General features: G+C 39.8%; 194 protein-coding genes (2 of these 194 cut by a window edge). 97 read left to right on the plus strand and 97 right to left on the minus strand.

What is annotated here, in order from left to right; translation table 11 throughout:
- The 5 genes from AAC026_RS01640 to AAC026_RS01660 all read right to left on the minus strand — a co-directional run.
- Positions 1 to 1259, minus strand: partial view of a TaqI-like C-terminal specificity domain-containing protein gene (locus tag AAC026_RS01640; RefSeq protein ID WP_339694481.1) — the 5' portion only. Its footprint begins 2545 nt before the window's first position; 1259 of the gene's 3804 nt are visible here — the first part of the coding sequence; it begins with the start codon at positions 1257 to 1259; its stop codon lies beyond the left edge, outside the window.
- A gap of 28 nt (positions 1260 to 1287) precedes the next feature.
- On the minus strand, positions 1288 to 2175 hold the full coding sequence (locus AAC026_RS01645) for a phospholipase D family protein (protein WP_339694483.1): 888 nt from the start codon (positions 2173 to 2175) through the stop codon (positions 1288 to 1290).
- A 72-nt stretch (positions 2176 to 2247) separates the two neighbouring features.
- Positions 2248 to 2613: a YccF domain-containing protein gene (locus AAC026_RS01650; RefSeq protein WP_339694485.1), complete on the minus strand. Its 366-nt coding sequence runs from the start codon at positions 2611 to 2613 to the stop codon at positions 2248 to 2250.
- Positions 2610 to 3245: a hypothetical protein gene (locus AAC026_RS01655; protein WP_339694488.1), complete on the minus strand. Its 636-nt coding sequence runs from the start codon at positions 3243 to 3245 to the stop codon at positions 2610 to 2612. Before AAC026_RS01655 ends, AAC026_RS01650 begins: the two co-directional genes overlap by 4 nt.
- 55 nt (positions 3246 to 3300) lie before the next feature.
- A complete protein-coding gene (locus AAC026_RS01660; protein WP_339694491.1) occupies positions 3301 to 4902 on the minus strand; it encodes a beta-N-acetylhexosaminidase in 1602 nt (533 codons plus the stop codon).
- Positions 4903 to 4996: 94 nt separating this feature from the next.
- Here AAC026_RS01660 and AAC026_RS01665 point away from each other — a divergent pair, with 94 nt between their 5' ends.
- Positions 4997 to 5971, plus strand: coding sequence for a N(4)-(beta-N-acetylglucosaminyl)-L-asparaginase (locus AAC026_RS01665; protein WP_339694494.1), 975 nt, complete (start codon positions 4997 to 4999; stop codon positions 5969 to 5971).
- Here the strand turns inward: AAC026_RS01665 and AAC026_RS01670 are convergent.
- The 4 genes from AAC026_RS01670 to AAC026_RS01685 form a co-directional block, all read right to left on the minus strand.
- Complete coding sequence (locus AAC026_RS01670; RefSeq protein WP_339694496.1) at positions 5968 to 7155, minus strand: DUF418 domain-containing protein; 1188 nt, start codon at positions 7153 to 7155, stop codon at positions 5968 to 5970. The two genes, AAC026_RS01665 and AAC026_RS01670, sit on opposite strands and share 4 nt — an antisense overlap.
- A 91-nt stretch (positions 7156 to 7246) precedes the next feature.
- Positions 7247 to 7573, minus strand: a complete 327-nt coding sequence (locus AAC026_RS01675) for a Rieske 2Fe-2S domain-containing protein (protein WP_339694499.1) — start codon at positions 7571 to 7573, stop codon at positions 7247 to 7249.
- Positions 7573 to 10686, minus strand: coding sequence for a S41 family peptidase (locus AAC026_RS01680; RefSeq protein WP_339694500.1), 3114 nt, complete (start codon positions 10684 to 10686; stop codon positions 7573 to 7575). Before AAC026_RS01680 ends, AAC026_RS01675 begins: the two co-directional genes overlap by 1 nt.
- A gap of 160 nt (positions 10687 to 10846) precedes the next feature.
- On the minus strand, positions 10847 to 11278 hold the full coding sequence (locus AAC026_RS01685; RefSeq protein ID WP_339606129.1) for a VOC family protein: 432 nt from the start codon (positions 11276 to 11278) through the stop codon (positions 10847 to 10849).
- A gap of 116 nt (positions 11279 to 11394) precedes the next feature.
- Here AAC026_RS01685 and AAC026_RS01690 point away from each other — a divergent pair, with 116 nt between their 5' ends.
- Both AAC026_RS01690 and AAC026_RS01695 read left to right on the plus strand, forming a co-directional pair.
- Positions 11395 to 11844, plus strand: coding sequence for an Lrp/AsnC family transcriptional regulator (locus AAC026_RS01690; protein WP_339606128.1), 450 nt, complete (start codon positions 11395 to 11397; stop codon positions 11842 to 11844).
- Positions 11845 to 11935: 91 nt separating this feature from the next.
- On the plus strand, positions 11936 to 14227 hold the full coding sequence (locus tag AAC026_RS01695; RefSeq protein ID WP_339694503.1) for a TonB-dependent receptor: 2292 nt from the start codon (positions 11936 to 11938) through the stop codon (positions 14225 to 14227).
- 11 nt (positions 14228 to 14238) lie between these two features.
- On the opposite strand, the gene AAC026_RS01700 is transcribed toward AAC026_RS01695, so the two are convergent.
- The gene (locus AAC026_RS01700) at positions 14239 to 14610 is read right to left on the minus strand and encodes a helix-turn-helix transcriptional regulator (RefSeq protein WP_339606126.1); all 372 of its coding nucleotides are present in this window, start codon (positions 14608 to 14610) and stop codon (positions 14239 to 14241) included.
- Positions 14611 to 14766: 156 nt separating this feature from the next.
- A complete protein-coding gene (locus AAC026_RS01705) occupies positions 14767 to 14979 on the minus strand; it encodes a helix-turn-helix transcriptional regulator (RefSeq protein WP_339694506.1) in 213 nt (70 codons plus the stop codon).
- Positions 14980 to 15134: 155 nt separating this feature from the next.
- On the opposite strand from AAC026_RS01705, the gene AAC026_RS01710 reads away from it, so the two are divergent.
- Complete coding sequence (locus AAC026_RS01710) at positions 15135 to 15434, plus strand: hypothetical protein (protein ID WP_339694509.1); 300 nt, start codon at positions 15135 to 15137, stop codon at positions 15432 to 15434.
- 45 nt (positions 15435 to 15479) lie between these two features.
- Here the strand turns inward: AAC026_RS01710 and AAC026_RS01715 are convergent, their stop codons facing one another.
- On the minus strand, positions 15480 to 16127 hold the full coding sequence (locus AAC026_RS01715; RefSeq protein ID WP_339694512.1) for a porin family protein: 648 nt from the start codon (positions 16125 to 16127) through the stop codon (positions 15480 to 15482).
- Positions 16128 to 16170: 43 nt separating this feature from the next.
- Here AAC026_RS01715 and AAC026_RS01720 point away from each other — a divergent pair, with 43 nt between their 5' ends.
- Positions 16171 to 17154, plus strand: coding sequence for a hypothetical protein (locus AAC026_RS01720; RefSeq protein ID WP_339694514.1), 984 nt, complete (start codon positions 16171 to 16173; stop codon positions 17152 to 17154).
- Here the strand turns inward: AAC026_RS01720 and AAC026_RS01725 are convergent.
- The 4 genes from AAC026_RS01725 to AAC026_RS01740 are packed head-to-tail and all read right to left on the minus strand — an operon-like array spanning position 17151 to position 19839.
- Positions 17151 to 18341 (minus strand): glycosyltransferase family 4 protein, encoded by a 1191-nt coding sequence (locus AAC026_RS01725; protein ID WP_339694517.1) that lies wholly within the window; start codon positions 18339 to 18341, stop codon positions 17151 to 17153. The two genes, AAC026_RS01720 and AAC026_RS01725, sit on opposite strands and share 4 nt — an antisense overlap.
- 19 nt (positions 18342 to 18360) lie before the next feature.
- The gene (gene nth, locus AAC026_RS01730; protein ID WP_339694520.1) at positions 18361 to 19014 is read right to left on the minus strand and encodes an endonuclease III; all 654 of its coding nucleotides are present in this window, start codon (positions 19012 to 19014) and stop codon (positions 18361 to 18363) included.
- A 14-nt stretch (positions 19015 to 19028) separates the two neighbouring features.
- On the minus strand, positions 19029 to 19265 hold the full coding sequence (locus AAC026_RS01735; RefSeq protein ID WP_339694523.1) for a hypothetical protein: 237 nt from the start codon (positions 19263 to 19265) through the stop codon (positions 19029 to 19031).
- Complete coding sequence (locus AAC026_RS01740) at positions 19240 to 19839, minus strand: sigma-70 family RNA polymerase sigma factor (RefSeq protein WP_053223323.1); 600 nt, start codon at positions 19837 to 19839, stop codon at positions 19240 to 19242. The genes AAC026_RS01735 and AAC026_RS01740 overlap by 26 nt, the downstream gene beginning before the upstream one ends.
- A gap of 278 nt (positions 19840 to 20117) precedes the next feature.
- On the opposite strand from AAC026_RS01740, the gene uvrA (AAC026_RS01745) reads away from it, so the two are divergent.
- From uvrA (AAC026_RS01745) to rnhA, 5 genes are all read left to right on the plus strand, one after another.
- Positions 20118 to 22937 carry an excinuclease ABC subunit UvrA gene (gene uvrA / locus AAC026_RS01745; protein ID WP_339694526.1) on the plus strand — a complete coding sequence of 940 codons (2820 nt, stop codon included), beginning with the start codon at positions 20118 to 20120 and terminating at the stop codon, positions 22935 to 22937.
- 18 nt (positions 22938 to 22955) lie between these two features.
- Complete coding sequence (locus AAC026_RS01750) at positions 22956 to 23135, plus strand: hypothetical protein (protein ID WP_339606117.1); 180 nt, start codon at positions 22956 to 22958, stop codon at positions 23133 to 23135.
- A 92-nt stretch (positions 23136 to 23227) separates the two neighbouring features.
- On the plus strand, positions 23228 to 23398 hold the full coding sequence (locus AAC026_RS01755) for a hypothetical protein (protein WP_339606116.1): 171 nt from the start codon (positions 23228 to 23230) through the stop codon (positions 23396 to 23398).
- Entirely contained in the window at positions 23395 to 23790 is a 396-nt protein-coding gene (locus tag AAC026_RS01760) for a type II toxin-antitoxin system VapC family toxin (RefSeq protein ID WP_339606115.1), read from the plus strand. Before AAC026_RS01755 ends, AAC026_RS01760 begins: the two co-directional genes overlap by 4 nt.
- A gap of 131 nt (positions 23791 to 23921) precedes the next feature.
- Positions 23922 to 24653: a ribonuclease HI gene (gene rnhA / locus AAC026_RS01765; protein ID WP_339606114.1), complete on the plus strand. Its 732-nt coding sequence runs from the start codon at positions 23922 to 23924 to the stop codon at positions 24651 to 24653.
- A gap of 317 nt (positions 24654 to 24970) precedes the next feature.
- Here rnhA and AAC026_RS01770 read toward each other — a convergent pair whose 3' ends face one another.
- Positions 24971 to 26542, minus strand: a complete 1572-nt coding sequence (locus AAC026_RS01770; protein ID WP_339694529.1) for a PQQ-dependent sugar dehydrogenase — start codon at positions 26540 to 26542, stop codon at positions 24971 to 24973.
- 105 nt (positions 26543 to 26647) lie between these two features.
- Positions 26648 to 27667: a helix-turn-helix domain-containing protein gene (locus AAC026_RS01775; protein ID WP_339694532.1), complete on the minus strand. Its 1020-nt coding sequence runs from the start codon at positions 27665 to 27667 to the stop codon at positions 26648 to 26650.
- A gap of 283 nt (positions 27668 to 27950) precedes the next feature.
- Between AAC026_RS01775 and AAC026_RS01780 the strand changes: the two genes are divergently transcribed.
- Positions 27951 to 29129 (plus strand): transporter, encoded by a 1179-nt coding sequence (locus AAC026_RS01780; protein WP_339694535.1) that lies wholly within the window; start codon positions 27951 to 27953, stop codon positions 29127 to 29129.
- A gap of 4 nt (positions 29130 to 29133) precedes the next feature.
- Positions 29134 to 29616 (plus strand): hypothetical protein, encoded by a 483-nt coding sequence (locus AAC026_RS01785; RefSeq protein WP_339694538.1) that lies wholly within the window; start codon positions 29134 to 29136, stop codon positions 29614 to 29616.
- Between the two features lie 89 nt (positions 29617 to 29705).
- Here the strand turns inward: AAC026_RS01785 and AAC026_RS01790 are convergent, their stop codons facing one another.
- The 7 genes from AAC026_RS01790 to AAC026_RS01820 form a co-directional block, all read right to left on the minus strand.
- Positions 29706 to 32126, minus strand: coding sequence for an FtsX-like permease family protein (locus AAC026_RS01790; RefSeq protein WP_339694541.1), 2421 nt, complete (start codon positions 32124 to 32126; stop codon positions 29706 to 29708).
- A 235-nt stretch (positions 32127 to 32361) separates the two neighbouring features.
- A complete protein-coding gene (locus AAC026_RS01795) occupies positions 32362 to 32694 on the minus strand; it encodes a helix-turn-helix transcriptional regulator (protein ID WP_339606108.1) in 333 nt (110 codons plus the stop codon).
- A 127-nt stretch (positions 32695 to 32821) separates the two neighbouring features.
- A complete protein-coding gene (locus AAC026_RS01800) occupies positions 32822 to 33946 on the minus strand; it encodes an ATP-binding protein (RefSeq protein ID WP_339694544.1) in 1125 nt (374 codons plus the stop codon).
- Positions 33947 to 34027: 81 nt separating this feature from the next.
- On the minus strand, positions 34028 to 34888 hold the full coding sequence (locus tag AAC026_RS01805) for a DMT family transporter (RefSeq protein WP_339606106.1): 861 nt from the start codon (positions 34886 to 34888) through the stop codon (positions 34028 to 34030).
- Positions 34889 to 34968: 80 nt separating this feature from the next.
- The gene (locus tag AAC026_RS01810) at positions 34969 to 35466 is read right to left on the minus strand and encodes a hypothetical protein (protein WP_339606105.1); all 498 of its coding nucleotides are present in this window, start codon (positions 35464 to 35466) and stop codon (positions 34969 to 34971) included.
- A 110-nt stretch (positions 35467 to 35576) separates the two neighbouring features.
- Positions 35577 to 36434, minus strand: a complete 858-nt coding sequence (gene nadC, locus AAC026_RS01815) for a carboxylating nicotinate-nucleotide diphosphorylase (RefSeq protein WP_339694546.1) — start codon at positions 36432 to 36434, stop codon at positions 35577 to 35579.
- A gap of 31 nt (positions 36435 to 36465) precedes the next feature.
- Positions 36466 to 36897, minus strand: a complete 432-nt coding sequence (locus AAC026_RS01820; RefSeq protein ID WP_339606103.1) for a DUF4783 domain-containing protein — start codon at positions 36895 to 36897, stop codon at positions 36466 to 36468.
- A 111-nt stretch (positions 36898 to 37008) separates the two neighbouring features.
- On the opposite strand from AAC026_RS01820, the gene gpmI reads away from it, so the two are divergent.
- On the plus strand, positions 37009 to 38526 hold the full coding sequence (gpmI, locus tag AAC026_RS01825; RefSeq protein ID WP_339694549.1) for a 2,3-bisphosphoglycerate-independent phosphoglycerate mutase: 1518 nt from the start codon (positions 37009 to 37011) through the stop codon (positions 38524 to 38526).
- Positions 38523 to 39104 (plus strand): hypothetical protein, encoded by a 582-nt coding sequence (locus AAC026_RS01830; protein WP_339694552.1) that lies wholly within the window; start codon positions 38523 to 38525, stop codon positions 39102 to 39104. Before gpmI ends, AAC026_RS01830 begins: the two co-directional genes overlap by 4 nt.
- Here AAC026_RS01830 and AAC026_RS01835 read toward each other — a convergent pair whose 3' ends face one another.
- On the minus strand, positions 39105 to 40031 hold the full coding sequence (locus tag AAC026_RS01835) for a universal stress protein (RefSeq protein WP_339606100.1): 927 nt from the start codon (positions 40029 to 40031) through the stop codon (positions 39105 to 39107).
- Between the two features lie 144 nt (positions 40032 to 40175).
- Between AAC026_RS01835 and AAC026_RS01840 the strand changes: the two genes are divergently transcribed.
- Positions 40176 to 40496 (plus strand): DUF6787 family protein, encoded by a 321-nt coding sequence (locus AAC026_RS01840; RefSeq protein ID WP_339606099.1) that lies wholly within the window; start codon positions 40176 to 40178, stop codon positions 40494 to 40496.
- Between the two features lie 76 nt (positions 40497 to 40572).
- Positions 40573 to 40995 (plus strand): transcriptional repressor, encoded by a 423-nt coding sequence (locus AAC026_RS01845; protein ID WP_339606098.1) that lies wholly within the window; start codon positions 40573 to 40575, stop codon positions 40993 to 40995.
- Here the strand turns inward: AAC026_RS01845 and AAC026_RS01850 are convergent, their stop codons facing one another.
- Together AAC026_RS01850 and AAC026_RS01855 are read right to left on the minus strand one after the other, a co-directional pair.
- Complete coding sequence (locus AAC026_RS01850; RefSeq protein WP_339694554.1) at positions 40996 to 41142, minus strand: hypothetical protein; 147 nt, start codon at positions 41140 to 41142, stop codon at positions 40996 to 40998.
- A gap of 158 nt (positions 41143 to 41300) precedes the next feature.
- Positions 41301 to 42794 carry a sodium:proton antiporter gene (locus tag AAC026_RS01855; protein ID WP_339606096.1) on the minus strand — a complete coding sequence of 498 codons (1494 nt, stop codon included), beginning with the start codon at positions 42792 to 42794 and terminating at the stop codon, positions 41301 to 41303.
- Between the two features lie 789 nt (positions 42795 to 43583).
- Here AAC026_RS01855 and AAC026_RS01860 point away from each other — a divergent pair.
- From AAC026_RS01860 to rsmI, 9 genes are all read left to right on the plus strand, one after another.
- Positions 43584 to 44861 carry a hypothetical protein gene (locus AAC026_RS01860; RefSeq protein ID WP_339694557.1) on the plus strand — a complete coding sequence of 426 codons (1278 nt, stop codon included), beginning with the start codon at positions 43584 to 43586 and terminating at the stop codon, positions 44859 to 44861.
- 11 nt (positions 44862 to 44872) lie between these two features.
- Positions 44873 to 46195 carry a hypothetical protein gene (locus AAC026_RS01865; RefSeq protein ID WP_339694559.1) on the plus strand — a complete coding sequence of 441 codons (1323 nt, stop codon included), beginning with the start codon at positions 44873 to 44875 and terminating at the stop codon, positions 46193 to 46195.
- Between the two features lie 60 nt (positions 46196 to 46255).
- On the plus strand, positions 46256 to 46804 hold the full coding sequence (lptC, locus tag AAC026_RS01870) for an LPS export ABC transporter periplasmic protein LptC (RefSeq protein WP_339606093.1): 549 nt from the start codon (positions 46256 to 46258) through the stop codon (positions 46802 to 46804).
- Between the two features lie 198 nt (positions 46805 to 47002).
- A complete protein-coding gene (locus AAC026_RS01875) occupies positions 47003 to 48283 on the plus strand; it encodes a hemolysin family protein (RefSeq protein WP_339606092.1) in 1281 nt (426 codons plus the stop codon).
- An 85-nt stretch (positions 48284 to 48368) separates the two neighbouring features.
- Positions 48369 to 50498 (plus strand): SurA N-terminal domain-containing protein, encoded by a 2130-nt coding sequence (locus AAC026_RS01880; RefSeq protein WP_339694562.1) that lies wholly within the window; start codon positions 48369 to 48371, stop codon positions 50496 to 50498.
- 61 nt (positions 50499 to 50559) lie between these two features.
- Positions 50560 to 50823, plus strand: coding sequence for a DUF493 family protein (locus tag AAC026_RS01885; RefSeq protein WP_339694565.1), 264 nt, complete (start codon positions 50560 to 50562; stop codon positions 50821 to 50823).
- A gap of 2 nt (positions 50824 to 50825) precedes the next feature.
- Positions 50826 to 51509 (plus strand): class I SAM-dependent methyltransferase, encoded by a 684-nt coding sequence (locus tag AAC026_RS01890; RefSeq protein WP_339694568.1) that lies wholly within the window; start codon positions 50826 to 50828, stop codon positions 51507 to 51509.
- 3 nt (positions 51510 to 51512) lie between these two features.
- Positions 51513 to 51743, plus strand: a complete 231-nt coding sequence (locus tag AAC026_RS01895; RefSeq protein ID WP_339694571.1) for a 4a-hydroxytetrahydrobiopterin dehydratase — start codon at positions 51513 to 51515, stop codon at positions 51741 to 51743.
- The gene (gene rsmI / locus AAC026_RS01900; protein WP_339694574.1) at positions 51743 to 52417 is read left to right on the plus strand and encodes a 16S rRNA (cytidine(1402)-2'-O)-methyltransferase; all 675 of its coding nucleotides are present in this window, start codon (positions 51743 to 51745) and stop codon (positions 52415 to 52417) included. The genes AAC026_RS01895 and rsmI overlap by 1 nt, the downstream gene beginning before the upstream one ends.
- A gap of 8 nt (positions 52418 to 52425) precedes the next feature.
- Here rsmI and AAC026_RS01905 read toward each other — a convergent pair whose 3' ends face one another.
- The gene (locus AAC026_RS01905) at positions 52426 to 52590 is read right to left on the minus strand and encodes a hypothetical protein (protein WP_339694577.1); all 165 of its coding nucleotides are present in this window, start codon (positions 52588 to 52590) and stop codon (positions 52426 to 52428) included.
- A gap of 55 nt (positions 52591 to 52645) precedes the next feature.
- Here AAC026_RS01905 and AAC026_RS01910 point away from each other — a divergent pair, with 55 nt between their 5' ends.
- From AAC026_RS01910 to feoB, 3 genes are all read left to right on the plus strand, one after another.
- A complete protein-coding gene (locus AAC026_RS01910; RefSeq protein WP_339694579.1) occupies positions 52646 to 53986 on the plus strand; it encodes an HTTM domain-containing protein in 1341 nt (446 codons plus the stop codon).
- A gap of 116 nt (positions 53987 to 54102) precedes the next feature.
- The gene (locus tag AAC026_RS01915) at positions 54103 to 54324 is read left to right on the plus strand and encodes a FeoA family protein (RefSeq protein WP_339606084.1); all 222 of its coding nucleotides are present in this window, start codon (positions 54103 to 54105) and stop codon (positions 54322 to 54324) included.
- Positions 54325 to 54327: 3 nt separating this feature from the next.
- Positions 54328 to 56442 (plus strand): ferrous iron transport protein B, encoded by a 2115-nt coding sequence (gene feoB, locus AAC026_RS01920; protein ID WP_339694580.1) that lies wholly within the window; start codon positions 54328 to 54330, stop codon positions 56440 to 56442.
- An 82-nt stretch (positions 56443 to 56524) separates the two neighbouring features.
- Here the strand turns inward: feoB and AAC026_RS01925 are convergent, their stop codons facing one another.
- Genes AAC026_RS01925 through AAC026_RS01935 form a run of 3 tightly spaced genes read right to left on the minus strand, consistent with a single transcriptional unit; the run spans position 56525 to position 59621 of the window.
- On the minus strand, positions 56525 to 58012 hold the full coding sequence (locus AAC026_RS01925; protein ID WP_339694582.1) for a carboxypeptidase-like regulatory domain-containing protein: 1488 nt from the start codon (positions 58010 to 58012) through the stop codon (positions 56525 to 56527).
- 8 nt (positions 58013 to 58020) lie between these two features.
- Entirely contained in the window at positions 58021 to 58998 is a 978-nt protein-coding gene (locus AAC026_RS01930) for a FecR domain-containing protein (protein WP_339694585.1), read from the minus strand.
- 50 nt (positions 58999 to 59048) lie between these two features.
- Positions 59049 to 59621, minus strand: coding sequence for an RNA polymerase sigma-70 factor (locus tag AAC026_RS01935; protein ID WP_339694588.1), 573 nt, complete (start codon positions 59619 to 59621; stop codon positions 59049 to 59051).
- A 208-nt stretch (positions 59622 to 59829) separates the two neighbouring features.
- Between AAC026_RS01935 and AAC026_RS01940 the strand changes: the two genes are divergently transcribed.
- Genes AAC026_RS01940 through AAC026_RS01955 form a run of 4 tightly spaced genes read left to right on the plus strand, consistent with a single transcriptional unit; the run spans position 59830 to position 63700 of the window.
- The gene (locus tag AAC026_RS01940) at positions 59830 to 61617 is read left to right on the plus strand and encodes a DNA mismatch repair protein MutS (protein ID WP_339694591.1); all 1788 of its coding nucleotides are present in this window, start codon (positions 59830 to 59832) and stop codon (positions 61615 to 61617) included.
- 28 nt (positions 61618 to 61645) lie between these two features.
- Complete coding sequence (locus AAC026_RS01945) at positions 61646 to 62785, plus strand: 5-(carboxyamino)imidazole ribonucleotide synthase (protein ID WP_339694594.1); 1140 nt, start codon at positions 61646 to 61648, stop codon at positions 62783 to 62785.
- Positions 62782 to 63288: a 5-(carboxyamino)imidazole ribonucleotide mutase gene (purE, locus tag AAC026_RS01950; protein ID WP_339694597.1), complete on the plus strand. Its 507-nt coding sequence runs from the start codon at positions 62782 to 62784 to the stop codon at positions 63286 to 63288. The genes AAC026_RS01945 and purE overlap by 4 nt, the downstream gene beginning before the upstream one ends.
- Positions 63289 to 63298: 10 nt before the next feature.
- The gene (locus tag AAC026_RS01955; protein ID WP_339694600.1) at positions 63299 to 63700 is read left to right on the plus strand and encodes a VOC family protein; all 402 of its coding nucleotides are present in this window, start codon (positions 63299 to 63301) and stop codon (positions 63698 to 63700) included.
- On the opposite strand, the gene AAC026_RS01960 is transcribed toward AAC026_RS01955, so the two are convergent.
- The 3 genes from AAC026_RS01960 to AAC026_RS01970 all read right to left on the minus strand — a co-directional run bounded on the left by AAC026_RS01960 (position 63697) and on the right by AAC026_RS01970 (position 67775).
- Complete coding sequence (locus tag AAC026_RS01960; protein WP_339608881.1) at positions 63697 to 63918, minus strand: hypothetical protein; 222 nt, start codon at positions 63916 to 63918, stop codon at positions 63697 to 63699. The two genes, AAC026_RS01955 and AAC026_RS01960, sit on opposite strands and share 4 nt — an antisense overlap.
- 157 nt (positions 63919 to 64075) lie before the next feature.
- Complete coding sequence (locus AAC026_RS01965; RefSeq protein ID WP_339694603.1) at positions 64076 to 67147, minus strand: AsmA-like C-terminal region-containing protein; 3072 nt, start codon at positions 67145 to 67147, stop codon at positions 64076 to 64078.
- Between the two features lie 91 nt (positions 67148 to 67238).
- Positions 67239 to 67775 (minus strand): PepSY-associated TM helix domain-containing protein, encoded by a 537-nt coding sequence (locus tag AAC026_RS01970; RefSeq protein WP_339694606.1) that lies wholly within the window; start codon positions 67773 to 67775, stop codon positions 67239 to 67241.
- A 215-nt stretch (positions 67776 to 67990) separates the two neighbouring features.
- Between AAC026_RS01970 and AAC026_RS01975 the strand changes: the two genes are divergently transcribed.
- A complete protein-coding gene (locus tag AAC026_RS01975) occupies positions 67991 to 68851 on the plus strand; it encodes a hypothetical protein (RefSeq protein ID WP_339694609.1) in 861 nt (286 codons plus the stop codon).
- Between the two features lie 129 nt (positions 68852 to 68980).
- On the opposite strand, the gene AAC026_RS01980 is transcribed toward AAC026_RS01975, so the two are convergent.
- The 9 genes from AAC026_RS01980 to tpiA form a co-directional block, all read right to left on the minus strand.
- Entirely contained in the window at positions 68981 to 71203 is a 2223-nt protein-coding gene (locus AAC026_RS01980; protein WP_339694611.1) for an OmpA family protein, read from the minus strand.
- A 90-nt stretch (positions 71204 to 71293) separates the two neighbouring features.
- On the minus strand, positions 71294 to 73624 hold the full coding sequence (locus AAC026_RS01985; RefSeq protein WP_339694614.1) for a patatin-like phospholipase family protein: 2331 nt from the start codon (positions 73622 to 73624) through the stop codon (positions 71294 to 71296).
- Between the two features lie 47 nt (positions 73625 to 73671).
- Positions 73672 to 74949, minus strand: a complete 1278-nt coding sequence (locus AAC026_RS01990; RefSeq protein WP_339694617.1) for a peptidoglycan DD-metalloendopeptidase family protein — start codon at positions 74947 to 74949, stop codon at positions 73672 to 73674.
- A 71-nt stretch (positions 74950 to 75020) separates the two neighbouring features.
- Positions 75021 to 77234, minus strand: a complete 2214-nt coding sequence (locus tag AAC026_RS01995) for a heavy metal translocating P-type ATPase (RefSeq protein ID WP_339694619.1) — start codon at positions 77232 to 77234, stop codon at positions 75021 to 75023.
- Positions 77235 to 77282: 48 nt separating this feature from the next.
- Positions 77283 to 79787, minus strand: coding sequence for a protein-disulfide reductase DsbD domain-containing protein (locus AAC026_RS02000; RefSeq protein ID WP_339694621.1), 2505 nt, complete (start codon positions 79785 to 79787; stop codon positions 77283 to 77285).
- 59 nt (positions 79788 to 79846) lie between these two features.
- Positions 79847 to 81226 carry a dipeptidase gene (locus AAC026_RS02005; RefSeq protein ID WP_339695308.1) on the minus strand — a complete coding sequence of 460 codons (1380 nt, stop codon included), beginning with the start codon at positions 81224 to 81226 and terminating at the stop codon, positions 79847 to 79849.
- 83 nt (positions 81227 to 81309) lie between these two features.
- Complete coding sequence (locus AAC026_RS02010; RefSeq protein WP_339608414.1) at positions 81310 to 86019, minus strand: hypothetical protein; 4710 nt, start codon at positions 86017 to 86019, stop codon at positions 81310 to 81312.
- Between the two features lie 56 nt (positions 86020 to 86075).
- Positions 86076 to 86906 (minus strand): 50S ribosomal protein L11 methyltransferase, encoded by an 831-nt coding sequence (gene prmA, locus AAC026_RS02015; RefSeq protein WP_339608412.1) that lies wholly within the window; start codon positions 86904 to 86906, stop codon positions 86076 to 86078.
- A 9-nt stretch (positions 86907 to 86915) separates the two neighbouring features.
- Positions 86916 to 87677: a triose-phosphate isomerase gene (tpiA, locus tag AAC026_RS02020; RefSeq protein ID WP_339608416.1), complete on the minus strand. Its 762-nt coding sequence runs from the start codon at positions 87675 to 87677 to the stop codon at positions 86916 to 86918.
- Positions 87678 to 87727: 50 nt separating this feature from the next.
- On the opposite strand from tpiA, the gene AAC026_RS02025 reads away from it, so the two are divergent.
- On the plus strand, positions 87728 to 88231 hold the full coding sequence (locus AAC026_RS02025; protein WP_339694623.1) for a RecX family transcriptional regulator: 504 nt from the start codon (positions 87728 to 87730) through the stop codon (positions 88229 to 88231).
- A 12-nt stretch (positions 88232 to 88243) separates the two neighbouring features.
- On the opposite strand, the gene AAC026_RS02030 is transcribed toward AAC026_RS02025, so the two are convergent.
- The 10 genes from AAC026_RS02030 to AAC026_RS02075 all read right to left on the minus strand — a co-directional run bounded on the left by AAC026_RS02030 (position 88244) and on the right by AAC026_RS02075 (position 96486).
- Complete coding sequence (locus AAC026_RS02030) at positions 88244 to 88738, minus strand: DinB family protein (protein WP_339694625.1); 495 nt, start codon at positions 88736 to 88738, stop codon at positions 88244 to 88246.
- Between the two features lie 190 nt (positions 88739 to 88928).
- Positions 88929 to 90290, minus strand: coding sequence for an amidohydrolase family protein (locus AAC026_RS02035; RefSeq protein WP_339694628.1), 1362 nt, complete (start codon positions 90288 to 90290; stop codon positions 88929 to 88931).
- Between the two features lie 97 nt (positions 90291 to 90387).
- Positions 90388 to 90996: an alpha-ketoglutarate-dependent dioxygenase AlkB gene (locus AAC026_RS02040; protein ID WP_339694630.1), complete on the minus strand. Its 609-nt coding sequence runs from the start codon at positions 90994 to 90996 to the stop codon at positions 90388 to 90390.
- A 26-nt stretch (positions 90997 to 91022) separates the two neighbouring features.
- The gene (locus AAC026_RS02045) at positions 91023 to 92411 is read right to left on the minus strand and encodes an RNA-binding domain-containing protein (RefSeq protein ID WP_339694633.1); all 1389 of its coding nucleotides are present in this window, start codon (positions 92409 to 92411) and stop codon (positions 91023 to 91025) included.
- A gap of 105 nt (positions 92412 to 92516) precedes the next feature.
- On the minus strand, positions 92517 to 92765 hold the full coding sequence (locus tag AAC026_RS02050; protein WP_339694636.1) for an Ada metal-binding domain-containing protein: 249 nt from the start codon (positions 92763 to 92765) through the stop codon (positions 92517 to 92519).
- A 3-nt stretch (positions 92766 to 92768) separates the two neighbouring features.
- Entirely contained in the window at positions 92769 to 93479 is a 711-nt protein-coding gene (locus AAC026_RS02055) for a 2OG-Fe(II) oxygenase (protein WP_339694638.1), read from the minus strand.
- 6 nt (positions 93480 to 93485) lie between these two features.
- Entirely contained in the window at positions 93486 to 94334 is an 849-nt protein-coding gene (locus tag AAC026_RS02060; RefSeq protein WP_339694641.1) for a methylated-DNA--[protein]-cysteine S-methyltransferase, read from the minus strand.
- Positions 94335 to 94438: 104 nt separating this feature from the next.
- On the minus strand, positions 94439 to 94873 hold the full coding sequence (locus AAC026_RS02065; protein WP_339694644.1) for an ArsC/Spx/MgsR family protein: 435 nt from the start codon (positions 94871 to 94873) through the stop codon (positions 94439 to 94441).
- Positions 94874 to 94972: 99 nt separating this feature from the next.
- On the minus strand, positions 94973 to 95137 hold the full coding sequence (locus AAC026_RS02070; protein ID WP_339694646.1) for a DUF1328 domain-containing protein: 165 nt from the start codon (positions 95135 to 95137) through the stop codon (positions 94973 to 94975).
- Between the two features lie 176 nt (positions 95138 to 95313).
- Positions 95314 to 96486, minus strand: coding sequence for a DUF4105 domain-containing protein (locus tag AAC026_RS02075; protein WP_339694649.1), 1173 nt, complete (start codon positions 96484 to 96486; stop codon positions 95314 to 95316).
- 97 nt (positions 96487 to 96583) lie between these two features.
- Here AAC026_RS02075 and AAC026_RS02080 point away from each other — a divergent pair, with 97 nt between their 5' ends.
- The 5 genes from AAC026_RS02080 to AAC026_RS02100 all read left to right on the plus strand — a co-directional run bounded on the left by AAC026_RS02080 (position 96584) and on the right by AAC026_RS02100 (position 106430).
- On the plus strand, positions 96584 to 97606 hold the full coding sequence (locus tag AAC026_RS02080; RefSeq protein WP_339694651.1) for an SPASM domain-containing protein: 1023 nt from the start codon (positions 96584 to 96586) through the stop codon (positions 97604 to 97606).
- A 54-nt stretch (positions 97607 to 97660) separates the two neighbouring features.
- Positions 97661 to 100264, plus strand: a complete 2604-nt coding sequence (locus AAC026_RS02085) for an alkaline phosphatase D family protein (RefSeq protein ID WP_339694654.1) — start codon at positions 97661 to 97663, stop codon at positions 100262 to 100264.
- Positions 100265 to 100706: 442 nt separating this feature from the next.
- On the plus strand, positions 100707 to 103568 hold the full coding sequence (gene uvrA / locus AAC026_RS02090) for an excinuclease ABC subunit UvrA (protein WP_339694657.1): 2862 nt from the start codon (positions 100707 to 100709) through the stop codon (positions 103566 to 103568).
- Between the two features lie 377 nt (positions 103569 to 103945).
- Positions 103946 to 105265, plus strand: a complete 1320-nt coding sequence (locus tag AAC026_RS02095) for an acyl-CoA dehydrogenase family protein (RefSeq protein WP_339694660.1) — start codon at positions 103946 to 103948, stop codon at positions 105263 to 105265.
- Positions 105266 to 105401: 136 nt separating this feature from the next.
- The gene (locus AAC026_RS02100; RefSeq protein WP_339694662.1) at positions 105402 to 106430 is read left to right on the plus strand and encodes an RluA family pseudouridine synthase; all 1029 of its coding nucleotides are present in this window, start codon (positions 105402 to 105404) and stop codon (positions 106428 to 106430) included.
- On the opposite strand, the gene AAC026_RS02105 is transcribed toward AAC026_RS02100, so the two are convergent.
- Both AAC026_RS02105 and AAC026_RS02110 read right to left on the minus strand, forming a co-directional pair.
- Positions 106427 to 107263: a DUF3298 and DUF4163 domain-containing protein gene (locus AAC026_RS02105; RefSeq protein ID WP_339694665.1), complete on the minus strand. Its 837-nt coding sequence runs from the start codon at positions 107261 to 107263 to the stop codon at positions 106427 to 106429. The genes AAC026_RS02100 and AAC026_RS02105 overlap by 4 nt on opposite strands.
- The gene (locus AAC026_RS02110) at positions 107260 to 107757 is read right to left on the minus strand and encodes a DUF6702 family protein (RefSeq protein WP_339694669.1); all 498 of its coding nucleotides are present in this window, start codon (positions 107755 to 107757) and stop codon (positions 107260 to 107262) included. Before AAC026_RS02110 ends, AAC026_RS02105 begins: the two co-directional genes overlap by 4 nt.
- Before the next feature lie 89 nt (positions 107758 to 107846).
- Between AAC026_RS02110 and AAC026_RS02115 the strand changes: the two genes are divergently transcribed.
- The gene (locus AAC026_RS02115; protein WP_339608090.1) at positions 107847 to 108431 is read left to right on the plus strand and encodes a HupE/UreJ family protein; all 585 of its coding nucleotides are present in this window, start codon (positions 107847 to 107849) and stop codon (positions 108429 to 108431) included.
- A gap of 166 nt (positions 108432 to 108597) precedes the next feature.
- A complete protein-coding gene (locus tag AAC026_RS02120) occupies positions 108598 to 110934 on the plus strand; it encodes a M1 family metallopeptidase (RefSeq protein ID WP_339694672.1) in 2337 nt (778 codons plus the stop codon).
- 103 nt (positions 110935 to 111037) lie between these two features.
- Here AAC026_RS02120 and AAC026_RS02125 read toward each other — a convergent pair whose 3' ends face one another.
- Positions 111038 to 114100: a CHAT domain-containing protein gene (locus AAC026_RS02125; protein WP_339694675.1), complete on the minus strand. Its 3063-nt coding sequence runs from the start codon at positions 114098 to 114100 to the stop codon at positions 111038 to 111040.
- A 107-nt stretch (positions 114101 to 114207) separates the two neighbouring features.
- On the opposite strand from AAC026_RS02125, the gene AAC026_RS02130 reads away from it, so the two are divergent.
- Positions 114208 to 114654, plus strand: a complete 447-nt coding sequence (locus tag AAC026_RS02130; RefSeq protein ID WP_339694678.1) for a hypothetical protein — start codon at positions 114208 to 114210, stop codon at positions 114652 to 114654.
- Positions 114655 to 114736: 82 nt separating this feature from the next.
- On the plus strand, positions 114737 to 115981 hold the full coding sequence (locus AAC026_RS02135; RefSeq protein ID WP_339694681.1) for an aspartyl protease family protein: 1245 nt from the start codon (positions 114737 to 114739) through the stop codon (positions 115979 to 115981).
- Positions 115982 to 116036: 55 nt separating this feature from the next.
- Here the strand turns inward: AAC026_RS02135 and AAC026_RS02140 are convergent, their stop codons facing one another.
- Positions 116037 to 118517 carry a zinc-dependent metalloprotease gene (locus tag AAC026_RS02140; RefSeq protein WP_339694684.1) on the minus strand — a complete coding sequence of 827 codons (2481 nt, stop codon included), beginning with the start codon at positions 118515 to 118517 and terminating at the stop codon, positions 116037 to 116039.
- 106 nt (positions 118518 to 118623) lie between these two features.
- On the opposite strand from AAC026_RS02140, the gene AAC026_RS02145 reads away from it, so the two are divergent.
- Positions 118624 to 119739, plus strand: a complete 1116-nt coding sequence (locus tag AAC026_RS02145) for an NAD(P)/FAD-dependent oxidoreductase (protein WP_339694687.1) — start codon at positions 118624 to 118626, stop codon at positions 119737 to 119739.
- Here AAC026_RS02145 and AAC026_RS02150 read toward each other — a convergent pair.
- Positions 119736 to 120641: a UbiA family prenyltransferase gene (locus AAC026_RS02150; protein ID WP_339694688.1), complete on the minus strand. Its 906-nt coding sequence runs from the start codon at positions 120639 to 120641 to the stop codon at positions 119736 to 119738. The two genes, AAC026_RS02145 and AAC026_RS02150, sit on opposite strands and share 4 nt — an antisense overlap.
- A gap of 50 nt (positions 120642 to 120691) precedes the next feature.
- Here AAC026_RS02150 and AAC026_RS02155 point away from each other — a divergent pair, with 50 nt between their 5' ends.
- The 6 genes from AAC026_RS02155 (at position 120692) to AAC026_RS02180 (ending at position 125397) form a co-directional block, all read left to right on the plus strand.
- The gene (locus AAC026_RS02155) at positions 120692 to 121783 is read left to right on the plus strand and encodes a type III polyketide synthase (protein ID WP_339694691.1); all 1092 of its coding nucleotides are present in this window, start codon (positions 120692 to 120694) and stop codon (positions 121781 to 121783) included.
- A 215-nt stretch (positions 121784 to 121998) separates the two neighbouring features.
- Positions 121999 to 122259: a hypothetical protein gene (locus AAC026_RS02160; RefSeq protein WP_339694692.1), complete on the plus strand. Its 261-nt coding sequence runs from the start codon at positions 121999 to 122001 to the stop codon at positions 122257 to 122259.
- Between the two features lie 130 nt (positions 122260 to 122389).
- Positions 122390 to 122644 carry a hypothetical protein gene (locus AAC026_RS02165; RefSeq protein ID WP_339694694.1) on the plus strand — a complete coding sequence of 85 codons (255 nt, stop codon included), beginning with the start codon at positions 122390 to 122392 and terminating at the stop codon, positions 122642 to 122644.
- 3 nt (positions 122645 to 122647) lie between these two features.
- Positions 122648 to 123820, plus strand: a complete 1173-nt coding sequence (locus AAC026_RS02170; RefSeq protein ID WP_339694697.1) for a 6-bladed beta-propeller — start codon at positions 122648 to 122650, stop codon at positions 123818 to 123820.
- Positions 123817 to 124551: a hypothetical protein gene (locus tag AAC026_RS02175; protein WP_339694700.1), complete on the plus strand. Its 735-nt coding sequence runs from the start codon at positions 123817 to 123819 to the stop codon at positions 124549 to 124551. The genes AAC026_RS02170 and AAC026_RS02175 overlap by 4 nt, the downstream gene beginning before the upstream one ends.
- Positions 124552 to 124707: 156 nt before the next feature.
- Positions 124708 to 125397: a methyltransferase domain-containing protein gene (locus AAC026_RS02180; RefSeq protein WP_339694702.1), complete on the plus strand. Its 690-nt coding sequence runs from the start codon at positions 124708 to 124710 to the stop codon at positions 125395 to 125397.
- A 55-nt stretch (positions 125398 to 125452) separates the two neighbouring features.
- Here AAC026_RS02180 and AAC026_RS02185 read toward each other — a convergent pair whose 3' ends face one another.
- Entirely contained in the window at positions 125453 to 126046 is a 594-nt protein-coding gene (locus AAC026_RS02185) for a nitroreductase (protein WP_339694704.1), read from the minus strand.
- Positions 126047 to 126143: 97 nt separating this feature from the next.
- Between AAC026_RS02185 and AAC026_RS02190 the strand changes: the two genes are divergently transcribed.
- The 5 genes from AAC026_RS02190 (at position 126144) to AAC026_RS02210 (ending at position 131208) form a co-directional block, all read left to right on the plus strand.
- Positions 126144 to 126926 carry a peptidase-C39 like family protein gene (locus tag AAC026_RS02190; RefSeq protein ID WP_339694707.1) on the plus strand — a complete coding sequence of 261 codons (783 nt, stop codon included), beginning with the start codon at positions 126144 to 126146 and terminating at the stop codon, positions 126924 to 126926.
- Positions 126926 to 128374 (plus strand): RimK family protein, encoded by a 1449-nt coding sequence (locus tag AAC026_RS02195; protein WP_339609049.1) that lies wholly within the window; start codon positions 126926 to 126928, stop codon positions 128372 to 128374. Before AAC026_RS02190 ends, AAC026_RS02195 begins: the two co-directional genes overlap by 1 nt.
- Before the next feature lie 5 nt (positions 128375 to 128379).
- Positions 128380 to 129645 carry a glutamate-cysteine ligase family protein gene (locus AAC026_RS02200; protein WP_339694708.1) on the plus strand — a complete coding sequence of 422 codons (1266 nt, stop codon included), beginning with the start codon at positions 128380 to 128382 and terminating at the stop codon, positions 129643 to 129645.
- A complete protein-coding gene (locus tag AAC026_RS02205; RefSeq protein ID WP_339694710.1) occupies positions 129624 to 130319 on the plus strand; it encodes an N-formylglutamate amidohydrolase in 696 nt (231 codons plus the stop codon). Before AAC026_RS02200 ends, AAC026_RS02205 begins: the two co-directional genes overlap by 22 nt.
- A 106-nt stretch (positions 130320 to 130425) precedes the next feature.
- The gene (locus AAC026_RS02210; RefSeq protein ID WP_339694713.1) at positions 130426 to 131208 is read left to right on the plus strand and encodes an inositol monophosphatase family protein; all 783 of its coding nucleotides are present in this window, start codon (positions 130426 to 130428) and stop codon (positions 131206 to 131208) included.
- Between the two features lie 264 nt (positions 131209 to 131472).
- On the opposite strand, the gene AAC026_RS02215 is transcribed toward AAC026_RS02210, so the two are convergent.
- From AAC026_RS02215 to AAC026_RS02240, 6 genes are all read right to left on the minus strand, one after another.
- Positions 131473 to 131817 carry a GIY-YIG nuclease family protein gene (locus AAC026_RS02215; RefSeq protein ID WP_339694715.1) on the minus strand — a complete coding sequence of 115 codons (345 nt, stop codon included), beginning with the start codon at positions 131815 to 131817 and terminating at the stop codon, positions 131473 to 131475.
- Between the two features lie 416 nt (positions 131818 to 132233).
- Positions 132234 to 132578, minus strand: a complete 345-nt coding sequence (locus tag AAC026_RS02220) for a GIY-YIG nuclease family protein (RefSeq protein WP_339694718.1) — start codon at positions 132576 to 132578, stop codon at positions 132234 to 132236.
- 526 nt (positions 132579 to 133104) lie between these two features.
- On the minus strand, positions 133105 to 134034 hold the full coding sequence (locus AAC026_RS02225; protein ID WP_339694721.1) for an endonuclease/exonuclease/phosphatase family protein: 930 nt from the start codon (positions 134032 to 134034) through the stop codon (positions 133105 to 133107).
- A gap of 58 nt (positions 134035 to 134092) precedes the next feature.
- The gene (creD, locus tag AAC026_RS02230) at positions 134093 to 135442 is read right to left on the minus strand and encodes a cell envelope integrity protein CreD (RefSeq protein WP_339694724.1); all 1350 of its coding nucleotides are present in this window, start codon (positions 135440 to 135442) and stop codon (positions 134093 to 134095) included.
- Positions 135443 to 135495: 53 nt separating this feature from the next.
- A complete protein-coding gene (locus AAC026_RS02235; RefSeq protein WP_084375943.1) occupies positions 135496 to 135804 on the minus strand; it encodes a transcriptional regulator in 309 nt (102 codons plus the stop codon).
- Positions 135801 to 136421, minus strand: coding sequence for a hypothetical protein (locus AAC026_RS02240; RefSeq protein WP_339694729.1), 621 nt, complete (start codon positions 136419 to 136421; stop codon positions 135801 to 135803). The genes AAC026_RS02235 and AAC026_RS02240 overlap by 4 nt, the downstream gene beginning before the upstream one ends.
- A gap of 172 nt (positions 136422 to 136593) precedes the next feature.
- Here AAC026_RS02240 and AAC026_RS02245 point away from each other — a divergent pair, with 172 nt between their 5' ends.
- The 4 genes from AAC026_RS02245 (at position 136594) to AAC026_RS02260 (ending at position 140354) form a co-directional block, all read left to right on the plus strand.
- Positions 136594 to 137166, plus strand: coding sequence for an RNA polymerase sigma-70 factor (locus tag AAC026_RS02245; RefSeq protein WP_339694732.1), 573 nt, complete (start codon positions 136594 to 136596; stop codon positions 137164 to 137166).
- Positions 137167 to 137223: 57 nt separating this feature from the next.
- Positions 137224 to 138207, plus strand: coding sequence for a FecR domain-containing protein (locus AAC026_RS02250; RefSeq protein ID WP_339694734.1), 984 nt, complete (start codon positions 137224 to 137226; stop codon positions 138205 to 138207).
- A 122-nt stretch (positions 138208 to 138329) separates the two neighbouring features.
- Complete coding sequence (locus AAC026_RS02255) at positions 138330 to 138962, plus strand: hypothetical protein (protein ID WP_339694736.1); 633 nt, start codon at positions 138330 to 138332, stop codon at positions 138960 to 138962.
- 102 nt (positions 138963 to 139064) lie between these two features.
- Complete coding sequence (locus AAC026_RS02260; protein ID WP_339694739.1) at positions 139065 to 140354, plus strand: STN domain-containing protein; 1290 nt, start codon at positions 139065 to 139067, stop codon at positions 140352 to 140354.
- A gap of 68 nt (positions 140355 to 140422) precedes the next feature.
- Here AAC026_RS02260 and AAC026_RS02265 read toward each other — a convergent pair whose 3' ends face one another.
- The 3 genes from AAC026_RS02265 to AAC026_RS02275 form a co-directional block, all read right to left on the minus strand.
- Positions 140423 to 141082 carry an HAD-IA family hydrolase gene (locus tag AAC026_RS02265; RefSeq protein WP_339694740.1) on the minus strand — a complete coding sequence of 220 codons (660 nt, stop codon included), beginning with the start codon at positions 141080 to 141082 and terminating at the stop codon, positions 140423 to 140425.
- Between the two features lie 3 nt (positions 141083 to 141085).
- On the minus strand, positions 141086 to 141790 hold the full coding sequence (locus AAC026_RS02270) for a TIGR00730 family Rossman fold protein (protein ID WP_339608253.1): 705 nt from the start codon (positions 141788 to 141790) through the stop codon (positions 141086 to 141088).
- A gap of 156 nt (positions 141791 to 141946) precedes the next feature.
- The gene (locus tag AAC026_RS02275) at positions 141947 to 142858 is read right to left on the minus strand and encodes a TIGR01777 family oxidoreductase (RefSeq protein ID WP_339694742.1); all 912 of its coding nucleotides are present in this window, start codon (positions 142856 to 142858) and stop codon (positions 141947 to 141949) included.
- Between the two features lie 246 nt (positions 142859 to 143104).
- Here AAC026_RS02275 and AAC026_RS02280 point away from each other — a divergent pair, with 246 nt between their 5' ends.
- From AAC026_RS02280 to AAC026_RS02290, 3 genes are all read left to right on the plus strand, one after another.
- Positions 143105 to 144604 (plus strand): hypothetical protein, encoded by a 1500-nt coding sequence (locus tag AAC026_RS02280; protein ID WP_339694743.1) that lies wholly within the window; start codon positions 143105 to 143107, stop codon positions 144602 to 144604.
- Between the two features lie 119 nt (positions 144605 to 144723).
- Entirely contained in the window at positions 144724 to 147600 is a 2877-nt protein-coding gene (locus AAC026_RS02285) for a TonB-dependent receptor (protein WP_339694745.1), read from the plus strand.
- Between the two features lie 385 nt (positions 147601 to 147985).
- Positions 147986 to 148195: a hypothetical protein gene (locus AAC026_RS02290; RefSeq protein WP_339694747.1), complete on the plus strand. Its 210-nt coding sequence runs from the start codon at positions 147986 to 147988 to the stop codon at positions 148193 to 148195.
- Positions 148196 to 148324: 129 nt separating this feature from the next.
- Here AAC026_RS02290 and AAC026_RS02295 read toward each other — a convergent pair whose 3' ends face one another.
- Positions 148325 to 149281, minus strand: a complete 957-nt coding sequence (locus tag AAC026_RS02295; RefSeq protein ID WP_339695310.1) for a MoxR family ATPase — start codon at positions 149279 to 149281, stop codon at positions 148325 to 148327.
- Positions 149282 to 149758: 477 nt separating this feature from the next.
- Between AAC026_RS02295 and AAC026_RS02300 the strand changes: the two genes are divergently transcribed.
- From AAC026_RS02300 to AAC026_RS02320, 5 genes are all read left to right on the plus strand, one after another.
- Positions 149759 to 159286, plus strand: a complete 9528-nt coding sequence (locus AAC026_RS02300; RefSeq protein ID WP_339694749.1) for a PKD domain-containing protein — start codon at positions 149759 to 149761, stop codon at positions 159284 to 159286.
- Between the two features lie 20 nt (positions 159287 to 159306).
- Positions 159307 to 160335 (plus strand): type IX secretion system membrane protein PorP/SprF, encoded by a 1029-nt coding sequence (locus AAC026_RS02305; RefSeq protein ID WP_339694751.1) that lies wholly within the window; start codon positions 159307 to 159309, stop codon positions 160333 to 160335.
- Between the two features lie 189 nt (positions 160336 to 160524).
- Positions 160525 to 160719 carry a hypothetical protein gene (locus AAC026_RS02310; RefSeq protein WP_339694753.1) on the plus strand — a complete coding sequence of 65 codons (195 nt, stop codon included), beginning with the start codon at positions 160525 to 160527 and terminating at the stop codon, positions 160717 to 160719.
- 144 nt (positions 160720 to 160863) lie between these two features.
- Positions 160864 to 161406, plus strand: a complete 543-nt coding sequence (locus AAC026_RS02315) for a hypothetical protein (protein WP_339694755.1) — start codon at positions 160864 to 160866, stop codon at positions 161404 to 161406.
- Positions 161407 to 161500: 94 nt separating this feature from the next.
- On the plus strand, positions 161501 to 162052 hold the full coding sequence (locus tag AAC026_RS02320; protein WP_339694757.1) for a hypothetical protein: 552 nt from the start codon (positions 161501 to 161503) through the stop codon (positions 162050 to 162052).
- Between the two features lie 288 nt (positions 162053 to 162340).
- On the opposite strand, the gene AAC026_RS02325 is transcribed toward AAC026_RS02320, so the two are convergent.
- Positions 162341 to 163993, minus strand: a complete 1653-nt coding sequence (locus AAC026_RS02325; RefSeq protein ID WP_339694759.1) for a hypothetical protein — start codon at positions 163991 to 163993, stop codon at positions 162341 to 162343.
- Positions 163994 to 164197: 204 nt separating this feature from the next.
- On the opposite strand from AAC026_RS02325, the gene AAC026_RS02330 reads away from it, so the two are divergent.
- Entirely contained in the window at positions 164198 to 164755 is a 558-nt protein-coding gene (locus AAC026_RS02330; protein ID WP_339694761.1) for a hypothetical protein, read from the plus strand.
- Between the two features lie 19 nt (positions 164756 to 164774).
- Complete coding sequence (locus tag AAC026_RS02335) at positions 164775 to 165080, plus strand: DUF1493 family protein (RefSeq protein ID WP_339694763.1); 306 nt, start codon at positions 164775 to 164777, stop codon at positions 165078 to 165080.
- 99 nt (positions 165081 to 165179) lie between these two features.
- Here the strand turns inward: AAC026_RS02335 and AAC026_RS02340 are convergent, their stop codons facing one another.
- Positions 165180 to 165944 carry a type III pantothenate kinase gene (locus tag AAC026_RS02340; protein WP_339694765.1) on the minus strand — a complete coding sequence of 255 codons (765 nt, stop codon included), beginning with the start codon at positions 165942 to 165944 and terminating at the stop codon, positions 165180 to 165182.
- Positions 165945 to 165987: 43 nt separating this feature from the next.
- Positions 165988 to 167688, minus strand: coding sequence for an amidase (locus tag AAC026_RS02345; RefSeq protein WP_339694767.1), 1701 nt, complete (start codon positions 167686 to 167688; stop codon positions 165988 to 165990).
- An 82-nt stretch (positions 167689 to 167770) separates the two neighbouring features.
- Here AAC026_RS02345 and AAC026_RS02350 point away from each other — a divergent pair, with 82 nt between their 5' ends.
- Both AAC026_RS02350 and AAC026_RS02355 read left to right on the plus strand, forming a co-directional pair.
- On the plus strand, positions 167771 to 168181 hold the full coding sequence (locus tag AAC026_RS02350) for a hypothetical protein (protein WP_339694769.1): 411 nt from the start codon (positions 167771 to 167773) through the stop codon (positions 168179 to 168181).
- Positions 168182 to 168225: 44 nt separating this feature from the next.
- Positions 168226 to 168675 carry a DinB family protein gene (locus AAC026_RS02355; RefSeq protein WP_339694771.1) on the plus strand — a complete coding sequence of 150 codons (450 nt, stop codon included), beginning with the start codon at positions 168226 to 168228 and terminating at the stop codon, positions 168673 to 168675.
- Here the strand turns inward: AAC026_RS02355 and AAC026_RS02360 are convergent.
- A complete protein-coding gene (locus tag AAC026_RS02360; RefSeq protein WP_339694773.1) occupies positions 168672 to 170240 on the minus strand; it encodes a DUF5723 family protein in 1569 nt (522 codons plus the stop codon). The two genes, AAC026_RS02355 and AAC026_RS02360, sit on opposite strands and share 4 nt — an antisense overlap.
- A gap of 463 nt (positions 170241 to 170703) precedes the next feature.
- Between AAC026_RS02360 and AAC026_RS02365 the strand changes: the two genes are divergently transcribed.
- The 3 genes from AAC026_RS02365 to AAC026_RS02375 all read left to right on the plus strand — a co-directional run bounded on the left by AAC026_RS02365 (position 170704) and on the right by AAC026_RS02375 (position 176214).
- Positions 170704 to 172242: a S41 family peptidase gene (locus tag AAC026_RS02365; RefSeq protein ID WP_339694775.1), complete on the plus strand. Its 1539-nt coding sequence runs from the start codon at positions 170704 to 170706 to the stop codon at positions 172240 to 172242.
- A 78-nt stretch (positions 172243 to 172320) separates the two neighbouring features.
- Positions 172321 to 175134, plus strand: coding sequence for a DNA polymerase I (gene polA / locus AAC026_RS02370; protein ID WP_339694777.1), 2814 nt, complete (start codon positions 172321 to 172323; stop codon positions 175132 to 175134).
- A gap of 132 nt (positions 175135 to 175266) precedes the next feature.
- Positions 175267 to 176214, plus strand: coding sequence for a pyridoxal-phosphate dependent enzyme (locus AAC026_RS02375; RefSeq protein ID WP_339694779.1), 948 nt, complete (start codon positions 175267 to 175269; stop codon positions 176212 to 176214).
- Positions 176215 to 176220: 6 nt separating this feature from the next.
- Here the strand turns inward: AAC026_RS02375 and AAC026_RS02380 are convergent, their stop codons facing one another.
- Positions 176221 to 176889, minus strand: a complete 669-nt coding sequence (locus tag AAC026_RS02380; RefSeq protein ID WP_339606152.1) for a LytTR family DNA-binding domain-containing protein — start codon at positions 176887 to 176889, stop codon at positions 176221 to 176223.
- Positions 176886 to 178409, minus strand: a complete 1524-nt coding sequence (locus AAC026_RS02385; RefSeq protein WP_339694780.1) for a histidine kinase — start codon at positions 178407 to 178409, stop codon at positions 176886 to 176888. The genes AAC026_RS02380 and AAC026_RS02385 overlap by 4 nt, the downstream gene beginning before the upstream one ends.
- Before the next feature lie 136 nt (positions 178410 to 178545).
- Between AAC026_RS02385 and AAC026_RS02390 the strand changes: the two genes are divergently transcribed.
- From AAC026_RS02390 to AAC026_RS02405, 4 genes are read left to right on the plus strand one after another with little or no spacing between them, the layout of a single operon-like run.
- The gene (locus AAC026_RS02390) at positions 178546 to 178962 is read left to right on the plus strand and encodes a VOC family protein (protein WP_339694782.1); all 417 of its coding nucleotides are present in this window, start codon (positions 178546 to 178548) and stop codon (positions 178960 to 178962) included.
- Positions 178959 to 180221, plus strand: a complete 1263-nt coding sequence (locus AAC026_RS02395; protein ID WP_339694784.1) for an amidohydrolase family protein — start codon at positions 178959 to 178961, stop codon at positions 180219 to 180221. The genes AAC026_RS02390 and AAC026_RS02395 overlap by 4 nt, the downstream gene beginning before the upstream one ends.
- Positions 180221 to 180955 carry a DJ-1/PfpI family protein gene (locus tag AAC026_RS02400; protein ID WP_339694786.1) on the plus strand — a complete coding sequence of 245 codons (735 nt, stop codon included), beginning with the start codon at positions 180221 to 180223 and terminating at the stop codon, positions 180953 to 180955. Before AAC026_RS02395 ends, AAC026_RS02400 begins: the two co-directional genes overlap by 1 nt.
- Positions 180952 to 182667 (plus strand): tetratricopeptide repeat protein, encoded by a 1716-nt coding sequence (locus tag AAC026_RS02405; protein ID WP_339694788.1) that lies wholly within the window; start codon positions 180952 to 180954, stop codon positions 182665 to 182667. Before AAC026_RS02400 ends, AAC026_RS02405 begins: the two co-directional genes overlap by 4 nt.
- Here the strand turns inward: AAC026_RS02405 and AAC026_RS02410 are convergent.
- From AAC026_RS02410 to AAC026_RS02420, 3 genes are read right to left on the minus strand one after another with little or no spacing between them, the layout of a single operon-like run.
- Positions 182664 to 183359 (minus strand): ABC transporter ATP-binding protein, encoded by a 696-nt coding sequence (locus AAC026_RS02410; RefSeq protein WP_339694790.1) that lies wholly within the window; start codon positions 183357 to 183359, stop codon positions 182664 to 182666. The two genes, AAC026_RS02405 and AAC026_RS02410, sit on opposite strands and share 4 nt — an antisense overlap.
- Before the next feature lie 9 nt (positions 183360 to 183368).
- Complete coding sequence (locus tag AAC026_RS02415; RefSeq protein ID WP_339694791.1) at positions 183369 to 184841, minus strand: DUF5687 family protein; 1473 nt, start codon at positions 184839 to 184841, stop codon at positions 183369 to 183371.
- 4 nt (positions 184842 to 184845) lie between these two features.
- Positions 184846 to 185745: a M28 family peptidase gene (locus tag AAC026_RS02420; RefSeq protein ID WP_339606160.1), complete on the minus strand. Its 900-nt coding sequence runs from the start codon at positions 185743 to 185745 to the stop codon at positions 184846 to 184848.
- 189 nt (positions 185746 to 185934) lie between these two features.
- Here AAC026_RS02420 and AAC026_RS02425 point away from each other — a divergent pair, with 189 nt between their 5' ends.
- Together AAC026_RS02425 and AAC026_RS02430 are read left to right on the plus strand one after the other, a co-directional pair.
- Positions 185935 to 186882, plus strand: a complete 948-nt coding sequence (locus AAC026_RS02425; RefSeq protein ID WP_339694792.1) for a hypothetical protein — start codon at positions 185935 to 185937, stop codon at positions 186880 to 186882.
- 92 nt (positions 186883 to 186974) lie between these two features.
- Positions 186975 to 188501: a M20/M25/M40 family metallo-hydrolase gene (locus AAC026_RS02430; RefSeq protein ID WP_339606162.1), complete on the plus strand. Its 1527-nt coding sequence runs from the start codon at positions 186975 to 186977 to the stop codon at positions 188499 to 188501.
- A 70-nt stretch (positions 188502 to 188571) separates the two neighbouring features.
- Here the strand turns inward: AAC026_RS02430 and yjjX are convergent, their stop codons facing one another.
- The 4 genes from yjjX to AAC026_RS02450 form a co-directional block, all read right to left on the minus strand.
- On the minus strand, positions 188572 to 189102 hold the full coding sequence (gene yjjX, locus AAC026_RS02435) for an inosine/xanthosine triphosphatase (RefSeq protein ID WP_339694794.1): 531 nt from the start codon (positions 189100 to 189102) through the stop codon (positions 188572 to 188574).
- Positions 189103 to 189108: 6 nt separating this feature from the next.
- Entirely contained in the window at positions 189109 to 190284 is a 1176-nt protein-coding gene (locus AAC026_RS02440) for a hypothetical protein (RefSeq protein WP_339694795.1), read from the minus strand.
- Between the two features lie 358 nt (positions 190285 to 190642).
- Complete coding sequence (locus AAC026_RS02445) at positions 190643 to 193957, minus strand: glycosyl hydrolase (RefSeq protein WP_339694797.1); 3315 nt, start codon at positions 193955 to 193957, stop codon at positions 190643 to 190645.
- Between the two features lie 167 nt (positions 193958 to 194124).
- Positions 194125 to 195675 carry a glycine--tRNA ligase gene (locus tag AAC026_RS02450; RefSeq protein ID WP_339694799.1) on the minus strand — a complete coding sequence of 517 codons (1551 nt, stop codon included), beginning with the start codon at positions 195673 to 195675 and terminating at the stop codon, positions 194125 to 194127.
- 136 nt (positions 195676 to 195811) lie between these two features.
- On the opposite strand from AAC026_RS02450, the gene AAC026_RS02455 reads away from it, so the two are divergent.
- Together AAC026_RS02455 and AAC026_RS02460 are read left to right on the plus strand one after the other, a co-directional pair.
- Positions 195812 to 196351 (plus strand): DUF2911 domain-containing protein, encoded by a 540-nt coding sequence (locus AAC026_RS02455; protein ID WP_339606167.1) that lies wholly within the window; start codon positions 195812 to 195814, stop codon positions 196349 to 196351.
- A 183-nt stretch (positions 196352 to 196534) separates the two neighbouring features.
- The gene (locus AAC026_RS02460) at positions 196535 to 197050 is read left to right on the plus strand and encodes a hypothetical protein (RefSeq protein ID WP_339694800.1); all 516 of its coding nucleotides are present in this window, start codon (positions 196535 to 196537) and stop codon (positions 197048 to 197050) included.
- Between the two features lie 107 nt (positions 197051 to 197157).
- Here AAC026_RS02460 and AAC026_RS02465 read toward each other — a convergent pair whose 3' ends face one another.
- The gene (locus tag AAC026_RS02465) at positions 197158 to 198375 is read right to left on the minus strand and encodes a bifunctional alpha/beta hydrolase/OsmC family protein (RefSeq protein ID WP_339694801.1); all 1218 of its coding nucleotides are present in this window, start codon (positions 198373 to 198375) and stop codon (positions 197158 to 197160) included.
- A 329-nt stretch (positions 198376 to 198704) separates the two neighbouring features.
- On the opposite strand from AAC026_RS02465, the gene hemH reads away from it, so the two are divergent.
- Positions 198705 to 199724, plus strand: a complete 1020-nt coding sequence (hemH, locus tag AAC026_RS02470) for a ferrochelatase (RefSeq protein WP_339694803.1) — start codon at positions 198705 to 198707, stop codon at positions 199722 to 199724.
- 4 nt (positions 199725 to 199728) lie between these two features.
- On the opposite strand, the gene AAC026_RS02475 is transcribed toward hemH, so the two are convergent.
- The 4 genes from AAC026_RS02475 to AAC026_RS02490 all read right to left on the minus strand — a co-directional run bounded on the left by AAC026_RS02475 (position 199729) and on the right by AAC026_RS02490 (position 202939).
- Positions 199729 to 200070, minus strand: coding sequence for a hypothetical protein (locus tag AAC026_RS02475; RefSeq protein ID WP_339694805.1), 342 nt, complete (start codon positions 200068 to 200070; stop codon positions 199729 to 199731).
- Positions 200071 to 200075: 5 nt separating this feature from the next.
- Positions 200076 to 201218 carry a cysteine desulfurase family protein gene (locus AAC026_RS02480; protein ID WP_339694806.1) on the minus strand — a complete coding sequence of 381 codons (1143 nt, stop codon included), beginning with the start codon at positions 201216 to 201218 and terminating at the stop codon, positions 200076 to 200078.
- A gap of 4 nt (positions 201219 to 201222) precedes the next feature.
- Positions 201223 to 202614, minus strand: coding sequence for a phosphoglucosamine mutase (gene glmM, locus AAC026_RS02485; RefSeq protein ID WP_339694807.1), 1392 nt, complete (start codon positions 202612 to 202614; stop codon positions 201223 to 201225).
- 94 nt (positions 202615 to 202708) lie between these two features.
- Positions 202709 to 202939, minus strand: coding sequence for a hypothetical protein (locus AAC026_RS02490; RefSeq protein WP_339606174.1), 231 nt, complete (start codon positions 202937 to 202939; stop codon positions 202709 to 202711).
- Positions 202940 to 203025: 86 nt separating this feature from the next.
- Here AAC026_RS02490 and mazG point away from each other — a divergent pair, with 86 nt between their 5' ends.
- The 3 genes from mazG to AAC026_RS02505 all read left to right on the plus strand — a co-directional run bounded on the left by mazG (position 203026) and on the right by AAC026_RS02505 (position 206872).
- Positions 203026 to 203835, plus strand: coding sequence for a nucleoside triphosphate pyrophosphohydrolase (mazG, locus tag AAC026_RS02495; protein WP_339606175.1), 810 nt, complete (start codon positions 203026 to 203028; stop codon positions 203833 to 203835).
- A 20-nt stretch (positions 203836 to 203855) separates the two neighbouring features.
- The gene (locus AAC026_RS02500; protein WP_339606176.1) at positions 203856 to 205631 is read left to right on the plus strand and encodes a chloride channel protein; all 1776 of its coding nucleotides are present in this window, start codon (positions 203856 to 203858) and stop codon (positions 205629 to 205631) included.
- A gap of 635 nt (positions 205632 to 206266) precedes the next feature.
- On the plus strand, positions 206267 to 206872 hold the full coding sequence (locus AAC026_RS02505) for a thioredoxin family protein (RefSeq protein WP_339694809.1): 606 nt from the start codon (positions 206267 to 206269) through the stop codon (positions 206870 to 206872).
- A 32-nt stretch (positions 206873 to 206904) separates the two neighbouring features.
- On the opposite strand, the gene AAC026_RS02510 is transcribed toward AAC026_RS02505, so the two are convergent.
- The 5 genes from AAC026_RS02510 to fumC form a co-directional block, all read right to left on the minus strand.
- Positions 206905 to 208407 carry a GH3 auxin-responsive promoter family protein gene (locus tag AAC026_RS02510; RefSeq protein WP_339608333.1) on the minus strand — a complete coding sequence of 501 codons (1503 nt, stop codon included), beginning with the start codon at positions 208405 to 208407 and terminating at the stop codon, positions 206905 to 206907.
- A gap of 33 nt (positions 208408 to 208440) precedes the next feature.
- Complete coding sequence (lptB, locus tag AAC026_RS02515; RefSeq protein WP_339608332.1) at positions 208441 to 209172, minus strand: LPS export ABC transporter ATP-binding protein; 732 nt, start codon at positions 209170 to 209172, stop codon at positions 208441 to 208443.
- Between the two features lie 24 nt (positions 209173 to 209196).
- Positions 209197 to 210897, minus strand: a complete 1701-nt coding sequence (gene recJ, locus AAC026_RS02520) for a single-stranded-DNA-specific exonuclease RecJ (RefSeq protein WP_339694811.1) — start codon at positions 210895 to 210897, stop codon at positions 209197 to 209199.
- A 93-nt stretch (positions 210898 to 210990) separates the two neighbouring features.
- Complete coding sequence (locus AAC026_RS02525) at positions 210991 to 211650, minus strand: Ezrin/radixin/moesin family protein (protein WP_339608330.1); 660 nt, start codon at positions 211648 to 211650, stop codon at positions 210991 to 210993.
- A gap of 56 nt (positions 211651 to 211706) precedes the next feature.
- The gene (gene fumC / locus AAC026_RS02530; RefSeq protein WP_339694813.1) at positions 211707 to 213107 is read right to left on the minus strand and encodes a class II fumarate hydratase; all 1401 of its coding nucleotides are present in this window, start codon (positions 213105 to 213107) and stop codon (positions 211707 to 211709) included.
- Positions 213108 to 213410: 303 nt separating this feature from the next.
- Here fumC and AAC026_RS02535 point away from each other — a divergent pair, with 303 nt between their 5' ends.
- The 8 genes from AAC026_RS02535 to AAC026_RS02570 all read left to right on the plus strand — a co-directional run bounded on the left by AAC026_RS02535 (position 213411) and on the right by AAC026_RS02570 (position 219863).
- Complete coding sequence (locus AAC026_RS02535; protein WP_339608328.1) at positions 213411 to 214109, plus strand: LiaF domain-containing protein; 699 nt, start codon at positions 213411 to 213413, stop codon at positions 214107 to 214109.
- 118 nt (positions 214110 to 214227) lie between these two features.
- Complete coding sequence (locus AAC026_RS02540; RefSeq protein WP_339608327.1) at positions 214228 to 215283, plus strand: histidine kinase; 1056 nt, start codon at positions 214228 to 214230, stop codon at positions 215281 to 215283.
- Positions 215280 to 216026: a LytTR family transcriptional regulator DNA-binding domain-containing protein gene (locus AAC026_RS02545; protein ID WP_339694814.1), complete on the plus strand. Its 747-nt coding sequence runs from the start codon at positions 215280 to 215282 to the stop codon at positions 216024 to 216026. The genes AAC026_RS02540 and AAC026_RS02545 overlap by 4 nt, the downstream gene beginning before the upstream one ends.
- Positions 216027 to 216193: 167 nt before the next feature.
- The gene (locus AAC026_RS02550) at positions 216194 to 216760 is read left to right on the plus strand and encodes a DUF4287 domain-containing protein (protein ID WP_339694816.1); all 567 of its coding nucleotides are present in this window, start codon (positions 216194 to 216196) and stop codon (positions 216758 to 216760) included.
- Positions 216760 to 217155 carry a DUF1801 domain-containing protein gene (locus AAC026_RS02555; protein ID WP_339694818.1) on the plus strand — a complete coding sequence of 132 codons (396 nt, stop codon included), beginning with the start codon at positions 216760 to 216762 and terminating at the stop codon, positions 217153 to 217155. Before AAC026_RS02550 ends, AAC026_RS02555 begins: the two co-directional genes overlap by 1 nt.
- Positions 217156 to 217379: 224 nt before the next feature.
- On the plus strand, positions 217380 to 218252 hold the full coding sequence (locus AAC026_RS02560) for a pirin family protein (protein ID WP_339694820.1): 873 nt from the start codon (positions 217380 to 217382) through the stop codon (positions 218250 to 218252).
- A 10-nt stretch (positions 218253 to 218262) separates the two neighbouring features.
- Positions 218263 to 219420 (plus strand): tetratricopeptide repeat protein, encoded by a 1158-nt coding sequence (locus AAC026_RS02565; protein ID WP_339694822.1) that lies wholly within the window; start codon positions 218263 to 218265, stop codon positions 219418 to 219420.
- Positions 219411 to 219863 (plus strand): hypothetical protein, encoded by a 453-nt coding sequence (locus AAC026_RS02570; RefSeq protein ID WP_339694824.1) that lies wholly within the window; start codon positions 219411 to 219413, stop codon positions 219861 to 219863. Before AAC026_RS02565 ends, AAC026_RS02570 begins: the two co-directional genes overlap by 10 nt.
- On the opposite strand, the gene AAC026_RS02575 is transcribed toward AAC026_RS02570, so the two are convergent.
- Together AAC026_RS02575 and AAC026_RS02580 are read right to left on the minus strand one after the other, a co-directional pair.
- A complete protein-coding gene (locus tag AAC026_RS02575) occupies positions 219860 to 222208 on the minus strand; it encodes a response regulator (protein ID WP_339694826.1) in 2349 nt (782 codons plus the stop codon). The genes AAC026_RS02570 and AAC026_RS02575 overlap by 4 nt on opposite strands.
- A gap of 210 nt (positions 222209 to 222418) precedes the next feature.
- Entirely contained in the window at positions 222419 to 223339 is a 921-nt protein-coding gene (locus tag AAC026_RS02580; protein ID WP_339694828.1) for a DUF4382 domain-containing protein, read from the minus strand.
- 301 nt (positions 223340 to 223640) lie between these two features.
- Between AAC026_RS02580 and mutS the strand changes: the two genes are divergently transcribed.
- Entirely contained in the window at positions 223641 to 226250 is a 2610-nt protein-coding gene (mutS, locus tag AAC026_RS02585; protein WP_339694830.1) for a DNA mismatch repair protein MutS, read from the plus strand.
- 120 nt (positions 226251 to 226370) lie between these two features.
- Positions 226371 to 226601, plus strand: coding sequence for an addiction module protein (locus AAC026_RS02590; RefSeq protein ID WP_339694832.1), 231 nt, complete (start codon positions 226371 to 226373; stop codon positions 226599 to 226601).
- A gap of 293 nt (positions 226602 to 226894) precedes the next feature.
- Here the strand turns inward: AAC026_RS02590 and AAC026_RS02595 are convergent, their stop codons facing one another.
- Positions 226895 to 228382, minus strand: coding sequence for a M28 family peptidase (locus AAC026_RS02595; protein ID WP_339694834.1), 1488 nt, complete (start codon positions 228380 to 228382; stop codon positions 226895 to 226897).
- A 1-nt stretch (position 228383) separates the two neighbouring features.
- On the minus strand, positions 228384 to 230018 hold the full coding sequence (locus tag AAC026_RS02600; RefSeq protein WP_339694835.1) for a M14 family metallopeptidase: 1635 nt from the start codon (positions 230016 to 230018) through the stop codon (positions 228384 to 228386).
- Positions 230019 to 230160: 142 nt separating this feature from the next.
- On the opposite strand from AAC026_RS02600, the gene AAC026_RS02605 reads away from it, so the two are divergent.
- Positions 230161 to 230686: the 5' portion of an MBL fold metallo-hydrolase gene (locus AAC026_RS02605; RefSeq protein WP_339694836.1), read on the plus strand. It continues 368 nt past the right edge of the window; the window shows 526 of its 894 coding nt (coding positions 1-526); its start codon is at positions 230161 to 230163; its stop codon lies off the right edge, out of view.

Raw genomic sequence — 230686 nt, forward strand, 5'->3', positions numbered from 1 at the left:
GGAAGTTGGCGCTCATCCCTAAGCAAACCAACAAAAAGGGTTGAGCTCTCGAGAGTGGTAGATTCGAACAAAGAGCTATTGAGGTAGGGCACATGGCCGAATTTTTTGTGGTTTTCCTCATCGCGATCCTCTGGTCTTTTGGCCAGTACTCCAAAGAAAAGATCATCCAGATCATCATAGTCATGGATCATGGAAGTACTGAGAAATGCAAAAGCCTTGTCTTTGTTGTAGCTGATTAGTTGTGCTTCGAGTAGCTTGAGAAAAAGCACTCGGTTTATCCAAGTAATCACCAATTCTAGGCCAACACCAAATAATTGATCTTCTTTGCTGGCACCATGCTGTGTAGGATTCTCTACTTGGTAAATGAGGTCTCGCTTATCTAGTTGTTTGATGGTGTTTTCTAACAACGAAGCAGGATCTCTTTTGCCTTTTTCCTTTCGCTGAATAATGTGTTTTCCCTTTTCCTTCTTGTCTTCTAGTCCAATAATGTGGAGGAGCTCTTTATAAAATGTTCTGTTGAGGCTATTGCTATCGTTGGCAAAATTGAGCTTAAGCAGATGTTCTGGAGAGAAGATTTTGTAGAGCGCAATGAGCTTGCGGTTGCTTTCACCATCGCCTTTCTTTAGAACAGTTTCATAATCCTTTAAATCGAAATGGGTGAAAACAATTTCGCTTTCGAGTTTATCTAAAAATGGTTTGGCAATGTCGTTATAGAAAACAGAGGTATTGGAAGCAGAAAGTTGCTTGCTTTCAAATTGTTCGAACTGCCTAACAAAGCCCTTATTTTGGGCGAACAGCTTTTCGAAAACCTGTGCATCGAAAATAAACCACTCGTGAATATTGGTAATGATAAGGTGCCGAACTTCAAGGTTTTTCGCAGTAATCCGTTCACGCAAGTAGTATAAAATCAGCTCATGAAAAGCCTTGCGGTTCAGGTTGTCTTTGGTCACCATTTCGGCCTTATTGGTGGGTCTTTTCGCTTCAATAATTACCCCAACCGAATCGCTGCTTTTAGGGCCATTGAAAATGGCCCAGTCAAAATTTTGCTTTACATTAAAGTAGTAATCTTCCCCGAAATAGGTCTTTTTGAGGAAATCCCTCATTTCGGTTTTGTGGTTTTCCTCGTCTTTAGCATCATCTACCTGACTGATTAAGTAGAGCAGGTTTTGTCTAAACGCATCAACATCATTCCTGAAAGGCTTTACTTTTCGGTAAGCTTGGTTAAGGGCGTCTTTTGGCTGTATGGGGTAGAGAAGCATTCAATGAAATTAGTAATAATCAAGACATTTAAGACAAATAACATGAATAACATTCAGGCTTCTCCATACTTGTTCTTTCGTCTTTACCACAAGAATGACAAAAGTTTTCTTGATAATCATAATTGCCATAATTAGCCCATATTTGATAGCAGCTGTAACAATATGGCTTATCAACACTGTAGTTTATTTCTGAATTACATCTTATGCAGTGGCCAACATGTTCATCTATTCTATTCTTAAACTTTTGAACATTAAACTGATCTTCTTGAATTTGCCTTTTAGGTCTTGGAGATTGGTCAAACTTCACGAACTTTTCTTTATCCAAGAATTCGAAAATATTATGCGGTTCAAGTCTTCGATTATAGATTAAATCATCGATGATATCCCATTCTGTTGTTGATCCTACATAATCCTTTGCAAGACCAAATAATTTCTTTTTAAAGTTGGGCTTTCTGGCAAAAACTGCATAACCATCTTTAAGAATTTTACTACTATAATCGAATGCAGCTAAATCAAATTTATCACCATTTCCTAATAGATTAGGCTCACCTAGAACACCGTATTCTATATTGTTCCGAAAAGATGAGTCTAGAAGGTTTATGCTGGTTACAAGCCCAACCTTTTCATTTGAATAATATTTAGCATGGAGGTTAGGGATATACACGATGCCTATGTTGGGAAAGTCTTTGAAAAATTCAAAATCAGAATGGTTCAGGCTTCTTGATACATTCTCTTCATTTTTACCGAAACCAATTATAATTTCAACATCAGCATTACTTTTATGACTTTTAAAGAGGTCTTTGAAATGCTCATCAAGCCGAATGTAGGGTGATATAATTAAAAGCCTTGACTTGGCTGAGTAAATGATTTCGTCTACTGCTTCAACAAGCTCTTTACCAGATATGAATTTTGCCATTTAATTCCAAAAAAATGAATAATTCACGAAGAAACGCATTTTTCTAAATCTATTAAAAAATAATAATAGAAATCAAATCCCCCTCCCAAACGGAGCAAGAGCCAAACCTGCCAGTTTAAAATGCTGCAAGCCAAACGGAATTCCTATGATGGTGATGCAGAAGATTAGCCCCCAAGCCAAGTGGGTAAGGAAGACCCAGAAGCCACCAAAAATAAACCAAATAATGTTCAAGGGAAGTGAAAGGCAACCGGTAAGCGTTCTGCCCCCTTCAATTCGTTGCCCAAAAGGTGCAAAACCTACAATGGCCAGTTTAAAGCACTGAATCCCAAATGGAATTCCTACAATAGTGAGACATAAGGCAATGCCGCCAATAATGTACTCCAAGGCGATCATCCAACCACCAAATACAATCCAGATTATGTTTCCGATTAAACTCATATAATATCTTTAAAAGAAAGCACCTCTAAACTCTCGGTATTCAATTCAAAAACCGTGGTGATGCTTTGCTCTTGATTAAGCTGGTATTCGTGTAAATAAAAAGTAGATGCTTTTCCGCTGAGGTCGATATGATAAGCCGAAAGGTTAAAGTGGCTCAAAGCATTATTAATAGCAAAAAGCTGATCGTTGAAAAGCTGCTGCTGCGCACGATAGTTTTCGGGAAGTGACTTGTGCTTGAGCTTGGATTTAAGTGCACTGTCTAACTTGACATTCTCCAGAATTAACTCATCAATCAAATCGATTTCAAAGTTGTTTTCCATACCAAGAAATGCGGTGATCACAGGACTTTCAAATACTACGGAATAGTCTAGTGCCAAGTTCATCTTCGTCCTAACCGTATCTTGAATAGCGAGAACGGAAGTCATTAGTTTTACATCAGACGACAGGAAATTATTGTCGATACGTTGAAAACGAACTGGGGTATAGGCGATGTCATTCTCCAAATGCTCTAGAATGAAATAGCGAATTTCAGCCTGAAATTTATCTTCATCATTCCTTTGGTCGCAAGCAGTAAAGCCTAATGCCAAGAGCATTAAGCCTAAAATCCCATTCGATAAAACCTTTCTTTTCATTCCTTAAAATTAAGGCATTGGATGCTATTTCTGCCTTAAACCAAATTAAACAATCTTAATTTGATTTGTGGTAGTTTACATTTCGGGCATCGAGCAATTGCATTTGCCAGTTTAGTTTTTCTTGAAAACGAGCCCAATCTTTCACTTCTGGCTGCGACCAAACTGTTTCAGATAAGGCAAGCATTCGAGGGAAAACCATGTATTCTACATAATCAGTGGTTTTCATGTACTCTGTCCAAACATTGGCCTGAGCACCCAAAACATGTTTTTGATTTTCTTTAGAAAGCTCCTCTGGAATTGGCTCGTAATCATATACATCTTGAAGCGTAGTAAAACCACCTATGGCCAAAGGTTCTCCCTCTGGACCCGCCTGATAATGATCGAAGTAGGCGACACTGTTTGGTGTCATAATTACGTCATGGCCTTGCTCTGCTGCCTCAATACCTCCGGCTTCACCTCTCCACGACATTACTGTGGCCTCAGGCGCTAAACCTCCTTCTAAAATTTCATCCCAACCAATGAGCTTTTTGCCCTTACTGATTAGAAACTTTTCAATTCTTCTGATGAAATAGCTCTGTAACTCAAACTCGTCTTTTAAGCCTTCACGTTTTATCACGGCTTGCGCTACTGCGCTTTCTTTCCAGCGGTCTTTCGGAGCTTCATCGCCACCAATGTGGATGTACTGACCAGGGAAAAGTTCTACAACCTCTGAAAGCACATTTTCTAAGAACGTAAAGGTTTCTTCACTTGGACAGTAGATGTTTTTATTAACACCCCAAATAGTGCCTACTTCAAAAGGGCCAGGTGTACAGCCCAGCTCAGGGTAGGCAGCCAACGCGGCTAAACTATGGCCTGGCATTTCTATTTCAGGAATTACATTGATTTGTCTTTCCATGGCGTAAGCCACAATTTCTTTTACTTCTTCTTGGGTGTAAAAACCGCCATGGGGAATACCATCACCCACATATGGGTTGAAGTTTTTTTCTACCATGGTTTCTTTACGCACGCTACCCACCTCGGTAAGTTTAGGGTATTTCTTGATCTCAATTCTCCAGCCTTGATCTTCGGTAAGGTGCCAATGAAAATTGTTCATTTTGTAAAAGGCCATCATGTCCAAATACTTTTTCACGAACTCTACGGGGAAGAAATGTCGGGCTACGTCTAAATGCATTCCACGGTATGCAAAACGGGGCTCGTCCTTAATTTTCATTACAGGAAGTTTTACAGCTTCTCCATCGAGGGGCAGCATTTGAATTAATGATTGAACGGCATAAAATAAGCCTTTTCCATTGGCTGCTTCTATTTGAATTCCTTTTTGAGAAATACTCAACACATAGGCCTCTATGTTATCTGACCCAATAGACTTCTGTTGAATACTAATGAAATTGGAGCTTGGTGCATCTTCCTTTACTTTCACCGTCCAATTAATTTCAGCAAAATAGTCTTTCAAATAGTTGGCAATTTTCAGTTCTTCTTCTTTCACTGCTACAATCGTGAGACCAGAAGAAATCACCATTGTTCCATTTTCAGTGGTTTCTATACTTTGCGGTTGAGGTACAATTGCTATTTGACTAAGGGCTAAATCCTCATAAGAATTAGATTGGCATGAAGAGGCAACAATGGCCAAAACGCTAAAAAACAATAGAACTTTTTTCATTCAGGAAGATATTGAGATTCAACCAAATATAAAATCAATGTCAAAAGGTATATAACAGGTCGGTACATTTTTTTAACTTCCTAAAATTTTTAACATGAGCAATCGCAGAAAATTCATCAAGTCGGGCATATTAGGTGGCTTGGCCGTTACTACTGGAAGTCTATCTACTTTGGCTTGCGCTACCCCCGCTAAGGCAGGCCAGAAACCAATTGTTATTTCTACTTGGAACCACGGAATGCAGGCCAATGTAGGCGCTTGGGAAGTTCTATCTAAAGGTGGAAAATCGGTTGATGCCGTGGAACAAGGGGTAAGAATCACCGAAGCAGATCCGAATAATGCCACTGTGGGCATTGGTGGTTTTCCAGATCGCGATGGCATAGTAACGCTCGATGCTTGTATTATGGATCATAATGAGAACTGCGGTTCTGTGGCTTTCTTACAAGATTTTATGCACCCAATTTCTGTTGCAAGAAAGGTAATGGACGATACGCCTCATGTAATGTTAGTGGGTGAAGGCGCTAAGCGGTTTGCCTTAGAAAAGGGTTTTAAAGAGGAAAATCTACTTACACCAAATGCAGAAAAGGCATGGAAGAACTGGCTTAAAAACCAGGACTACAAACCTAAAATCAATGTTGAAAACCACGACACCATTGGAATGCTTGCTTTAGATGCCGATGGTGATCTTTCTGGAGCTTGTACCACAAGTGGTGCGGCTTGGAAAATGCACGGTCGTGTGGGGGACTCTCCCATTATAGGAGCAGGACTTTATGTGGACAACGAGATTGGCGCTGCCACTGCTACTGGTTTAGGGGAATTCGTGATTAAGATTTGTGGGTCTCATATGATTGTTGAACTCATGCGCCAAGGTTACCCCCCGCAAGAGGCTTGCAAAGAGGCTGTAGACAGAATCATCAGAAAATATCCGAATAACTACAAAGATCTACAGGTTGGCTTTTTGGCTTTAAGTAAAACTGGTGAGTACGGGGCTTACGGCATACATAAAGGATTCAACTTTGCTGTAAAATCCAATACTCAAGATGAACTAATTGATTCTCAATCAGCTATTTAATTCTCCTTCTTTATTCGCTGTAGCTCTCCGTAACTAATCGAGCGCCAAATCCATTCAAATGGGCCAAAATTAAAGTAGTGGAGCCAAATGGTGGAGAAGGCAATCTGGAAGACCCAAAGTAGAAGTACGGCTACCACTTGGGCAGAGCGGTCTAAATCTCCAAAAAGTCCGAAACCATGGCCGTAAAACACATAGGTGCAAATTACGGACTGCATTAGGTAGGTAGTTAGGCTCATTCGCCCAACATAAGATAAGCTTCGGGCAATAAGGCTTCTGGTTGAAAACTTGCAAAAAAGTACGATGAGGCCAATGTAACCGAGCGCCATTAAAACGCTTCCCCAATAATTAAATTGAGAGAAGTAAAAGTAACTCATTTCGAAATCCCAGCGATTATGGAAATTGAGAAGAACGCCCCCTACAACCAGCGGTAAGCCTAACCCCATTCCATAAATACCCATTTTCGATAGGTATTTTTTAGACTGCTTGGCTGTGAAAACTCCTTTCTTATAAAAGGCCATTCCCAATAGCATTAAACCACTCACTCTCCAAAATATTTCTGAAAGAAAAACTTTGGTTTGCATATTAAATGCCGCAGGAACTCTCACCAACATCTGTCGTTCCCATGTATCAGTATAATGGCCAATTTCATAATTAATTTCTTCTCTGCTCGGACTCCATAGCTCCGACTCCAACAGTTGAAATTGTCCCTGCTCCCATAAAGGAATACTATAAGCAAGAAGAAGCTTTAAAGCCGACCCAAGCACTAAAAAGATGATACCAGCTCTAAAAAGATAGGCCTTACTCTTACTCCTAAAAGCAAACATAAAAAAGCCACAAATTGAAAAGGCCACTAGAAGGTCTCCATACCAAAGAAGGTATGCATGAAAAATTCCGATCAGGAATAGCACAAAAAGCCTGCGGTACTGTAAGCCACTAGACCTCATGTGTTCCTTTCTCGCTTTTTGAGAAATCATTATTATACCCGCACCAAAAAGCATGGCCAGAATGGCCATAAATTTTTCACTGGCAAACACATGACTAAAAAGCCAAGCATATAAATTAAGCCCTTCTAAATTCTCGTAAGAAAGAGGATGGAAATAGGCAGAAGATGGCATTGAGAAGCTCTGAATACTCATTAGCAATATTCCGAGCACAGCAGTACCTCTCAAAATATCTAGAGACATTACCCGCTTTTGGGTACTAATGGGTTGTAAAATATAGGATGAGCCTGCCAAAATTGTACTAATATTAGTGAATTAGTTTTTAATCGTGAAATCAATCTTTCACTAGCAAAAAAACACCATCGTTTTCAATTTTTATAGAATGGATTTTCAATGGCCTTGTTCGCTGCTCACATTCGCTTCCGTCTTTCAAACTAAAACGATATGCGTGAAGCGGGCAAACCACTTCATTTTTATAATTGATAGCCCCTTCTAATAAAGAGTGTTGATTGTGTGGACAAAGATGGTCAAAGGCATGGAATTCTCCTTGATTTAAAACTAAGCAAATCTTTTTTTCTCCAATTCTAACAATACTCCGCCCATCTTCTCCCACTCTCTCCATTAACTCATGCTTTGAATCAAAGAGCTTAAAAGATTTCATTAGTTCTTGATTTGCTTCATCACTTCTTCAATCGCACGATCCAATTGTGGGTCTTTACCTGTAAGGCGATCTTTAAAATTCATATTCACCAAAATATCTGGGCTTACCCCTTCGCTTTCCAAGTTTTGGCCGTCCATGGTATAGCAGCCCCAAGATGGAAGTCGATAAGAAGAGCCATCCACTAGCCTTGCTGAGCTCGTGAATATAATCCAGCGATAGGTTTCCGTACCAATAATTTTACCCAAACCCAATTCTTTAAAGCCAGCCGCTGTCATTTCCGCATCGCTCAAAGATTGTTCATTAATAAGCAAAACCATTGGTTTAGCACCAGCGCCAAAATTGGCCTGAGTGGTAAGCTTTCCTTCACGGAATTTCCATTTCAAATAAGGCTTTTGAGAAAGGAATTTAAGCACTTCGTCATGAACGTTTCCGCCCGTATTATATCTCAAATCCAAAATAAGTCCATCACGATTATAGCCTTCAGATGTCATTTCTATCAAGAAATCCTCAAGCGAACCCGTACTCATATTTTTCATATGTACATACGCCACTTGATCTTTTGTGGCTTCATCCACACGTTTTTGGTTGTCGTCTATCCATTCGTCATACAGGTTATTTCTAAGCGCACCCATGCTCGATGGATGTACCTTTACTTCTAATTCTTCCTTCCCTCTTTTTATACCCAAGGTAATTTCTTCATCTACAGAAGGCTTAGAAAGGTAATATTCCCGATTCATTTTAGGGTTAATAGCTTCTCCGTTGATCGAGGTAATCACATCCCCCTTTCTGATGTTTTTATCTGAATAATCTGAAGGGCCTTCGCTTACCACCTTGGCTATTTCATACGGATTCTCATTAGAGAAAAGTACGCCTAGGTTTAAGCTCTGAGTATTGTAATAGGTGCGCTCTTCACCTCCGCCAGAGTTGAAACCCATGTGAGAAGAGTTCAATTCACCCAATAAATCATTGAGGAGCACGCGTAATTCTGCTCTACTTTTTACATGGGGAAGAAATTGAGCATATTGGGTTTTAAGCTTAGCCCAGTCGGCTCCATGAAAAGTTTCATTGTAAAAATTCTCCTCAATACCAGCCCAGGTTTCATCATACATCTGGTCAAATTCGTTTCTCAAAGATTTTCTGAAAGTGAAATCTGTTTCAATGTCTGTAAGCTTGTTTTGACTCAAATTCAGTTTGCTGATAGAGCCGCCATTGATTAAATAGTGGTTCTTTTTCACTGCTAGAATTTCGCTGCTGGCTCTATTCGAACCCGCTATTTTCTCCGTTTTATTCCTTTCAAAATCCTCAAGGGTAGTCATCCAAAGACCGCGTTGGTTTTCATCGTGATTGGAAGAGTAAATCACATAAGTTTTATCGCCAGACTTGATGACATTGGGATTGCTTTGCGTTCCGAAATTGGGGCTAATGCGCTCCAAGTTTCGTAGCCAGTTTTGATCGAAATCAATCTTAACCGCCACTTTACTGCTATCGCTCTTCTTGTCTTTTTCAAAAACTTCGTCTAGCTTATCAGATTTAAAGCCCTCTTCCTGACGAGAAAGCGGCACTCGATACACCCTTCCATCTTCCAAACCAAATGGATAACTCGGCTTGGTTCGGTTGGAAACAAAGTAGAGGTATTTGCCATCTGGCCCCCAAAATGGGCTCGATTCGGTTACGCCAGTTTGAGTATAATTGGTTAATTTTTTTGTAGGAAGGTGATAGATATAGATGTCATCTTCAAAATCATTTTTCACATTGAAAGCAATGTATTGACCATCAGGAGAAAACCTTGGTTGTGAATTATAAAGACCCCAAAGTTCTTCATTCGCAATAGTTTCGCTCTTCAAAGTGCCTAAATCAAGCAAACGCACTTCGTTTATTCCACTGAAATAAACCGCCTGCGTTCTCTCATTATTCATTTCTAAGTTTCTATCAGATTGGTCGTCTTGCGTTAGCTTCTTTTCTTTGGCTTGGTCATCCGAAGCATCTATGGTAAAAAGGTTCGTGTATCCCTTCACCGTTTGAGTGTACAGTAAAGTTTGATTATCCTTAAGCCATTTCACCTCAATCACCCTTTCTTTCGGGTTGGTCTTTATTTGCTTGATGAATTTTCCGCTGATATCTGAAACAAAGAGTTCCCCTCTAGAAACAAAGGCCATTTTCTTTTCATCTGCGGAAACATCAAAGGCCGATACATTTCCCTTTGTGTTGAAATTGGTAGTTTGAGCCAATGTTGAATTCTGGAAAATTGAAATCTTTACCTTCTCACTTTTCTTGCTCGCTACATCGTAAACGTATAATTGGTAATCTCTTTCAAATACTATTTTGCCTCCATTGGCATTTACCTGAGGTGTTTTTATAGAAGTGTTAAAACTGGTAAGGTTGCTTTTAGCTCCATTTTGCAACGTATATAAATTGTATTGCTCATTCAGCTCATCCGACACAAAATACAAGTTGCCTTGGCGATCAATCGTAGCCCACATGTCTTTACCATCGTAATTCGTATGTACCTTAAATTCGCCAGTCTTCGAATTATATGATTTGATTTCAGGATTGAAAGCTCCTTTATATCGCTTACGCGCTACTTGATTACTGCTTTCCCAACTTTCATTAAAATAAATAGCACCATTTGGGTGAATCGTCAAGTTATGTGGCCAATTAAAGAAGTGTTCGAATAATCGTTTTGGAGTGCCTCCATCAATGCTTATCGAATAGGCTGAGCGACTATTATATCTGCTCGATTGAAAGTAAATGGTTTTACTGTCCCACGACCAAGCTTCCATTTGGTCGCTTGAAGAGTTGAAAGTAAGTTGCTTAATTTCTCCTCCACCATAAGGCATTATGTAAATGTCCGTATTTCCGTATTGTTCCGAAGAAAAGGCAATCCACTTGCCATCTGGGCTTACGCGCGGATAACTTTCATTTCCGTCCATGGCAGTAATTCTAGTGGCCGTACCACCATTCGTAGTCACTTTCCACAAATCACTATCGTAAGAAAAAATGATTTCGGAACCATCAGGGTTTAAGCTTGGAGTTGAAGCAAAATACACATCGCTTTGGGCATGAAGTGCCGTTGCAAAAATTAGGAGAACGAGTATAGAGTAAGCCTTTTTCATACAAAATTGATTCAAAATGGAAACGTATCACATGGCATAACTTTACTTACACCATGTGACTAGTCATTAAATGTATCAGATTTGTACTTTACTTTCAAACGTCCACCTTGAATCGTTTTGCTTTTGAGTCAAAACACCCATTGAGTTTAAAAACTCAAGCTTAACCTTTGGCGAATAACTGATCGATATCTTTAAATGCTTTAAACTCTAAAGCGTTTCCGTCTGGGTCCAGAAAAAACATAGTAGCCTGTTCTCCGGCTTCGCCTTTAAAGCGGATGTAGGGTTCTATAACGAAATGTATTTTCTCTTTCTTTAACCGCTCCGATAAATCCATCCATTCGCCCCAATCTAATACTACACCAAAATGAGGAACAGGAACATCATGCCCATCTACTGGATTAGATTGAGCGTTGTCTGCCCCATGGTTTTTAGCAGTTGTGTGAATGACGAGTTGATGTCCAAAAAAATTGAAATCAACCCACTTTTCTGCGCTTCTTCCTTCAGCGCAACCTAAAGTTTGGCCATAAAATTCTCGGCATAGCGCTAAGTTTTGCACAGGAATAGCCAAGTGAAATGGATTAAGTTTTCTCATATTTCTTTTTCTTACAAAGATCTTTTGAGATAGCTTCATTCTAAAATTGATTGAATTGCCTAAGTTTGATATTTCGATTCTATGAATGGTTTTATTAACCAATAACAGTTGATTCAATGATTGATGCTTTAGACTTAAAAATACTGAAGGTTTTAGAGAAAAATTCAAGACTCTCATTTGCCGAAATCGGAAGACTTGTAGGCCTTTCTCCATCTGCCACAAGAGAGCGAGTACAAAAGCTAGAAGAGAAAGGGGTGATCTCTAACTATACAGTAGAAATCAATAGCCGTTTACTCGGCTACGATATTGAGGCCTTTATTTCTGTGAAGGTTTTCCATGGCAAACTGAAGTCTTTTCTAAGCGTTGTTGGCACTTACCCAGAAGTTAAAAAAGCCTATAGAATAACTGGCGGCCAAAATGTTCAACTTGAAATCATCGCAAAAGACAGACTACAGTTACAGCGGCTCATCGATAAAATTATGGAATACGGTGATACGCTCACTCAGCTTATATTATCAGAAGTAGAAATCGACAAAGAAAAAACTACCTACACAATCTCGAAGTAAGTAAGCTCTAAACCTCATAAAACAAGGTTCAGAAGTGTTCCCTAATCCGCAAAAAATCCGATCTTCGAGTGTGGAAAATTACTCAGCAGGCATGCAAGCAATTCGGCAATCAGGATTTATTCGAAAATCACAACAACCCATATTAATGCTCTGTTTTTTGAGCATCGCCCTTTATGCTAAATCGCAGACTGGTTTGATACTGCTAGGCTCTAATTCTGAACCTATTGAAGGGGCTTTGGTATATGTTTTAGGTACTGACCAAGTAAAAGTAAGCGATCAGCGGGGAATGGTAATCTTAGAGATTTCCGAAAACAGCAAAGTGAACATTACCCATGTAGGCTTTAAAACACTCGAAATTGAAGTGATTGCAGACTCTTGGAAAACTTTGACATTAACACCCAACACTACCGACTTACAAAGTGTAGAGGTAGAAGGCTTTTTAGAAAACCGAGATTTAAGCGAACAAGCCGGAGCAATTTCTACCTTAGGACTCAGAGATTTACAACGTTTCGATCGAAGCTCTTTGGTGCAAGCCATAAACTCCGTGCCTGGTATTCGTTTTGAAGAAAGAGCAGGAGCAAGTTATCGTATTTCTATTAGGGGCAGTTCAGTCCGTTCTCCTTTTGGTGTGCGTAATGTAAAGGTATATTGGAATGATATTCCCTTTACCGAACCAGGGGGAAACACCTTTATCAACCTGCTAGACCTCAATAATATTTCTGGAATTGAAATTATTAAAGGCCCTGCAAGCAGTATTTATGGTGCAGGAACAGGCGGTGTAATAAAGTTAAGAAGTACAGTGCCGGGCGATTTGAACAATAGCATTCAGGCGTCAGCAGCCATGGGTTCATATGGCCTGTTAAAGTCAGGTATGATTTTCAATCAGCTGAGCAGCAAAAACAGTCTGACCGTAAAGGCTAACATTCAGAAATCAGACGGCTACAGAGATCACAATGCCATGGATAGAAGAAATCTCGAAATGGATGCGCTGTTTTTTCCCAATAGCAAGCAGACACTCTCCATTTCAATGCTTTATTCAAATCTATTTTATGAAATACCAGGCGCACTAAACCCTTTGCAAAGAAGCGAAAACAGAAGGAAATCTAGGCCGGGAAGTACTGAAAAAAATGCTTCTATTGACAATCAATATTGGTTAATGAAAATAGGGCAAGAACTAGAATGGGGAAAAGGATGGAAAGGAAAGGTGTCAATTTTTGGTTCGAAAATGGACTTTGAAAACCCTTTTATTCTTGACTATAAACAAGACGAACAGGATATATTTGGTGGAAGAATGGAAGTGAGTCGAAGTGTAATTTTTGCTGGAAAACCTGCCAGTTTTGTAGTTGGAGGTGAATTTCAAAAGTCTTCTTTCTTGGGTAAGAACTTTGGCAATGTAATGGGGCAGGCCGACACTATTAATTTTGAGGATGACATCACTTCAAAGCAGTCTATCGTTTTTGGATCGTTCCGAATTGAACCTATGAGAGACCTTTTTGTTACTGCAGGCCTCAGCCAAAATGCATTGAACTATGACATTAATCGCTTGGTGGATAAAGTGAACAATAACCCAACACAATTCAACAAAAAATTTGAAACGGTATGGTCGCCAAGGCTGGCAATTTCAAAAAAAATAAACCCTGATCTCTCTGTTCATTTTAGCGTCTCACAAGGTTTTTCTCCCCCTACTACAACAGAAGTTAGAACCAACGAAGGCAGCATCAACCGTGATATTGAACCAGAAAAAGGCACTAATTATGAATGGAATGTTCGTGGCAATTTACTTGATACTCGTCTATCATTCGATATGGCCATTTTCAGGTTCGACCTTAAAGAATCAATTTCCTCCTACACCAATAATGATGGGGTAGTGCTTTTCAGAAATGCAGGAAAAAACATTCAGCAAGGCTTAGAATTTCAGCTTTTGGGTCAATGGGTTAAAAATGAAGAGCAGCCTTTGCAAAACTTAAGTACTTCCCTCTCTTACACCTTTCATGCCTTTGAGTATAAAAACTATATTAATGATGGTGATGATTTTTCTGGAAATGCCTTACCTGGAACGGCTCAAAATGTAGTGAATATGCAGGTAAACGCCAGTTTCATTTATAACCTAAATGTTAACCTAAGCTATCATTACTCAGATGCTATTCCACTAAACGATAGCAATACCGTTTACTCTAGGCCATACAACCTCTGGAATATGAATTACAGCTATAAGATTCCGAAAAAGAAAAAAACGCAGTGGGAAGTATTCGGTGGTGTAAATAATATTTTTGATGTAGACTACAGCTTGGGCAATGACCTCAACGCATTTGGTAACCGCTACTTCCAGCCAGCTCCTGAAAGAAATTACTTTATTGGAGCCAAACTAATACTTTTACATTAAGGCCTACTGAATTAATGCCCTTCTTCTAACCGATCGATACGCTTATTTACAGCCTTCAGTTCTTCCTGTACCTCAGCTAGGGCTTTTTGAAGGTCTGAATTTTGGGGTTTTCTGACTTTGTATTCTCCAGCCGAATCAGCAACCATCAATCGATTTTCATCAAGTAACATTTCACCCTCTCCAGTAATTAGCCAGTTCAGGTCAATGTTCTCATATGATTCTTTGAGTTTGATATAGAAATCGTGGCTAGGAGAAGTACGTCTACCTTTCTCAGAAATTATGTTATACACAGCAGTTCGGCTAAAATCAAGCTGTTCTGCAAGAGAATTCACAGATAAACCAAAATGCTTCATTAACAACTCTATGCGATCATTTACTGACATAAGTAAAAAATTATTCTCATATGTTTGTAATTGTAATCAAATGATTACATATTTGTTTGTGCAATTGCTAATTGCAACCAAGACATAAATTCTAACTATAGTAAAAAAGCATTAGTAAAGAATTAATCTACAGTAGTTTAAGCAGGTAAACAATGACTATCCTTTTGTCCGTACCAGTAGTTCCCTAACATCTACGTCCAAAACTGCGGCAATAGTGAAAAGAGTATCCATTGTTGGCTGCATATCATTGGTACACCAACGCGATACAGTAGTGATGTTCTTTCCTGTTTGCTGAGAAAGCCAATTATTTGATTTTCCCTTCTCTGCTAAAACTGCTTTTATACGATTATAGATTTTCTTTTCGGCCATAAACTTATCGTTAAACACACATTATTGGCCAAAATAAGAAATTAATAATTAGCATTTGACAACATTGGTTATCGTATAAGTAAAATAATATATCGTATAATAAACTATTAATTGTGTTTAACGATAATAATTATAAATTTGGTTAAATATTACAAATGTTAAAGCTAATCGTTATGGATAAAAAAGCCCTTGCCCTTCATCTTATAAAACAAGACCTTAAATATCGTCAAATGGTAGTAGCCCAAAATAGCGTGGGTATTCATTTGGAGTTTCATCCCGACTTAGTACGAGTTATCCGCGCTTTAATGGGGCATTCTAATATTCAAACCATAGACGCTTGGGCCGATGTATATGTGCAAGGAATGGCCAAAGTAGAAAAGGTATCTTGGGGTGATGAGGCAGGGCTTTATATTGTGGCACTAAACATTTATAAATCACTAGAAGGATTTAACTGATTTATGTGCGAATGTTTTTAACCTCGATTATTCAGGCAGTTTGCATTAAAACTTAATTCCTATTTCGAGGGCAAAAAGCCTGTTTTTAAGGGTAAGTTCATCGTAAGTGTCATTTTGGGTTTTCACCTGATTAATAAAACCAAGGTTATAGAATAGGCCTGCGTAAACACGTGTATTAACACCAATAGTTCTTTCTAAACCTCCACCAAAATTACCTGCTAAATCAAAGCTTCTAAACTCACGAATGAGGTCAGAGTTATCTGATTTAGGAGAATTACTCAAACGTATTTCGGGTACAAGACCAAAATTGAAATAAACCTTTGTATCAAGGATTACCTCGTTTGTGTAAAGTTTTAATAAGGCCGGAATCTGTAAAAACTCTTGGCTAAAACTAGCAGCTCCCGTTATGTTGGCAATGCTATTGGTTGACCGCGCAGTTATACCAAAATCTTTGGAAGCATAATTAATTCCAGCGCTGAAAAAGTAATTTTCTTGAAACTGGTAATCCACAAAAGCACCAATCAAAAACTGAACAGACGAACCATCATCATCATAATTAGTGCTTGTGCCCTCTGTGCTTGGTTTTGAGTAAGTAAGCGTAGGCCCTAATTTGATACCAATATTATAATCTTGCGCTAAAGCTGATATGCTAAACAATGATAATAGAACGGCTGCAAAAGTGAATTTCCTCATGGGGAATAAAATAAATGAATACTTTTGTCATTTAAAATTAAGTATGAACAAAAGCTGGATTATAAGTTTCGTTTTCCTATTGGTAATGGCTTGTGGTAAGGATGATCCCTGCAAAGACATTCCAAATATAGCCCTTGATTTAGACTATGTGAGTTTGATTGATCAAATTCATTCAGTAGAAGATACTGCAGCTTTAAGTGCTTTTTTAGAAGCCAACCCCATTGTACGCGATTACTTTTTTCTAGCCGCAGACTATCCATCAAAGTCCGAAATGCTCACTGAGGTTTTCAACCTGATAAAAAACCCATTTGTAGATACGCTGTATCAGCAAACCAAGCAGATTATAAACGAAGCCCAATTAGAGCAAGATTTAGAAACAGCCTTTAAACGTATCAAGTCTTATTACCCTGAATATAAAGTACCTAAAGTTCAAACCGTTTATTCCGCCTTTGGTAATGATGTGTTCTTCTCCGATTCATTGGTAGTGATAGGATTAGATTATTACTTGGGTCCAGAAGCTTCTTATCGACCAAATGTGTACGACTATTTAGCAGTAAGGCTAACTCCTGAGCACCTTGTACCACACATTGTTCAGTTTAGTTCTTTAAAATTTAATGACACTAGCGAAGACGCTGAACGTACCATTTTGGATGAAATGATTTACTACGGAAAAGCCCTTGAATTCACGAAAACTATGTTGCCTTGCTTGTCTGATAGTTTGATTATGGGTTATGATGGCGAAACATTAGCCTCTTCAATACGCAGCGAAGGTTTTCTGTGGTCGTATTTTGTTGATAATGCTTTGTTATACGACAAGAGCCCACTGAACCTGACAAAATACATCGATGAACGTCCGGGAATTCCAGAAATCGACCCTATTTGCCCAGGCAGAATTGGCCAATGGATAGGCTGGCAAATCGTTCAGAAATATCAAGAGGAAAAGGATTTAGACTTTACTGCGCTTATGAAGCTCACTGACGCTAATGATGTTCTGCTGCAATCAAGATACAGGCCAAGAAACAACTAAGCGCTCTTGGTCGACTCTAAAACATTAATCAATTTCTGTACTTGCAGCCTTCTTGAATAAAGCCTTTCCGCCACTATTCGAGCGTTGTTTTTATAGGTTTCCAAACGTATAGAATCCTCCATGTACGGAGCAATCTGCTTTATAAAATCACTTGGGTCTTCTGGATTAGTATAAAAACCGCATTCATTTTCTTCTACCAAGTTTTTCGTCCAGCCAGCTGAGTTTACAATGGTAAGCTTACCCGAAGCCAGACTGTCGAACATTTTGTTTGGGCTGTTGGTGCCTAAAACAGGAATGTTGGCAAAAGAGACATATGTGGCATCGGTTACGTTCAGTAATCTTCGCACACCCTCCTTATTCTGATGGCCATAAAACTCTACATTACTTAGGTTTTTTAAATAGGCCTCAAGTTTAATTTGATGAAGTTTCGAGCCTTCACCCACAACCTTGAATTTTATATTTAGCCCTGCTTTCAAACATTTTTCAGCAATATTTAGCAAAAACTCGAGGTGATTGGTAATTCCAATACTTCCCAAATAGGTAACAACAAAGGCATCGTTTACATGGTAAAACGAAGTCAGTTTTGGGTCTTTTAATTCCTTACTAAAAAATTCGCAATCGGCCATATTCGGAATCATGTGCACTTCTTTTTCAGGAACTACTTCTTTAATCCAATCTTCCATGCCAGGTGAAAGTGCAATAACCTTATCTGCATGTTTGTATATTTTAGCTTCAAGCGCATAAAGCTGCTTTTTTAGCCAGCCAGCCTTAATAGCCCCAATCTGAATCGGGGCAGTGGGCCACAAATCTCGTACTTCAAAAATATAGGGTTTGCCTAATTTTTTCTTTAACCAAAGACCTACCAAGCCTACTGTTAATGGTGTGGAAGTCAAATATGCCAAGTCAAAACTCAAGTTCTCTTTTGAAATCAGGTGCTTGGCCTTTTTTTGAAATGAATAGAAAGAAAAAATACGCTTAAGAAACCCTAAATCATTGCTATAATAAACTGGCAAATAATGGACTGTGATTCCATCAATCACGGTTTTCTGATAGATTCCTTCATTGTGGCTTGTAATCATTTCAACCTCAAAACCCTCGTCCACCAAGCCTTTGGCCAAGTAGTAAGAGCGAATGGCTCCACCTTCTTGAGGCGTTTTAAAATATTGGTGGATATACAGAATTTTCATGGTGAACAATCAACGGGCGCTATCGTGCTATTCCTTCCCTTTTTTCGAAATAACGGCAAAAAGAAGTTAACGGACATGATTCGCATTTGGGAGTACGGGCTAAGCAAGTATAGCGACCATGTAATATGAGCCAATGATGCGCCAAGGGAATCACCTCTTTTGGTAAGTGTTTAACTAATTGTTTTTCTACTGCCAAGGGAGTATTGGCATTCTGATTCACCAAACCCAATCTTTTGGAGACTCTATACACATGCGTGTCTACCGCCATACTGGGCTGATTCCAAATTACAGAAGTAATTACGTTTGCTGTTTTTCGGCCAACACCCGGTAGTTTCTGTAAATCCTCAATGGTTTCAGGAATTTCAGAATTAAAATCTTCCACCAACATTTTGCCTAAGCCCAATAGGTGCTTGGTTTTGTTGTTAGGGTACGAAACGGTTTTTATATAGGGAAAAAGTTCGTCAAAATGAGAAGCCGCTAAATGGGCCGGGGTAGGGAAATCTTGAAACAATTTGGGCGTAACCATATTGATTCGCTTATCGGTGCATTGCGCACTCAAAACTACAGCCACGAGCAGCTCGAACGGATTGCCATATTGCAGTTCCGTTTCGGCCTGTGGTTGGTTTTCACTAAAGTATGCTATAAAAGCCTCGTATCTCTGCTTCCTCGTCATGCCCCTAAATTAGGCTATTTCAAGGAATGAAGGTCATAGGATTTAGAGTAACTTAGTATTTTGTCGATAGTCGACTCAGAAGGTACTCGTTCAGCTGCCGTAATAGACTTCACTGTTTGCTCAAGTTCATGCAACTCATGCGCCAGCGAGCCATTTAAAATGGCAGCAGTTTGAATTTCGATATTTTCTTCTGTGTCGGTCTCCTGATATATGTATCTGATCAGGTCATTCTGGGTAGATGTTCTTATCATACGCAACGTTCATTTTGTCCATCTTTTTTCTAAGATTGATGAGCGCATAACGCATACGACCAAGGGCGGTGTTGATACTAACATCTGTTACTTCAGCAATTTCCTGAAAGCTCATTTGCATGTAGTGCCTCATCATAAGAACTTCTCGCTGTGAATCGGGTAGCTCTTTTATTAACTCCCTTAGTAACGCGTGTGTATCTTCTTTTATTTGACGATCCTCGATAGATTCTTCAGAAAACTCTAAACTGTTGAACACATTGCTGCCATCTTCCATCACAATTGTAGGGTACCTCTTGGCCTTTCTAAAGTGGTCAATCGCTAAATTATGTGCGATTCGGCTCACCCATGGCAGAAATTTACCTTCTTCATTGTAGCGTCCAGACTTTACTGTATTCACCACTTTCACATAAGTTTCCTGCAATAAATCTTCTGCAAGATCATGGTCTTTTACAATCATATAGATCGTAGTAAAGATTTTGTTTTTGTGACGTGAGACTAATTCCGCGAATGCGTCTTCATTACCGTTTTTGTATAGCGATATCAATTGGCTATCGCTTACTTCATATTTCCTCATGTTAGTTATTGTTAGGTCTAAGTAGAGGTTTATATCATACGGTAATGTTTAGTTTTTGGAAATGGATTAATGAAAGTAACAATCTCAAATGTATTGATTCAAATACAGATTACAAATATTTGATCGTAATTTTTGATTTTCAAGCTTTAGGCTAATGCCTTCAGCACTATTGCAAAACTTTAATCAAGTATAATGCCAGAGTTTAGAATTTAATTCTGAAAAAGGTAATTATTTTTCAGTTAACAATTAGTTGCTAGCTCTGTTATCTTTGCAATCGTATGAATTCAACAACACTTAGCCGCCCTACCCTTATTGATGATCTGAATCCTAGAGAGTTCATTATAATTAAGGGTGCAAGGGTAAATAACCTCAAAAGTGTCGATGTGGCCATTCCAAGGAATAAACTGGTAGTGGTTACTGGCCTTTCTGGTTCTGGAAAATCATCGCTGGCTTTCGATACGCTTTTTGCCGAAGGGCAGCGGATGTATGTGGAAAGCTTGAGTTCATATGCTCGCCAGTTTTTAGGCCGAATGGAAAAGCCTGAGGTGGATTATATCAAAGGGGTTTCGCCAGCCATTGCCATTGAGCAAAAGGTGAATACGCGAAACCCTCGGTCTACGGTAGGCACTACTACCGAAATTTACGATTATCTAAAATTACTTTTTGCCCGAATTGGAAGGACCTACAGCCCAGTAAGTGGCAAAGAAGTGAGCCGCGATAGCGTAACCAGTATTGTAGAGTTTTTGATGGCCAAAGAAGAGGGCACCAAGGTGATGATTCTTTGTCCGCTGATTCAGAAAGAAGAGCGTAGCGTAGCAGAAGAACTGAATCTCTTGCTACAAAAAGGTTATACCCGTGTGGTAGCCAAAGGTGAGCCCTATTTTATAGAAGATTTACTCAAGGACGAAAAGGACATTGTTTCCAAAGACTTAGAAATCCTGATTGATAGAGGGGTTGTGGCCCATAATGAAGACACACAATTCCGTTTTTCAGATTCGGTACAAACCGCCCTTTTTGAGGGGCAAGGGGATTGTATTGTTGAAGTGATTGGTGAAGGCCGAACGGCTTTTTCAGACAGATTTGAGGCAGATGGAATTTTGTTTGAAGAGCCAAGCGTTAACCTATTCACCTTTAATAACCCCTTTGGTGCTTGTAAGCGCTGCGAGGGTTTTGGGAAGGTTTTAGGAATTGATATTGACTTGGTCATTCCCGATAAATCTCTTTCGATATATGAAGGTGCTATTGCTCCTTGGCGAAGCGAAACCATGAATAAATGGTTGCAACCGCTATTAAAACACGGCATTGAGTTTGATTTTCCTATTCACAGAACTTATGCAGAACTTACCGAAAAAGAGAAGGAGCTGCTTTGGACCGGCAACAAATATTTTAAAGGGCTCAATAAGTTTTTTGAACATTTAGAGTCGAAAACACACAAAATTCAGTACCGCGTAATGCTTTCGCGTTACCGTGGCCGCACCGACTGCCCAGAGTGCAAAGGAACACGATTAAGGAAAGATGCCTCTTATGTAAAGGTAGACGGTAAAAGTATTACCGACATCGTACTAATGCCTGTAAAAGAGGCCGCAGTTTTCTTCGATAAGCTTCCACTTACTGCTCATGAGGAAAAAATTGCCAAAAGGTTACTTCAAGAAATTCAGAACCGACTTGAGTATTTAGGTCGAGTAGGCTTAGGTTACCTTACCCTCAACCGATTGACCAGCACTTTGTCGGGCGGGGAGTTTCAACGCATTAAACTGTCCACTTCCTTGGGAAGTGCTTTGGTCGGTTCCATGTATATTTTGGATGAACCAAGTATAGGACTGCACCCTCGCGATACCGACCGATTGATTTCTGTTTTGCTTACCCTGCGCGACTTGGGAAATACCGTTGTGGTAGTAGAGCACGAGGAAAAAGTAATGCAAGCGGCTGACCAAATCATAGATATTGGGCCCGATGCTGGATCTCATGGTGGTGAATTAATTTTCCAAGGAACGATCGAAGAATTGGTTCAGAATGGCACGGGCCATACGGCCAATTATTTGAGCGGAAGAGAAAAATTGCCTATTCCTGAACACAGAAGAAAATGGCGTGACGCGCTCAAAATAAAAGGAGCCAGAGAAAATAACCTCAAAAATGTGAGTGTCGATATTCCCTTGGACGTGCTGACCGTAATTACAGGCGTAAGTGGTTCGGGAAAGTCTACCTTAGTAAAGAAAATTCTTTATCCTTCATTGGGTAAAATGTTAGGCACAGTAGGTGAGCAAACAGGCAAAATGGATGCGCTTGAAGGCGACACCAAAAAGGTAACCCAAATTGAGTTCATCGATCAAAATCCGATTGGTAAATCATCCCGATCGAACCCAGTTACTTATGTAAAAGCTTATGATGCCATCAGGGCCTTGTATTCTAATTTACCCCTGTCGAAGCAGCGTGGTTATAAGCCCGCATTTTTCTCCTTTAATGTAGATGGCGGCCGTTGTGAAACTTGCCAAGGCGAAGGCGTGGTGAAAATTGAAATGCAGTTTATGGCCGATATTCAGCTGACTTGTGAAAGCTGCAAAGGCAAACGTTTCAAACAAGAAATTCTAGAAGCTACCTACAACGACAAAAGCATTGCCGATGTATTGGACATGACCATTGATGATGCTATGGACTTCTTCGCCAATGAAAAAGCAGTGCATAGTAAACTGAAGCCACTGCAAGAAGTGGGCTTGGGCTACATCCGTTTAGGACAGTCTTCCAATTCGCTCAGTGGAGGCGAAGCCCAAAGGGTAAAGCTGGCTTTCTACCTCGGAAAGGGGAAATCGAATGACAAGGAACACATTCTTTTCATATTTGATGAACCCACTACGGGCCTTCATTTTCACGACATTAGTAAACTGATGAAAGCCATTAACGCACTGATTGAACAAGGCAATTCCGTCATCATTATTGAGCACAATACCGAAGTCATCAAACTAGCCGACTGGATTATTGACCTTGGCCCAGAAGGGGGTCACGAAGGCGGTAACATCACTTTTACCGGTACGCCTGAAGAAATGATTAAGCTCAAAGACAACTACACCGCGCAGTATTTGGCGGTAGATATGGGGAAGTAGAAGCAAACACTATTTAACATGGAAATCAAAGCAATCAAGACGGAACTGGACTACAATCAAGCGCTTAAAAGACTTGAAGCAATTTTTCATGCTCCCGAGAAAACTCCTGAGGGCGATGAAGCAGAAATACTTTCAATATTGATAGAGAAATACGAGGACGAACACTATCCAATAGTTGCCCCTGATGCTATATCCTAAGTCAATAAATTTCGTAACTTGATTATATGGACGCCATTGACAAAAAAATATTGAATAATTACCTAGGCTTACTTGAACGCTTAAGCCCAACGATGAAATTGAATCTAATTGACAGGCTAACGAAATCGGTAAAATCAAAAGCTTCTGCAAAATCAAAAATGAAATCAGCCTTTGGGGCATGGAGCTCAGATGAGTCTGCAGAAGAATTAATCAAACGAATTCAAAATAGTAGAAAAACCAATCGTCAAATCGAGGAGCTTTGAAATACTTGATTGATACCAATATTTGTATCTATTACATGAAGGGTCGATATGGGTTAGACTCTAAATTTAATTCCGTAGATGTAGATTCTCTATATATTTCCGAAATTACCCTCGCTGAGCTCAAGTATGGAGTAGCAAATAGCGCATCTCCTGAGCGTAACAATTTAGTCCTTTCTAACTTTCTTTCTGGCATTCAAATCCTTCCAATCTTTGATGGCTTAGATACTTTTGCCAATGAAAAAGCAAGATTGAGAAAAGAAGGTCGACCCGTAGATGACTTTGATCTGTTAATTGGTTCATCTGCTATCGCTAATGATCTAACACTAGTTACCAATAACGAAAAACACTTCGACCGTCTTACTGGTATAAAAATGATAAACTGGACGAAGTAATTTAAGCTGCGCAAAGGCTAACCGTCTGTTTACTCACATTTTATTGTCATAAAAATGAATATATTTATGGCTATACGTCACATTTGTGATTGATACATAGCGTTAAACGAAATATTCTACTACGAACATTTATGGGAACTTGGGATGAAATACCGGAAATAGATCTTTATTCAGACGGAGGTGCTGAGCCCAACCCTGGTAACGGGGGGTTTGGAGTAATCATGTCCTATAAAGGGAAGCGAAAGGAATTCTTTAAGGGTTATCGGCTAACGACAAATAATCGAATGGAATTGATGGGGGTGATTTTTGGTCTTGAACAATTAAAGACTACGTCCAAAGTGAAGGTTTACACAGATTCTAAATACGTGATTGATGGAGTTGAACTTGGTTGGGCTAAAAAGTGGAGATCAAAAAATTGGTTTCGAACCAAAAATAAGAAAGCAATTAATTATGATCTCTGGTCTAAGCTCCTAGACTTGATTGAAAAACATGAAAAAGTGAAGTTTAACTGGGTGAAAGGGCATGCAGGCCATCCTGAAAATGAGAGGTGCGATGAACTTGCTAGCATTGCACTAAATTCAAAAGAACTCCTGGAAGACAAAGGTTATGAACCTAACAAGGTTGAATCAGAGACGCAAACTAATTCAAGTTTCCCAAAACAGAAAAAAATAAAAGTTGAAAAAGAGGGAGACCCATGCCGAAAATGTGGTACTACTGTGGTCGTAAAGAGACCAAAGAAAAGAAAAATAAAAGAGAATCAATCATACTATTTTGAATGGTATCTGTATTGTCCGAATTGTCACAATATGTATATGGTCGAAGAAGCAAAGAGGAATGTGGAAGACTCGAATCAACTGTTCTAAGTACTTTGGCTAACAGGCGCTAATGACACATATATCAACTTTTTCTAATCTATTTCAATACAATACAACCACCAATCTGTGTCTTCTGCAAGCGACTGTTCCCTTCTGAAAATTTTATGGTTCTGGTGGGTTTCATTTTTCTGAAGGCAGTGTTTTTACAGACAGCTGTGTGGGTAGCGTCCCGTTTAGTGCTTACAGCAAAGTGAGAGCATACGCACTTTAGCCTGTTGGTTTTCAAACACTTCGCAGAGTTCTCTTACTACAAAAAGACTTCAAAATTTAGGAGTCATTCCACAGTGAAATGACTCCCGTTTCTCTCAGCGCTTACTATTAAACACCCGAATCAGTTTGCCGTCTTCTTCGTCAGAAAGTAAATAGAGTTGCCCTCCAGGAGAAACAATTGCTTTTCTTAACCTCACCCTGCTATTGATGAATAGTTCTTCGGCACTTATGATTTTATCACCATCAACCACCATTCTCCACAAACTGCCTTTGCTCAGTCCGGGCACAATCAAATTCCCGTTCCATAATGGAAATTCTCTTCCTGAGTAAAAGGTCAACCCTGTTGGCGCAACAGTATGGTTCCATGAATATACTGGATCGGTGAAAGTCGCTCCCGAAATGGCCTTTGGTTGATAATTCGTTCGATAACTGCCCGTAGTAACATTAGGCCACCCGTAGTTCGCACTTGGTTTCAGAATGTTCAGTTCATCTCCTTGATTTGTGCCGTGTTCACTTAACCAAATATCTCCCGTTTCTGGGTGTATGGTCAGGCCTTGCGAAGCACGAATGCCAATAGCATAAAGTCCATTAACCGCACCTGGCCCAAAGTCAGGATTGTCTTTTGGAATACTCCCATCAGGGTTAATTCTGATGACCTTTCCACGTTTGTCTTTTACATCTTGTGCAACCGGAATTTCAGGGTTCATGTACTCAAAAAAGTTACGTTCGCCAATGGTAATGTATAGCTTGCCATCCTTGCCGAAGATCATGCCGCCACCATAGTGATAAAGCCCATGCACATAGGGTTCTGCCACAAAAAGTATCTCCACTTCTTTCAGTTGGTTGTCAATCAGTTTTCCACGGATAACTTTGGTCGTACTGGTTCGCGCCCTATTCTCTGCAGCATAGGAAATGTATACATAGTTATTTTGGTCAAAGTCTGGGTCGAGGAGCACCTGAAACCAGCCAGCATTGGCGCTTAGGGTTTGCCCATGAAGACTATTAGGGAAAATGCCTTTCTCAAATTTGGCAGTGTCAATCTCCACAGCCCTTGCCACATCCTTGGGTAATCCGGAAATGGCTTTCCGTTCTTTGGTTTCCAAATTAACACGAAGAAGGCTGCCATCCTTTTCAGCAATAAGCACATCGTTTTCTGAAATAAAGGCCATGCTCCAAGGTTTGTTGAGCCCTGTCAGTACCACTTCCTTTGCTGGGTTTGGCGTGAACTCTTCGGGTGCTTTAGGAATCGGGCCAGCTGAAGTGGCCTTGCCCACAATTTTCCAGTGGCCAAGGATTTTTTTAAGCAAGAGTAAATCATGATACCGATTCCCAAAAGAAGGAATATCAATCTCTAATTTGGCATAAGCCACATCTCTGTCAATCTCAATACCGATGATCTTTGATGGCCTATTATTCAACGTGCCTGGCGCTTTACGCCCATACAATCCTGCATATTCTTCAGAGGTCATAAAATAGGCCGAGTCGGTGCCATCATAGAGAAACATACGGGTGCCTGGATGGAAAGCCGTTGCTATCGAGTCTGGATAGTTATACTGGCTACCTACAATAAATTGATTGAGTATTTTCGTGATTTGCTCATGATCTGTTTGGGAAAAACACGGGCTGATACTTATGACAGCGAGAAAAATGAATACTTTAATTTTCATTGGATGAATTGATTTGTTCAGCCAAGATTACGAGCAGTGCCGTAAAGAAATCGAATTAATCGGAGATAAGAAGTCCAGAATGATCATTCTGGAGTAATTTGCAGCTTATGCCACCAACTGCTGAGCCTTTCTATACTCCGAGGGGGTGGAATTCGTGATCTTTTTGAATGCATCAAAAAAAGATGACTTGGAGCTAAAGCCTGCTTCAAAGCCGATGCCCTCCAACGAAAGCTCATGTCTAGTATGAATCAATTGTTGTGCCTCTTTCACCCTAAACTCTTTTACATATTGCGCAAAGCCATATCGGTACTCTTCATTCAATAGTTTGGACAAACTGTGTTTAGAAAGACCAGCCTGCACAGCCAAGTCATCCAGTTTTAGTTTCTGATTGATATATGGTTTTTGCGTATCCATCAGCACATTCAGTTCCTCCAGTTTTTTTGAGGCATTAGCGAGTGGTTGGTCAGTAGGTTTCAGGGAGAAAAACTTGCTGGAAAGCAGCATCCTACCCAAGAGAAAATATAAGGTGAAGGAAAATATTAGCGCACCCCATATGTAGGTAAACAAACCATATAATGCCATCTGATAAGTCAAATTGATGATGAGCATGGCAATGGTGAGTATGACCAAGTGTTGCTGTGGCTTGCTCATTGTAGAGGGCTTGATTATTACAGGTTTCAGCATTTTGACAGCGTAATACAAACCTAAAAGTGTGAAAACTGCCCAGATATAATAGATACCATAAATGATATAGCCATTCCATATAGCGGGATGATTTCGGTAAGAGTAGACTGAACCAATGGTTAGAATTGAAGCCAGTAGAATTATGAGAAGGACAGCATCCTTGGTATGAATTTTCCGATGCTGCTTGTAAATGGCTTTGGTGTAGAGGTAAAAGAATGGCCCAATAAAAGTACAGGCAGAAAGCCCTACTTGAAGGATCAATAAGTCTACATTATCTTCAAAATAATAGAAAACAGATTTACCAATCCGCAAGCTCAAAGCCAATAACAGACCACCCAGATAGGCATTTGCGACTTTGTTCTGGTTGCGAAAAACCAGAAAAGCACCAATCAATAATCCGTTGATTACCCCCAAACTGGAGAGCAAATAAAGTACTGACATCTTAGGGCTTTAGAGTGATAGGATAAAGATAGAAAAAGACTGCGTCTATGTAACGGTTCAGATTAAGGTAGGTTATTCAAGGAAGAGAGAGATGTGCCTCAGCTGAAAACTCTTGGTAGACATTAGATTGAGAATTGTGTTACCTGCTCTACTTTACAACGGTATCCTTATAGTGTTAGATTCAAATTTAACTTCTACATAAGAATTTTATAAAAGGTAAATTTACCTCTCATATTAGCTTTATTTAGATAAACATTGTTTATTTGAGGTAAATTCACCCTAAATGATAGATGAACTTTTAAATAAAAGCTTAGATGGCTCTAATAACTCTTCTCTAAAGGAGTTCCTTCAAAGTAAATTAGAAGTTACAGGCCTAAGTAAAACTCAGTTTGAAAAATTAGCTAATCTTCAAAGGAGAAGTCTTGATGGAATTCTAGATAAGTCCTCTAAGCAAACGGATGTTATAAACCTTCTTAAACTTGGTGAATTCTTAGACTTGACACTGGAAGAACTGATTGTTTATCATCTAAAAGATCGCCCCTTCGAAGAGATCAAGGAATTACAGAATTCATCGGAAATTACTTTTATCAATAAATATTTTGATCTTAAAACTCTTGCCAGTTTAGGGTTCATAGATAAAAATGCCAGTGTTGAAGACTTAAGTAGTAGAATATGTAATTTCTTTCAGCTTGACGACCTTTTCGACTACGAACGCGAATTGAATGACGCTCTGTACAGTAGAACAAAGAGAAGTTTTCATGACAAAATGAGAGACTTCTGGATAAAATCTTCTTACAAGTATTTTGAGCTAATTGACAATCCAAATGAATATATAAGGGATGATTTGAAAAAATTAATTCCTAAAATTAAACCGTATACCCAAAATGTTGAGAAAGGACTTTTAACTGTTTTTCGGGCTCTTTTTAATATTGGAATCACAGTAGTATTTCAGCCAATGCTTCCAAAAACTCAAATTAGAGGGGCAACTTTTTTGATCAATGAAAAACCATGTATTATCATAACAGATTTGAATAAGAATTACTCTACAATTTGGTTTTCCCTTCTTCATGAATTGCATCATGTATTATTTGATATTGAACAGTTAAGTGAAATAAAATATCATTTAACAGGAGAGCCAGATCTGTTTTTAATGCAAGAGGATAAAGCGAATCAATTTGCCGAAGACTACTTAATTTCAAAGGAAAAAATGAAATTCATTGAACCGTTAATTCATAATCCATTAATGGTATCAAAATTTGCTAATGAACTTCAGGTACACCCTTCCATTATTTACTCTCAATTTCAATTTAGGCAGGCAGACAAGGGAAACAATTACTGGGGTGCATTTAAAGAACACTTCCCTGATGTAGAAATAGCAAAGAAAAATTTGAATGTATCAAATTGGGATGTCGATTCACTAGAAATGGCAGCAAAAAAAGTTAAGGAAATATTAACAGTTTAGGAAAATGGATTCAAATAAGAATATCAAAAAAGAGGGTCTGTCTAAGGAAGAGCTAGAAAGACTTGAAATTCTTCAACAGGCTGAGAGCGTCAAAGGTGAGCAACTAGCAATTAATTTAGACTCCGAACTGGTAGTTGAAAATGAGGCTGAAAAACTTATTGGACAAAAGATAGATGATCCAGTTGAAAAATTTCAACTCTATTATAAAGGCTTAAACAAACTACTCAAGGATAATCTTCCCAAGGGCAAACAAAACGAGGAAGCAAGAAGAATAGTCTATGATGAAAAGAATGTCTTGATTAACCGTGGAGCAAAAAAGAACGAAAAAGGCATTAGAGGTAGTGATGGTCGAATGGCATATGTCGAGGACTTAGAAGAAGCTATATATATAGTTGCCAAATGGATAACAACTAAAGGAAGTTACTACGACCTTTACAGAGCTTTTTGGGATAAAAATGAAGAGTTGGGTTATGGCCATCAAGAATAACAGCCCATTAACATCATCCATAAACCAGCATCTCCCCGGTGAGATTTTTCTATCAAATTAGAAGCCTAAACCATATAGGTCTTAAAAACCTACTCCGACCTCAACGCATTTACTGGATTGCTTTTTACTGTTTTCATGGAAATGAGTGTGATGGTAAAGCCAATCAAAAACAGCACCGCTATTGCGGTAAGCACATAAGCCAAAGGATCAATTCCAATCTGGTACGTGAAATTGCTGAGCCAGTCTTTCATAAAATAGACAGAAACAGGCACGGCAATCAGCAGCGAAACGCCAGCGATTAAGAGGTACTTAAGGTTCATCAGCCATAGAATTTGAGAAGCTGAAGCACCCATAATTTTACGGATACTGATTTCCTTTACGCGCTGCTTAATCACAATGGAGATAATGCCCAAAAGCCCACCGCAAGCAAGAAAAATAGAAATGGCCGAAAGCAGAGTGGTAATCTTAAGGGTTCTAGTTTCTTCAGAATAAAGCCGCTCAATCTGATCGTCCAAAAAACGATACGTGAATCCACCGTCAGGAAACACCGCTTTGAAATTTGATTCTACATTTAATATCGTCTCTTTTAAGTTTACAGGGCTCACCTTTGCCACCAAATAGTTATAACCAAATGAGGTTGGAACCATCATAATTATTGGTCTGACCGGAACGTGCAGAGAGTTATAATTAAAGTCTTTTACCACGCCAACAATGGTTCCTTTTACAAGCTTTTCATTATTCTCCCAATGAAGCTGTTTTCCTATTGGGTCAACCATATTCAGTTCTCTTATAGCCGTTTCATTCAGGACAAAGGCCGTTCCAGAAGAATCTGCGGAAAATTCCTTACTCAGCATCCTTCCCTCCAATAGGTTTAAACCCAAAGTTGCAGCCAGGTCATCATCAATAAACATTTCAGAGGCATCTACACGGAGGGAAGGATTAGTTTCGGCATAAATAGCATGTTGATTAAACTGACCTCCTGGAACATTAGAAACCAGAGAAACATCAAGTACACCTGCGCTTTTTTGAACCGATGTTTTCATTACTTCCATGTCGCCCTGAAAGTTATCTACTTCCACAACCAAAAGGTTTTCTTGCTTGAAACCAAGATCCTTGTTCTTTAAAAAAGTAATCTGATTTTTAATAATGATGCTTCCGCTAATCATTAGAATGGCAGCTACAAATTGAACAGCCAGCAAGCCATTTCGAATATTAGTTCCCCCTAGTCTCGTTGTTTTCAAACCCTTCAAAATTTGCCCTGCTTCAAAAGAATTGAGATAGAGCGAAGGATAAATGGCCGATATCGATGCGGTGACGATAGCAATTGAAAGTAGAAGCAAAATAATGTCCGTCTGAAACAGATTTGCAACCGAAATATTTCCATTGACCAACTGATTGAAAGGTGCTTCCAACAAATACATAGTCAAGAAGGAAAGCACAAGCGCCAAAAAAGTAGTGAATAATGCCTCGAAAATAAATTGCGAAAACACTTGAGATTTGTAAGCGCCTAAAGTTTTCTTTACCCCAACTTCCTTCAGTCTTTGCGCAGCTTTTGCCGTGTTGAGGTTCACGAAATTAATGATAGAGATCAGCAGAATGAACAAAGCGCTGATGCCATAAATAAGTAAGTAGCTATAACTACCATTGGCTTCCAGTTCCCAGCGAATATTCGAATGCAAATGAATACTCTGAACAGGCTGTAATTCAAACCTTAAATCCCCTGCTTTCAGGGAAGCCAAGCTTTCTTCTCCCCAGTCTAAATATTTTGGTGCCCAATCAGGAATTTTCGCTTCAAAAGCTTTTGCATCGGTTCCGGGGGCTAACTTCAAATAATTGAAGTGCCCAAAATCATCCCACGACATCCATGGATCGTTGAATTGTAAAGACTTGAGGGACACATAAGAAATGAGGAAATTAAAGCGGAAGTGGGAGTTCTTCGGAGTGTCTTCAACTACGGCAGCTACTTCCAGCATATCTTCCATTCCGTTGAACGAAAGCCTTTCACCTACAGGGTTTGCCTCTCCAAAATACTTTTCGGCTGTCGACTTAGTCAGAATGATTCCCCAAGTTGTTTGGAGTGCTTTTTTTACACTACCATGGATTGATTTAAAGCTAAATACATCGAAAAAAGTACTATCAACAAAATAGCCGTTAGGTTCATCAAATGTGATGTTTTCCTTTTCGTTTTTTAGTAGCACTGTAGCTTTAGTAAGTCCAGACCCATAAATTGGCGAAATACTGACGGCATCAATCACTTCAGGAAAATCGTTGACCAGCGCCTGCGCCATTGGGTGAGGCGTTCTGGTCTGTGGGTTTTCACTCATCCATGCCACACGATAAATGTCATCAGCGTTATCTAGAAAAGAATCGTATGACGACTCGTATTTGATGTGGGAGTAGATGAATCCGCAAACGCAAAAGGCTACAATAAGCCCGAGTAAATGGAAACTGGTTTGCAGCTTTTGGCGGAGCATTCCGCGCCAAGTAAATTTGAAATAGCTTCTGTACATGATGATTGTATTTGAGTTTTGGCCAAGTTTTTTGATGGCAAAGGGGCGTAAAAAATTGAGCATGTGAAACCAATAATAAAGATTCGCTACCCGTTTCGATTTCTCTTCCCTTTGGCCTTGATAGTATTCGTATAAATCACCCTCTATTTCTTCGAAAAGGTTGTTTTTGCACACCAGCGAGAGCAGCTTGACAGCCAGTTTAGGCGGTTCATATGTTGGTTGTAGACCCAATGGATTACACTATTTTTAAGGCCATTTCTGGTATTTGGTTGAAAAGAGAGTTTCTCAATTCGTGGTTCTTTTCCAAGGCTTGTTTGCCACTTGCGGTAATCTTGAAAAGGCGTTTTCTTCTTCCTCCGCGTTCATGTGTACCTTCTGCCAATTCCGACTCTAAAAAGCCCTTTTCATCGAGCCTGCTAAGGGCAGAATGCACTGCGCCAATCGCTACTTTTCGCTTGGTTTGGTTAATGATTTCCTCTCGGATGTTTAGGCCGTAAGCTTCTGGAAATAATACGCCCACCACCAACAATACCAGCTCTTCAAATTCACCTAATTGCGTTCCTTTCATTTTGCAAATTTCGTATTTGTAGAACAAACATAATCAAAATCTACAAATATGAAAATTGATTTAAGGAATTTGAAAAAGGAATAGCCGGGGCTGAAGAAGTAAAAGGAAGAAAATTGTAGCTAGAAAGCTAAGCCCTCTGAATGAATTCCAGATAGTTCTTTTTATTCACTGTGAGCAGTTCATGGTCTGGGTAGGCTTGTGTAAATGACTTACTAAACCGCCCCTTTTTCTTTTCATTCCATTTAAATTCATAAGCATGGAGTATTCCATCATAGTCTTCAATAAAGTCTATCTCTTGTTGCGCATTGGTTCTCCAGAAATAGTCATTGGAGTAAATGGAGTTATAGGCTTTATGTTTGAGTCGTTCCACAATCAAGAAGTTTTCCCAAAGACTACCTACATCTTGTCTTAAACTTACGGGGTTCCAGTTTTTTATTACTGCGTTGCGAATGCCTACATCATAAAAGTAAACCTTACGGCTCTTTTTCAACTCATTTCTAAGATTACGGCTTAATGAAGGAAGCCTAAAAACAATAAAGGCTCTTTCCAGCAATGAAATATATTTTTCTACTGTTTGATTGTCTAAGCCTGTGATTTGTCCAAGCTCATTATAGGAAACCTGCTGACCAATTTGAAAGGCTAGCGCTTGTACCAATAACTCCAGCTTTTGTGGTTTCTTGATATTTTCCCAAGTTAAAATATCCTTGTACAGATAGCTGTCTGAAAGCGTGTTTAGAATCTCTTTCTCATCGCCAGGGCTGTTGATTACATCAGGATACCAACCATAGACCAGTCTATGCTCTAATAAGCGTGTTTCTTCCAACAACGAATGATGATTGATCATTTCACCCGTACTAATTGGCCAAAGGTTAAACTCCCATTTTCGGCCAGTCAAGGGTTCATTAATTTTATTTGCTAATTCAAAAGAAGATGAACCGGTGGCGATCACCTTTACTTCAGGAATATTGTCATGAATTATTTTAAGCGTTAATCCGATATTTTCTATCCGCTGCGCTTCATCAATTATAACTCTATCATGTTTGGCTATCGTTTGTTTAAGCCAAGTGGTGGTTTGGTTGGAAAGCTGATTCCTTGTGTCCCAATCATCACCATTTAGCCACAGGGTATTTTGAGTTGAAAAGTGCTGTTTGAGTAGTGTTGTTTTTCCAACCTGACGAGGCCCTAACAGAATAATGACCTTTTTATCATTGATTCGTTTTTGAATGAGTTCGATGAGGTCTCTGTCAATCATAATTCTGCGATTATATTCGCAAATATAATACAAAATTTGCGATTGTATTCGCAATATACATACAGTTCTGGTAAAGTACTTTTACTTTAGATGGTTTTCTTTCCTTCTTCTTCTCATCAAAACCCCAAAAACATTAGCAAAAATGATAAGACCAGCACCTACAATTTTTTGCGTAGGCATCGCTTCATCTAGAAAAATAAAACTGGTAACCATGGCGATTGGGGTACCTAAATAGAAGATAAGGCTTGTGTTGGTTGGAGGCAAAATGGTGGAGGCACGTAGCCATAAAGTATGTGCGCCTACCGTACATACAGTGCCGAGAATTGCGAGGTAAACCCAGTCCTGTTGGGTCAAATCCCAATTAGATTCGAATGATATGGGTAGAAAAATAATAAGTGCGAAAGTGTATTGACCAAAGGCCCTTGTCAAGGAATCGATATGTTGGTTTTTACGTTGAATAAAAGGCAGAATGGCAAAAAAGGCGGCACTAACCAGACCGATCAAAATACCTGTTGTAAGGTTATTTTTCAGGTCGAATGCCGGTACAATTAAATAGATACCGAATAAGGCTATTAAGACTGCGGTAATTTCATAAGGCGATGGCTTTTTTTTGTTAATCGCCCAGTCCAAATAAATCATGTGTAGCCCAAAGGAAGAAACTGAGAGGATGGCCATAGATGGTGTCGCGAGTTTTACACTCATAAAGTAGGTAATCCAATGCGCTCCGAAAACAATACCAATGAGAACAAGTGCCTTCCAATCTTTTTTGGTAAGCTTTTTTAGGTTCTTATTTCCCGCCAAGAAAAACAAAAAACTTGCGCCAATCACTAACCGTACCAAGCCAATAGTCACTGCGTTGGCAGAAACTTCTTTGATGAAGATGGGAGTAATACCAAAGAGAAAAACAGCAATTAAGCCCTCAATGTAATAGCGTGATTTCAACTTTCTGAATTAGGCAGCAAATAACAAAAAAAGCACGGCTATTGATATAACCGTGCTTTTACAAAAGTATTAAACCTTAATTATTTCTCTACTTGTTCTTTTTTCCCTTTGATCAAGCCCTTACGTTTCATAATCGTTTCCACGAATTTTACTTCGTTTTGAGTTTTGAAAACGGTGTAAGGGAACATCATCATTTGGGCTTTGTTTACCACAAGCACAAACTGTTTTTTGTCCATCCAAGCATATTTAATTTGCTCCCATTTCATGGGCATGCCTTGCTTAGAATTCATTTTAATTAAAATCTGACGACTGTCAATTTCGTAAGAAAGTTTATCGAAAAGCATTTTGCTTTGCTCTAGTTGGGTTACGCCCGTAAACTGAATAAGCCAGAAAAGTAGATACAACACGTAGGCAATCAATGCGCCAATCCACCACCAGTTTGAAGGAATGACAAAAGCCATGGAAGAAATTCCGATAGCAATTAAAACCACCCACCATTGCTCTTTAAGGATGTTTTTCATCCCCGCACGGACGTATGCTTTCTTATCTAAAGCGTATTTTTTTGTTTTTACAATCATGATAATTTACCTGCTAACTCGCACAGTGTCGAAAAAGGAACACAAACATAAGGATCAAAACCAAGGCTTCAATCATTAAAACTAAAAAATTGCGTTTCTTAACTTTCAAATTATTCTGCTTTCAGACTTATGTCCAGGCTTTTGGCCGAATGGGTTAGTGCTCCAACGGAAATATAGTCTACTCCAGTCTCTGCCACCGCCCCAATGGTCGATTCGGTAATGCCACCGGAGGCCTCGGTTTCTAAACGGCCATTGATGAGCGCTAAAGCTTGGCTCATTAATGCTGGGCTCATATTATCGAGCATAATTCTATGCACTCCCTCCAAGCTCAGTACCTCTTTAACTTCTTCTAAGTTACGGGTTTCTACTTCAATTTTCAGATTACGGCCAGTACGTTTTAAATAGTCTTTGGTAGCTGAAACCGACTGAGTAATTCCACCAGCAAAATCGTTGTGGTTGTCTTTCAGCATTATCATGTCATACAAGCCAAACCTATGGTTTACTCCACCGCCAATAAAAACCGCCCATTTCTCCATCAGCCTAAAATTAGGAGTGGTTTTGCGTGTGTCTAAAAGTTTTGTTGAGGTATGAGAAATCAATGAGTTCAGTTTGTTGGTGTAAGTCGCAATGCCGCTCATACGTTGCATGCAGTTGAGCATTAAACGTTCACCAGAGAGAATGGCCCTTGAGCTGCCGTGGATCCGCATAATGATATCGCCTTTTTTAACCGCATCACCATCTTTTACCAAAGACTTTACTTTAATAGAGGGACTTAACTTTTTGAAAATGATTTCGGCCAATTCCACACCAGCAATAATGCCGCTGTCCTTCATCAGCAGATACGCTGAGTTTTCAGCATTTTCTGGAATAGAGGCTAGAGATGAATGATCGCCATCGCCAAGATCTTCGGCTAAAGCGCTTTCAATAAATAGATTGAGAGATTTTTCTGTAATGTATTTCGGCCACATGGCTCAAAAATACTAAATAGATTGCTAGGGCTTAACGGTCTTCAGTAAATTCAAGCCTATAGATTTTATAGTCTGTCTTAAATTGCTTAGCCCTTATCACAACACGGTATTTCTTATTGCCTGAAACATAAGAACCGATAGCGTAAACAATGCCTCCATCAGACTTAGAATCATGAATAAACTCTGTTGAGTCCGCTGGGTTTTTCTGAAAAAACTGCTTTAGAACAATTTCAGCCTGATTTGTACTGTAGTCTTTTTTCTCATTGTCGAGTTTTATTTCAACTCGTTCGTGCAAGTATTTAACGAGCTCTCTGGAACTAGAAGATTTTAATGACTCTTGCACCTTTTTTATCAAGGTTTCTTCTGGGGTTTGAGCAAAACCTGAAAACGAGCTCAATACCATGACAAGAGACATGAAAGTAATAATGATGTTTTTATTCCTCATTTTTAGTGACTTAGCCATTAGTTTAACGAAAATAATGCCAATTATTACTCTCCTTTAGGTTGTTCAAAATCAAATTAATACAATCGTTTTGGACTTACAAACCAGATCATAATAATATATATTTGCCCAATGGAAAAACGCGTTCTCTTAATGATCTTGGACGGTTGGGGTTTGGGTACCGATTCCAATGTTTCTGCCATTGATCATGCCAACACTCCCGTCATTGACTCTCTCTATCAAAAATATTCTCACAGCAAATTAGAAGCTTCTGGCTTAGCCGTGGGATTACCAGCTGGGCAAATGGGAAATTCAGAAGTAGGTCATATGAATATTGGTGCTGGCAGGGTTGTTTACCAAGATTTGGTAAAGGTAAACAAAGCGGTAGAAGAAAATACCCTGGCCGATAACCCAACTTTAAAGTCGGCTTTTAACTACGCAAAAGAGAACTCAAAAAAAGTGCACTTTCTGGGCTTATTGTCCGATGGTGGAGTTCATTCTCACATTGATCATTTGAAAGCGTTGCTCAGTATTGCTCACCAAGAAGGTTTAAAGGATGTTTTTGTGCATGCTTTTACTGATGGCCGTGATACTGACCCAAAAGGTGGTATAAAGTATATAGCTGATCTTGAAGCTCATATGGAAAAAACCATTGGAAAAGTCGCTTCTGTAATTGGTCGCTATTATGCCATGGACAGAGACAATCGTTGGGAAAGGATAAAGTTGGCTTATGATGCTATGGTTAAAGGCGCTGGCATCAATTCAGAAAATATTCCTGAAAGCATTGCCAACTCATATATTGAAGGGGTAACGGATGAGTTTATCATTCCTATTATTCATACCCAAAATGACAAGCCAATAGCCATTATTGAGGAGAATGATGTTGTAATATATTTCAACTTTAGAACTGATAGAGGAAGGGAAATTACGCAAGCGCTTACTCAACGTGACTTTCCCGAACAAGAAATGGAGGCAATGAAGCTTCATTTTGTAACCCTCACGAATTACGATGATTCTTTTAGTGGAGTAAAAGTGATGTTCGATAAGGACAACTTGAAGAACACGTTGGGTGAAGTACTTTCTGAGGCAGGTAAAAAACAGATTAGAATTGCTGAAACAGAGAAATATCCTCATGTGACCTTTTTCTTTAGTGGAGGCAGAGAAATTCCATTTAAAGATGAAAAGCGAATTCTATGCCCTTCCCCTAAAGTAGCTACTTATGATTTGCAGCCAGAAATGAGTGCGAATGATATTACTGAAGCCATTGTAAAAGAACTGGGTGAACAAGAGGTAGATTTCGTTTGTCTAAATTTTGCTAATCCAGATATGGTAGGGCATACTGGGGTTTTTGAAGCGGCAGTAAAGGCTTGCGAAACTGTAGATAAATGTGCTGGAGAAGTAATTGATGTGGCATTGAAAAATGGCTATACTACAATAGTAATTGCCGACCACGGTAATTCGGATATCATGTTAAATTCTGACGGTAGCCCAAATACTGCGCATACCACGAACTTGGTTCCTTGTATTCTCGTTGACAATGAATTGAAGCCTCAAATGAAAGATGGTAAACTTGGAGACTTAGCCCCTACTATTCTAACATTAATGGGGGTTGAGATTCCAAAAGAAATGAACGGAGACATACTTATATGAGGTTAAAAAAAATCGTACTCTTACTTTCTTTATGCTTGTTTGGCTGCACTGTAGGTCAAGAGTCTGAAGCAATTAGAACTGGAACCTATTTTGACTTAATAGAGCTATTAGACGAACAAATAGCCATGTTTGAAGTAGAGAAACCAGCACTCTACAAAGAGCTTAACGTAAATGGCGAAACGGAAAAAATCACTTTAAAATTTGATTCTGCTCAACAATGGAAAGATGAGCTTGGTCTTTTTTATCAAGCCGATATTAATAAGCTAGGGCTTGAAACAGCCTACATTACGGAAGAGCTTTCTGTAAGCAACGGCAATAAAAAAGTAATAGATTCTGCTAAAACGGAAAAACCAACGGTTCGCTCTATTGAATACAATTACATTGCAAATCGGCTAGAGAGTATCCGAATCTTGGTTCGGGATAAAAACCCCGTGTATAATTTTGAGAAAGAGCTCAATCTCTTTTTCGATGTTAAACAAGGAAAATCAATATTGAGCTCTTTTTCTATTTCTGGCGATCAGAGTATGATCTTAAAAGATGAACTAAATTATAGCTTAAAAGCCACAATTGGGCAATAACTATAAACGGAACAAAGCCTCGAGTAAGCTAAGATTCTCTTTTCCCTTCTTTACTAAGAATAAAGGTATATCTCCGCTTTCATATACAAGTTTTTCGGCCACGCTGCCAATTAAAAATGCAGCTGCACTTGTTCTACCCTTAGACCCTAAAATAATTAAGTCAGCTCCTTTTTCAGAGGCAGTTTTATAAATTTTATCCGCTGGATGAGGGTCATCGTCAAGCGCAAAAGTATGTTCAAATTTTGTGTCGCCAAGCTCCATTTTCTTAAAGAATTTCTCAGAATCCTTTTTGGTGTTTTCGAGCATAATATCAGCAAACTCGTCAAATGTTTTTCCAGATTTGTAGTATCCCTTCGGCACTCTATATATATGATTACTCATCAGCTTCGCACCTGTTTGCTTCTGAAGTGCCATGCCAATCTCAAATGCCATTTGGGAATGCTCTGAATAATCAATAGGAATCAAAATCTTATTCAACTCCATTTTTGGGTTTTCAGGAACATACATTACCGAAGATGGAGAGCTCTTAGCAATTTTGCTAGAATTTAAGCCAGCGTTAGAGCGGTGATGTCTTCTGCCCAAAATCATCAAATCAATCACCTTTACTTTGGCCATTTTAAGCACCTCTTCGGTTACTTGGCCTGTGGCTACCTTAATTTGAACATCACATCCGGCAGGAGTTTTGAAGTGTTTTTCTACGTTTCCTCGTATTTCATGCTCTAATGTTTCGTCTAGCGGAGCTACCAAATCGGGGTATTTCTCTTGTACTTCTGCAGGTAGCTCTAATGATTCGGCCACGTGTAAAAAGTAAACGGAGTCAACCTCCAAAATCTGCGCTATCATTGACGCATACTGGATAAGCCCTTTATCCATTTCGGTAAGGTCTAAGCAGACCATCACTCTCTGAAACTTGCTTAAATCGTACATTTTTTATCAGAAAATTTGTTGATGTAATTTATTGAAATAATTAGCCCGTACCCACCCAATGAAGGTTTTTTTGATAAGGTTTTATTTAAGGTTGGTGATTGGTATCAACATGCCTAACTTCGTGCGCTTTTAAAGTTAAAAGGTTTGGCAAATACGCAGTTTTTAGAAAAGATGAAAGAGCGATGGAATCTCAACTCGCTCATTCAGGTGGTTTTGGTGTTGGTTGTATTTTCACTTACTGGAATGACAGTTGTGTTTTTAAAGCCTTATGTTTTTAAGCTTTTTGGTATCGAAAGCCTAACAGGTATAAAAGGGGTTTTTCTTTATCTTCTTTTGATTCCGCCATTGTACCAAGTTCTACTTTTGTTTTATGGCACACTATTGGGCCAGTTCAGCTTTTTTTGGAAATGGGAGAAAAAGACCTTCAATTCAATAGCTAAGCTTTTCCGAAAAAAGAGAAAGTAAGGAAAAACCATTTGGCGAAGTATGGAACTTAAAAATTGAGTACAACATTCTTCTCTCGAATAACTATCTTTATTTCGTGGATAATCATATCAAAGTACTTTTAAAGGACCATGCGCTACGGCTTACTCAAGGAAGGGCAGATGTTATTGCGGTTTTCCTTAATCATGAAGTGGCTATTTCTCATGCCGACATTGAAACGGCTGTAGATGGAAAGTATGACCGAGTAACCATTTACCGAACTCTTAAATCTTTTTTAGACAAGGGTTTGATTCACAAAATACTGGATGACCGAGGAGGTATTCGTTACGCACTTTGTGCCGATGAGTGTTCTGAAGGAAGCCACCAACACAACCATATCCATTTCAAGTGCAACAAATGTGAACAAACTACTTGCTTAGAGCATGTGGAAATTCCTTCGGTAAAACTACCTCGGGGATTCACGGGAGAAGAAAGCAATTTTTTGATTACTGGTATTTGCGATAAATGTAAGCAGCGCTAATTAGTACACTTCTTCGGCTTTTGGCTTCCTAATTAAGGGGGAATCGGGCCAAACTACGCCTGGAGGCAAATCTATATTAGGCGGAGTAAAGTCCATAATTCCACCTTCATCATCATCTTTATTCTTATTCACCTTTCTACTTTTCATAAGCTGAAAAGTCAAATACGTTAGAATCACGTAAGTGAGACCGCTTAAAATAAGATCTAGGTAAATGCTATCCATTTTATTCCTTCAGGGAATTGAAGTTACAAAATGTTTCCACACAAAATCAACAAAGATGGAAGCTGATCTTCTTTACTACTAAATTAGAATGCAAAGAAGATAAGCCAGATAACAAAGAGTATAGGTAGCAAAATTGGAATGGAATACCTAAGTATATAACCAAAGAACGAAGGCATGTGAATTCCCATTTGCTCAGCAATAGACTTTACCATAAAATTTGGTCCGTTTCCAATATAGGTCATAGCACCAAAGAACACAGCACCAAGGGATATGGCGATAAGTTTAGATACTGAGTCATCGTAAACACCTCCCATGGCATAATCATGCACATTGCTAATTACAGCAATATCTCCTCCTTGAGAAGCCAGAGCTGCAGCCAAGAAGTTTAAGTAGGTAGGTGCGTTATCTAAAAAGCCCGAAAGAATTCCAGTGCCCCAATACAAAGTATTGTGTGTAATAAGCGCAGTACCCGTTTCAGATTGCGCAAATTCACTCACTAGTGCCAGTGCTGGCATCATAGTCCCAAAAATTCCTATAAATATAAAGGCCACTTCTCGTATGGGCTCGAAGTTGAATTCATTCCCTTTAATAGCACGTTTATCAGCAAACCGATAAGACAGAAAGCCTACCGAGAACATAATCAACTCACGAATAAACGAAAACTTCTGGCCGTGATAATGAATGGCAGGAATTCCTTCAATTACATTCGGATCAATAAAAACAGAAGCAATTATTATGGCCAACCAAATGAAATTTCTGGAACCAAGAATAGTTGTTTTGTTAGTGAAACTTGAAATTTCTTCCAAGTCTTCGTCTGTATTACGTTTGTCAAAAATATAGAACACCACTGATAACAAGCCCAAGCCCGTAAGCCATGGAACAAAATTATGCTCAAGGGTCCAAGCAAATGGCACTCCCTTTAAAAATCCTAAAAACAGTGGTGGATCACCAATTGGGGTTAAGGCTCCTCCAACGTTACTTACCATAAAAATAAAGAATATAATATGGTATGGCTGAATTCTACCCTTGTTCAACCTAACAAAAGGTCTGATTAAAAGCATAGATGCTCCTGTAGTTCCAATAAGATTAGAAATAACAGCACCGATAAGAAGCAAACCTACATTTGTTAGCGGAGTAGCTTTCTTATCCACCTCAATCATTATTCCACCAGAGGCTATATATAATGAGGACAATAAGGCTATAAATTGAACATACTCTGCCAAAGCATGTACTGGATGATTAACATCGCCTACACCGAATAGATAGTATAACACAACAATTGCCGCCAAAGAAACCGCAATAATTGGGTAATTCTTATGCCAGAAATGCTCATAGAATAATGGGCCTGTGGCAATCATTATCAGTAATAAGGCAAACGGAATTACTGACCAACCTGCCGGAGAAGTGTGCTCTTCGTCAGAAGAGGAAGCAGCAGAGTCATCAATTGATGATACTGGCAGCTCTTCAGAGGCCATAACCGTGGCTGAAACTGTAGGGTTAAACCCATTGACATTTTCAGCTTTGGCTATAAAAACCATAAACAACATGCACAATGTTAGTAGGAGTCTGTTTTTCATTAAAGTCGCTGTGTGTCGCTAAAGTATACTTCTGATTCGAGAATACAAATTCGCTTTGCAGATTTTGGGCTAAGATAAGCATTAGCGGTAAAACCAATGTTAATCAAAAATCAAATTCAATAGGTCAAGCGAAATGTTAAGTTCTCATTTAATTTTAAAATCTTCTGAACCAATATATTCTTCTTGATTCAGAAAATTCAAAGAACCGCTGTTTAATTTTATAAACCTCAATTTTAGACGATTGAGTGACTGACCAAAGGATATTTACTCGAAAGGCAAAAATTAAAATCAGTAGGCTAACCAATCCTGTAAGTACCAACTTCAACTGCCAATGGGTAAGCCTTACGAGATTAAGATATTATAAGTTGTAAAAATTCATCCAAGTTGAGAAAAGACCAGAGTTTAGAGTTTGAAAGCAATTCGATTTTTACTTGAGTTCACATTTGCGAAAAAATGGCCACATAAAATTGTATCCTAAATATTATCAACTAAATTTATAGTCGTTAATCAAACTTAGGCTTGAAGGAGCTCAATGTAAATTCAGTAATGGTGTAATACATTCTACTTTGTTATAGCAGGTGCAATCAAACTTTGTATTCCTGTTTGGCATTTGTCAATGTATTGAAGATTAAAATTGAGGGGTATTCTCACAATTTTGGTTAAAAATGTCTGATTTTAAGCCTATTATTCGATAGCCTTTTTTAGAAAGGTTTGAATCTAAAAGAAAAGCTGACATATTTGTAACCCTCAAATTAGTGCTCGTTGTACTGAACGCGTTTAGGTTAAGCAATGCTCAAAAATATCATCAAATATTCGGCCCTTTTAGGGGCATTTTTATTCTGTACCACTCTTAAGGCACAGTATACTCAAAGTTCTTATTCTGCTTTTGGAATTGGAGATGTGAACTGGGGAGGATATTCCCATAATGCGGGAATGGGAGGATTCGGGATAAGTTATAACAACAGACTTTTCTTTAATAATCTTAACCCAGCCCTCGTAGCCACAAACTATGACGCTATCTTCCAAATAGGTACTTCCTTTGATTCAAGAACCTATAATAATGGAGATAAGAGCTATAGCTCATTTACAGGTGGTTTCAAAGACTTTGCCTTTTCGTTACCAATAAAGTATGGAAAATGGAATATGGCTTTAGGCCTTAGCCCATACACCTCTGTTAATTATGGTATTCTGCAAACCTCAGATGGCCCGGATAACTCAACTTTATTGTCACAATTAAATGGAAACGGTGGTATAGATGAGGCTTTTATGACCCATGCTCTTAGGTTGGGCAATTTTCTTGTTGGCTTAAAGACCTCATATTTATTTGGGTCTATTGAAAGAGATACTGAATTCTTACTTACTGGCATTCCAGCCATTACATTCAGTAGCACTATTTACAATGAAAGAAGGAGTTTTTCAGATGTAACAGCCAATGTTGGTTTAGCATACAAAATAGAGCTTAAAGAAAATCATGCGCTCAATCTTGGCGCATTCTATAATCTAGAAGCAAATGTAAGGAGTAGAAACCTTACTAAGTTTGAAAGCCAAGACATTAATGGAAATACGTTTTCAAGCGACACTTTAAAGAATAATGTCGACTCTGAAATAAGCATTCCACAGCGTATCGGTTTCGGAATTTCCTATGAGAAATCTCAGCGATTTGCTGTTGGTATTGATGTACAGACACAAGCTTGGAGTCAGTATGTAGATGAATCTGGCCAAACCAGTTCAGATTTTGGAGATGCCTTTCGAATTGCCGTTGGTGGAGAATTATTACCAAACTACGAAGTTTCTAAGTCTGGCCCGAGAATAACTTATAGATTCGGACTTCATTACGAGAGAACTCCTTATTTAGTCAATTCACAGGAAGTAAATGACTTTGGTATAAATTTTGGAACATCCTTACCGTTAAACGCATTCTGGGGTGTTTCTAATTTAAATTTAGGAGTTACCTTTGGAAATAGAGGTAATGTAACCGATGGGTTAATTAGAGAAAACTACCTCAAGTTGAGCATTGGATTTAGCTTGCAAGACCAGACATGGTTTGCGAGACAAAAGTATAATTAAACTACAGTATTATGAGAATTAAATTTTTATTGACCTTGATCCTTATTACCTCTGGGTACTCTGCCATGGCTCAATTCAAATGGCCTGAAGACCCAGAAAAAAGAAGCGATGCCCAAACAAAATGGACTTTGTTTAGTGACACAGAAAAAGCCGGTAATTATGATGCCGCAAAAGGTCACTTAGAGTATATTTTAAAGAACTACCCTGACTTAAGTGAATCTACTTATATTAAAGGAATTGCTATTTGGGATGAATCTTGGGAAAACGGGAAAACGGAGGCTGAAAAAGTAAAAGCAGCAACTAAAGTGATGTCTTTATATGACTTGCGTTTTGAACTTTATCCTGATTCAAAAAAGGAAAACATCGGCCGTCAGGCTATTTCAGCATATAGGTATTACATAGCAGACTCAGAAAAAACTCAGTATTTGCTAGACTTATTTAAGCTCACTTATGAATTAGAAGGAAATGAAGCCTTCTATCCAGTAAGCCGTTATTACATGCAAACTGCAGTTTTGGGCTTCGCTCGTGATATCGGGCTCACTGATGAGCAAATTCTTGACATTTATAATAGATGTACTGAGCACATTGATTATCAAATCAAGAAAGCAAAAAGCCAAAATAAGAGTACAAAGGCTATGGATGCTGGAAAAGAGTTCATTGATAAAAAATTGGCTGATCTTAACTTAATCGATTGTGATTTCATAGTTGATAAACTAGTTCCTCAGTTTAAGGCAAACCCTAAAGATGAAGAGCTTGCAAATAAGATATTTGTTTATGCCTTCAATGGTGGATGTACAGACGCTGATTGGTTTTTAGAAGCTGCTAAAATGGTATTAGAAACAAAGCCTCAATATGGTGTTGCTAACTTGCTTGGCTCAACATACCTTAAAGAAAAAGACTATGTGAATGCCAAAATCTATTATAACAAAGCTGTAGAAATTGCGGAAGACAACACCGACAAAGGTAAGGCAATGAAGCAAATTGTATTAATGGAACGCTTAGACGGCAACAAAAGCGAAGCTAGAAAGTTAGCCATAGCTACAGTAGAAATCGACCCTACTTTGAAAGAAGAGATGTATACATTAATTGGCGACATGGTGATGCAAAGTGATGAGTGTAACCAAGAAAAAAGCCAAGTAAATGACAGAGCAAGGTTTATTGTTGCTTACGAGTATTACCTTAAAGCAGGTAACCAATTAAAAGCAAGTCAAGCTAAATCGTACTTCCCTAGTGGTGGAGAAATCTTTACCGAAGGAAAAGAACTAGGCGATAGTGTAACAGTAGGATGTTGGATACAGCAAACTGTTAAATTGCAAAAAAGACCGGAACAATAGTTGATTCCCAAATGAAAATAAAGACGGTCTTCTCTCATAGGGAAGACCGTTTTTCATACAATGAGATTGAAAAAGTTTATACCTCTTTTATTTGTACTGGTCCTTTCGGCCTGCTTTTCTGAGCCAAAAAAATTGGCTGAAATGGAAGAATACGATGGGCCCATTCTGGAATCAGAGAATGTTGAAATCATTATGACCGAAGGTTCCATTCGGAAATTGGGAATAAAGGGAAATAAACAATTAACTTTCTCTAATGGAGATTTGGAGTTTCCTGAAACCATCAGGATTGATTTCTTTGATAGCAATGGCGACACCACTTCAGTACTCACAGCAATGGAAGGCGTTTATGATGCCAAAACAAAACTGTATAGAGCCTTTGGCGATGTAGTAGTTCACAATTTTAAGAAAAATCAAACATTAAAAACTGAAGAGTTATTTTGGAACCCAAATACCGAGAGGATATATACAGATCTTTTCTTTATTGTAACCACCGAAACGGACTTGATTCAGGGCACGGGTTTAGACGCTCCTCAAGATTTTTCAGAGTACACCGTTAATAGCCCTGGGGGTAGCGAATTCGAAATTAAAGAGACAGATGAAAACAACTAGTGGCACCATAATCTTTTCACTTTGTGTAGTCACATTTGTGATTGGAGTTCATCAAACCATGACCTATGGAATCGCCTATTCCTATTTTATTTTTATGATATCAATAGGTCTGTTATTTTTATACAGATATAGGAAGTCTAAACACAAAGAACAGGAAGAACAAGCCAAACCAGCGCCTAAGCGGAAAAAGAAACATTAATGGACTATTACCAAATTACGGTTATCATTATTACCCTGATTTTTTCAGCATTTTTTTCTGGAACTGAAATCGCATTTGTAACCTCCAGCAAGCTCCAAATCGAACTTCAAAGCAAAAAGGGATCCCTTAGTGGCAAAATCTTAGTATTCTTTACTCAAAAACCCTCGAGGCTTATCAATACGGCTTTGGTGGGCAATACAATTGCCTTAGTTATTTACGGTTACTTCATGGCTTTAATTTTAGAACCTCTGATCATGCGGGTTTTGCCAGAGTACTTAAGTAACCCCGGTGCTGTTCTTCTTATTCAAACCGTATTGTCAACCCTTCTGGTTTTGTTTACGGCTGAATTCACACCAAAGAGTATATTTCTAATTAATCCCAACCGATTATTGAGCATACTTTCAGTACCAATTATGCTCATTTTCATTATCATGTTTCCGTTGGTATGGGTAATTGAGCAAATGTCTCGATTTATTATTGTTCATATTCTTCGACAAAAATTCTCTGAAGATCGTCCAGTTTTTGGACTTACAGATTTGCGTTCATACATCCAGCGCAATACTCATAAAGACATTAAAGAATCTAAAGTAGAATTGGATACCAAAATCTTCAACAATGCCCTTGAGTTCAAAACCGTTAAGGTAAGGGAATGTATGATTCCTCGAACAGATATCGCTGCGGTGGAATTAGAGGATTCTATTGAAGATTTGAAAAACGAATTCATCGAAAGTGGGCACTCTAAAGTTTTGGTTTATCGAAATAATATTGATGAGGTAATTGGATATTGCCATGCTCTGGCCCTGTTCAAAAAGCCTCAAGATATAGAGAGCATTCTTACCCCAATAATTATTGTACCCGAAACCATGTTGGTGAATGAACTCATGATCCAGTTTATTCAGGAAAGAAAGAGCTTAGCCCTGGTAGTTGATGAATTTGGAGGCACATCAGGTTTAGTTAGTTTAGAAGATGTAATCGAAGAGATTTTTGGTGAGATTCAAGATGAACACGATGATGAAGATTGGGTGGAACAAAAGCTTGACGACAACAATTATCTTTTCAGTGCTCGCCATGAGGTAGATTACCTGAATGAAAAATATCATTTCAACATTCCTGAAGGCGATTACGATACGCTAGGTGGCTTTATTCTATCAATAACAGAGAATATTCCTCAAGTAAATGAGACCATTTCTGTTCCTCCTTTCAAAATAAAAATAGTGGCAATGGAAGACGCTAGGATTGATACCGTAATGCTAAGCGTGGTTCCTGACAGAGAAGACTGATTAACAGGGCTTTTTGTCTGAATTTTCCTTTGCTAATAGGTCATAAATCAATTATGTTTGCGGCTATTTCAATTAATAAGTACAAATGGCAATAATTAACACGCTTCGTGAAAAGATGGGACGACTCCTAGTAGTCGTAGTAGGGGCATCGATTTTAGCTTTCGTTTTAACCGATGTATTAAGCAGCAGATCCTCCATTCTAGGTAGCAATAAGCAAGAAGTTGGAGAAATTTCAGGAGAATCCATCAGTCAGCAAGAATACGCTAACCTTGTAGAAAGCATCAAACAAAATTACATGGCTCAATACGGTGTTAATCCGAATGAGTTCTTAATGCAAACCATTAGAAATCAGGCATGGGAGCAGTTAATTGCTCAAATTGCTTACACCAAACGTTTCGACAAAGCTGGCATAGCAGTATCTGGTGATGAAAGAATCGATATGGTTCAAGGTAAAAACATTTCACCTCAAGTATTGCAGCAATTTGCCGACCCACAAACAGGCGAGTTAGACCGCCAATTCTTAAACCAAGTTTTAGTCAATAGTGATTTAGACCCTCAGTCTAGAATCAGATGGCAGATGTTCGAAAATAGTTTGGCTGAAAACAGGCGCATGATGAAATATCAGAACCTAATTCTGAAAACCAATTATGTGACTTTAGCTGAAGCGCAACAAGAATATATGGAGCAAGAAGGTGGAATCACTTTAGATTACCTTTACATTCCGTTCTTGGCTGTAAATGACGATCAAGTTTCTGAGGTTACTGATGCGGACTTGCAAGCTTATTTAGACGAACACAAAGAAGAGTATACTGTAGAAGAAAGTCGTTCAATAGATTATATCTCTTTCCCAGTTATTCCTTCAGCTGCTGATAGTGCTTACTATATGGAAGAACTAAACCTCCTTAGAACTCAACTTGAGGCTGGTGATAACGACTCAACTTTGGCAGTTATTAATACTGAGCAAGGAATAGGCTTTGGAACATTCGATCCATCAGCACTTCCTGATGACGTTGTTAACAACCTTTCTAATATTCAAAAGGGAGATATTATAGGCCCTAATTTGCAAAACGGAATTTATACGCTTTACAAACTTTCAGACATTGTTAAAAGCGAAGCTGAATTTGTAAGAGTAAGCCACATATTACTTAGAACTGAGGGTATGTCGGCTGCTGAAAAAGCCCAAGTAAAAACCAAAGCTGAAGGCATTTTACGTGAGGCTAGAAATGGAGCAGACTTTGCCCAATTGGCCATTGTAAATTCTGAAGATTCTTCTGGTCCTTCAGGAGGTGATTTAGGTTGGTATAGAAAAGGCGGAGACGCGCAAGGCCAGTGGGCTGAGCCATTCGAAAAAGCAGCTTTCTCTGTAAATAGAACTGGTGTGATTAACCGTTTGGTTGAAAGTGACTTCGGTTACCACATTATGAATGTTACTGGAGCACCAAGTAACAACAGATATAAAGTTGCCATTATTCTTAAAGAATTAACTCCATCTGACGAGACTATAGATGGAGCTTACCAAAAAGCAGGTCAGTTTGTATTGAACACTGATTCTTACGATGATTTTGTAAACAATGCATCAGCAGAAGGCTATTCAGTTTTCAGTGGAAACAACATCAACTCTAACAGCTCTAGCATTGGAAGATTAGAAAGTGCTCGTCAGATTGTAACTTGGTTATATGGAGAAGCTTCTATTGGAGATGTTAAAGACTTTGATCTTGCTGACGAATATGTAGTAGCTGTTTACAGAAACAAAGTGGAGGCAGGAACTGCCAAGCTAACTGACAGTGGAGTAAGAAGCCAAATCAAACTTAAAGTTGAAAACGCTAAGAAGGCAAAATACATCACTGATAAAATTGCCTCTGCATCAGGTTCACTATCTGATATGGCTGCTTCATTCGATGCCATTGCGCAGGTTTACACCGATACTCAGGTAAAACTAAACTCTAACTCTTTGCCAAATGTAGGAGTTGCTCCAGTGGCAGTAGGTACAGCGTTCGCTCTTAAAAATGTTGGTGATAGATCTAAAGCAATCACTACCGATGTTGGAGTAGTGATAATGGAATTGAAATCGAAAACCGATCCTGCTACAATCACGGATTACACTACTTATGTTAATCAAATTCAGCAAAGAGCATTAAGCAACTCGCAACTGAAAATGAATCAATCGGTAAGAGATAAAGCCGAAATTCTAGACAAACGATATAAATATTACTAAAAACATTAAATCGGCCTTCTGGCCGATTTTTTTTTGCCTCTTCCTACCTTAACTTAGCGTTATGCAAAAATTCACTTCAGAGGATTTTAAGGAAAAACTAGAGAGTACTCTTAATTTCCCAGCCCTGTATATGTTTAAGTTTATTGTTGAAGAAGAAAAACAAGACGAAGTAAAGAAGCTTTTTCCTGGACATGATGTAAAATCTAAAGCCTCTAGCAAAGGAAAGTATGTGAGTATTACAGCTCAAGTTATGATGCCTTCCAGTGATTCAATCATTAAAATCTATCTAGAAGCCTCAAAAATCGAAGGAATTATAGCCCTATAACTTTGAGATCGTTATTATTCATATTGCCCATTATCTTTCTCTGGTCCTGTTCAAGTAAACCTAAAGAAGAAGGTGTCGACACTTCAATAACACCTCAGGAAGAGCAAGCTCCTGAGGCGCCAAATGAAAGCGAGAAATCACCTGAACTACAAGAGGACGCTGGAAGAACTGAATGGCAAAACCCTGAATTTGTGCTCAACCTACTAGGCGATTTGACTGACAAAACTGTGGCCGATGTGGGAGCAGGTTCTGGTTATTTCACATTCAAAATAGCCCGAAAGGCAAAAAAGGTTATTGCGTTAGATATTGACCCCAATTCCCTAGAGTATATCCAAAATCAAAAATCAATTGTGGGGAGCTGGGCAGACAACATTGATACACGACTAACTCCAGCAGATGTACCTAACCTGCTCGATAATGAGGTTGATATTGTACTCATTGTAAATACATATGCTTACATTCCTAACAAGAGTCAATATTTAAACAGGCTTAAAAAAGGTATGAAGCATGGTGGATTGTTGGTCATCATAGATTTTAAAACTGGCGAAATTCCAGTGGGACCTTCAGATGAAGCTAAAGTTTCAAGCGAAACGTTAGAACAATCTTTAAAACAAGCTGGGTTTTCCAACACAAAAACTGACAATAAAAGCCTTCAGTATCAGTACATTATTACCGCTAAAAATTAAGTTATGTGGGAAGAAAAAGACAATAAGCTAGTTCGAAAATTTGAGTTTTCAGATTTTATAGAAGCCTTTGGTTTTATGACCAAAGTAGCCATATGTGCGGAAAAAATGAATCACCACCCAAACTGGTCTAATGTTTACAACTCAGTTACAATTGAACTAACAACTCACGATGCTGGCAATACTGTTACTGAAAAAGATCGGGAGCTTGCTAATAAAATTGATCAACTTATCTAATGTCAGAGGTTTCGCTTTTTCTTGTGCCCACCCCTATCGGCAATCTTGAAGACATTACTTTAAGGGCGCTGAGAGTATTGAGCGAAGTGGATGTAATATTGGCCGAAGATACCCGTACTTCTGGCAAGCTCTTAAAGCACCATAACATCACCAAGTCGCTTCAGAGCTATCACATTTTTAATGAACATAAAACTGTAGAGCAGTTAATTGGTAGAATGGAAGCAGGCGAAAAATTTGCGCTGATTTCTGATGCCGGAACGCCTTCAATTTCTGACCCCGGTTTTCTATTAGTCAGAGAACTGCTAAAAGCAGGCCTCGAAGTAAACTGTTTACCTGGAGCCACAGCCTTTGTTCCTGCTTTGGTAAATTCTGGCTTACCATCAGATCGTTTTGTGTTCGAAGGATTTCTTCCTCATAAAAAAGGCCGACAGACACGATTACTAAAATTGGCAGAAGAAGAACGAACTATAATCCTTTATGAATCGCCTCACCGATTGATTAAATGTTTGGAGCAGCTCAAAGAACACTTGGGTGACAGAAAGGCTTCCGTATCGAGAGAAATTTCTAAAATGTTTGAAGAAACAGTTAGAGGCTCGCTTTCTGAGCTTATTGCTCATTTTACAGCAAAAGGTGTAAAGGGTGAATTTGTAGTGTTGGTTGAAGGTAAAACCTAAAGCTCTAATTAACCACCACAGCCAATGTTCCTTTTAAATGGAATATTTTTAGGAATACCGCCAAAGTCAAAATCTTCGTTTTCTGTATTCTCAGCCTCTTTTTTCTGAGGTTTTGAATCCTTTTCTGACTCTGATTTCTTCTGCTTTGGAAGCTTAACCTTTTTTTCTTTCATGATTTTATAACGAAATGTTCCTGTTTAAAATTCCAAAATTGTATAGCTTAGAAATATGTTGAATTTCTTTTCCAAAATCATTCAAAAGCAATTCGATCCAGTGGACAACTCTCCACTTGTTCTATTTCGTATGATTTTTGGCTTTCTGATCTTCGCTGAAACATTTGGCGCTATACTCACAGGCTGGGTTAGACAGGTGCTTATTGAACCCGAGTTTACCTTTACACTTATTGGTCTAGAATGGCTTCAGCCTTTGCCAGGCAGTGGGATGTATGTCTATTTTGCATTTATGGTCATTTGTGGTTTATGCGTTATGGTAGGCTATAAATACAGGCTAAGCCTGAGTCTTTTTACCATTCTTTGGACTCTCGTTTATTGGATGCAAAAATCGTATTACAATAACCATTACTATCTACTTATTCTCCTTTGCCTTTTTATGTTGTGCGTACCAGCTCATGCCTATGCCTCTTTCGATGCCAAAAGATGGAGTTCGGTGGTAAGTATGACCTGCCCACGATGGTGCATTAACATCTTCATTATTCAGCTTTGGATTGTATTCACCTTTGCTGCTTTAAACAAAATTTACCCTGGTTGGATTGAGGGGCACTTTATTCAAGTAGCGTTAAGCTCTAAAAAACAATATTGGCTAATAGGAGACATTCTACAAAAACAGTGGCTTCAGAACCTTGTTATTTATGGAGGTATTGGTTTCGATTTACTCATTGTTTATTTCCTTTTATGGAAGAAGACAAGAGTGCTTGCCTTTATCGCCTCAATAATCTTCCATTTGTTCAATGCCGTAGTGTTCCAAATTGGAATCTTTCCTTTCATGATGATTGGGATGACGGTACTCTTTTTTAAACCAGAAACGATCAGAAAAACCTTCTTCCCTAAAAAGACTTTAATCGGCCTTTCAAATAATGAACAAACAAAACTTAAGGCTGGCAGATTAGCCTTGGCAGTAGTCTTTGCAGCCTATTTTGGTTTTCAGATTTACCTGCCGCTAAGGCATCACCTTTATAAAGGCGATGTGTTCTGGACAGAAGAAGGCCACCGACTTGCATGGAGAATGATGTTAAGGGTAAAGTATGGAAGCCTCGATTTTGAAGTAAAGCATCCAGAAACAGGTGAAAATTGGAGAGTAGACCCTCTGGACTTCTTTACAAGCAAACAAGTGGCAGCCGCAGCATCTAAACCGGATATGATTTGGCAAATGGCTAAATGGATGAAAAAACATTATTCGAAACAAGGAATTGAAGATGTGGAGATTTATGCCAACACAAGTGTTTCTTTAAATGGAAGCACACGACACCCGATAATTGACCCTGATACTGACCTTACAAAGGTAAAGTGGCAACCATTTAAACATTCTAAATGGATTCTGAGCCCCAAATAAATGTTTATTTCTCCCCTCTTAAAATAGATTAACCTTAAAGGCATCAGTATTTTGTTATGAGCATTGGCTCTAGTAAATTGCGGCTGTTTATAATTAATCTAAATAAGCATAGAGCCGTGAGAAGTCTAGCAGAACTGAAAAAAAACGAAAGAGGGATTATAAAAGGGTTTAATGATGATTCTCTTTCTGTAAAACTCATTGAAATGGGTTGCCTACCAGGAACAGAGGTTTCTGTAGATCTTATAGCTCCCTTTGGCGACCCAATTGCCATTGGTGTATCTGGTTATTGCTTATCGCTCCGAAAAAACGAAGCGGCCTGTATCATGATTGAAGATTAGGGCATGACAAAGGCGAACAGAATTAAAATTGCGCTTGTTGGGAATCCTAACTCTGGAAAAACCACACTTTTCAACTTACTTACTGGGCTAAATCAAAAAACAGGAAACTTTCCAGGTGTAACTGTAGATAAGAAATCGGGTTTCTCAAAACTACCCGATGGCTCGACTGCCGAAATTATTGACCTCCCTGGTACCTACAGTATCTATCCTAAAACATTGGATGAACAGATCGTTCAAGATATTCTACTTGATCCTGCCCATCCGCAATATCCTGACAAGGTAATTGTAGTTACCGATGCCTCAAACCTTAAAAGAAACCTTCTTCTCTTCACTCAAATCAGAGATTTAGGAATTCCGTTGGTTTTAGTGCTCAACATGATGGATGTAGCACAGCTTAAGAAACTTAATATCGACTTAAGAGGTCTCTCGATTGATTTAGGCGTAAAAATTATTCCTACCAATTCTCATTCTGGCGATGGTATTGCAGCTCTAAAAGAGGCCCTGAGCCAGCCCTTAGTAAAAAGCAAGCGACCCTTCTATGATATATATGACCTTGCTCCGAAAACAATAGATGTTATAAAAACGGAGTTTGATCTGACTGAAAATTACCGTGCCTATCAATATGCTCAGCAATCGGTAAGGTTGAATTTTCTAACGGAAGACGAGAAAGAAAGAATTGCGAAAATAAAAGATGAAAATGGGTTTTATGATGTACCCACGCAATCACAAGAAACTTTAGGCAGGTATCAGCTTATTTCTGACATAGTAGATAGAAATGTTAAGAACTCGCGAGATCCGCTTCATAAATCGGTAAGTCAAAAAATCGACAGAGTGGTTACTCACCCTGTTTTTGGTTACCTCATTTTCTTTACTGTATTAATGCTCATTTTCCAAGCCATATTCGCTTGGGCCGAAGGGCCAATGAACCTCATTGAGGGTTCAATAGCTGAATTTAGCGGATGGGTAAAAGACATACTTCCTGAAGGAATCATATCTGATTTAATTACCGATGGAGTTTTGGCCGGACTCGCTGGCGTGCTGGTATTTATACCCCAAATTGCTATTCTATTTGCTTTTATTGCTCTCTTAGAAGAGAGCGGATATATGTCTAGGGCCGTTTTTCTTATGGATAAACTCATGAGGAAAGTTGGGCTCAATGGAAAGTCTGTAGTTCCGCTAATCAGTGGAATGGCCTGCGCTATTCCAGCCATTATGGCTACCAGAAATATTGACAGCTGGAAGGATAGGCTCATCACGATATTTGTAACTCCATTTATGAGTTGCTCAGCCAGATTACCTGTTTATGCCATTCTAATTGGTTTAGTAGTTCCCGAACAACAAGTGCTTGGTGTATTTAACCTTCAAGGTTTGGTACTTCAGGCACTATACCTTTTGGGTTTTTTAGCAGCCATTGGTTCGGCTTATATAATGAAGCTTATTTTAAAGAGTACTCAGAAGTCCTATTTCATTATGGAATTGCCTGGCTACAAAATACCAAGCTGGAAAAACATAGGCCTTACTATTTATGACAAGTCTAAAACCTTTGTTCTCGAAGCGGGAAAAATAATCATTGCCATATCAATTGTATTATGGGTTTTGGCATCATACGGCTTTAATGAGAACTTCCGCAATGCAGAAGAAAATGTGAGGCAAAATATTGGAGCAAATGCGTCTCAAGAAGAATATGAAGTTGCCTTAAGTTCCTATAAACTTGAATACTCCGTTGCAGGATCGTTCGGTAAGATTATTGAGCCCGCCATTCGCCCACTTGGCTACGATTGGAAAATAGGGATAGCCCTAATCACTTCATTTGCTGCGCGAGAGGTTTTCGTAGGCACAATGTCCACTATATACAGTATTGGCGCTAGCGATGACGATGAAATAACTATTCGTGAAAGACTAAGGGAAGAAAAGAACCCTGAAACTGGTGAGCCAATGTATTCACCTGCAGTAGCATTTTCACTTATGGTGTTTTATGCATTTGCAATGCAATGTATGAGCACGTTGGCAATTGTTTATAGAGAAACCAAAGGGTGGAAATGGCCAATCATCCAAACCATTTATATGACTGCCGTTGCCTATATTTCAGCACTTATCACCTATAATATTTTCTCTTAGAAGGTCTGAATTGATTGTTGGATACGCATGGTTCTTTCCCTTTAGCCTTTGAAAGAACTATGCGGCCTAATTAATGACTAGGCTACTTTTGCTCTTGTTCGTTGGGTCTGAAGTTCAAAGGTAACTTTACTGAAAAGCCACCCCATGTCCACCAGCCTAAATATAAGGCTGCCCGCTTGCTACTAAAATAGCCTGGGAAAGCTACGAGCGGATCATCTTCCTGAAAAAGGATTACCGATTTTTGGAACAATGGAACATCACTAATGTCCATCCCCACTACTTGGTAACTGGTAAGGCTCTGATCGTTGCTCAAAGAAATTGTAGACCTAGACTTCTGATCTGTATACTTGTAGTTTCCGCTCTTTGATTTACTTCTGAAAAGCTTCTTGTATTCTTCGTCTTCAAACCCTTTTGTGTAGGTTATTTCTATATCTGAAGAAGCAATCAATTTATACTCCAAGTCTTTTTCGCCCGGCTCTAGCCTTACAATTTCAGATATCTTGGCTGGGTTCAGAGGGGTACTGTATTCTGAGGTAACAGAATCGAATTGTACTGTATTTACTAAAAACCCTTCCTCGGCAACTTTGCCCTGAATCAAGGAATTTAAAAAATGATTAACCGACCCATAATATGCCTTTCCTCTAGCCTCCTCCCATTTGGTATTTTGCTTTCTAGATTTAGGCTCAAGCTCTGAGAATTGTGCCTTTCCTATATAGGTTTTGGTACCATTAATAAAGGTAAATTCTTCTAAAATATAACTTACCGCGTAGCCTAGGGCATAGTTTTCAATATAAAGCTTATCGTTTGCTGTTACTTCATAATTGTTCAGAGAGTCCAACACAAAGAAATCAAGTACCTCAGGGTTAACAATCCTACAATCTTTGGCATTACTGTCTCTACCTAAAAAATCCTCTTCAAACCTTTTTAACAACCTTCGGTCACTCTTTCTCTGTTTTCTAGTCTTCTTAGCCGATACTTCAACGGGTTCCAAATCAACCTCGGCAACATTCATTTCAATAATAAACATGCTATTATCTAATGGTTGTTCGTAATTAAAAGGAACTGTTTTTGGTTGATACCCAACGTAAGAAATTACTAGGTTAAAAGCGATGTAAGGAATGTTCTTGATTTCAAAATAGCCTTCGCGATTTGTAGCTACACCAAAAGTACTATTATCAATAAACACATTGGCATAAGGAAGGGGGGCTTGAGTTTCAGCATCTAACACCTGCCCTTTTATTAACCTGTCGGTAGTTGGTTGTTTCAGAATTACAACCGTTCCATTCACCTCCTTAAAATAGAGGTTGGCTTTAGACAAAATATCTTCTAAGATTGATCTTAATGAAACACTATCGTACATCACCGAAAATTTATCCATCTTCGGAATGATCATAGTATTGTACGAAAAATTGATTTGCGTCTGCCGATTCAATTGGCGCAATGCGGCACTTAGCGTTACATTATCGAATTCAATAACATATTCCAAGTCCAAAATTGAATCGGACTTTTCTTGCGCCTGTGCGTTTATACACCAAAATGCGTAGATGGAAATCAGAAATCCCCTGAGCATGCAACAATTTAATGATCGCAGGCCTTTCCTTCTAATTTTATTCGGTTTTCTTTAAAGGAAATAAGTTTTATTTCTGGGAAAGTGGCATCAATCATTTTTATAACGTCCTCAATGGATGTTCCTTGAAAGGTAGTAGTAAGAGGACAAGCTCCAATGGCCTCGTTATAGTCAATTTTCACCCAATAGGTATCTTCTAAATCTTTGAATACTTCACTTAGAGGAGTAGCATCGTATTCTAGTTTTCTTGTCCACCAACCACTAAAGTTAGCGTCCTTCATTTCATTCTTTTGAAGAATTTTTCCCGATTTATCCAGTTTCGCGCTTTGCCCTTTAGCAACCTGCTCTTTTACTCCTGTAACTGTTGAAGAAAATTCAACCAAGCCTTCAGTAACGTCTAGCTCAACACCTTCATCTGAATCAGTAGTCAAATTAAAACTAGTGCCTAAAACCCTTACCGTACTGTTTCCAGCTTCAATAATAAAAGGCATATCCTCATTTCGAACTACATCAAAATTCGCCTCTCCTTTTAAAACTAAATTACGATTACTATCTCCGAAATGCTTAGACAAGGTGATTTTAGCATTGGCGTTTAATTTTACAACCGATCCATCGGGTAAAGTAAACTCTTTAATTCCGTGAGGTACCGAAGCCAGCTCAGTGCCGTCAACGCTCGATAAATTTGTAGAATTATAGATAAAATATCCGGCAACAGCTATTACCAGTAAAGAAGCAGCAATCTTTAAAAAGCTAAAATTACTTCTTTCGATTTTAACAACCTTTGTCTCTTTTGTAAGCCCGTTCACTTTATTCCATGCGGAATTAGTATCGAAAATATCATTGTTCTCGGTACTTGTTATATCGAGCACATTCGCATAAGCCTCTAAATCGAGTCTTAATTGCTCATTTTGAATCAATTGAGATTCAAAATCTGCTCGTTCGCTAGCGTTTAGTTCGTTGGCCAAATACTTGGCCATTAACTCTTCCATTATTTCCTTCTTTCTGTCAGTTAATGTAACAACCCTGACGATTTATTCCCTTATAAAAAAAAGACCAGTGGTAGAAAAAAGATCATGTAATCTTGAAGGTAACCTCTTAGTATCTTAAGTGCTTTACCCATATGTACCTCAACAGTCTTTTTAGAAATACCTAGTTCATCTGCAATTTCATGATATTTAAGCCCCTCTTCTCTACTCATTCTAAACACTTTCTGACACTGAGGAGGCAAGCTGTCCAAAGCATCTTCAATTCGTTTTTGTAATTCAAAATCGGGCTGGTGGCTTACATAGTTCTGCTTACTAATTTCAATAGATTCCTGTTTGTTGTTTACATACTTGTTAACAACCTTTTCATGCTTAATGTAATTGAGTGCAGTATTGTAAGCCGCTCTAAACAGGTAAGATTTAAAATTTATATCCTCTTTAATCATCTCCCGCTTTTCCCACAGGTTTACAAAAGTACTTTGCACAATTTCTTCACAGGTATCTTCATCACGAAGAATCCTGAAAACGTATCGACAAGCGCCCTTGTAATGCTCTTTAAATAAATGCTCAAAAGCGAGTCTATCGCCCTTAGCAAATGCAGCAAGAAGTTGATTTTCGTTTAACGACACTCGGTTAGAATTTCAGCAGCGTTGAAGATAAAAAGAAAAAACAAATTCTAATGAATTCACGTGTTCTCATACTAATTAATTGACATTTTTGGCCAAAGTATAAATTGTGCTGTCTATGTTTGAAACTAAATACGTCTTATTTGGTAAGAATGGTTCATTACGCTCTGCATCTTATCAAAAGCCTTAGTCAAATTATATAATCAACAAAATGGAAAAACTTTTTAAAGAAAGAGCAGAGCAGTTTAGCCTTACACTTAACACACTAAAAAAAAGGTCGCTTTCTTTAGCTTGGCTTAGGGTCTCTTCCTTTTTTGCGGTAATCATTCTAATTACAATTTTCGCAAATGCTAAAGTAACACAGGGAATAACCATAACGGCCATTGGGTTTCTTGTGCTCTTTTTTTATCTATTAAAAAAACATACTGCTGTTAAGAAACAACTTGACTTCACGGAAGCCTTACTCAAGGTAAATGAAGAAGAGCTCAATAGGTTAGAGATGAAACTTTCTTCCTTAGATGATGGAGCCGAATTTATTAACCCACTTCATGAATATCATATTGATCTTGATGTTTTTGGCAGGCACTCTCTATTTCAATTAATCAATAGAGCTTCTACAGCCTTTGGTCGAGTAACGATGGCAAATTGGCTAAGTACTCCGGCCAATAAAGATGAAATACTTTTAAGACAAGAAGCTGCTAAGGAAGTTGCTCCATTAATAGACTGGAGGCAGAATATTCAGGCGAGCGGAAGGGCTTTCAATGAAGAAAAGGCAAACATTGAGCCGTTACTTTCTTGGATAAAAGAGCCCAATGTCCTTTTAACAAAAACATTTTACAGGTTAGCTATTTTCTTCTTTCCACTACTTTCTGTTACCTCCGTAATTCTTGCATCTACAGGTGTAGTCGCCATTGGGCTTCCTATTTTGGTAGTGTTTATAAATATTGGCGTTTTAGCAACCGTGTTTAAGTATGCGGGAGACGTATTTCAGAAAACCATTTTCAGTAATAAAATACTCAAGGCCTACGAAGCTCAAATTGCTTGGATCGAAAAGCAAGAATTGACATCTCCATTGATGAAAGACCTAAAAAACAAGCTTCAAACAGATGGTCAAAACGCTTCAGTGGTAATCAACCAGCTACAGTTTATTTTGGATAACCTACATAACCGCGCTAACATGATGTATCATATCTTTAACATGTTTTTTGTTTTAGATATCTACTGGTTATTAAGAGCGGAAAAATGGAGAGAGAAAACAAAAGAAGATATTCAATCTTGGTTTGAGGCCATTGGCGAAATAGAAACGGTAAACAGCCTTGGTGCATTTTACTTTTCAAATCCAACGGCAGTTTTTCCTACCATTGAAACAGAACCATTTGTGATAAAAGCTACGCAGATGGGTCACCCTATGCTCAACGCAAAAAAGAGAGTGAGCAATGATTTTGATTTCTCTGGAAAGGGTGGAATCTGCCTGATTACAGGATCAAACATGAGTGGTAAAAGTACATTCTTAAGAACTGTGGGAGTGAATTCGATTATGGCACTAATGGGGGCGCCAGTTTGTGCCGAATCCATGAATATCTCTAAGCTTCAGGTGTTTACAAGTATGCGTACTCAGGATGACTTGGAAGAAAGTGTTTCTTCTTTTTATGCTGAACTGAAAAGATTAAAACAGCTTTTGGGCTCTATTAATCCTGAAGTACCAACACTTTTTATGATTGATGAGGTGTTAAAAGGAACCAACTCAGAAGACCGACATACTGGAGCTATTGCGCTGATAAGGCAACTGAATAAATCATACGCTTTTGGTTTTGTTTCTACACATGATTTAACCCTTGGGAGAATAACGACAGAGCTTCAAGGCATTAAGAATTATAGCTTTAATAGTGTAATTGAAAATGACGATATCATCTTTGATTATACCCTAACCCCAGGTCTTTGTAAAAGCTTTAATGCAACTAAGCTTATGCAAAAAATGGGAATAGAAATTATTGATTAAATTTGCCCGCATTCCATTAAAAACAAGCATGTCGGTATTTGATTCTAATTTTAAGATAGGGGTTTTAGGAGGAGGTCAGTTGGGTCGAATGATGATTCAATCGGCCATAGATTTTAACTTTAATGTGCATGTGTTAGACCCTGACGCAAACGCACCTTGTAAAGAGATTGCCGCTTCGTTTACTCACGGAAAACTCACCGATTTTGACACTGTTTACAATTTTGGTAAAGACAAAGATGTAATTACCATTGAGATTGAAAACGTAAATACCGAAGCCTTAAAACAACTGGCTAAAGAAGGGAAAAAAGTATTCCCGCAGCCTGAGGTCATTGAGTTGATTCAAAATAAGACACTTCAGAAAAAATTCTACAAGGAAAACGGTATCCCCACTGCCGACTTTATTGAAACCCAATCTAAAGCCGATGTTGCAAAGCATAAGGACTTTCTTCCTTTTGTAAACAAACTGGCCACTGGTGGTTATGATGGCCGAGGAGTGCAAGTTATTCGCTCCGAAGAGGTATTAGATAAAGCTTTTGATGCCCCCGGTTTTGTTGAAAAGCTTATTCCTTTCGAAAAAGAAATAGCCGTAATCGCAGCCAGAAATGAAAAAGGTGAGGTCACATGCTTTCCTATGGTAGAAATGGTTTTTCATCCAGAATTGAACCTTGTTGAATACCTATTTTCTCCGGCCATAGTGAGCCAAAGTATTGAAGACAAAGCTCAAGAAATTGCCAAAACATTAATCAGTAAGCTAAATATGGTAGGCTTATTGGCCATTGAAATGTTTTTGACAAAAGAAGGGGAAATATTGGTGAACGAAGTAGCACCAAGAACTCATAACAGTGGTCATCAAACCATTGAAGGCAACGAAACCTCTCAATTTGAACAACACCTAAGAGCCATTTTAAACTTGCCTTTGGGCAGCACCAAAATTGTACAGCCTGCCGCCATGGTTAATCTTTTGGGTGAAGCTGACTTTGAAGGGCCTGCCAAGTATGAAGGAATGGAAAATGTACTGGGTCAAGAAGGCATTCATGTACACCTTTATGGAAAAAGAATTACCAAACCTCACCGCAAAATGGGGCACGCCACGATTACAGCAAGCAACATAGAAGGTTTGAAGGAAAAAGTTAATTTCGTAAAAGCAGAACTAAAGATAAAAGCATGAGCAAGGCATTGGTAGGAATCATAATGGGTAGTCAGTCAGATTTACGTGTAATGTCTGATGCCGCCTCTGTGTTAGAAGAGTTGGGTGTGCCTTTCGAGGTAACCATTGTGTCCGCACATCGCACACCACATAGAATGGTTGACTATGCCGAAAAAGCTATTGAAAATGGTCTTAAGGTAATTATTGCTGGCGCTGGTGGTGCTGCTCATTTACCGGGAATGGTGGCTTCCTTAACCACTTTGCCTGTAATTGGCGTGCCCGTTAAATCAAGTAACTCTATTGATGGTTGGGACTCTGTTCTTTCCATTTTACAAATGCCAGGCGGTGTGCCTGTTGCAACTGTTGCGCTTGACGGAGCAAAAAATGCAGGTATTTTAGCCGCTCAAATCGTAGGTACTTTTAACGAAAATGTAGCTAAAAACTTGAAGTCGTACAAAACCGAAATGCGCAAAAAGGTAGAAGATAGTGTAGAAGAATTAGCTTCTAAAGGCTGGAAAAAATAAGCCAAATGGAATGGCTGATTTGAACCTATCCCATATAAAAGAAACCTGCCTTTATGTTTCTGACTTAAATAGGACAGCGCATTTTTACCATTCCAAACTTGGGTTGCCAGTTGTAGCCAAAGTTGATGGCAGACATATATTTTTTAAAGTAGGTAACTGTATGTTGCTTTGCTTTCTGCCCGAAGTAAGTAAAATGGAAGAAACCTTGCCTCCTCATTTTGCCAAAGGCAAGCAACATATGGCATTTGGAATTCCTCAAAAGGAATACGGAGATTGGAAAAAGAAGCTAATGGATTTGAGAATTTCCATTACCTATGAACATCATTGGAGAGATGATATATACTCCCTCTATTTTGAAGACCCAGATGGCAATGTTCTAGAAATTGTTCCGAACGAACTTTGGGATAATTAAATTTCGTACTCTAATTCGTGAGTTCTAGAATACTGGAAATCAAACCAATACTCATATTCTGAATATTGAACACAATCGTCTAAAACTTCATCCGCCATATTGAGCCTAACAAAGCTGGTTTGGGGAAGCCATTCGCGAAGTTTAAAAACTTGATCAAAGGGTAACTTAGAAACCTGAACATATCCAGTGCCTAAGTCTATGTGGGGGTATGCTTTCATCTGAATACAATTTTAAACAATTCCGACACACGCAACTTAATCTGCTGTTTATCAGATTATTAATTTTGTGTATCTAAAACAATAAGTCGCCCGTAGTTCAAGCGACTTATTGTTAAGATGATAGAATTGAGTAAAATGTTACAGTTGGCCTCAGAAATTATTCTTCATTGCCCCCGTTACCCTTCTTCTTTTTCAGTAAGCCTTTTAAAACGCTTTCGGCTTTCTTCTTAGCGTCTTCAAGTTTTTGATCTGTAGTATCTTTTTTAACGCCTAGTTTACCTGCTAGCTTCAAGGCCACACTATCTTTTTGGGCTTTCAATAATGAGTCTGCCTTAGATTTCAATTCGGTTTTCTTTGCATCCAAAACCAGATTGGCAGAATCTTTCGCCTGCTCTACCATGGCCTCCACTTCTTGCTTTGCCTCTTCCTTCTTTTCGTCCACTTTGGCTTTTACAGAAGCCGTTACTGCACTCTTCATGTCCGTGCCATCACCACTTCCCACGCCTCGCAAACCAAACTCAGGCTTAGCGTATGTTCCGCTCATACCAATGTTCAATCGCAGTGTGCTGCTCGTAGCTGCTGAACTACCTGTGATTTGAGAAACCAAACCATTGAGTTGTGTACCAATTTGTCCTGCTTGAACATCCATGGCCAGGGTATAATCAATCGAGCCATCAATACCTGTGCTGCCTGCAATTGTGGTTTTGTAATCACCAAGTTTCACATCAAACGGTTTCACGAACAGTCGACCGTCTTTAATTTCTGCCGACATCTTTACTCTGTCTAAAGTTGAAGTAGAGAGTTTTTGAAGTTTGGTGAGCGAGGTCAAGCCTGTAACTATTTTAGAATCTTGATCTAAGCTTGCTTGTAATAATTGTAATACACCACTGCCAGAAAGTGTGCTATAATCAGGCATCATGTCTGCACCTAAGGCTCCTGCCATTGAAAAATCCGTTGACAATAATCCTTGCATTTTCTCAGCAATTGGCGCTAATTTTTGGATCATCTCAATGCTTTGAAACGATTCAGGAATTGAAATTTCTTTTACTTTGAACCCAAAAGCAAAGAGTGGCTTTTCTGGTTTGCTATCATAAGAGCCTTGTAAACCAACCGTACCATTAAGGGTTTTCATGTTGGCGTTGTCAAGGGCTACTTTCCCATCCTTTACTACCAAGCCACTTTTTACCTCTTTAAGCTCAAGCTGGTTATACATTACTTTATTGACTGAGGCGTTCATGATGAATTCTACGTTTTCAGGAATTCTAACTACTTCCATTGGTTCACCCTCTTCATCTACCACCTCTTCTTCCGATTCGGACATCCATTCGTTTACATTCAGCACATCGGCCGAAGCATTCAAGTTTCCTTTTAACTTTCCTTCATTTAAGGCAAATCCCAAGTAATTCTCAATTTTACCCGTGGCACTAAAATTAGTTTCACCAGCCGAACCATTCAGTTCATTTAGGTTAATGCTACTTTTATCGAAAGTGGTATTGGCAGAAGCTACTTTAAATGTTTTGCCCATGGCTTCATCGGCATATACAAGGTTCTTCACGCTCAAAGCTCCTTTGGTATCTAAGTTCTGATAACGCTCGTTCTCTATGTCGCTCATTTTTCCTTTCGAGCTCAAATCAGCGGTGATAATACCAGAGGCTTGAACGCCTTCCATTGGATAGATTTTGAATATTTTCTCAAGGTCAATCGTTCCTTTCGCGGTAGCGTCCCATTCAAAGTTATCAGGGTTTTGCAGCATCAACTTGGCCTGAAAAGGTTGTCCGTCCATCATGAAATCCATATTGGAAACATTGATTTTGGTGTCCTTCATCTTGCCCGTTGGGTTGATCACTTCAGCCATTACATTGATTTTCTCGAGGGGAATAGGGAACTCGGTAGACTGGATTAAACCGTCTTTCAAGTTCATAGTAATATCTAGCGTAGGAATAATGGATTGTATGCTATCATATTTACCGCTGGCCTTAGCATTCAAAGTTAAAATTCCATCTAACATGAGCCCCTCTATTGGCAACATGCTATTAAGGTCTTTCAAATTCAAAGTACCTTTTACATCGGCATCAATAGGGTAATCCTTAAGATTGGCCACTTTCAATCGAGCATCAAACGGATTCTTTCCAAAGTCAACATGCATTTTCTTAAGGTCAACCACCGTGTTTTCTATTACCCCATCTGGGTTGTCTACATTTAAGGCTAACTGAATATTGTTTATTGCCTCTGGTAACTCTGGGTACTGAACCGACCCATCTTCAATGTTAAGGTTCAAGTTAAATGCTGGCATTTCGGTGTCAGAGTAACGGCCTTTTACCATTCCGCTAAATGACACATTACCAGCAGCTTTAACATCATCAAAACTTTCGGTATATGCTCCTGGAATTAACGAGAATATCTTTTTGAATTCAGATGAAGGAGAACTAAACGAAAGATCCATACCGTAGGCATCATCGAACATGGTAAATGAGCCATTGGCAGCTAAAGGGAATTCGTTGATCAAGAACTCATTCTCTTTGAAAGTAAATTTCATGTTCGGCAGGTCCATGCTCATCACCAAGTCCAAAGTCACCGATTTATTGGTCACATACTCAGTTTCATCATAAGCAAAAGTGGCTGCATCTATCTTTCCTTTGGCAACTAAATCGAAAATGTCTTCGGCAAAATCGCCTTTCCCAGAAATATTGATTCCATTAAGTTGCGTGAAGACTTGAGAAGACTGATCGAAGTAAATGAAATCACCGTTTGAAACGGAGAAGCTATTGATTCCAAAGTTTACCGAGGCTTCTGACTCTGTGGTCACAACCTCTTCAACATCTTCTGCTGCCTTCATTATATCATAGTTGGCAGTTCCATCCTCTAAAACAATAATGGTGATATCGGGTGATTCTAGGCTAACTCCTTTAATCGTTATGGCATCTCCAAAAAGCACTTCTTTCAGATTAATTTGAGCCTCAAGGTTTTCTACACTGGCAAGCGTATCGCCTTCAAAAACACCTTTGCCAATAATACCGAAGTCTCCTAAGCTGACTGTAAAATCAGGGAAGTTTCTAATGAGTGAAAGTCCAAACTTATCAATATCAAAGAACAAAGTGGCCTCTGTATTCTTATCAAATTCTGATACAATTTTATCCCTGATCTTATCTTTAAAAAAGACAGGAATGAGCAGTAACAATAAAAATATGGCTAGAAATATTCCGAGAACAATTTTAAAAAAGCGCTTCATACAACTTTAGTTTTTAATACTACAAAAGTAGATAATTAACTAAGAAGAAGCCTTGATGTTATAAAAATCGCTATTAATTAATATTGAAACTTTAGGATTTGAGTTTTCTGATTTTTCTTGGGCCATACCATAGCCAAATGCCTGATATAGAAAGAACTAAAAGACCAATACCTAAAACGTTCATAGAAATAACCTTAAATAGTTCGGAAATTATGCTGCCATCGTGAATCTGTTCGATCCAATCAGAATTTCTTTTCGCTACAGAATAGACTTCCAAAGTTTTAGCATCTACCTGAACTTCCCAACTTCCTGTATCGAAGATTACTTTTGCAATTCCTTTGGTGGGTCTGTATTCAATCCTATCGAAATTAGATGCATTTAGCCCCAAACTATCCACAGCCTGAAGCGAAACTTCGGCTAACCGATGAACAGGGTGCCATTCTGAAATATTGAGTGTTTCACCGCTCTGTGTTGGTGGCTGTAGAACATCGATATTTTTTTTCCAGCCCAATATCAAGCCTGTAATCGAACTTATGATTAGAAAAAGCACAATGAACAAGCCAAGCGTTTTGTGGATTTGACGATATGATCTTATGCTTTTTACAAGCTTAACAGGAGCCTTGGCCATAAATCTTCGGTTTTTTCTAAAAGTGCCAATAAGTGGAATTTAAGTGGAATCCACAACCATAATTATAACAACAAGGCTTTGATTGATGTGGCAAATTGGCCTACTAAAATTACTGTAACATAAATCATATGTTACGTAATTTGTATTTATGTTACCTCAATGTTAACTTAATGTTACCAAATGGCGTTACAAACTTGTAGCTTTACACTTACACAATGAAAATAAGAAGAGACATATGGTTAATAGTATTAGTGGGGTTTCTCCACTTTGGCCTATATGCTCAAACTCCTGTAAATAATAATTCGTTGACTGAAACGCTAGACAAAGCCAGCATGTTTCTAACGGATGTTGAGGGAGATCAAAAAGTAAAAGCCAATCAAAACTTAACCGAACTCATTGAGAGTTTGGAGGTTATAAGAAAGAAAGAAACGGATGATGATGCCTTTCTGCGCAAACTATTCTTAAAAACTAACAGAAAAACACTTCGAAGATATAGTCTATACGCAGACTTTTCTGAAACAATGCTCGATCACAATTATGGTTGTTTATCAGGTACCATTTTGTATTCGCTTTTGCTTTCTCATTTTGATTTCAATTTTGAAGCCATCGAACTTTCAGATCATATTTATTTATTAGTAGAAAACGAGAACTCAAAATTCATTTTTGAATCCACCTTAGGCTCAAGAGGTTTTATTGCTAATAAAACAGACATTGATAAAGCTTTGAGCGGTTATAACGAGAGATCAGTTGTGAACCAAAGTATGACGGCCGTAGCTTCATTAAACAGTAATGAGCAAACCTCTGTAATTAATAACCGAATAGGCTTAAAGGAACTGGCGGGTTTACAGTATTATAATAAAGCCATTGAAAGTTTTAAGAATACTGAATTAATTACTGCATTAAAACAGAGTGAGCAATCTCACGAATTATACCCTTCAGTAAGAATAAAACAACTTATGCAATTACTAGTTAACGAGATTCTTTATAGTGAAGGATTGACCAGAGAGGTAAAACAAAACGCCTTAAAAAACTACATTTCTCACATTCGAGAGAATAAGATCAGTCGAACCAAATAAACTGGCAGAAAGTACCTCGACCTAGTTTTCAGCCCCATTAACTTTACATTAATCGAGTTTCGCAAATCGTAAATAGAATGATTTTGTTAAGAGGCTAAATGCAATAAGAGAAAAGTTCTAGGCTTATCTCTACATACTTATAATGGTAAACTCAACGCGTCTGTTGAGTGCTCTACCCATTACGGTACGGTTAGTAGCAATTGGAACATCTTCTCCATGCCAAACAAACTGAAGTCTGTCTTCTTTAATTCCTAAAGTAGCAAGCGCCTTACGAACAGCCTCTACTCTTCTTCGCGACAGATCTATATTGTATTCAGGTGTACCATAATTATCGGTGTGGCCTGCCAACTCTACAATGGCTGTTGGGTAGTCATTCATGAACTTAGCAAGGTTCCGAATTTCTGTCCATGATTTGGGTTTGAGTAAGTCTTTGTCAAAATCGAAGAATACGTTTCGGATAATAAACGAGGCGCCTGGGGCTGCCTTCACTACTTGCGCATTTATATTTATTATTGGCACCTGAACGCCACTTACCAAAGCATTAGACTCGATCGGTGCTTGACCTAACTCCTTGCGCTGTGCATTTAAAAGCTCAAAAGTATCTCTCTTAATTTGTGGTAGAGCAAGGTCAATGGCCACAGCTTTCATAATATCGGTTGGAACACTAATCGGTTCGCCAGTAGCCAAATCGGCACTGTCAAGATCCAGTTTATCGAGCGTTACAGCATACACATTGATTTCCGAAATATCCAATAGGTCGATAGTAGCACCTACAGGGATAAAGCCAGGTATTTCAGCTCTATAACTATAAATTTCATCTGCTGGTAACTCAATACAGTAATTTCCAGCGGCATCTGTTCTTACTCGGCCTACTTCCACTCCATCTCTCAACCTAGAAAATACAACTTCGGCATCCAGCGGATCGCGTGTTTCGGGGTCTAGAATTGTTCCACAAAGGGTTACTAATCTTAGTTGGCGCGTTACTAGTGGCAATGTCAAAGAATGAATGTCCAAATCATTACCTTCTACTTCTCTACAGAAATAGGCGAACGATCCATCATGTGGAATGAACAAAAACATATCGTCTACTTCAGTATTAATTACTGGACCTAAATTCTCTGGCTCTGTCCAGCTTGTCCAAGAGTTATCCAAACGCCTTGTTACAAAAATATCTTTCTTACCATAGCCACTATGTCCTTCAGAAGTGAAAAACAAGGTTTTCTTATCTGGCATTAAAAATTGCCCTTCTTCTTCGCCAGCAGAGTTAATTACAGGTCCCATATGTAATGGCTCTGTCCATAAACCATCTTTTTGTAAAAAGCTTACATACAAATCCCTTCCTCCTTCTGTTCCTCTCCCTTCTTCAGATATAAGAAGAATTTCACTGTCTGGTGTTAGCCAGAAATTCACATTTCTATGAACGTTAATGTCATTGAAAATCTTAAGGTTTTCGGGTTTAGTCCATTCGGTTTTCGATACCCTTTGGCTTTTGGAAATACCATACTTCATACCACCAGGTAAGTACTTATTTCCAAGAATAATAAGCTCTTCATCTTCTTGCAAAAACGAACTTATAAAATTGGGATCAGGGTTATTGAGTACATCTCCAATGTTATTGGCTTGTCCCCAGTCTAGCGTGGTTGAGTCAAAGTCAGAGTACCAAATGTCTTCCAGATCATCCTCTCCTCCTACATTATCGGGGTGGCCTCTTCTACTAAAATAAAGGGTTTTCTTGTCTTTGGTCATCAAAGGCTTGATCTCTCTATTTGTGCTATTCACCAAATCATTCAGCCTATACACCATCAGTTTGGTATTAATATTAGGCATGAGGTTGATTTTTGCTTCTATTGGTTCTTGTGAGTTGGAAACACCAATACAGTCAATGGCCGTAAACCCGTCTACCGACCTTCCATCAATTACTATCTTAACTGCTTTGACATTGTAAGGCGTTTTATCTAGAAAAATCCTGAACATCCTATGCGGCTCACCCACAGGCCCCGGGGTTTGTTTGAATACAGAGTACTCATTGTCATCATCATCATACAAAAAAACTTCCCTTATGGCTCCAGGGTTAAAGGTTTCGCCAATAGCAATCTGCTCAACAGGCATTTCCAGATCGAATTGCACTTTAACAAATTCAACAGTATTGGGATTAAAGGGGGACCAGGAACTTGGGTTGTCGCCTCCTGCGGGTAATACATTGGGTTTGCCGAGCACTTGTTTTGCAGAACCCTGAAGTTCAGAGATTTCGGAAGAATAGTCAATCACGCGAGAAGCCCACTGGACTGTGGTTTGGGAATAGGTTGCCGAAAAGCACAATACCCAAAGAAGCGCACAAAAGACAATTCTCATAGAAGTGGAAACACACAAGTTAATTGAGGTTCAATTATAACCAATTATAACAAGTAAATGAATATTTACACAAAGCAAATAGCCATTTCACTACTCAATTGATCTTTGATTGAATATCATATACCCGAATGAAAGCGACAACCCTAAACTTGAAGTAGGGTTTTCTAAATAATTCACACGAAAGGTAAGCGGCCCTAAAACCGAATTATAGATTAAGCCTGTCATTCCTAAGAGGCGTATGTTATCAAAGCCTCTTTTGTCTTGTGCCTGTTGTCCCGCTATTTGCTGAGGCCTGTTGTATGCGCTAAACCCATATAGCTCGGCTCTTAAAAACAGACTATTGGCCAAACGAACGGAATGGATCATTCCAGCTCCTACATAGCTGTAGGCTCTATAATTTGGTAAAAAATAGGTTTCCGAATCGAACATAGGGTTAAACTGGGTGGAATATATTAGACTGGACTGATAATTCATAAAGTTGGGTTGGCTGCTATATACTGACTCGAATTTCCACCCAAAGCGGTAATCCTCAGATATTTTCTTGTATTCTTCAAAATACAGTTCCAAAGCAAGCCAATTCTTAGCTTCGGTATAAGTGGTTATTTCATTTGGCCTATGTAAAACAGAAGTAGTTCCTGGGGTGTAAGCAAGATGGCCCAACAGCACATTTGCTGATGTATAGAACCGTACTCCCGAGGTGGCAAACTGTTTTGCGTTGAGGCTATTCCGCTCATAACTGAATTTTCCTTTAAACGCCTCATATTTTGTATGGTCTAAGGTCTCGTTTATCGAAACATTAGAGATGTTGCTAAAATTATCTGAGTTTCTTACATAGGCTGCTTCAGCCGTAAATACGCTCCGTTGACCCGACCCTAAGCCAATTGTAGCGCCAAATTTTCTATCAATTCTATTTAAAATTGTTGGGTTGGCCTTTTCATCAAAAAAGTCATCTGTATTAACGTAATCCCATTGATTTAGCAAGAAAGAAGGTTCTACAAATAGCCTTGTACGTGGGTTTAGGTTAAAGCGAGTACCTACGTAAACAGATTCGTAAAACCGCCCTGTGGAAATTTTAAGTTTATAAGAATTTAGGAAGCGGTTAAAGGTATTGAGTGTTAAACCAAAGTGGAGTGTGCTTACACTTCTTGTAGACAGGTTCCCTCCAAAATCAACTGAAAGCCCATTTCGGGCTGTGGGTTTTAGATAAAATTCTAGTACGTAAAACTCATTTTCATAATCGTAATCAAAGTTGATATAGATGTTTCTGAAGTAGGGCTCCGAAAGTAGTTTAAAGTAAGCTTGCCTGATTTCAAGTAAGTCTAGAGGACCATCTTTAAATGAAACCAATGAGTTAATCAGTAACTCTTGTTTTGGCATAAAGCCAAATAGCTTAATCGCCCCAAACTCATACTCTTCAAATTTATCTCTGAATTCGGTTCGTTTTGATTCTACCTCGCTCTGTGTTACCCTTCTGGAAATTTTCTGCTTTATGCTTTCCATTTGGCTCATGGTTACATCGTATCCGGCCTTAATTAACTCTGGCACTTTATCGAACGACATGGCCGTAAAAGGCTTCATCTCTGGTTCTAAGTATATATCGGTACTGTCTAGCTGAGTAGGGTCAGATTTATTGAGGAAGAGAAAGAGCAATGCATCGGTCAGAATTTCTTCATCAGCATCAAACGGATAAGATTCTGTTTTCTTAGTCGCCACATTTGACCCAATGGTTACTTCAGGGCCAAAATCTTCCTTCATAATGTCCACAGGAAAATTATCATATACGCCTCCATCAAATATGTATTGATTCTGAAATTTGATTGGCCTGTAAAAGAACGGCACGGCCATTGAAGAGCGTGTGGCTTGCATCAGCGAACCCGTATCTAGTTTTACCACGCTTTCTGAAAATATATCGGCAGCTACTGCTTTAAAGGGAACAAAAAGATTATTGAAGTTATAATTGGCTGCACGTGCTGCTTGGCCTAAATACTCATTTAAAAGAAAATTGATAATGATATCATTGGCCAGAGGGGTACTAATGGAGGCCTTAAAATTCTTGTCTAGAAGAAGGTCAACGGTTAGCCATGAAGCATCGTCTTGCGATTTAGTATAGTTGTATTGATAGCGTTCTGAAGATACTCCATTGATCCAATTTTCGAAGTTAGGGTTCGTTACAATTGCCTCAATCTCTTCTGGACTAAAACCAGCAGCGTAAAGAGAACCCACCACTGCCCCCATTGAAGTTCCTACTACATAATCAATAGGAATGTCATTTTCTTCAAGGGCCTTCATTACTCCAATATGGGCAATGCCCTTTGCTGCCCCACCACTCAACACCAAGCCTACCTTCTGCGCTTGTAAAACAAAAGAGCTAACGAGCAGTAGGGTAATAATAAGAGACTTATTCGCAACTTTATTAGACATAAAAAAAGCAGGGATTAGCCTGCTTAAAAGTATAAATTCAATTTCATTTATCTACTACTAGCAGTAATAACATCTTCAACCCATTCCATAGGAATATCGTTGAGTTTTTTATCCATTAATACCTTCATTGCCTCAAATTTAACTATGTGTTCATCTGAAAGCGGTTTTTCTGCTGGTAAATCCTCTCTTAAGAAATCTACCTGTTGGCCTCTTTTCCAGAACCTAAAGCAAAGGTGATTTCCAGTAGCTAGGCCTGTACTTCCTACATAACCTATTACGTCTCCTTTTTTAACTTTCTGCCCATTTTTGTAGCTTCCAAATTTTGACATGTGTAAATACCCTGTGGTATAAGTGCCGTTATGTCTAATCTTCACATAATTGCCATTCCCTCCTGTATAACCTCGCGCAATGATTACCCCATCGGCAGCAGCTTTAATTGGAGTTCCTTTAGCGGCAGCAAAGTCGGTTCCTAAATGAGCTCTTCGGGTGTTCAATACAGGGTGAAGACGGCTTTTGCTATATCGGGAAGAGATTCGAGAAAATTCAACTGGATACCTCAAGAATGCCCTTTGAAGGCTCTCGCCCAAATCATCATAGTAATCAAAGCCATTTCCTTGGTCATAAGCATAAGCCATATAGTCATTTCGAATATGATTGAATTCGGCACCGAGTACTTTTCCTACTCCAATGGGCTGTCCATTTACCTGTCTTTCTTCATAAATCACCTTAAACCAATCACCAACTTGAAGAGAACGCATATCGATCTGCCAACCGAAAACATCGGCTACAGCACTTACCAAAGCAGCCGAACCGCCCTTTTCTCTTATAGAATGATCTAAAGAAACAGTAATTCTTCCTGCCATTGTTCTTTCAATGGTTTCAACTGCTCTTTCTTCTTTATATATAGAGATTGAGTCTTTAAGTTGATAAACCACATACTCTAAAGGGCTAGGCTCATAAACAAAATAAGCGGCTCGCTTTAGAGAGTCTTCTGTATAGAAAAGAGTGTAGTCGCGATTTGGAACAAAGTTTCGAACACTGAAAACGTCTTTAGAGAGACGGTCTATGCTGAAAATGTCTTGATTGCTGATGTTAAAGGGGAGAAGGATATCCGCAATTGTCTGATTACGTTTAATCTTTCCTTCAAGTATTTGATACTGATCTAATGGGATTCCAAACTTGTATATCGGCTCTGGAATAACCGTTACTTCTTCCAAGGGTATTTCTTCTTCAATATAGGAAGCACTTTCTCTGCTAAAATAGAAGTATAGAACTACCACAACAACTAAACCTACTACACTGGCAAGTCCTAAGTTTCTTTTCATTATCCGTTAGTTTTTACCTTTCAACGGCAAAGTACTAAAAATGTGGCCTTTTAGTAAATCTTTTTTTTAGACTATATTTTTGAACCCTTCAGCCTAAGGCTATTGAGCACAACAGATACGGACGAAAAGGCCATAGCAGCACCAGCCACCATAGGGTTTAGAAGAAAACCATTGATAGGAAAAAGTACTCCAGCTGCTAATGGAATAGCTACTACATTGTAAGCAAATGCCCAAAACAAGTTCTGTTTCATGGTTTTTGTGGTTTTTTCTGAAAGTAGAATTAGCTGGTGTAGTTTAGAAATGTCTCCATTGAGTAAAGTGACCGAAGCGCTTTCTAAAGCCACATCGGCACCTGTACTCATAGCAATGCCCAAATCGGCCTCGGCCATCGAAGGCGCATCGTTAATTCCATCACCGGCAAAAGCCACAATGTGCCCATCGGATTTGGCTTGTTTTACAATGGCGTGTTTATCTTCTGGCATCAGGCTGGCCTGAAACTTTTTGATACCTGTTTCACGAGCCACATTGGCACAAATTTGTTCGTTGTCGCCAGAGAGCATTTCGATCTCTATTCCGCGTTTTTGCAATTGAGCCACCAAGGCTGCGGAAGATTTACGGACGGTATCTTTTAAAGCAATTACTGCCAAAACCTTTTCGTCTCGAATAAAGAACACTTGGGTTCGTCCATCTTTATCATGCAACTTGATCAAACTTTCTACTTCATCTGAAAGTGTGATTCCCTTTAATCCGCCCTTTCCTACAATTCTATAATTATGCTGGTCCAATGTGGTGGCTAAACCAACTCCTGCAATCGTTTTGAGGTCTTTGATTTGTACAGGGAAAAGAGAATAATTTTCCTCTAGATAGTCCGTAACTGCTCCTGCAATTGGGTGGCTAGATGCGGCTTCCATTCCGTTGAGCACACTTAATAATTCTAAGTTGTTATCTTCGCTAAAGAAGGTTTTGAAATCTGTAACAGAAAGTTTCCCTTCTGATATTGTTCCTGTTTTATCTACAAACAGCTTGGTCACTTTCGATGCGTTTTCCAAAGCCACGGCATCTTTAACAAGGATTCCGTTTTTCGCTCCTTTGCCAATGCCTACCATAATGGCCATAGGTGTGGCCAAACCAAGTGCACATGGACAAGCAATGATTAACACAGAAAAGGTGTTTACGAAAGCATAAGTAAGCGCAGGGTCAGGACCAGCAAAGTACCATATTACAAAAGTGAGTGCTGCCAAGCCAAGCACTATCGGCACAAAAACACTTGCAATTTTATCCGCCAATTGCTGTGCAGGAGCTTTTGAACCTTGGGCTTCAGTAATCATCTGAATAATTTTACCCAAAACAGTATCCTCACCCAACTTTTCAGTTTTAACTTGTAGGCTACCATCGGTATTGATGGTGCCTGCTTTTACTTCATCACCTTCCGATTTTTCCACCAAAACAGATTCGCCAGAAATCATGGCTTCGTCTAAACTTGCGCGCCCAGAAACGATTCTTCCATCCACTGGTATTTTCTCTCCGGCTTTTACCAAGAGAATATCACCAAGTTTTACTTCTTCAAACAGAATCTCTTTCTGTTCTTCATTTTCAATCTTTATTACTTTTTTAACCTGAAGCTCATAAAGCTTTTCAATGGCTTTTGAGGTGGAAAACTTGGCCTTTTCTTCCAGGTATTTTCCAAGAAGTATAAAAGCAATAATCACTGCGGCCGACTCATAGTAGACATGCACCTGCAAACCTTGATTTCTAATTACTTCTGGGAAAATGGTGTTGAACATACTGAACAGAAAAGCCGAACCTGTTCCGAATGCAATGAGCGTATCCATATTAACTGCTGCTCGCTTAATTTGCGAAAAAGCACTTGTGAAAAACCTCCACCCAGAAATAAAGACTACAGGAAATGAAAGAACGAGTAAAACCCAATTTTTATAGGGGAAGTCACCCACAAACATGGACAGCACCATGACCACCACACCAAGAGAGATGGCCAGCGCCAATGCTCGTTTCGTTTTCTTTAGACCTTCTTCGCGTGACGCATCAACCGAGGCTTTGTCTTTTTTTGCTTGTAGTGTATAGCCCGCTCCTTTTACATATTTCTGGAGCAGCTTAAAGTCCACTTCGGCTTCGTTGTAGACCAAACTAACCGTATTGGTAGCATAGTTTACCGAAGCTTCTTCTACTCCTTTGCTGTTCTTGAGGGTTTTCTCAACGGTGGAAGCACAGCCTGCGCAGTGCATACCTTCAACTGGATATGTGTCTTTAATCATGGCTTCTTTCATTGCGTTCTGTCAACAACACCAACGCTGGAAAAGTTGCCACCGACATGTTTAGCGTTTGGCAAATTCAGCAAGCCCTTTGTCTAAGAACTCCACAAAGTTTGATACTTCAGCGTCATAAGCTTTTGGTCGAACCAAAGGCTCTTCATTGTTATCTAAAAGCACATAGTACGGTTGGGCATTGCCATTAAAACGGGTGATTTGAAAATCGAAGTTCTGCTTTCCGATGGTCTTCTTCACTTTGTTGTCGAACTCAGAAGTGTACCATTCTGACTCAGGTAGTTCCGTTTTATCATCTACATACAAGGCAACTACTACATAGTCTTCCTTCATTCTTTTAAGTACTTCTGGGTCTGACCAAACGTATTCTTCCATCTTACGGCAGTTTACACAGCCATGGCCTGTAAAGTCAATAAACAATGGTTTCTTTACCTTCTTGGCATAAGCGAGTGCTTGTTCGTAATCAAAGAAGCCTTTGATACCATGCGGTAAATGCAGAATGTCGGAATATTTTACTTTACTCGGAAAACCCGTTTCAGTAACTGAACCAGAAATCTTAGCGGCTTCAATTTCTTCTCTAATTATTTCCTTTACAGAAAAATCATGTGTGCTAAGTGGTGGCAAATAACCAGAAAGGCCTTTGAGCGGTGCACCAAACATACCAGGCAATAAATACACTGCAAACACAAAACTGATTATGGCCAATACCAAACGCGGTACCGAAGTTTTTTGAACTTCATCATCGTGGGGTAAGCGCAATTTCCCTAATAAATAGAAACCTAAAAGCACCGCAATCACCAACCAAATGGCAATGTAAATTTCACGGTCGAGTAAGCCCCAATGATAAGCCTGATCGGCTACGCTTAAGAATTTGAAACCCAAAGCCAATTCGATAAATCCTAAAACCACTTTTACTGAGTTTAACCAGCCACCAGATTTTGGAAGGCTTTTTAGCATACCAGGAAAAATTGCGAACAGGGTAAATGGAATAGCAAATGCTGAAGAAAAACCCAGCATGCCCACCACGGGCTTGGTTACTTGCCCTTGAAAAGACTCGATTAAGATTGTTCCTACAATTGGTCCCGTACACGAAAATGAAACAAGTACCAAAGTAAAAGCCATAAAGAAGGTACCAAACATTCCGCCCTTGTTGGCCTTTTTATCCATTTTATTCACAAAACCGCTTGGCAATACAATTTCGAAAAGGCCAAAAAAGGAAAGAGCAAAAATGACGAATACGGCAAAGAATATAATGTTTGGAATGGCTCCTGTAGCTAGTTCATTGGCAATTCCTACCCCAAATAGACTTGTGAAAAGCAGACCAATTAAGATATAGATAACAATAATTGAAACCCCGTAAATACTGGCTTTGGTAATGGCTTGAGCTCTCGACTGACTGCTGTTTGTAAAGAACGCGACCGTCATCGGGATCATTGGGAAAACGCATGGTGTTAATAATGCCGCCAATCCGAAAAGAAAAGCGGTAATAAAAAAGCCCCATAAGGAGCCATCATCTTCGGGTTTTAGTAAGTCTTCATAACTACTTTTACTTGCCTTACTGTTTATGCCCGTTACTACTCCAGTCGTTGTGGTAATTTTTTTAGCTCCATCTTCTAGGGCTGACAGGGCTACGTCAAAATCTTCAGTATCTCTAATGCAAAGTCCTTCTACATCGGAGCACGTTTGAAAACCTAACTCTCCCTTTATTTGAAAGTCGGGTTTCAATATTTTTATTCTCTGCTTAAACTCACCTTTTCCAGAAAAGTAGGTAACTTCTTCATTGAAAAAATTATCGAATTTCTTTTTTGGATTGGTTGGAATCAAATCACCAATTACCTCAAAACCATCTGTTTCTTCAAAAGTCACCTTGGCAGGGAATGGAGATGCATCTGGAGCCAGATCACTAGAATAGATATACCAATAGTCATCTACTTCTACATTGAAAACTAGATCAATTTCACCGCCTACTTCTGCAGTTCCTTCTTTGCTGAGTTTCCAAGAGGTTACTTTTCTTACCCCAGGCCCTTGGTTTAATAAATCCTGTGGCGCAGTTTGGGCTGGCGTTTCGGTTGGTTCTTTTTCTCCTCCTGCTATTTTTATAAAATCAATTACAAAGTCCTGCTCGCCTGGAACACACTGCCCTGTAATGTCCGTACAGGTTTGAAAATCAAGTGTGCCTGAAATCCTGAGGTTGCTGCTCAGTACTTTTATCTTCTGTCTAAACTCTCCCTTTGCACCAAAATACTCCACCGTATCGCCCCAAATTGAGTCAAACTTATACTTTGGATTAACACCATATAGCTTTCCAATCACTTCGAAAGAAGGATCTGCATTCAGTTCTACAGTGGCGGGTATGGCCATCACATCTTCCTTCTGATTTGAAGAATAGATGTACCAGTCCTTAATTACATTGACCTTGAAGATCAACTCGACCTCATCACCAACTTTTACTTCTTTTTGCGAAGCATCAAAGGTCCAATTGGTGGTTTGCTTGAATTGCGCAAAGGCGCTTAATGCAAAACCAATAAACATTAGTGACAGTAGATACTTTCTCATATGTAATCAGAATTTGTAAAAAATGAGTCTTAGTTATTAAGACTCATTGTAAATGTATTTTAGTCGTTCAGTTCAGCAAAATTTTTGAAGAACAATGGAATGGTTTCAATGCCTTTAAAGTAATTGAAAACGCCATAATGTTCGTTTGGTGAATGAATGGCATCTGAATCTAAGCCAAAACCCATCAATACAGTTTTTAAACCCAAGGTTTGTTCAAAAAGTGCCACAATAGGAATACTTCCTCCACCTCTAAACGGTACAGGTACTTTTCCAAAAGTAGTTTCCATGGCTTTTGCCGCAGCAATATAAGCCGGAGAGTCTGTTGGCGTAACCGCAGGTTGCCCACCGTGATGTGGAATTACTTTTACTTTTACAGAAGGTGGTGCAATTGAAGCAAAGTGGTCTTCAAACAGTTTGGTGATTTTATCAGGGTCTTGGTTTGGCACCAAACGCATAGAAATTTTTGCATAGGCCTTGGATGCAATTACGGTTTTGGCTCCTTCGCCAATGTAGCCGCCCCAAATTCCATTTACATCTAAAGTAGGTCGAATTGAAGAGCGCTCCATTGAGGTATACCCTGCTTCGCCTTCGGTAGCACTCAGCCCAATTGACTTTTTGTAGTCTTCTTCATCAAAAGGAGCTTCTGCCATAGCCGCTCTTTCTTCAGGAGAAAGCTCAATTACATCGGCATAGAAGCCTGGAATGTTGATTTTCTTGTTTTCGTCTTTTAAGGAAGCAATCATTTCGGCCAATACGTTGATTGGGTTTGGCACTGCTCCACCATACAAACCTGAGTGTAAATCTCTATTTGGACCAGTTACTTCTACCTGAACGTAGCTCAAACCTCTTAGCCCCACCGTAATGGAAGGTACATCGTTGGCAATAATTCCAGTGTCGGATACCAATACAATATCGGCCGCCAATTTTTCTTTATTCTCTTCAAGAAAAATACCTAAATGATCAGACCCAACTTCTTCTTCACCTTCAATTAAGAACTTTACGTTACAGGCAAGGTTGTCTGTGTTCATCATGGTTTCAAAAGCCTTGATGTGCATGTACACTTGGCCTTTGTCGTCACAAGCGCCACGGGCAAAAATTGCTCCTTCAGGGTGAATTTCTGTGGTTTTTATTACCGGTTCGAAGGGTGGAGAATCCCAAAGCTCATAAGGGTCGGCTGGTTGTACATCGTAATGACCGTAAACCAAAACGGTAGGCAATTTGGCATCAATAATTTTTTCTACGTACACAATTGGATGGCCTCCAGTTGGGCAAATTTCCACTATGTCGGCTCCGGCTTCTAATAGTTTCCCGTGTATAAATTCTGCTGCTTTTAGTACATCTCCTTTAAACTTACTATCGGCACTTACTGAAGGAATTCTAAGTAAATCGAGAAGCTCGTTTAAAAAGCGTTCTTTATTATTTTCAATGTAATCGTTGATGTTTGCCATAGGTCTTAAATTATGACTCGAAGATAATTGTTTTGAAATGAAACGCCCACGGGATTGAGCGACTTTTAGAAAGGTTAGAATCCGTCTCCTTCAACCACTTCTTTCTTTTTGAGCGATTGATTTGAATCTGCCGACATCAGCAGCTTATAAGGCTCATCTATTCCGTAGAATAGTTTTCGGTAGTTTCTAGACCAAGCAATAACTTCTTCTAAAGAATAAGCGAAAACATTGAAATCGCCCACTTTGGGTTTAGAAGATTTACCCTTGGCATCTAAAGGGTTTGCGATGGAAGCATTGAAGGCTTCATTAGAAGAGAAAGTACCTAGGCTAAATCCATCGTAGGTAAAGTAATACCAAGTGCCGTCTGTCATTTGAATCAAAACATTTACAATGTCGCCTTCAGGGGTTTTCTTGATTTCAACAAAACCATCCAGCTCCATATTGATGTCGATATTGTTGATGTTGCTGACACTGATTTTTCCTTCGCTATAAAAGGTTTTCAACTGTTTTGACCATCTGAGGTCTACATTTGAAATTACTAGGTTTTTCATCAGTTCACCATTTGCAGAAGCACTCACCAAAGGTATGGGCACCGACTGATAGGATCGATCCCATTTTTTGACGGCTTCATCACCAATAAATTCAGCGGCTTTATAAATCAAGTCAGAACGATCGTCATGAGCTCTTTTAATTCCCAGTTTTTCGCCCATGTCTTTTAAATTCTGAGACATTAATGGAACACTGGTTACTGGCAACCCAAAATCCATCACCAACATGGCATTGATTTTAAAGTCGGCAGAGTCTAGATTTCCAGATCCTTTTCCTGCTCCCTGAACCGTTAGGCCTTTACTTAGTGGGCTAACAAAGTTTAGTTTTCCTTCAAAAGAAACGTCTTGAGTCTCTTCATTATATGAGAACATATTGCCTTTATAGAAATTTGCTGGGTCTTCTAGCTTTTTAGGATTGGCAATATTGTAAGAGCCTGTATTTTGATCATAAAATAAGTTTCCTCCTTTAGGAATAAAGAAGTCGTCATCATCTAAACCTCGTTTTTCTGTTATAAATGAAAGGTAGATGTCGCCTTTATTAAAATGTAGACCAGCCGTGAGCGGTTCTCCAAACTCTGTTCTGGCTTCATCAAAATTGAACACTACCTCCGAAATATCGTCATTCGATTCATATTCAATCCACACGTTCTTCTCTTTGAGCTTCTGTAGATTAAGCTTTACGGAACCCCTCAATTCTAATGCTTTTCTGAAGGCATACATAAACACCGTGCCCTTAAAAATAAACCCAGGTGAAACAATTACTCCTGCATCGGCTTTAATCTGACCGCTCGACTTTGTATAAAGCCCACGAACCGGGTCTTCTTCAAAACCAAACTTATCAAACTTAATAGCAAAAGTGTCTTGCACGGTTACCAGTTCGTAGGTGCCTTCACCTCTAAAGCGATTGCGAGAAATGATTTCTATTTTGGCATCGTACAATCGGTGATTTGTATTGGCCGTATCGAATACAATGATCGCATTTTCCATTACTCCAAGCTCAGAGTTTTCTAGAATCAATACTTCATTATTTTCTGGGGTTATAAGTGCGTCTGCCACAACGATATACGGAATCCCCTCAACTTTCAGTTCTTGTTTTGCGATGTCGTAATTAGCATTGGTACCCATAAAAACCAAGGAGTCCATGCTCTTTTTGGTGGAATAGAAAAATGACTTTTCCAGCGCAACAGTGTCTGGCTTTGTCATGGTAATCATGTTATTGGCAATGTCCCATTCGGCTGTTGGAATAGAGGTTTTGTATTGCGCAAAAGGGAAGGCCAGTGCTGCGTTGCCTTGTACTTCGGGCTGAATGATGGCCTTATTATTAGCTAAATCGTAATTCACGCGCACATCGGCAGAACTCAATATTGGCTTCTGCGGATTTCCAGAGTCTAATTCAAAATCTGAATTTCTTGATTCAAATGAGGTTTCTTCTAAAGTATAATTTTCTGAATTTGTTTTAGAGCCTTGCATTTTCATTTCTCCGGTACCGTAAAGCCCTTTTGTAGATAGCGTAAGAATACCGCTAAATGCTCCTAAACTATCATACATTTTAAATGGTGCTTCCAAATTTCTTAGGTTCATGCTGTCCTTTTTGGCCAGCCAGTTTACTTCGTACCTAGAAAATTTAACCGCAGGGTACGAAACTCCATCAAGTGTTCCAGCATCAATTTTTCCTTCAATTCCCTTTTTCGAATACATAGAATCGAGGTAAAAAGTAACCGATTCGGTATTGAAATTACCTGTGAGAAAATCGATAGCTCCTGGTGATTGAAGGCCTGATTGATCCATTTTTATTTCGCCATAAAGCTTACCAGTAGTGCCGTAGAGGCTATAGCCAGAGTCTGGAATGGAGTGAATAAAACCAAAAGATTTATCGGGCATGGCCCTAAGGCTTTCTTTGAATTCAGGGAAAATTCCGTTTGAATAGAAGGTTCCTTCAAAAGCATAGGCCGAAGGGTCTGCCTTAGATGCGCTATCGAGTTTAAAAGGAGGTACATCGAAGTAAACGGTGCTGTCATAAGCGCCACCTAAAACTCCGTTTTTATCAAACATTACACTGGCACTTTCATTGGAGGTGAAAATGGGATATTCTGGTTTCGAAATTCTTGCCGATTTGTTATTTGGATCGTTGATATTTAACACGCCTGAGGTATTTACAAGCTGGTTATTCAGTGCTTCCTTTCTGCCTTCTTCTAATTCTACTTGTAATTTAATCGAATCAATTTGAGGCAGTTCCACCAAAAAGTTATTGTAATCAAACTTGAACTTTTGACCATTGAACTGGAAGTTTCCGGCCTCAAGGGCGCCATCAAATTCTATGGTTCTATTATTAGAAATTTTAACTACTCCGTTGGTGGGCGTAATCATTACATCGAGCGAATCGCTTACATAGAATTTCTCAACTCCCCGAACTGTTAAGGTATCGTTTACCAAATTGATGGTGGCGTTGGGTGAAGAGCTGATTACGGAAGGAATTACCAGATCGTCAAAGTCCGATTCGTCTCGTCCCGAATCATAGTAATGAAGGCCTTTTGGGGTAATGATGATTTTTCCTGTGTATTCGTTGTAGAGCACCAAGCCTTTCGACATTAAGTCGATCATGCTTCTTTTAAGAATCCCAAGGCTAATTTTTCGATCTTCTGCCAGTTCTGAAATGTAAAATTCATTTTTTGGCTCATACTTCTGAGCCTGTCGTACTGAAAGAATTAGAGGGTTGAAGTCATACAATTGAGAAAGGCTGTAAAACCTTGATGCGCTGAAAAAGTTCTTCGACTCTACAATCAAAGGAACTTCGCTTCGTGCCGAACCAATAGTGAGGTGTAAGGAATCGGATTTCAAATCCCAAATCAACCGATCGCCTGTAAGATCTACTGCATAAAATGAAGAACTAAAAGGTGTGCTTCCAAAATCGCCTTTATTAGGTTCCAAGTTCAAATGGTAATTTCCGTAGTTATACACCATTTCTACACTCGGATTGTAGATTGAGTCAGTACCATGAAAAATAGTCACTTTCGCTACTGTAGAGCTTACCGCTGAGTCTTTCTTGTTGAAAACAAAGTTGGGTGCCTCCGCTCTAAACTTCAGTTCTCCGTTTACAAAGCCTTCCACTCTAGAAAGTTCATTGAAGGCTGATTTGCTGTAAAAATCTCGTCCTTCATAACTTACTCCTCCACGGTAGGTCAGGTCATTGGTTCCTAAATCATTAATGGGTGCATCAGCGTAATCGGATATGAATTTAGGGTAGGAATCTACAGTGCTGCGCTGTGGTGTTAAAGTAATTTCAAGTGACCCAACTACGGGCTGGTCTAGTTTTCCTTGGTAATGAAAATAGGCTTCGTCAAACTTAATGTCTGTTTGGGTAACGGAAAAAAAGTAATTGCGCAGTTTGGCATAAGTAGTTGCAGCAGGTAAACCCACATTGGTCCAGTCTACAGCTCCATCTTGTCCTGTAAACTCAAGCGTTTCAAAAGAAAAGTTACCCTGGGTATTCTTGAGGTAAATTGTGTCTAAACGATTTACGAAAACTAAATCCAATTTTTTGAATTCAATTACTGGCCCCATTTGGGTGGGCATGGCTGGCAAAGGTGCTTCTACCTTTGGTTCATTGGTAACTATTTCATCCTCGCTAGAAATCAGACCTTGCTGTTTCATTAGTAAAAGCTCAATAGCATCGGGCCCTTTTTGTGATTCGGCCACGAAAGGCTCTTCTTCAGAAAAATCTTCGCTACCGTTGAATTGCAAAGTGTACTCCGCATTCTCTACATAAATGCCATAACTACGATCCTTAAAAAGCGCCATATCGGCCAAAAAGAATGCGGCATATTGGTGAAACTGCTCAATAACTTTCTTGTCGTAGTTTTCAGAAACTTTCAAACAAGCCTTCACTAAATCGTCAAGTTGGGCTTGACTGAAGTTCCGTTTTTCTTTGGCAAGTACTAAAATGTTAAAGATTCCTTTGAAATCGAATCGAGGTCTAAAACCCTTCTTTTCCATATTCAGCAAGGTTTGTCCTAGCTGATTTTTCTGAGCTTGAGTATAACTATTAGCCTGCCAAGCTTCTATAAATGGTTTGTAGTCGGTTCCAAAGCTGGCGGGGTTGGGCGTGGTAAGAATTCTGGCAATGTCTGGTGTATAGACAATAGAGTCCGTTTGAGTTGCCTCCTGCGCAAAAGAGTTTGGCAGAAACCACAACACAATCAGTAAACTATATAAAATTCTTTTGACCAGAAATTGCATATGACCCCTCAACTGACCCTTAATAACGATAAAAAGACAGAAATAATACCTTGAAACTACAGTTTCTTTAAAAGAATGGCTGCCCAGTTTTTTCTTTCTGTTGAATTTAACTTTTCGAAACCATTCGCAGCGGTACACTCCAGAATATCGGCCTCATCGTGGGTGTAAAAACCGCTTAAAAACAAGTGGCCGCCTGTTTTTGTGAGTTTCGAATAGTATTCCATTTCAGCCAAAAGCACGTTCTTATTGATGTTGGCGTAAAGAATATCGAAAGGCTCATCAAAAGTAAACTCATCTATAGTGCCCAATAATACGTCCTTAGGCTCAATGCCATTTAGCGCAAAATTCTCTTTCGCATTGTCAATGCACCAATCGTCAATATCAGTGGCAGATACTTCTGAAGCACCTAATTTAGAAGCCATAATGGCCAAAATTCCTGTTCCAGCGCCTACATCTAAAACCGTTTTCCCTTGATGGTCTAGTGTCATTTCGAGCGCCAGCATTTGGTGGGTGGTTTCGTGATGTCCTGTTCCGAAAGACATTTGCGGGTGGATGATAATTTCGTGCTTAAAGCCAGGCTTCGACTCATGAAAAGTAGCACGTACGAAAATATCTGTACCTACCTCAATCGGATCGTAGTTCTTTTCCCACTCCTCGTTCCAGTTCTGCTTTTCAATTTTTTTCAATTCATACCAAATACGGGTTTGCTTACGGTAATTATTGAAAAGCTGCTGCAAAGCAGGGTGGCTGAAAATATCTTCAGCAATATATGCGTCAAACCCCACCTCGGTTTCAACGAAGGTATCAAAGTCCAATTCGCCCATTTCGGCAATTAATATTTCGCCAAAAGGCTGATCGCAATGGACTTTGATTTCTATGTAATTCATTGGTTTCAATTAAAATGACTTGGCAATTTCTACAAAGTCTCTGGCTTTTAAAGATGCTCCGCCAATCAGGCCACCGTCAACATCGGGTTGAGAGAAAAGCTCCTTTGCGTTATCAGGCTTGGCACTTCCTCCATAAAGAATAGAAATTTCATCGGCCACTTCTTGTCCAAATTGGCCAGCCAAGAAATCACGTAAGGCTTTGTGCATATCCTGTGCTTGTTGCGATGATGCTGTTTTCCCTGTTCCAATTGCCCAAATAGGTTCATAGGCAATTACGACTTTCTGAATTTCGTCTTCTGTGAGGTGGAAAAGGCTTTCTGTAAGTTGATTACATACATAACTTACTTCTTTACCAGACTCTCTGATTTCAAGTGATTCACCACAACAGAAAATTGGAGTCAAGCCCATTTCTAAAGCTAAATCTACTCGCTTGGCCAATTGCTCATTGGTTTCATTGTGGTATTCTCTTCTTTCGCTATGGCCAAGAATTACATATTCGGCACCTACAGACTTAATCATTTCAGCAGAAATATCGCCAGTATAGGCGCCTGAAGTGTGTTCACTCATATTTTGAGCACCTACAAAAACCTTATCGCTTTCTTCGGCATTTTTTGCTACTTGGGCTAGGTGAATAAATGGAGAACACATGATTACGGTTACATCATCATTCAATTCATCGTTCACAATGTTTACCACCTCAGAGGCTAGTGTAAGGCCTTCGCTGAAGTTTTTATTCATTTTCCAGTTTCCTGCAACAATCTTTTTTCTCATTATCGGTTTGTCGTGTTTTGCCCAAAGATAATTCATTCTAACTTAGTTCGATGGCTTTTCAATACGAAGAACGTAAACCAAAGCGGCTAGACCCTAAAGTAGCCAAGCTTAAAGCGGCCGATTTCTGTGCTTATCAGGAGCGTTCGCAGCAAGAAGTACGTGATAAATTGTATGGTTATGGTCTTCATCAAGACGAAGTTGAAGAGATTTTATCGGATTTAATTACTGATAATTATATCAATGAAGAGCGTTTTGCAAAAGCTTATGTTGGGGGAAAGTTTAGAATAAAGGGCTGGGGCAAACGCAAAATTTTGCAAGGCTTAAAGCAGCACCACATTTCTGAATACTGCATAAAAAAAGGCTTTCAAGAAATTGACCCAGATGATTATTATGCTACACTCATGCGTCATGCCGAAAAAAAACTACCTACCATTAAAGCCGAAAATCAATATACGGTGCGTGGCAAACTGACTCAGCATTTGGTAATGAAAGGCTTTGAAGGTGATTTGATAAGGGATGTAATTGAGGAGCTGCTCAATTCAACAGCTCCATAATTATATGGTTAGTTAATTTCTTTCCCAGAAAAAAGGAGGCTCGATTCCTAAAGAGCGAAGGTATACATAGCCTTGGCCTCTGTGATGAATTTCATTATCAATGCAATAAAAAATCAAAGAGTGATTTGTGCCTTCATATTGACCAAAAGCTTTCTCTATTTCCTGAAAACGCTCAAGTTTGATTTGAGGAAATAACTCGTTTAACTTTTCTGTTGATTCGTCCCAAAGTTTAAGTAGCGCTGCTTTAGTAGTGGGTTTTTCTTCAGCCTCAGATTCGCCAAAGGTTTTCCATTTACCTGTGATAATACCTTCTACGCTAGGTACTGCCATGTGAATCATTTCAAGGGCCAGTTCAGAAAATGGACGCATTCCACCTATTGAATGGCTAAAAAGTTTGTCTTCTGGAAAAGCCTCAATCACTTTTCGGGTAAGACTTCGGTGTCCTTGCCACTGTGTTAACAAATCGTTTGGGCTAATGACTACTGGTGCTAATGTTTCGTTTTTCATATCGTGCGATTTAAGATTATGGTATAAACTTAAAGGGCACTTATGACAACCCTATGTCAGTAGGTTTTTGGGATCATGGGTTTTATTGAAATTATTTTGGTTGAGGGAGGTGAAGAGAAAGTGAAGCAATCGTTGCGATAGCTTCACCAAATCACAAACTACTTCATCACAAGCGCTTTAACTAACCCAATCAATTATTCGCTATTTCATCCAGCCTCTTTTGAATATCTGCCTTGGTCATCCATTTACCTCTTACCATTACCCCTAATTGGCTTCTGGTATTGTTAATGTTTTCTAGAGGATTTTCTTGAAGAAGAATGAGGTCAGCTGAGGCACCGGGTTTAATTACTCCGTATTCTCCTTCAGCGCTAAAGAAAATCGCGGGGTTTATAGTGCCTGATTGTATGGCTTCAAGTGGAGTAAATCCACTTCTGGTCATGGCTTCTAACTCTCTTTGGATAGAAAAGCCGGGCACGTTGAATACTTGAGGTGCATCTGACCCAAGAATAAACTTGGCTCCTCCATCATGAAGTTTCTTTATGATCTTTCTTCTGAGTTCATTGAATTGCTCTGCCTCTTCTGCACTGTAATTTGGCGCTTCAATTACCTGCTTCTTGGTTCTAATCCAGTTGTTTAAAGTATTTGGTGGCATGTATTTCATTTCAGGTTCTTGACCTAAAGCTTCTGGAGCTTCTGGTCCAACCCAACGTTCCATCATGACCTGTGTTGGCACTATCCAAACATCATTTTCAATGGTCATTTGTACCAACTCATCAATTAAGCTTTCATCTGCAAGTTTGGTGAAGCTAATGCCAAAGAAGCCGTTTGCATTTGGGTTTACTCCAGCCGATTCAGGAACAAGACCTTCTATATAGCCATCAACATGGTCGATACTCGCATATTTGGCTTGAAGCGACTTTCTCACTCCTACATCTATACTCACATGGCCAGCAAATGGCATTTCTACTTCTTTGGCCGTCTCCACTATTTTGTTGAAGTTTTCCAGACTCAACCCAGGATGCATTTTCATAAAATCATACCCTGCAGCTTTCTGATCACGAACAATTTGTTCTGCTCGTTCCAATGAAGTCACAGAATTGCCGTTGAGGCTTGGGCCTGAAGTATAGATTCTAGGGCCAAGAATTTCTCCTGAAAGCACTTTATCCTTCAACTCTATATGGTAAGGCTGACCAAGCATTCCTCTGATGGTTGTTACTCCATTAGAGAGGTAGAGAAAAAGTGTCTCTTCCAATAACTTCATGTTGTTGTTTCCAGGAATATGGGCATGCATTTCTGCTAGCCCTGGCATCAAGAATTGTCCATTACCCATGATGGTGTTCATAGTACCATCAAGATTGGCATCTTTGGAAGGTATGATTAAGGTGATTTTACCATCTTTTACAAAAACGGTTTGTTTTGGACGGATTTCACCTGTTTCTACATCAATCACCTGAACATTATCGAAGGCGTAATCGGCCTCGGGAGCTTTTTGGCAAGAAAGCGGGCTTAGTGCTAAAAATAAAAATGCGAGAAGGAGGAATGACTTTTTCATAAATCAATTTAGGCATTCACGAGGAAAGAAGATTGCCACTGGTCAATTTTGCCAAAGCTCAGAAGGGTCTTATTTCAAAAATATTAAGACTCTGTTCTTACCTCACAATCGTTCTGAAAGTCAAATTCACCCTAGGGGTATTTACTTTTTTGGTGGGTGGTAAGCGGTGAAGCCAATGGGTTTGGGTAGCATCTTTCATCACCAAGAGACTGCCGTGTTCTAAGAAAATATCAATCTTCTCTTTGGTTTCTTTATGTTTAAAGGCAAATTTTCTTTCTGCACCAAAACTTACAGAGGCAATCGCTCCATTTTTCTTCAAGTCTTTTTCGCCATCGCTGTGCCAGGCCATTCCTTCTTCTCCAGAATGGTATAAATTGAGCAAACAAGAATTGAATTTTTCACCCGTTTTTTCTTCTACCAAAACTTTTAGGCTAAGTAGTTCAGGCGTCCAAAGCAAGGCTTTTTTTGTCACGTTTGAGTAACTGTATTCGTAAGCTTGGTCTGCATACCAAGCTACTTTGCGTTTGGTAATAAAATGCTTACCAAAAATTACGGCTTCATCGTTTCGCCATTCAATAGAGTCGAAGAGTTTTCGAAAATAGAAGTTGGCTTCTTCTTCGGAAACTAGTTTCCCGTAATAGTTAACCGTCCCCTCTTTCGGTAGCCAGTTTTTGGTTTCATCTATTTCTTCTGGAAAGAGGTTCATTATTGAGTTATACTTTAAAGTTCTGGTTAATCTAAAACTTCCCATTTACCCCTTGTACCGCCTAATCGCCTTATTTTACCTTCATCTTTAAGCTTTTCTAAATGGTATTTAATTCCGTCTTCCGTAATGTTACCTATGGCCTTTGCCAATTTGCTCCTGCTTAACGTTGGCTCCTTTTTAAGCAAATCGAGAATGATTTGGGTAGTAATTTGGGTAGTGATTTGGGTAGTGATTTGGGTAGTTGCTTTTAAGGGAATCACTGTCCTAAAAACATCTTCTTCTATAAATTCAGGTATTGCTCCAGTATTATAAATACTGCAATACTTAAAGGTATTACGAACTCCTGAACCCAATTCATCAACCATTCCAATTTCTTTGAAGAATTTGGCGATTAGTGGGTTCTTAGGGTAAGGAGAAAAATGGAGTGGGTCAATAGCGCCATTATTATGAGGTCGATTCCAGTTCTCAACCACTACTCTATCTTTTTCGATAATCAATTTTGCAGGGAAAGGGTTAACATATTCTCTATGAATAATGAGGTTACCAATTACCTCACGAAAGATTCTATCTCTCAAACTTATTCGCTGTTCCCCTTCCTGAAAAAATTTATCTGGTAAATGCTTCCTAACAAAGTCCGTTAACCTATTGTAAGCATCTAAGAGGTTTGTCCGAATATCATCCCTGTCATCATAACGATCTGTATTTTCCACCCTCACCAAAGCGTCAATTCTAAAATGAGGCAAAACACTCTGAATCACCTCATCCTTACCAAATAGTAGTATGGCCGCCAAAGTAAATCCACTATTTCCTTTAAAGTGATCCACCCTAAATAGACCTGCTGAACGTAACAGGTTTTCATCTGTCATACTTTGCCAAGGATGGTTAGCTCTCTCGTTCCTTGCCAGCCTCCTTACTTTTTCAAGTAAGTCTGACCGAAAATCGCTAAGCTTAATAAATGGATAAATACGACTTTCAGAATAAGTGGTCTGCTTTCTAAGATAAAGCTGTGTTACCTGCTCGGTTTGTCGGGTAATATCAAAATCACCATCTCGGTTTCTATCAAAAATCTTTCCGTTGGTACTATGGACTTGAGAGCTTTCGGGCACAAAAACATAAATCACTTTTTTACCTTCCAATTCGAATAACTCGGTCGATAAGTAATACGGAGGATTAAGCTTTTGAGGGTTGTTAGCATTATTTACCAAGTTGTTAGCAATGTCTTCCAAGCAAGAATCAATTATGCCTTCAACAACACCATCGTTTCTAACCCCTAAAAACAGATGCCCTCCCTTTCGATTCAAGAAAGCACAAACAGACTCAAACACATCTCTATTAAGCTCAAATTGTGAGGTTTTGAACTCAACTTCAATGTTCTCTCCGTTTTTAAGAAACTCTTGAAGTCTTTCTGTCGTCATTGGGGCATCTATTCTCCTTAAAGTCTAAAGTACTGCTATTCATCTGAATTTGAAACAGGCCAAATACTGCTAATGAATTGAATAGAGAGAGTTTGGTTTATGCCTCTACTGAACAATCCTATTTTTCCAATTTAAATATTCCGTTCTCATGCAATGCCCGCAGGGGCGAAAGCCATTCAATTTAGCTTGATCTAGCGAATGGAAAAATACTCTGTTTTCCCTTTTCATTCTTTTTCCTGAAGCGCAGTTTAAGGCGCCATAAATTTTCAGTTTTCTATTGCCAGCCCAGCAAATTTCTCTTCGCCTTATTTTTCCATGCAATTCTGAATTGTCGATTTCACTATGATAAATCACCCCTCAACTTAATGCATCATGAAAAATAACTCCCAGCGTATGTCTTTCTCCGCTTTGTACTTCGCTCACTCCGTGTTTCATATTGACACGATAGTAGCCTTTACTACCTTTCACTGGTCGAAAGTTAGTCGTGAAGATCAATAGGTCTCCCTTATTTGGTTTTAGCACTATGGCCTTGGACTGCGCCCGTGGTGTTTGTTGTGTCAGTACAAACTCTCCTCCGGTAAAGTCTACCTCTGGCTGATTTAAAAACAACACGACTTGAATTGGAAAGTATACTTCGCCATACAAATCTTGATGCAGTGTGTTAAAACCACCCTTTCCATATTTCAAAATCAAGGGTGTAGGTTGAAGTTGACCATTTTGGTGACAAAGTGATTGTAAATCCTTAAACGAGTCAGGAAACTGTTTTTCGATATTCAGCACATTCATCCAAAGGTTGGCGATGGGCGCAAGTTTTCCATATAGTTTTTCTCGGATGCTTTGAATTACTGGCGGCAGAGGATAATCGAAATATTTGTATTCTCCCAATCCAAACCTATAACGTTCCATCACTACCGTTTTGCGGTAAATAGGCTCATTATAGCTCTCAATCAATTCGGAACAGGTATTCTCTGAAATGAAATTCGGAACAAGCGCAAAACCCGTAGCATGCATTTCTTCTGTTACAGTTGACCAATTGGTTCCTGCAATTTTTGCTTCTATGTTTTCCATGGGCTTTTAAACTGCGGTGTCCATTTTTGCTGCTTCCCAACCAATAATGGCTGTTTTTCGAGTGGGTCCCCACATATAACCGCCCACTGTTCCGCTGGCTTGAATTACCCTATGACAAGGAATAAGAAAGGCAACTGGGTTATTTCCTATTGCGGTACCTACTGCTCTCGAAGCATTCGGCTTCTCAATTTTAGCAGCTACATTTCCATAGGTAGAAAGCTTGCCCAAAGGAATATTTAAAAGGGCTTTCCATACTTTTAGTTGAAAGTCCGTTCCTTTAAGGTGAAGTTTGATTTTATCAAGTTGCTGCCAATCATGGGTGAAAATGTAGAGCGCATTTTGCTGAATCATATCTACTACCTGATTTAATTTGGCATTGGGAAAGTGACTTTTGAAAGCACTAAAACCTACTTTCTCATTTTCTGAAAAGGCCATATAACAAATGCCTTTTGGGGTAGAAGCCACTAAAATGTTTCCGAAAGGGCTTTCGGCATAACTATAGTTAATGGTTAAATTTTCACCTCCGTTTTTAAATTCACCCGGAGTCATTCCTTCAATTTGAATAAATAAATCGTGGAGGCGACCAGTGCCTGAAAGGCCTGTTTCATGCGCAGCATCAAAGAGTGTACTCTGCTTTTCTTTAAGTACCTGCTTGGCGTGCTCAACACTGATGTATTGTAAGAATTTTTTTGGACTAACGCCTGCCCATTCTGTAAACATGCGTTGAAAATGAAAAGGGCTCAGATTTACCTTTTCTGCTAATTCATCGAGGTTAGGCTGGGCCTTGAAATTCAGCTTCAAATAATCAATGGCCTGCGCCACTCGTTCGTAATTAATCTGGCTTTGTTCGTTCATGATTTTAGTATTTCAATTAGAACAAAGGTTGGGTAAAAGCCTAATGGGTAAAACCCGAAACTTGCGGAATTACCCTTCAATTTAAAGAACAAAACTTAACTCCTTCAGTCATTATCTTTATCACGATTGGGCGATTCATATACATTTCCGCTTTTTGATTTTACGCCTTCAATCTCAATTCCTTTATTCACAAAGTCGTAGGCAGAATGTACAAAAAAGACGGTACCGTTAAGCATAGCAATGGGAGTTTTCAATATTTCTGGATGTTGCCTTACAATCTTCAGCATTTCTTCATTGGAAAAGCTTTGGTCTTTAATTTCGTTCAAATAGGTGTCCGAAGTTTTATCAATCAAATCCAATACTTGTAAACCCATATCATTTGCTACTTTAATTAGCTGGGTTTCTGTCAGTGGATTTTTGTCTATGTTCCTTTCGTTCACCTTATACTTTTGAACAGAACTAGCGTACCCGAGCACTTTAGAGTCTTGGGCTTTTCTGCCATTATAAATAAGAAGTATTTCGTTTTCTTGAGGTTTCATAATCTTAAGCTAAAAAGTGGAAAAACTTAAGGACTGTAATTTAAAGCGGTCTCTGATTTCTCAGAAACCGCTCTATCTAATCTATATAAAGAGTATTGCTTATCGCCTAGTAGTGACCCCTCTAAAAAGAGATAAAATAAGCAATACTACGAAAATGAAGAATACGATTTTTGCTAGGTAAGCTGCACCAGCGGCAATACCTCCAAAACCTAAAATACCTGCCACTACGGCTATAATTAAGAATGTGATTGTCCAACGTAACATATCTGTGGGGTTTTAGTGATTAATTGATTTACCCCTTGAAGTAGGAAAACTGTGCCAACTCAGTTTTTCTCAGAAAACGCACTTTTGTAGGTGGCTTAATGAGATATTAAGACCCAGCCTGTAGAGTTGTTTCTACAAGTTGTCTGAAAATGAAGGATTTACGAAGAGTGATTGAGTTAAACCAAACCCTTCACCCATAAAAAAGCATAGCGAACTGCCAAAAGCAACATTATAGGGAGCAAGGCTATAGAAAATACCTGAAGTTGAAAAACCCAAATAAAACTCATGCCTATAAGCAAGATAAACAGGAAACGAACATAACTCCGTGTCCACGCTGGAGGGTTCTTCTTTGCTACATAAAAAGCAACAATGAAGTTAGGCGCAAACGCCCAAAGCAAGTTTAAGTTTTTAGCTGTTGCCGTATGGTCTGTCGCAAACCAAAGCAAGGCTACTAATACTCCCACCAAACCTGTAACAAATAGAATGGTGAAATCTAAGTACCTGGCCCGCATATTCTGTACGGTATCTCTATAAGTGAAAACCACCACGATAATCATGAGGAAAGAAAAGATCATCCAAGGCGAAAGCGTTTCTTTTGGTGTTTCATAGTAATCCGACTCGAAAAGCTTGTTCGTTGCCTTTACTGCCGAAACCTCTCTTCCATCGCGAGTAATCGTTGCGTTGGCATATGCCTGCATAATGTAATCAGGCAAAAACATATGCTCTTCTGGTGTAGCGTTTACATCTATTACGGCTCCTAAGGCAATGTCAATCCCAAAATCCCACCAAGGAAAATTGAAAGTGTTTTCTTGAATCAGGTCGCGAAATGTTTTTTCTTCTGTAAGGTGATCGTTATTAAAAGTAAGCTTGTCGCCTAGCACATCGCGTACTACATCGCGTAATTTAGTAGCACAGTTATCGTAGAAGAAATCGTACAAATAATAACTGTTTTCGGGAATAGCGTTGTTTTCCAAAAACTCAAAAATCTCTTGTCTCTCTGCTTGAGTCAAGTCTAAAACCTGTTCAGTAATCCAGCGATTTTGAGCTTGGTAGTTTCCCAAAAAGCGTTTATAGTCCTGAATTGCCAATCTATAATTTAACTTCCCTTGAGCAAACTTTACATAGAAACCATCTTGGAAAGAATCAAATGTTCCATAGTTGTACACTTTGTCAAAACTCAAATAAGGGTCTTGAATTCGAATAGCACCATGACCAAAGCTGTCATACAAATTTGCACCTGGCCCAATGGTAATAATACTGATTTCGGCTTGGCCAGAAAGTCGTGGAAACTGTGCCTTCGCACTGAAAACAAAAAGGAGCAAACTGAAAAAAAGTACAAACCGCTTCATTCGTAATAGCATTGAGTTGTACGAAGATAAAGAGACTTATTTGATTAAAAACCCATATCGGTTTTGAAAGTGAACTTTGCCAACCTAATTTGACGCTATGAACAGAAATTTCACCGATGGGCTAAATTATGCATCAAAACTGACGCCCCTTCGGATATGGAATATGTTCCAATTGGTGGGCAGTTATTGGCTTTCAAAAATCACCAAAATGGCCAATCATTCGGGAATGCCCACCAGCATTAGCTTAGAGCCTACCACCTCCTGCAACTTACGTTGCCCCGAATGCCCCAGTGGAATACGCAGTTTTTCTCGAGACACAGGAATGCTTACTGACGAAATTTTTCAAAAAACGATTGACGAACTGGCGCCTCGGCTTACCTATCTTATTTTCTATTTTCAAGGTGAGCCTTACTTAAACGCCAGTTTTTTAGATCATGTAAAATATGCTTCGCGAAAGAAAATCTATACGGCCACTTCTACCAACGCGCATTACCTCCACGATAAAAATGCGAAGGCGACAGTTGAATCAGGTTTAGACCGACTTATTATTTCCATTGATGGCACCACACAAGAAACCTATGAGCAATACCGAATTGGCGGAAAACTAGAAAAGGTAATTGAAGGCACAAAGAACATTATCCGCTGGAAAAAGGAGTTGAAGAGTAAAACTCCCCATGTGATTTTTCAATACTTGGTAGTAAAGCCAAATCAGCATCAGTTAGACGATGTCCAAAAACTGGCCAAAGAGTTGGGTGTCGATGAAGTAGCTTTTAAAACCGCACAGATCTATGATTACGAAAACGGTTCGGAGCTGATTCCCACTATCGAAGAGTATGCGCGCTACCGCCAAAAAGCCAATGGAAAATGGGAGATTAAAAACCGATTACTCAACCACTGTTGGAAAATGTGGCACTCATGCGTAATTACTTGGGACGGAAAAGTGGTACCCTGCTGTTTCGATAAGGATGCACATTATCAACTGGGCAGTATGCAAGCCGAGAGCTTTCAGCAAGTTTGGAAAGGGAAGGCATATCAGAGTTTCCGTCAGTCGCTTATTAAGTCCAGAAGTGAAATTGAAATGTGTAAGAATTGTTCTGAAGGAACAAGGGTTTGGGCTTAGGTATTTTCTATATTGATTGGTCTTTAACTGAAACCATTTTGAAAACAGCGCCTTATGGACAGAAGAAAATACATTAAAACCATGGCCCTAGGCAGTGTTTTGCCTAGTCTTTCTACTCAATTTATTTCTAGGGGAATCTTCTCATGGGGCAATGCAAAAAAGGTAAACTTTAAAAGCGACTGGCAAAATTGGCCAAACATGAAATGGATAGGAGCCAGCTACTGGGCAAATCCATTGCAGGATTGGGAGTTGATTGACGGAAAGGCCACATGCATGGTCAGTTCAAAAGATAGAAACCTCCATTTACTCACCATTCAAAAACAAGCCGAAATTGCTTCTTTCAATACTCAAATTACCATCAACTTATTGAATCCTGAACTGTCTGCTGAGAGCTGCTACGGATTGAGGTTAGGTGCGCAAGGTCCTTTTGAAGATTACCGCTCAGCTGCCGTTTTTGGTAAAGGTCTAGACATTGGTTTTAATGGAACAGGTGCTTTTGTTTTTGGGGAGAAAACCCTTGAAACTTCATTAATTAAAACTCCATCGGCCTTTATTCTCAAAGTAATAGCTACACCCGAAAAAGACGAGTACAAAGTTTCTGTAGAAGTGACTGACCCAGAAAACCAAGCGCTCATTTTCAGTCACGAAGAAAAGAATATTACCGCCAATCAGCTCACAGGAAATTTTGCTCTTTTGGCGAATGGAAAATCAAAAGGTATTGATAACTCTCCTTCAGTAGCCTTTTCGGACTGGAGTATTAATGCAGACGAACTGCTCGAAAATGAAAACAATACTTTTGGGCCTATTTGCTTTGCTCAGTATACACTGAACAAAAACAAACTAAAACTTACCGTTCAGTGCACTCCCGTTGAAGTGATTAATGACCATGCTTTGTTATTTCAAGTAAGAGACAAAGGTAAATGGACAACACTGAAAGAAGCAGCTTTAGAGCCCTCGGGCCGTGCCGTAAATTTCGAGATTGACCAATGGAACCGTACTGTAGCTACACCTTACCGAGTACTCCTGAAAATGACGGTAAATGGAAAAATGTTGGAATACGAATATGCTGGAACCATTGACAAAGAACCACTCGATAAGAATGAGATAAAAGCAGCAGTATTCAGTTGCAACTTCCATCACGGCTTTCCAGATAGCGACATCCCAGAAAATGTATCGAAACTTAATCCCGACATCATCCTCTTTTTGGGCGATCAATTCTATGAAGGTTCGGGCGGTTACGGCCCATTGTTTTCAGGTCCATTAGATAAGCTCTGCCTTGACTATTTAAGAAAATGGTACATGTTCGGTTGGTCTTATCGCGAATTGTTCAGGCATAAACCATGCGCCATCATTCCCGATGACCATGATGTTTACCACGGGAACGTTTGGGGGGAAGGCGGAAAAAATGCCGACATGTCGAACGGGGTGTATGCACCAGCACAAGATTCTGGCGGCTATAAAATGCCAGCCGAATGGGTGAATATGATTCAATTTACCCAAACCAGTCATTTGCCAGATGCCTTTGACCCACGCCCAGTAAAGCAGGGCATTGGCGTATATTATACCCATTGGAATTATGGAGGTATAAGTTTTGCCATTTTAGAAGATCGAAAGTTTAAATCGGCACCAAAAAATGTACTTCCACCCGAAGCCGATGTGTACAATGGGTGGATCAGAAACGAGAACTTCGACATCAAAAAGCATCGAGATATTAAGGCAGAATTATTAGGCGACCGTCAATATGATTTTCTAGACGAATGGGTCAAAGACTGGTCGAATCAAGCAGAAATTAAAGTGGTGCTTTCGCAAACCAATTTTGCTACGGTAGCCACACTACCAGCGAGCGCCAAAACAGATGATGTTGTGCCCTCGTTGCCACTTCCTAAAAAAGGAGAGTATGTACTAGGAGACAGAGCCACTGCCGATATGGATTCGAACGGTTGGCCAGCCAATCAGCGCGATCGGGCGGTGGAAATTATTCGAAAGGGTTTTGCCTTTCACATTGCTGGAGATCAGCACTTGCCCAGCTTTATTCAATATGGCGTGGATGGTCATCGCGACAGTGGTTTTGCCTTTGGAGGCCCAGCACTAAACAATATTTGGCCAAGGCGTTTTTGGCCAGAGGTGGATAGTTCAGAACACAGCTATGAAAAGCCCTCTTACTTGGGAGATCATATTGATGGCTTTGGAAATAAATTTTCGCTTGAGGCCGTGGCCAATCCTTACAATACTGGAAAAACTCCCGAAATTATTCACAACCGATCCACTGGTTTTGGCTTTGTTACTTTTAATAAAGAAGAACGAACCATAAAAACAGAGTGCTGGCCACGGTTTGTTGACCCCATTAAAGAACCCAATGGACAATATGGGGGATGGCCTATTACCGTAAATCAAGAAGATAATTACGGCAGAAAAGCAGCCGCTTGGTTACCAACACTGAAAGTAAAGGGAAGTCAGAATCCTTTGATTCAAGTTTTTGACCAGAATCATGAATTAGTATATGCGATTCGAATAAAGTCTGAAACCTTTGCTCCGAAAGTATTCCAAATGGGTAATTATAAAATTCGGTTGGCCAATACAGAAACGGGTAAGGAAAAATGGCTTTCAAACTTAAAAGCTAAAACCGAGAATAATGAAGTGATTGAATTGGAGTTATAAACTAGCGTTTAAGGTGCTCAGGAAGTTTCACTTCCATTTTATTTACTTCCTTGGAGATATCACAAGAGCCACAGCCTTTAGGACAGCCCTTATCTGATCTATATTGGTTGTAAAAATGTCTCCCAATAAAGAACACTGCAACCAAAAACACTATACCAACAACTACCTCTTGCATTCGCTAAACTTTTCAGGGGTTTAACTCAAAACTCGTTGGCGAAGTTCGGCTTTATTTAGAATTATTACAAATAAAGTCACCGCCTATTGATACCATCATTAGATCCTTCCTCCAAAACCTCGGAGTCAGGAAAAGAAAAGAGATTTCACTCTCTTAAAAATCCATCGATTTTAACCTTCAATACCAAACATTAATAATCAACCCTAAGTTGTAATTCCATCTGTAAATCCTGACCTTTGCCAATTGTCTGTTTTTGGCAGCCCATCCATGGAAAAACTCAAGGAAAACGTAAAAATCGATCTCGCTCCAATAGACCTCTCTGGTCACGAAAACATAGAAATTTTCGGGGCACGAGAACATAACCTCAAGAACATTGACACGGTAATTCCGCGAAATAAACTGGTCGTAATTACCGGTATTTCTGGTTCTGGAAAATCTTCCTTGGCTTTCGATACCATTTATGCTGAAGGCCAGCGCAGGTACATGGAAAGCTTTTCGGCCTATGCCCGTTCTTTTATTGGAGATATGGAAAGGCCCGATGTAGATAAAATCAACGGTCTGAGTCCGGTAATTTCCATCGAACAAAAAACCACTTCGAAAAACCCGCGATCTACCGTAGGTACACTTACTGAGATTTACGATTTTCTTCGCCTCTTTTATGCCCGGGCGGGCGAAGCCTATTCTTATAACACAGGCAAAAAAATGATTCGTCAGTCGGAGGATCAAGTGATTGACCACCTGATTGATAATTTCGAAGGAAAGAAACTGATCCTTCTGGCGCCTGTCGTCAAAGGTAGAAAAGGGCACTACCGCGAACTCTTCGTTCAGATTCGCAAAATGGGCTTCACCAAAGTGCGCATTGATGGTGTGGTGCTTGACATGGAACCGAAGATGCAAGTGGATCGTTACAAAACCCACGATATCGAAATTGTGGTCGATCGAATTATAGCCAAAAAAGAAGACCGTTACCGCATTGCACAAAGCGTAAAAACCGCTATGACCCATGGAAAAGGTGTCATTATGGTGAGTGATGAAAACGATCAAGTCCATCATTTCTCTAAGTATTTGATGGATCCGGAAAGCGGCTTGTCTTATGACGAACCAGCTCCAAATTCCTTTTCTTTCAATTCGCCTTACGGTGCTTGCCCAAGCTGCAACGGATTAGGGAAAGTAGAAGAAATCAGTCGTGAGGCCGTAATTCCAGACGACAAGTTGAGCATTAGCCGTGGGGGAATTGCACCACTTGGTGATTACCGCGACATCTGGATTTTCAAGAAAATTGAAGCCATCCTCAAACGTTATAAAGTCAGCCTGAGCACACCAATAAAGAACATTCCAGAAGAAGTAATGCACACGCTTTTGTATGGCGATGATGTGGCTGTGGCGGTAAGTTCTAAGAAGTATCCAGGCACGGAATGGAACACTAAATTCGAAGGCATAATTTCTTTTCTAGAGAAACAAAAAGACGAAGGAACGGAGAAAACCCGCAAGTGGATTGAAGACTTTATGTCGGTAAAAACCTGCCCTGAATGTAATGGAGCGAGGCTAAAGAAAGAATCACTGCATTTTAAAATTGCAGAAAAGAATATTTCAGAGCTGGCCCAAATGGACATTGACAGCCTTTGGGAATGGTTTGAAAACCTAGAAGAGCGACTGACGGATAAGCAGAAAATCATTGCTACGGAAGTACTCAAAGAAATCAGAAAACGCATCGGCTTCTTGCTTGATGTAGGTTTGAATTACCTGATGTTAGACAGACCCCTCAGAACCCTTTCTGGCGGTGAAGCGCAGCGAATTCGTTTAGCGACCCAAATTGGTACACAACTAGTCGGAGTGCTCTATATCATGGATGAGCCGAGTATTGGTTTGCATCAGAGAGACAATGTGAAGCTGATCAAAGCCCTTCAGGACTTACGTGATATCGGCAACACGATTATCGTGGTAGAACATGATAAAGACATGATGCTGGCTTCGGATTACATCATCGATATTGGGCCGGGCGCAGGTCGTCATGGGGGAAATGTGGTGGCGGCAGGAGAACCCGATTCGTTCTTGTCTCAAGGCAGTACCACAGCCGATTATTTAAAAGGCATAAAGAAAATTGAGGTTCCGAAAGAAAGAAGAGAAGGAAACGGAGAAAAGTTGGTGCTGAAAGGCGCGAAAGGAAATAACCTTAAAAATGTTACGCTCAAACTCGATTTGGGTAAAATGATTTGTATTACGGGCGTTTCTGGAAGTGGAAAATCAACCCTGATTCACGAAACACTTTTCCCAATTCTGAACCAGTATTTCTTCCGTTCCAGAAAAACACCAATGGAGTATGACAGCTTCGAGGGTATAAAAAATATTGACAAAGTAATTGAAGTAGATCAGTCGCCAATTGGTAGAACGCCACGTTCGAACCCCGCTACTTACACTGGCGTTTTCAGCGATATCCGTTCGTTGTTTACAGAATTACCAGAAGCGAAAATTAGAGGCTATAAACCGGGACGTTTCTCTTTCAATGTAAAGGGTGGCCGCTGCGAAACTTGTGAAGGTGCCGGAATGAAGTTGATTGAAATGGACTTTCTGCCCAACGTTCATGTGCCTTGCGAAACCTGTAAAGGAAAGCGCTATAACCGCGAAACTTTGGAGGTACGCTACAAAGGCAAATCGATTTCTGATGTACTCGACATGACGGTTGAACAAGCGGTAGAGTTCTTCGAGCACATGCCGAAAATCTTGCGTAAAATTCAAACTCTAAACGATGTTGGTTTGGGCTACATTTCGCTTGGCCAGCATGCCACCACGCTTTCGGGTGGTGAAGCGCAGCGCGTAAAACTGGCGACAGAACTTTCCAAAAAGGACACGGGAAAAACCCTCTATATTTTGGATGAACCAACCACGGGTCTCCACTTCCAAGACATTCAACATCTACTGGATGTACTCAACCGATTGGTAGACAAAGGCAATACGGTTTTGGTGATTGAGCACAATATGGATGTAGTGAAAGTCGCTGACCATGTAATTGACTTAGGGCCAGAAGGCGGAGACAAAGGAGGTATGATTATAGCCGAAGGCACGCCCGAAAAAGTAGCCAAAAGCACTAAGGGCTATACTGCTAAGTTTTTGAAAGAGGAATTGGGGTAGAGGTCAGGGATCAGGAAATCAGTTGATCGGTAACCAGTGCACGTCTTCATGCAACTGAGAGAATGTAAACTTTTAAGTCCACCCCTGCCCCGCCAGCGGGGGAGACTGACAGTTGTTGTTTGTTTTGGCCTAGGTTGTTTCTTTAATTCTGTAGTAATCCTTCAGTAGGAAAGATAAACTATTTTTGTTTGACATTATCTTCTGAGATTTCTGCACCTCTGCCGATGTCCTCCCATGGGGAGGTGGCCATGGCCGGAGGGGATTAGAGATGCCCCCGTTTAGTCAAACAGACCCTGAAACCTCCGAAGCTTTGGAGCAGGATAACTACATCTTAAACCTTAATTCCCAAACCCAGTTTATATGCTAAACTATAAACTATGTCTGTTTTCTCCAGCCTGCGCAAATTCGGTAAAGTATTTTCTCAAATCGATGTATCCGAAACCATCGATGCCCTAGGTAAACTCAATCAAACCGAGCTTTACCAAATCATGAAAATCATCAAGTCGAAGAATAAGGAATATGTTCCGCCAGAAATCAATGGCGACTATTACCATCTCAGCCGTTTTCTTACTCCAGAAGAAAGAGAAATTCAGCTGAAAGTGCGTGAATTTATGAACGAGCACGTAAAGCCCATTGCCAACGACTGCTGGAATAAAGCTCATTTTCCGATGGAGCTCATTCCAAAAATGGCCGAACTCAACATTGCTGGTTTAACCTATGAAGGTTACGATAGCCCTATGGGGAGTTATCTGCTTGAAGGTTTTATCACGATGGAAATGGCCCGAGTAGACACTTCCATTTCTACCTTTTTTGGAGTACAAAGTGGTTTGGCCATGGGCAGCATTTACTTCTGCGGAAGTGAAGAGCAAAAATGGAAATGGTTGCCTGCCATGCAAAAGATGGAGAAAATTGGCGCATTTGGATTGACCGAACCCAATGTAGGTTCGGCTGTAGCGGGTGGACTGGAAACGACCTGCAAAAGAGATGGAGATAGCTGGATTTTGAATGGTCAGAAGAAGTGGATCGGCAATGCCACTTTCGCTGACTTAACCATTATTTGGGCGAGAGATCTGGACGATAATCAGGTGAAAGGTTTTATTGTAGAAAAAGGAACCAATGGTTTTAAGGCCGAGAAACAAGAGGATAAAATGGCCTTAAGAACCGTTCAGAATGCACTGATTACCCTGACGAACTGTGAGATTTCTGAAGAAAATAGATTACAAGAATGTAATTCGTTTAAAGACACTTCTAAAGTATTAAAAGCTACCCGAGCTGGTGTGGCTTGGCAAGCGGTGGGTTGCGCCAGAGGTGCTTACGAATGTGCTTTAGAATATTCTACCCAACGTTACCAATTCGGAAAACCCATTGCGAGTTTCCAGCTGGTGCAAGATTTATTGGTGCAAATGCTTACGGATTTAACCGCCATTCAGAGCATGGCTTTTCACCTTTCAAAGTTACAAGATGAAGGCACCATGACCGACCAGCAGGCTTCATTGGCCAAGGTGGCCTGTACAAAACACACCCGAGAAATCGTGGGGCATGCACGTGAGATTTTTGGTGGAAATGGAATTTTATTGGAGCATAACATCGCCAGGTTTGTGGCCGATGCCGAAGCACTCTATACTTATGAAGGCACCAAAGAGGTCAATTCGCTGATTGTGGGCAGGGACATTACTGGAATTAGCGCCTTTGTTTAATGGAAGTGCCAAACAACTGATTTTCTGATCCTTGATCAACTCTTAACTAATTCCCTAATAACTGTTCAACTAATGGCCAAAGGCCACCTTGCTTTATAAGCCTTAATAGCGGAAGTTTGTAGCCAGATAGGAATACATGAAGAATTACGCGGAAGACATAGACGAACAAGACGAACTTTTTGAGCATCATAGAATTGTGGCCGACAAAGGCCAAGTGCCTTATCGCATCGATAAATTCTTGATGGACAGATTGCCTAATGTGACCCGAAATAAGGTGCAGCAAGGCATTAAAGATGGTTTTGTGTTGGTTAATGGTGAAGCGATAAAGCCTAATTACAAGGTACATCCGGGTGATGAAATTGTGGTGGCTTTACCCGAGCCCCCTCGTGAGACCGAAGTAGTTGCGGAAGATATTCCTCTCAATATTGTATTTGAAGACGATCACTTGATGATCGTAAATAAAGAAGCTGGAATGGTGGTGCATCCTGCTTATAACAATTGGTCGGGTACTTTGGTAAATGCGCTCACCTACCATTTTCAGAACCTGCCTACCATGCAAAACAATGAAGGCAGACCCGGCCTTGTACACCGCATTGATAAAGATACTTCTGGGCTTTTGGTGATTGCTAAAAGTGAAAAAGCCATGGCTGGTTTAGCTAAACAATTTTTCGATCATTCCATTGAGCGTACTTACTATGCTTTAGTTTGGGGCGAACCCAATGAAGAAATGGGTACTATTGATGTGAACCTTGGCCGTAGCGAAAAAGACCGCAGGGTTACCGTGGCCATTGAAGATGGAAGCCGTGGCCGCCATGCGGTAACGCACTATAAAATCTTAAAGAAATTGCGATACGTAACCCTAATCCAGTGTAACCTAGAAACAGGTCGTACGCACCAAATTCGAGCGCATTTGAAACACCTTGGGCATCCACTTTTTAATGATGCTACTTATGGTGGAGATAAAGTTTTGAAGGGAACACAATTTTCTAAGTACAAATCTTTTGTAGATAACTGCTTTAAAATTATGCCTAGACAAGCCCTTCACGCTAAATCGTTGGGTTTTGTTCATCCCGTAACGGGTCAGTTTGAGCAATTCAATTCAGAATTGCCCGAAGACTTTAAAGCGGTAATTGAAAAGTGGGAACACTATGTGCAACACAATTAATTCTTCAGGTCGCCAATCACTCCTGCAGGATTGATCAGGTTTACATAGTCTGTTAGTTTAAGTTCCAGCTCGGTGGGTCCCATAGAATAGGGTCCAATTTCATAGGCGTTATAATAGAACAAGAGACTTTTGTTCATAATCGCAAAATTGGTATTGAGCTGAAATTGACCATTTTCGAAGAAGTAACCTTGCTCATTTAATGGTTCACTAGGTGGAATTTTCTTGTCCATGCGAAATTCAATTTCCGCCAACTTATTGAGTTCCTCTTCATAACCTTCCACTAGGATATCGCTTAGTTCCAACACTTTTCCAGTGGTCAAATCATAGCTACGATACACCTGCATTGAGTTTGGGTGTGCACCACCTGTAAAGGTAAAAATGGTAGTGGCGGTACTGATAAAGCTTGAATCTTGATGAATAATGTCTGAGCTAATTTCTAAAAGCCAGCCAGAAGTATAATCTTCGTTTTCATCCAGTATTCTTTCATATTCTTGACTCATTTCTGCAATGAGTAATTTGAAATCATCTTTAGGCTCGCTAATAAAAGCATAATTTAAAATATCATGCTGAATCTGCTTGTTGATAGAATCAATGACTTTAGCAGAAGCACCACTATCAATTACAGGGTATTGAATTTCTATGCTCAAGCATTTCTCACCTTTTCCATCAGCAGCACAAGGCCCTTTTTGTTCATCAATTTTTTTAAGTTCGTAATTTACAAAAGTAGCCTTAGCAATAGGTTGAACTACTTCTGGAGTAGTTACACTTTCTTTTTTTCCAAACTCACAAGCAGTAAGTAAGAGTAGTATTGATAAAAAACCTAAAGGTTTCATTCTCCAAATTTAAAGGTGTGCGAAATTTCTTTTTTGTTGAGCTTATAGCTTTTCAGCTTGTTATTTGCTTTAATATGAACGATGTTTTCCTGCTCTGGAAAAGACTCGAAGAGCACAACGTTCGAAATATCTAACTCAGAAATGGCATTGATGTTTTTTGCTTCAATATAGCACCATCGGGCATCGCCTTCTAGTTCACTACCGATGTAATCTAGCTTGGCTTTTTTACCATCAATGGTAATAAAAATTTTGGCTTGAATATACTCGTTAATCAGGCTGTCAAGCTTTTGAGGGTCTTTAGGTTTATAGGTATCTATATAATCCATTTTATGGAATGCCTGAAGACCCGTGGCAAGATCGTCCATAAATATGCGTTGACTGATTTGAAGTGCCTTTACTTCCTTATTGTACTCCATATCGCAAACACTCACATGAAAAGGGTGCAAACTCCAAAAAAGGCCAATTATCACCGTATATAAAAGCTTAGTAGGCATGGCTTACGCTATTTGTATGTCCTTCAAGAATTAAGTTTTATTATTGCAAAGCTAAGTGAAATCTGTCAGCAAGTCACCAAAATACAAGAATGGATCAGTTTAAGCTTTACTTCCAATTGGGACACGAACACATCCTAGATATCTATGGTTTTGACCATATTCTTTTTGTAATCGCGCTTTGTGCTATTTACATGGCCCAAGATTGGAAAAAAGTGCTGATTCTTGTCACAGCATTTACCATTGGCCATTCGATTACACTCGCTTTAAGCACTTTCGAACTAGTCAATTTTCGTACCGATATTATAGAGTTTCTAATCCCGGTTACAATTTTCATTACCGCTTTCAGTAACATAATTAGAAAGCAAAATTCAGTAAAACCTTCGGTACTTAACCTCAATTACTTCTTTGCGCTGTTTTTTGGCCTGATCCACGGCTTAGGCTTTTCTAATTATTTGAAGAGTCTTTTAGGAAAAAATGAAAGCATTATCACCCAATTGTTAGCTTTCAACCTTGGCCTTGAATTAGGACAAATTTTAATTGTAGTCTTTTTCATGATTATTTCATTCGTTTTTACGGGGCTTTTTAGGGTTTCGCGAAGAGATTGGAATTTAGTGGTTTCTTCTGCCATAGCAGGTATTGCTATTACCATGATGATTGAAATGAAGTTTTGGTAAAGAGGGCCATGGTTTTGATCTATTAAAGAGAAGTAAACAATATCTATCAATTCTAGAATTCCTTTTATAAATTGAACCCCTATTTCTTCTATTTTTCAAGTAGGAGAATCGGCCTTTTGAGGAAAAGGGCACCGAATGAATTTAAAAAACAAACAAACCTATGAATATGAAACGATTACTTTTCGTAGCAGCAGCGGTTGTTTTCATTTCAGGCCAATCTTTGGCCCAAGTGATCAATAGCAACCACGGTAAACGTTTTGAGCAACTGGAGCGAATGCTTCGTGACCCAAGTGTGTACCGTACTGCATCTGGAGCCCCAGGCCATGAATACTGGCAGCAAAAAGCAGATTACGTTATTGAAGCAGAGTTAGACGATACCAACCAACGACTGACGGGTTCAGAAAAAATCACTTATTATAATAACTCGCCTGATCCCCTTCAATATCTGTGGATTTCATTGGACGAGAATGTAAGACAACCAGATAACCCCGTTTATAAGTGGGAAGAAAGCGCTATCAGAAGCAGAATGACCTACGATCAGATGGTAGCTTTAAATGGCCATGACAATGATTGGGGTTTTCATATTACTGAGGTTAAAGATGCAAAAGGTGCAGATATGACCTATACCATCAACCAAACTATGATGCGAATTGACCTGCCTTCACCTTTAAAACCAGGGGATAAAATGACATTCGGAATTAAGTGGTGGTACAATACAACGCCAAGAGATGTGTCGGGCGCCAGAGGAGGTTATGAGTATTTTCCTGAAGATGGAAATTACCTATATACCATTACAGGTTGGTACCCAAGAATGGCTGTATACTCTGATTTTCAAGGTTGGAACAACAAACAATTTACGGGCCGTGGTGAGTTTGCCTTGACATTTGGAGACTTTGACGTAAAAATGACAGTGCCAAACGACCACATTGTTGGGTCAACGGGTGTGCTACAAAATCCTAATGCTGTACTTACCGCAGAGCAAAGAAAAAGATGGGAGCAAGCAAAAAAATCAGAGGTTGAGCCAGTTGAAATTGTGACTTTAGAAGAAGCCAAGGCTGCTGAAAAAGGAAAACCAACGGGCAAGAAAACTTGGAACTTTAAGGCGGAAAACGTTCGTGATTTTGCATGGACATCGTCTAGAAAATTTGTTTGGGATGCGATGGCCGTAGATATTGAAGGCCGTAGCGAAAATCCAATGGCCATGTCGTATTATGCTAAGGAGGCTTATGGAATCTATGCGCGTTATTCAACCAAAGCCGTAGCCCATACCTTAAAAACTTACTCTAAATACACCATTCCTTATCCATACCCAGTAGCAATTTCTGTAGAAGCTTCTAACGGAATGGAGTACCCAATGATTTGCTTTAACTATGGTAGAACATTGCCTGATGGTACTTATCCAGAGTCGACTAAATGGGGTGCAATTGGTGTAATTATTCACGAAGTAGGTCATAACTTCTTTCCTATGATTGTAAACTCTGATGAGCGTCAGTGGACATGGATGGATGAAGGCTTGAATACTTTTATGCAGTACTTGACAGAACAAGAATTTGACGAGAACTATCCTTCAAGAAGAGGGCCAGCACATAAAATTGCTCCTTACATGGGATTGCCAAAGGATCAATTGGAGCCAATTATGACCAACTCAGAAAACATAATTGGTTTTGGAAACAACGCTTATGCTAAGGCTGCCACAGGCTTAAATATTTTGAGGGAAACCATTATGGGGCGTGAGCTTTTCGATTTTGCTTTTAAAGAGTATGCAAAGCGTTGGGCATTTAAGCACCCAACTCCAGACGATCTTTTTAGAACATTAGAAGATGCTTCAGCAGTAGATTTAGATTGGTTCATTAGAGGTTGGTACTTCACAATAGACCATACTGATATATCCATTGACAATGTGCAGTGGTACAAGCTAGATACTAAAAACCCAGCGGTTGAATTTCCTAGAATGAAAGCCGAAGCTACAGAAGCTGACTATGACATCAGAAAGGATAAGAATAAAGAAGAAGGCATGACCTATTATGCCGAGAAAGACAAAGGCCTTCAAGACTTCTACTATTCTTATGATGAATTTAAAGTGACTGAAGAAGCTAAAACCGCATATCAGAGGTTCAGTGCATCCTTAAGTGATGAAGAAAGAGCAATGTTGGGTAGCAACAAAAACTTCTATCAAATTGACTTCTCAAACCAAGGTGGCCTAGTAATGCCAATCATTATTGAATGGACTTATGCAGATGGAACTACCGAAATTGAGAAAATTCCCGCTTACATCTGGAGAAAGAACGAAGACAAAGTGACCAAGGCCTTTATGAAAGATAAGGAAGTGGTTCAGATTCGTATTGACCCTAAGCGCGAAACAGCAGATACTAATGAGGATAATAATTACTTCCCAAGAGTGAATAAGCCTTCTCGCTTCGAGATGTTTAGAGGGGGTGGCGGAGGTGCCAGAGGCCAAGCCACTGGTTCTAACCCAATGCAAAGAGCTAACGGAGGAAATTAAACTCCAAGCTTTCAGTTTGAAAAGCCCAGGGCACAATTTGTGTTCTGGGCTTTTCATTTTTCCGATGTTCAGGTTTGGTACTCGTGAAGATAATTGATTCGACTTACGTGTTCTTCCTTTTCTTTTTCCAAAGTAGAAACAAGAAAAGAAGTAAGGCCGATATTGAAACAATGATGACAATGTTTAACCAAACTGGATTGCTAGCTTCTATAGTGATAGGAGAGCCTAATGAAATAAATGCCGCCCAATAATAAGGATGTGCCGTGTAGTTATCTGATTTTTGAAGGTATTCTCGTTTGGTTTGAGCAATTGCCGTGTTAATGGGTACTTTTTCGTTAAGAAGCTTGTGAGTGTTTACCATTAACTCGGAAGTAACTTTATCATTTACACTCCAAAGACTCATTACTATAGAAGGAACACCAACAAGCGCAAAGCCTCTAGCAATACTAAAAGTACCTTCTCCTCTATTAATTTCTCCAACTCCGCTTTCGCACGCACTCAAAATGGCCAGCCTCGCTTGTAAACCAGCCAAATAAAGGTCACTTGTATTCAGCACGTTGTCCAAGCCGTTAAAAATTAGTTTCGATTCATACTTTCCAGTACTATCGGCCACACCATGAATAGCCAAATGAAGTACATCGTAATCCTTTGCCGTTTTTAGAAAGACACTTTTGGTACCTTCATTTCCAAGGTAATAATCACCTTCAATTTTTGATTGTAGAAATTTAATTTCCCTGTCCGTTCCTGGTAAGGCAGCAAATCCAGAGTCACTATCTCCTTGGCTGTAGCCAATTCCCATCAGGTTTTTGATGGCCTTTTTAGATGCCGCTTTGTTAAAATCGCGATTAGATGAAAGCTGATAATTAATAGTAAAATCGTTTATGAGGTAGGGTAAATCTTTAAATGACCTTGGGCTTTCAACTAAAGAAGTTATGAGGGTTTCAAACGGTAGTCTCGACAAATACTCATCTGGAATAATAGTGAGGTCATTTACTTTGCTATCTAACTGATCTACTATTGGCTTAAGTAGTAGATTATAGATATAGAAAGAGTTTATAGTAAACGCCTTGAGCTTATTATTATAGTCCGATAGATTGGGTCTGTTACCAACTTCCTTAATTAAGTCGCTAAATGACTTTTTAAATAGTTCGTCAATATCTACTCTCTCGAAAATCTGTTTATTGGCCGATTTCCCCAGTAGGAAGATTTGATCTTCTCCCACAAAAAACTCTATTATGGCTTTATTACTGGCCGCATTGTCTGTGGATTCACCTTTAAAAACTAGATTGCCATCATCCGATTGGTCAACTAGAAAGAGGGAAACACTATCCTTCAATTCTTTAAGCTTTACGCTGGCATTCAATAGTCTGTTATTGATTCTACCCACTGAATCGCTGGTGGGCGAAGATTTGTCGAGGATAGAGTAAAAAGTAGTATTTAATTTTTCTATTTCTGTTTTTAGCTGGTAGAATTCACTCCTTAAATACTGGGGCACATTTGAGTTCTGAATTTTTCCAAACTCACCAGATTGTTCTAAAAACAATACGGCCTTACTTAATCTGAAAAACTCGGCAGCGTTTTCGAAGCCCATTTTTGTGTTGCCAAGCTTAAACATTAAGTAGGAAGCCTCAATTCCTGCTTCGTATAACGATTTGAAATTTTCAGAAAGAAATAGCTTTCCTTCCGTCCTCATTAGCTCTTGTCTACTACTCATCAAAAGATTGTGCGTATTGCTGGCATAAGAGCTGGCTGCCAATAGCACACTTAAGCTGTCATGTAAACTCTGGTTATAATAGCTTATAAGCGATATGGCCTTGTCTCTCAAAGAGGTCATTGTGGCAATGGTGAGTTTTTGGGTTTTGATTTCCGGAAACTTCAGAATATCAGATTTGTAGTATTCAGGAATACTGTTCCTTACTGCCGAATCATAATAATCAAATGAAAGCTCGAGCTTATCTAGCCTATTGTAAAGCGACCCAGCAACACTAAATAAAGACTCGGCCTGTTTATTTGGGAAGCTTGGTCTTAATTCGATCAGAACATCTTCGATATAGGATTTCGCCTTTTCATAATCCCCTACACCCAAGAGCCCGTTAGCAATATTAATTTTTTGTTGAATGATGAACCTTGATTCTTGAGTGTTTGTATTAATAATTTCTTGGAGACTCTTGATTGCTTCTTCATATTCATTTAATCCCAATAGAATGGCTGCTCTAAGGGATTTCATTCCAATGATTTTATCTCTTACGCTTATAAGCTCATTTGCCGGTAATGGGCCAAAGAATTTAGTTATGTTTTTGGTTTCATTTATTAGTTCATCGCATACTTTTAGGCCTCTCTCAAAGTCCTTCATTCTATACAGTACGTTTCCCAGATTGAATCTAGAATCCACATATTTTGATTTAGATACAGAGTCGTATTTTTCCTTAGAGTAAGCTACTTCTTCAATCGCATAGGCCAGTGCTTGAGCGTAATCACCTTTTTGCATATACACCTTGGCGAAATCATTCATTACATAAAGAATTTCATCTGGGTTAGAGTTTTCCTTACCCAAACGAGTTTCCATGCGTTGCTCCAAATACTTTGTTAAAGTATCTAGGTTCATTTCGCCATAACTGTAAGCATAATATTTAAACTCAATCAAGGTCTCATAATAGGCGGAATCATAGTTGTTTGAAGACCTATAAACGGTTTGGGCAGAGTCTAAATCGGAGCCAGCACTATAAAAATTGTCCGTTTTATGTTCTATGTAGCCTCTTCTGAAATAAGCCCTAGAGAGCAAAAAATGATTTGATGGAAGGTGTTTTTTAGCGGTTTCAACTGACTTTGTTGCTGAAGCTAGGGCAAGAGAATCTCTTCTTAAAGACCATAGAATTAAGGCATTTCGCTCTAAAAGAAAAGTGAGTGATTCGTAGTCTTTGGCGGCTTCAACCTGAGGTAACACAGACCGAATGTATTCTAAGGTCCTAGCATTCTGGGAGGTAGGATCTTTCTTGTCCTCGTTGAACTTTTCGTTGAATTTATCAACCCAAGAATTTTTTAGCTCAAACGGTGTTTTTACTTTGTTAAAATCACTTTGCTGAGCTCTTAAGGGAGTACATAGAAATATCAGTAAAAGCCAGCTTAGAATAGTAGTGTTAGAATAATATCTCGATAGTAGAGACATTCCAATGGTTTGAGTAGAGTGAATATTATGAAAAATAGGAAGATTAGACTGGAGTTCCAAATAAGCAAAAAGTGCAAACTTCTACTCTAAATATTAGTTATTGGGGTATGAAAATCAAAATTTCTACAAAGGTAGAGCAAGACTTGGCGAATGTAAAGGATGGATTTAATGAAAGACTTTTTATTAACTTAAGCCCCGCCTATCCAAAAGTTGAGCTAAATCGATATGATGGATGTGAACAAGGTAATATTGTATCCCTTTCGCTAAATTTTGGTTTGTTTAAACAAGAGTGGGTGAGTGAAATTATTAGTCAAACCAACTCTGAAAATGTGTTCGAATTTATTGATGTTGGTAGAAAACTTCCCTTCTTCATAAAAAAATGGAAGCACAGACATATAATTAAGCGTGTAGGCTCAGGATCAATGATTGTTGATGATATTGAGTACTCAGCGCCATTTTTACTGTTAAACTATATTTTGTTTCCGTTATTCTATTTTCAATTTTTATATCGAAAACCAATATATAGAAAATGGTTTAGAAAGACGGGCAATTAAGTCATTAAACATATTGGTAAGGGTTTACATTTTTCAAAGTGTTATTTAATTGATTCATTCAAAACACAAGAGCCCCACTCATATGAAATATCTGCCAATCATACTCGCCTCTGCATTCTTCTTTAATCTTACAAATCTGAATGCTCAAAATTCAATTGGCTTTGGTTTAGAAAACGGAGCAGATCGAGTCTCTTTGTCCTTTAAGAGTGAGAGTAATCTCATGATTGTTCCAATCAAGATAAATGACCAAGGTCCCTTTAATTTTATTTTAGATACGGGTTCTGAGTCTGGGATGATCTTCGATAAGCTGATCATCGGAGAAAATAATTTGGTGAATGCTAGAACGATACCAATTTATGCCGCAGATGGAAACAAGGTAACTGACCTATGGGTGGCAAATGACATTAGGATAAATTTTGCTGGTGTGCATGGAAAGGATCAATCGATGTTGGTGCTACAAAGCAATTTTGTGGACATAGAAAATGTACTTGGAATAAAAGCGCACGGAATCCTTGGTTCAGAGATTTTCAATCGGTTTGTTGTAGACATTGATTATTCGGAAAGAAGGATTAACCTAACACATCCTGAAGATTTCAAGCGCCCAAAGAGCTACAAGAAAATTCCAATTATGATCGATAATTTTAGACCTTATGTAAATGTGGATGTAAAGCAAAAAGGTGAAAAATCGATCACTGTAAAACTGCTTATCGATACAGGGGCTAGCAGTGCCCTTTTTCTTGATGCGGAATCTAATGAGGACATTGTTTTACCAGAAAGAACAATTGAACATACGATTGGCAGAGGTTTAGCTGGTATTGTTAAAGGAAAAATTGGCAGAGTAAAGAAAGTAAAACTGGGCAAATATAAATTCAAGAAAGTATTGACTTCTTACCCCGATAATTGGGGTTTGTCTAAGCCAAATGTTGAGACAAAAAGAGAGGATATTAGATACGGGACAATTGGTTCAGATGTGCTTTCTAAATTCCATGTAATCTTTAATTACCATGAAGGGTATATGTACCTAAAGCCCAATAGGAATTTTGAAGAAAGGTTTCAGTTTAATACAATAGGAATGAATGTTATGGCTTTTGGAGAGAGACTTAATGAGTATTTTGTGAATGATATTATTCCTGACTCTCCAGCAGATAGGGCTGGTTTAGAAATAGGTGATGAGGTGATTGCTATGAACAACAATCCTGCATTTTTTTATAAGCTAGATGAAGTCGTTTCAGTTTTGAAACGGGCGCCTGGAGAAAGGCTTAAGTTGATAATTCGCAGAGATGGAAATTTGATGGAGTTCAACCTAAAGCATAAACGACTACTATAAAAAAATAGGGCTGCTTTAAAAGCAGCCCTATTTGTATCAGTTTGTTTTGGTTGAATTACTTTGGATCAAGAATATTATTTACTTTTTCCAATGCGTCTTCTAAATGTATTTTCGACATTCTATCAGAAGTTCTTGGAATAGCAGCTTTAATTCTAGCCTGTAAAGTTTTAAGTTCTGCTCTTGCTACTGAAGAAATATCCGACTGGCTAGTATCCTTCATTAAAGTTTCCATTCTGTCGATATAACCACTTTGCAAGTTTCTTCTGTAAGTATCAATTGTTTTACCAGCTGATAGTTCAGACCAGATACCGTCTCTTACATCGCTGAATAACTCAAGCATTCCGTAAGCAGCCTTTCCATTAAGTGCTTCGTTTTCAATAACTCTACCTAGTTTTCTTGGCTCTAAAACAGAGTTTAAAGTTCTTACTTGCATAGACTTCATTGCAGTTACCGCACCGTCATCTTGAAGTCTGTTCAAAATCTCGTTGTCAAGAATCCATTTTGGAGTATTGAACAATTGATCGTTTAAGAACTTAACAGCTTCTTTCTGCTTGGCTTTTGGAGCATGAGTATACACAGCACCTTCTTGGTCAACTGTTTTGTAATCCTCTTTTACACCACCTACATAACGGCCAACATGACCCATATAACGATTGAACTGAGACTGAACCTCTCCATACATTTCTTCTAATTCAGTATAATCAGAGCCTGGCACGTAAGTCCATTTCTTGAGGTTGTTCATGATTATTTTCAGGTTTCTGATTCCGTAATCACTTGCCTTCATGGCATCGTCACCTAAATCTTCACTTTGAGCAGTATAATCATTGCTATTACCTTGACGTCCGTATCTATAAAGTGGGTCACCATTTTTATCTTCGATCCACTTTCTTAAAGTTGGTAATTCAGCTTCTGGGCTATTTGCATCTAATATTGGTCTATAGCCCCATGCAATTGAGTATTTATCATACACTCCCACTTCTGGCATTAAAGCAACACCTTCGTCTTCTGGTTGAGCTATGTAGTTAAAACGAGCGTAATCCATAAGAGATGGCGCTGTACCCATTTTTTTAGTAAACTCAGCAGATCTTAAAGAGTCAACAGGGTAAGCATTACTTGAACCGAAGTTATGCGGTAAACCTAAAGTATGGCCTACTTCATGAGAAGATACAAAGCGAATCAAACGAGACATTACTTCATCATCAAACTCTGGGCTTTGAGCGTCAGGGTTGATGGCAGAAGTTTGAACAAAGAACCATCTTCTCAATAGTGTCATTACGTTGTGGTACCAGTTGATATCACTTTCCAAGATTTCACCAGAACGTGGATCACTTACGTGAGGCCCGTTTGCGTTTGGAATTGGAGAAGCCAAATATCTAACAACAGAATATCTAACATCTTCAGGGCTCCAATCTGGGTCTTCTTCTGGAGTTGGAGGTGTTTTAGCAATAATGGCATCTTTGAAACCTGCAGCTTCAAAAGCAACTTGCCAATCCTCGATACCATCTTTAATTGCTTTTACCCACTTTTCAGGAGTTGCTCTATCGATGTAATAAACGATTTGTTTTTTCGGAACAACTAACTCTCCTCTACGGAATTTAGCCATGTCCTCATCTCTTACTTCAAGTCTCCATCTGTCTAAGTATCTAACATCTTTAGACTGCTGAACATCCAAACCATAGTCAGTTGTTCCTCTTGCAAACCAACCAACTCTTTCGTCATAAAGCCTTCTTTGCATTGGCACTGCCGGCAAAAGAATCATTGAGTTACTCATTTCAATTGTAATGGCTCCGTCTTCTCTAGAAGATGGAGAATCACCAGCTAAATAAGTTTTAACATGTCTAAGCTCGATGTTTTCAGGGTAACTGCTCACTCTAGTTACGTAGGAACGGTCGTTATCCATTCTAGAAACTTTGTATTGAGTTCTGTTACGTTGCGGCAAGCCAAGAGGCTTAATGTCACTAGTCAATAATGAAGAAGCATCAATCACTACTCCATTACCATCTTTCGATAAAGCTTCAACTTGAAAAGACGCCAAGATTGGGTCTAAATTTGAATTTTTTACCGCTTCGCTAATTGGAAGAGAGTCATCCGCTGTTACTTGAGTTGAGATAATTTTGAGTAGAATTTTATTCTCATAACGCTCCCATCTTAGCATTAATGTGCTTGTTTTTCCACCACCAAAACCAATGCCTGAAGCGGTTTTAGCGATTCTTGAAACCATAAGCATATCTCTTCCTAAAAGATCATTAGGGATCTCAAAAAAGTACTTATCGTCAATTTTGTGAACCTGAAAAAGGCCATCATCTGAAACGGCATCTTTTGTAATTACCTCATTGTAAGGCTTTGGTTCACCTTTTTTAAGTTTAGGCTTTGGATCTTGTTTTGGTGCAGCTGCCGCTGCCGCAGCTTTTTCAGCAGCCTCTCTTTTCTCTTTCCTAGTTTGCCCAAAAGAGTTATCTGCGAACCCTGTGAGCAAAAATAAGACGGCCACAGCAACCAATAATGGCCTTTGTGCAATCGTTTTAATCTTTTTCATTCCTTTAGTGGTTTAATAATTGTCGCTTAAGCTAATTGCTTATGTTATACTGTTGAGCCTATATTACTTGAAAGGCGTGTTGGAATTATAAAAGGGGAATGTAAAATTGAAAAAAATTGCAATAATAGGTGGAGGTTTAGCAGGCTTAGTGAGTGCTATACGACTTTCTCGAATAGGTTTTGAGGTAGTCCTCTTTGAAAAAAAGCAATATCCCTTCCATAAAGTCTGTGGCGAATACCTTTCAAATGAAGTATTAGACTTCATGCAAAGAGAGAGGCTTCTGCCTGATAATCATGACTTTCCGCAAATCAATAAGTTTCAAATCAGTGCTTTAAATGGTCAGTTCTTAACTATGCCGCTTGATCTAGGTGGCTTTGGCATCAGCCGTTTTGTTCTTGACAACTTTTTGGCTCAACAAGCAACAATAGAGGGTACGCAGATTCTAGAGAATATATCAATAAATAACATTGAATTTGGTGATAACCGGTTTAAACTCGAAACCGCTAATAATGAAATTTACTATGCTGATTTGGTGATTGGCGCCTATGGAAAAAATGGAGTGCTGGATAAAAAACTTGAGCGAGATTATTTGAAATATGAAGCTCCTTTTATTGGCGTAAAACATCACATCAAAACAGGCTTTCCTAGAGATGTGGTGGCCTTGCATAATTTTGAAGGAGGATACTGCGGTATAGTAGCCATTGAAAATGATCAATTTAACCTCTGCTATTTGGGTAGAAGAAAAGACTTGAAAAAGGCAGGTTCTGTAGAGGCAATGGAAGAACAAGTACTTAAAGCAAACCCATTTCTAAAATCCATTTTTGATAACGCTGAATTTGTTTATGAAAAGCCAGTAGTGATTAATGCCTTTTCTTTTCGTCCCAAAAAACTGATTGAAAATCATATTCTGATGTCTGGTGATACTGCCGGCCTCATTACTCCTTTGTGCGGTAATGGAATGGCCATGGCCATTCACTCCGCTAAAATTCTTTCGGATAGTATTGCTGAACACGCCAGTTCAGAGCAATGGGATAGAGGAAAGCTGGAAAGTGCCTACAAAGAAAAGTGGAATGCAACTTTCAAAAGGCGGCTTTTGGTAGGCAGAAAAACGCAGTCCTTTTTTGGTTCAAAATGGAGCAGTAATGCAGCCCTTTCTATAATGAAAAGCTCACCTTGGCTAGCGAAAAAGATTATGAAAAACACACACGGAAAGCCGTTTTAATATTGACCTACTGCCGTTAAAATGTTGGTAGAATCCAGAAAAAAGTAGAGAAAGAATCCACCCAAACAGGTGGCCGAAATGAAATTGAGCCACATTGTGTTTTTGTAATTCGCTTTGTCTTCATTTTTAAGCACCGCTAAAAACCAGCCTACAAAAAAGAGAACAATAGGGATCATTGCGAGAATAAATGTCCACCCATATTTGGTTTGGTGGTAGATGTCAAAATAAAAGAAATAGAGCACCGATGCCATCACAAAAAAGAAAGCGGTGAACAGGAAAGTGCCTTTGATTCCCAACTTTATACTGAGTGTTTTATCATCTCTTTTGGTATCTTCTTCATGTTGATAAATTTGGGTCATGGGATAAGCTCCCCATAGAATTACAGAGGCCAGAAGCCCAGGGATAAGTACATGAGGTTTTAGGATATGGCTGAATTCGAAATTATTGAGGCCAATGTAAATGATCCAAACTACCCAAGCGCCTTGAAAAAGCCCAGCGATAAACCAGCTCAAGAAAGCGTACTTTTTTAATCGAATGGTGGGGTGACTATAAGCCCTTGACACCAAAATATAGACAAGTAGCATAAGCGTCAACGTCCAGTTGTTTTTGAACTGCCATATGGAAAGTGCAATTCCGATAATATCGAAAAGCCAAGCCATGTAAAGCAGGTTTCTATCAACTGGAGGCGGGTTTTTCAGGCCACCAATGCTCTTTTCATCCTTATCGAAATAACTGTTGAATGCATTGCTAGCAGGGTAAATTAAAAGGTGAAGAATGACAAAAATCCAGAGCAGACTAGGCTCGCTTAGGTTGGGGCTAATGGAAATCCCAAAGAAATAAATCGGGAGTAGAAAGTAGCTAAATGGAATTCTTAAATGTAACCAAGTTGACTTTTTAAACATATGTGGAAGTTATGCTGAACAATTTAGCGGAAAAAAGGATAATATAGAACGTGAGATCAGTCATATCAGCCATAGGCACCGCAGTTCCGGAAAACAAAATTCCTCAGAAGGATATTCTAGAGTTTATGGCGAATGCGCATGGATTTGAAGGTAAGAATAAAACCCGACTGAAAGCGCTATATCGTGCCAGTGGTATTCAAACCCGTCATTCTGTAGTTTCTGATTATGGGAGTCTGGATATGGAAGACTGGACTTTCTACCCCAAAAGTAAAGACCTGAGCCCTTTTCCAACGACTCAGCAACGATCGCTTTTATACAAAAAGACAGCACCAGATTTGGCCATGCAGGCAGTGAAAAACTGCATTCAGAAATCGGATATTAAACTGGACGAAGTTACCCATTTGATCACCATCAGTTGCACTGGAATGTATGCGCCTGGTTTAGATATTGACTTGGTTAATGGACTGAAGCTAAGACCAGATGTTCAGCGTACTTGCATCAACTTTATGGGTTGTTATGCAGCTATAACGGGTATTCGCACAGCCGATGCTTTTTGCAAAGCCGACCCAAAGGCTAAAGTTTTAGTGGTTTCAACTGAGCTCTGCACCATTCATTTTCAGAATAAAACAGACGAGGATAATTTATTGGCCAATGCGCTTTTCAGCGATGGAGCTGCCGCCCTTTTAGTGACTTCTTCGGAACAAGGAGATAAAGGACTCTCGCCTGTCGCTTTCCATAATCAAATTCTGAATGATGGAGGCGAGAACATGGCTTGGGACATTGGTGATTTCGGTTTCGAAATGAAGCTTTCATCTTATGTGCCCAATCTTATTGAGTCGGGTATTGCAGGAATGATTGACCAACTGAAAAGGAAAATGGGCAAAAGTGCTATTCAGCAATACGCCATACACCCGGGTGGAAAGCGGATTTTAGAAGTGATTGAGCAAGAGCTGAATCTTGACAAAAATGATAATCGTCATGCCTATGAGGTACTCCAGAACTATGGAAATATGTCGTCCGCTACTTTAATCTTCGTTTTAGAAAAACTGATGCAAGAAAAACCTCATAAAGGAGAGCATTGTCTTTCTGTCGCCTTTGGCCCAGGGCTTACACTAGAGTCCATGGTGTTAGAGGTTTGTTAACCACTCACGGCCTCTATTTTTCTCTTTATTACCAATTGCAAAAAAAGGGGACGTTAATATCTACCGGTTTGCCTCTCAATAGCTACATCCTGAAAATCACAGAACTAAAATTCACTACTGTTTTCGAAAATAATTGAAAATATTTCAATTTGAAGGGTGACTTTTAATCTATTAAATCATTAATAGTATAAGGTTAATGCTAAATAGTGACAATTATGATCAAGCAACTTCAAAGAATCGAACGACTGCATGGACTGATCAGATTAAAAGCTACAGGAAATCCAAAGGAATGCGCTAGAAAGCTTAAAATAAGCGAGAGGCAACTCTATCGTTTAATTGACTTGATGAAAGAACTAAATGCGCCAGTCTACTACAATATTTTCGTTAATAGCTACTGTTATGAGCATGAAGTTGAATGGACTTATGGCTTCAAGAGATTCAATATCATACATAAACATGATAAATTAAAAAAATAGTTGCTAATTAAATTATATACTGTCATTTTATGTCACTTATAGAGATTAAGTTTATAAACAAGTAGCGAATTTATAATTCTAGACAATAGGTTGGCTATGAGTTTTAATTTTTATCAAAACAATTTAAATTATGAAAGCAAGAATATTTAGTGCTTTATTCATCGTGATGTTTATGTTTACTTTCAGTGGCGCTGCATTGGCATCGGACGAAACTTGTGCGGCAGGAGGGCCTGGTGCCTCGGAATGTCAATTTGAAAGGAGTCTTACCATTTTGGGCATTCCCATTATTGACCAAACAGGGCCAAGTGTAACTTGTACGGGAGACACATATGCATGTTGCGGGCCAAACACCGCGGTTTGTATCCCAAATGGAGGAGTACTTTAACCTATGAAAAAGCTTAAGGTTTTAACATTTCATTATCTGGTACTGCTTTTAGCAGTATCAGGTACTTCTTCATGTGAAAGCGATAAGTCAATAAAATCAGACGGCTTAATTATAGACTACAAAGAATTCAGGGATGTTGAATTGCGTAATTTCTTTAAGGATATCACTTATGTAATTCTAGAAAATCATGAGGAAAGTATCATTAACAACGTAGGCCGAATAGTCGTTTTGGACACCTCCATACTTGTTGAGTCAGGTGATCAACTTACAGAGTTTTCTAAACAAGGAAAATTTTTAAGACGGTTAAACGAGCAAGGTTTTGGGCCTTCAGAATATCAAAGAATTGCCGATTTTCAGCTAGTCGACAACCGTCTGGCAATTCTGGATAACAAAAGTGATCGGCTTTTATTCTATAATCTAGAAGACTTCTCTTTTGACTCATACATACCTTTGCAGTTCAGGGGTGGGTCTTCCTTTGAATATGACAATGAAGAGTTCTATTTTCATAAGAGCAACAGGTTAAATCCACTTTTAAACGGAATCGATAAGTATGAGATAATCACCACTGATAAGGAAGGAAATATAATAGGAGGCTACTTGCCATATGAGGGTGAGGTTAAATCTGGAGTTGTAGAAAACCTGATTGGCTTAGACAGGCCTTTTGGACTTAATGGCTCATCTTTATTTTACAGCAATGGGTTTAGAAATGACTCACTTTATATTTTGCGCAATGGGAAGTTAACAGGTGTGAATGTTGAGTTCCCATCGCGCCCTTCTCTACTAAATGACTCAAATAAATCTCATTATCAATCGTCTCCAGAAGAACTATTGTCAAGGAATTCAGAAATTCATCTAGGCCCCTTCTTTAATTTCTTAACTCCCAAGTCTCAGTCCTTTGTAATTCTGCACGATATGAATTTTCGATGGGTTTATTTGAAAGATAACAAAATTGAATTCATGAGTAAAAACATAGTTGACTCCCAAATCAAAATAGATATTATAGCTCCTAACAACTATTCAAATGGGTATTTCGTTTCAGTTCTCACTAGTGAATGGATTGAAACACAAGAGCAAAAGATCATCAATGGTTTGAATGATAATGAGTTCTTAAAAACAGCCCACCAAGTTTTAAACGAAGATTTGAATCCTATATTAATCTTATACAAAGAGAAATGAAAAACGTTGAAAAAACTCTAGCATTTACACTTCTTTTATTCTTATGTCATTCGCTCACAGGTCAAAACATTGATATAGACCAGATGCCCGTTGCAGAAATGAGCCTAATTCTGAACCACAAGGAAGAAGGCTATGAACTCAAACTATATAAATTCGATCAAAAAGGAGTTCAGAATACCAGCATGAGCAAAGGCAATAATTTACTCAAGGTAGGTGGTGATATTTCTAAAATTCTGACTGAATTAAACCCTGGTAAATTTATCAAGACTAAGGCTTTTCGCTCTAAGGATGTATATTTTTTAGAATTGAAAACCTCTGAAATGACGGATATGAATGACATTGGCCTAGGTGTTTCTAAGCAATTAATGAAGAAATTGGGGTATGTATTGAAAGAAGAAAAGGTTCCAGCAGAAGTGTGGGAGATTACGATCGTAAATGAAAGTATAGTCACTTCTTTAATTGGCGTAAATGTTCCTATTGGTGTAGTGAAAAGTGTATCAATGGACAAAGAAACCTTACATATTATTGGTGACATTAACTACCTCGGACTTGTATTGGCTAAACACTATTTAAGCGATTATGTGTTTGCAGAACCATTTGAGGGAGTTTTTGCCATTAGTATACCAAAAGGACTATCAAGCGAAAAGCTTAATGATTTCTTACAGCAACATTATGGTGTCGCATTAAAAAAGGGAACTAAGGAGCTGGATTACCTTGTCATAAGTAAGTGATTTGTCTAATAGCATTTGAAGGATAAATTTAAAGCGCTGAATTAACACACCTTTCAAGCTAAGAAAATGGTGTGAATGAATCTGTTCAACACTCATTTAAACACTCCACATGATTTTAATGATTATGTTTATGATGATTAAAATCAAGTAAAATTGTTGAAAAACCGATCATACGAAGAAGAATTAATGGACGATCTTGAGGCGTCTGGCGAAGTGATTTCACAGACGTTGAAGGAGTTAGAAACCATTAATAAATGGTTGGGGGGAAACCATGTAACCACCAATGGATTGGATCAACTGATAGGCGAAAAGCCCAAACATAAGTTGATCATGGCAGATTTAGGCTGTGGTGGTGGAGATATTCTGAAACTCGTGGCGCAATGGGCTAAACGGAGAAAACTGGAAGTTGAATTGATAGGCTTTGACGCCAATCCTGCCATTGTGGAATACGCGATTGATAACTGTGAAGCCTACCCTAATATCCGTTTCGAAGTGTGTGATATTTTTTCAGAAGCATTTAAAGAAAGGCAATTCGATGTCATTCTTTGCACCCTTTTTACCCACCACTTTACCGATGAACAACTCATCAATATTTTCAATCAGTTTAAAACCCAAGCGAAAAAAGGGACGGTAATTAATGATTTACATCGCCATGGCTTGGCTGAGTTTTTAATCAAATGGCTGACTCACTTTTTTTCCAAATCTGAAATGGTAAAAAACGATGCTCCGCTTTCGGTAAGGCGGGCCTTCAAAAAAGCAGAGCTAGAGAAAATCATGAGCGAAGCCGAAATTCCTTTTTTCAAGTTGCGCTGGATGTGGGCTTTCAGGTGGCAGTTGATTTTTTAGTTTTCGAAGTGAAAGAACCCTCCAAGGGTTTCAAACCCTTGGAGGGTTGAAATATTTAACCTTCCACCCAACTCACTTTTTCTTCAATTGGCCCGCGCTTTCCTGCTGGCCATTTATCTGTTTTTAGGTTTCCTACATAAAGAAAGCCCAACAGTTTATCTTCGGCACCTAAGCCAAAAAAGCTTTTGGCTTCTTCTTTATAAGTAATTCCGCCCGAGCCCCAATAACAGCCAACTCCATAAGCAGTAGCCGTTAAATACATGTTTTGCACGGCACAGGCCACAGCCGAAATTTCTTCAATTTCTGGGACGAGTGCTTTCGGGTCGCGCTTCATGCCAATGGCAATAATATGAGAAGCTAACAATGGCTTTGCCGCTAGCTTCTCAAATTTCGATGTATCAAAATTGCCTGCTTTGGTAGAAAGCGTTTTGTATAGTTCTGATTGAAAAGCAGCGAGTTTTTTCAAGCCTTCCCCCTTGAAAACTACAAAGCGCCAAGGCTCGGTAAGTTTATGGGTAGGTGCCCAATTGGCATTCTCAAGCATGTCATTAATGATGGCGTCATCCACGGGCACATCAGAATACATGGCTGGATATATTGATCTGCGGTTTCGGAGCAGTTTATTAGTTTCTTCTATCGAAAATTTCATATCGTTCTAACTTAAAAAAAGCGACTAAAATAGTTGTTCAGGTTGCGTTTGCTTCTGTCCATAACAGTGGCTCTTCTTCATAAATTCCCTGTGCAAAGTGACTTTTTATTATGGCTTCGTCAAAGGAGTATTAAAGGTAGAAAAATACATGATCGTTTTAGATAAAGCATGGTTTGGTATTGATATGCTTCCGCAGCCAACGGACTCCACTTGTGGACCCACTTGTTTGCAAGCGGTTTATCAATATTACGGAGACTACATCTCTTTGCCTGATATAATTGGTGAAGTAAAGCAGCTGAAAAGTGGAGGAACGTTAGCGGTAAACTTAGGCAATCACGCCTTAAAACGTGGTTACAAAGCAACGCTATACACCTATAACCTCAACTTGTTCGATCCATCGTGGTTTGAAGAAGAAACACCTGACTTGCTCCTTAAACTAGGGTTACAGAAAAGGTACAAACCACAGCGTAGAATTCAGTTCGCATCTGTGGCTTATATGAAGTTTTTAAAACAGGGAGGAGAAATCAAATTTGAAGACTTGAGTCCAGAATTAATCAAGAAATTCCTCTTCGCGAAGCAACCAATTTTAACAGGCTTAAGCGCTACTTATTTGTATGGCAGCAAACGTGAAATTGGAGATACAGTAACCGAATATGATGATTTGAGAGGTCTGCCTGTAGGTCACTTTGTGGTACTCAACGGTTATTCTGAGGCAACAGGAATGGTATCCATTGCCGACCCATTGAAGAACAACCCCATGAACAACGGTGAGCAACACTACAAAGTGGATATTAACCGCCTGATTAATGCGATTATGTTGGGCATTGTAACCTACGATGCCAATTTATTAATTATTGAACCAAGAGATAAAAACCAGTAATGTCGAAACTAATAGTTACAGAGAACCCAAAGAAATGGAATTTTGATATTCCTGGCGTAGAGGTTATTTCCGCCAGAGAATACTTTGCAAACGAAGGTCTAAGACACCTGAACAAGGTTAAAGTGATTAACCTCTGCAAATCATACCAATACCAAAGCACGGGATATTATGTGTCGCTTTTGGCGGAAGCCAGAGGCCATAAAGTATTGCCAGAAGCTTCTACCATTCAAGACTTCCGTTACCCGGCCATGATCAAGGACGATGCGCAAGATTTTGATGAAGTGATTCAAAAAACCTTTAAAGGAAGTAAAGAAACTAAAGTTGAACTGAGAATATATTTTGGTTTTACGGGCAGTGCACACACCACTAAACTGGGCCTTTTGCTCTTCAACCTTTTTCAAACCCCTATTTTAAAAGTGGTTTTTGTAAAGAAAGAAAAATGGGCGCTGGAACAATTGAAACCACTTAACATTCATGATTTAAGTGAAGAAGAACGCACTACTTTGAGTGATCAACTGGGGCTTTTCCTCACTAAAAAAATGGTGGTGAGAACCAGCAACCCAAGAAGAAAATTCGACTTGGCGATTTTGGTAAACCCAGAAGATGACAACCCGCCATCTGACGCCAAGGCGTTACAAAAGTTTGTAAAGGCAGCCGAAAAAACGGGCTTCAATACGGAGATAATTACCAAAAACGATTATGCCAGGCTTACCCAGTTCGATGCGCTTTTTATAAGGGAAACCACGAACGTAAACAACCACACTTTCCGTTTCGCTAAAAAAGCAGAAGCCGAAGGCTTGGTAGTCTTTGATGACCCAATGTCGATTTTGAGATGCACCAACAAAGTGTATTTGAATGAATTGATGACCAGCAACAAAATTCCTGTTCCTAAATCAACCATCATTTCAAAAGACAAGGCTACACCCGATACTGAAAAGCTAGAGTTCCCTTTTATTCTGAAAGAGCCCGATGGCGCTTTTTCAAGAGGCGTGAAAAAGGTAAAAAACGAAGAAGAATTGAAAGCTCTTTTGAAAGGCTTTTTCAAAGGGTCGGAATTGCTGATTGCACAAGAGTTTATGCCAACTCCTTTCGATTGGCGAGTGGGAATTATCAATAACGAACCGCTTTATGTGTGTCGCTATTACATGGCCCGCGACCATTGGCAAATTGTAAACTGGAAAGAAGGCGACAAACATGTAGAGGGTAATGCCGACACTTTGGCGGTAGAACAAGCTCCGGTGGGCTTATTACAAACCGCTTTAAAGGCCACAAAACTGATTGGTAACGGACTTTACGGAGTGGACATCAAAGAAGTGAATGGCAAATTCTATGTAATAGAAGTAAACGACAACCCGAACATTGATTCGGGTGTGGAAGATAAGATTATCAAGAACAAGCTCTACGAACGCATCATGGAAATTATGCTGGAGCGGATTAAAATGAAATAAAAAGAATGAGTAATACCAACCGCCTGCATCTGTTCGAAGCATTTGGAATAGAGCTGGAATACATGATTGTGGATATAGAAACCCTCAATGTGAAGCCAATCGCAGACGAGGTGTTTAAATCTTTGACCGGAGAATATATCGGAGAAATAAATATGGGGCCAGTAACTTGGTCCAACGAACTGGCTTTACACGTGCTTGAACTTAAATGCTCGCATCCAACCAAAGATTTAGTGCAATTGGGTGTGGATTTTCAAGAAGCCATCGAGCAAATGAACGAGCTTTTGAGCACTTTCAATGCTCGATTAATGCCAACGGCTGCGCATCCTTGGATGAACCCTGAAACGGAGTCTTTCCGTTGGACGCACGACAGTGGAGAAATCTATGCGGCTTACGACAGAATTTTCAACTGCAAAGGTCATGGCTGGAGCAACTTGCAAAGCACGCACATTAACTTGCCGTTTTATGACGATGAAGAGTTCTCAAAACTTCATGGTGCCATTCGTTTGATTCTGCCTTTATTACCAGCATTATCTGCCAGTTCGCCCATTATCGGAGGTAAGTTTACCAACTTTCTAGACAAGCGTTTAGATTATTATCAGAACAACCAAAAGATCATTCCTTCCCTTACGGGGAAGGTGATTCCAGAAGCTATTTTCTCGAAAAGGACGTATAGAAAGTACATTTATAGCCAGATAGAAGAAGACATTGCTCCGCACGATCCGGATGGAATTTTAGATCCGATTTGGTTAAACTCACGTGGTGCCATTGCTCGTTTCGACCGTGGTGCCATTGAAATCAGAATCATTGATATTCAGGAATGTCCTTCTGCAGATTTGGCCATTGCCAACTTGGTTATTGCCTTTTTGCAAATGCTTACGGAAGAGAAAATAATGACTACTGAAGCGCAGCATGAGTTTAAAACCACTGATTTACAGGCCATTTTTAAGGGAGTAATTAGGCATGGTGAAAACACGATAATCAACGATAAGGAATATTTGAAAGCCTTTGGTTTTAATCCTTATGAGGAAGTTACTGCTGGTGATTTCTGGAGAAAGATGCTGATTAATCTGCACATCATGTATCCTGAAAGGCTTGAGCCTTGGTACGACCAAATTCATAAAATTTTAGATCAGGGTACTTTGGCCAGCAGAATTTTGGCCAGCACCAATGAGAATTACGAGCACAGCAATTTAAAAATGGTGTATCGCGAATTGACCGACTGTTTGGAAAACAACCAAATGTTTGATCCATGCTTGGAAGGCGCATTCTAATTACCTGCGAGCATGCAGGTAATGAATTGCCTGAGAGTTATAAATATTTATTTAAAAGAGGGAAAGAGGCGTTGGAGTCGCACCGGGGTTGGGACCCTGGTGCTGCTATTCTTGCCAGTTACCTTGGGGTAGAATTGGCCGTTCCGGTTTTTATGCATCCTACTTCGCGACTTTTAGTGGAGGTAAACCGGTCTTTAAGCCATCCCCATCTCTTTAGTGAATTCACCATTGATCTTGAACCTTCGGTTAGGCAGTTTCTTTTGAATAAATACTATCGCCCTTACCGAAATGCAGTAACCGATTGGATTAAAAGAGAAACAGAAGCCAAAAGCGAAGTAGCTCATTTTTCTATACATTCCTTTACACCAGTTTGGGAAGGCAAAAAACGCCCCACCGACATCGGTATTCTCTTCGACCCAAAAAGAAGATTGGAAAACAAGATTGCCCTGGAATTGACCGAGAAACTTCGGGACTTAGCGCCTTTACTTACCATCGATCTGAATGAGCCTTATAAAGGCACGGATGATGGTTTTACCACCACTTTACGCAAGAAGTTTGGTGTAAAAAGTTACTCGGGCATCGAAATAGAAGTCAACCAAAAATTCTTCTTTAATAAGGAATTGGACTTTGTGAAAAGCGTCCTTTCACCAGCAATAAAGAGTTTGGAGAGGTAAGAAATAGTTTGTTTGGGTTCCGAGTTGTAAATGAAAAACTCTCTCGATACTTTCATAATGTCTGCGTTTTGAAACTCCTATATTTGTAAGGTTAAGAAAACAGACCATGCAGCAACTACTTCAAGACGTTATCGTGCTTGCCAAAGAAACGGGAGAATTCATTCGGCAGGAATCAAGAAAATTTGATCATTCTAAAATTGAATACAAAGGAAAGAATGACCTTGTTTCTTATGTAGATAAAGAGGCGGAAAAGCGAATTGTTGCTGGTTTGAGTAAAATATTGCCAGGCTCTGGCTTTATAGCCGAAGAAGGCACCTCCACTAAAAAATCTGATACCTATAATTGGATCGTTGATCCACTAGATGGCACCACTAATTTTGCACACGGCATTCCTGCTTTTGCAGTGTCCATTGCTTTGATGAAGCGCAACGAATTGACTTTAGGAGTTGTATATGAAATCAACCGCGATGAGTGTTTTCATGCCGTAAAAGGGCAAGGAGCATTCTTAAACCACTTTCCTATTACAGTTTCGCCTGTTAAGACCTTAGACAAATCATTATTGGCTACAGGCTTCCCCTATTACAACTTTGAGCAGATGTCGCAGTATTTGGTGATTCTAGATGAGTTTATGAAATCTACCCACGGTTTGCGCAGAATGGGCAGTGCGGCAGTAGATTTGGCCTACACCGCTTGTGGTCGTTTCGAAGGGTTTTTTGAGTACAACTTACAACCTTGGGATGTAGCAGCAGGCGCGTTAATTGTAAAAGAAGCTGGAGGAATGGTGAGCGATTTCAATGGTGGTGATAACTACATTTTCGGAAGGCAAATTATTGCCGGAAATGAAGTACAACCTGCCATGCAGCAGTTAATTCAAGAGCATTGGTTTTAGCAAATGAGCGGCCAAGGTTTAGATTACAATTAGATGTTTGATTTTACTGAAATAATAGACTTGAAGTGACAAGGCTTTTTTTCCTGACTCCGAGGCTTTGGAGTCAGGATGAAAAGCAGGGTGCGTAGAATTGCCTAACACTCTTAATTATGACTATTGAATTAAGAGGAAATGAAAATTGATCAACTCAAACTCACTTAATAACAACGGCTATTGAAAGAGAAACTGCCCGTTTTCTTTTCCTGAGGCACGAAGGATCTAAGGCTATTTATGCAAATCCTCTCTATGGAACGGATCAACTGGAGGCCATTCCATGATTTCATCGTTTAGAAATTTCCATTCGGGATTAAACTCTGAAATCAATTCTTCTTTCCTCGTTCTTAACCATCCTTTAATTTCCTTTTCTCTGGCAATGGAGTTGTTTACGTATTTAGAATGCTCAAAGTAAACCAAGTTGAAGCAGTGATATCTCCCGGCAAAAGTATCTTCCAACCCACGTTTTAACCAATGCTCAGTTATTCGTTGTGGCAGGTTGTCTGTTCTTCCAGTGTAAAGAACAGATTTACTCTCGTTAGTGGTGATGTACACATAAAACGACCAGTTTGACATAAATGAAATTAGTCAAAAAACTCGAATCCTCCGATTTCGTTTCTAGATTCTTCGTTCCTCAGAATGAAAAGCGGTGTGCATACAATCACAGTTGAGCTTAACTTTAGCAGTATAAGGTTTAATCTATTGGGTAGTGAGAATTGCGCTTACTTCATTACCAATAACTATGTGGAGGTAAGCTGTCTCCTTTCTTTTCCTGAGGCACGAAGGATCTAAACTCTCGACTGCTATATAACTTCTAGTTCCTTCGTGCCTCAGGATGAAAAGCGGTGTGCATACAATTACAGTTGAGCCTAGTTTTCGGCATACGCAAATGAACTTAACTATTGATAAATGGATAGACTCTGGCTTACTTCACATCTGATAATCGATTGAAAATTAACGGCCTCCTTTCCTGAGACACGAAGGATCTAAGGCTATTTATGCAAATCCTCTCTATGGAATGGATCAATTGGCGGCCATTCCATGATTTCATCGTTTAGAAATTTCCATTCGGGATTAAACTCTGAAATCAATTCTTCTTTCTTGGTTCTCAACCACCCCTTGATTTCCTTTTCTCTGGCAATAGAGTTGTTTACGTATTTAGAATGCTCAAAGTAAACCAAGTTGAAGCAGTGATACTTTCCCGCAAAAGTATCTTCAGACCCTCTTTTTAACCAGTGTTCCGCTATTCGTTGTGGCAGGTTGTCTGTTCTTCCAGTGTAGAGAACAGACCTACTTTCGTTAGTGGTGATGTACACATAAAACGACCAATTCGACATAAATGAAATTAGTGAAAAAAATTCAGATCCTCCGATTTACGATTTCGTTTCTAGATCCTTCGTTCCTCAGGATGAAAAGCAGTGTGCATAGAATAACAGGTCAGGTTAATCTTTATCATACCAGCTTTATTCATTAGTGGACAGGTTAGCGTTTACTTAACCTCCAATAATTGATTGAAATAAAACTGCCCGTTTTCCTTTCCTGAGGCACGAAGGATCTAAATTCTCGACTGCTATACAACTCCTAGTTCCTTCGTTCCCACTCAGGATGAAAAGCGGTGTGGACAGAATGGGAGTTGTGCAGTTTATTTGCGGGAAAAGTTTTAATAGAAAACTATTGTTCTAACACCAAAATTTGATTGAAACGAAACTGCCCACTTTCTTTTCCTGAGGAACGAAGGATCTAATTTCTCGGTTTGCTGTGCCGTTTCTAGTTCCTTCGCTGCCACTCAGAATGAAAAGCGGTGTGCATAAAACTGCCTAACACTGTTAATTATGACTGTTGAAGTAAGAAAAATTAATCAAATCACATCCCCCTCAACTCATAAGTGCCCAGAATTGCTAAGTGATCTGACGTGATTTTAACGGAGTCCAAAGAACGACAACCAATGCCTTTGGAATGGAAGATATAGTCGATTGGAATTTGGGCCAAGTAAGGATTCCAAGCTGGGAAAGTTGGGGTCAACTTTTTACGGCTGTCCTGTAACTCGGTTGTCGATTTGAAGTTCTTCAATCGGTTGTCCCAAGGCACAGTGTTGAAGTCGCCTAGTACCAGAAACTCGCCTTTCTTTTCACTGATGTATTCCTTAGCTATATTCAAGTGTTCGTTGCGGGTATTCCATTTTAATCGAGTGGTTGGCGAACGGGTATGCAAGGCCAAAAAGTTAATTTCCTCTTCATGCATTTTCACCTTTCCGATAATATTGGTCGTGCCTGCCCAATCCACGATTTCAGTATCGATTAATGGATGTTTACTGAACACTGCAATGCCTTGGCTTGCATCGTCATTACTCACTACTTTGGAAAATGGGTAATCATGAGCTAAACCTTCTTTTAATGCGGTGGCCCATTCGGCACTTACTTCTTGAAAGGAAACGAAATCGGGTGATAGCTGGATAACCCGATCAATCGTGCTTTCATAGGCTTGATTGGTTGCCAACACATTAAATTGAAGCACTGTCATCTGCTCCTTTCCTTGAGTAATTTGATAACCCAGACCAATGGGGCTGTTGATCTTTATCAGTAGCAAGAGGTAAATAGAAAAGTTGATGCCCGCCAAGCGGTAATGGTGTTTAATAATCCAGAAGATACTCAAAAGTCCATAGACCAACATGGCCTGAAACAAAAAGGATTGAAACAGAGTGAGTGTAAAGGTATATGTTGGAATCAGCAGCAAAAGCGCAGGCAACAACAGCACAGCCGCCAAAGCCCTTTCTTTATTCTTGGGCTGCCGCATGAGGCAGTACATTCTGAACAAGAAAAGCCCGATACGGATTAATATTTTGAGTTTTAACTTATGACGCATGGCTAATGATTTCTTTAGATTTGATATTATACCAGTCTACTTTTCTAGATAAATACATGCAGAAGCCGAGCACTAAAACGAGGCCAAAACTGCCTACTAAAAGGGCAAAATCTTCGAGTTGAAGGATGATGAAAATGAAGGAATAGATGAGGGTGAAGAAGCCAAACATGACCATTGCCAATTTCGAGCTTTGCAATATTGATTTAGCGTAGAGCGAAACCATACCCACTATAATAGTCGATGCGATTAAGTAAGCATTGTTAAACCCAACTTGTTCAGAAAGGGAAAGCAACAGAGTGTAGAAAACGGTCAAAGCCAACCCAACAAGAATGTATTGAATAGGATGAATCCGCTTTTTATTCAGAATTTCAACAAAGAAGAAGGTTATGAAAGTGAGAAACAGAATGAGGATGGCATATTTAGCCGACCGTGTGTTGCGCTGGTAATTATCGACTGGCTGATAAAGGTCAACGCCAAAGCTAGAATTGCTGATCTGGTGCGCTCGTCCTTCCCATTGTTGTGGGTAATTTCTGTTCAAATCGAAGACCGACCATTCCGCGGTAAAACCATTGTCGGTAATGTTATAACTATCGGGTAAAAACTGTCCCCCAAAACTTGGGTGCGGCCAAGTAGAAGCCAAACTAATATTCGTGGTTTTGCCAATTGGATTGAAGGAAAGCGACTCGGTCCCGTTGATATTTAAATCGAAGGAAAAGGGAATTGACTTGCTCTCCGAATTAATTGCGACTTTACTATTAACACCCGAGCTCAATAAATCTTGAACAGGAATTCCCGAACCCGCACGATAGGTGTTTTCTCCAAATTGAATCTGAATATCAGATTGGATGCCCGCCATGTCGGGAATGCCGATAGACACAAAAGCTTCTGACCAAAGAATGCTTTCCTCTTCCACTTGAAAATTACTGAAGTCCAAGGCCTCAAATTGACCTTCGGCACTAAGTTCAGAATTGTAAACGATGACTTCGTAAATACCACGTTTCCGCTTTTCAGGATTCAACTTTCCTTTAACATCTAGCTGCGAGGGAAGAAAATGAGCGTAGTGCTTCGTGGTATAAGGGCCATCAACTCCTTTATGAGTTCTGTTAAACGGAATGGTGAGAATTGGCCCAGTAATTTCAACTGGGGCACCCCATTTTTGAGAAACCTCTTCCACCGCTTCAATCTGATTGATTTTCCTTTCGCTGATCAACGATTTGATCATTGAATTGGGGATTAGTAATACGGCAATTAGAAAACCAATGGACAGCAACTTTATGCTTACTGAGGTTTTAATGTTGTTGTTAATTTTTTCGAAAATTGACTCTTGTTTTTCTTCCATGATAATTGAGTTTAAAAGTACTTTGTGTTTCAAAGCATAAGGATAAAAAAATATTACCCTCTCCCTGTTTGTTCTTTAATTAAAGCCTCCAACGCATCGATATGCGCCATAAAGGCCACCTTGCCAGCTTTCGTGGCCACGTATTTCGTATTGGGTTTTCTACCCACAAATGATTTTTGCACTTCTATATATTCTTCTTTTTCCAAGGCCTTTAAATGGCTGGCCAAGTTACCGTCCGTTACTTCAAGTATTTCCTTCAGGCGGTTAAAGTCCATCTCTTCGCCTGCAATCAATGCGCTCATGATGCCCAACCTCACCCTGTTTTCAAAGGCCTTATTTAATGTATGTATGTTAACTTTCAACGTTCGTATTTAAAGTACATTACCGCACCGTATACAATGTGCATTACGCCAAAACCCAAGGCCCAAATAAGCAAGCCATAACCAGGGCTAAGACAAGCCAAAAGCCCAAGACCCGCTTGAATAATGCCCAAATAGCGAATATCTCTAAAGGTATATTTGCTGGCGTTAATCAATGCCATACCGTAAAAGATAAGCGTGGCTGGAGCCATAAGCGAAATAAAGCCACGAGTATACAGAATCATCACGAAAAGGCCACCGATTACCAGCGGAATCATAAGATTTAGAATTACTCTTTTTGCACTATCGTCCCAAGTTTTAACACCGTGCTTCTTTGCTTTTTTAGTAGTGAAATACACCCCTGTGCCCACAGCCAAAACAAACACGGCCACTAAATCTACAATTAGCCATGTCAGGTTTTCTGACACTTGGCGCTGACTGAGCATGTCGTGGTAGAGAATGGTACTGCTGTTGTAAATCAGCTTGTTGGCAATGAATGCCCCTATCAGCGCATAAATTCCGGCCAAAACCCCCGTTAACCCACTCAACGAAATAAACCGAGAGGATTTCTCCATAATAGAGCGAATCTCAGAGATGTCTTTCAAGTAATCCTTTTCCATATTAAAAGTACTTTGAGATGCAAAGTAAATGATTTGTTTTGATGGTGCAATATTATCCTCAAAAAAAAATGTTCTAGTTTTGCCGCTGGAAGTGAATGCGAGATTTTGCAAAGACTTCTGAGGTTCAATCATTCAGGCGCTTAATGTATAAGCATTTTTAACCGAGCATATTTTGACCGATAAAGCATTAATTGACCAAATCAAAAACGGAGACGAGCGTGCTTTCGAAAGCCTATTTCGAGAGTACTTCAAAGTACTTTCTGTTTTCGCGAAGAAATTCCTGAATGATCTGGATGCTGCGCAAGACATTGTGCAGGAAGTCTTTGTCAAATTTTATGAGCAAAGAGATAAGCTAGAAGTACATACTTCGCTCAAGGCGCTGCTGTACCAATCGGTGCGCAATCGATGCTTGGACCAGATCCGCAGCACACAAACCCGTAGCGGCCACCACGAGAATATTCTAGCGGCTTCTTTCGGAGCTGATATCGATACTTCTGACTTTATGGAGCAGGCGGAACTGGAACAAATGATTTACAATTCCATCGCCCAGTTGCCCGAACAATGTCAGCTCATTTTTAAGATGAGCCGATTAGAAGGAAAGAAGAACCAAGATATAGCCGATGAGCTCGGTATTTCCAAACGCACGGTGGAAACCCAGATCAGCAATGCGCTCAAACGCCTTCGCCTCGATCTTTTTGAATACTTAAAAGCATTGATAATCATTGCTTTAGAAATTCTTTCATAAAATTTTCAATTTGGCCTACGTGTGTTCTAGCATCGGGCCGTCATAATACTGAACTCAATGAAAAACAGAAGCACCATAGATGAACACCTGCTGCTTCCCTACTTAAAGGGAGAGGCCACTGAGGCTGAACTTCAGCAAGTGGAAGCTTGGTTGGCGCTCGATAAGGGAAATGCTGCTTTACTCGATAAATGGAAACAGGCTTGGAAACATGCTGATGCCATGGCTGATTTTGCTGCGATTGATGTAGACAAAAATTGGTTGCAAGTTCAAAGCAAGATTCAACCTAAAAAAGCCAAGCAGGTGTTCTTATTGCCAAAAATTTGGCGCGTGGCAGCTGCTATTTTGCTGATTGCTACGGTAGCGTTTTTAGGAAGAGAATTTATGAATAGCTCTGCTGGAGAAATGCAAACCCTAATGGCGGCCAGCTTAAACGGTGAAGCCGCTGTACTCCCAGATGGTTCGCAGGTTTGGCTAAAAGAAGGCTCTTCAATCACTTTTCCAGAAGAATTTTCTTCCGCGGAAAGAGAAGTAACCTTAAAAGGAGAAGGCTTTTTTGAGGTGGCACATAATCCTGAACAGCCTTTTATAGTAAAGGCCAAACAGACGGAAACACGCGTATTGGGTACTTCTTTCAACTTAAATGCTTCGCAAGAAGGGGAAAGAATAGAGCTGGTTTTAATGACCGGGAAAGTGAGATTTTCTACTCAAGAAGAGGTGGTGGTATTAGCACCTGGCGATCAGGTGGTGATTGATGAAGGCGGAAAACTTTCCAAAAAGGAAAATTCAAACGGAAATTTCTTGGCTTGGAAAACAGGCACTTTGGTTTTCGAAAACACGCCAATGAAACAAGTAATGGAAGACATTGCAAATGCTTATGGGATTGGCTATGAATTTGAAAATATAGCCTTTATGAATTGCCCACTGACGACAAGATTCGAAAATGAATCAATAGAAAATGTATTGCAAGCCATTGAAGCTCTCTTTGATATAGAAATAGAAGAAAATAACGGAACCTATATAATTAAAGGAAACGGATGTTAACGTAGAATCAATAATCAAAACAACATATACACTTTGCTTTTCAAGAATTGGTCGTTCGCGGAAGCAAAGTGAAAAGGTCTAAAACTCAAAAAACAATTCAACAACAGTCAAAAACAAAAATTATGAAAACAACAGTTTTAACAATCGCACTACTATTTATTGGCTTTGGTGCATTTGCCCAAGAGCCCGATCAAGAATTCAGAACAATTTTCAACAACAACGGTATTCGCAGCAATGGCGGTTACGGAGCCGTAACTACTGGCTACTCCAAAATTGCTGATCGGCATGCCATTTTAATGGGCGGCCATGGCGCTTGGCTAATCAACCAGCAGTTTGGCTTGGGCTTTGGCGGAACGGGCTTTGTTACCGAACGCAAAACAGACACACAATTAAATAACAGATATTCTGTAGCAGGCGGATATGGAGGTCTTAGAATGGAGTTTATCGCGCTACCAAATAGCCCAGTCCACCTTTCGTTTCCCGTACTAATTGGCGCTGGTGGAGTTACCTATGTTGAATCTGGCAGAGATTATGAATTTGCGAGAGAAGAAGACAGCCAAGCCTTTTTTGTAACCGAAGCTGGAGCAGAAATTGAAATAAACGTGATCAAGTTTATGCGAGTTTCATTTGGCGCACACTACCGCTATACTTCAGATATTAGCTTAACCTATTTGAGTACAGGCGCTCCTATTATGGATAAAGATGCGCTTCGCGGCCTTAGCGGCACGGTAAGTCTCAAATTCGGTAAGTTTTAAGAAATTGTTAAACCCAACTATATTTTAAACTAAACTACAGACCTTTGGTCCAGTAATTATACTGGGCCTTTGGCTTTTTAAACTGATATCAATTTAAACAATATGTTCTCTAGAGTTGTCCTCATTTGTTTATTCATGTCTTTTGGCCTTTTGGTCATGGGGCAAAGAGGAAATGATGTGCTGGCACGAAAGGTAACTTTGAATATTCGTGATACTTCAATTGAAGATATTCTGAAATCGATTGAAACTGAAGATTTTGCTTTCACTTATTCGGCCGAAGTATTTGATGTGAAAAAAAGGGTTTCCATCAATGTGAAGGATGAAACCATTGGCAATGTTCTAGAAATATTGTTTCGTGGTCAAGGAATGGAATGCCAGCAACTGGGAAACAAATTATTGATTAGGAAGAAAAGGGTTCCGAAGGAAACTGTACCAAAATCAGACACTACTCAAAAAGAAAAGGTCATAACACCACCTATTAAGCCTTCTGTTCCGAAAGAAACTAAATATACCACTGAGAAAGAGAGCAAAGAGGCTGAGGTAAAAGAGGTAAAATCTGATGAGGTAAACTCTAACAATGAGAAGCAAGAGGCTGACTCGGCCATGGGGAGCTCAACCCCTTCTTTTGAAGACTCAGCGTTAGAATCAGAAAACGGTAGGGTCGAATATTACAAAGAGAAAAGAAGGCAGACAGAAGCGATTGTGAATACATACAAAAACTATGAACTAGCCCCATTACTTTTTGTGCCTATTTATGAGGTTCATCCAAGAGCTTTACTTCCTGTTGAATTCAAAGGCGAAATTGCTGCTGAAGAAGTACCTAAAAAGGAGAAAGAGCCTAAACCAGAAAAGCCCGCAAGGGATAATAAGTTTAGGATCAATTTAGCACCAACGGTTGGCTATACCGAAATTGGTAACCGTGATGCCATTGCTATTGGAGGTCATTTGGTTTACAACCCCACAAAGAATTTTGGTATTGGGGTAGCTGGAAAAGGATTTCTTACCCGAAACGAACCTGATGTACGATTAGGAGCTGATTATTCATATTCTGGGGGGTACGGAGGCTTACTCTTAGAGGCTACGCTTTTCCCTAATCAGCCTTTCCATCTTTCATTTCCTGTAATTTTTGGACTTGGATCTGTAATGTACAATAGCCTTGAACCTCTGACTGGTTTGAATACTATTGAGGATGAAAGAACCATTTTTGTGTTTGAACCGGGCGCCTATCTAGAAATGAATGTGATTAAATACTTTCGTATTGGTTTTGGAGCAACTTATCGCGATGCCTCAAGTGCCAACCTAAAATACCAATCTGACGATCAACCTATATTGAATAAAAATGGCTTAGATGGCCTAAGTATTAATATTATGTTGAAGTTCGGGCTTTTCTAATTTTAGACTGAGGAAACTTCAAGTTCAAACGAATCCTCCAAGGGTTTCAAACTCTTGGAGGGTTCTTGTTAATTATTAGCTAACAAGGCCAGCTTCTTGGCCAGTTCTTCATGGCTACTAGCCACATCAAAAACACCCAACTGTTTTAGTTTTTCACCATGCCCCGGCTGAATGTGGCTTCCACCTAAAAAACCCAGCACCTTAAGCCCAGCTGCTAAAGCAGCCTGAACTCCCGTTTGGCTGTCTTCCACCACAATAATTTCTTCTTTGGGAATCCCAATGGTGCTAACGGCCAACTCATATACCAAAGGGCTTGGTTTAGCATGTGCTACCATTTCTGCAGAGAAAATCCTGTTCTCAAAATGGTGTGCAGCCTCTATTTTATTAAGGGCTTGGGCCACATAACTCGTAGCGCTATTTGAAACTACTGACTTAGAAACAGAAATGCTATTGAGTAAATCCGACACTCCCAAAATTGGTCGTACCCTTGCTTTCACTTTATCGTCAAGCAAGTGTACAATTGTATCTGTTTTCAAACTTGCTTTAAGAAAACCTTCGGCCTTGAGTCCATTAATAATATTGGAATAGGTTTTCCCTGTGTGCTGAAGAATAAACTCCTCCACGGAAATATTCACCTTCTCACTATTCAACCAAGCTACAGTTACTTCAGCGGCTACTATTTCGGTATCGATTAATACTCCATCGCAGTCAAAAATAATGTGCTTCACAAATTAGAAGTTCGGAGTAAGCAGATATTTAGAATAGAAATCGTCAATTACCTTTACCGCTTCTTCTGGTGTATCTACTAAATTGATAAGGTCTAAATCAGGAGAACTGATGTTTCCTTCATTCAGCATTACATCTTTAACCCAATCGAATAAGCCAGCCCAAAATTTTCTACCCACCAAAACAATCGGAAACCTTCCAATTTTATTCGTCTGAATTAAAGTAATGGCTTCAAACATTTCATCTAGGGTACCAAAACCGCCCGGCATTACCACAAAGCCCTGAGAGTATTTAACGAACATCACCTTTCTTACAAAAAAGTAATCAAAAGAAATGAGCTTGTCTGGGTCAATGTAGATGTTACTTCCTTGCTCATGTGGCAATTCAATATTTAGCCCAACCGACTTACCGTTTTCAGACTTTGCTCCTTTATTACCAGCTTCCATAATTCCAGGGCCTCCACCTGTAATTACTCCATAGCCGTGGCGCACTAATTTGGCAGCAATATCTTCCGCCATTTTATAATAAGGATGGCCTGGTTTTGTACGGGCCGAGCCAAACACTGACACACAAGGTCCAATTTTAGCCAGTTTCTCAAAGCCTTCTACAAACTCGGCCATTACTTTAAAAATTACCCATGAGTCATGGGTTTTAATCTCGTTCCAATCTCTGTCTTGAAACGCTTGCTTAATTTTATCTTCGTTTATCATTTTCTTTAATTTTTATCGCGCAGCAAATTAACGGGCTTTTCCCAATCTAGCGGTCTTAAATTCTTGATTATACTTGTTGCGATCAAGCAAATCCCTCTATCGATTAAAAATGGAAGAAGGCTCTTCCATGGTACAAAAGGATGACCGTTCTACAACTTACTTGTTTTTTGCCAAATCTTCCAAAGCATTTTGAAGCTTAGCATATTTAAAATCAAAGCCAGTTTTACTTATTTTGTAAGCACTCACCTTATTTCCTCCAGTTACCACTTGCGCCATTTCACCTAAAAAAAGGTTCAGTACAAATTTAGGAACCGGAATTGGTAAGTACAGTTTTCCAAACGCCTTGGCTGCCCTTTTTGTAAACTGTCTGTTAGTCAATGGCTCTGGAGCTACTCCATTGTATGAGCCAATCATACTTTCTTCTTCCACAGATTTACATAAAACTCTAACCAAGTCGGTAATATGAATCCAGCTCATGAACTGCTTACCACTGGCAAGAGGGGCAGCAACTGGCGGAGCTAACAGCTTTGGTAAAGCACCTCCTTCATTACTTAACACTACCCCAATTCTGATTTGAACCACACGAATACCAAGTTCGGTAAAGCGACTGGTTGAATCTTCCCAAGCCTTAACAACCTCAGCCAAAAAATCGTGCCCAGCTGGAGATTTTTCTCTCAAATTAGTATCCCCAGTGTCCATACCGTAGTAACCAACAGCCGATGCAGCCACCAAAGTTCTCACATTGTGATCTGTACTTTTCAGTTTTTCATACAGTAAATTAGAAGTTTGGGTTCGACTTTTCAGTATTTCCTCTTTACGGTCCTTCGTCCATCTTTTATCGGCTACCCCAGCGCCTGCCAAATGCACTAATGTATCGACTCCCTCAAAAGCTCCTTCTTCTATATATTCTTTTTTATAGTCCCACTGAAAAACGGGAGGTGTTTCTCCCTTTCCCTTTGAACGACTTAGTAGGCGTACTTCATGACCATTTTTCTGAAGTAGTTTAACAAGTTCGGAACCCACCAAGCCAGTTCCTCCAGATATTAAAACGGATTTAGACATATTCATAACTACGGGCTTTTAGACTGGGGACGATACTGAAGTAATATATAAAGTAACCCCATGAATAACATAATGGTTTTGTATTAACGCATTTGATGTTATCCAGTTATTTTTTGACTAGCTGCCTTAACATTAAAATAATATATATAACCCTTTAGTAATCGAAATGTCAACTATTCTTAACAGCGTTTTTGACTCTTTCTAGACTCCATTGAGTTGCTTTGCACTTAAATAAAAAACCTAATCAGAATCATGAAAAAATCTTTTAACAAACTCGTTAGTCTATTCGCTGTAATGGCAATAGTATTCACTGTTGCTTCCTGTGGCGATGATGATACTTTACCGATGACTCCAAGTATTTCTAACCCAGATACGCAAAGCGTAGAAGTAGGTAGCACTATTCAAGTGCAATTTGATGTAACAACTGCTGGTGGATTTACTTCATCTACTGCAACTGCAGTAAATGGAAATGCAACAATTAGCAGTAACATGAACGCAGGAGATCTTTCTGGTTCTATCACAGTTGACTTTACGGGTTCAGCTGCAGGAGCAGGAGCAATTACTCTTTCTGTAACTGATGCAAGTGGCCAGTCTAAAGAAGTTACTGTAGTTATTACGGTAGCTGCAGAAATTAAAACTATTACAGTAAGCAGTAACATTACTGGCGAAGTAACTTGGGAAACTGGTAAAACATACATTCTAGCAGGTAGAATTACTGTTTTAGACCAAGCAATTCTTACTATTGAGCCTGGAACTGTAGTAAAAGGTCAAGCGGGTGCTGGAGCTAACGCTACTGCTCTTTTAGTTGCTAGAGGTGGTAAATTAAATGCTGTTGGAACAGCTGCTTTGCCAATTATTTTCACATCAATCGCTGATGAGATTACTCCTGAAGATGTTGCCGCTGGTAACCTAGCTAGCCCTAATTTGACTGAAGAAGTAGCTGGCCTTTGGGGTGGAGTTATTGTTCTTGGTAAAGCTAAAATCTCCGCTTCTAACACATCAGGTGACGTAAGTGAAGTTCAAATTGAAGGTATTCCTACTAGTGATCCAAATGGTTTATATGGTGGATCTGATGACGCTGACAATTCAGGAACGATATCTTATGTTTCAATTCGTCACGGAGGAACTAACATTGGTAATGGTAACGAAATCAACGGCCTAACTTTAGGTGGTGTTGGAAATGGTACTACAATCAGCAATATCGAAATCGTTTCAAATCAAGATGATGGTGTTGAATTCTTCGGTGGCTCAGTTAACGTTTCTAACGTTGTAGTTTGGAACATTAACGATGACGGAATTGATACTGACCAATCATGGTCTGGTACTTTAACCAACTTTGTAGTTATCGCTCCAAATACTGCTGGTGCTCACGCATTCGAATTAGATGGCCCTGAAGGAACATTTAAGGCAGGACATACAATCAAAAATGGTACTGTACTAGCTTCATTCGGATCTAGAGCTGCTGAAAACCTGATTGATGTTGATTTGAACTCAGTAGTTACCTTGGAAAACATTTTCATTACAGGTATCAAAGCAGGACAGGATATTAACAAAACAGGAGCTGAAGCCCCTGAGGTTGTTTATACCAAAATAGAATTAAACGTTGCCTCTGCTGACCTACAAAACTATGTTACTGGAACTATTCCTGCAGGAATTACAGCAGCAAATACTGCTAGCACAGGAGTTGGAGCAGATTTAACAAAATTCAGTTGGACTTGGGCTTCAAAATCAACAGCCTGGGGTTCACTATAATAATAAACAATACACAAAAAGCTTGTTCGCTTATGCGGGCAAGCTTTTGTGTTTACTACTAGTTCGCAATTGTTCTCGGGTTTTTGCGGCTACTGAAATTATCACTAATAACTGTACATATGAACAAGATATCTTTATCTTATTTAGTCTTCTTTTTGTTTACAACATTCAACCTCATTGGTCAAGAAGGTATAATTCGAGGAACCGTCTATGAGGAAGCAAGTGGAGAAACACTGATCGGTGCAACTGTAGCTGTAAAAGGAACCAGCAAAGGCTCAATCACAGATTTCGATGGAAAATTTGAAATCAAAGTTCCAGCAGGCACCTATGAACTCCAAGTTTCTTTTGTTTCGTTGAAAACAATCACAATCTCTGAGGTTGTAGTTACAACCGACAAACCAGTAATCATTAATAATATTTTTCTTAAAGAGGAAATCTCAGAACTAGCAGAAGTTGTAATTACAGCTGAACTAGAACGTGATTCTGAAATAGCGGTGAATATTATCAAAATGAATGCTCCAAACTTATTGGATGGAATAGCCGCTGCTAGCTTCAGAAAAATAGGAGATTCAGATGCTTCAAGTGCTGTAAAGCGAATTACTGGTGTTTCCGTAGAAGGCGGTAAATATGTATATGTACGAGGTTTAGGAGACAGGTACACAAAGACTACATTAAACAATGTAGATATTCCAGGCTTAGACCCCGATAGAAACAGTCTTCAAATGGATATCTTTCCTACAAGCTTGATTGATAACATGATGGTGTATAAGTCGGCTACGGCAGAATTACCAGCAGACTTTACAGGAGGAGTAGTAAACATAGAAACTAAAGATTTACCAGATGAGAAAATTTTCGATATCTCTTTTGGTCTTACTTATAACCCTTCTATGCACTTCAATAAAAACTTTATTAAGGGCAACTCAGGCAACACTGACTTTCTAGGTTTTGATGATGGCACCAGAAAGCTACCAGAAGAGGCAAGGAACGAAAACATACCAAGCCCAGTAAGCGGAAACAGTAGCCAAGAAGTAAACCAATTCTTAAAGAAATTTAATCCAACACTAGGGGCTACAGAGCAAACTAGCTTTATGGATTACAGTGTTTCACTTACTTCTGCTAATCAATTCGGCCTATTCAATGGAAACAAACTAGGGTATATTTTTTCTGCAAACTACAAGAGCTCGACAGCTTTTTATGATGATGTATCGTATGGAGAATATCAAAAATATATAGATCCCTCACAAAACGAGCTACGTTATGCTACTGTTCAGAACGGTATCAAATCTGAAAACAACGTACTTGTAGGCCTGTTAGGTGGTTTAGCTTACAAAACAGATAACGCTAAAATTAGATTAACTGCGCTACACCTTCAGAATGGCGTAAGTACAGCTGGTCAATTCTATATCGACAACGATGGACAAGCAGTAGGTCAATCTGGCTACAAAGCATTTTCTAATAACATAGAATATAACCAAAGAGCCCTCACCAATATACTTTTAAGTGGCGAGCATCATATTCAAGAGAATAACTGGGAAGTTAAATGGGCATTATCTCCAACTTTCTCAAGCATTGACGACCCAGATGTAAGAAAGACTGCTTTTACCTATAGCAATACCGATACTACTTTCTCCGCAGGTGCTGGAGGAAACCCAAGCAGAATTTGGAGAGAGTTACAAGAAGTAAACTTAGTTAGCAAAGTTGATATTATTAAAAACAGCTTACTTTTCACAAGAGCAGCCAAGGTGAAATTTGGTGCTAGCCATGTTTATAAAGACAGAGATTATGAAATTTTAAGTTATGACCTTCAGTTTTTTGGAGCCCAACCAGATTTTGGAATCGATCCTAACAATGTATTGACAAACGAAAACCTTTACCCTAATGGTACATTGTATTACTCATCGGGTAATAACAACCCTAACCCTAATGCTTACAACTCAAATGTAACCAACATAGCGTTTTACGGTGCCGCTGAATTTAACCCTTCGAATAGCCTAAAAGCAATTGTTGGTTTAAGAGCAGAACAGTTTACACAAAAGCATACTGGTAGAGATGTTGCCTATGCAAGCTTAGGAAACGGCAATAACTTAGTTGACGAAAAGGTACTTGATGCGCTAGACCTATTCCCTTCATTGAATTTAGTTTACAGTCTAAAAGAGGATGTTAACCTTCGATTTTCTTATTCTAAAACAATTGCTAGACCTTCATTCAAAGAGCTTTCTTTTGCTCAAATAATTGACCCACTAACCAATAGAATTTTCAATGGTGGACTATTTGAGTATGGCGATTGGGATGGTAACCTTACTGAAACTAGAATTGACAACTTAGATTTAAGATGGGAAGCCTTTATGTCGAGAGGAGAAAGCTTAACCGTAAGCACTTTTTATAAGGGTTTCGATAAGCCAATTGAATTGGTTAGAATTCAGGAGCAACAAACAAGTACAGAATACCAACCTAGAAACGTAGGTGACGGAACTGTGTTAGGGCTTGAAATTGAGTTTAAAAAGAACCTAGGTTTCATATTTGAGTCTGCGGAGAACTTTAGCCTTGGTGGAAACCTTACTTTTGTTGACTCCAAAATAGAAATGACGGATCGCGAATTTAACGCAAGACGCCAATACCAAAAAGAAGGAGAACGTTTAGGCAAGAATCGTGATATGGCAGGCCAAGCCCCATACATTCTTAACTTTAGCTTAGGGTACGACAACTATGAAACAGGATTTGATGCAGGTTTATTCTACAATGTAAAAGGCTCAACTCTTTATATCGTTGGGGGTGGATTGTTCCCTGACGTGTACACAGAGCCATTCCAAAGCCTAAACTTCAACCTGAACAAGAGCTTTGGTAAAAATCAGAATACCTCTTTTAGTTTTAATGTTTCGAATATTCTAAACGACAAAAGAGAAGAGGTTTATAGAGGTTATAAAGCACAAGACCAAACCTTTACAAGCTTCAGTCCAGGCAGATCATTCAGCTTAGGTTTAAAGTATTCATTCTAAGAACGAACAACATTATATTTAAAAAGACGCTCAGCAATGGGCGTCTTTTTTGGTTTAGGGCTATCGGGGAATAAGTAGGTTACACACTGATTTATAGCGTATTATAGAATAACATTAAACAATCAATTTAAAAAAATCAATAGAGGGAAGTTAAAAAAACAAGCATATAAAGTGCAAAAGGCGTGTGTATAAACAAAGTGTAAAAGTAGTGGGTAAGTTCTGGGGTTTTTACTTGACAAGACCGAAATTAAGTCAGTACATTTATAGCGGGACGCGATTTGAGGTTTTAATAGACTGAAAATCAGTCCCTTTTTTGTTGCTTATTCCTGAGTTCTTCTCAAAAGTATACTTGAAAGGAAATTGAAAACACTTTACAGCGTAGGCAATGGAATGGATAGTATCAATAGAGATAACAAGTTGGGGTTGGGGTCTGATCATACTTACATTGATTAGTTGGTTTGGAGGAATTACCCTTTCCAAAATCAATAACAAGCACAAATCGGAGCAGCTTGATAAGGTTTTAAAATATAAAGGGTCAATTCAAATTGAAGAAGGCAATCAAAAAGATTCGCTTAGAATCAATAAGCTCAAATAAGATGAATATTGTAGACCTTTTTGCTGGCTCTGTTGGATTGGTGTAAGAATAACCAACTCTCCATATTCTGCGCAAAAAAGGCCACAATTCTCATTGCAGCCTTTTCAAATTCTTATGCTAGAAAGCTGATTAATGATTAATCGGAATCTTCTTAAGAAGCTTTTCAATAATGTGCTCGGTAGTGATACCATCAGCTTCAGCCTCATAGTTGAGGATAATCCTGTGGTTCAATACATCCATTCCAATTGCCTTAATATCTTCAGGTAAAACATAATCTCGGCCATTCATAAAGGCATGTGCTTTAGACGCCAAGTTGAGGTTAATACTCGCCCTTGGTGAAGCACCAAACTGCATATAGTAAGCCTCTTCAGTTAAGCCAAAATCTTTAGGGTTTCTTGTGGCAAAAACTAGCTCAATAATATATTTCTCAAGTGATTCAGAAATAGAAACTTGGTTTACCTCATTTCTAATGCTGAAAATATCCTCTTTGGTCAATAGCGTTTCAAGCTCAGGCTTAAAAGCCATATTGGCCATTCTACGCATTACTTCTAACTCTTCGTCCTTCGTTGGGTAGTCTACTTTTACCTTCAACATAAAACGGTCAATCTGCGCTTCTGGCAAGCTGTAAGTTCCTTCTTGGTCTACTGGGTTTTGAGTAGCGAGTACCAAGAATGGTCTATCCAGCTTAAAACTTGTTTCACCAATCGTCACCGTTTTTTCCTGCATGGCCTCAAGCAATGCCGACTGTACCTTGGCTGGTGCACGGTTAATTTCATCGGCCAATACCACGTTAGTAAAAATAGGGCCCTTTTTTACTTCAAATTCAGCCTTCTTCTGATTGTAAATCATGGTACCGATCAAATCGGCAGGAAGAAGATCTGGTGTAAACTGAACTCTTTGGAAATCCAAATGAAGTACTTCTGCAAGTGTATTTACAGTTAGCGTTTTTGCAATACCTGGAACCCCCTCTAAAAGAATATGTCCGTTGGTAAATAAGCCAATCATCAGTCGGTTTACCATATATTCCTGGCCGACTACGATCTTACTTACTTCCGATGCTACTCTGCTTATTTTTTCTTGGTGTATTTTAGCCAATTCTGCTGATACCGCTTCCATTGTCAACTTATTTGTTAAAGGGCTCTAAATTAGAAATTTTGATCAATTACTGGGGTCAATACTCAAACGAGATGCTAAAGTTTTCCAGTGTTGGTAGAATAAGGCGAATATCGGTCTTTTCTCACTTTATAAAAGGAGTTTCGCATTCCTTTTAACAATTATTAACCTGAGTGAAAAAAAGTTTTCCATCAAAACCCTTTTCTCTACAAAATTACCCTCCTTTTCTGCTAAGCAATTCAAATACGCGTTTATGTCATTGACAGTTCTTCAAACGTTAGTCAACTTAGGATAATTATATTTCATCGAAAAAAGAAGCTCCAAAACAACTCTTGCAATTGCATTATTCTAACATACCCTGAACATCCAACCAATTGGAAATAAGCATTTAACACTATAAATTGGCCTTCAGAAGACTCTATTTCACCTATCACTCTGGACACAACTAAAATGCTGATCACCGACAGTAAAAAGTGGTTCATTAGAATAATTATATTATTTGCAGCCATTTTTGGTCTTGCAAAAAGTGCCTATTCCCAAGGTCCAGTTATTTCTAGTGTTACTATTAATAGCTGTGTTGGCGAAATTAGAATTAGTGTTACCAACGGTGTTTTGCCTTACACTTTCGCTTGGGAAGACTCAGGCGGAAACCCTGTAGGTGGAAACTCTTTTCTTTTAAATGGCATAGGTGCGGACGATTATAGGGTTACGGTTACCGATGGAGCTTCTAACACGACAACAGCCATATATACCGTAACCGACCCTCCCGACTTAGTGGGTACAGTGGTGGTAAACGATGTAAGCTGTAAAGGAGATTCTGACGCACAAGTGGTGGTAACCATGGCCAACGGAAACCCAGATTATGCTTGGGTGCTTACCAATAGTGCCAGTGATGTTGTAGGAACTGGAAATGTTGGCGGAACAATAATCACAATTGGCGGACTGGGTGTAGATACTTACCAACTGATTGTAACAGATGAAGACGGATGCGCGGGAGCCATTAGCTTTTCCGTAACTGAGCCCGCTAATTTTTTGGGGGCGTCTTTAGTTGATCAAACAGATGCCACTTGTAGCGATTCTGCTGACGGAAGCCTTGAAGTAACTGGAACGGGTGGTTGGGGAAACTATACCTACGCTTGGTATACCGAGCCAGGCGGTGCTCTTTTAGGTACTGGAGCCACAATTAACAGTTTACTTCCTGGAACTTACCGCGTTTATATTACCGATAACAATAATTGTGTAATAGACAGAACTTATACCATTGATTCTCCCGACCCAATTGCTGTTACACCTACAGTTAGCGATGTGTCTTGTAACGCTGGCAATGATGGAGCAATTGACATTACGGTTATTGGCGGAAATGGGGGCTACACTTATAGCTGGAGTAACGGGGCTACTTCTAAAGACATTTCAGGTTTAACAGCTGGAAATTATACGATAACCGTTACCGACAGCAAGGGTTGCTCTTTCATCGATACATTCACTGTAGACGAGCCCAATCCGTTGGTTAATAATCCTACCATCACAGATGTAAAATGCTTTGGCGATAATTCAGGTAGAATCAGAGCAAACCCTTCTGGTGGAACAGCGCCTTATACTTATTTGTGGTCAACAGGCCATACTGGGAGAAACCTAAACAACCAAACAGCAGGCAGCTATAGCGTAACAATCACAGATAAAAATGGCTGTACTGTATCTGGTACTTATACCATCAATGAGCCAGCAGCTGCACTTTCGGTACAGTCCGTTGCAAATAATTCTCCTTCATGCTTTGGGGAAAATGACGGAAGCTTAAACATAGTAATGCAAGGCGGAACCGCTCCTTATAGTTACTCTTGGTCCAACGGAGCGAGCACAGCCAACCCGACTGGCTTAACCTCTGGAACTTATACATTAACCGTAACAGACAACAATGGCTGTACATTCACGGACAGCTACACGGTAACCGATCCTCCACAAATTATTGTTACACCTACAGTGCTCACCGAACCCACTTGTAATGGAGGCGCCAACGGAAGCATCACCGTAATTGCCAGCAACGGAACTGGCCCATATACATACGATTGGGGCGGAGGAAATACTGGGTCAACATTAAGCAACATACCTGCTGGAACATATACCGTAACGGTTACAGACAATGGTACCACCTGTTCTACAACCCAAAATGTAACATTAGGCGAACCCGATCTGATTCTTGCAAATGCCATAGTGGAAGACATTAGCTGTAATGGCCAAGTAGATGGAAGCATAACTTTGTCCCCTACTGGCGGAACAGGGGCATATACCTACCTGTGGAACACAGGAGCAACAACCGACAATATTTCAGGACTTACGGCAGGCAGTTATTCAGTAACCATTACCGATGCCAGCTTATGTTCCGTTTTCGAATCTTTCACCATCGTAGAACCCGATCCGCTCACTTCTACAGTAATAAAGCAAGATGTTTTGTGCAAAGGCCAATCTACAGGGTCAATTCACCTTAGCCCAGCAGATGGAACAGCTCCTTACTCTTTCCTTTGGTCGAATGGGGCTACTTCTCAAGATTTAACAAACGTAGCAGCAGGAAATTATTCCGTCACCATTACCGATGCCTCAGGCTGTTTTATTGTTAAAGCCATTACCATCGATGAACCAGCTGAGGTTCTTGTATTAAGCGGAACAGCCACCAATGTAACCTGCAATGGCTCGGCCAATGGAATTATTGACTTTGAGGTAACTGGTGGCGTTGCGCCTTATTCTTACTCTTGGAATACTGGAGCCGTTACTCAAGACTTAAGTAATCTTTCCCCAGGTGTTTATACTGTGCAAGTAACCGATGCCAATGGCTGTATCAAATTCGATTCGTTTACCATCACCCAACCAGCGGCTTTGGCTGTAAATCCATCAAAAGCCGACATTACTTGCAATGGCGCGAACGATGGAATTATTAATCTGAATGTTAGCGGAGGAACTGCTCCTTACACTTATTTATGGAATGATGGAAACACAGAACAAAACAGAACAAGACTTTCAGCCGCAAATTATACAGTAACCGTAACCGATGCCAATGGCTGCCAAAACATTCAAAACATTACTGTTTCTGAACCACTTGTTTTGAGTGTTACCAGCGTAAAGCAAGATGTTTTATGCTTTGGTGATGCTTCAGGAGTAGCCAATATCACAGTTTCTGGCGGAACCTTACCTTACTCCTATTCTTGGTCAAATGGTGACATTACAGAAGACTTGAATGGCGTAGTAGCCGGTAATTACACAGTTACTATTACCGATGCAAAAGGCTGTATTACCACAGAAACCGTTCAAATTAATCAACCTGCTTCAGCCCTTTCCTTTACCCCAACGGTAGGGCAAATTACCTGTAATGGTGCAGCGGATGGTGCCATCAGTCTAAACGTATCAGGCGGAACAGCGCCTTATACTTATAACTGGTCGAACGGAAGTACGAGCCAAAACCTAAGTGGTCTTTCGCCCGGAACCTATAGCGTTATTATCCGAGATGCAAACAACTGCCAAGTAACGGACTCATACGACATCACCGATCCGCCAATCCTTAACCTTTCTGGTACAGAAACCGATATTACTTGCTTTGGCGCGAATGATGGCGAGATCGACATTACAGTAAGCGGTGGCGAAGCACCTTATACTTTCGTTTGGTCGAATGGAGATAATACGGAAGATGTGAGTGGTTTGGCTCCTGGAGCTTACACTGTTCAGGTAATAGATAACCGTGGTTGCTCAATTTCCCAAAACTTCAACCTAAGTCAGCCTACCGCGCTTAATATTGCCTATACCAAATCAGATGTAAACTGTTTTGGGGGAAATGACGGTAGCATCGACCTGACCGTTACAGGCGGAACGGCCCCTTATTCCTATATCTGGGATAGCGGCCAAGCGCAAGCCGATATTACCGATTTAACAGCAGGAACTTATACCGTTACCGTAACCGATGGAAATGGCTGTCAATCCATGGAAAGCATTGTTATTGATGAACCTGCAGCAGCTTTGGCCATCACCAATACAGTTACCGACCTAAGTTGTTTTGGGTCGAATAATGGTTCGATTGCCTTGGTCACTTCTGGCGGAACTGCACCCTACACTTACGCTTGGAGCAATGGAAAAACCACCCGTGATATTTTTGGGCTTACCCCCGGAGCATATCAAGTTACCGTAACCGATGCCAATGGCTGCTCGCTTCAAGAAACCTTCAACATCACCATGCCAACAGCTCTTGATGTTACGGCCTCCACATCCAATCTAAGCTGTAACGGAACGATGAACGGAGCAATTGACCTGACCGTAACAGGCGGAACAGCACCTTATACCTATGGATGGAACAATGGAGAAACCACCGAAGACCTGACCAATATTTCGGGTGGTACTTACCAAGTATTTATTACTGATGCCAATGGCTGTTCGCTGACCAGAACTTATACTATTACCGAACCGCTCGCTTTAGTGGCCAGCATTACAAAGCAAGATGTGACCTGTTTTGGGCAAGGTGATGGAGATATTGATGTAACGATTTCTGGAGGAATTGCCCCATACACATACTCATGGAGCAATGGCGCCATTACAAAAGATTTGGCCAACATTTCTGGTGGAACTTATACCTTAACCGTTACCGATAATAATGGCTGTCAAACGATAGAAACTGTGGTTATAGACGAACCGCTTTCTGCTTTAGCGGCCAGCGGAACCTCCACCGATGTTTCATGTTTTGGGGGAAATGATGGAACGGTAGATTTAACCGTTTCGGGAGGAACTGCTCCTTATACTTACGCTTGGAACAATGGCCGAACCACCGAAGATGTGGCGGGTCTTACTGCTGGAAATTACCAAGTAGTCGTTACCGATGCCAGAGGATGTACTGTTGTCCTTCCGTTTACTATTGGAACTCCTACCTTAATGCAAGCCAATGCTTCCATTTCTAACATTACCTGTAACGGTGCTGACGATGGAGCAATCGATTTGACAGTTTCAGGCGGAACGGCACCTTATACTTTCCTATGGTCGAATGGGGCTACTTCAGAAGACCTTTCAGCACAAACACCTGGCAATTATTCGGTACAAATCACCGATGCTAATGGATGCGCCATTTCTAGAAGCTTCCAAATTACGGAGCCAGCCGCTATGCAATTGACCTATAGTCAAACCGATGTACTCTGCTTCGGAAATTCTACAGGTGCAATTGACATTACAGTCACAGGTGGCGTTGGCGGTTATACTTATACTTGGAGCAATGGGGCTACTTCGGAAGACCTTTCGAACCTCACGGCTGGAAATTATTCTGTTACCGTAACCGATGTAAATGGTTGCTCTGTTTCACAGAACATTCAAATCACACAGCCGCTTGCTGCACTTGCGGTTTCAGAAACTAAAACTAATCTCACCTGCTTTGGAGCAAATGATGGAGCGATTGACTTAACCGTTACGGGTGGAACAGCGCCTTACACCTACAATTGGAGTAATGGCAAAACCACAGAAGATAATTTCAATGTTGCTGCGGGAGTTTATGATGTCACCATCACCGATGCCAACGGTTGTTCAATCCAAAAAAGCTATACCATTACAAGTCCAGATGAACTGACTTTAAGCGGAACCACAACCAACATTAGTTGCTTCGGTGCTGCCGATGGGGCTATCAACATTACTGCTACGGGCGGAACCGCTCCTTATACTTTTGTGTGGTCAAATGGCGCTGGAACTGAAGATGTTTCTGGCTTAGTACCCGGCAATTATTCAGTACAAATTACCGATGCCAATGGCTGCACTAAAGCCGAAAGCTTTACCATTACTCAGCCAGCTCTTCTACAACTCACTTACATCCAAACCGATGTGCTTTGCTTTGGTAATTCTACTGGCGCAATCGACATCACTGTAACTGGGGGAACTGGCGCATACACTTATGCATGGTCGAATGGGGCTACTTCGGAAGACCTTTCGAGCCTAGCCGTTGGAAATTACTCTGTTGTAGTAACGGACGTTAATGGTTGTTCAGTTTCAGAAAGCATTCAAATCACTCAACCGCTTGCTGCGCTTTCCGCTACAGAAACCACAACCAATTTAACCTGCTTTGGAGCAAATGATGGAGCCATCGACTTAACAGTTACAGGTGGAACAGCACCTTATACTTACGCTTGGAACAATGGTAAAACCACGCAGGATAATCTCAATGTTGCTGCGGGAGTTTATGATGTGACCATTACAGATGCCAATGGCTGTTCAATCCAAAAAAGCTATACCATTACCAGCCCAGATGAACTCACTTTAAGCGGAACCACAACCAACATTAGTTGCTTCGGTGCTGCCGATGGGGCTATCAATATTACTGCTACGGGCGGAACCGCTCCTTATACTTTTGTATGGTCCAATGGCGCTGGAACTGAAGATGTTTCTGGCTTAGTACCCGGCAATTATTCCGTACAAATTACCGATGCCAACGGATGTTCTAAAACTGAAAGCTTTACGATTACGGAGCCAACAGTTCTCGCTTTTTCTCATTCCAAAGTAGACGTTTCCTGCTTTGGGGGTAGTGATGCATCTATCAACATCAGCATTGTGGGTGGTACTGCGCCTTACACTTACGCTTGGTCAAATGGGGCTACTTCGGAAGATCTTTCGGGGCTGAGTGCCGGAGATTATACGGTAGTGGTTACAGACGTTAACGGCTGTCAAATTTCTCAGACTATTAATGTTGTAGAGCCAGTAGCGGCCTTAACCGTAGTTGAATCAATCACCAACCTTACTTGCTTTGGTGCAAACGATGGTTCAATAGAACTTTTAGTAACCGGTGGAACGGCTCCTTATACCTACAATTGGAATAACGGTTCGAGCACAGAAGACATTTACGCACAAGCGGCAGGCGCTTATCAAGTCACCATTACCGATGCCAACGGCTGCTCGATTCAAGGCAATTATAGTATCACCACACCTGATCCTTTAACCTCAATCGGCACTTCCCAAAACATCAGTTGCAATGGGCTTACTGATGGTTCTATCGACTTGACCGTAACAGGTGGAACTGCGCCCTATGTTTATTCATGGAGCAACGGTGAAACCACCGAAGACCTTTCCAGTTTAGCAGTTGGCAGCTACCAAGTGCAAGTAACCGATGCGCAGGGATGCAGCATTTCACGAAGCTTTAACATTACCCAGCCTTTGCCGCTTACGCTGAATTACGTTTCCAATAACGTATCCTGTTTTCAGGCAGATGATGGCAACATTACTACCCAAGTATCGGGCGGAACAGCACCCTACACTTATGCCTGGAGCAACGGAGAAACTACCAAAAACATTTCGGCCTTAACGGGAGGCAATTATGAGTTAACCGTCACCGATGCCAACGGATGCCAAACCACCAAAAACATCACCATCACCGAACCATCTTCGGCACTAGCTGCAGTAGCCACCATCACTGATGCAGGTTGTAACGGACTACCAAATGCACGAATTGATTTAACTGTAACGGGAGGCACAGCACCCTACAATTACCTTTGGAGTAATGGTTCGGTACAAAGGGATTTGGTGAATGTTTTTGCTGGAAATTATCAGGTAACAGTGACAGATCGAAACGGCTGTACCTTCTCAGCTTCATATGCCATTGACCAGCCAAATGCTATCACCGCAGATTTGGCAGTTACCAATACCACCTGTTTTGGAGATACCGATGGAAGCATTATTGTAACTCCAAGTGGTGGAACAGCACCTTACACCTATATATGGAGCAATGGCGCTACAAGTAAAGATTTAATCAATGTGGCAGGGGGAACTTACAACCTCACCATCACCGATGCCAATAACTGCTCAAGCACTTCTTCAGTAGAAATTGGTGATTCGAGAAACTTGAATGTGAGCATTCAGAAAACAGACGTATTGTGTAAAGGAGAATCTAATGGAGCCATTGTGCTCAATGTTACAGGAGGTAGTGGAGCGTACACCTATGTGTGGGACAACGGCTCGGAAGGAAAGGTGCTCACCAACCTTTCCGCTGGTGTATATCGTGTGTTAATATCCGATGCCGCAGGTTGCGCGACCACTGCTTCTATTGTTATTTCAGAGCCTGCCCTTGCCTTAGGCGTAATTGTTGATCGAACTCAAGAATTTGCTTGCTTTGGTGATAACACAGGTTTTGCCAATGCAATCCCTTCAGGCGGAGTTGCTCCTTACACCTATTTATGGAGTAATGGCGCTCGTACAAGGCAAATCAACAACCTTAGCGCAGGCAACTACACCGTTAGCGTTACCGATGCCAACGGATGTTTAGTTCAACAAAGCTTTAGCATTCAACAGCCAGCAAAGCCTGTAAGTGTAAGCGCCAAAGGTGGCCTTCAATTATCATGTGCTGGTGATGGAAACGGAGCTATTGAACTGAATGTAGAAGGAGGTACAGCACCTTATACTTACCTCTGGAGCACAGGAAGTACAGCTTCTAAAATTGAAAATTTAACCGCTGGAGATTACACCGTTCGAGTTTCAGATGCCAAGGGCTGTATTACTGAAAAAGTATTCTCGGTAGAAGAACCAAGTCCGTTGGTAATTGCCGATGCCAGAGTAAACGAAAGTCAGTGTTTTGACGATAGAAATGGTTCTATTAGTCTAGACGTTAGCGGTGGCGTTTTTCCTTATACCTATCAATGGAGCAATGGCGCAACCACCAAAAACCTAGTGGGTATTACGGCCGGAACTTTCACGGTTGAAATCACCGATGCCAATGGCTGCTCTGTACAAGGTGTCTATACCCTCAGTACCCCTGAGCGTTTTGTTTCCGCACCTTCTATTTCAGAAATAAGTTGCGTTGGAGCGAATGATGCTTCCATTTCCCTCAATATTGAAGGTGGTATTGACCCCGTTTCCATTCAATGGAATACAGGAGCCAATTCAGAAGTAATAACCGATTTAGCTCCTGGCCAATACAATGTGCTGATCACCGATAAGAAAGGCTGCACCATCCAAAAACTGTTCAACATTATTGAACCATTGCCACTTACTTTAGATGCCTATATTGAAGATGCCGCCCGTTGTAACGATCCTAAAAGCGGAAGGGTAAATGTGATTGTTTCGGGAGGAAGAGAACCCTACACTTACCGTTGGAACAATGGAGAAACAGGCTCTGAGTTGGTCGATGTTTTACCAGGAACCTATGTGGTGACTGTATCAGATCGATACGGTTGCGAAGCGCAAGGCACCTATATTGTACAGCAGCCAGAACCTTTACGCATAGGCCTAACCTCCGTTCGCGAAGTGGACTGCGAAAACCGAGTAGCAGGTGTAAGGGTAAAAGCCAATGTAACGGGCGGTTTCGGAAATTATACCTACAACTGGAGTTTAGGCAGTAGCAGCAATAATGAAATTTTCCTTACTCAACCGGGAAGACTGAACCTAGAAATCTTAGACGACCGCGGTTGTGTTCAATCCAAAGCCATAGATATTTCCATTCCTGAATTTGGCGAGGCTGAATTCTCCTACAACGCAGAATCACTTAAGGAGCTAGGGGATTTAGCCGCCAACGATCCCGTGAATTTCTATGATGAATCCGTAGGAAACATTATTGACTGGGACTGGGATTTTGGCGATGGTTTCGACTCAGATGAAATTGACCCGATTCATACTTATGATGCCCCAGGTACTTACACGGTTACGCTAATTACTACAGACGATATTGGTTGCACTTCTTCTAAAACCACTGTTTTGGAAATTACGGAGGGCTACCGAATTATGGCACCAACCGCGTTTACCCCAAATGGAGATGGTAATAACGACTACTTCCGCCCACAATTCTTAGGCTTGACCACCATGCAGTTTTCGGTTTTCAATACTTGGGGCGAGTTGGTTTTCAGCACCAGCGATTTAGAAACCAAAGGTTGGGATGGAGTAGTAAAAGGGCTGCCTGCCGAAAACGGAAACTATGTTTATAAGATTTCTGGCTTTACCCAAAACGGATTGAAAGTAGAGCGAAACGGAGTTTTTGCACTGATTAAATAAACACTTTAAACACCAACCTTATGAAAAGATTTCTACCCCTCGTTTTGTGTTTAATAGGTTTCTTATCAGCCGAAAAAGTGCTGGCGCAGGACCCACAGTTTTCGCAGTTTTATGCCTCGCCCATGTACCTCAATCCAGCCTTGGTTGGCTCCACCGACCGCGGTAGAGTAGGCATAAATTACCGAAACCAATGGCCATCACTTGCTCATTCTTTCACCACCATTTCGGCCTATGCCGATTTCTTTTCAAAGGCCATTGAAAGTGGGGTAGGCATTATCGTAAACCAACACAAAGAGAGCTTTTTAGATTACCAGTCTACTGAAATAGGAGGTGCATATTCATACAAACTAAGAATTTCAGATGGACTAGTGATGCGATCTGGCATTCAGCTTTCCTACTTTAGTAAAGACCTCAACTTTGAAAAGTTGGTTTTCGGAAATCAGATTGACATTGACAATGGTCAGGTCATTGGGCCTTCGGGCGAAACCTTTGAGCGAGGCGAAAAAGTAGATTTTATCAGCGCTTCTGCTGGCGGTTTGTTTTATACCAACGCATTATGGATTGGCGCGGCAGTCCATCACATCAACGAACCTAATCAGTCCTTTTTAAATGACGAAAGCAAATTGGCCAGAAAATTCTCGTTACATGCTGGCTATAAACTCAATTTAGGGGATGGAAGAAGGCTCCGTACAATATCCTATGACTTTCAGGAAAGGTCCGTCACTTTTGCTGTAAACTATAAAAAGCAGGCAGGTTTTAATCAATTAGATGCGGGCATGCAGTTCTATTTTCAGCCTTTGGTGATTGGCGGCTGGTACCGTGGTATTCCTGTGCAAACGGTAGACAAAGTGGTCAAAAACGAATCTATCATTGCCCTTTTGGGTTTGGAAATCACCTCAGACATGTCCATTGGTTATAGCTATGACTTTACCGTTTCCAGTCTAGCCGGCTCCACCGGTGGCGCTCATGAATTTTCCCTTACCCTCAACTTTGGCCAAATTGTAAAACGCACCCGCAGAGATACTATACTGCCTTGTTTTAAGTATTGATAGCAACTGATCTTCTGGTTTGCAACGAGAAGTAACTTCTAAAACATTTTGGTTTCATCATTGTGCAGCATACTCGTTACAAACTAGGATGAGTGGAGTTTGATTCCTGAAGGGATCACTAAAAACCACATTCTATATACCGTAGACCACGTCCTAATCTATAAGAATTCCAATTACTAGCTTCAGATCATGAAAATAGTAATAGAAAAATACGGTCAAAAACTGGGTGTTAGACACATCAGTGACCAAGAGACTTTTATTGAATGCCCGGTCTGTAACTTTATTAACAACATAAGTGAAGGAGGTATGTGCAAAGGTGACGAATTAATCACCAGAAACTATCGTAAAAAGTGTATGGTGACCTTTAGAAAGGAAACCTCATAAATCTAGAAGAGTGTTGCCAAAAATTGACATACTCACTATTATCCCATTGCTTCATTCAGCAAACAGGTACTCACCAAAGGTGAGCACCTGTTTAGAAAGAATTCATAAATTGAAATCAAAATTTACTTAATGGATTAGCAAGCAATGAAGAGTTTTAGCTCCTTCCTTTTTTTAATCGTTATTCTGTTTCCTTCCTGTCAACAGGAAAGAGCAAAAACCAATACTTCTATTGTAGAAGAAAAGCCAATCTCTCCACAGCCAAAAGTCAATGGTCCAGACGACTTTCTCGGGAAATGGAAGTTCAGTCATCCAGACGCCAGTGAGGAGCTTAAGGAGCATCATTATATGATTTTGGAACAAACAAACGATGATTTTATTGGGTGGTATTTTGGTACTACAGATGACTTTGATCAGGCAAGAGAAGGGTATTTTCCTGGTTTTTTTGTGGCAAAAATGGAGAACCTGTCTCTTGTTGGCGATACAATAAAATTTAGCCTTAAAGTTCAAGAAGATCAGTTATATGAAAAGCCCATTCCATTAGACAAGAGACCTGAGGATGAGATTAACCTTGCCAAGTGGGAATACGGTATTACTTATAGCGAAAGAGAGTATGTTGGTATTCTAGGTAAGAAGGGTATAGAGTTCGACATATACTTGAGTTATGAGAGGATCTTTGTTAAACAATAGATTAGGCACTTACTCATCCTCGTTAGAAACAAGGATGAGTTGGAAAGTCTTGGAAGTCGTTACATGATTGAGTTTTTGGTAAGAAAGGTGATTAATGAAGAAATTAGTTATGAATAGTAAAATGATAATTAATATCTTTTTTCTTTTGTCAATATTTAGTTGTGAGAATAAAAACTCAAATGCATTTGAACAACTAATAGAAGAGTTTGGTAAGGAGTATCCTTTGATAAAAAAGAATCAGTGGAAACTAAACGACTCTTTCGGATATATTTTTGAGGATGATGCTTTAGTCAAGGTGAGTAGAAATGCCAATGATACTATAACGACACTTGAATTAATGAAGGTGGTAATTGGAAAAGGAAGGGAGGCGAAAACATCGCTGGAAATACTAAAATATTACAATGCGTTTAACGTAGAGGGTTGGATTCATTCACTTCATTTTAATAAAAATGAAGACACGCTTTATTATTTCAGAATGCCTAAAGATGATTTTAGCGAGGTGGACTTCTTTTTTGGAGAGTACGAATTTCATTATGAACAAGGAGATTTAAACGGTTTACAAAAAAAGTATTTTCTTGCTCATCGCGATTCATTGCGAAGAGTAAAGGGCAGTAATTTACCACCCCTACCTGAAATAGATAATTAAATCCCCCTGGCGCTCACTTGCCCACAGCGGTAACTGGTGCTTGCCTTTGGCGAGCACCTATTTTGTAATGTACTTCCAGTGCATAATTTAGAATATAACAGAAAACCAGCTTTGAAACAAGGCTGGTTTTTTCAGTACACCTGTTTCTCCCCTCCTGCTCGTTTGCAACGAGCAGGAACTACTATAGAATTTTAGTTTTATCATTTGTGCAGCATACTCGTTTGTAACGAGTATGAGTGAAGAGTTGAAGATGAGTCAGTCTTCTATATAACTTCCAGCCTTTAGTTGCTAATCTTGTGCTGTAATTAGCTTCACCTGATCATCCACTCCTGTCATTTGCCAATGGCCTAGCGATATAGGAATAGAGCCAATGCTATTCAATTCGTCAAAGAAATTCTTGATTTGAAAAGTTTCTCCTTTGCCTTCAGTCACCCGTGCATAATCTGCCATGGCGCCTTCTAAAAGATACTTACCCGTAATATAACTGGTGCCGTAACCCGGTTGCCTTAAATAAAGATGCTGTTCAAAAAGAAGCAATTCCTTTTCGGTTTTCATCCAACCACGAGGTGTAAATTCTGAATGTATACCTCCCGCTTCTTCGCTGTTCATTTCGTTGGCATGGGCATAGAGAGAGCCCAATCCTCGCGCTGCCCTTTGCGCAATCATAATGTATACGATTTCGCGAACCCTCGGATCATCATCATACAATCCAGCATCCATAAACATTTCTTCCACAGCGGTGGCGGTGCCTTCATTTCGCGAATCGAAAATATTGTAGAGCAAAGCACCTCGTCTAATTTCACTTTCATGCGGTTCATTGTCCATTCTTGCCAATTCGAACCAATGGTAAAAATGAGAGTAAAGGGGGCGGGCATCAAAGTGCTGACCAATGGAGAAGAAGTTCCTTTTTTCACGTGGCACAAATTCACCCAAGTGGGCGTACAAAGCGGTGTCGAAGTAATCTTTTACAGTGACTATTTCCTGCTCATACAAAAAGGTGAGCAAGCCTTTGGCAGATCGATCTGCCATGGCATCGTATTCCTCTGGCGAATTGGCATCTTCAAGCTCCGATAAATAGCGGTTGCGATGTTCTTCCAATTTCAAGGCCGTCCAAGCACGGGCCAGTTCTCTTTTGAGAATCATTACTTCATCTTCCCAAGTAAGCGGTACCAAATGAACGTTTTGCTGATACCAAGTATAATTCTCTTTACCAATCCCCGATGGACCCGTTTTACTTTTTCCCTCACTTTCTAGCCAAGAAACCAAGTCGTTAGTGGAGTTGATTGCCTTATCAATCGCGCTGGTCATTTCATTATCACTGGCTATGCTTTCCCATTTTTTAATGGTGTTTAAATCATTCGTTTGGTTTCGAATGTCTCTGATCCCCGCAATCCACAGGTCTTTTGCATTGCCCGTGAGGTTCATTTTGGCTTGCTCATTAAAAGCGGGTATGGACTCAAACCCACTTAAAAGCTTTACTCTATCTTCCGTATTTAAAGGTAAATCGTATTTCCAGATATCAATGGCGCCATGGTTCGTTGGCCCTTCGTGTGCGGGAACATCACTGCGCTCCATCCAAATGGTTTTATAAAAAGCAGGGTCTCTTTGCCAAGGTTTTAGAATCCGGTCATTAAAATCATAGCCGTTCATTTCTGCCCAAACAATGTGATAATCCACCTGCTCGGCTACCGACCAACCAGCGGTATCCATCGCCAATAACTTTGCTTGAAGTTGCTTAAAGGCTGGAAACCGTTCTTTGAAAGTAGCTTCTCTGTAATCAGGCGCACCATCAAGAAGTGGAGGGTTTTCAAATGTTCTCCAATCTTTAAAAAGATCGACCAAATCGGAATATTCTCTGGTAACAGCAGCCGTTGGCTCACTTGACTGATTTTTACAGCCTAACATTACGAAGAGCAGCAAAAAGGGAAGGTACTTGTGCATAAGATTGAATTGTGGTTGGAGGCTTAATTTAGTCAATTTGAAAAAGATTAATACCGATTGGGTTGGCGAAATAAGTTGGTGCTGCTATAGCTCATTTTCTGAGGCTAGCATTTAGCGCTTACTTATCAACTGAAGTAACTGGTGCTTGCCTTTGGCGAGTACCTGTTTTGTTATGTACTTTTAGTGTGGCTTTAATAGAGATAAATGAAGAGACTCTTTAAAATATTGGTTTCTGTAGTGGCTATCTTGTTAGTCGTAATAATTTTTTTCCCAAACACATTTATTGACACCGTTTCCTTTTTTGACATTGAACTAAGAAATAGTTCAAAATACTATTCCTCAATAGATGGCAAAAAAGGATGGAAAAGGCTTGATATGGGGCCTTTTACAGTTGATATACCTGATGATTTTAGGTATATCAAAAGGAATAGCCCTGAGGGAGTTATTGGAGATATTAAAGGAAGGGGAACCAGAATCTATTTTAATCACGGTTCTTTTATTGGCTATGTAACTAATTTACAAGAGAGCGATATAAATCAAAATATCTATTCATTTAGCTCAGACACGGTTAATAACACCATTAGGTTATTAGCGATACCAAAAAACGGTGGTTCGATGAGCATACAGGTGGAAGATTATACCCAGGAGAAGTTTGAAGATGAATGGAGAACATTCTACGGGGTAGAAATGATAACATCGTCAAAAACCTATGATGAAGACCTTGTTCTCAATATTTTTAAAACAATAAGGTTGAGGAATTAACCCCATACAGTAGAAGGATATGGAAAATGCCATCCTGACTCAAATACTAGAGCTTATTCCAGAATCTTTATTGCCAGACGATAAAGGAAACCTTTCTGAACTTAGGTTGGAAGAGGATCTATCAATATATGGCGATGATGCCGTTGATTTCATTGAGAAATTTAGCGCCAAATTTAAGGTAGATATTGAAGGTTTAGATTTCAGTAAATATTTTTCTAAAGAGACCAGTTTTCATTTTTTTAAAAAACATTTCAAACCTAAAAACAAGAGACCACTTACCCTAGGTGATTTAGAAAGGGCTGTGATAAACAGAAAGTTGGAGTAGTATTTTTTCTGAGGCTTACTTGGCTGCTTAGTGGTAAGCAGGCCTTTGGTGAGTACCTCAACTGGTCTTAGGCCTCGCTGAGACCACATCTGATCATATTCACTTCAAACGCTCATGAATCAACCTTAAACCATCAAGCGTAAGGTGGCGGTTTACTTCGTCAAAGCGATCGTGGAGCGGGGTAAGCACGGAAGAAAGACCTCCTGTGGCTACTACTTTGAAATTTCTACCCATCTCTTTTTGAATTCTATCGAGCATTCCCTCCACCATGCTTACATAGCCCCAAAGCACACCTGCTTGTATGGCATGCACCGTGTTTTTCCCTATCACGGAGGTGGGTAATTCCAAAGGCACATCTGGCAATTGTGCCGTATTTCCAACCAAAGCTTTAATGGCTGTTTTTAAGCCCGGAGCAATATTTACCCCGTGAATATTACCCGAAGCCTCCACCACCGTAAAGGTGAGGGCAGTGCCAAAATCCACCACAATACAATCGGTTTTATAAAGGCAATGGGCCGCCATAGCATTGGCCATTAAGTCCGTGCCAATGCTGTGGGGGTTGCTGGTAATAATGGGCAATTGATCGTAATATTTCGGCCCAATAAATACATGCTCGCATTCAATTAAATTCGACCAGAACTCAGCCAAAATGCCATTCATTTGTGGCACTACGGATGAAATAATGATGCCGTCAACATCGCTCAATTTGAGGTCGTTTTCCAGAAAATTAAGACGCAAAAACACCTCATATTCGATCTGATTTTTTATAGGGAGCGTATTAAATCGCCACTCGTGAATCCACGCGTTTCCATCATGAATTCCGAAAACAATATTGGTATTCCCTGCATCAATGGCTAAGAGCATTTTCTCAATTTTTAAGCATCAAATTATAAACCCAAATAACTCTCTACTTTTTCACAAACAGAGGTGGGTTCTCTTCATCAAAACCCGTGGCTTCTTGATAAGCCCGAGCCACTGCTAAAATCGTGGCTTCGTCATACAAGTTCCCAATAAACGAAATACTGGTTGGACTTCCGTTTTGGTTATAGCCATTTTTCATCACCACAGCCGGATGCCCCGTGAGGTTGGTTGTCGAAAGCTGGTTATTCCCTGAACTCGGGCTGATAATCACATCATAATCCTTCATCAGTTCATTCACTTTTTGCATCACTTCATAGCGCACACGATTGGCGTTAATGTAATCTACCGCAGTAATAAAACGCGCTTCGCGGAAGGAGTTTGGCCATGCGCCTGAGTTCTGTCGTACCAAAAGGCTGTCTCGGTTAGAGCGTGTCAGTTCATCAAAAGCGGCAGCAGCCTCGGCCGAAAGAATGTTCAACATTCCTCCAAAAGGCAGGTCAGAAACCCATTCTACGGGTTTTAAATCTGCGCCCAACTTTGTCAACTCGTCCAGCACCTGCTGATCGTTTTTCTTCTGAGTTTCGTTTCGGGTATTATCGAAATAAGACTTGAGGTAGCCCACTCTTAGTTTCGATAAATCCGCTTTTCCATTATAATTGAAAGGGGCATCTTGTACCGAAAGGTCAATTCCATCCGAGCCTCGAATGACCTCAAAAACCAAAGCGCAATCGAAGGCATTTCGGGCAATTGGACCAATCTTGTCCATGCTCCAGCTAAGTGCCATCGCACCGGCTTTGCTCACTCGACCAAAAGTAGGTCGAAGGCCAGTCACTCCATTTCGGGTAGAAGGCGAAACAATAGAACCCAGGGTTTCTGTACCCAAAGCAAAAGGCACCAACCCAGCCGAAGTTGCCGAAGCCGAGCCGGCTGAAGATCCGCTTGCACCTTGTTCTAAATTCCAAGGGTTTTTGGTAGTTCCCCCATACCAAACATCGCCCATGGCCAAAGCGCCTAGAGTAAGTTTAGCGACTAAAACTGCTCCAGCATCATCCAATTTTTTAATTACGGTGGCCAATTCATCGCCACGATCTTGGTCCTTATAAGGCCCAGCTCCCCAAGTAGTTTTATAACCCGGAACAGCAAGTAAATCCTTCGCTCCGTAAGGAATGCCGTGCAACGGACCCAAATAAGTGCCTTTCGCCAATAAATCATCCGCCTTTTTGGCCTGCGCTAAAGCGCGGTCTTTGGTAATGGTAATAACGGCCTCTAGCGTTCCACCATGTTTTTCTAATCTATCGAGAAAGAATTCAGTAAGTTCAACTGAACTGATTTTCTTGTTTTTAATCAGAGAGGAAAGTTGCGCCACGGTATAAAAAGCCAAGTCGTTTTTATCCTTTGGCATTTCTACCTTATTCGGCAAAAGCCATTCAATTTTCTTTTGAGCCGGAAAATTCGTTTTCCCAATATTTGGGTTGAATAAAACGGCTGGTGGAGTGGCATTATCTAGTGGATATTCGTGCAGTTCGCGCACATCTGCCAAACCCCTGTTCAGGTTAGGAAGTAGCTGTTCAATTTCAGCATCAGTCAGTTGCAGGTCAATTATTTTTTGAGCCGACTGAACATCGGCCTTTTCGATTTTGATTTCTTGAGCTACTTTGTAGCCCATTACAAAACCAGAAGAAACCAATAGTACCGCCAATAAAGCGGCAATCGGAATTCTGAACTTACGGGGATTTGGCTGTTTCATAGGTTTAATTTAAATGTTTTGCCGTCCTTTGCAGAACAATAACAAAGCTAACAATCTGCTAAGGTTTTAAGTTATGAAAACGATGGAAACACAACAAGCTCTATTCCCTAACTGGATGCGCGGATTTCTACTGATCGCCTGCGTTTACAATATGTTTTGGGGCATTTTCATTGCCTGGTTTCCCGAAAGCTTTTACCATTGGGTAACGGAAAGCCAAAATTCCACACCAGAAATTCTTATTTGGCAGGGTCGAGCAGTGTTAGTTTTGGGCTTCGTTTATTTCGCAACAGCACTTCACCCTGGAAGGCTTTGGTACTTAGCCCTTGTTGGAGCACTTACTAAAATTGGGGGTGCCATATGGTTTTATACTGTGATTTTAGAAGGAAAAGTTGGCGACCAAGGCTTGTTTCATTTAATAATGAATGATGGAATTTGGATTCCTTTCCTTATTGCGATTGCCATAAAAGGCAAGGCTTACAAGGCCAGTAAGTAGCTGAATTTTAATTGTTTCTGTTGTGAGTTTTAAATTTGAAAAACATGAAAGAACGTTTTACCAGACTTTTCGAATACAACATTTGGGCGAATAATCTTTTTGCCGATGTGATCAAATCAAACACCTATGAAAACGATAAAATCACTAAGCTTTTCCACCACATTGGAAACGCCCAACTGATTTGGCTCAACAGAATTACGCACACTGAAGAAAACGTTCCAGAAGTTTGGACTGAAGGAAGCTCAATTGAGGCCATTGAACTGGTAAAACGAAGCAGCCAAAGGTGGTTAGATTTCATCTATTCTCAAGAAGAATATGAAGATGTAATTGAGTACAAAAACTCAAAAGGTGATGCTTACGAAACTCGTATTTCTGATATTCTGACCCATGTAGCAAACCACGGAACACACCACAGAGGCCAGTTGGCTACTTTGCTTCGCCAAGAAGATATCGACCCTCCAGTAAGTGATTTTATTTTTTACGTAAGGGCTTAAAAGAAAATCCACTTCTTCCTTTTATAAATCGGAGTGCGCTTGGTGTTGGTCATTGAAGTTCCGCGAGATGGCCCAAAGCAATAAGGTTTTTTGGCATTGGCTTTAAGCTGATTGATATTGATGCTGAAGAAGAAGCTGCCTGTATTAGGCTCACTGCTCAAAAGCGAACCCAGACTTTGAGTCCCCAATGTAATTGGCCCATAACGAGCCGCCAACCCCAAATGAAAAGCGCCTTGTTGATTGATGTACAATGGTGCATAAATAGCTTTCTTTTCCTTTTCCCAACGAGGGGAAATGGTAAGGCTATGTTGGTAATTAAGTCGATAATCGGCTTTAGAAAGACTGGTTAGATCAATTCTGGCGAAAGCGCCCAAGTAATAGTCGTTTCCGAAATTGTAGTCATAACCAAGGTTGAGTGTGGTGGGTAAACTCACGGTATACTCTCCATTTAGGGAAGAAGTTTGGGCTACGGTTGCCAAGCTATCGGCAACTCCTCTAAAACTGGCGATTCCGCTAAAAAGCGTGTCTAAATTCTCTGCATTCACATTGCCCAGTAAGCCCGTACTTTGTGTTGAAGCGCTTCCATATTGAAACTTCATCATTCCAATATCCGTGATGCTGGCGCTCAGTTTAAATTCATAATCAATATCCCTGTTTCGGTTTGTACCATTCTCATCTTTTGACGCTTCCCAATATGACACTCTTTCGTACACTACGCCAAAGTCAAACCCAAAATGGTTGCCTATTAAATCAGGCAAACGATCCAGTTTTTCAGTACCATCAAATTGCTCAAAGCTGTTGAGGTTAGCAGAATAACCGAAGGCCAATTCGGCATTCGTCAAATCAGTATTGCCGGAGTTATCGGTAGAGTAACTAATGTCTTGAATATCCAAAAAAGCACTTCCTCTTGGGTTGATCAGCTTAAAGGTAGCTCCAGCTTTCCAGCGATGAAAACCATCATCCTTTAAAATTTTGGCGTAAGTAAGTCCATATTCTCTCCAAAGGGCTGTCGCAAATTTTCCTGATTGATTGGTGGCTTGACTGTTCAAAAACTGAGGTTGCGTAAACCTTCCCATTTGGGTGATAAACTCTGGGCTGAAATCAATGGCACTTCCATGTGCGCGCATCCGATAGGTAAAACCTACCGACTCGTCACCTCGTAAGGTGGCCATTCCTGAGATTCCCCCTAAAGCAATATTTGAGTGTAAAAACCTTTGGCCATCATTCAAGTACCGAACAAAACCACGACTGGTTTCTGTACTTTTTATGTAGGCAATGTTATTGGTGAGAAAGTAATTGGCATTCACCAAACTGATGTCATACTTGTATGGAGAACCCGCCAAGTTTGCAGGCTGAAGCTGCGCTCCAATAATCCCAGAAAAATCGGAATGCATGTATCCATTAAAGCTTTGACCCATAATAAGTTGGGGCAACAAAAGCGTCAGAAAAGCAAGTGTAAATCGCAAAATGGAACCAAAATTTCTTTGAAGCACTGAAATTACGCCAATTTCTAAGAAATATTTTAACCATTCTGTGTTTTCCGTAAAAACCACAAAATCAGCCACATATACGAGTCAAACACCACTATTGCCAAATAATCTATCTAACAACTCAACATGTGCAAAACAATAATATGTGTCTGTACATTTTAATTATCTGTGAAATCCGTAAAATTGTATTCAAACAACATCATTAATTGTATGAAAAGCATTTTTCTGTATATTTGTATTACTTTCAACAAGCACCTCGCGGTAATTCTCCGCTTATTACATTCCCCAGATTACTGAACCAAACATCAATCGAACTAACGTAATACGTTTTTCAACCAATCCGTATTGCTCATTCCTATCCCCTGCTACACAGGGTGTGTTAGGTGTTACACCTAGTTTCTAGAGGTAATGCCGAAATATTGGAATTCGTAAATCGCCAAAAGAGCCGATAAGGCTTAAGCCGATCTTCAATTCGTTAAGCATCAAGGTGCTAGAATTGATTTCCAATCATTCATCCTGATGGCCAAAACAGGAACGAATGATAAGAAATACGGCAATAAAGGTTCTAAAAAGCACATTCGCGATTATCGCTCTGATGATCTTGAGTCTGTCTGCCTTTGCCAACAATGGTTTCGATCATGTCTTTTCTAAACAACAAGCTACCCAAGACCTTTCTTTCTATTTTAAACTAATTGACGAGCAACACGGAAATCCGTACGCCTACATTTCAAGAGCAGAGTTCAAGCAGCTTGTAGATGCAAATATCAACAGCCTACCAGAAAGCATTACTTACCAACACTTCTCAAGCTTAGTTGTTGAGCTGAACCAAAAACTGAGATGTGGCCATACTGCAGTATCCATAGACACTCAAATTTTGAAAACGGCTACTGAAAAGAGTGACTTCTTCCCATATCCTGTTTCGATAATTGATAATGAAATTTATATCGACTTCGAAGGAGGAACATTACCATTAGGCAGTAAAATAGTTTCTATTAACGGAATTACTTCCCAACAACTGGTGAAAGAACTCACTGCCCTAACTGTAACTGACGGATACATTGAAACTAAAAAGTACAGAGAAGTAGAACAGAAATTCGGTTACTATTTCTTCCTTAAATATGGTGCTTCACCTGAGTTCAATGTTGATTCTAATTTAAATGGAAAAACAAGCACCACCGCTGTTCAAGGCATTCCTGGTAATCAAATGATGGCGAACAACTACATGCGCCCTGTTTACCAAACAAACGAAAGATACATTCACTTTACTCATGTGGATGCAATTGACTCCCTTCAAACCTTAGTTCTTACCCTAAACACTTTCCAAGCCAGTCCGGAATGGTTTTTCCAGAAAATTTATGATCAATACTCTGCTGCCTCTAAGGGCGCAGGCGTCAAAAATTTGGTGCTCGACCTTAGAAATAATGAAGGTGGCGACCGTAGACTTTTGAATTTTCTTTACAAAATGATCGCTGGTACTGACTTGGTAGACCCATCTTCAACTTCTACGAGAAGCCTTAAAATCACACACGAAGATCAGTTAATGGGCATCAATGGCGCTGTAGGTTCCGAAGAAGTGGTTGCAAATGCAGAACAATACTTAGAAAAGTATTTTACCTCTAACGCCAAAGGTGAATTTGTAAACGATACGCAAAACTGGCACGAAGAATTTGAACTAGGGTTCGATTTAAAAGATCTCAAATTCGAAGGTCAAGTGTATGTGCTTACTTCAGGAAAGACTTTTTCTGCCGCTGCCGATTTCGCTAGAATTTTAGGTCAATTAGACAATGTTATTCTTGTTGGGGAAGAAACTGGAGGTGCAAACGCTGGCAGAACAGCCAATATGCTTTTGAATTATAGCTTACCAAATTCAGCCTTAATGGTTCAAGTGCCTGTAATCTCAGAAACCTTCCAGAATAAAGGAGACAAAAATGAAAAAGGTCGTGGGGTGTTTCCTGATTTCACGGTTAAGAAAACCTATGCAGACTTAATCAATAAGCAAGATGCGGTTTTCAATTTCACGCTCGACCTAATTGCTCATAAACCTAATTTGGTGGCCAGCACTTCTTTAGGTCAGTAAATTGTTCACCCAGCTTTTTAGCACATAATTAATCAAAATTCTGTTTCCCTAAGTACTCGGATTACTTACCTTTATTGAATGAGTAAACCCGAAAAAACACTCTTCCTTCTGGACGCCATGGCATTGATTTATCGTGCCCACTTTGCCTTCAGTAAAAACCCAAGAATTAGTTCAAAAGGATTAAACACAGGAGCCGCTTTTGGTTTCACCAATAGTCTTTTCGAAATTATTGATAAGAAAAAGCCCTCGCACATTGCAGTGGCCTTCGATACCCCAGCCCCAACTTTTAGGCATGTGGATTACCCTCTCTACAAAGCCAACCGCGATGCACAACCTGAGGATATCCGTGTTGCTATTCCTTTGGTAAAAGACATCGTTCGCGCTTTCAATATTCCTGTTTTGGAACTGGATGGTTATGAGGCCGATGATGTAATTGGCACTTTTGCTAAAAAAGCTTCTACCGAAGGTTTTGAAGTTTTTATGATGACCCCAGACAAGGATTATGGGCAATTGGTGGAAGAACATGTTTACCTCTACAAACCTGCTTTTATGGGCAACGGGGTAGATATTATGGGAATTCCAGAAGTGTTGGCCAAATGGGATGTGGAACGAATTGATCAAGTAATAGACATGCTTGGTCTGCAAGGAGATTCGGTAGATAACATTCCTGGAATACCAGGCGTAGGCCCAAAAACGGCTTCAAAACTATTGAAGGATTATGATACGGTTGAGGGTATTATAGCGCATTCGCATGAGCTAAAAGGAAAACTAAAAGAAAGAGTTGAAGAGTTTGCCGCCCAAGGCTTGCAATCGAAAGAACTGGCCAGAATTTGCACCACGGTGCCCATTGATTTTGATTCCTCTACCATGGAATATCAAGGGCCAAACAAGGAAAAACTAACAGAGATTTTTGAAGAGCTAGAATTCCGTACCACTTTGAAACGGATTTTGGGAGAAACCACTGCTACTCCAACGGCTTCAAAGCCCAAAGCTTCTGCCTCCTCTTCTCAAATGGGGCTTTTTGGTGATACCATGCCTACCCTTTCAAACGGACCTGATGCGCCTGCCGCATCAGAGAAAGGCAACTTAGCCAACACCGAGCACGATTACCATTTGATTGATACGCCTCAAAAAAGAAAGCGACTGATCAAGTATTTGATGGTGCAAAAAGAGCTTTGCTTCGATACGGAAACTGACAATTTAGAACCGATTGAAGCCAATATGGTTGGGCTGGCCTTTTCATACAAAAAAGGGGAAGCTTATTACGTGCCTACCCCACAAGACCGCGAAGAGGCGAAAGCCATTATTGAGGAATTCAGACCTGTTTTTGAAAATGAAACTATTCTGAAGATTGCTCAAAACGCGAAATACGATATTCAGATCTTGAAGAATTACGGTGTAGAAGTCAAAGGGCCAATCTTCGATACCATGATTGCCCATTATTTGATCGACCCAGACACGCGCCATAATATGGATGTGCTGGCTGAAAATTACCTTAGTTACAGCCCTGTTTCAATTACCGAGCTTATTGGTAAAAAAGGAGTAAAGCAAGGCAACATGAAAGATGTTGATATTCACAAAGTAGCCGAATACGCGGGTGAAGATGCCGACATCACCTTCCAGCTAAAACAGGTTTTTGCTCCGATGATGGAAGAAAACAAAGTGACCAAGCTTTTTGATGAAGTGGAAATTCCTTTGGTAAACGTATTGGCCGACATTGAATACAATGGCGTAAAAATCGATACAGATGCCTTAGCCGCTATGTCGAAAGAACTGGAAGAAGAAAGCCTAAAAGCCCAAACTCAAATCTTTGAATTGGCAGGTGTCGAGTTCAATATTGCATCACCAAAACAGTTGGGCGAAATACTTTTCGATCAGATGAAGCTGATTGAAAAACCGAAGAAAACTAAAACGGGTCAGTATGCTACGGGCGAAGATATACTTTCGAAACTGGCGGTAGAGCATGACATTGCGCGCATCATTTTGGAGTTCAGGGAGTACCAAAAACTGAAATCCACTTATGTAGATGCGCTTCCAAAAATGATCAGTCCGATTGATGGTTTGGTGCACACCGATTACCGTCAGGCGGTGGCGGCTACAGGGCGTTTGAGCTCCAATAACCCCAACCTCCAAAACATTCCAATCCGAACTGAAAAAGGACGTGAAATCAGAAAGGCATTTATTCCTCGTTCCGAAGATCATATCCTTTTGGCTGCGGATTACTCGCAAATAGAACTGCGCATTGTAGCGGCTTTTGCCGAAGATGAAAGTATGATGGATGCCTTTAAAAATGGGCGAGACATTCACTCCACTACCGCCTCCAAAGTATTTGGCGTTTCCTTGGAAGAAGTGGATCGCGACATGAGGCGAAAAGCCAAAGAAGTAAACTTCGGTTTGATCTATGGTATTTCAGCTTTTGGCTTAGCGCAGAACATTGGCATTTCCCGTACGGAAGCCCAGCAGATTATCACGGCTTATTTCAACGAATTTCCTGGCGTGAAAAAATACATGGATGCCCAAGTGAACAAAGCGCGCGAGTTTACTTACGTAGAAACCATTTTAGGCCGAAGAAGGTACTTGCGCGACATTCACTCTAAAAACATGGTGGGCCGTGGTCATGCAGAGCGAAACGCTATTAATGCCCCCATTCAGGGCAGTGCTGCGGACATGATCAAAGTGGCCATGATCAGCATCCACGATTGGATGAAGAAAGAAAAGCTTCAGTCAAAAATGATTATGCAGGTGCATGATGAACTCGTTTTCGATGTGTACAAACCCGAGCTTGAGCTGATGAAAGAGCGAATTCCTGCTTTAATGAAATCGGCCATTGAGCTTTCTGTGCCTATGGAAGTAGAAATAGGTGTGGGCGACAACTGGCTGAAAGCGCACTAATAGTCTGAGTTGAGTCTGTTTATTTTACTCAACCCTCCAAAAGTTCAGATACAGAGGTCAGCTGTTTTTAATAAATTATGAGCATATCAAAGCATCAACTTTTGGAGGGTTTTTACCATATTTAAAACCACTATGGAATTACCAATCAGTTTAGCACAGCTTCACGAAGCACACGAACGCATCAAGCCGTTCATTCATCGCACACCGATTCTTACCTCAGAAAGCATCAATGCCATTGTGGGTTGCGAGGTGTATTTCAAATGCGAAAACCTTCAAAAGATTGGAGCCTTTAAAGCGCGTGGAGGATTGAATGCTGTGCTTTCTCTTTCCGAAGAACAAAGGGCCAAAGGTGTGGTAACGCATAGTTCGGGAAACCACGCACAGGCCATGGCCATGGCAGCCAAAACCTGCGGTATTCCTGCTTACATTGTAATGCCCAACACCGCACCAGAGGTAAAGAAGAAAGCAGTGGCGGGCTATGGTGCAGAAATTACCTTTTCTGAACCCACCCAAGCCGCTCGTGAAGCAGCCGCCAATACCATTATGGAAGCAACAGGAGCTACTTATGTTTCTCCTTATAACGATAATAAAGTCATCGAAGGGCAAGGCACTGCAGCCATAGAGTTGATGGAAGACCAGCCTGATTTGGAAGTTTTGATGACGCCCGTGGGTGGTGGTGGCCTCTTGGCTGGAACCGCCTTGGCCGCTCATTATTTAAAGCCAGCACTCAAAATTTATGCTGGCGAACCCGAGGGCGCCATGGACACTTTTCTTTCCATGCAAAAAGGTGAAATTGTGCCCAATACAACCACAAACACCATTGCCGATGGACTTTTGGTGACCGTAGGCGATAAAAATTTTGCCATTATTCAGAAATTGGTGGACGGTATTTTAGTGGTGAACGACCAAGAAATAGCCCATGCCATGGGCTTGATTTGGGAACGAATGAAAATTGTGGTGGAGCCTTCTGGGGCTGTGCCTTTTGCCGCCCTATTAAAGTACAAAGCCCAGTTTGCTGGCCAAAAAGTAGGCATCATTATCAGTGGTGGAAATGTTGATTTAGGGAAGTTGCCTTTTTAACTACCATTAAGAAATAGCCTCCACCAACAATTGATAGTAAATGGAGCTAATGGGAATCACTTCCTTGCCGATGCTTAACTGGTGCTTTTCTATTTTATTGATAAAGGCCCTATTGACCAAAAAGGAACGATGGGTTTTTAAAAAACCCTGCGGTAGAAGGACGTCTTCAGCTTGCTGCATTGTCATTCGGCTGAGGACTTGTTCGCTTTCCGTCACAAACTTTACATAGTTGCCTTCCGCCTTGGCATATTTGATTTGCGCTATTTCAAGTCGCACGTATTCATAACCCGTTTTCAGAAAAAGATGCTGATCGTTCTTTTGTTCCAGTCGGTCGCTGGCCTTGTTCACCGCCTTTAAAAACCTTCCAAAATCGAAGGGTTTAAGCAGGTAATCTACGGTTTGAAAATCATAACTCTCTAGCGCATATTCCTGGTATGCCGTGGTGAAAATGACCAAAGGTGCTTTTGAAAGGCTTTTCAGAAAATCCATTCCAGAGATGTCCGGCATTTTTACATCCAAAAACAGCAAGTCAACCGAATTGGTTTTTAGGAATTCAAGGGCTTGATAGGCATTGGTAAAGCTCGCTTTCAATTCCAAAAACGGAATTTTATTGGCGTGGCTTTCGATAATGTCCAGCGCAATCGGTTCGTCATCTATGGCAATGGCTCTGATCATATCAAGGTGATTTTAATGTTGGCCTCAAAGCTGTCTTCCGTTTCATAAATTTGAAATAAGTGTTTTTCAGGATAAAGAATGCCCAAACGCTTTCTCACATTCTCCAGCCCAATTCCCGACTTCCCTTTTTCAGGATCTTCCGCATGTTTGTGAACACTGTTTTGCACATTCAAATGCACCTCTTCCGCATTACAAGTTAGTTTAATTTTTACCCAAGAGGGTTTTTGAAAACTGACCCCATGTTTAAAAGCATTTTCAACAAAAGGAATGAGTACCATAGGAGTAATTTCTCCTTCGCAACCTTCCGATACATCTACTTCCAATTGAAAATGATCCTTCTGTGAAATCCTCAAAGTTTGAAGTTCGATGTAATTACGGAGGTAGTCAATTTCCTTCTGCAAAGGAATTTTCTCAGCGTGGTTTTCGTGGAGCATAAAACGCATCATCTCACTAAGCTGCTGCACCGCATGGGCCGTTTTTGGGCTATCCTCTTTCAGCGCCAAACCATACACCGTATTTAAAGAGTTAAACAAAAAGTGCGGGTTGATTTGAGATTTAAGGAGGGAGAGTTCGGATGTTTTTTCTTCTATGTTCCCATGCAACTTCAGGGCAGCTTTCACCTTTTTTGCATTCAATTGAAAATAAGCCAAAGTCGTAAGTATTACGATTAAGAGTGCTGCGAGAAAAAAAAGGAGTGAGGGGGCAATTGCACTCTCCAGCCATATTTGCGCAAAAGACAGATTAAGCTCGAATGAAAAATAGAATAAACCAAAAATGCCATATGATGCAATCAATGATCTAGAAACCTTGTCTAGCAAATTATCAGAGCGTATTCTCCCATTTTCTACAAAAGCATCAATTATGACGCGTGAAGTCAGTGTAAGAAGTGCGGATATAAGGAGAAGTCTAGGGGATAAATAGAGAAAATCACTGCTCAAGTTTAGCGTATACTGTAATATTGCAATTGTAATAATAAGATGAAGTGCAAATAAAGTAATCCAAAACCTCTCGTCTAAAGCTTTTAAACTAGGAGTTTTAGACTTTGGATCTATTATTTTCTCTACCTCTCCAATTAAACAGGATAAACAGATTGCCAAAAAGCTATTAACAGATAACCGTATAAACAAGAGCTTGAAAAGAGATATAGAAGAGGTGCTTATAATTTTGAGATAATAATTAGGGTCAAATGTATTTACTAAAAAGGCTATTAATAGACCAATAATGATGGAGGCAGTTATTGAAATGGGTAGTGATAAATACCAGATGTTTCTTCTATTTATCATGTCGAAGAAGAACCTCCGAGAACAAAGAATAATCAATAAGTAAAAAACGTATTCGACAATTTTTTGGATTTTGAAATTTAGAAGTTGTGCGTTCGCGGCCTCCTCGCTTCCTAACACCTCCAACGCTTTCGTATAAAGTTGGCCATGATAAATAAGGTTGAGTTGCCCAATTTTAGTAGCGAAAAAAGCTGTTAGTACAACCAACATAAACACTCTAAAAATATAAATCCTGTTCATCTTTTTTCTTCAATGATACTAGCCTGTGCCCTCCTCAAAAAATAAATGTGACCAAAGCCCAAAACAATGTGACGGAATATAATCTATTCTTGCAAGCCAATAGATAATTAAGCATTTTGCTGTAAATATTAATACTATGAACACTCCTTTTCATTTGGCCTTTCCCGTAAAGGACATCGAATCTACCCGATCTTTCTTTGGCGACTTGCTGGGTTGCGAAATTGGTCGCTCTACGGATAAATGGATCGACTTTAATTTCTTTGGCCATCAATTGAGTGCACATGTAAAGCCCGAAGAACTGGCCCAAGTGCATGCTAATATTGTAGATGGTAAAAATGTACCTGTCCGCCACTTCGGAGCTATTTTAGAATGGAGCCAATGGCACACATTAGCCGACAAGCTTAAAGCCCACGGAATAGAATTTGTGATTGAACCTTACATCCGTTTCGAAGGTCAAGTAGGCGAACAAGCCACGATGTTCTTTCTCGACCCCAGTGGAAATGCTTTAGAATTCAAGGCCTTTAAAGACACAAGCCAAATTTTTGCTAAATGAGAAAACTCACTGGCTTACTTTCGGCAGCACTCATTTCTCTTTCAGTTTTCAGCCTTAAAGCGCAAGACGACTTTCTTTTCAAACCCAAACAGGTTTTTGATGGAAAAGAAACCCATTCCAATTGGGTGGTGGCAGTAAAAGGCAACCGAATTACTTACGTTGGAGCCAAGTACGCTGGCCAAGCCAACGAGGTGATTGAGTTGAAAAACCAAACCCTATTGCCAGGCTTAATCGAAGGGCACTCACATATTTTATTGCACCCTTATAATGAAGTGTCTTGGAACGACCAAGTGCTTAAAGAATCCATTGCAGAACGTTCAGCCAGGGCGGTAAACCATTTGAAGGCTTCATTAATGGCTGGTATTACCACCATGCGCGATTTAGGTTCTGAAGGAGCGGGTTATGCCGATGTAGGCATGAAACAGGCTGTAGAAAAAGGAGTCATTCCTGGGCCACGACTTTTAGTGGCAGGCAAGGCCATTGTGGCGACAGGCAGTTACGGCCCAAAGGGTTTTCATGAAGGAGTAGAAGTGCCGCTCGGTGCCGAAACTGCCGATGGTTTTGATGACCTCATTCGGGTTACGCGTGATCAAATAGGGCATGGAGCCGATTTTATTAAGGTATATGCCGATTACCGTTGGGGGCCAAACGGCACGGCCGAGGCTACCTTTACTGTAACTGAGTTAAAAACCATTGTAGAAATTGCTGAATCCAGCGGACGCTATGTGGTAGCACATGCTTCTTCGGAAGAAGGGATGCGCAGGGCCGTTGAAGCAGGAGTAGAAACTATTGAGCATGGCGATGGCGCCACTCCAGAAATTTTTAAAATGATGAAGGCAAAGGGTGTAGCCTTCTGCCCAACGCTAGCTGCTGGCGATGCCATTACTGAATATGGCGGTTGGAAAAGGGGTGTTGACCCAGAACCCGCCCGCATAACAGCCAAAAGGAAAAGCTTTAAAATGGCATTAGATTCAGGGGTAAAAATGGTTTTTGGTGGCGATGTGGGGGTTTTTTCGCATGGCGAAAACGTTAGAGAGTTGGAGATGATGGTAGAGTACGGTATGAATACCGAAGCGGCTCTCATTTCCGCCACTTCGGCCAATGCTGAACAATTTCACCTCAACCAACTTGGCCAAATTAAGGCAGGGTTTCTGGCCGATATTATAGCCGTTCAAGGCGATCCCTCCACAGACATTACTTCACTTAGAAAAGTGAGTTTGGTAATGAAGGATGGGAAAATTTATAAAAACGAAAATTAATGAAAAAGCTACTTTCTGTACTCTGTATTATCCTCATGGTGGCCTGTCAAGCACCACAAGAAACCCAACAAGTTGCACAGACAACTAAAGAGGTTTTCAAACCAGAGAACAAACCCACCAAAGAACTGAATGTAGCTTTTCTGGCTATCAACGGAGTGTATAATTCCGAGCTGATGGCACCTTTCGATATTTTTCAGCATACCATTTTTCATACAGAAAAAGGAATGAAGCCCTTTATCGTCTCTCCCACCAAAGAAGTGATTACAACTTTTGAAGGCATTCGTATTTTACCCGATTACGATTTTGATGATGTACCCAATATTGACATTCTCGTGGTTCCCAGTGCCGAAAACAACATGGGCTCAGATTTGGAAGACGAACGCCTGATCAACTTTGTGAAGGAAAAAGGGGGGAACGCCATGTACATTATGTCCTTATGCGATGGTGCATTTATTCTGGCCAAAGCGGGTCTTTTAGATGAAGTAAAGTCTACCACCTTCCCTAGCGACATTGACCAATTCAGACAGACCTTTCCTGATTTAGATATTTATGAAAACGTCAGCTTTGTACATGACGGAAAAGCAATTACCTCATCGGGTGGCGCCAAGTCTTACGACCCAGCCTTGTACTTAGTAGAATTTTTATACGGCAAAAAAGCAGCCGATGGCGTAGCAGGCGGCTTGGTTATCGATTGGAATGTAGGTGAAGTTAAATCCATTACCCCAGAAAAATGAATGAAGCAATCTTGGCCCAGCAGCGTTTAATGCAGGCCATTCAAAATTATCAAACTGGCGATTTAGATGCTGCCGAAAAAGAGCTTCGCGCACTGCAAAGTAAATTTCCAAAGTCAGATCAGATTTTGAGCCTTTTAGGCACAGTACTTTATGCCAAAAAGAAATATAAGGATTCGTTCCGTTCTTATCAGGAAGCCTTAAAGATCAATCCCAATAATGAGGATGCGCTGATTAATATTGGAACGGTTGAAAAAGCAAGAGGTAAGCTCGATATCGCGATTGAATTAATGAATACCGCTCTAAAAAAACTACCTACTAGGGCCGACATCTATTATAACCTTGGCACTGTCTATTTAGAGAAAAAGGATTTGATTAAGGCAGAGGCTACTTTTAAAAAGTGTGTTCAAATAGATTCACGTATTTTTCAAGCGGAAATTCAGCTTGTAAGTATCTACAAAGAGCAAAATGAACTTGAAAAAGCTGAAGCAACCCTTAGAAGTGTTCTTGAAAAACAATACTCACCTGAGTTAGAAGAAAGTTTAAAGGAGATTGTGGAATTAAGGGGTGGACAGTTTACAGTGCAACCAAAACCTACCAAATCAGAAGAGAAAATGGTTGTCGCAGAACAGCCCTACACTAAAGAATCTAGTCCAGAAGAAGCACTAGGCATAAATGATAATGATATTCAAGGGTTAATGGACATGGCTGGCTACCTTCAGGAAAGGTATAAGTTTGCCGAAGCCGAAAAATATTTTATTAAAGTTTTAAACAAGGTTCCGAACCATAAAGAAGCCCAAAAAAGCCTTCGAAAACTACGCTCATATAAAATCCCTGGCTGGCATTTCGATATGTTGGAAGATACTGCTCGGAATGATGCTTATCAGGTAGCTATTGAAAGCGCACTGAAGAAAAAGCCCAATGCGCGCGTACTCGACATTGGAACTGGCTCTGGCTTACTGGCCATGATGGCCGCCAGAGCAGGGGCTGCGGAGGTGGTAGCTTGTGAAATGCACACCGAATTAGCGGGAGTGGCCAAAGAAATTGTTAAAGCCAATGGCTATGCCGATAAAATCAAAGTCATTAATAAAAAGTCCAGTGACTTAGTGAAGGGTGTAGATTTCACTGAGAAATTTGACCTCGTAGTTTCTGAAATTTTGGATTGTGGTGGTTTGGGCGAAGGTGTCGTGCCAACGCTTCGACATGCAAAAAAAGCATTGATAAAAACCAGTGGTATCATGCTTCCGGCTGGTATCAAGCTTTATGGTCAATTGATTGAAATTCCCAAAAGGTATTTGGTTAATCCTATCAAACAAATCTCAGGTTTCGACCTAAGTGCTTTTGATCAGTTTAGACCTTTAGAGGAGTACAGCCGCATTTTCTTAGGCAGAGAAGAACATACCGCCCTAACCGAACCTTTCTTTATTCGTCAATATGATTTTCTTGATTTACCTGAAATGGGGCCTTCGCAAGAAGATACGGATAGAAAAGAGGTGAAAATTACTTCGAACGGAAACATTCAGGCCATTGCTTTTTGGTTCGACCTTAAAATGGATGATGAAGAAACATATTCCTCTGGCCCTAAAGGCGAAATGGTACACTGGGGACAAGCAATTTATTTCTTTGGAGAACAAAAAGCCGTAAGCTCTGGTGATAGCCAATCGTTACAAGTAATTGCCTCTGACAGTATGCTTAAATTTAGGTTAGATGATTAAGCCGTAAAGTAGTCTTCCAAATCCTTTAAAGTAGTTTCGCTGGTTTGAATATCCTTCTGAACCTTGCCCTTTTCAAGCAAAACAATGCGTTCGCAAACTTCTGTAACGTGGTTTAAGTCGTGGCTAGAAATGAGTAAGGTTACATCCTTTTCTTCTTTCAGCTTTTTGAGAATTACCTTTAAGCGAATTTGAGTAGTAGGGTCAAGGTTAGCAAAAGGCTCATCCAATAAAATGATTTCAGGATTTCCCATTAGCGCAGCCACAATGCCTACTTTCTTTTGGTTTCCCTTAGAGAGGTCGCGGATGTACTTTTTCTTCCCTCTGATTTCATCGTTAAATAAATCATCAAACTGGTTTAAGAACTCTTGTAAATCGCCTTTGGAGTAATTGTGCAATGAGGCAATAAATTCGAAATATTCATCCGGAGTTAAGTAGTCAATCAGAAAGGACTCATCTAAAAATGAACCTGTATAGTATTTCCAATCTTCGTTATTCTGAACGTTTTCGCCCTTAGAAAGTACTTCACCTGTGGTAGGCCTAATCAGGTCTAAAATCATTCTGAAGAAGGTAGTTTTGCCCGCTCCGTTATTCCCAACCAAGCCATAGCTTTCGCCTTTGGTAATGTGCATTTCAGGAATATTGACAACCTCAACTCCTTTATAACTTTTTGAAAGTGTTTTTACGTCAATCATCTTAATGGTTTATTGGGATCTAAAACTGGCAGCAAACTTATGTCTTCGGCTAATGAAAAATTGGGTAAGGGCATTCAGCATTTTATCGCGGAACAGGAAGCCAATAAGGCCCGCCAAACCTGTTAGAAACAGCCCTAAATTTTCGTAACCGAGTATTAAAAATGGAGCGTAAAGTATGTAAGGCAAAATCATCATGGGAATCATAATGAGGAATTGTGCAGCGCCCACTCCTTCATAATTAAAGGCAGCTCCTTTATTCAAATCAATCTTTTTGGGGTTGAACATGGCCAACCGCATTACAGCAAATACATTTAAACCAATGTTAAACAGATAAGCAGCAAGGTTGATCAAAACTATTTTCCAACCGAAATAACCATAGGCCAGCGACACCACAAACGCGATAGTGGAAGTAGCCACAAACAACCAGTATTTTGATTCTATAAATTGTCTGAAACTGACCCTTCTGGTCAGGATAAAATCGAAGTAGCCACTTTCCCAACTCAGTAAAAACTGCCCATGATTGATAAAGAAAATTCCTGTAATAAATACCCCCGCAAACATGAAGATAAACTGCATTTCTTGGTAGGCATCGTTAGTATAAAAAAAGAGACCATAGAGCAACAAAAAACCGCTCATGATCAATGTGTTTCTTGGGCGTTTGTGTCGTAAAATCAATTTTAATTCAAGCTGAATTAGCTCACCAATTCTTCCGTATTGTTTTAAGAAACCGAAATCTCCAGTAACCTTTTCTTTCTTCCTTATGGCCAACTCTTCTGGGTAGGTATTCTTTACCAAAAAGCTGTAGTTGAGCCTGTAAAACACAAAGGCCAATACTACAGGAATAGCGCCCAAGGCTGGCTCTTCTACAATAAAACCAAAAACAGCAGAGGATAAACTTGAGAATGAAACAACATTGAAGTAATCGAGTGCTGCAAGAGCCGCTAGAAAAACAATCAGACCAATGAAGAGATTGGGTATATCGTTCATCTTCTTTTTAAAGAGGATGACCACAAAATGCAGCGTAATGGAAAGACCTACAATTGAAGCCAACCAACCCAATGCACTTACAGCACCATAATCGGCACCAACGCGCATCAGCGAAAATGGTAGAAAAAGCAAAACAGCCAAAAGGTTGAAAGCGCTGAAAAGGCTCTTTCTGAACATAAAATGGATGATCTTACCCTTTTTAATAGGTAAATGCAGGTAAGGTTGAATTTCTAAAACAGGCACGTTCTGTAAAAAGAACCTGAGCATAAACTCAACCAGAAAATAGTAAAGAATAAAGCCGTTGATGAATACTAGCGGGTCATTGTCTGGAAAAAACTCCCTCACCAGCTTGTCCATGGCCACACCTGCAATCAATACATAGCCCAGCATCATTAGGGCAGCAAAGCCCAAGAAAATGTTAGTCAGTAAGCTCTTTGCCCAAACGGGCGAACGAAATTCCTTTTTCCAAATGTGCGAAATAAGCTGACTGATCATTGACTTAGTTTAGGTTTTTATCTAGTTCGATAATGGAATAAAGTACTGCATGAGCCGCTTTGATATAGAAGGCTTTGTTCACATTCTCAAATTCATCAGAACCTTTATGGTAGTGTTCGTGATCTTCTACTCCAAAATAGAGGAAGGGAATATTGTTCTTATGAAAAACCCCATGATCGGACTGCATGGTCCAATCGTCTTTACCCAAATCTGGAGAATCATGACCAAAAAGTAATTTCAAAGGTGGCACCTCTACCTTCTCTAAAATGGATTTGAATTTAGGGTAGAAGTGTGTTCCTGCTACATAAAGCTCATTTTTATCATTGATACTGATCATATCCATATTAATGTTCAGTATAATATTATCGATAGGAATGGTTGGGTCATTGAAAATGGCCTTGGCTCCTTGAAGCCCCATTTCTTCACCGTCTAAAGCGGCAAAAACTAAGGTGTGTCTTGGTTTATTGCTTTTAAAGTACTCCATCATGGCAAGCATGGCCGCTACTCCAGATGCGTTATCGTCTGCACCATTAAATACTTCGCCATTAATTACCCCAACGTGGTCATAATGTGCAGTAATTATAAAAGCAGAATCAGACTCTCCTTTAATATAACTAATGATGTTTTCGCCTTTTACGGTGTCGCCTCGGCTAATAAATGTAAATGGATGGCGGTAGCCTTTCACTAAGCTTTTTGGGTTTACGGCATCCATTTGTTTAATAATAAACTGGCGGGCTGCCTCAGCTCCCTTGGTTCCTGTCTTTCTACCTTCAGCGGCATCGTGAGAAAGTTTTCTCAAATCTTCCAGCATAAATTCGGTATCCAAATCATTTTGGGAATAGGCGCTAATTGGCGCACCAACAAATAAGACAATAAGGGCAAGGTTGAGGATATGCTTTTTCATTTTTATTTGGTTAAGTTCGAACGAAAATGAATCGAACATTCAATATTTCGGCTCTTTTCATGTTAAACTTAGTGAATTGAATAGTAAGTTTTGAAGGTCATAATATATAATTTTCTTTTCCTGCTTTTACTTAGCGTTTCACCACTGAATGCTCAGGGTACGAATGCTTCTCTATTTGAACTGCTTCATATGAACGAAGCATATGATCCACCTCAAGATATTCTAAGTACTAAATCAATTGTGCTAATGGATGTACCAAAGGGCATGTTGGTGGAGGAAAGGTTAAAAATAGCGGATGAGTTACAAATGTTTTTTGCCGAAGTAGGGATTGATGCCTCTGCGTATTTTCAAACGAACAGTTTTAGCTCGGTAAGCGGAATGCAGGAACAAATTCCAGATTTTATTCTAAAGCGTGATATTAAAAATCTCATCTTCCTTACCGTTCTTAACCCCGAGAATGACTTTATATTAGGAATGGGGCCATTTAATGGTAAAAATCATTTCTACGATAAAGGAGCTACATTTTGGGTAAGAAGAACGAGTGATTTAAAAACTGTTTTTAGCGAATTGACTACAAGGCTAAAAAGCGATGCATTTCCAAAAGAAAACCTACTTCTGAGTAATTCAGCAGAGTTTTTTGAGCCTACCGTTTCTGGCTTTAAGCAAGCGTATGTTACTTTACCAAAAGATTTTGAAGGAAAGAAAATTGCCATTCCTACAATCAATACCAACCCTTTTTCTCAACCAGGTCCACAAGCCTTAAACATAGAAGCCATTCTATCGGCCACTTCGTATAAAAATGAGCTCACTAACAGAATGAGTGCATTTACAGCTTTGGCAGCAAAAGACTCCACCCTATTTCAAATCATAAACGTAGAGAACAAAACGGATGCGGATTTAAGACGCGCTAGAGTAGATTATGTGCTTCACTATATTGAGGCCAACGCCCAAAATGTTTACACTTTTTTACCCTTCGAAAAGCGTGAAGAAAACAAGAAAGGAGTTTTAGTAAAGTTCTTTTTACGCGATACCCGAACCAATATTGCTTACTTAGGAAGTGAGTGGGATGCTAAAGAAAATTGGAATGAAGCTTTAAATTCATTTATGGCTCAGATTAACAATATGACGGGTAAATAACCCGATTGAACACATTATTGTCCACCAGTATATTTTCGAAAGATTTTAAAACTGCGATTGGCTACCTTCCTACCCAATTAAAAACTTAAAAAATGAGGATATCAGCAGTATTAGGGTTTCTATTTTTAGGGCTGCAAGCACTAGCTCAGAACACCCAAGTAGATTATGAATCAATCTACAAAATCAAAGACGAAGGATTCAACAACAGCCAAGTAATGGACATTGCTTGGAATTTAACAGACAGAATTGGCCCAAGACTTACTGGTTCTGAAGGCTTGAAAAAGGCTTACGACTGGACGTCTCAAATGTATAAAGACTGGGGTTTAACCAATGTTAAGGTTGAAGCATGGGGCGATTTCGGTCCAGGATGGGAAGTAGACAAAAACTACATTGCCATGACTGTTCCTTACTACCAAGCCATGATTGCAATTCCAAAAGCATGGACTCCTGGTACTGGAAAAGAAATTACCGCAGAAGTAGTTTATGTTGAAGTAAATTCTGAGGAAGATTTAGCCAAATACAAAGGCAACCTAAAAGGTAAAGTGGTATTAATGCCAACTACAATTAATGCTGAAAACGGTTATGAAGCCGATGCACGTAGACATACTGAGGAAGATTTAGAAGGACTCACCAAAGTTACTGTAAGAGGTGGCGGAGGAGGAGGAAACTTCAGCGCAAGTAGAATGTCTGAATTCCGTAGAGCTTCTAACCTAAGAAGAGCAGCCTATACTATGTTGAAAGAAGAAGGTGTTTCAATGATCTTGAACACTAGCCGTGGAGGCGGACAAGGTACTTTCTTCACTTCAAACGGATCTAGAAATGATGACAGCGCCCTTCCAGAAATGGAAATGGCTCCTGAGCATTATAACAGAATGGTTCGTTTGCTTCAGAAAGGCGAAAAAGTAATGATTGAAGCAGAAACCAAAACTCGCTTCTTAAAGAATGACACCAAAGGATACAATGTATTGGGTGAAATTCAAGGCTCAGATGCCAAGTTGAAAAATGAAGTGGTTATGATTGGTGCTCACCTTGATTCTTGGTTTGCTGGAACGGGTGCTACTGATAACGCTGCTGGTTCTGCAGTTATGATGGAAGCCATGAGAATCTTAAAAACCTCAGGTGTAAAACTAAAAAGAACAGTAAGAATTGGTCTTTGGAGTGGTGAAGAGCAAGGTATTTTCGGATCAAGAAACTATGCTCAAAATACTTTCATGACTGATAAAAAGCCGAACAGTGCTCACCAAAACTTCTCAGCTTATTATAACATGGACAACGGAACTGGTGCTATTAGAGGAATTTACCTACAAGGTAACGAAGCTACTAAAGGCCTTTTCGAAGAATGGTTCAAGCCTTTCCATGATATAGGAGCAAGCACTATTACAGTTAACAACACAGGAGGTACTGACCACCTTGCGTTTGACGGTATTGGCTTACCTGGTTTCCAGTTTATTCAAGACCCAATCGCTTATAGCACAAGAACTCACCATACCAATATGGATGTGTTTGAGGCTTTAGAAGAGGTTGACTTGAAAAAGAACGCAGTAATTATTGCCGCTTTGGTAATGCAAACTGCTAACATGGATGCTAAAATGCCTAGAAAACCGAAAGAGTTTAAATAAGCGGTATTAGATTTAGAGATAGTAAAAGGCCTTGTCTGTAATAGATAGGGCCTTTTACTTTGGAGTTCTGTCAGTAAAGTTGGGGATTAATGAAAGGAATAAGCGCCAATATTATGGCCGGCCTATAATATTCCGCTCTGTCAATCAGGTCATGTGTAAGAATGCCTACCGCACCGTTAGACTGCTTTGAGTTAGATCGCTTAAACACCAAATCGTCTGCCACTCCCAATTCTATTCCTTGATGAATGAGCTCCGAAATTTTTGGTGGTAATGTAAAAGTGGCTGTTCTTGCTTCTCCTTGTCTATGTCTAGAAATGATACTAATCCATGCAAATGCGAGCATTTCTCCTTCTTCTGTTTCTGCAATTCCTCCTTCTATTCCTACCCAGTAATCTGCTTTGGAACTGGCAAGCTTTGCATTCTTAGCTCTATTTCTCGCTCCTTCAAGGGTTTCTGAATCGGTCATTGGTTGATCCGACACATTGGAGGGAACGCTTATTCCCGTAAAGGCAATTGATTCATTTTTGAATACTTCTGTAAATGCCAGCTCTGTGCATTTAATTTTTACTGGGTTTTGAGAAGCTATAACAACGTTAATCATTCTTAATTATCCCTTTCCGTTCAGCTCAGCAAGTTTATCGGTCATTTTAAGGCGTTCGTAAAAAACCTTTAATGCCCTAATCGTCCCTGGGTCATCTGGTTTAATTTTTCTACACATTTCCATATAAGGCAATGCCTTCCGTGTCCAGTTATGGCCTATTTCTTCCGTATTTTTTCCGCTAATTACGTACTCATCTTCACTCATCAAGTTCACTCTATCATACACTCGATTGGCCTGCTCATTAATCATTACTGCATAATTATAATTGGCCGTAAAATCCTGTGGGTAAGTGTTTAGGTAGATTTCATAATCTTCAGATGCCATTTCGAAGTATTTCTCAGAGCGTTCGGGCAGCCCATTTGAAAAAGCTTCTTTAAAAATCCGATCAAAGAGATCGGCCCGCCTTAATCTCAGTTCAAAATTATTTGGAGATCTCTTTAGAACCGTGTTTAGTCTAGATTCGGCCTCCACAAATTTATTCAGCTTAATCAAAGCCCTTACCTCCTCGGCAATGTATGGTAGGTGATCTGGGTATTCAAAAAGGGCTTCTTCAATCATATCAAGCCTTTCTTCAAGTGGGGCATTCATGGCTTGTTTACAAATAATCAGTCGATTATAAACAAGTTTACTCAGCCTAGTAAAAGACTTCATTGCCAAGTAATAATCAATCGCTTGTTTGTAGTTCTGGGCATTCTGGGCACTCAACCCAGCATACAAATAAGCAGTGGTATCTTGCGGCTTAACGGCCTGCGACATTTCAAAATACTTAATTGCCGATTCAAACTTTAGTTCTTGGTAGTCTTTGTAGCCCTTGTTAATTCCATCTGTCCAAAGAATTTCTAATTGATTGTTTGCAAGACGAAAAAGATTGTTTCCAGGGTCTGTTAATGCTTTTGTTTTGTTATAACATAATGCTACCTCACCAGTAAAATCCTTAAGGTTCGATTTAAACTTATTAAACTCAGGAGCATCGCTTTTTAAGATTTCGTGGTAAATACGACCTTTCGTATACCAAGCTCGAGCACTTTTATCTCCATCAGGTTTTTCGAAAACTTCATCTATTGTCTCCTTAGCTTCTATATACTTATTGTCATTCAAAAAAGTGCTGGCCACAGTCACTAAGTCCTGAGAAAACGCAGGGCTTGTAATTAGTGTGAATAGTATGGTAATAGCTAGCCTCAAATTGGTCAAATAGAACGACACGTGAAAATATGAAATATTGTTATAGTGGACATTATATTTTCAACAAGCGTATAAAATCAAATTATGAGCAAAAATACTTTCATAGTATAATTAAGGTTGTTCACATATAGAAATAAGCATTTTAATTCCATAGATTAAAAATTAGAAGCAAACTTTTAAGGCCTCAAAACCATGAGGTCAAATTTAGATTTCGGCTACAGTATAGAAAGCCATCTCAAAAACAAATGAAAATGGAGAGGGTGTGAGGTTAAGGAGTTTGCTCTAAAAAATTAGAACAACCAAATATATGAAATATAGTATAGGGGTCATATTAAGTATGACCCCTAATAAGAATTGTCTATTGTTTTTTCCAGTTAGGGAGTCTACCTGATGTAAGTGGCGCTCCTAATTGATCTAGCTTTCCATCCATTCTGGTAAACTCACTTACAAGTGATTTCACTTTTGGCAAAATTGGAGCAAACTCATCGGCCGCGATATCATAGTTAGTAATGGCTGTACCCGTTACATTAGAGGTTGACCCAAAAATATCATAAACCGCATTTTGCGCTCGCTGGCCTGTAGCATACTCGCCATCCATATCTAGTTGATTGTAATCAGAATCACCATTCAGTTCGATATTGAGGGCTTTTACCTTGTTCTCCAAAACCATAATTTCCTTCATAAGCTCATTGCTTTCTCTGGCAGGAAAACCCTTAGCTGCTGCTTTATAACTAGCGATTTTTCCATTCATTTCTCCCAGTACCGAGCGCGTTGAATTAACTGCCTGCATTAAGGCCATCGCCTTCTTTTTGAAATTTGCCATGGCCAACCAATCAGCTGCCGGAATGGTTTTATTATCGATGTCTTTCACTTTAAAGCTCACTGGACCAGTTAACTCACTGATTTCACCTTTAATATTCTGTGATAAGCTGACGGTATAACTGCCCGGAACTACATAAACATTAGAAGAAGGTAAGCTACTGGTTACCGAAGCTTGTCTTTCATTTACTGGACCGAAACCCGCATATGTCATGTCCCATGTAATTTCACTAATACCTTTTCTTAATGGGCTTCTCAGCTCACTTACAATATCGCCTGTTTGATCTTTTATGGTGAAAATTAAGAATGAAGGAAGCTCACTCTCTTCGGCTTTTAGCTCTTCTAAAGTTGGGTAAGGAATAGCTTTTCCATTTTTAAAGGCTTCTGCATCTCTTTTCGACCTTTCTGCTTTCAAAGAGCTCACGCCCTCTTTCACATAATAAGTAAAAGTTGCTCCTCTAGTTGGATTATCTGCCGAATAGAACATTTCGCCCTGAAAACCCTTATCTGCACTACCCAAGCTGCCAAGTGGCTGCCAAGTATTATACATCAAACCATCTTTAATTTTGAAAATATGACCGTCCTTGGCCAGCAGGTCTTGTGTCATTTCGCGAAGTGGGGCATAATTGTCTAACACGTAAAAGCCTCTTCCGAAAGTACCCAGTACCAAATCGTTCTCTCTTTCTTGAATGGCAATATCACGTACATTCACTGCGGCAGGCAACCCCGCAGATAATTTGGTCCAGCTTCCACCTTCATTCATCGAAACAAAAACTCCATATTCAGTTCCAGCAAATAAAATATTCGCATTAACATGGTCTTGTTCTAAGGCATAAACAGCGCCCTTCGGCAAGTTTGAAGAAATGCTCGACCAGGTTCTTCCCTTATCGTTACTCTTGTATACATAAGGGTTGAAATCGCCACTTTTATGGTTGTTGAAAGCTGCGTAAACCGTATTTACATCATGCTTCGAAGCGATTAAATCATACACATAAGTGTTTTCTGGAACTCCACCAAAGCGATTGATTTTTCTCCAGTTCTTTCCGCCATCTTCGGTAATATTGATTTGACCATCGTCAGTACCTGCATAAAGTAATCCTTCTTGCAAACGTGATTCATCCAGAGAAACCGCAGCACCATATCGTGAGGTAGAACCGTTTTTAGCAACGGCATCCATAGGCCAAATTTTGCCCATAATTGGTAATAAGTTTCTGTCAATATCTTGGTCAAGCTCACCGCTTATTACTTCCCAAGAGTCGCCTCGATCTGTACTTTTAAATAGCTTATTCCCACCAAAATATACTGTTTTATGATCGTGTGGGCTGATCATCAAAGGAGAATCCCAGTTAAAGTTATACTGTCTTTCGTCCTTTCTTGGTTTAGGCTGAATGCTTACAGATTCGCCACTTTTTCTATCGAAACGAACGATTCCGCCATTTTGCGACTGAGAGTAAACAATGTTAGGATCTTGAGGGTCTGGAACTGATTCGAAACCATCACCCCCTTGGGTTACAATCCAATCGGAACTTACAATGCCATGACGACTTAGCGTCTGTGAAGGGCCGTGCAAGCTGTAGTTATCTTGAGTTCCGCCCATGATGTTATAGAAAGGGTACTCATTATCTACAGAAACTTTATAGAATTGAGTAACTGGTAAATTGCTAAAGAACTTCCAGTTTTGGCCTCTATCGAACGATTCGTAAACACCACCATCGCAGCCTTGCAATAAGTGATCTGTATTGTTCGGGTCAATCCACAGGGCGTGGTTGTCCCAGTGCTTGCTTTTTTCACCTAAGCCAGAAAATGTCTTTCCACCGTCTTCTGTAATCTGAGTGAAGGTATCTAAAAGGTAAACACGCCCTACGTGCACAGGGTCGGCCACAATTTCTTGATAGTAATTTCCGCTAGAAGAAGTGCTACTCATTTTCTGCCAAGAGGCTCCTCTGTTAGTACTTTTGAAAAAGCCACCTTGACCACTTTGCGCTTCAACTACGGCATATAAAACTTCTGGGTCGGCTGGAGAAATGGCCATACCAATTCGGCCTTTGTCGCCACCTGGCAAACCACGGTTAATTTTTTCCCAAGATTTACCTGCATCCATCGATCTGTAAATGCCAGACTCTGGGCCTCCACCTAAATAAGTCCATTGTCTTCTTCGTCTTTGGTGGGCTGTGGCATAGAGTATATCCGGATTTCGTGGGTCGAAGTGAACTTCGTTTACTCCTGTGTGCTCACTGATTTCTAAAACTTTCTGCCAGTTGTCACCACCATCTGTGGTTTTATAAAGGCCACGATCTCCGCCTGCACTCCATACTGGGCCATAAGCGGCTACATAAACTACCTCTGAGTTTCTTGGGTCAATGGCGATCATTCCAATATGCTCTGAGTTTTTCAAACCCATGTTTTTCCATGAGCTGCCACCATCTTCTGATTTATAAATACCATCGCCATAAGAAACAGAACGCTGGTTGTTGTTCTCGCCAGTACCTACCCAAACTACACTATGGTTATTCGGGTCAATTTCTACTGCTCCAATAGAATAAGAGCCTTGTCCATCGAAAATTGGCGTAAAAGTGGTGCCCGCATTGGTGGTCTTCCATACACCGCCAGCTGCTGCCCCCACATAAAATTCGCTATGATTTGAAGGGTTTACCGCTATGTCGGCAATTCTACCTGAAGTAAGTGCAGGGCCAACGCTTCTAAATTTTAGTGTACCAAGAGAAATTCCTTTTAATGGGTCATTAACCTCGGCCTTGACTGGTTCTTTTTTATTACGCTGCGCAAAGCTGCTTACAGAAATAAAAAGGAAGGCCATAGAAAAGCAAATGGCCTTGAAAAAATTGAGATGTTTCATTCTAGTGTGTTTTGTGGTGGAAGAAATATAGGTTTTATTTCAAACAGTACATAACCGATCCTCTAAAATGCTACTATTGAGGGCATAACAAAAACGGCCTGATTTTCAGAATGGATATCCAAGTGAAAATCAGGCCGCAATAAACTCAGCCAGTAAAGGAATTACGCTTACAGCTTTCTAAGTAGGTTATTGATTGAAGTAACCTCGGTGAGTTTTGCCCTCAACTCTTCCACAGAGATTCTGATTTGACTTAAATCATCTCTATCACGAATTGTAACGGTATTGTCTTCTAAAGTTTGGTGGTCAATAGTCACACAATATGGTGTTCCAATCGCATCTTGCCTTCTGTAGCGTTTACCAATGGCATCTTTTTCATCGTATTGGCAGTTGAAATCAAACTGAAGTTCTGCCAACACCTCTCTTGCTTTTTGTGGCAATCCTGAATCTTCCTTTTTAAGCAATGGCAATATGGCCACTTGATAAGGCGCTAAAGCTGCAGGTATCTTCAACACTGTTCTTTCACTACCATCCGCTAAGGTTTCTTCTGTATAGGCTGCACTTAATACCGCCAAAAACATTCTATCCAAACCAATGGATGTTTCTACTACATAGGGCACAAATGATTCGTTTTCTGCTGCATCGAAGAATTGAAGTTTCTTTCCAGAATATTCTTCGTGTGCTTTTAAATCGAAGTCGGTTCTAGAGTGAATTCCTTCCAGTTCTTTAAAACCCATTGGGAAATCGAACTGAATATCAGCTGCAGCATTGGCGTAGTGCGCCAAGTTAATATGATCGTGGAAACGGTAATTTTCTTCTCCTAAACCAAGTGCTTTGTGCCATTTGATTCGTTTTTCTTTCCAGCTTTCGTACCAGGTCAATTCTTCTCCTGGTTTTACAAAAAACTGCATTTCCATTTGTTCGAACTCACGCATTCTAAAAATAAACTGACGAGCGATAATTTCATTTCTGAAAGCCTTTCCGATTTGAGCAATACCAAAAGGCACCTTCATTCTACCGGATTTCTGAACGTTCAAGAAGTTGACGAAAATTCCTTGGGCCGTTTCAGGACGTAAATATATTTTACTGGCGCCTTCAGCCACAGAGCCCATTTCGGTAGAGAACATTAGGTTGAACTGACGAACGTCTGTCCAGTTTTTAGAACCAGAAACTGGATCGGCAATACCCAATTCTTCAATCAATGCTTTTACATCGGCCAAGTTTTCTGTTTCTAAGCTATTGCCCAAACGTTGGCTGATTTCATCCATTTTAGCCTGATTTCTCAGTACATTAGGATTGGTAGCCATAAACTGATCCTTATCGAAAGCATCGCCAAAACGCTTTTCAGCCTTCTCTACTTCCTTGGTGATTTTTGCCTCAATCTTATCGAGGTATTCCTCAACCAAAACATCGGCACGGTATCTTTTTTTCGAATCCTTATTGTCGATCATCGGATCATTAAAGGCATCTACATGGCCAGAAGCTTTCCAGGTAGTGGGGTGCATGAAAATTGAGGAGTCAATGCCCACAATGTTTTCATTCATTTGCACCATGGCTTTCCACCAATACTGCTTAATGTTATTTTTTAACTCCACTCCATTTTGGCCGTAGTCATAAGCGGCAGAAAGGCCGTCATAGATTTCACTGGATTGAAAGATAAAACCGTATTCCTTTGCATGCCCAGCTATTTTTTTGAGCAAATTATCGTCATTTTGTGCCATGCGGCAAAGATATGGAAAAGGCTTTCAACATCTGCAATGCATTGCTGAAAAAGGAAATTTCCGTTTATCAAGTCTCGGCATAATCCTTGAGGCTTTTTATGAGTCTTAGAAATCAGAATCCCTATATTTGTTTGGTATGAAAAGAAAGCTTTCCACAGCAGTACTCATTTTAGCCGTCATTGTTGGTGGTATTGTTGGTGTACAACAGTATCAGCTTTATCAAACTAAAAAGTACAGCCCTGCTCAAATTGCTTCTTATAACAACAATGCAATAAGCATTGAAGTAACCTACAGTGGGCCTTTTAAAAAAGGAAGAGCAATTTTTGGTGATCTTGTTCCCTACGGAGAATGGTGGAGAACAGGCGCCAATGAAGCTACCACTATTCGCCTTTCAAGAGATGTTTCCTTTTCAGGCAAAACCTTAAAAGCGGGTTACTATTCTTTGGTAACTATTCCTGGTGAAACAGAATGGCAAATCGTTTTCAATAATAAAATTCATGACTGGGGCACTGACTATACTCCAGAAGATGATGTGTTAAGGGTTAGTGCTAAAGTGGAAAAGTTACCGGAGGTAGTAGAGCAGTTTACCATTGATTTTTCTGAAGAAAACGGAAGCCCTGTACTCATTATGGCTTGGGACAAAATCAAAGTCTCTACTCCCTTTAAAGTGCTTTAGTAATCTCTCTTTATTTCTTCCTAATTACCTATTGTAGTACAGGTTACCCCTGCCTGTTAATTTTTTTTGCACTCTATTAATACCCTACCATTTCTTTTCAAATCAGTCTAGTACAGATTTTCATACCTCATTAAACCTTGATGTCACTTTTTAATCCAAGGGACATAACAAACGAAAAGTAAAATGAGGTCAATAATTAAAATCATAATGGTAAGCCTGATCGGAGTATCAGCCAACCAAATGTTAGCTCAAGACAACAATAAAACATTATTGCAAACTGAGCGCGTTGCAGCCAAACTTGGTTTGAATGAGGAACAAAAACTAGCATTAGATAAAGAATTCAAAGAAGGACAGTTGGAGCGAAAGGCTACCATGGAAAAGATGAGGGCACTGAGGGAAGAAATGAGAAGGGATGCTTTTGTTGAAAGGCAAGCAAAAGAGGAACGTCTTAAGGAAATTCTAACTGAAGAGCAATATGCAAAGTTAAAGGAGTCGTCAAAAAATGTTCAAAGAGCTCGGGTACAAGGTCAAAGAAATAGAGCTGAAGTGAGGGGAAAAACGAATAGGAATGAAGCTCGTTTTTCGCCACAAAAGGACAGAAAAAAAATAGGCAGACGCATGATGATAAAAAAACGCGTTGCTGAAATAAAAGAAAAGGCCAAAGAGAAAAATGAGCCTAAAAAAGACGGAGGAAACTAAAAATCTACAAGAGTTGTAATATGTGGTTGTTTTGTAAAGAGGGGTCGATCGAAAGGTTGGCTCCTTTTTCGTTTAAAGCCAAGCCACACTTTAAATCTGAAATCATTTTATTTCAGCTCTTTCAATTTCGTATTAATGGTTAAACCTTTTGTAAGGGTTTTGTGTACAGGACATTTATCTGCAATCTGTAAAATTCGTTCTCGCTGCTCTTCCGTCAAATCTCCAGTTAACTCAACCTCTCTGTCAATAAACTCCATTTGAGCTGCTGAGCCATTCATTGCATCTTCTGCATGGCGTTTATCAAAGGTCAAGTGTACTTTTACATCACTAAGGGCTATCTTTTTATGATTTGCGTAAAGTCTAATCGTCATGGCCGTACAAGCCCCCAGGGCTGAAACAAGCAAATCATAGGGTGTTCCCCCTAGATTTGTTCCACCCACATCTTTTGGCTCGTCAGCAATCAAGTAATGCTTGTTGGCCATTATTTCGGAGAGTAGCCCATCTTCTTTCTCGTTTCTCACTACCACTTGGTGTGTGGTTTCCAACCCTTCTTCATTCACTTCTAAATTCACATAGCGCTTGGCCCAAGTGGCAATTGTTTCGCCTACGTAGAGTGAATCTTCTTTAGAGGTTAGAAGATGGTCTGCTCGGTCTAACGAAACATAGCTTTTTGGATGATGAGCAGCCACATAGATCTTTTCAGCATTCTTAATATCCACTGTTTCGTCTTGAGGAGAATGAAAAATAAGCAATGGTTTCCTCAGTTCACTTATTACTGAGGTAAGCTCCGTTTTATCTAAATCATCTATAAACTGCTTTTTAATGGTAAAGGGTCTTCCACCCAATGAAACCACCGCTTTTCCATTTTCTTCAATTTCTTCCAACGAACTTTCAAAAAGATTTTTCAGATGAGGAGTATCCGCAGGAGCGCCTATAGTAACCACAGATTTTACAAAGTCCAATTGGCTAGCTGCCATTAGCACCGCGGCACCTCCCAGTGAGTGCCCCACTAAAATACTTGGAGCTTCATAATTTTCTTCCAAGTACTCCGCAGCCACAATTAGGTCCTGAATATTTCTAGAAAAATTAGTGTCGGCAAAGTCGCCTTCGCTTTCTCCCAAGCCAGTAAAGTCAAAACGCAAAACGGCAATTCCTTTAGAGGTTAGTGCCCTGCTTATGTTAGTTACAGCTATAAGGTTTTTTGAACAGGTAAAACAGTGTGCAAAAAGTGCATAAGCCACTGGCTTTTTATCTATGGGTTGTTCAAGCCTTGCCGAAAGCAAGAGACCTTCGGCATTCTTAAATTGAAGTTTAACTGTTTTCATAACTGAATCGTTTGAGTTTAAAACAAGCTTGCTAATTACTTGTTTGTATTGATCGTTAATTAGCGATTTTTTTTCAGAGCAGAGGTAAGGGTAATTACTTAAAAGCTTGTTTTTATATTGATCTACCTATAAATAGCGTTGTTCAATCGCAATTTCTAGAAGCTGAGGAACTTACTAGTTGAACATTACAACCACGGTTGGACAACAATATAGATCAAGCGCTATCTGAATAAGGTGGCGCTTTTTTATTGTCTATTGAAAAGATCAATTGGCCTAGCAGCTTAAAACAAATATCTTTGCAAACGGTTTATCAAGGCTAAATTCCAACCATGCAAAAAGAAAAAATAGGTGTCTTACTTATCAACTTAGGTACCCCAGACAGCCCATCTACTTCAGACGTTCGCAAATACTTACGCCAGTTTTTAATGGACGGAAGAGTTATTGACATTCCCTTCCTTTCTAGGTTTTTCTTGGTTCAGGGAATTATAGCACCCTTAAGGGCACCAAAATCGGCAAAAGAGTATGCCAAGCTTTGGGCTGAAAGGGGAAGTCCACTAAAGTTTTACGGCTATGATGTTCGTGATTCTTTGCAAGAGCTCTTAGGTTCAGAGTACAAAGTGGCTCTGGGCATGCGTTATCAAAACCCAAGTATTGAAGAGGCATTAAACGAATTAAAAGCAGCTAGCGTAAGCCGAATTATTGTGATTTCGCTGTTCCCTCAGTATGCATCGGCCTCCACAGGCTCTGCTGTGCAAGAGGTAAATGATGTAGTAAACAAATGGCAGGTCATTCCTTCAATGAGCTATATCAACCAGTTTATGGATCATCCTAAGTTTGTTCAGGCTTTTGCTGAAAACGGACTTAAGTTGATGGAAACCACTAATTATGACCATGTGGTTTTTAGTTACCATGGCTTGCCGGAACGCCAAATCAAAAAAGCATCTGACGGAAATCAATGTCAATTGGGCAGCTGCTGCAATAAGTTTCATGAAAAAAACCGCTATTGCTACAGAGCACAGTGCTTTTATACTTCGCGCCTTTTGGCTGAAAAACTGGGGTTAACGGAAGACCAGTATACCATTAGTTTTCAATCAAGACTGGGCAAAGATCCTTGGATCAAGCCTTATACAGATGAAATCCTGAAAGATCTTCCGAAAAAAGGAATTAAGAAAGTGTTGGCCTATTCTCCCGCCTTTATTGCCGATTGCCTTGAAACTACTGTTGAAGTAGGCGGACAGTTTAAAGAGGAATTTATGGAAGCGGGCGGAGAAGTTTGGGATTTAGTACCAAGCCTTAATAACTCACCAACTTGGATTGAAGGGTTAAAGGAAATGGTTGAGAACGCCTAAACTTTTAATTCGCTGTGCTAATTTGCTCTATTCGAATAAATGCTCCGTCACCAATTAGGTTAGCACAATCAGAAAGTTCATCTAGAATTTCTCCCTTAATAAATACCAAAGCTCCATTTTGCTTGTATTGAGCAGGTAAGAATGTGGGAACGAAGTATCTCCCACCATCGGTTTGGAAAATGTATTCACAACTGAGACTTACCGTAGCGCCTTCTACAATTGTTCCCCTGAGTTCAGCAATATCAATGTCCTCATCAGAGCAGCCAAAAAGGAATATAGTGAACAAGGCCAACTGATAAATTGGCCTTGTTGTGATTTTATGTAATATGGAACGAAGTTCGTTCATCAATTTTAAGCGTGTACTGGGTTTAGAATCTCAACGAGTTTTTCAACGGTATAGTCTACTTCTTCCGCAGTAGAGTATTTTCCAAAAGAAAAACGAATGCCTTGTCTTTCTGGATCCGCTTTTATTCCAGTTAGCACATGTGAGCCTGTATTTGCTCCACTAGAACAGGCACTTCCGCCAGAAGCCGAAATTCCATTAATATCTAAATTGAAAAGCAGCATATCGTTGTCTTCGTGCGCAGGAAAGCTTGCGTTCAAAACCGTATAAAGACTGTGGCCTTCTCTGATATCTCCGTTGAACTCGATGCCCGAAACATTACTTTTCAAACTTTCAATCATTCGGGTTTTTAGGCCTTGAATGTGCTTAGCATGACTTTCCATATCGCGATAAGCAATTTCTAGCGCCTTGGCCAAACCAACAATGCCGTAAACGTTTTCTGTTCCGCCCCTATGGTTTCGCTCTTGGCCTCCGCCTTCTACAAAACGACCTATTTTTTTACTCTTACACACCCTTAAAAAGCCAACACCTTTTGGGCCGTTGAATTTGTGCCCAGCCCCAACAATAAAGTGACAAGCCAATGCCTGCAAATCATGCTTGAAATGCCCCATGGTTTGCACCGTATCGGAATGGAAAACGGCATCGTACTCTTGACAAACCTCGCCAATTCTAGCAATATCATTCAGCGTTCCAATTTCATTATTGGCGTGCATTATCGACACCATTGATCTTGAATTGTTCTTTAAGAGACTATTCAGGTGGTCGTAATCAATATGGCCTTGGCTATCTACATCAACAAAGCTCAGTTTCACTTTGCCTTGTGCTTCAAGCTTTTCGGCTGTTTGCAAAACTGCTTTATGCTCAATTTTAGAAGTGATTAGATGCTTCAAGTCATAGGCTTCTACACTGCAAGTAATGGCAGTATTATCGGCCTCAGTTCCACCAGAAGTAAAGAATATTTCAGATGGAGTAGTATTTAGCAATTCAGCTACTGTTTTTCTGGCCCTTTCTATCTTAGTTCTTACCTCTCGGCCATGAGAATGGGTAGATGATGGGTTACCATACATTTCCAGCATCATTGGTTTCATGGCTTCAAAAACCTCTGGATCCAATGGTGTTGTAGCAGCGTTGTCTAAATATATCTTCTTCATTCTATCAAGATTTTGACGAAACGATTTCTTTAATATCTGTAATAATTTTATTGGCCAAATACTCGGCAGTTGCCTGCGATTCTGACTCCGAATAAATACGAATAATTGGCTCAGTGTTCGACTTTCGCAAATGTACCCATTCTTTGTCAAACTCTATTTTTACTCCATCAATGGTGTTTACTGGCTGCTTAGCATAGCGCTTTTGCATTCCTTCCAGTACTTTATCTACATCGATATCTGGCGATAAATCAATCTTGTTCTTAGAAATATGGTAATTAGGATAGCTGGCCCTTAATTGAGACATTTTCTTTCCATATTTTGCCAAATGCGTTAAGAAAAGAGCAATGCCAACCAGAGCATCTCTACCGTAATGTAACTCAGGATAAATGATTCCTCCATTTCCTTCACCACCAATTACGGCATTTGTTTCTTTCATTTTGGTTACCACGTTCACTTCGCCTACTGCAGCGGCTTCATAAGTACCTCCTCTTCTTTCTGTTACATCTCTCAATGCTCGGGTTGAAGAAAGGTTTGACACGGTATTGCCTTTGGTTTGGGAAAGCACATAATCGGCAACGGCCACCAAAGTATATTCTTCACCAAAAGGATCTCCATTTTCAGAAACCATGGCCAAACGATCTACATCTGGATCTACCACAATGCCAAGGTCATAAATACCTTTCTGCATAATTCTGGTAATGTCTCCTAAATGCTCTGGAAGCGGCTCAGGATTATGAGGAAAATGACCGTTAGGTTCGCAATAAAGTTCTTCTATTTGGGCTACACCCAAGGCTTTTAATAAAGGGGGAAGCGAAATTCCGCCTGTGGAATTAACGCAGTCGATGGCAATTTTAAACTTTGCTGCTTTAATTGCCTCTACGTCTACTAAAGGCAACTTCAGAATGGCATCAATATGTTTCTGAATATAAGTATCGTCTGTTCTGTATTTTCCTAAAGTCTTTACAGGAGCAAACTCGTAAGCGTCATTCTTTGCTATTTCAAGTACTGCCTTCCCATCATCACCGCTAATAAATTCGCCTTTGGCATTTAAAAGCTTGAGTGCATTCCATTGTACGGGGTTATGGCTGGCGGTTAGAATAATTCCTCCACAGGCATTCTCTGCGGTAACAGCCATTTCTACTGTTGGGGTGGTAGACAAGCCAAGGTCTACTACATTCAAACCTAAACCTCTTAGAGTAGCGCTAACCAAGGCCGAAATCATTTCGCCTGATGGTCTAGCGTCACGACCAATTACAATCGTGTTTTGATCAGAGTTTTGTTTTGCCCAGGTACCAAAGGCGGCAGAGAATTTAACAACATCTATTGGTGTAAGTGCTTCATCTACTTTACCACCAATTGTTCCTCTTATTCCTGAAATAGATTTTATTAAGGTCACGTATATATTGGGTTGATTGTATTTACAAAGCTAGCAAAAACAGAATATGACTGTCATTTTATAATGACTTTTGAAATACGAAAAGCAGTGGGTTCTACTTAAACTTAGCAAGTACTTTATCTACCTCATTATCAGGATTTCCGCAGCTTTCGCCTGCTTGTATAGTTTTGCCACAATATCCGCAAGGAGCTCCGGTCTTATTTAAGAAAGGGTTTTGTGAAGCACAGGTACCCTTAAACTCTCCATTCTTTAAGAAAATCAAGCGAACAGACATAAACACGAAAAACAATCCTACAAGTCCTAAGGTCAAATATAAAGTTGTCATGGTAGACTAATTTTTTGCAAATTTAAGATAGTTGTGCGTAGAACGCTACCTTTGGACAGTAAGTTTCCCAAAAAGCCTTTATCTCCATGCTTGAACCTCAAAAAGACCTTCGAAGAAAAGAAAAACTAGAAGCTTTTGACCGTCTGCTTACCATTATGGACGAGTTACGCCTGAACTGCCCTTGGGATAAAAAGCAAACGCTAGAAAGCCTTAGACACTTAACCATTGAAGAAACTTATGAGCTTTCAGAAGCTATTCTTGAAAACAATCTCGATGAAGTAAAAAAAGAAATCGGGGATGTAATGCTCCACTTAGTTTTCTATTCCAAAATAGCCGATGAGCAAAAGGCTTTCGATGTGGCTGATAGCATAAACTCCATTTGTGATAAACTGATCCATCGCCACCCTCATATTTATAGTGATTTTGAGGCCAAAGATGAACAAGCTGTTAAAGAAAACTGGGAGAAAATTAAGCTTAAGGAAAAAGGAAACACCTCCGTTTTAGGTGGAGTGCCTAAGGGGCTTCCGGCCATGGTAAAAGCCATAAGGATTCAAGATAAGGCAAGGGGCGTTGGGTTTGATTGGGAAAAGAAAGAACAAGTTTGGGAAAAGGTTGAAGAGGAAATGCAAGAGTTCAAAGATGAGTTCAACATTGCCGACACCGATAAAATTGATAAAGAAAAGGCTTCTGGAGAGTTTGGCGATATGCTTTTCTCACTAATTAATTACTCCCGCTTTATAGATATTGACCCAGAAGAGGCTTTGGAGCGAACAAATCTTAAGTTTATAAAGCGATTCCAGTTTTTAGAAACCGAATCGAAAAAAGACGGAAAGAATATAGCCGAAATGAGCCTTCAGGAAATGGATAAATATTGGGAAAGGGCTAAGAATCTTTAGAGATTTGCACTCAGGTATTTATGAAGTTTAACAAGACCCTTTCAAAGTTTTTAATATGGAGAATACGCCACGTTAGTACGCGTAATTTCCTGATGATTCTTAGTGGAGTAATAGGTCTTGCAGGTGGTATTGCGGCTGTAATTTTAAAAAGCACTGTTCACTATATTCAAACTACCCTTAGCGATTTTAGAGAAGATGTGGCCCATTACCTCTTTTTGATCTATCCGCTTATCGGGATTGTTATTACTTCTATTGTTGCCGATAAGCTTTTGAAAGAAAAACTTGGCCACGGAATCACGAGTATTCTTTATACCATCTCCAAAAAATCAAGCATTATAACTAGAATAAAAACCTATAGTAGCATGATTACCTCTGCGCTTACTGTAGGTTTTGGAGGCTCTGTTGGGCTAGAGGCTCCCATTGTAGTAACAGGCTCTGCATTAGGCTCAAACATTGGTCAACTAATGCACCTTAGCTATAAGCAACGCACACTCATGATTGGCTGTGGAGCTGCTGCTGCAATATCTGGAATTTTCAATTCTCCCGTAGCTGGTGTTATTTTTAGTATTGAAGTTATTCTAACCGATGTAACCATCGCAGCCTTTATTCCGCTGCTCATTGCCTCTGTAATTGGCTCATTGGTTTCTATGCTTACTTTGGGCTCAGATGTTCTCTTTTCTTTTAATCTTACAGATCCCTTTCTAGCATCTGATTTTCCGTACTTTTTGGTTTTAGGCGCTTTATGCGGTTTGGTGTCGGTGTACTTTACCCGACTTACGCAGTTCACAGAATCGGTAGCTGTTAAAATTAAAAACAAAACAGGTAGGGCTATTTTTGGCGGATTAGCGCTGGGGATCATCATCTTTGTTTTTCACCCAATTTATGGTGAAGGTTACGACTCTATCACCACCATTCTTAACGGAAATCCTGAAGCGCTTTTAAAGGAGAGTTTCTTCTTAAAGAATGAAGACAGTACTCTTTACCTTATCCTCTTCTGCTTAGGAATTTTATTGATCAAACCTGTGGCCACAGGTCTTACCCTAGGAGCTGGTGGTAGTGGAGGTATTTTTGCACCTTCTCTTTTTATTGGCGCCATTACTGGATACATATATTCTCAAACCATTAATTTTTTAGGAATCGGAAAAACACTTTCCATCAGTAATTTCACTTTGGTGGGCATGTGTGGCGTAATGAGCGGTGTATTGCACGCCCCTCTAACAGCTATATTCCTTATTGCTGAAATTACCAGTGGCTATACTCTCTTTTTACCTTTAATGTTGGTATCTGCTATTGGCTTAAGTACCTCGCGCTATTTTGAACAGTATTCATTTTACACTGGCCGATTAATCAAGGCTGGTGATCTCATTCCGCATGACAAAGACCGACAGGTATTGAGCTTGATAAAAATGGAGAAGTTGATTGAGAACGACCTACTCACTATTCATCCGCAAAAGACATTGGGAGACTTAGTAGCTCTTGTAAGGAAGTCCAAAAGAAATATTTTTCCTGTTGTAAATGAAAAGAATGAACTCCAGGGCATTATCACTCTGGATGATATTCGAGAAATTATGTTCGATCCAGCCTCTCAAAAAAATATAATTGTTGCTGCATTAATGCATAAGCCCCCTGCCACGGTTTCTACAAACGATAAGATGGAGGAAGTAATGACAAAATTTGAAAAAACAGGCGCATGGAACCTCCCCGTAATTAAGGACAACAAGTATTTGGGAATTGTATCAAAGTCTCGTATTTTCAATGCTTATCGTACTAAACTAAAGCGTCAGAATAAAGAATAATTGCTGAAGAAATAAGCTCTTATTTTTTAGCCCTTAGTTTTTCTCCGAATTACCAATATATCCCTTCAGAATGCCCTAGGGCAATTTTTTAAATACTTATCAACAAAAATCAAATTACACTTGCTTATTTCAATTTATTGATAGTCAGCTGATTATAATAGTTCGCTTAAAAAATGTGGACAACTTTCTCATTTTGTGGAAAAGATTATTTGATTTTGACCAATCTTTGTTTTGTATAAAAATGCTCTAAACAATAGTTTTTTTAAAGCCCATTTTTGAACCAGAAACGGGCATTTCCAAACCAGCCCTAATTGTATTTTCAGGAGCAATAGTTGACTCAAACTAAAATGCAAATAGTTTAAGCTCGAATCACCAGAATGTTAACCCAATATTACGCCCATATGGGCATGTTACTCTTTTGCAATTGGCATCAATAAAAACCTAATTCAAAACAATTTGACCAACCCCTTCCTTCATTAGAATAATCATATTTTTAAAATTCAATGAGCGAGGTGAAAGTAATCAACTCGAAGCAAGCCTTCTTAAACAACAGTCACATAAAATGTGTTGAATGAGAAATGTATAATGACGAGCTTCAAGAATTAAAATGAAATTGCCAATAAAGGCCAATGATTATGGTTTATACAAAAGCACTTGTAATCTCATTTCTTATATTTCTCATAGGGGGAAGCCAAACCCCAGAGGGGGTTAAAATAGGAGATAATGCTCCAGATTTTAACCTCAAGAATGTGGATGGAAAAATGGTATCGCTCAATGCTAATAAAGATGCGAAGGGCTACATCATTGTCTTTACCTGTAACTCTTGTCCTTATTCAGAAATCTATGAAGATAGAATTATTGCTTTACATCAAAAATACGCCAGTAGAGGATATCCCGTAATTGCAATTCAGCCCAACAATCCGAAAATTTCTACTGGAGACTCTTATTTAAAGATGAAAGAAAGGGCCAATAACAAGGAGTTTCCCTTTGCTTATTTGATTGATACGGACAACCAAGAAACTACTAAGGCTTATGGCGCCACCAATACCCCCCAAGTGTATATAATAAATAAGGAAGCCACAGGCTTTAGAGTAGCGTATATTGGGGCAATTGACAATAACAGTCGTAATCCAGAAGCTGCCACCACCAAGCGATATGTAGAAAACGCAGTGGATGCGCTTTTAAATGGTCAGAGTATAGAAACTAATAGCACCAAGGCCATAGGCTGTACAATTAAATAAGAAGAGGGTTATGAATAATAACTGAAGCTTTGTTAAACCTGTGTATGGTTTGTTCCTAGCATCGTCAAGATGTCATCAAGGTATTCTCGTGTGTTAGAAAGCCTTGGTACTTTATTTTGGCCACCGAGCTTTCCTCTTCCTTTCATCCATTTATAAAAAGTGCCTACTTCCGCTTTATGAACAATAGGGCTGGTAAGTGCCATGTCTTTATAACGCTTAGCGTCATAGTCTGAATTGATTTCACGAAGTGTGTCGTCCAAAAATCTTGTAAAGTCTTCAAGGCTATCTGGTTCCTTTTCAAACTCAACAACCCATTCGTGAGCTGCTTTTTCATCGTGGCTAAAATACTTTGGAGCTGCAGTAAAGTTATTGATTAAAGCACCTGTTTTTTCAGCAGCCACAGCAATACCTCTTTCAGCATTTTCAACTACCAGCTCTTCTCCAAAAGCGTTGATATAATGCTTTGTTCTACCAGAAATTCGAATTCTATATGGTGAAACCGAGGTAAACTGAACGGTATCTCCAATTTTGTATCTCCATAAACCAGCATTGGTAGAAATGAGTAATGCATAATTTTCACCTTCCTCTACTTCTTCAAGCCCAATTACCTTGGGTGACTCTTTATGAATTTCTGCAAAAGGAATGAATTCATAGAAAATACCATAATCCAACATGAGCAACATGTCGTCAGAGCCCATTTGGTCTTGAATACCAAAAAATCCTTCAGATGCATTATAGGTTTCCATGTAGTGCATTCCACTAAAAGGAATCATCTTCTGGAATATGTTTTTGTAAGGGCCAAAGGCAACTGCTCCATGAAAAAACACTTCTAAATTTGGCCAAACGTCATGAATATTATCCGTCCCTTTAAGCTCCATTATTTTTTGGAGTAAAATAATCGTCCATGTAGGTACACCAGAAATGCTGGTTACGTTTTCGTCCATGGTCGTTTTTGCCATCAGCTCAATCTTAGCCTCCCATTCATCCATTAGGGCAATGTCTAAAGCGGGTGTGCGTACAAACCTAGTCCAGTAAGGCAGGTTAGACATAATAACCGCTGAAACATCTCCATAAAACGACTCTTGACTGGTGTCAAACTGATTCACCTGCTGGCTTCCGCCAATGGTGAGCCCTTTGCCATCAAACATTCGAGTTTCAGGGTTGTTATTGCAATAAATGGAAAGCATGTCCTTGCCTCCTTTAAAGTGACACTCTTCTAACGCCTCATATGAAACAGGTATAAATTTACTTCTGGCATTGGTAGTGCCCGATGATTTTGCAAACCACTTTACATCTGATGGCCAGAGCAAGTTTTGCTCGCCCATCATATTTCTTTCTATATATGGGTTAATATCTTCATAAGAAAAGATGGGGATTTCTCTTCTAAATTGTTCTTGATTCTGAATATCGGCAAAGCCATGGGTGCGCCCAAACTCGGTGTTTCTTGCTGTGGTGATAAGTCTTTTAAATAATTCGTCTTGTACTTCTAAAGGGTATTTCATGAAAAGACCGATTTGATACATCCGTTTTTTCATTACCCATGTCAGTATTGAATTAATGATTGCCACTTATACTTTCCGCTTCAGTTCGAAATTTTTACCTAGATACACTCGTCTCACTTGCTCATCGGCCGCCAACTCTTCAGCAGTTCCTGCTTTTAAAAGTTTTCCTTCAAACATAAGGTATGCCCTATCGGTGATTGAAAGGGTTTCATTCACATTATGGTCTGTAATTAGAATGCCTATATTCTTTTGCTTCAGTTTAAAAACAATGGACTGAATTTCTTCCACTGCAATGGGATCTACTCCTGCAAAAGGTTCGTCTAGCAAAACGAATTTAGGGTCTACAGATAATGCTCTGGCAATTTCTGTTCTTCGTCTTTCACCACCAGAAAGCACTTGCCCTTTGTTCTTTCTTACATGGGTAAGGCTAAACTCTTCTAATAGAGACTCCATTTTTTCTTTCTGAAGCTTCTTTGGCAGCTTTGTCATTTCAAGCACCGCCATAATGTTTTCCTCTACCGTAAGCTTTCTGAAAACGCTAGGCTCTTGGGCTAAATATCCAATGCCCAGTTTGGCTCTTTTAAACATCGGTAAAGGCGTGATGTTTTCGTCTTCAAGATAGATATTTCCCTCATTTGGCTTAATCAAGCCCACAATCATATAAAATGTAGTTGTTTTTCCTGCGCCATTAGGGCCAAGCAAGCCAACAATTTCTCCTTGCTCTACCTGCACGGAAACATCGTTAACTACTTTTCTTTTTTTATATGTCTTTACAAGATTGTCGGCTCTTAACTTCATGATGGAATGGCAAAAATAGAATAATCATTCAAACTTAATATCCTTAATGAAGAGTTGAAGACTTTTACGTCCTCTAAAGTCGTTCTCTTCAATGGTGTAGGCCATGTGAAATTTCATGCCAGAATTTACCAAATCGTAATATTCTCCCAAACCAAAACCAATAGCGTCAATTGAGCCACTAATTCCTTCTTGTTTTACTGTAAACTTAAGGTGCTGTTCTTTCAGTACTTTAACATTTTCAGCGTGTACGTTTTCCGAAACAAACAGGGGCTGCATATTTTGTGGTCCAAATGGACCCATTTGCCTAATGGTTTCATAAAACTTAAAGTTGATATCATCTAAAAAAATAACAACATCGATTTTAATGGCAGGTACTAACTGTTCTTCGGTAATGGTGCTGGCCACCACGCTTTCAAATTTTGCCTGAAAAGCCTCCACATTTGCAATTTCCATGGTCACACCAGCAGCATACATGTGTCCACCATACTGATCGAGTAGATCAGAACATTCCGTAATGGCATTATAAACATCGAAACCCATTACAGACCTAGCAGAGCCTGTTACTTTGCCGTTCGATTCAGTTAAAATAACGGTAGGGCGATAGTGCTTTTCAATACAGCGAGAAGCCACAATGCCAATCACTCCTTTGTGCCAATCTTCTTTATACAGAACCGTGGCCTTGGCGTTGAGCAAGACTTCATCTGATTGAATCATCTGCAATGCCTCTTCCGTAATTGAGTTATCGAAATCTCTACGGGCGTCATTCTTATCATTAATAAGTGATGCTTTGGCGTCTGCATCCTCTTCGGTTTTTGCCAGAAGTAGCTTTACCGATGCTCTAGCATGATCCATTCGGCCAGCAGCATTTATTCTTGGGCCAATACCAAAAACAATGCTCGAAACCGTAAAGTCATTTCTGTTCTTACAAAGGTCTACCAACGCTTTTAATCCTGGCCTTGGGTCTTGATTCAGTTTTTTGAGCCCAAAATAGGTGAGCACTCTGTTTTCCCCAGTAATAGGAACAATGTCGGAAGCAATACTTACTGCCAATAAATCTAAGTATTGGAAGAGACGATCTTGCTCAATTTCATTTTGTTGACAATAAGCCTGCAAAAGCTTAAAGCCTACTCCGCAACCCGACAGTTCTTTATATGGGTATTCGCAGTCTACTCGTTTTGGGTCGAGCACCGCATAAGCTGGGGGTAACTCATCGCCCGGAGTATGGTGGTCACAAATGATTACATCAATACCTGCTGCTTGGGCTTCTTGTACTCTATCGTGCGCCTTAATACCGCAATCCAAAGTAACAATCAATTGAAAACCATTTTCTACGGCATATTCTATTCCTGTTTTAGAAACTCCATAACCTTCTTTATATCTGTCTGGAATATAAAATTCAAGTGTGTCGTGGGTTTCAGAAAGAAAGCCGTAAAAAGTAGCTACTGAAGTGGTGCCGTCTACATCGTAATCTCCGTAAACGAGAATCTTCTCTCCGTTATCTAGTGCTGCGGATAGTCTATCTACTGCGCGATCCATATCTTTCATCAGAAAGGGGTCGTGCAGCTGATCTAATTGAGGTCTAAAATAAGCTTTGGCTTCTTCGTAATTTCTAATTCCTTTTTGAGCAAAAAGAAATGCCAAATTTTCACTTATTCCGAGGTTTTCCTGAAGCGACTGTACCAGCGCTCCATCTGCTTCTTCATTAAATAGCCACCTCTTTTGCATGTATAAAAATAGTAAATATTGAACCTAAAAGGGATATAAAAAAGCAGTGCTTTATTGATTAAAGCACTGCTAAGTTTCTAATGTGATAAGAGCTTACTTCGTTTTTTCCGCAGTAGGGAGAACATCTTTAAGTGGAACCCTTTTACCATCTCTGTAAGGCACGATCCAAGCATCTTCAACACCCATTTCTCTCAGATATCTTTTAAGTACGTTGGCATCTTCATAATTTCTGAAGTTACCAATTACATATTTTCTAAGCTCTTCTCCTTCTTCTCCAAAATCCTTTGCTGTATCAGCATATTTTTTTAAATCCACCTTACGGAAAGCTCCTACTTGGACTTTAAAAACAACGCCCATACTAAAATCTTCTCCATTGATGATTTCAGGATTGTAAGCAGGGCGATTATCAATTTGGGCTTTCAGGTTTTCTACTTCCTTTTGAGAAGCTTGATAGGCAGCTTGCATTCTTGTTACCTGCTTCTGCAAATCACCAATCTGGCCGTCTTTTCCACTCAATTGAGTTTCAAGGGTTTCAATATCGCTCAATGCACCTGCGTTAGAGGCTTTCAGTTTAAGATGTTCTTCAGAAAGTGCCTTGAAGTCTTCTGGAGACATGGCCTTTTTCTTTTTCTTCCAAACTTTCATTTCTTGCTTGAAAGCTCTCTTTTCGGCCTTGGTCATTTCTTGACCAATGGCGGCTGTGGCAATAAAAATGCCCAGCAAAAGCGTGAAAAATACTTTAGAAGTTTTCATCTTATCTTTGATTTATTTGAGTGAAACCCATTAAATGACAAATTATAACTTTAATGTCAGCTTTTCAAACTTCCGATCATATCTTCTGGCCTTACCCATTCGTCAAACTCTTCGGCTGTTAGGTAGCCTAAATTGACAGCTTCTTGCTTTAAGGTAGTTCCATTTTCATGGGCGGTTTTGGCAATTTTAGCAGCCTTTTCGTACCCAATCTTGGTATTTAAAGCGGTAACTAACATTAGTGAGTTATTCAAATGCTGTTGAATACTCTTATAGTTAGGCTCAATACCTATAGCACAATTTTCATCAAAAGAAACGCAGGCATCGCCAATTAAACGTGCAGATTGCAATACATTGTATGCCATCATTGGTTTGAAAACATTCAATTCATAGTGGCCTTGTGCACCACCTACTGAAACCGCCACATCATTACCCATTACTTGAGCACAAACCATGGTCATGGCCTCGCACTGTGTTGGGTTTACTTTGCCGGGCATAATAGAAGAGCCGGGCTCGTTTGATGGTATTATGATTTCACCAATTCCCGAACGAGGGCCTGAGGCCAACATTCTGATGTCATTAGCAATTTTGTTTAATGAAACTGCCATTTGCTTTAATGCTCCGTGGGTTTCTACCAAGGCATCGTGGGCTGCAAGTGCTTCAAATTTATTTTCGGCAGTAATAAAAGGATGACCCGTAAACTCAGCAATTTTTTCGGCCACCAATTCTGAATATCCTGCAGGCGTATTGATCCCTGTTCCTACAGCGGTACCGCCCAAAGCTAATTCTGAAAGGTGATCTAATGTATTTCTTAATGCTTTTAAGCCATGGTTCAATTGAGAAACATAACCCGAAAATTCTTGACCTAAAGTAAGCGGTGTGGCGTCCATTAAGTGTGTACGACCAATTTTTACCACCTTCATAAACTCTTGAGACTTTGCCTGAAGTGTATCTCTTAATCTTTCTACTCCAGGAATGGTAGTTTCTACGATCATTTTGTAGGCCGCTATGTGCATGCCTGTTGGGTAAGTATCGTTAGATGATTGCGACTTGTTCACATCATCATTTGGGTGAACTTCTGTTTTGCCTTCGCCTAGTTTATTACCTGCAATTACATGTGCTCGATTGGCCACAACCTCGTTCACATTCATATTTGACTGTGTACCCGAACCTGTTTGCCAAATCACCAAAGGAAATTGGTCATCATGCTTTCCTTCTAAAATTTCATCACAAACTTTTGAAATAAGGTCGCGCTTTTCTACCGCCAAAACGCCTAAAGCGTGGTTGGTGTGGGCAGCGGCTTTTTTAAGGTAGGCAAAACCATAAACCACTTCTAAGGGCATACTGGCTTCTGGTCCAATTTTAAAGTTGTTTCTTGAGCGTTCAGTTTGGGCTCCCCAATACTTGTCTGCGGGAACTTTCACTTCCCCCATGGTATCCTTTTCTATTCTATATTCCATGTGATGAGATTTTATTCGATTCAAAATTAGGCAATGAAGCACTAGTTAGAAAGTAATTCGGACTTGTTATTCACCGATTATTTTAAAACTACTGAATGTGATGGTCGAAAACATTGTGCGTTTACCGAGGTCTGGCGTTCGTTCACCGAATTCAGCCAACAAGAATGGCCTAAGTCCACGTACATTTGAATGTGTTTCAAGCCCAAAGGTCAAAAAACATCGGTCAAACAAACAACAACAATTACTCAAAACAACAACCACAGCAGGCAGAAAATTTTCTGCCTGCATTTAACTAAAAAAATCATGTCACAGTCAGCTAGTAAAAGGTACATAGTCGGAGCGCTATTTCTTATTGTCGGGTCTCTTTGGACTTTAGATAACATTGGTGTCCTCAACATTCATCTTCCTTGGTACTTTACCGAATGGTATTCCATTATGATTCTTATCGGTATTTTAATTGCCACTGTAAGAGAAAAAGTAGGGCTTGGTTTAACCTTCGTAGCCATTGGTGCTGCCTTCTTAATAAGAGATGTGTACTATCTAGACTTTAGAGACATCTTTGAATTCTGGCCTGTCATCTTCATCATTATAGGCGGATCGCTTCTTTTCAGAAGGGGAATGGACAAAGAGGCTTCTAGTGAAAAAAAAAATACTGAGTCAGAAATAGATGGTGTAGATGAAATCGCGATTTTCTGTGGAGCAGAAAGAAAAGTTACCTCGAAACAGTTTAGAGGAGGAAAGTTGACTACCATTTTTGGTGGAACCGAACTGAACCTTCTAAATGCAGAGCTTGCCAGCGGCACGAATATTTTGGATGTATTTGTATTGTTTGGCGGAACTGAAATTAGAGTTCCGTCCGACATGAATGTGAAAGTACAGGTAACTGCAATTTTTGGTGGCTTTTCAGACGAAAGAAAAATAATCACCGAAAATGAAGCCAACAACGGAAAAGAACTAGTAGTAAAAGGCTTAGTACTTTTTGGTGGTGGCGAAGTAAGGTAAAACGGTAGCTTAAATCTAGAGTATTGAGTTAGAGTTGGTCGCTCTTGATTCAATACTCTTTTTCTTTTTTATCAAAGCCTTAAAAGAAATCACTAATTTTCGTTTCGTTTAGATTTCTATGAACCACCCTTTTTTAAAGAATAAAGGCATCATTTTTTATACCGCAGCGTGGTTGTTTATTGCCATTCTGTTTGGGCTGGCCCTAAGGTATTTTTACGATTTCAGTACTAAAGAAGCCAACATTGATAGCTTCATTTTTAATGGAACCTTCTATGGATTAGGTCTGGCCTTTTGGTTTGTAGTACGTTATAATTCTTTCGATTCTTCCCAAATACTCAACCTAGTTGTTAGTCATTTGGCAGCTGCTGCACTTTCCGTAGCCGCTGGTGTTTTCATTACACTTACCATCCTAAAAAACATTTTGCCTCAAACCGAAGAGTCATTGATTTACCTGAACAGCTCTGTGGCTTGGCGCTCTGGCTTAGGTTTACTTTACTATGCCGTGCTCATTTTGGTATACCACCTTATAAAATATTATGACGATTTAAGGGATAGAGGTCAGCAGCAAGCGCAATTAGAAACCATGCTTAAGGAGTCGGAACTGGAAATGCTAAAATCACAGATCAATCCGCACTTTATTTTTAATAGCCTCAATTCTATTGCATCGCTTACCATTACAGCGCCAAACCAAGCAAGAGAAATGGTAGTTAAGCTTTCTGATTTTCTTCGTTATTCTTTAGGTAAGGAAAATCATCAACTGAATACTCTGGAAGAAGAAATCGCCAACCTGATGCTCTATTTAGAAATAGAAAAAGTTCGTTTTGGTGATCGACTTCAGGTAGAAACTCAAATTGACATTGAGGCTTTAAACCTCACTTTGCCTAACCTTATTCTTCAGCCTTTAATTGAAAATGCGGTTAAGCATGGCATATACGAAAGTCTGGAAGATGTAACCATTCGGGTAACAGCAAAAACCGAAAACGGTATTCTTCGCCTTTTCATGACCAACGAGTTCGACCCGAAAGCCGTGAGCAAAAAGGGCAAGGGCATTGGGCTTAAAAATGTGCGCGAACGTTTGCGCGTCATTTATGGTGTGCCGAAATTGGTGTTTACTGAAACCAACGAAAACCTATTTACCGTCCGTTTAGACATTCCTCAACCCAACGAAAAATGATCAAAGCCATAATTGTTGACGATGAAAAATTAGCCCGCGATATCATCAAGGCTTATTTGCAAAACTTTGCTCAAGTGGAAGTAATTGCGGAATGTGGTGATGGTTTTCAAGGCTTAAAGGCTATTCAGGAACACGAACCAGATTTGCTTTTTCTGGACATTCAAATGCCCAAAATCACGGGTTTCGAAATGCTAGAGTTAATAGAAAACCCTCCTGTGGTCATCTTCAGCACTGCTTTCGATCAATACGCAATCAAAGCCTTTGAACTTAACGCCACCGATTATTTGCTAAAGCCTTATGCCGAAGAGCGTTTTAAAGGAGCGGTGCAAAAAGCGATCGATAAAATTCAAACCAAAGCTTCGGCACAAAAAGAGATTGAGACTTTAACGGAAAAGCGCGAAGAACTTTCGGAAGGTATTGAACGGTTAGTGGTAAAAACTGGAAACAAAATCCATATCCTTGGCTTGGACCAAATTGCGCATTTTGAGGCGCAGGATGATTACGTGGCCATTCATTCAGACCAAGGTAAATTTTTGAAATTGATGCGAATGAAACACCTAGAAGACAACCTTCCTTCTGACGACTTTATTCGCGTGCATCGTTCTCACATCGTCTCTATTAAGCACATAGAAAAGTTAGAACTCTACGAAAAGGACTCGTATTTACTCAGCTTAAAAACAGGTTCACAACTGCCAGTAAGCCGCAGCGGGCATAGTAAGCTAAAAGAGGTTTTGAAGTATTGAAGGGATTGAGTATTGAAGTGTTGATTTCAAACTTGAGCCAATACCTGGTGTACCTACTTATGATGTACGCACTTTCAGATACTTTATGCTCTGAATTAAGTTTCCTCAAAACCTCAATCTTTTGTATGTTTAAAGCGTAAGAACTAACGTTTCTAAAACTCAAGCTTATGGCAACTCCTGAAGAAATGGTACAAACCATGATCAATAACCTTCCTGAAAAAACGGGCAAATCTTTAACTGAATGGCAAGCTTTGCTCACAGCAGCGGGACTACAAAAACATGGCGAAATCATGAAGTTGCTGAAAGGGGAGTATAACGTTACACATGGTTTTGCTAATCTTTTAGCGCAAGTACACCTTAAACCAGAGTTGCTCGAAAATAAAGTAGCTGAAAATCCTGATGAAGATTTGCTAGCTGGAAAAGAGGCCATTGCAGAGGTATACAAAAAAGCCAAAGCACTTTTTGAAAACGTAAATGGAGAGGTTGAATTTGCCTACAAGAAAACCTATATCAGTCTTCGGACACCCAAAAAGCAGTTTGCTTTATTGCAGCCTAGTACCAAAACTAGGGTAGATATTGGTCTCAATTTAAAAGGCGTTGAGCCCGAAGGAATTGTTGAAGCAGCAGGCAGTTGGAACAGCATGGTAACCCATAGAATCAAGCTTTCTTCGGTTGAAGAAGTGGATGCGTCATTGGCCACTTGGGTGCAAAAGGCCTACGATGCCAACAGCTAATGAATAAGTTTCAGCCTGTCGATTTTCAGGATTTAGATGATCTTTTCGCCTATCTTCCAGAAAATGAACTCAAGATTGTTCAGGCTTTAAGAGGCTTGGTCTATGAGTGTATTCCTCAAGTAAAAGAAAAGCTTTCTTACAATGTCCCATTTTTTCGCCTACGTAAAACCGTTTGCTTTATCTGGCCTGGAGCTGTGCCTTGGGGTGGCACTTTCGAAGGCGTTCAATTCGGTTTTACTTATGGTCATTTGCTCACCGATGAAAATGGGTATTTGGCTGCTGGAAAAAGGAAGTACGTCCGCACCAAAACTTTCAAGTCTTTAAAAGACATTAATTTCGACCAGTTAAGAACCTTGCTTTTTGAGGCCATAGAAATTGACGCCCAAAAAAGATAATTCCATAGATTTTTTTGAGAAAGGTGGGATAGAATCAGTTGGCATTGATTAAACTTATAGTCTGAATCCGGTTAAAGTAGAGAAACCCTCCAAAAGTTGAATTAGATCTTCCGTGGTAAATTATTCCACCTAAAGTTGAAGCAAGGACTTTTGGAGGGTTATGTCAATCGAGACTGTCCCAAAAAATAACCGGAATTTTATTTCAAACCCAAAAACAGCAAACCATGTCGAACCAAGGTTTAATTATTGAAGAACGCAGCCGAGATATTGGCGATTTTATAGTAGGCCGACTGATTCCTTTTAGGAAAAAGCGCATGGTAGGCCCCTTTATTTTTATTGACCACATGGGGCCAGTAACGATTAAACCCGGCCATTATATGGACGTTGGGCAGCATCCGCACATTGGTCTTTCTACCCTCACTTATTTGTTGGAAGGCGAGATTACTCACCGCGATACCTTGGGCACTGAGCAATTGGTCACTCCAGGTTCTGTGGGCTGGATGACGGCCGGAAAAGGAATTGTGCATACCGAACGTACGCCCCAAAACAGACGAGACGGAAGTGAATTCACCGCCCACGGTTATCAAATTTGGGTCGCTCTTCCGAAGGAATTAGAGTTTATGGAACCGCAGTTTTCTTATACTCCAAAAGAAGATTTACCTACCTGGGAAGAAAACGGTTTGCAATTTAGGCTAGTAGCTGGCCAAGGTTTTGGACATCAATCGCCTGTGCCCGTTCATTCCGAATTGTTTATGGTGGAAGTAAAATCTACTGCGGAAACACTACTTCATATTGATGGTCAGCTTTCTGGCGAAATCGGAATTTGTATTGTGGAAGGACATATTATGGCTTGCGATGAACGCGTAAACAAAGGCAATATGTTGGTTTCTAAAGAAGAAGATCTTTGTAAGATTACGCTTGGAGAAAATACACATTTATTGATCTTTGGTGGGCAGCCTTTTCCTGAAGAAAGACATATCTACTGGAATTTTGTAGCCTCAGAAAAGGCCACCCTTGAAGCCGCCAAAGAACGCTGGAAGACCAAAGCCTTTGACATGGTACCCGGTGAAACGGGTTATATTCCGTTGCCTAACTAAAACTGTCAAAATGAAAAAGCGACACTGCCTTCTGCTAATTATTATTGTTCTTATTAAATCTAATGGTCTTTATGGTCAAAATAGATATGCTCTAATCAACTATGCAAACTCCCTATTAGAAGAAAAAAATTACAATAAACTAATTGAAGTCTCAAAAGATATTATCTCTAGCGACTCATTGGTATTTCAAGCCCTTGGATACCAAATTATGGCTTCAGCCTACGGATATCTAGAAATGGATAGTTTAGCTTTAGAGTACTTTCAAAAATCAGAATTTGCAGTTAAGGAAAACTCAAACCTCTATGGTGCAAAAGGGCAGTTTTTTCTCAATAGAAACGAATTAGATAGTGCCCTTAGTAATTACGGTAAGGCTCTCCTATATCTACAAGAATATCATGATTCTTCATATGTCGCTGACATTTTACTAGATGCCGGCATCATTTTAAAAACAAAAATTAGATATGAAGAAGCCATCGAAGCATTGAGAGTTTCAATTGATTACGACCCCGCGGATTGGAAGGCTTTCTATCATTTATCAGAGACATACCTGTTTTCTGATTCCTTAAACAAAGCGCTTGAGTTTAGTAAAAAGGCTCGTGACCTCAACAATACTAATAGTTTAGAGCCTCAATATATTGAAGCAAGTGCCATGTTCTTATTGGGAGATACAGAGAGTTCTTTATCACTAGCAAAAGAGGTATTGAATGACCCATTGCTCATTTACGAAGCAAACTACTTATTGTCTGATATTCACAGAAGTCTAGGTAACCATAACCTCGCAATAGAACATTTGAGAGAGTGTCTAAAGATAGACTCAGAGTCCGTGCCGGTTTTAAACAACATTGCCTTTATCAATATGTCTTCTGGTGATTATACAGAGGCAATTTCTTACTTCGATAAATGTATAGCACTAGACCCAGATTTTGCCTACGCCTATAACAACAAAGCCTGGTGTCTTTATCAGCAAGGCTTTCACCAAGAGGCGCTAACGAATTGCGATAAGTCAATTTCTTTGGATCCAGAAAACTCATGGGCTTATGCAAATCGAGCGAAAATATACTTCGCCTTAAACATGAATACAAAAGGTTGTGAAGATGTGAACAAAGCTGAGAAATTAAAATATCCAGAGACAGAAGACCTTAAGACTCTAAAATCTAAATGTGGTTAAAGATTATGCCCACCTACGACTCCCTTATTTCTCGGCTTCAAGAAAAGCTTCAAGATGAAAAGCACTTGACCTGCCACAAAATCATTAGGCAGCTGATTCATCTTTTTGAGCAGTTAAAAACGCGTGAAATTCCGATTGAAGCACTGGGTGAGCCGATAGATAGGCTTGACAAGTTTTTGGAAATAGAGACTTTACGTTTTGGGCAACTAAGAACACTTAAAGGTAATATCCATAGTGTATTGAAGAAGAAATTCGAAATACTACCTCCACACTTCTATAGAGGTCAGTGGATGACTTTGGGTATGGTAATTTTTGGGATACCATTGGGAACCGCCTTAGGCAATATTGCTTTTATGGGTGTGGGCATTCCTATTGGGCTCGCTATTGGTGTTGCCAAAGACAAAAAAGCCCAAGAGGAGGGTAAAATGCTAACGGACATTTAACCCTTCAAAGCCTCTTTAATTCCATTGTAAGTTGCTTCTATTTCGGCAATACGAACACTGAGTTCATCAAAGGTTTCTTTGCCAGCTTTCATTTGTAAAGTTTCTAAAGCCTTTACTAAATCAGTAGCTCCAAGATGGCGGGCAGGAGGAAGCATTTTATGCGCTTCGTTTTTCAAGCTATCTCTAATTTTTAGCTTAATTGCCTTCTTCAAATTCTCTATACTTCGGGCAGAACTCGACTTAAATATATCGACCATCTCGTTCACAAAGTCGTCATCTCCCATTTCGCGCAAGCCTGTTAAGTCAAACTTTGGTATTTCTGCCACAACTTTTGCAGGCGATGATTTTTTCATGTTTGTTTTCATAGTCTCCATTCTAATGAGTTCAAGCAATTCATTTTCATCAAAGGGCTTACGGAGAATTTGATCAAAGCCTGAATCTAAACTCTCCTTCATTTCTTGTTCAGAAACGGTGGCTGTAAGGGCTACCATCGGAATTTGACTGTTATTACCTTTTGCTTTTCGGATTTGCTTCACTACTTCCAAGCCACTCATTCCGGGCATTTTCACATCCAATATGGCAATATCAAATACCTGATTTTGAAGTGCGGCAAGGGCTTCGGTTCCGTCTTGCGCCTGTACCAGCTTTATATCATGGGTCTTAAAAATGGTTTCTAAAAGTTTTAGGTTGAAGGGCTCGTCATCGGCTACTAAAACCGAAATTCCCGACAAATGAATTAGTTTCTTATCCTTTTCTTTGGCTTCTTCTTTCAAACCTTCACCAATCGTAAATGGTAGAATCAGAATCATTTCTGTGCCTTGACCAAGCTCACTTTCAATCAAAAATTCTCCTTTATGAAGCTTTACCAGCATGGCAGAAATAGCCAAACCGAGTCCTGTGCCCTTGGCTTCATCGGTTACAGATGCTTGCTCAAACTCTTCAAAAATTCTCGCTTGCTTCTCTTTTGGAATTCCTACTCCGCTATCCTTTACCGCTATTCTCAAACTTACGTTTTCTCCTGTTTTAGACTGAACCGAAACACTCAATTGAACATAACCTTTATCGGTAAACTTGATGGCATTATGCAGTAGGTTCAAAACAATTTGACGTAGGCGGTGCTCATCGCCAAGTACAAATTGAGGAATGCTGTCAAACTCTGTCTTCAGTTTCAACCCCTTTTCATCTGCCATTTCTTCAAAAATGCGCAAGGTTTCATGCATCAAAAGCTTAAGATCGAATGGAGCTTGATTTAACTTTACTTTGTTGGCCTGCAGCTTAGAGAAATCAAGAATATCGTTCAGTAAATGAAGTAAATGGTCTGACGAGCTTTTAATAATCTGGAGTTGTTCTTTTTGTTCTCCTGGTTGAGCCGTTTTTAATAGTTGGTTGGTAAAGCCTGAAATGGCATTCATTGGAGTACGAATTTCATGACTCATATTGGCCAAGAACTTCTCTTTGGCATCGGCCAGTTCTTCTGCGTTCTTCTTAGCTTCGCGAAGAATAGCTTGGTACTTTCTGTTTCGACCTACATAGTTCAGCTGGCTAATAAGCGTAATGAGTAAAAGCGCACTAGACAATGCCGAAAAAATAACAACCTCTCGGTTGGTATCATTGGCCAAGCCCTGAATATCCTTTACATGATCTCTTCCTTCTTTGAGTTCATGAGATTCAAGCGTATTGATCAAGTCAATAATTTTATTCTGAAATACCTGCGATTCCTTTTCCAAAGTGGACAGCTGATACCGTAGTTCAGAGCCTTTTTCCTTACTCTCTTCTTTCGCTTTGGCCAGTTCTGACATAATTTCAGTTTGGAGTATCTCCGATTGAGGAGGTTTCACCACAGTGTCTGCTTTTATTTTATTCTCTTTTTTTCTAAATAAATTGGTAAACTTTGTTCCAAAACCAATTTTTCTCGCGGTAAGAGTATCCGCCTCTGATATTGCTTTTGGCAACGCCTCTATTTTTTGCGTCAGGTCTTCCAAAGTATTTTCAAGCAAGTCAGAATTAATGGCCGTCAATTTGGTTTGTACTTTAGCTCTCTCCTTAATCAAATAAGAAAGAGAATCGCAAAGCCCAATCATTTCTTCTCTTTCATAGTTTGTTTTGAGTGAATCAATCAGGTATTGGCTATTATCTAAAGAGGCATTAAAATTCCGGATATAGTCTGACTTGGGATTATTTCGGTAAGCATCAATTTGTGTTTCCATTTCATTTACATAGAAGGATACATCCTTCAGGATCAATAAATTATAGTTCTGCTCTGCGTTTTGCTGCAGTTCACTTACCATATTGTCTAGTCTCTGATAGGCTTTATATCCTGCTACCAAAATAATAATGGTAAGCACGATCAAAGCCAGGTTTACCAACCAGGCCCAGGTAAGTCTATTATTGAGTTTGAAACGGGTCATCTATCGCCTAACGTAAAAAAAATAAAATATTGAAAAAATACTTTCTCAATATACGCTAGATAACTTCTCTATTGACAATATGTTCAACTCAAAAAAGGAGAAAGGCACCCAACTGAAAGTATTCAGCGGGCGCCTTTCGATAATCAATTACTGAAATAAGTTGATTAGTAAATTGGTTACTACTTTTGCTTGTACTTCAATAACTGATGTGGTTGTTCCTCCTATTGAAACTTCAACTTTAGTGGCAGTTTCAAATTCGAAAGTACCTTCAAGTTCATTTTTGTCATAGGTCGAAACAATCAATTCATAGTCTCCTTCTGGCATAAAGGCCAAAGTAAAGTTTCCGTTTGCATCGGCTACAGCACTATTAATTGAATTCTCAAATCTTGCATTTCCTTCAGTTGGTTCATTCATTTCAGAATCCTGGAAAGTACCTTCTAAGTAAGCATATACTACCACTTTATCAGCGTTTTGCATATTCTCTTCGTCTACAGCTCCTTCAATCATACCAGCAGTTGATTTAGTAATCAATCTAGCAGTTGGTCTTAAATTAAACTCACCGTTTCCTCTTTTAACAAGGGCTTTTCTCAAATCTACATCAAGAACAAGTTCAGTCATACCGTTGGCCATTACATCAAAGTCACCCATAATTTTGTAACCTGAAGTTGAACCACTTGGTACGTCAACCTCGTCCGTAGAACCATTCACATACTTTACATAAGCTTCATTAGAAGCCGTCAAGATCAAACGAATTTCATCGTAAGCTCCAGCTTCCAACTCTGTCTCACCCAAAATATAAGTTTCACCATTCTGATAATCCATTAGGTTAAACTCTTTTGGAGAATCAAATGTGATTGAATTTTGAATTTGTCCATTAGCAATAAATTGAGCTTCCTCTACTGATAAGAAAACCCCAGTTATATTTTCTGCATCCACTGCAGCATCCGTTGCTTCCAGTCTAGCGGTTCCTGTTCCGTCAAGTTCATTTGAGTTGTCGTCATCGCAGCTGGTAAAGATTAATGTTGGTATAATTAAAAGTGTTGCGATTAATAATTTTAGATTTTTCATAACTCTCAGTTTTGTTTAGAATTTTACTGACTATCATTAGGCGAACTTGATGCCGTTCGTGCCAAAGCCTACTAATTGAGCTATTTTGAGCTTTTCAGAGAGTTGAACTCGTTGTTTTTCGTTCACTTCGAGAAAACCTTTGTCATTTTGAAAAGGAAGCGGGTTAAACTAAGCGTTTCGTTAACTAGCCTCCTTTTGATGAGCATACGACACCTTCTATTTCCAGACTTTTGTAAATAGACAATTGAAAGCGCAGTGGATTTTTCTATTTTTGAAGAAGCACAAAATTCAATTTCAATTTATGGCGAAGGCAAAGGCAGAAGTAAAGGAAACCCCGTTGATGAAGCAGTACAATGCCATCAAAGCCAAACATCCTGGGGCACTATTGCTTTTTAGGGTGGGTGATTTTTACGAAACCTTTGGTGAAGATGCCATCAAAGCCAGTAAGGTATTGGACATTGTGCTTACCAAGCGTGCCAATGGCTCTGCCAGCCATATTGAATTGGCCGGCTTTCCGCATCATTCGCTCGATAATTACCTGCCAAAACTAGTAAGAGCGGGTAATCGCGTTGCCATTTGCGATCAGCTAGAAGACCCGAAATCGGTAAAAGGAATTGTGAAACGCGGGGTAACTGAATTGGTAACTCCTGGCCTTTCCTTCAACGATAATGTGTTGGACAAAAAGCGAAACAACTACTTGGCTTCGCTCTTCTTCGAAAAAGACCAAGTGGGTATTTCTTTCCTTGATCTTTCTACCGGTGAATTTTTAACTGCCCAAGGTTCTAAAGAGTACATCGACAAACTAGTCCAGAGTTTGAATCCTTCAGAGTTTATTTTCTGTAAATCGAATCGAGAGGTTTTCTACGATCGATTTAAGGAATCGCATAACACTTACCATTTAGACGACTGGGTGTTTGCCTACGACTATACTTACGAAAAGCTGACTAGCCATTTTGAAACCGCCAACCTTAAGGGTTTTGGTATTGAAAATATGGGTTTGGGCATTATAGCTTCGGGAGCAATTCTTCACTATTTGGAAGAAACTGAACACAAAGAAGTAAAGCACATTGCTTCTATCAGCCGAATTGAAGAAGACAAGTACGTTTGGCTCGATAAATTCACTATCAGAAATCTTGAGCTTGTTTATCCGCAGCAGGAAGGAGGCGTTCCATTGATTAGTATTCTGGATAAAACGCACACTCCTATGGGTAGCCGTTTGATGAAGCGCTGGATGGTGCTTCCATTAAAAGAGAAAAGCAAAATAGAGGAACGCCTTTCTATTGTAGATGCTTTTGCCGAAAACTCCGATTTGAGAGATGAAATTTCTCAGCACCTAAAAGACATTGGGGATTTGGAACGATTGATTTCCAAAGTGGCCGTGGGCAGAATTAACCCTCGCGAAATGAACCAACTGCGCAAGGCGCTAGAAAACATTAGTCCTATTCAAGGCTTTGCCGCTCATGCTTCACATAAATCATTGCAAGCACTTGCCCGCCAATTAGACCCTTGCGAAAAACTTTTAGCTCGTATACAAGAACAGCTCAAGGAAGAGGCGCCCATGTTAGTGCATCAAGGCAATTTTGTACAAGATGGGGTGGATGAAGAACTAGATGAATTGCGAAAAATATCGCATTCAGGAAAAGATTACCTGCTGCAAATTCAGCAAAGAGAAACCGAACGTACAGGAATTACATCTTTAAAAATCGCTTACAATAAAGTATTCGGTTATTACTTAGAGGTTACCAATTCGCATAAAGACAAAGTGCCTGCGGAATGGATCAGAAAACAAACCTTGGTGAATGCCGAGCGCTACATTACAGAAGAACTGAAAACTTACGAAGACAAGATTTTAACGGCTGAGGATAAAATTCAAGCCATTGAGCAGCAGATTTTCTTCGAGTTGGTTTCGTTTGCGGCTGAATACACCACACAAGTACAGCAAAACGCTAAGGTAATTGGAATGTTGGATTGCCTTATTTCGTTTGCCAACGTAGCTCAAAGTAATAATTATTGCCGTCCGAATATCAATGAGAAAATGATCCTTGATATACATGAAGGACGCCACCCAGTGATTGAAAAGCAACTGCCTGTAGGCGAAAGCTATGTACCCAATGATGTTTTTCTGGACGATCACACACACCAAATCTTGATTATTACGGGGCCAAACATGGCGGGTAAGTCTGCACTCTTGCGTCAAACTGCCCTGATTGTGTTGATGGCTCAAATGGGTTGTTATGTGCCTGCCAAATCAGCCACTCTGGGTATTACCGACAAAGTATTTACCAGAGTAGGAGCGAGTGACAACCTTTCGAAAGGTGAATCTACTTTTATGGTAGAAATGACCGAAACGGCAAGTATACTTAACAATTTGAGCGATCGAAGTTTGGTGCTGATGGACGAAATTGGTCGAGGCACAAGCACATACGATGGAATTTCCATTGCTTGGTCGATTGTGGAATACTTACACAACCACGACAAGTTTAAACCAAAAACACTTTTTGCTACGCATTACCATGAACTGAATCAGTTGCAAGAAGACTTCCCTGCCATTAAGAACTTCAATGTTTCGGTAAAGGAAGTGGGCAACAAGGTGATTTTTATGCGCAAGCTTAAAGAAGGCGGCAGCGAACACAGTTTTGGTATTCACGTGGCGCAAATGGCGGGTATGCCAAACCCTGTAGTGATTCGTGCTGCGGAAATAATGCACCATTTGGAAAAGGATAAAATCCGTAACCAAACGGAGGATAAGATCAAGGATATGCCAAAAAACAACTTTCAGCTGAACCTCTTTGAAGCCGATCCTACTTTCAATGAGATCAAGGAAATTCTTGAGACGCTAGATATCAATACCATTTCACCAGTGGAAGCATTACTAAAGCTGAATGAGATTAAAGGAAAGTTGAAGAAGTAGAAATTCAGAAGTCAATGCTCCATCAGAGTCACGGTTGGTTTAGTGTTATTCTAGAAGGCTAGGCAACTGATACATAAGAATGGTTTACATATTTTCGTTATTTTTGATAAAAAGACCCGTATGAGCAGCGCAGATATCAGGGAGAGACTACACGATTTTATCAACAAGGCAGATGACAAAGCACTTGAAGCGCTGTATTCAATCGTGCAATCTGGTATTGACGAATCTGATTATACATTGAGCAGTGAACATAAAACTCTTCTTGAAGAAAGACTTGAAGAACATGAAAAGTACCCAAACTCTGGTTCAAGTTGGGAAGAAGTAAAAGACCGAGTGAAGCGAAGGCTATGAGCTACTCCGTCATTATAAAACCACAGGCGGAAAACGACATTACAGAAGCCACCCTTTGGTATGAATCCAAAAAATTAGGTTTGGGAGAAAGGTTTTTAACATCCCTTGATCACAAGTTAAGACTAATCCAAAAACGACCCTACCTCTTTCAAGAGAGGTATAAAAACGTTCGATTTGCCCTAATAAAACAATATCCTTTTGCCATCCACTATTTCATTGATGACAAAAAGATATTTGTAATAGCTGTTCTCAGTACAAGTCGAAATCCAAAAATTTGGGAGACTCGTTAACTGCTAGTCCTTTCCGTAAAGTGTTTTTCCTATTTCGTAGTATTTATCGCTTTCTATCCAAAATGGCGTTTCATCGGCATTTCCGATAAGGCGCGAAGCCAATACGTAACTGCTGAAGAATTTATACAGATAGTCATAGTCTACGGTTTCTGGGTTGTCGCCTGCTTTGTGGTAGTACTTGGTTACTTCACCATCGAAAGAGCGGAAGCCCAAGCTATAAGTTGGCGCTGGAATTCCTTTTCGGGCAAAGCTTACATTATCCGATCTATCGAATAGCCCTTGCTCTCCCGCAGGATCGTCAATAGCAGTTAGGCCATAAGCCGTATTGGCATCTTTTATCAATTGTGGCACTACGGTAAATCTTTCTAAACCAACCACAGTAGAAATGGTGGTATCGTTATAGCCTGCGTTGTCGCTGTTCCAGCAAAACACAATTTCATTCAAAGGAACAATTGGGTTGTCGGCCATCCAACGGCTTCCTAAAAGTCCTTTCTCTTCGCCAGTGTAAAGCACGAAAAGTGCAGATCTTCTCATTGGATACTTGCCAATATTTTCAGCCGCAGAAAGCACTGTTACTGTTCCAATCGCGTTATCGCGAGTACCGTTGTAAATAGAGTCTCCTGCTTCATCTGGTCTTCCAATTCCTACGTGATCGTAGTGTGCAGAAAACATGATGAACTCATCCTTCAACTCAGGGTCGGTGCCCTCAATCATGGCCAACACATTTTTATCTTTGGTCAGCTCATTCACCATTCCCTTGATTTCAATATTCGCTCTCTTGATACTGCGCGTCATCATAAATCTTTGGGTAGAGTTGTCGGCATCCTTCAACCAAAGCTGAGGAATAATTCTTCCTTCATCACCATCAGGATCAATGCTAATACTAGTGCTTCTAAAACGAGCTCCTACTTGCTCAAATGAAGTAGGAAGGTTATAGAATTCCACAATTCCAGCTGCGCCATTGTCTAAAGCCAACTGGTATTTCTGACGACTCAACTGAAGAATTTGACGTGTATCGGTATTTTCTCCATCGCCAATTTTAGCAAATACGATTTTCCCTTCTACTTCCTTGCCTTCATAATCAGCTGCCAGCGCATAGTTTAAGAATACGATTTCGCCTTCCACTGTTTCGCTTTGACCTTCAAGTACTAAAAGGTTTGTACCCAATTCGAAATGCTTACCAGAGAAATCTAAGGTAGCAGAAGTAGCTGGGCTCTTCTTTCTTAAAGGCACTGGCTGAAAATAGCCATCGGCACCAGGTACAGGCTTAGCGCCATAAGCTTTAAGTTGGTCAGCGATATAATCGGCTGCTTTCAAAATTTCTGGAGAACCCGTGTTTCGACCCTTCATTTCATCAGAAGCCAAATAGTAAATATGTTCCTTGATGGTTTCTTGGCTTACGGTAGCATCGGTTTTTTCTTTGTCCGTAAGAGGACTACAGGCAGTACCAATAAACAGCAACAGGCCTGAAAAAAGGATTGTCTTTTTCATATTATTTCAATTCAAAATATTTGAAAACAGGGTATTCTACAGCTTTTTGATCAATGCCGTTCTTCTGGAAATGCTCATCAAAGAAGTTCCATGTCACCAACCCATCATCTGATTCTGGTTCTAACATATAGAAAATAAGGTTGGCCAAGGGCTGAGCTAAATCTACCCAATAATCGCCTTTACCAAATTTCTTAGTGGTGTTTTCATAAGCTCCTTCAATGGTTGCCATTTTGTGCATTTCGAAAGGTCGCTGCGCTATTGCAAGCTTGGTGGCTTTATACGATTGACCTGTTGCTCTCACATTCTTTTCGAGTTTAGTCACCTTCACACCGTTCTTCATCAGGTGTTCGGCAATGTTGGCAAACTCGGCTGGAATAATGTAGCCTTTTGGTAAAATGGCTGTTACTGTTGGCGTAAAAGCACTATAGTTTACTATGTTCGGCAACTCAACAATTTCTGGCTTTCTTAAATAGCGTTTCCCAGGTCTGTTGCCTTCAGTTTCTTCATACTCTACGTAATTGTAAGCCCTGTAAGCAGGAATTTTTTCTTCTAAAGGTGTCATTTCGAATCTCACTCCTTTGCTTACTTTTCCTCCTTGCTCTTTCACCAATTGAATGGCTGCGGCTTCTGCTTGCGCATTTACCTTCAACATTTCCTTTCCGTTCTTATTGGTGAATTCCAAAATCTCTCTTACAAACGCATAGGTAGAATTTATTCGTTGGTACAAGCGCTCATGAGCAAAGGCTTCACTCAAAATTGCCATTCTGTTTCTTAAACCAAACTGGTTCACCAAATAGCGTGGGTGGTGGTTATAAGTACTAATGGATTTAATCGGCCAGCCTTCTCTCTGTGGGTAGAAGTAGCCATATGGGCCGAGGTATACATTATCCTTCTTCTTTACTTGTTCGGTTACTTCGGGCAGAATTCTATCCCAAGTAAAATCATATGGTGCTTTTTCTCCAGCGGTGTGGTAGCTAGGTGCCCAAGTAAGTGAATACCCATGCCAAACACCGTTAGTGGTGTGTAGGTCTACGAAAAGCGCAGGATCCCAAGGCACAATAATGTTTTGAATTAGGCCATTTGTTTCTAAAGCTTCTTGTTTGATCCCATCACGGTTCAAATCCCAACCTTGGCTATTTTCTCTAATTCCCACTTCTTTTGGGCTGTCTTCTTGCGAGGGTCTACGACCGGCTTCCATTTTATCGTTAGAGTCGGTGTTATAAATCGGTGCAAAAAGGATGGTTTGATTATCCAAAAGATATCCCTTATCACCGTGAAGTATTTCGCGAAGCATTACTTGTACCGCTTCTTTTCCTTCTACTTCACCAGAGTGAATATTTCCTTGGATATAAATGATGGGTTTACCACTTGCTTTTGCTTCGGCTGGGGTACTTACTTTTGGATTGGCCAAAACTAACACAGGAATGTCTTTTCCTTCCAAGCTCTTGCCCATCGAAAGTCGGGTTACTTTGTTGCTCCCTTTGGTGGCAGCATCAATAAAGGCTATTACATCGGCATAGCTCGAGGTTTTCTCATAATTAGAAAGCTCTGGGGTGGTCAATAATGCTTTTGGTAGGTCTTGCGCAGCGACTGAAAAGGCAAAACAGCTTAACATCAAAAGATAAAAAAGTCTCATAATTATCAATTTAGGGTCGGTGAAATTACCAAAAACAAGCTGATGTTTTGCTATGTTCAAATTGCTTTTATTTCGCTTTTATATAGGCGGTACTGCCTTTAATCGTATCCTTTTATAATTTCAATAGACCAATCCTACCCTTATGAACAGACGCAATTTTGTAAAACAGACAAGTTTAATTACTGGTATTGGCGCCACTACGGGGTTCTCCTTTCTTAATGCGCTCTTTGCTCAAGACGGTTATAAAATGACCCCTCTGAGAAATAATGTTGGCTTTTTTACCGAAAAGGGAGGAACGATTGGCTGGATGGCTTCCAATAATGGAATTGTGGTGGTAGATACTCAGTACCAAGATTCGGCCACGCATCTGATTGAAGAGCTTAAGAAAAAGACGGGCAGACAAATTGACCTTTTGATCAACACGCATCATCATGGCGACCATACTTCTGGAAATATTGCATTTAAAGGTTTGGCAAAGCAGGTTGTGGCACATGAAAACTCAAAAGCCAATCAAGAAAGAACAGCTAGAAACCCTGAGAGTACACTTTTGCCTGATACCACCTATAAATCAGGAAAGTGGAGTAAAAAGGTAGGGGATGAAACCATGGCACTGCATTATTTTGGCGCTGGCCATACGGATGGTGATTCTGTTGTTCATTTTGAAAACG

Source organism: uncultured Roseivirga sp., from assembly GCF_963973945.1.
GTDB lineage: Bacteria > Bacteroidota > Bacteroidia > Cytophagales > Cyclobacteriaceae > Roseivirga.

Bases quoted from the DNA above. Each gene is read 5' to 3' on its own strand.
- AAC026_RS01645 (WP_339694483.1), bottom strand. From the start codon at position 2,175: ATGGCAAAATTCATATCTGGTAAAGAGCTTGTTGAAGCAGTAGACGAA.
- AAC026_RS01650 (WP_339694485.1), bottom strand. From the start codon at position 2,613: ATGAGTTTAATCGGAAACATAATCTGGATTGTATTTGGTGGTTGGATG.
- AAC026_RS01655 (WP_339694488.1), bottom strand. From the start codon at position 3,245: ATGAAAAGAAAGGTTTTATCGAATGGGATTTTAGGCTTAATGCTCTTG.
- AAC026_RS01660 (WP_339694491.1), bottom strand. From the start codon at position 4,902: ATGAAAAAAGTTCTATTGTTTTTTAGCGTTTTGGCCATTGTTGCCTCT.
- AAC026_RS01665 (WP_339694494.1), top strand. From the start codon at position 4,997: ATGAGCAATCGCAGAAAATTCATCAAGTCGGGCATATTAGGTGGCTTG.
- AAC026_RS01670 (WP_339694496.1), bottom strand. From the start codon at position 7,155: ATGTCTCTAGATATTTTGAGAGGTACTGCTGTGCTCGGAATATTGCTA.
- AAC026_RS01675 (WP_339694499.1), bottom strand. From the start codon at position 7,573: ATGAAATCTTTTAAGCTCTTTGATTCAAAGCATGAGTTAATGGAGAGA.
- AAC026_RS01680 (WP_339694500.1), bottom strand. From the start codon at position 10,686: ATGAAAAAGGCTTACTCTATACTCGTTCTCCTAATTTTTGCAACGGCA.
- AAC026_RS01685 (WP_339606129.1), bottom strand. From the start codon at position 11,278: ATGAGAAAACTTAATCCATTTCACTTGGCTATTCCTGTGCAAAACTTA.
- AAC026_RS01690 (WP_339606128.1), top strand. From the start codon at position 11,395: ATGATTGATGCTTTAGACTTAAAAATACTGAAGGTTTTAGAGAAAAAT.
- AAC026_RS01695 (WP_339694503.1), top strand. From the start codon at position 11,936: ATGCAAGCAATTCGGCAATCAGGATTTATTCGAAAATCACAACAACCC.
- AAC026_RS01700 (WP_339606126.1), bottom strand. From the start codon at position 14,610: ATGTCAGTAAATGATCGCATAGAGTTGTTAATGAAGCATTTTGGTTTA.
- AAC026_RS01705 (WP_339694506.1), bottom strand. From the start codon at position 14,979: ATGGCCGAAAAGAAAATCTATAATCGTATAAAAGCAGTTTTAGCAGAG.
- AAC026_RS01710 (WP_339694509.1), top strand. From the start codon at position 15,135: ATGTTAAAGCTAATCGTTATGGATAAAAAAGCCCTTGCCCTTCATCTT.
- AAC026_RS01715 (WP_339694512.1), bottom strand. From the start codon at position 16,127: ATGAGGAAATTCACTTTTGCAGCCGTTCTATTATCATTGTTTAGCATA.
- AAC026_RS01720 (WP_339694514.1), top strand. From the start codon at position 16,171: ATGAACAAAAGCTGGATTATAAGTTTCGTTTTCCTATTGGTAATGGCT.
- AAC026_RS01725 (WP_339694517.1), bottom strand. From the start codon at position 18,341: ATGAAAATTCTGTATATCCACCAATATTTTAAAACGCCTCAAGAAGGT.
- nth (WP_339694520.1), bottom strand. From the start codon at position 19,014: ATGACGAGGAAGCAGAGATACGAGGCTTTTATAGCATACTTTAGTGAA.
- AAC026_RS01735 (WP_339694523.1), bottom strand. From the start codon at position 19,265: ATGATAAGAACATCTACCCAGAATGACCTGATCAGATACATATATCAG.
- AAC026_RS01740 (WP_053223323.1), bottom strand. From the start codon at position 19,839: ATGAGGAAATATGAAGTAAGCGATAGCCAATTGATATCGCTATACAAA.
- uvrA (WP_339694526.1), top strand. From the start codon at position 20,118: ATGAATTCAACAACACTTAGCCGCCCTACCCTTATTGATGATCTGAAT.
- AAC026_RS01750 (WP_339606117.1), top strand. From the start codon at position 22,956: ATGGAAATCAAAGCAATCAAGACGGAACTGGACTACAATCAAGCGCTT.
- AAC026_RS01755 (WP_339606116.1), top strand. From the start codon at position 23,228: ATGAAATTGAATCTAATTGACAGGCTAACGAAATCGGTAAAATCAAAA.
- rnhA (WP_339606114.1), top strand. From the start codon at position 23,922: ATGGGAACTTGGGATGAAATACCGGAAATAGATCTTTATTCAGACGGA.
- AAC026_RS01770 (WP_339694529.1), bottom strand. From the start codon at position 26,542: ATGAAAATTAAAGTATTCATTTTTCTCGCTGTCATAAGTATCAGCCCG.
- AAC026_RS01775 (WP_339694532.1), bottom strand. From the start codon at position 27,667: ATGTCAGTACTTTATTTGCTCTCCAGTTTGGGGGTAATCAACGGATTA.
- AAC026_RS01780 (WP_339694535.1), top strand. From the start codon at position 27,951: ATGATAGATGAACTTTTAAATAAAAGCTTAGATGGCTCTAATAACTCT.
- AAC026_RS01785 (WP_339694538.1), top strand. From the start codon at position 29,134: ATGGATTCAAATAAGAATATCAAAAAAGAGGGTCTGTCTAAGGAAGAG.
- AAC026_RS01790 (WP_339694541.1), bottom strand. From the start codon at position 32,126: ATGTACAGAAGCTATTTCAAATTTACTTGGCGCGGAATGCTCCGCCAA.
- AAC026_RS01795 (WP_339606108.1), bottom strand. From the start codon at position 32,694: ATGAAAGGAACGCAATTAGGTGAATTTGAAGAGCTGGTATTGTTGGTG.
- AAC026_RS01800 (WP_339694544.1), bottom strand. From the start codon at position 33,946: ATGATTGACAGAGACCTCATCGAACTCATTCAAAAACGAATCAATGAT.
- AAC026_RS01810 (WP_339606105.1), bottom strand. From the start codon at position 35,466: ATGATTGTAAAAACAAAAAAATACGCTTTAGATAAGAAAGCATACGTC.
- nadC (WP_339694546.1), bottom strand. From the start codon at position 36,434: ATGTGGCCGAAATACATTACAGAAAAATCTCTCAATCTATTTATTGAA.
- AAC026_RS01820 (WP_339606103.1), bottom strand. From the start codon at position 36,897: ATGGCTAAGTCACTAAAAATGAGGAATAAAAACATCATTATTACTTTC.
- gpmI (WP_339694549.1), top strand. From the start codon at position 37,009: ATGGAAAAACGCGTTCTCTTAATGATCTTGGACGGTTGGGGTTTGGGT.
- AAC026_RS01830 (WP_339694552.1), top strand. From the start codon at position 38,523: ATGAGGTTAAAAAAAATCGTACTCTTACTTTCTTTATGCTTGTTTGGC.
- AAC026_RS01835 (WP_339606100.1), bottom strand. From the start codon at position 40,031: ATGTACGATTTAAGCAAGTTTCAGAGAGTGATGGTCTGCTTAGACCTT.
- AAC026_RS01850 (WP_339694554.1), bottom strand. From the start codon at position 41,142: ATGAAAAGTAGAAAGGTGAATAAGAATAAAGATGATGATGAAGGTGGA.
- AAC026_RS01855 (WP_339606096.1), bottom strand. From the start codon at position 42,794: ATGAAAAACAGACTCCTACTAACATTGTGCATGTTGTTTATGGTTTTT.
- AAC026_RS01860 (WP_339694557.1), top strand. From the start codon at position 43,584: ATGCTCAAAAATATCATCAAATATTCGGCCCTTTTAGGGGCATTTTTA.
- AAC026_RS01865 (WP_339694559.1), top strand. From the start codon at position 44,873: ATGAGAATTAAATTTTTATTGACCTTGATCCTTATTACCTCTGGGTAC.
- lptC (WP_339606093.1), top strand. From the start codon at position 46,256: ATGAGATTGAAAAAGTTTATACCTCTTTTATTTGTACTGGTCCTTTCG.
- AAC026_RS01875 (WP_339606092.1), top strand. From the start codon at position 47,003: ATGGACTATTACCAAATTACGGTTATCATTATTACCCTGATTTTTTCA.
- AAC026_RS01880 (WP_339694562.1), top strand. From the start codon at position 48,369: ATGGCAATAATTAACACGCTTCGTGAAAAGATGGGACGACTCCTAGTA.
- AAC026_RS01885 (WP_339694565.1), top strand. From the start codon at position 50,560: ATGCAAAAATTCACTTCAGAGGATTTTAAGGAAAAACTAGAGAGTACT.
- AAC026_RS01895 (WP_339694571.1), top strand. From the start codon at position 51,513: ATGTGGGAAGAAAAAGACAATAAGCTAGTTCGAAAATTTGAGTTTTCA.
- rsmI (WP_339694574.1), top strand. From the start codon at position 51,743: ATGTCAGAGGTTTCGCTTTTTCTTGTGCCCACCCCTATCGGCAATCTT.
- AAC026_RS01905 (WP_339694577.1), bottom strand. From the start codon at position 52,590: ATGAAAGAAAAAAAGGTTAAGCTTCCAAAGCAGAAGAAATCAGAGTCA.
- AAC026_RS01910 (WP_339694579.1), top strand. From the start codon at position 52,646: ATGTTGAATTTCTTTTCCAAAATCATTCAAAAGCAATTCGATCCAGTG.
- feoB (WP_339694580.1), top strand. From the start codon at position 54,328: ATGACAAAGGCGAACAGAATTAAAATTGCGCTTGTTGGGAATCCTAAC.
- AAC026_RS01925 (WP_339694582.1), bottom strand. From the start codon at position 58,012: ATGCTCAGGGGATTTCTGATTTCCATCTACGCATTTTGGTGTATAAAC.
- AAC026_RS01930 (WP_339694585.1), bottom strand. From the start codon at position 58,998: ATGGAAGAGTTAATGGCCAAGTATTTGGCCAACGAACTAAACGCTAGC.
- AAC026_RS01940 (WP_339694591.1), top strand. From the start codon at position 59,830: ATGGAAAAACTTTTTAAAGAAAGAGCAGAGCAGTTTAGCCTTACACTT.
- AAC026_RS01945 (WP_339694594.1), top strand. From the start codon at position 61,646: ATGTCGGTATTTGATTCTAATTTTAAGATAGGGGTTTTAGGAGGAGGT.
- purE (WP_339694597.1), top strand. From the start codon at position 62,782: ATGAGCAAGGCATTGGTAGGAATCATAATGGGTAGTCAGTCAGATTTA.
- AAC026_RS01955 (WP_339694600.1), top strand. From the start codon at position 63,299: ATGGCTGATTTGAACCTATCCCATATAAAAGAAACCTGCCTTTATGTT.
- AAC026_RS01960 (WP_339608881.1), bottom strand. From the start codon at position 63,918: ATGAAAGCATACCCCCACATAGACTTAGGCACTGGATATGTTCAGGTT.
- AAC026_RS01965 (WP_339694603.1), bottom strand. From the start codon at position 67,147: ATGAAGCGCTTTTTTAAAATTGTTCTCGGAATATTTCTAGCCATATTT.
- AAC026_RS01970 (WP_339694606.1), bottom strand. From the start codon at position 67,775: ATGGCCAAGGCTCCTGTTAAGCTTGTAAAAAGCATAAGATCATATCGT.
- AAC026_RS01975 (WP_339694609.1), top strand. From the start codon at position 67,991: ATGAAAATAAGAAGAGACATATGGTTAATAGTATTAGTGGGGTTTCTC.
- AAC026_RS01980 (WP_339694611.1), bottom strand. From the start codon at position 71,203: ATGAGAATTGTCTTTTGTGCGCTTCTTTGGGTATTGTGCTTTTCGGCA.
- AAC026_RS01985 (WP_339694614.1), bottom strand. From the start codon at position 73,624: ATGTCTAATAAAGTTGCGAATAAGTCTCTTATTATTACCCTACTGCTC.
- AAC026_RS01990 (WP_339694617.1), bottom strand. From the start codon at position 74,949: ATGAAAAGAAACTTAGGACTTGCCAGTGTAGTAGGTTTAGTTGTTGTG.
- AAC026_RS01995 (WP_339694619.1), bottom strand. From the start codon at position 77,234: ATGAAAGAAGCCATGATTAAAGACACATATCCAGTTGAAGGTATGCAC.
- AAC026_RS02000 (WP_339694621.1), bottom strand. From the start codon at position 79,787: ATGAGAAAGTATCTACTGTCACTAATGTTTATTGGTTTTGCATTAAGC.
- AAC026_RS02010 (WP_339608414.1), bottom strand. From the start codon at position 86,019: ATGCAATTTCTGGTCAAAAGAATTTTATATAGTTTACTGATTGTGTTG.
- prmA (WP_339608412.1), bottom strand. From the start codon at position 86,906: ATGAATTACATAGAAATCAAAGTCCATTGCGATCAGCCTTTTGGCGAA.
- tpiA (WP_339608416.1), bottom strand. From the start codon at position 87,677: ATGAGAAAAAAGATTGTTGCAGGAAACTGGAAAATGAATAAAAACTTC.
- AAC026_RS02025 (WP_339694623.1), top strand. From the start codon at position 87,728: ATGGCTTTTCAATACGAAGAACGTAAACCAAAGCGGCTAGACCCTAAA.
- AAC026_RS02030 (WP_339694625.1), bottom strand. From the start codon at position 88,738: ATGAAAAACGAAACATTAGCACCAGTAGTCATTAGCCCAAACGATTTG.
- AAC026_RS02035 (WP_339694628.1), bottom strand. From the start codon at position 90,290: ATGAAAAAGTCATTCCTCCTTCTCGCATTTTTATTTTTAGCACTAAGC.
- AAC026_RS02040 (WP_339694630.1), bottom strand. From the start codon at position 90,996: ATGAACCTCTTTCCAGAAGAAATAGATGAAACCAAAAACTGGCTACCG.
- AAC026_RS02045 (WP_339694633.1), bottom strand. From the start codon at position 92,411: ATGACGACAGAAAGACTTCAAGAGTTTCTTAAAAACGGAGAGAACATT.
- AAC026_RS02055 (WP_339694638.1), bottom strand. From the start codon at position 93,479: ATGGAAAACATAGAAGCAAAAATTGCAGGAACCAATTGGTCAACTGTA.
- AAC026_RS02060 (WP_339694641.1), bottom strand. From the start codon at position 94,334: ATGAACGAACAAAGCCAGATTAATTACGAACGAGTGGCGCAGGCCATT.
- AAC026_RS02065 (WP_339694644.1), bottom strand. From the start codon at position 94,873: ATGAAACCTCAAGAAAACGAAATACTTCTTATTTATAATGGCAGAAAA.
- AAC026_RS02070 (WP_339694646.1), bottom strand. From the start codon at position 95,137: ATGTTACGTTGGACAATCACATTCTTAATTATAGCCGTAGTGGCAGGT.
- AAC026_RS02075 (WP_339694649.1), bottom strand. From the start codon at position 96,486: ATGAAGCGGTTTGTACTTTTTTTCAGTTTGCTCCTTTTTGTTTTCAGT.
- AAC026_RS02080 (WP_339694651.1), top strand. From the start codon at position 96,584: ATGAACAGAAATTTCACCGATGGGCTAAATTATGCATCAAAACTGACG.
- AAC026_RS02085 (WP_339694654.1), top strand. From the start codon at position 97,661: ATGGACAGAAGAAAATACATTAAAACCATGGCCCTAGGCAGTGTTTTG.
- uvrA (WP_339694657.1), top strand. From the start codon at position 100,707: ATGGAAAAACTCAAGGAAAACGTAAAAATCGATCTCGCTCCAATAGAC.
- AAC026_RS02095 (WP_339694660.1), top strand. From the start codon at position 103,946: ATGTCTGTTTTCTCCAGCCTGCGCAAATTCGGTAAAGTATTTTCTCAA.
- AAC026_RS02100 (WP_339694662.1), top strand. From the start codon at position 105,402: ATGAAGAATTACGCGGAAGACATAGACGAACAAGACGAACTTTTTGAG.
- AAC026_RS02105 (WP_339694665.1), bottom strand. From the start codon at position 107,263: ATGAAACCTTTAGGTTTTTTATCAATACTACTCTTACTTACTGCTTGT.
- AAC026_RS02110 (WP_339694669.1), bottom strand. From the start codon at position 107,757: ATGCCTACTAAGCTTTTATATACGGTGATAATTGGCCTTTTTTGGAGT.
- AAC026_RS02115 (WP_339608090.1), top strand. From the start codon at position 107,847: ATGGATCAGTTTAAGCTTTACTTCCAATTGGGACACGAACACATCCTA.
- AAC026_RS02120 (WP_339694672.1), top strand. From the start codon at position 108,598: ATGAAACGATTACTTTTCGTAGCAGCAGCGGTTGTTTTCATTTCAGGC.
- AAC026_RS02125 (WP_339694675.1), bottom strand. From the start codon at position 114,100: ATGTCTCTACTATCGAGATATTATTCTAACACTACTATTCTAAGCTGG.
- AAC026_RS02130 (WP_339694678.1), top strand. From the start codon at position 114,208: ATGAAAATCAAAATTTCTACAAAGGTAGAGCAAGACTTGGCGAATGTA.
- AAC026_RS02135 (WP_339694681.1), top strand. From the start codon at position 114,737: ATGAAATATCTGCCAATCATACTCGCCTCTGCATTCTTCTTTAATCTT.
- AAC026_RS02140 (WP_339694684.1), bottom strand. From the start codon at position 118,517: ATGAAAAAGATTAAAACGATTGCACAAAGGCCATTATTGGTTGCTGTG.
- AAC026_RS02150 (WP_339694688.1), bottom strand. From the start codon at position 120,641: ATGTTTAAAAAGTCAACTTGGTTACATTTAAGAATTCCATTTAGCTAC.
- AAC026_RS02160 (WP_339694692.1), top strand. From the start codon at position 121,999: ATGATCAAGCAACTTCAAAGAATCGAACGACTGCATGGACTGATCAGA.
- AAC026_RS02165 (WP_339694694.1), top strand. From the start codon at position 122,390: ATGAAAGCAAGAATATTTAGTGCTTTATTCATCGTGATGTTTATGTTT.
- AAC026_RS02170 (WP_339694697.1), top strand. From the start codon at position 122,648: ATGAAAAAGCTTAAGGTTTTAACATTTCATTATCTGGTACTGCTTTTA.
- AAC026_RS02175 (WP_339694700.1), top strand. From the start codon at position 123,817: ATGAAAAACGTTGAAAAAACTCTAGCATTTACACTTCTTTTATTCTTA.
- AAC026_RS02185 (WP_339694704.1), bottom strand. From the start codon at position 126,046: ATGAAATTTTCGATAGAAGAAACTAATAAACTGCTCCGAAACCGCAGA.
- AAC026_RS02195 (WP_339609049.1), top strand. From the start codon at position 126,926: ATGTCGAAACTAATAGTTACAGAGAACCCAAAGAAATGGAATTTTGAT.
- AAC026_RS02200 (WP_339694708.1), top strand. From the start codon at position 128,380: ATGAGTAATACCAACCGCCTGCATCTGTTCGAAGCATTTGGAATAGAG.
- AAC026_RS02205 (WP_339694710.1), top strand. From the start codon at position 129,624: ATGCTTGGAAGGCGCATTCTAATTACCTGCGAGCATGCAGGTAATGAA.
- AAC026_RS02210 (WP_339694713.1), top strand. From the start codon at position 130,426: ATGCAGCAACTACTTCAAGACGTTATCGTGCTTGCCAAAGAAACGGGA.
- AAC026_RS02215 (WP_339694715.1), bottom strand. From the start codon at position 131,817: ATGTCAAACTGGTCGTTTTATGTGTACATCACCACTAACGAGAGTAAA.
- AAC026_RS02220 (WP_339694718.1), bottom strand. From the start codon at position 132,578: ATGTCGAATTGGTCGTTTTATGTGTACATCACCACTAACGAAAGTAGG.
- AAC026_RS02225 (WP_339694721.1), bottom strand. From the start codon at position 134,034: ATGCGGCAGCCCAAGAATAAAGAAAGGGCTTTGGCGGCTGTGCTGTTG.
- creD (WP_339694724.1), bottom strand. From the start codon at position 135,442: ATGGAAGAAAAACAAGAGTCAATTTTCGAAAAAATTAACAACAACATT.
- AAC026_RS02240 (WP_339694729.1), bottom strand. From the start codon at position 136,421: ATGGAAAAGGATTACTTGAAAGACATCTCTGAGATTCGCTCTATTATG.
- AAC026_RS02250 (WP_339694734.1), top strand. From the start codon at position 137,224: ATGAAAAACAGAAGCACCATAGATGAACACCTGCTGCTTCCCTACTTA.
- AAC026_RS02255 (WP_339694736.1), top strand. From the start codon at position 138,330: ATGAAAACAACAGTTTTAACAATCGCACTACTATTTATTGGCTTTGGT.
- AAC026_RS02260 (WP_339694739.1), top strand. From the start codon at position 139,065: ATGTTCTCTAGAGTTGTCCTCATTTGTTTATTCATGTCTTTTGGCCTT.
- AAC026_RS02270 (WP_339608253.1), bottom strand. From the start codon at position 141,790: ATGATAAACGAAGATAAAATTAAGCAAGCGTTTCAAGACAGAGATTGG.
- AAC026_RS02275 (WP_339694742.1), bottom strand. From the start codon at position 142,858: ATGAATATGTCTAAATCCGTTTTAATATCTGGAGGAACTGGCTTGGTG.
- AAC026_RS02280 (WP_339694743.1), top strand. From the start codon at position 143,105: ATGAAAAAATCTTTTAACAAACTCGTTAGTCTATTCGCTGTAATGGCA.
- AAC026_RS02285 (WP_339694745.1), top strand. From the start codon at position 144,724: ATGAACAAGATATCTTTATCTTATTTAGTCTTCTTTTTGTTTACAACA.
- AAC026_RS02290 (WP_339694747.1), top strand. From the start codon at position 147,986: ATGGAATGGATAGTATCAATAGAGATAACAAGTTGGGGTTGGGGTCTG.
- AAC026_RS02300 (WP_339694749.1), top strand. From the start codon at position 149,759: ATGCTGATCACCGACAGTAAAAAGTGGTTCATTAGAATAATTATATTA.
- AAC026_RS02305 (WP_339694751.1), top strand. From the start codon at position 159,307: ATGAAAAGATTTCTACCCCTCGTTTTGTGTTTAATAGGTTTCTTATCA.
- AAC026_RS02310 (WP_339694753.1), top strand. From the start codon at position 160,525: ATGAAAATAGTAATAGAAAAATACGGTCAAAAACTGGGTGTTAGACAC.
- AAC026_RS02315 (WP_339694755.1), top strand. From the start codon at position 160,864: ATGAAGAGTTTTAGCTCCTTCCTTTTTTTAATCGTTATTCTGTTTCCT.
- AAC026_RS02320 (WP_339694757.1), top strand. From the start codon at position 161,501: ATGAAGAAATTAGTTATGAATAGTAAAATGATAATTAATATCTTTTTT.
- AAC026_RS02325 (WP_339694759.1), bottom strand. From the start codon at position 163,993: ATGCACAAGTACCTTCCCTTTTTGCTGCTCTTCGTAATGTTAGGCTGT.
- AAC026_RS02330 (WP_339694761.1), top strand. From the start codon at position 164,198: ATGAAGAGACTCTTTAAAATATTGGTTTCTGTAGTGGCTATCTTGTTA.
- AAC026_RS02335 (WP_339694763.1), top strand. From the start codon at position 164,775: ATGGAAAATGCCATCCTGACTCAAATACTAGAGCTTATTCCAGAATCT.
- AAC026_RS02340 (WP_339694765.1), bottom strand. From the start codon at position 165,944: ATGCTCTTAGCCATTGATGCAGGGAATACCAATATTGTTTTCGGAATT.
- AAC026_RS02345 (WP_339694767.1), bottom strand. From the start codon at position 167,688: ATGAAACAGCCAAATCCCCGTAAGTTCAGAATTCCGATTGCCGCTTTA.
- AAC026_RS02350 (WP_339694769.1), top strand. From the start codon at position 167,771: ATGGAAACACAACAAGCTCTATTCCCTAACTGGATGCGCGGATTTCTA.
- AAC026_RS02355 (WP_339694771.1), top strand. From the start codon at position 168,226: ATGAAAGAACGTTTTACCAGACTTTTCGAATACAACATTTGGGCGAAT.
- AAC026_RS02365 (WP_339694775.1), top strand. From the start codon at position 170,704: ATGATAAGAAATACGGCAATAAAGGTTCTAAAAAGCACATTCGCGATT.
- polA (WP_339694777.1), top strand. From the start codon at position 172,321: ATGAGTAAACCCGAAAAAACACTCTTCCTTCTGGACGCCATGGCATTG.
- AAC026_RS02375 (WP_339694779.1), top strand. From the start codon at position 175,267: ATGGAATTACCAATCAGTTTAGCACAGCTTCACGAAGCACACGAACGC.
- AAC026_RS02380 (WP_339606152.1), bottom strand. From the start codon at position 176,889: ATGATCAGAGCCATTGCCATAGATGACGAACCGATTGCGCTGGACATT.
- AAC026_RS02385 (WP_339694780.1), bottom strand. From the start codon at position 178,409: ATGAACAGGATTTATATTTTTAGAGTGTTTATGTTGGTTGTACTAACA.
- AAC026_RS02390 (WP_339694782.1), top strand. From the start codon at position 178,546: ATGAACACTCCTTTTCATTTGGCCTTTCCCGTAAAGGACATCGAATCT.
- AAC026_RS02395 (WP_339694784.1), top strand. From the start codon at position 178,959: ATGAGAAAACTCACTGGCTTACTTTCGGCAGCACTCATTTCTCTTTCA.
- AAC026_RS02400 (WP_339694786.1), top strand. From the start codon at position 180,221: ATGAAAAAGCTACTTTCTGTACTCTGTATTATCCTCATGGTGGCCTGT.
- AAC026_RS02405 (WP_339694788.1), top strand. From the start codon at position 180,952: ATGAATGAAGCAATCTTGGCCCAGCAGCGTTTAATGCAGGCCATTCAA.
- AAC026_RS02410 (WP_339694790.1), bottom strand. From the start codon at position 183,359: ATGATTGACGTAAAAACACTTTCAAAAAGTTATAAAGGAGTTGAGGTT.
- AAC026_RS02415 (WP_339694791.1), bottom strand. From the start codon at position 184,841: ATGATCAGTCAGCTTATTTCGCACATTTGGAAAAAGGAATTTCGTTCG.
- AAC026_RS02420 (WP_339606160.1), bottom strand. From the start codon at position 185,745: ATGAAAAAGCATATCCTCAACCTTGCCCTTATTGTCTTATTTGTTGGT.
- AAC026_RS02425 (WP_339694792.1), top strand. From the start codon at position 185,935: ATGAACGAAGCATATGATCCACCTCAAGATATTCTAAGTACTAAATCA.
- AAC026_RS02430 (WP_339606162.1), top strand. From the start codon at position 186,975: ATGAGGATATCAGCAGTATTAGGGTTTCTATTTTTAGGGCTGCAAGCA.
- yjjX (WP_339694794.1), bottom strand. From the start codon at position 189,102: ATGATTAACGTTGTTATAGCTTCTCAAAACCCAGTAAAAATTAAATGC.
- AAC026_RS02445 (WP_339694797.1), bottom strand. From the start codon at position 193,957: ATGAAACATCTCAATTTTTTCAAGGCCATTTGCTTTTCTATGGCCTTC.
- AAC026_RS02450 (WP_339694799.1), bottom strand. From the start codon at position 195,675: ATGGCACAAAATGACGATAATTTGCTCAAAAAAATAGCTGGGCATGCA.
- AAC026_RS02455 (WP_339606167.1), top strand. From the start codon at position 195,812: ATGAAAAGAAAGCTTTCCACAGCAGTACTCATTTTAGCCGTCATTGTT.
- AAC026_RS02460 (WP_339694800.1), top strand. From the start codon at position 196,535: ATGAGGTCAATAATTAAAATCATAATGGTAAGCCTGATCGGAGTATCA.
- AAC026_RS02465 (WP_339694801.1), bottom strand. From the start codon at position 198,375: ATGAAAACAGTTAAACTTCAATTTAAGAATGCCGAAGGTCTCTTGCTT.
- hemH (WP_339694803.1), top strand. From the start codon at position 198,705: ATGCAAAAAGAAAAAATAGGTGTCTTACTTATCAACTTAGGTACCCCA.
- AAC026_RS02475 (WP_339694805.1), bottom strand. From the start codon at position 200,070: ATGAACGAACTTCGTTCCATATTACATAAAATCACAACAAGGCCAATT.
- AAC026_RS02480 (WP_339694806.1), bottom strand. From the start codon at position 201,218: ATGAAGAAGATATATTTAGACAACGCTGCTACAACACCATTGGATCCA.
- AAC026_RS02490 (WP_339606174.1), bottom strand. From the start codon at position 202,939: ATGACAACTTTATATTTGACCTTAGGACTTGTAGGATTGTTTTTCGTG.
- mazG (WP_339606175.1), top strand. From the start codon at position 203,026: ATGCTTGAACCTCAAAAAGACCTTCGAAGAAAAGAAAAACTAGAAGCT.
- AAC026_RS02500 (WP_339606176.1), top strand. From the start codon at position 203,856: ATGAAGTTTAACAAGACCCTTTCAAAGTTTTTAATATGGAGAATACGC.
- AAC026_RS02505 (WP_339694809.1), top strand. From the start codon at position 206,267: ATGGTTTATACAAAAGCACTTGTAATCTCATTTCTTATATTTCTCATA.
- AAC026_RS02510 (WP_339608333.1), bottom strand. From the start codon at position 208,407: ATGAAAAAACGGATGTATCAAATCGGTCTTTTCATGAAATACCCTTTA.
- lptB (WP_339608332.1), bottom strand. From the start codon at position 209,172: ATGAAGTTAAGAGCCGACAATCTTGTAAAGACATATAAAAAAAGAAAA.
- recJ (WP_339694811.1), bottom strand. From the start codon at position 210,897: ATGCAAAAGAGGTGGCTATTTAATGAAGAAGCAGATGGAGCGCTGGTA.
- AAC026_RS02525 (WP_339608330.1), bottom strand. From the start codon at position 211,650: ATGAAAACTTCTAAAGTATTTTTCACGCTTTTGCTGGGCATTTTTATT.
- fumC (WP_339694813.1), bottom strand. From the start codon at position 213,107: ATGGAATATAGAATAGAAAAGGATACCATGGGGGAAGTGAAAGTTCCC.
- AAC026_RS02535 (WP_339608328.1), top strand. From the start codon at position 213,411: ATGTCACAGTCAGCTAGTAAAAGGTACATAGTCGGAGCGCTATTTCTT.
- AAC026_RS02540 (WP_339608327.1), top strand. From the start codon at position 214,228: ATGAACCACCCTTTTTTAAAGAATAAAGGCATCATTTTTTATACCGCA.
- AAC026_RS02545 (WP_339694814.1), top strand. From the start codon at position 215,280: ATGATCAAAGCCATAATTGTTGACGATGAAAAATTAGCCCGCGATATC.
- AAC026_RS02550 (WP_339694816.1), top strand. From the start codon at position 216,194: ATGGCAACTCCTGAAGAAATGGTACAAACCATGATCAATAACCTTCCT.
- AAC026_RS02555 (WP_339694818.1), top strand. From the start codon at position 216,760: ATGAATAAGTTTCAGCCTGTCGATTTTCAGGATTTAGATGATCTTTTC.
- AAC026_RS02560 (WP_339694820.1), top strand. From the start codon at position 217,380: ATGTCGAACCAAGGTTTAATTATTGAAGAACGCAGCCGAGATATTGGC.
- AAC026_RS02565 (WP_339694822.1), top strand. From the start codon at position 218,263: ATGAAAAAGCGACACTGCCTTCTGCTAATTATTATTGTTCTTATTAAA.
- AAC026_RS02570 (WP_339694824.1), top strand. From the start codon at position 219,411: ATGTGGTTAAAGATTATGCCCACCTACGACTCCCTTATTTCTCGGCTT.
- AAC026_RS02580 (WP_339694828.1), bottom strand. From the start codon at position 223,339: ATGAAAAATCTAAAATTATTAATCGCAACACTTTTAATTATACCAACA.
- mutS (WP_339694830.1), top strand. From the start codon at position 223,641: ATGGCGAAGGCAAAGGCAGAAGTAAAGGAAACCCCGTTGATGAAGCAG.
- AAC026_RS02590 (WP_339694832.1), top strand. From the start codon at position 226,371: ATGAGCAGCGCAGATATCAGGGAGAGACTACACGATTTTATCAACAAG.
- AAC026_RS02595 (WP_339694834.1), bottom strand. From the start codon at position 228,382: ATGAAAAAGACAATCCTTTTTTCAGGCCTGTTGCTGTTTATTGGTACT.
- AAC026_RS02600 (WP_339694835.1), bottom strand. From the start codon at position 230,018: ATGAGACTTTTTTATCTTTTGATGTTAAGCTGTTTTGCCTTTTCAGTC.